The organism is Polyangium jinanense (assembly GCF_028435265.1).
Taxonomy (GTDB): domain Bacteria; phylum Myxococcota_A; class Polyangia; order Polyangiales; family Polyangiaceae; genus Polyangium; species Polyangium jinanense.
On the sequence record NZ_JAGTJK010000003.1, the window covers coordinates 1 to 230,686 of the forward strand.

At 68.5% G+C, this 230,686-nt stretch carries 193 protein-coding genes and 1 pseudogene (1 of these 194 cut by a window edge); 93 read left to right on the forward strand and 101 right to left on the reverse strand.

Annotated elements, in window-relative coordinates; all coding sequences use genetic code 11:
* Positions 1-129: 129 nt before the first annotated feature.
* From KEG38_RS08615 to KEG38_RS08660, 10 genes are all read right to left on the reverse strand, one after another.
* The gene (locus tag KEG38_RS08615; RefSeq protein WP_272418629.1) at positions 130-2,517 is read right to left on the reverse strand and encodes an ATP-binding cassette domain-containing protein; all 2,388 of its coding nucleotides are present in this window, start codon (positions 2,515-2,517) and stop codon (positions 130-132) included.
* A gap of 110 nt (positions 2,518-2,627) precedes the next feature.
* Positions 2,628-4,943, reverse strand: coding sequence for an AAA-type ATPase lid domain-containing protein (locus KEG38_RS08620; RefSeq protein WP_272418630.1), 2,316 nt, complete (start codon positions 4,941-4,943; stop codon positions 2,628-2,630).
* Between the two features lie 355 nt (positions 4,944-5,298).
* The gene (locus KEG38_RS08625; protein WP_272418631.1) at positions 5,299-6,186 is read right to left on the reverse strand and encodes an SDR family oxidoreductase; all 888 of its coding nucleotides are present in this window, start codon (positions 6,184-6,186) and stop codon (positions 5,299-5,301) included.
* A gap of 86 nt (positions 6,187-6,272) precedes the next feature.
* Positions 6,273-7,283 carry a hypothetical protein gene (locus KEG38_RS08630; RefSeq protein ID WP_272418632.1) on the reverse strand — a complete coding sequence of 337 codons (1,011 nt, stop codon included), beginning with the start codon at positions 7,281-7,283 and terminating at the stop codon, positions 6,273-6,275.
* The gene (locus KEG38_RS08635) at positions 7,283-8,308 is read right to left on the reverse strand and encodes a hypothetical protein (protein ID WP_272418633.1); all 1,026 of its coding nucleotides are present in this window, start codon (positions 8,306-8,308) and stop codon (positions 7,283-7,285) included. The genes KEG38_RS08630 and KEG38_RS08635 overlap by 1 nt, the downstream gene beginning before the upstream one ends.
* Before the next feature lie 73 nt (positions 8,309-8,381).
* Positions 8,382-9,830 carry a serine/threonine-protein kinase gene (locus tag KEG38_RS08640; protein WP_272418634.1) on the reverse strand — a complete coding sequence of 483 codons (1,449 nt, stop codon included), beginning with the start codon at positions 9,828-9,830 and terminating at the stop codon, positions 8,382-8,384.
* 179 nt (positions 9,831-10,009) lie between these two features.
* Positions 10,010-11,119 (reverse strand): STAS domain-containing protein, encoded by a 1,110-nt coding sequence (locus KEG38_RS08645; protein WP_272418635.1) that lies wholly within the window; start codon positions 11,117-11,119, stop codon positions 10,010-10,012.
* A gap of 179 nt (positions 11,120-11,298) precedes the next feature.
* Positions 11,299-12,285 (reverse strand): hypothetical protein, encoded by a 987-nt coding sequence (locus tag KEG38_RS08650; protein ID WP_272418636.1) that lies wholly within the window; start codon positions 12,283-12,285, stop codon positions 11,299-11,301.
* A 235-nt stretch (positions 12,286-12,520) separates the two neighbouring features.
* A complete protein-coding gene (locus tag KEG38_RS08655; RefSeq protein WP_272418637.1) occupies positions 12,521-13,000 on the reverse strand; it encodes a hypothetical protein in 480 nt (159 codons plus the stop codon).
* Positions 12,990-13,814 (reverse strand): hypothetical protein, encoded by an 825-nt coding sequence (locus tag KEG38_RS08660; RefSeq protein ID WP_272418638.1) that lies wholly within the window; start codon positions 13,812-13,814, stop codon positions 12,990-12,992. Before KEG38_RS08660 ends, KEG38_RS08655 begins: the two co-directional genes overlap by 11 nt.
* A 132-nt stretch (positions 13,815-13,946) precedes the next feature.
* Between KEG38_RS08660 and KEG38_RS08665 the strand changes: the two genes are divergently transcribed.
* Both KEG38_RS08665 and KEG38_RS08670 read left to right on the forward strand, forming a co-directional pair.
* Positions 13,947-15,620 (forward strand): DUF1592 domain-containing protein, encoded by a 1,674-nt coding sequence (locus KEG38_RS08665; RefSeq protein ID WP_272418639.1) that lies wholly within the window; start codon positions 13,947-13,949, stop codon positions 15,618-15,620.
* Positions 15,617-16,957, forward strand: a complete 1,341-nt coding sequence (locus KEG38_RS08670) for a DUF1552 domain-containing protein (protein ID WP_272418640.1) — start codon at positions 15,617-15,619, stop codon at positions 16,955-16,957. Before KEG38_RS08665 ends, KEG38_RS08670 begins: the two co-directional genes overlap by 4 nt.
* A 3-nt stretch (positions 16,958-16,960) precedes the next feature.
* Here KEG38_RS08670 and KEG38_RS08675 read toward each other — a convergent pair whose 3' ends face one another.
* Entirely contained in the window at positions 16,961-17,536 is a 576-nt protein-coding gene (locus KEG38_RS08675; protein ID WP_272418641.1) for a hypothetical protein, read from the reverse strand.
* Positions 17,537-17,668: 132 nt separating this feature from the next.
* On the opposite strand from KEG38_RS08675, the gene KEG38_RS08680 reads away from it, so the two are divergent.
* The 4 genes from KEG38_RS08680 to KEG38_RS08695 all read left to right on the forward strand — a co-directional run bounded on the left by KEG38_RS08680 (position 17,669) and on the right by KEG38_RS08695 (position 24,207).
* Positions 17,669-19,627, forward strand: coding sequence for a L,D-transpeptidase (locus KEG38_RS08680; RefSeq protein WP_272418642.1), 1,959 nt, complete (start codon positions 17,669-17,671; stop codon positions 19,625-19,627).
* Entirely contained in the window at positions 19,620-20,249 is a 630-nt protein-coding gene (locus KEG38_RS08685; RefSeq protein ID WP_272418643.1) for a DsbA family oxidoreductase, read from the forward strand. The genes KEG38_RS08680 and KEG38_RS08685 overlap by 8 nt, the downstream gene beginning before the upstream one ends.
* A 41-nt stretch (positions 20,250-20,290) precedes the next feature.
* The gene (gene glgP, locus KEG38_RS08690; RefSeq protein WP_272418644.1) at positions 20,291-22,867 is read left to right on the forward strand and encodes an alpha-glucan family phosphorylase; all 2,577 of its coding nucleotides are present in this window, start codon (positions 20,291-20,293) and stop codon (positions 22,865-22,867) included.
* Between the two features lie 80 nt (positions 22,868-22,947).
* A complete protein-coding gene (locus KEG38_RS08695) occupies positions 22,948-24,207 on the forward strand; it encodes an MFS transporter (protein ID WP_272418645.1) in 1,260 nt (419 codons plus the stop codon).
* 54 nt (positions 24,208-24,261) lie between these two features.
* On the opposite strand, the gene KEG38_RS08700 is transcribed toward KEG38_RS08695, so the two are convergent.
* The 3 genes from KEG38_RS08700 to KEG38_RS08710 form a co-directional block, all read right to left on the reverse strand.
* Positions 24,262-25,176, reverse strand: coding sequence for a phosphoinositide-specific phospholipase C-related protein (locus KEG38_RS08700; RefSeq protein ID WP_272418646.1), 915 nt, complete (start codon positions 25,174-25,176; stop codon positions 24,262-24,264).
* A 70-nt stretch (positions 25,177-25,246) separates the two neighbouring features.
* Positions 25,247-25,588, reverse strand: coding sequence for a helix-turn-helix domain-containing protein (locus KEG38_RS08705; RefSeq protein WP_272418647.1), 342 nt, complete (start codon positions 25,586-25,588; stop codon positions 25,247-25,249).
* A gap of 240 nt (positions 25,589-25,828) precedes the next feature.
* Positions 25,829-26,173 carry a helix-turn-helix domain-containing protein gene (locus KEG38_RS08710; RefSeq protein ID WP_272418648.1) on the reverse strand — a complete coding sequence of 115 codons (345 nt, stop codon included), beginning with the start codon at positions 26,171-26,173 and terminating at the stop codon, positions 25,829-25,831.
* 297 nt (positions 26,174-26,470) lie between these two features.
* Here KEG38_RS08710 and KEG38_RS08715 point away from each other — a divergent pair, with 297 nt between their 5' ends.
* The 3 genes from KEG38_RS08715 (at position 26,471) to KEG38_RS08725 (ending at position 28,953) form a co-directional block, all read left to right on the forward strand.
* Positions 26,471-26,884: a SpoIIAA family protein gene (locus tag KEG38_RS08715; RefSeq protein WP_272419260.1), complete on the forward strand. Its 414-nt coding sequence runs from the start codon at positions 26,471-26,473 to the stop codon at positions 26,882-26,884.
* Between the two features lie 153 nt (positions 26,885-27,037).
* Positions 27,038-28,306: a hypothetical protein gene (locus tag KEG38_RS08720; protein WP_272418649.1), complete on the forward strand. Its 1,269-nt coding sequence runs from the start codon at positions 27,038-27,040 to the stop codon at positions 28,304-28,306.
* Positions 28,303-28,953, forward strand: a complete 651-nt coding sequence (locus KEG38_RS08725) for a hypothetical protein (RefSeq protein WP_272418650.1) — start codon at positions 28,303-28,305, stop codon at positions 28,951-28,953. Before KEG38_RS08720 ends, KEG38_RS08725 begins: the two co-directional genes overlap by 4 nt.
* Here KEG38_RS08725 and KEG38_RS08730 read toward each other — a convergent pair.
* The gene (locus KEG38_RS08730; RefSeq protein ID WP_272418651.1) at positions 28,927-29,673 is read right to left on the reverse strand and encodes a hypothetical protein; all 747 of its coding nucleotides are present in this window, start codon (positions 29,671-29,673) and stop codon (positions 28,927-28,929) included. The genes KEG38_RS08725 and KEG38_RS08730 overlap by 27 nt on opposite strands.
* Positions 29,674-29,791: 118 nt before the next feature.
* On the opposite strand from KEG38_RS08730, the gene KEG38_RS08735 reads away from it, so the two are divergent.
* From KEG38_RS08735 to KEG38_RS08800, 14 genes are all read left to right on the forward strand, one after another.
* Entirely contained in the window at positions 29,792-30,655 is an 864-nt protein-coding gene (locus KEG38_RS08735) for a hypothetical protein (protein WP_272418652.1), read from the forward strand.
* 170 nt (positions 30,656-30,825) lie between these two features.
* Positions 30,826-32,259 (forward strand): NADP-dependent phosphogluconate dehydrogenase, encoded by a 1,434-nt coding sequence (gnd, locus tag KEG38_RS08740; RefSeq protein ID WP_272418653.1) that lies wholly within the window; start codon positions 30,826-30,828, stop codon positions 32,257-32,259.
* Positions 32,260-32,463: 204 nt separating this feature from the next.
* Positions 32,464-33,111 carry a cytochrome c3 family protein gene (locus tag KEG38_RS08745; RefSeq protein ID WP_272418654.1) on the forward strand — a complete coding sequence of 216 codons (648 nt, stop codon included), beginning with the start codon at positions 32,464-32,466 and terminating at the stop codon, positions 33,109-33,111.
* Positions 33,112-33,121: 10 nt separating this feature from the next.
* Positions 33,122-36,169, forward strand: coding sequence for a TAT-variant-translocated molybdopterin oxidoreductase (locus KEG38_RS08750; RefSeq protein ID WP_272418655.1), 3,048 nt, complete (start codon positions 33,122-33,124; stop codon positions 36,167-36,169).
* 1 nt (position 36,170) lies between these two features.
* On the forward strand, positions 36,171-37,520 hold the full coding sequence (gene nrfD / locus KEG38_RS08755; RefSeq protein WP_272418656.1) for an NrfD/PsrC family molybdoenzyme membrane anchor subunit: 1,350 nt from the start codon (positions 36,171-36,173) through the stop codon (positions 37,518-37,520).
* Position 37,521: 1 nt separating this feature from the next.
* Complete coding sequence (locus KEG38_RS08760; protein ID WP_272418657.1) at positions 37,522-38,118, forward strand: DUF3341 domain-containing protein; 597 nt, start codon at positions 37,522-37,524, stop codon at positions 38,116-38,118.
* Positions 38,115-38,723 (forward strand): c-type cytochrome, encoded by a 609-nt coding sequence (locus KEG38_RS55445; RefSeq protein WP_272418658.1) that lies wholly within the window; start codon positions 38,115-38,117, stop codon positions 38,721-38,723. Before KEG38_RS08760 ends, KEG38_RS55445 begins: the two co-directional genes overlap by 4 nt.
* On the forward strand, positions 38,720-39,901 hold the full coding sequence (locus KEG38_RS08770) for a hypothetical protein (protein ID WP_272418659.1): 1,182 nt from the start codon (positions 38,720-38,722) through the stop codon (positions 39,899-39,901). The genes KEG38_RS55445 and KEG38_RS08770 overlap by 4 nt, the downstream gene beginning before the upstream one ends.
* Positions 39,902-39,903: 2 nt before the next feature.
* Positions 39,904-40,284, forward strand: coding sequence for a hypothetical protein (locus KEG38_RS08775; protein WP_272418660.1), 381 nt, complete (start codon positions 39,904-39,906; stop codon positions 40,282-40,284).
* Between the two features lie 56 nt (positions 40,285-40,340).
* Positions 40,341-41,159, forward strand: a complete 819-nt coding sequence (locus KEG38_RS08780; RefSeq protein ID WP_272418661.1) for an SCO family protein — start codon at positions 40,341-40,343, stop codon at positions 41,157-41,159.
* On the forward strand, positions 41,156-42,244 hold the full coding sequence (coxB, locus tag KEG38_RS08785; protein ID WP_272418662.1) for a cytochrome c oxidase subunit II: 1,089 nt from the start codon (positions 41,156-41,158) through the stop codon (positions 42,242-42,244). The genes KEG38_RS08780 and coxB overlap by 4 nt, the downstream gene beginning before the upstream one ends.
* Positions 42,241-43,908 carry a cytochrome c oxidase subunit I gene (locus KEG38_RS08790; protein ID WP_272418663.1) on the forward strand — a complete coding sequence of 556 codons (1,668 nt, stop codon included), beginning with the start codon at positions 42,241-42,243 and terminating at the stop codon, positions 43,906-43,908. The genes coxB and KEG38_RS08790 overlap by 4 nt, the downstream gene beginning before the upstream one ends.
* A complete protein-coding gene (locus KEG38_RS08795; protein WP_272418664.1) occupies positions 43,886-44,518 on the forward strand; it encodes a cytochrome c oxidase subunit 3 in 633 nt (210 codons plus the stop codon). Before KEG38_RS08790 ends, KEG38_RS08795 begins: the two co-directional genes overlap by 23 nt.
* A gap of 8 nt (positions 44,519-44,526) precedes the next feature.
* A complete protein-coding gene (locus KEG38_RS08800) occupies positions 44,527-44,847 on the forward strand; it encodes a cytochrome C oxidase subunit IV family protein (RefSeq protein ID WP_272418665.1) in 321 nt (106 codons plus the stop codon).
* Between the two features lie 10 nt (positions 44,848-44,857).
* Here KEG38_RS08800 and KEG38_RS08805 read toward each other — a convergent pair whose 3' ends face one another.
* Both KEG38_RS08805 and KEG38_RS08810 read right to left on the reverse strand, forming a co-directional pair.
* Positions 44,858-45,595: an arginyltransferase gene (locus KEG38_RS08805; RefSeq protein ID WP_272418666.1), complete on the reverse strand. Its 738-nt coding sequence runs from the start codon at positions 45,593-45,595 to the stop codon at positions 44,858-44,860.
* An 83-nt stretch (positions 45,596-45,678) separates the two neighbouring features.
* Positions 45,679-47,469 carry a M61 metallopeptidase family protein gene (locus KEG38_RS08810; protein WP_272418667.1) on the reverse strand — a complete coding sequence of 597 codons (1,791 nt, stop codon included), beginning with the start codon at positions 47,467-47,469 and terminating at the stop codon, positions 45,679-45,681.
* Positions 47,470-47,578: 109 nt separating this feature from the next.
* Between KEG38_RS08810 and KEG38_RS08815 the strand changes: the two genes are divergently transcribed.
* Positions 47,579-48,184 carry a hotdog family protein gene (locus KEG38_RS08815; RefSeq protein WP_272418668.1) on the forward strand — a complete coding sequence of 202 codons (606 nt, stop codon included), beginning with the start codon at positions 47,579-47,581 and terminating at the stop codon, positions 48,182-48,184.
* Here KEG38_RS08815 and KEG38_RS08820 read toward each other — a convergent pair.
* From KEG38_RS08820 to KEG38_RS08850, 7 genes are all read right to left on the reverse strand, one after another.
* Positions 48,155-48,835 (reverse strand): hypothetical protein, encoded by a 681-nt coding sequence (locus KEG38_RS08820; protein WP_272418670.1) that lies wholly within the window; start codon positions 48,833-48,835, stop codon positions 48,155-48,157. The two genes, KEG38_RS08815 and KEG38_RS08820, sit on opposite strands and share 30 nt — an antisense overlap.
* Positions 48,836-48,892: 57 nt before the next feature.
* Entirely contained in the window at positions 48,893-49,471 is a 579-nt protein-coding gene (locus tag KEG38_RS08825; protein WP_272418671.1) for a hypothetical protein, read from the reverse strand.
* A 134-nt stretch (positions 49,472-49,605) separates the two neighbouring features.
* Positions 49,606-50,271, reverse strand: coding sequence for a hypothetical protein (locus tag KEG38_RS08830; RefSeq protein ID WP_272418672.1), 666 nt, complete (start codon positions 50,269-50,271; stop codon positions 49,606-49,608).
* 339 nt (positions 50,272-50,610) lie between these two features.
* Positions 50,611-51,687, reverse strand: a complete 1,077-nt coding sequence (locus KEG38_RS08835; protein ID WP_272418673.1) for a DNA-methyltransferase — start codon at positions 51,685-51,687, stop codon at positions 50,611-50,613.
* A gap of 61 nt (positions 51,688-51,748) precedes the next feature.
* Entirely contained in the window at positions 51,749-54,028 is a 2,280-nt protein-coding gene (locus KEG38_RS08840; RefSeq protein ID WP_272418674.1) for a TonB-dependent receptor family protein, read from the reverse strand.
* Entirely contained in the window at positions 54,013-55,437 is a 1,425-nt protein-coding gene (locus tag KEG38_RS08845) for an HTTM domain-containing protein (RefSeq protein WP_272418675.1), read from the reverse strand. The genes KEG38_RS08840 and KEG38_RS08845 overlap by 16 nt, the downstream gene beginning before the upstream one ends.
* The gene (locus KEG38_RS08850; RefSeq protein ID WP_272418676.1) at positions 55,430-56,743 is read right to left on the reverse strand and encodes an imelysin family protein; all 1,314 of its coding nucleotides are present in this window, start codon (positions 56,741-56,743) and stop codon (positions 55,430-55,432) included. Before KEG38_RS08850 ends, KEG38_RS08845 begins: the two co-directional genes overlap by 8 nt.
* A 386-nt stretch (positions 56,744-57,129) precedes the next feature.
* On the opposite strand from KEG38_RS08850, the gene KEG38_RS08855 reads away from it, so the two are divergent.
* Entirely contained in the window at positions 57,130-58,695 is a 1,566-nt protein-coding gene (locus tag KEG38_RS08855) for a delta-60 repeat domain-containing protein (RefSeq protein WP_272418677.1), read from the forward strand.
* 13 nt (positions 58,696-58,708) lie between these two features.
* Here the strand turns inward: KEG38_RS08855 and KEG38_RS08860 are convergent, their stop codons facing one another.
* The 10 genes and pseudogenes from KEG38_RS08860 to KEG38_RS08905 all read right to left on the reverse strand — a co-directional run bounded on the left by KEG38_RS08860 (position 58,709) and on the right by KEG38_RS08905 (position 72,645).
* Positions 58,709-60,022, reverse strand: coding sequence for an MFS transporter (locus KEG38_RS08860; protein WP_272418678.1), 1,314 nt, complete (start codon positions 60,020-60,022; stop codon positions 58,709-58,711).
* Between the two features lie 101 nt (positions 60,023-60,123).
* Positions 60,124-61,053 carry an STAS domain-containing protein gene (locus tag KEG38_RS08865; RefSeq protein WP_272418679.1) on the reverse strand — a complete coding sequence of 310 codons (930 nt, stop codon included), beginning with the start codon at positions 61,051-61,053 and terminating at the stop codon, positions 60,124-60,126.
* Between the two features lie 171 nt (positions 61,054-61,224).
* On the reverse strand, positions 61,225-63,351 hold the full coding sequence (locus KEG38_RS08870; protein WP_272418680.1) for a serine/threonine-protein kinase: 2,127 nt from the start codon (positions 63,349-63,351) through the stop codon (positions 61,225-61,227).
* Between the two features lie 46 nt (positions 63,352-63,397).
* The gene (locus KEG38_RS08875) at positions 63,398-64,192 is read right to left on the reverse strand and encodes a PhzF family phenazine biosynthesis protein (RefSeq protein ID WP_272418681.1); all 795 of its coding nucleotides are present in this window, start codon (positions 64,190-64,192) and stop codon (positions 63,398-63,400) included.
* A 21-nt stretch (positions 64,193-64,213) separates the two neighbouring features.
* On the reverse strand, positions 64,214-64,765 hold the full coding sequence (locus KEG38_RS55985; protein ID WP_372518168.1) for a sensor histidine kinase: 552 nt from the start codon (positions 64,763-64,765) through the stop codon (positions 64,214-64,216).
* A 12-nt stretch (positions 64,766-64,777) separates the two neighbouring features.
* A pseudogene (locus KEG38_RS55990) lies at positions 64,778-66,064 on the reverse strand (MEDS domain-containing protein); the annotation flags it as partial.
* Positions 66,065-66,319: 255 nt separating this feature from the next.
* Entirely contained in the window at positions 66,320-67,882 is a 1,563-nt protein-coding gene (locus KEG38_RS08890; protein ID WP_272418682.1) for a glycoside hydrolase 5 family protein, read from the reverse strand.
* A 57-nt stretch (positions 67,883-67,939) separates the two neighbouring features.
* On the reverse strand, positions 67,940-70,318 hold the full coding sequence (locus KEG38_RS08895; protein WP_272418683.1) for a DUF1592 domain-containing protein: 2,379 nt from the start codon (positions 70,316-70,318) through the stop codon (positions 67,940-67,942).
* 26 nt (positions 70,319-70,344) lie between these two features.
* On the reverse strand, positions 70,345-71,622 hold the full coding sequence (locus KEG38_RS08900; protein WP_272418684.1) for a DUF1552 domain-containing protein: 1,278 nt from the start codon (positions 71,620-71,622) through the stop codon (positions 70,345-70,347).
* Positions 71,623-71,715: 93 nt separating this feature from the next.
* The gene (locus KEG38_RS08905) at positions 71,716-72,645 is read right to left on the reverse strand and encodes a hypothetical protein (protein WP_272418685.1); all 930 of its coding nucleotides are present in this window, start codon (positions 72,643-72,645) and stop codon (positions 71,716-71,718) included.
* 190 nt (positions 72,646-72,835) lie between these two features.
* Here KEG38_RS08905 and KEG38_RS08910 point away from each other — a divergent pair, with 190 nt between their 5' ends.
* The 3 genes from KEG38_RS08910 to fghA all read left to right on the forward strand — a co-directional run bounded on the left by KEG38_RS08910 (position 72,836) and on the right by fghA (position 75,532).
* On the forward strand, positions 72,836-73,480 hold the full coding sequence (locus KEG38_RS08910; RefSeq protein ID WP_272418686.1) for a class I SAM-dependent methyltransferase: 645 nt from the start codon (positions 72,836-72,838) through the stop codon (positions 73,478-73,480).
* Positions 73,481-73,559: 79 nt separating this feature from the next.
* Positions 73,560-74,648 carry an aldo/keto reductase gene (locus KEG38_RS08915; RefSeq protein ID WP_272418687.1) on the forward strand — a complete coding sequence of 363 codons (1,089 nt, stop codon included), beginning with the start codon at positions 73,560-73,562 and terminating at the stop codon, positions 74,646-74,648.
* A gap of 41 nt (positions 74,649-74,689) precedes the next feature.
* Positions 74,690-75,532 (forward strand): S-formylglutathione hydrolase, encoded by an 843-nt coding sequence (gene fghA / locus KEG38_RS08920; protein WP_272418688.1) that lies wholly within the window; start codon positions 74,690-74,692, stop codon positions 75,530-75,532.
* A gap of 24 nt (positions 75,533-75,556) precedes the next feature.
* Here the strand turns inward: fghA and KEG38_RS08925 are convergent, their stop codons facing one another.
* The 3 genes from KEG38_RS08925 to kamD form a co-directional block, all read right to left on the reverse strand.
* A complete protein-coding gene (locus tag KEG38_RS08925) occupies positions 75,557-76,564 on the reverse strand; it encodes a hypothetical protein (protein ID WP_272418689.1) in 1,008 nt (335 codons plus the stop codon).
* A 203-nt stretch (positions 76,565-76,767) separates the two neighbouring features.
* Positions 76,768-77,523, reverse strand: a complete 756-nt coding sequence (gene kamE, locus KEG38_RS08930; RefSeq protein ID WP_272418690.1) for a lysine 5,6-aminomutase subunit beta — start codon at positions 77,521-77,523, stop codon at positions 76,768-76,770.
* 2 nt (positions 77,524-77,525) lie between these two features.
* Positions 77,526-79,076 carry a lysine 5,6-aminomutase subunit alpha gene (gene kamD / locus KEG38_RS08935; RefSeq protein WP_272418691.1) on the reverse strand — a complete coding sequence of 517 codons (1,551 nt, stop codon included), beginning with the start codon at positions 79,074-79,076 and terminating at the stop codon, positions 77,526-77,528.
* Between the two features lie 122 nt (positions 79,077-79,198).
* On the opposite strand from kamD, the gene KEG38_RS08940 reads away from it, so the two are divergent.
* Both KEG38_RS08940 and KEG38_RS08945 read left to right on the forward strand, forming a co-directional pair.
* Complete coding sequence (locus tag KEG38_RS08940) at positions 79,199-81,391, forward strand: DUF2169 family type VI secretion system accessory protein (protein WP_272418692.1); 2,193 nt, start codon at positions 79,199-79,201, stop codon at positions 81,389-81,391.
* 64 nt (positions 81,392-81,455) lie between these two features.
* Positions 81,456-81,953 (forward strand): hypothetical protein, encoded by a 498-nt coding sequence (locus tag KEG38_RS08945; RefSeq protein ID WP_272418693.1) that lies wholly within the window; start codon positions 81,456-81,458, stop codon positions 81,951-81,953.
* Here KEG38_RS08945 and KEG38_RS08950 read toward each other — a convergent pair whose 3' ends face one another.
* Genes KEG38_RS08950 through KEG38_RS08995 form a run of 10 tightly spaced genes read right to left on the reverse strand, consistent with a single transcriptional unit; the run spans position 81,954 to position 99,255 of the window.
* Positions 81,954-83,729, reverse strand: coding sequence for a HEAT repeat domain-containing protein (locus tag KEG38_RS08950; protein ID WP_272418694.1), 1,776 nt, complete (start codon positions 83,727-83,729; stop codon positions 81,954-81,956). It lies immediately after the preceding gene.
* A complete protein-coding gene (locus KEG38_RS08955) occupies positions 83,726-84,730 on the reverse strand; it encodes a hypothetical protein (RefSeq protein ID WP_272418695.1) in 1,005 nt (334 codons plus the stop codon). Before KEG38_RS08955 ends, KEG38_RS08950 begins: the two co-directional genes overlap by 4 nt.
* Positions 84,727-86,244: a hypothetical protein gene (locus tag KEG38_RS08960; RefSeq protein ID WP_272418696.1), complete on the reverse strand. Its 1,518-nt coding sequence runs from the start codon at positions 86,242-86,244 to the stop codon at positions 84,727-84,729. Before KEG38_RS08960 ends, KEG38_RS08955 begins: the two co-directional genes overlap by 4 nt.
* Entirely contained in the window at positions 86,244-88,037 is a 1,794-nt protein-coding gene (locus KEG38_RS08965; protein ID WP_272418697.1) for a PAAR-like domain-containing protein, read from the reverse strand. The genes KEG38_RS08960 and KEG38_RS08965 overlap by 1 nt, the downstream gene beginning before the upstream one ends.
* A gap of 33 nt (positions 88,038-88,070) precedes the next feature.
* A complete protein-coding gene (locus KEG38_RS08970; protein WP_272418698.1) occupies positions 88,071-88,832 on the reverse strand; it encodes a hypothetical protein in 762 nt (253 codons plus the stop codon).
* 8 nt (positions 88,833-88,840) lie between these two features.
* Positions 88,841-91,051 carry a type VI secretion system Vgr family protein gene (locus tag KEG38_RS08975; protein ID WP_272418699.1) on the reverse strand — a complete coding sequence of 737 codons (2,211 nt, stop codon included), beginning with the start codon at positions 91,049-91,051 and terminating at the stop codon, positions 88,841-88,843.
* A gap of 10 nt (positions 91,052-91,061) precedes the next feature.
* A complete protein-coding gene (locus tag KEG38_RS08980; protein ID WP_272418700.1) occupies positions 91,062-93,242 on the reverse strand; it encodes a type VI secretion system Vgr family protein in 2,181 nt (726 codons plus the stop codon).
* A gap of 13 nt (positions 93,243-93,255) precedes the next feature.
* Positions 93,256-95,469, reverse strand: coding sequence for a type VI secretion system Vgr family protein (locus KEG38_RS08985; protein ID WP_272418701.1), 2,214 nt, complete (start codon positions 95,467-95,469; stop codon positions 93,256-93,258).
* Between the two features lie 3 nt (positions 95,470-95,472).
* Positions 95,473-96,561, reverse strand: coding sequence for a DUF2169 domain-containing protein (locus tag KEG38_RS08990; protein WP_272418702.1), 1,089 nt, complete (start codon positions 96,559-96,561; stop codon positions 95,473-95,475).
* A 60-nt stretch (positions 96,562-96,621) separates the two neighbouring features.
* The gene (locus KEG38_RS08995; protein ID WP_272418703.1) at positions 96,622-99,255 is read right to left on the reverse strand and encodes a hypothetical protein; all 2,634 of its coding nucleotides are present in this window, start codon (positions 99,253-99,255) and stop codon (positions 96,622-96,624) included.
* A gap of 598 nt (positions 99,256-99,853) precedes the next feature.
* On the opposite strand from KEG38_RS08995, the gene KEG38_RS09000 reads away from it, so the two are divergent.
* Entirely contained in the window at positions 99,854-101,566 is a 1,713-nt protein-coding gene (locus KEG38_RS09000) for an HAD hydrolase family protein (protein ID WP_272418704.1), read from the forward strand.
* Between the two features lie 54 nt (positions 101,567-101,620).
* Positions 101,621-102,130: a DUF488 domain-containing protein gene (locus KEG38_RS09005; RefSeq protein ID WP_272418705.1), complete on the forward strand. Its 510-nt coding sequence runs from the start codon at positions 101,621-101,623 to the stop codon at positions 102,128-102,130.
* 734 nt (positions 102,131-102,864) lie between these two features.
* On the opposite strand, the gene KEG38_RS09010 is transcribed toward KEG38_RS09005, so the two are convergent.
* From KEG38_RS09010 to KEG38_RS09040, 7 genes are all read right to left on the reverse strand, one after another.
* Positions 102,865-104,301, reverse strand: coding sequence for a WD40 repeat domain-containing protein (locus tag KEG38_RS09010; RefSeq protein WP_272418706.1), 1,437 nt, complete (start codon positions 104,299-104,301; stop codon positions 102,865-102,867).
* An 84-nt stretch (positions 104,302-104,385) separates the two neighbouring features.
* Positions 104,386-105,621, reverse strand: coding sequence for a cytochrome P450 (locus tag KEG38_RS09015; protein ID WP_272418707.1), 1,236 nt, complete (start codon positions 105,619-105,621; stop codon positions 104,386-104,388).
* 52 nt (positions 105,622-105,673) lie between these two features.
* On the reverse strand, positions 105,674-106,000 hold the full coding sequence (locus tag KEG38_RS09020; RefSeq protein WP_272418708.1) for a 2Fe-2S iron-sulfur cluster-binding protein: 327 nt from the start codon (positions 105,998-106,000) through the stop codon (positions 105,674-105,676).
* Positions 106,001-106,033: 33 nt separating this feature from the next.
* The gene (locus KEG38_RS09025; RefSeq protein WP_272418709.1) at positions 106,034-107,278 is read right to left on the reverse strand and encodes an NAD(P)/FAD-dependent oxidoreductase; all 1,245 of its coding nucleotides are present in this window, start codon (positions 107,276-107,278) and stop codon (positions 106,034-106,036) included.
* Between the two features lie 80 nt (positions 107,279-107,358).
* Positions 107,359-108,147, reverse strand: coding sequence for a sigma-70 family RNA polymerase sigma factor (locus KEG38_RS09030; RefSeq protein ID WP_272418710.1), 789 nt, complete (start codon positions 108,145-108,147; stop codon positions 107,359-107,361).
* Positions 108,144-109,727, reverse strand: coding sequence for a DHA2 family efflux MFS transporter permease subunit (locus KEG38_RS09035; RefSeq protein WP_272418711.1), 1,584 nt, complete (start codon positions 109,725-109,727; stop codon positions 108,144-108,146). The genes KEG38_RS09030 and KEG38_RS09035 overlap by 4 nt, the downstream gene beginning before the upstream one ends.
* 10 nt (positions 109,728-109,737) lie before the next feature.
* Positions 109,738-110,982 carry an HlyD family secretion protein gene (locus tag KEG38_RS09040; protein WP_272418712.1) on the reverse strand — a complete coding sequence of 415 codons (1,245 nt, stop codon included), beginning with the start codon at positions 110,980-110,982 and terminating at the stop codon, positions 109,738-109,740.
* Positions 110,983-111,190: 208 nt separating this feature from the next.
* Between KEG38_RS09040 and KEG38_RS09045 the strand changes: the two genes are divergently transcribed.
* Both KEG38_RS09045 and KEG38_RS09050 read left to right on the forward strand, forming a co-directional pair.
* Entirely contained in the window at positions 111,191-111,760 is a 570-nt protein-coding gene (locus KEG38_RS09045) for a TetR/AcrR family transcriptional regulator (RefSeq protein WP_272418713.1), read from the forward strand.
* Between the two features lie 14 nt (positions 111,761-111,774).
* On the forward strand, positions 111,775-113,142 hold the full coding sequence (locus tag KEG38_RS09050; RefSeq protein ID WP_272418714.1) for a cytochrome P450 family protein: 1,368 nt from the start codon (positions 111,775-111,777) through the stop codon (positions 113,140-113,142).
* A gap of 2 nt (positions 113,143-113,144) precedes the next feature.
* Here the strand turns inward: KEG38_RS09050 and KEG38_RS09055 are convergent, their stop codons facing one another.
* The 5 genes from KEG38_RS09055 to KEG38_RS09075 all read right to left on the reverse strand — a co-directional run bounded on the left by KEG38_RS09055 (position 113,145) and on the right by KEG38_RS09075 (position 118,953).
* Entirely contained in the window at positions 113,145-115,202 is a 2,058-nt protein-coding gene (locus KEG38_RS09055; protein WP_272418715.1) for a sensor histidine kinase, read from the reverse strand.
* A 46-nt stretch (positions 115,203-115,248) separates the two neighbouring features.
* Complete coding sequence (locus tag KEG38_RS09060; RefSeq protein WP_272418716.1) at positions 115,249-116,163, reverse strand: STAS domain-containing protein; 915 nt, start codon at positions 116,161-116,163, stop codon at positions 115,249-115,251.
* 18 nt (positions 116,164-116,181) lie between these two features.
* Entirely contained in the window at positions 116,182-116,697 is a 516-nt protein-coding gene (locus tag KEG38_RS09065; protein WP_272418717.1) for a hypothetical protein, read from the reverse strand.
* 74 nt (positions 116,698-116,771) lie between these two features.
* Positions 116,772-117,983 carry a glycerophosphodiester phosphodiesterase gene (locus tag KEG38_RS09070; RefSeq protein WP_272418719.1) on the reverse strand — a complete coding sequence of 404 codons (1,212 nt, stop codon included), beginning with the start codon at positions 117,981-117,983 and terminating at the stop codon, positions 116,772-116,774.
* A 154-nt stretch (positions 117,984-118,137) separates the two neighbouring features.
* Entirely contained in the window at positions 118,138-118,953 is an 816-nt protein-coding gene (locus KEG38_RS09075) for a metallophosphoesterase family protein (RefSeq protein WP_272418720.1), read from the reverse strand.
* Positions 118,954-119,094: 141 nt separating this feature from the next.
* Between KEG38_RS09075 and KEG38_RS09080 the strand changes: the two genes are divergently transcribed.
* The 4 genes from KEG38_RS09080 to KEG38_RS09095 all read left to right on the forward strand — a co-directional run bounded on the left by KEG38_RS09080 (position 119,095) and on the right by KEG38_RS09095 (position 123,196).
* Positions 119,095-120,294 carry a glycosyltransferase gene (locus KEG38_RS09080; RefSeq protein ID WP_272418721.1) on the forward strand — a complete coding sequence of 400 codons (1,200 nt, stop codon included), beginning with the start codon at positions 119,095-119,097 and terminating at the stop codon, positions 120,292-120,294.
* A 191-nt stretch (positions 120,295-120,485) separates the two neighbouring features.
* The gene (locus KEG38_RS09085) at positions 120,486-121,481 is read left to right on the forward strand and encodes a PEGA domain-containing protein (protein WP_272418722.1); all 996 of its coding nucleotides are present in this window, start codon (positions 120,486-120,488) and stop codon (positions 121,479-121,481) included.
* Between the two features lie 22 nt (positions 121,482-121,503).
* Entirely contained in the window at positions 121,504-121,914 is a 411-nt protein-coding gene (locus KEG38_RS09090; RefSeq protein ID WP_272418723.1) for a hypothetical protein, read from the forward strand.
* 19 nt (positions 121,915-121,933) lie between these two features.
* A complete protein-coding gene (locus KEG38_RS09095; protein ID WP_272418724.1) occupies positions 121,934-123,196 on the forward strand; it encodes a type 2 periplasmic-binding domain-containing protein in 1,263 nt (420 codons plus the stop codon).
* Positions 123,197-123,215: 19 nt separating this feature from the next.
* Here the strand turns inward: KEG38_RS09095 and KEG38_RS09100 are convergent, their stop codons facing one another.
* Entirely contained in the window at positions 123,216-125,234 is a 2,019-nt protein-coding gene (locus KEG38_RS09100) for a serine/threonine protein kinase (RefSeq protein WP_272418725.1), read from the reverse strand.
* A 119-nt stretch (positions 125,235-125,353) separates the two neighbouring features.
* On the opposite strand from KEG38_RS09100, the gene KEG38_RS09105 reads away from it, so the two are divergent.
* Together KEG38_RS09105 and KEG38_RS09110 are read left to right on the forward strand one after the other, a co-directional pair.
* Positions 125,354-127,759, forward strand: coding sequence for a PhoX family protein (locus KEG38_RS09105; protein ID WP_272418726.1), 2,406 nt, complete (start codon positions 125,354-125,356; stop codon positions 127,757-127,759).
* Positions 127,760-127,763: 4 nt separating this feature from the next.
* Positions 127,764-129,428 carry an Aq_1262 family (lipo)protein gene (locus KEG38_RS09110; protein ID WP_272418727.1) on the forward strand — a complete coding sequence of 555 codons (1,665 nt, stop codon included), beginning with the start codon at positions 127,764-127,766 and terminating at the stop codon, positions 129,426-129,428.
* A gap of 21 nt (positions 129,429-129,449) precedes the next feature.
* On the opposite strand, the gene KEG38_RS09115 is transcribed toward KEG38_RS09110, so the two are convergent.
* A complete protein-coding gene (locus KEG38_RS09115; RefSeq protein ID WP_272418728.1) occupies positions 129,450-130,106 on the reverse strand; it encodes a 2-hydroxychromene-2-carboxylate isomerase in 657 nt (218 codons plus the stop codon).
* Positions 130,107-130,739: 633 nt separating this feature from the next.
* Here KEG38_RS09115 and mxcG point away from each other — a divergent pair.
* The 5 genes from mxcG to KEG38_RS09140 all read left to right on the forward strand — a co-directional run bounded on the left by mxcG (position 130,740) and on the right by KEG38_RS09140 (position 141,281).
* Positions 130,740-135,110, forward strand: coding sequence for a myxochelin non-ribosomal peptide synthetase MxcG (gene mxcG / locus KEG38_RS09120; RefSeq protein WP_272418729.1), 4,371 nt, complete (start codon positions 130,740-130,742; stop codon positions 135,108-135,110).
* Positions 135,111-135,145: 35 nt separating this feature from the next.
* Positions 135,146-136,465, forward strand: coding sequence for an aspartate aminotransferase family protein (locus KEG38_RS09125; protein WP_272418730.1), 1,320 nt, complete (start codon positions 135,146-135,148; stop codon positions 136,463-136,465).
* A 7-nt stretch (positions 136,466-136,472) separates the two neighbouring features.
* Positions 136,473-139,028, forward strand: coding sequence for a TonB-dependent siderophore myxochelin receptor MxcH (gene mxcH, locus KEG38_RS09130; protein WP_272418731.1), 2,556 nt, complete (start codon positions 136,473-136,475; stop codon positions 139,026-139,028).
* A gap of 31 nt (positions 139,029-139,059) precedes the next feature.
* The gene (locus KEG38_RS09135) at positions 139,060-140,313 is read left to right on the forward strand and encodes a DUF4374 domain-containing protein (RefSeq protein WP_272418732.1); all 1,254 of its coding nucleotides are present in this window, start codon (positions 139,060-139,062) and stop codon (positions 140,311-140,313) included.
* Positions 140,314-140,387: 74 nt separating this feature from the next.
* Positions 140,388-141,281 carry a PepSY domain-containing protein gene (locus KEG38_RS09140; RefSeq protein WP_372518165.1) on the forward strand — a complete coding sequence of 298 codons (894 nt, stop codon included), beginning with the start codon at positions 140,388-140,390 and terminating at the stop codon, positions 141,279-141,281.
* A gap of 19 nt (positions 141,282-141,300) precedes the next feature.
* On the opposite strand, the gene KEG38_RS09145 is transcribed toward KEG38_RS09140, so the two are convergent.
* The 6 genes from KEG38_RS09145 to mxcK form a co-directional block, all read right to left on the reverse strand.
* Positions 141,301-142,077 (reverse strand): 2,3-dihydro-2,3-dihydroxybenzoate dehydrogenase, encoded by a 777-nt coding sequence (locus KEG38_RS09145; protein ID WP_272418734.1) that lies wholly within the window; start codon positions 142,075-142,077, stop codon positions 141,301-141,303.
* The gene (locus KEG38_RS09150; RefSeq protein WP_272418735.1) at positions 142,061-142,990 is read right to left on the reverse strand and encodes an isochorismatase family protein; all 930 of its coding nucleotides are present in this window, start codon (positions 142,988-142,990) and stop codon (positions 142,061-142,063) included. The genes KEG38_RS09145 and KEG38_RS09150 overlap by 17 nt, the downstream gene beginning before the upstream one ends.
* 19 nt (positions 142,991-143,009) lie before the next feature.
* The gene (locus tag KEG38_RS09155) at positions 143,010-144,656 is read right to left on the reverse strand and encodes a (2,3-dihydroxybenzoyl)adenylate synthase (protein WP_272418736.1); all 1,647 of its coding nucleotides are present in this window, start codon (positions 144,654-144,656) and stop codon (positions 143,010-143,012) included.
* Positions 144,656-145,882 (reverse strand): isochorismate synthase DhbC, encoded by a 1,227-nt coding sequence (gene dhbC / locus KEG38_RS09160; RefSeq protein ID WP_272418737.1) that lies wholly within the window; start codon positions 145,880-145,882, stop codon positions 144,656-144,658. Before dhbC ends, KEG38_RS09155 begins: the two co-directional genes overlap by 1 nt.
* 86 nt (positions 145,883-145,968) lie before the next feature.
* Entirely contained in the window at positions 145,969-147,435 is a 1,467-nt protein-coding gene (locus KEG38_RS09165; RefSeq protein WP_272418738.1) for a 3-deoxy-7-phosphoheptulonate synthase class II, read from the reverse strand.
* A gap of 19 nt (positions 147,436-147,454) precedes the next feature.
* Positions 147,455-148,663: a myxochelin export MFS transporter MxcK gene (gene mxcK / locus KEG38_RS09170; RefSeq protein ID WP_272418739.1), complete on the reverse strand. Its 1,209-nt coding sequence runs from the start codon at positions 148,661-148,663 to the stop codon at positions 147,455-147,457.
* Between the two features lie 381 nt (positions 148,664-149,044).
* On the opposite strand from mxcK, the gene KEG38_RS09175 reads away from it, so the two are divergent.
* Entirely contained in the window at positions 149,045-149,500 is a 456-nt protein-coding gene (locus KEG38_RS09175) for an STAS/SEC14 domain-containing protein (protein WP_272418740.1), read from the forward strand.
* 7 nt (positions 149,501-149,507) lie between these two features.
* Here the strand turns inward: KEG38_RS09175 and KEG38_RS09180 are convergent, their stop codons facing one another.
* Positions 149,508-152,621 carry a GAF domain-containing protein gene (locus KEG38_RS09180; protein ID WP_272418741.1) on the reverse strand — a complete coding sequence of 1,038 codons (3,114 nt, stop codon included), beginning with the start codon at positions 152,619-152,621 and terminating at the stop codon, positions 149,508-149,510.
* 305 nt (positions 152,622-152,926) lie between these two features.
* Here KEG38_RS09180 and KEG38_RS09185 point away from each other — a divergent pair, with 305 nt between their 5' ends.
* The 8 genes from KEG38_RS09185 (at position 152,927) to KEG38_RS09220 (ending at position 165,911) form a co-directional block, all read left to right on the forward strand.
* Complete coding sequence (locus KEG38_RS09185; protein ID WP_272418743.1) at positions 152,927-154,327, forward strand: hypothetical protein; 1,401 nt, start codon at positions 152,927-152,929, stop codon at positions 154,325-154,327.
* 19 nt (positions 154,328-154,346) lie between these two features.
* Complete coding sequence (locus KEG38_RS09190) at positions 154,347-158,705, forward strand: sigma 54-interacting transcriptional regulator (protein ID WP_272418744.1); 4,359 nt, start codon at positions 154,347-154,349, stop codon at positions 158,703-158,705.
* Between the two features lie 12 nt (positions 158,706-158,717).
* Entirely contained in the window at positions 158,718-159,818 is a 1,101-nt protein-coding gene (locus KEG38_RS09195; RefSeq protein WP_272418745.1) for a hypothetical protein, read from the forward strand.
* Between the two features lie 173 nt (positions 159,819-159,991).
* Positions 159,992-161,395, forward strand: coding sequence for a selenium-binding family protein (locus tag KEG38_RS09200; RefSeq protein ID WP_272418746.1), 1,404 nt, complete (start codon positions 159,992-159,994; stop codon positions 161,393-161,395).
* Positions 161,392-162,039: a hypothetical protein gene (locus KEG38_RS09205; RefSeq protein ID WP_272418747.1), complete on the forward strand. Its 648-nt coding sequence runs from the start codon at positions 161,392-161,394 to the stop codon at positions 162,037-162,039. The genes KEG38_RS09200 and KEG38_RS09205 overlap by 4 nt, the downstream gene beginning before the upstream one ends.
* Before the next feature lie 430 nt (positions 162,040-162,469).
* Positions 162,470-163,303 (forward strand): SDR family NAD(P)-dependent oxidoreductase, encoded by an 834-nt coding sequence (locus KEG38_RS09210; RefSeq protein ID WP_272418748.1) that lies wholly within the window; start codon positions 162,470-162,472, stop codon positions 163,301-163,303.
* Positions 163,303-163,950 carry a TetR/AcrR family transcriptional regulator gene (locus KEG38_RS09215; protein WP_272418749.1) on the forward strand — a complete coding sequence of 216 codons (648 nt, stop codon included), beginning with the start codon at positions 163,303-163,305 and terminating at the stop codon, positions 163,948-163,950. The genes KEG38_RS09210 and KEG38_RS09215 overlap by 1 nt, the downstream gene beginning before the upstream one ends.
* Complete coding sequence (locus tag KEG38_RS09220; RefSeq protein ID WP_272418751.1) at positions 163,947-165,911, forward strand: DUF2169 domain-containing protein; 1,965 nt, start codon at positions 163,947-163,949, stop codon at positions 165,909-165,911. The genes KEG38_RS09215 and KEG38_RS09220 overlap by 4 nt, the downstream gene beginning before the upstream one ends.
* Here the strand turns inward: KEG38_RS09220 and KEG38_RS09225 are convergent, their stop codons facing one another.
* From KEG38_RS09225 to KEG38_RS09240, 4 genes are all read right to left on the reverse strand, one after another.
* The gene (locus tag KEG38_RS09225; protein WP_272418752.1) at positions 165,912-166,577 is read right to left on the reverse strand and encodes a type II toxin-antitoxin system RatA family toxin; all 666 of its coding nucleotides are present in this window, start codon (positions 166,575-166,577) and stop codon (positions 165,912-165,914) included. It lies immediately after the preceding gene.
* 170 nt (positions 166,578-166,747) lie between these two features.
* Complete coding sequence (locus KEG38_RS09230; RefSeq protein WP_272418753.1) at positions 166,748-167,245, reverse strand: bactofilin family protein; 498 nt, start codon at positions 167,243-167,245, stop codon at positions 166,748-166,750.
* 39 nt (positions 167,246-167,284) lie between these two features.
* Positions 167,285-167,833, reverse strand: coding sequence for a glycine cleavage system transcriptional repressor (locus KEG38_RS09235; protein WP_272418754.1), 549 nt, complete (start codon positions 167,831-167,833; stop codon positions 167,285-167,287).
* A gap of 10 nt (positions 167,834-167,843) precedes the next feature.
* Complete coding sequence (locus KEG38_RS09240; protein ID WP_272418755.1) at positions 167,844-168,401, reverse strand: endonuclease dU; 558 nt, start codon at positions 168,399-168,401, stop codon at positions 167,844-167,846.
* A gap of 122 nt (positions 168,402-168,523) precedes the next feature.
* Between KEG38_RS09240 and KEG38_RS09245 the strand changes: the two genes are divergently transcribed.
* Positions 168,524-168,931 (forward strand): hypothetical protein, encoded by a 408-nt coding sequence (locus tag KEG38_RS09245; protein WP_272418756.1) that lies wholly within the window; start codon positions 168,524-168,526, stop codon positions 168,929-168,931.
* Here the strand turns inward: KEG38_RS09245 and KEG38_RS09250 are convergent.
* Both KEG38_RS09250 and KEG38_RS09255 read right to left on the reverse strand, forming a co-directional pair.
* Positions 168,921-171,305 carry an Ig-like domain-containing protein gene (locus KEG38_RS09250; protein ID WP_272418757.1) on the reverse strand — a complete coding sequence of 795 codons (2,385 nt, stop codon included), beginning with the start codon at positions 171,303-171,305 and terminating at the stop codon, positions 168,921-168,923. The genes KEG38_RS09245 and KEG38_RS09250 overlap by 11 nt on opposite strands.
* Positions 171,306-171,390: 85 nt before the next feature.
* The gene (locus tag KEG38_RS09255) at positions 171,391-172,401 is read right to left on the reverse strand and encodes an AraC family transcriptional regulator (RefSeq protein ID WP_272418758.1); all 1,011 of its coding nucleotides are present in this window, start codon (positions 172,399-172,401) and stop codon (positions 171,391-171,393) included.
* A gap of 704 nt (positions 172,402-173,105) precedes the next feature.
* On the opposite strand from KEG38_RS09255, the gene KEG38_RS09260 reads away from it, so the two are divergent.
* The 8 genes from KEG38_RS09260 (at position 173,106) to KEG38_RS09295 (ending at position 181,820) form a co-directional block, all read left to right on the forward strand.
* Positions 173,106-174,104, forward strand: coding sequence for a Spy/CpxP family protein refolding chaperone (locus KEG38_RS09260; protein ID WP_272418759.1), 999 nt, complete (start codon positions 173,106-173,108; stop codon positions 174,102-174,104).
* Between the two features lie 12 nt (positions 174,105-174,116).
* A complete protein-coding gene (locus KEG38_RS09265; protein ID WP_272418760.1) occupies positions 174,117-174,665 on the forward strand; it encodes an RNA polymerase sigma factor in 549 nt (182 codons plus the stop codon).
* On the forward strand, positions 174,652-175,038 hold the full coding sequence (locus tag KEG38_RS09270; RefSeq protein WP_272418761.1) for a hypothetical protein: 387 nt from the start codon (positions 174,652-174,654) through the stop codon (positions 175,036-175,038). The genes KEG38_RS09265 and KEG38_RS09270 overlap by 14 nt, the downstream gene beginning before the upstream one ends.
* The gene (locus tag KEG38_RS09275; protein WP_272418762.1) at positions 175,035-175,454 is read left to right on the forward strand and encodes a hypothetical protein; all 420 of its coding nucleotides are present in this window, start codon (positions 175,035-175,037) and stop codon (positions 175,452-175,454) included. Before KEG38_RS09270 ends, KEG38_RS09275 begins: the two co-directional genes overlap by 4 nt.
* A 405-nt stretch (positions 175,455-175,859) precedes the next feature.
* Positions 175,860-176,309, forward strand: coding sequence for a hypothetical protein (locus KEG38_RS09280; RefSeq protein ID WP_272418763.1), 450 nt, complete (start codon positions 175,860-175,862; stop codon positions 176,307-176,309).
* A 131-nt stretch (positions 176,310-176,440) separates the two neighbouring features.
* Positions 176,441-180,106 carry a serine/threonine-protein kinase gene (locus KEG38_RS09285; protein WP_272418764.1) on the forward strand — a complete coding sequence of 1,222 codons (3,666 nt, stop codon included), beginning with the start codon at positions 176,441-176,443 and terminating at the stop codon, positions 180,104-180,106.
* Between the two features lie 109 nt (positions 180,107-180,215).
* Entirely contained in the window at positions 180,216-181,325 is a 1,110-nt protein-coding gene (locus KEG38_RS09290) for an S-(hydroxymethyl)glutathione dehydrogenase/class III alcohol dehydrogenase (protein WP_272418766.1), read from the forward strand.
* 39 nt (positions 181,326-181,364) lie between these two features.
* Positions 181,365-181,820, forward strand: coding sequence for a hypothetical protein (locus KEG38_RS09295; RefSeq protein WP_272418767.1), 456 nt, complete (start codon positions 181,365-181,367; stop codon positions 181,818-181,820).
* A gap of 106 nt (positions 181,821-181,926) precedes the next feature.
* Here KEG38_RS09295 and KEG38_RS09300 read toward each other — a convergent pair whose 3' ends face one another.
* Positions 181,927-182,349, reverse strand: coding sequence for a hypothetical protein (locus KEG38_RS09300; RefSeq protein ID WP_272418768.1), 423 nt, complete (start codon positions 182,347-182,349; stop codon positions 181,927-181,929).
* Positions 182,350-182,521: 172 nt separating this feature from the next.
* On the opposite strand from KEG38_RS09300, the gene KEG38_RS09305 reads away from it, so the two are divergent.
* Genes KEG38_RS09305 through KEG38_RS09315 form a run of 3 tightly spaced genes read left to right on the forward strand, consistent with a single transcriptional unit; the run spans position 182,522 to position 185,717 of the window.
* Positions 182,522-183,571: a DUF5005 domain-containing protein gene (locus KEG38_RS09305; protein ID WP_272418769.1), complete on the forward strand. Its 1,050-nt coding sequence runs from the start codon at positions 182,522-182,524 to the stop codon at positions 183,569-183,571.
* 57 nt (positions 183,572-183,628) lie between these two features.
* Positions 183,629-184,825, forward strand: coding sequence for a vWA domain-containing protein (locus KEG38_RS09310; protein WP_272418770.1), 1,197 nt, complete (start codon positions 183,629-183,631; stop codon positions 184,823-184,825).
* 22 nt (positions 184,826-184,847) lie between these two features.
* Positions 184,848-185,717 carry a TrmH family RNA methyltransferase gene (locus KEG38_RS09315; protein WP_272418771.1) on the forward strand — a complete coding sequence of 290 codons (870 nt, stop codon included), beginning with the start codon at positions 184,848-184,850 and terminating at the stop codon, positions 185,715-185,717.
* Positions 185,718-185,733: 16 nt separating this feature from the next.
* Here KEG38_RS09315 and KEG38_RS09320 read toward each other — a convergent pair whose 3' ends face one another.
* The 3 genes from KEG38_RS09320 to KEG38_RS09330 all read right to left on the reverse strand — a co-directional run bounded on the left by KEG38_RS09320 (position 185,734) and on the right by KEG38_RS09330 (position 189,227).
* Positions 185,734-186,936: a type II toxin-antitoxin system HipA family toxin gene (locus tag KEG38_RS09320; protein WP_272418772.1), complete on the reverse strand. Its 1,203-nt coding sequence runs from the start codon at positions 186,934-186,936 to the stop codon at positions 185,734-185,736.
* Between the two features lie 2 nt (positions 186,937-186,938).
* Complete coding sequence (locus KEG38_RS09325) at positions 186,939-188,573, reverse strand: DUF262 domain-containing protein (RefSeq protein WP_272418773.1); 1,635 nt, start codon at positions 188,571-188,573, stop codon at positions 186,939-186,941.
* A gap of 99 nt (positions 188,574-188,672) precedes the next feature.
* Complete coding sequence (locus KEG38_RS09330; protein ID WP_272418774.1) at positions 188,673-189,227, reverse strand: GNAT family N-acetyltransferase; 555 nt, start codon at positions 189,225-189,227, stop codon at positions 188,673-188,675.
* A 192-nt stretch (positions 189,228-189,419) separates the two neighbouring features.
* Here KEG38_RS09330 and KEG38_RS09335 point away from each other — a divergent pair, with 192 nt between their 5' ends.
* On the forward strand, positions 189,420-189,899 hold the full coding sequence (locus tag KEG38_RS09335) for a hypothetical protein (protein ID WP_272418775.1): 480 nt from the start codon (positions 189,420-189,422) through the stop codon (positions 189,897-189,899).
* Here the strand turns inward: KEG38_RS09335 and KEG38_RS09340 are convergent, their stop codons facing one another.
* Both KEG38_RS09340 and KEG38_RS09345 read right to left on the reverse strand, forming a co-directional pair.
* Positions 189,900-190,460 carry a hypothetical protein gene (locus tag KEG38_RS09340; protein WP_272418776.1) on the reverse strand — a complete coding sequence of 187 codons (561 nt, stop codon included), beginning with the start codon at positions 190,458-190,460 and terminating at the stop codon, positions 189,900-189,902. It abuts the gene before it with no gap.
* A 47-nt stretch (positions 190,461-190,507) separates the two neighbouring features.
* Positions 190,508-191,242: an alpha/beta hydrolase gene (locus KEG38_RS09345; protein WP_272418777.1), complete on the reverse strand. Its 735-nt coding sequence runs from the start codon at positions 191,240-191,242 to the stop codon at positions 190,508-190,510.
* 98 nt (positions 191,243-191,340) lie between these two features.
* On the opposite strand from KEG38_RS09345, the gene KEG38_RS09350 reads away from it, so the two are divergent.
* From KEG38_RS09350 to KEG38_RS09375, 6 genes are all read left to right on the forward strand, one after another.
* A complete protein-coding gene (locus tag KEG38_RS09350; RefSeq protein ID WP_272418778.1) occupies positions 191,341-191,688 on the forward strand; it encodes a hypothetical protein in 348 nt (115 codons plus the stop codon).
* 114 nt (positions 191,689-191,802) lie between these two features.
* Entirely contained in the window at positions 191,803-192,018 is a 216-nt protein-coding gene (locus KEG38_RS09355) for a hypothetical protein (protein ID WP_272418779.1), read from the forward strand.
* Positions 192,015-192,422, forward strand: a complete 408-nt coding sequence (locus KEG38_RS09360; RefSeq protein ID WP_272418780.1) for an HNH endonuclease — start codon at positions 192,015-192,017, stop codon at positions 192,420-192,422. Before KEG38_RS09355 ends, KEG38_RS09360 begins: the two co-directional genes overlap by 4 nt.
* Positions 192,419-192,943: a hypothetical protein gene (locus tag KEG38_RS09365; protein WP_272418781.1), complete on the forward strand. Its 525-nt coding sequence runs from the start codon at positions 192,419-192,421 to the stop codon at positions 192,941-192,943. The genes KEG38_RS09360 and KEG38_RS09365 overlap by 4 nt, the downstream gene beginning before the upstream one ends.
* A gap of 58 nt (positions 192,944-193,001) precedes the next feature.
* The gene (locus tag KEG38_RS09370; RefSeq protein ID WP_272418782.1) at positions 193,002-193,337 is read left to right on the forward strand and encodes a DUF5713 family protein; all 336 of its coding nucleotides are present in this window, start codon (positions 193,002-193,004) and stop codon (positions 193,335-193,337) included.
* 69 nt (positions 193,338-193,406) lie between these two features.
* Complete coding sequence (locus KEG38_RS09375; protein WP_272418783.1) at positions 193,407-193,706, forward strand: DUF7677 family protein; 300 nt, start codon at positions 193,407-193,409, stop codon at positions 193,704-193,706.
* On the opposite strand, the gene KEG38_RS09380 is transcribed toward KEG38_RS09375, so the two are convergent.
* Positions 193,700-193,903 (reverse strand): hypothetical protein, encoded by a 204-nt coding sequence (locus KEG38_RS09380; RefSeq protein ID WP_272418784.1) that lies wholly within the window; start codon positions 193,901-193,903, stop codon positions 193,700-193,702. The two genes, KEG38_RS09375 and KEG38_RS09380, sit on opposite strands and share 7 nt — an antisense overlap.
* A 283-nt stretch (positions 193,904-194,186) precedes the next feature.
* Here KEG38_RS09380 and KEG38_RS09385 point away from each other — a divergent pair, with 283 nt between their 5' ends.
* Positions 194,187-196,604 carry a hypothetical protein gene (locus KEG38_RS09385; protein WP_272418785.1) on the forward strand — a complete coding sequence of 806 codons (2,418 nt, stop codon included), beginning with the start codon at positions 194,187-194,189 and terminating at the stop codon, positions 196,602-196,604.
* A gap of 6 nt (positions 196,605-196,610) precedes the next feature.
* Here KEG38_RS09385 and KEG38_RS09390 read toward each other — a convergent pair whose 3' ends face one another.
* The 4 genes from KEG38_RS09390 to KEG38_RS09405 all read right to left on the reverse strand — a co-directional run bounded on the left by KEG38_RS09390 (position 196,611) and on the right by KEG38_RS09405 (position 199,772).
* A complete protein-coding gene (locus KEG38_RS09390; protein WP_272418786.1) occupies positions 196,611-198,575 on the reverse strand; it encodes a hypothetical protein in 1,965 nt (654 codons plus the stop codon).
* Between the two features lie 144 nt (positions 198,576-198,719).
* Entirely contained in the window at positions 198,720-199,040 is a 321-nt protein-coding gene (locus KEG38_RS09395; protein WP_272418787.1) for a hypothetical protein, read from the reverse strand.
* A 103-nt stretch (positions 199,041-199,143) separates the two neighbouring features.
* Entirely contained in the window at positions 199,144-199,548 is a 405-nt protein-coding gene (locus tag KEG38_RS09400; protein WP_272418788.1) for a nuclear transport factor 2 family protein, read from the reverse strand.
* A 68-nt stretch (positions 199,549-199,616) separates the two neighbouring features.
* Positions 199,617-199,772 (reverse strand): hypothetical protein, encoded by a 156-nt coding sequence (locus tag KEG38_RS09405; protein ID WP_272418789.1) that lies wholly within the window; start codon positions 199,770-199,772, stop codon positions 199,617-199,619.
* A 49-nt stretch (positions 199,773-199,821) separates the two neighbouring features.
* On the opposite strand from KEG38_RS09405, the gene KEG38_RS09410 reads away from it, so the two are divergent.
* The 8 genes from KEG38_RS09410 to KEG38_RS09445 all read left to right on the forward strand — a co-directional run bounded on the left by KEG38_RS09410 (position 199,822) and on the right by KEG38_RS09445 (position 204,697).
* Positions 199,822-200,250, forward strand: coding sequence for a hypothetical protein (locus tag KEG38_RS09410; RefSeq protein WP_272418790.1), 429 nt, complete (start codon positions 199,822-199,824; stop codon positions 200,248-200,250).
* A gap of 121 nt (positions 200,251-200,371) precedes the next feature.
* Positions 200,372-201,196 carry a hypothetical protein gene (locus KEG38_RS09415; protein WP_272418791.1) on the forward strand — a complete coding sequence of 275 codons (825 nt, stop codon included), beginning with the start codon at positions 200,372-200,374 and terminating at the stop codon, positions 201,194-201,196.
* Between the two features lie 83 nt (positions 201,197-201,279).
* On the forward strand, positions 201,280-201,813 hold the full coding sequence (locus tag KEG38_RS09420; RefSeq protein WP_272418792.1) for a hypothetical protein: 534 nt from the start codon (positions 201,280-201,282) through the stop codon (positions 201,811-201,813).
* A 99-nt stretch (positions 201,814-201,912) separates the two neighbouring features.
* Positions 201,913-202,170, forward strand: coding sequence for a hypothetical protein (locus tag KEG38_RS09425; RefSeq protein WP_272418793.1), 258 nt, complete (start codon positions 201,913-201,915; stop codon positions 202,168-202,170).
* A gap of 4 nt (positions 202,171-202,174) precedes the next feature.
* A complete protein-coding gene (locus KEG38_RS09430; RefSeq protein WP_272418794.1) occupies positions 202,175-202,432 on the forward strand; it encodes a hypothetical protein in 258 nt (85 codons plus the stop codon).
* A gap of 23 nt (positions 202,433-202,455) precedes the next feature.
* Positions 202,456-203,055 (forward strand): hypothetical protein, encoded by a 600-nt coding sequence (locus KEG38_RS09435; protein WP_272418795.1) that lies wholly within the window; start codon positions 202,456-202,458, stop codon positions 203,053-203,055.
* On the forward strand, positions 203,052-203,594 hold the full coding sequence (locus KEG38_RS09440; protein WP_272418796.1) for a hypothetical protein: 543 nt from the start codon (positions 203,052-203,054) through the stop codon (positions 203,592-203,594). Before KEG38_RS09435 ends, KEG38_RS09440 begins: the two co-directional genes overlap by 4 nt.
* The gene (locus tag KEG38_RS09445; protein WP_272418798.1) at positions 203,591-204,697 is read left to right on the forward strand and encodes a hypothetical protein; all 1,107 of its coding nucleotides are present in this window, start codon (positions 203,591-203,593) and stop codon (positions 204,695-204,697) included. Before KEG38_RS09440 ends, KEG38_RS09445 begins: the two co-directional genes overlap by 4 nt.
* A gap of 1 nt (position 204,698) precedes the next feature.
* Here the strand turns inward: KEG38_RS09445 and KEG38_RS09450 are convergent, their stop codons facing one another.
* Positions 204,699-205,445 carry a hypothetical protein gene (locus KEG38_RS09450; RefSeq protein ID WP_272418799.1) on the reverse strand — a complete coding sequence of 249 codons (747 nt, stop codon included), beginning with the start codon at positions 205,443-205,445 and terminating at the stop codon, positions 204,699-204,701.
* Between the two features lie 356 nt (positions 205,446-205,801).
* Between KEG38_RS09450 and KEG38_RS09455 the strand changes: the two genes are divergently transcribed.
* Together KEG38_RS09455 and KEG38_RS55450 are read left to right on the forward strand one after the other, a co-directional pair.
* Complete coding sequence (locus KEG38_RS09455; RefSeq protein ID WP_272418800.1) at positions 205,802-206,554, forward strand: hypothetical protein; 753 nt, start codon at positions 205,802-205,804, stop codon at positions 206,552-206,554.
* A 35-nt stretch (positions 206,555-206,589) separates the two neighbouring features.
* A complete protein-coding gene (locus KEG38_RS55450; protein ID WP_272418801.1) occupies positions 206,590-209,418 on the forward strand; it encodes an outer membrane beta-barrel protein in 2,829 nt (942 codons plus the stop codon).
* Here KEG38_RS55450 and KEG38_RS09465 read toward each other — a convergent pair.
* From KEG38_RS09465 to KEG38_RS09475, 3 genes are read right to left on the reverse strand one after another with little or no spacing between them, the layout of a single operon-like run.
* On the reverse strand, positions 209,412-209,945 hold the full coding sequence (locus KEG38_RS09465; RefSeq protein WP_272418802.1) for a hypothetical protein: 534 nt from the start codon (positions 209,943-209,945) through the stop codon (positions 209,412-209,414). The genes KEG38_RS55450 and KEG38_RS09465 overlap by 7 nt on opposite strands.
* Before the next feature lie 32 nt (positions 209,946-209,977).
* Complete coding sequence (locus KEG38_RS09470; protein ID WP_272418803.1) at positions 209,978-210,898, reverse strand: RluA family pseudouridine synthase; 921 nt, start codon at positions 210,896-210,898, stop codon at positions 209,978-209,980.
* Positions 210,899-210,913: 15 nt separating this feature from the next.
* Entirely contained in the window at positions 210,914-211,306 is a 393-nt protein-coding gene (locus KEG38_RS09475) for a VOC family protein (protein ID WP_272418804.1), read from the reverse strand.
* A gap of 85 nt (positions 211,307-211,391) precedes the next feature.
* On the opposite strand from KEG38_RS09475, the gene KEG38_RS09480 reads away from it, so the two are divergent.
* The 5 genes from KEG38_RS09480 to KEG38_RS09500 all read left to right on the forward strand — a co-directional run bounded on the left by KEG38_RS09480 (position 211,392) and on the right by KEG38_RS09500 (position 215,109).
* Positions 211,392-211,796, forward strand: coding sequence for a tellurite resistance TerB family protein (locus KEG38_RS09480; protein WP_272418805.1), 405 nt, complete (start codon positions 211,392-211,394; stop codon positions 211,794-211,796).
* 89 nt (positions 211,797-211,885) lie between these two features.
* Positions 211,886-212,266, forward strand: coding sequence for a hypothetical protein (locus tag KEG38_RS09485; protein WP_272418806.1), 381 nt, complete (start codon positions 211,886-211,888; stop codon positions 212,264-212,266).
* A 150-nt stretch (positions 212,267-212,416) separates the two neighbouring features.
* Complete coding sequence (locus KEG38_RS09490; protein ID WP_272418807.1) at positions 212,417-213,232, forward strand: DUF4388 domain-containing protein; 816 nt, start codon at positions 212,417-212,419, stop codon at positions 213,230-213,232.
* 80 nt (positions 213,233-213,312) lie between these two features.
* Positions 213,313-214,206: a PAS domain-containing protein gene (locus KEG38_RS09495; RefSeq protein WP_272418808.1), complete on the forward strand. Its 894-nt coding sequence runs from the start codon at positions 213,313-213,315 to the stop codon at positions 214,204-214,206.
* An 81-nt stretch (positions 214,207-214,287) separates the two neighbouring features.
* Positions 214,288-215,109 carry a DUF1554 domain-containing protein gene (locus KEG38_RS09500; RefSeq protein WP_272418809.1) on the forward strand — a complete coding sequence of 274 codons (822 nt, stop codon included), beginning with the start codon at positions 214,288-214,290 and terminating at the stop codon, positions 215,107-215,109.
* Here the strand turns inward: KEG38_RS09500 and KEG38_RS09505 are convergent.
* From KEG38_RS09505 to KEG38_RS09550, 10 genes are all read right to left on the reverse strand, one after another.
* Positions 215,088-215,291, reverse strand: a complete 204-nt coding sequence (locus KEG38_RS09505) for a hypothetical protein (RefSeq protein WP_272418810.1) — start codon at positions 215,289-215,291, stop codon at positions 215,088-215,090. The genes KEG38_RS09500 and KEG38_RS09505 overlap by 22 nt on opposite strands.
* 72 nt (positions 215,292-215,363) lie before the next feature.
* Positions 215,364-216,287 (reverse strand): hypothetical protein, encoded by a 924-nt coding sequence (locus KEG38_RS09510; RefSeq protein WP_272418811.1) that lies wholly within the window; start codon positions 216,285-216,287, stop codon positions 215,364-215,366.
* A 62-nt stretch (positions 216,288-216,349) separates the two neighbouring features.
* On the reverse strand, positions 216,350-216,856 hold the full coding sequence (locus KEG38_RS09515) for a GNAT family N-acetyltransferase (protein WP_272418812.1): 507 nt from the start codon (positions 216,854-216,856) through the stop codon (positions 216,350-216,352).
* 30 nt (positions 216,857-216,886) lie between these two features.
* A complete protein-coding gene (locus KEG38_RS09520; RefSeq protein WP_272418813.1) occupies positions 216,887-217,783 on the reverse strand; it encodes an FAD binding domain-containing protein in 897 nt (298 codons plus the stop codon).
* Positions 217,780-218,253 carry a (2Fe-2S)-binding protein gene (locus KEG38_RS09525; RefSeq protein ID WP_272418814.1) on the reverse strand — a complete coding sequence of 158 codons (474 nt, stop codon included), beginning with the start codon at positions 218,251-218,253 and terminating at the stop codon, positions 217,780-217,782. The genes KEG38_RS09520 and KEG38_RS09525 overlap by 4 nt, the downstream gene beginning before the upstream one ends.
* 3 nt (positions 218,254-218,256) lie before the next feature.
* Entirely contained in the window at positions 218,257-218,649 is a 393-nt protein-coding gene (gene gloA / locus KEG38_RS09530; RefSeq protein ID WP_272418815.1) for a lactoylglutathione lyase, read from the reverse strand.
* Positions 218,650-218,685: 36 nt separating this feature from the next.
* On the reverse strand, positions 218,686-220,905 hold the full coding sequence (locus KEG38_RS09535) for a xanthine dehydrogenase family protein molybdopterin-binding subunit (protein ID WP_272418816.1): 2,220 nt from the start codon (positions 220,903-220,905) through the stop codon (positions 218,686-218,688).
* Between the two features lie 101 nt (positions 220,906-221,006).
* Positions 221,007-222,056: an ADP-ribosylglycohydrolase family protein gene (locus KEG38_RS09540; RefSeq protein ID WP_272418818.1), complete on the reverse strand. Its 1,050-nt coding sequence runs from the start codon at positions 222,054-222,056 to the stop codon at positions 221,007-221,009.
* Between the two features lie 17 nt (positions 222,057-222,073).
* Positions 222,074-222,709, reverse strand: a complete 636-nt coding sequence (locus KEG38_RS09545) for a nucleotidyltransferase family protein (RefSeq protein WP_272418821.1) — start codon at positions 222,707-222,709, stop codon at positions 222,074-222,076.
* Positions 222,706-223,662: an XdhC family protein gene (locus KEG38_RS09550; protein ID WP_272418823.1), complete on the reverse strand. Its 957-nt coding sequence runs from the start codon at positions 223,660-223,662 to the stop codon at positions 222,706-222,708. The genes KEG38_RS09545 and KEG38_RS09550 overlap by 4 nt, the downstream gene beginning before the upstream one ends.
* 109 nt (positions 223,663-223,771) lie before the next feature.
* Between KEG38_RS09550 and KEG38_RS09555 the strand changes: the two genes are divergently transcribed.
* Positions 223,772-225,493, forward strand: coding sequence for a TRM11 family SAM-dependent methyltransferase (locus KEG38_RS09555; protein WP_272418824.1), 1,722 nt, complete (start codon positions 223,772-223,774; stop codon positions 225,491-225,493).
* Here the strand turns inward: KEG38_RS09555 and KEG38_RS09560 are convergent, their stop codons facing one another.
* Positions 225,494-227,380 (reverse strand): hypothetical protein, encoded by a 1,887-nt coding sequence (locus tag KEG38_RS09560; RefSeq protein WP_272418825.1) that lies wholly within the window; start codon positions 227,378-227,380, stop codon positions 225,494-225,496.
* Positions 227,381-227,468: 88 nt separating this feature from the next.
* Here KEG38_RS09560 and KEG38_RS09565 point away from each other — a divergent pair, with 88 nt between their 5' ends.
* The 3 genes from KEG38_RS09565 to KEG38_RS09575 all read left to right on the forward strand — a co-directional run bounded on the left by KEG38_RS09565 (position 227,469) and on the right by KEG38_RS09575 (position 229,510).
* On the forward strand, positions 227,469-227,714 hold the full coding sequence (locus KEG38_RS09565) for a hypothetical protein (protein WP_272418826.1): 246 nt from the start codon (positions 227,469-227,471) through the stop codon (positions 227,712-227,714).
* Positions 227,711-228,487, forward strand: a complete 777-nt coding sequence (locus KEG38_RS09570) for a hypothetical protein (protein ID WP_272418827.1) — start codon at positions 227,711-227,713, stop codon at positions 228,485-228,487. Before KEG38_RS09565 ends, KEG38_RS09570 begins: the two co-directional genes overlap by 4 nt.
* Before the next feature lie 63 nt (positions 228,488-228,550).
* Positions 228,551-229,510 carry an oxygenase MpaB family protein gene (locus KEG38_RS09575; protein ID WP_272418828.1) on the forward strand — a complete coding sequence of 320 codons (960 nt, stop codon included), beginning with the start codon at positions 228,551-228,553 and terminating at the stop codon, positions 229,508-229,510.
* Between the two features lie 3 nt (positions 229,511-229,513).
* On the opposite strand, the gene KEG38_RS09580 is transcribed toward KEG38_RS09575, so the two are convergent.
* Positions 229,514-230,686: the 3' portion of a hypothetical protein gene (locus KEG38_RS09580; RefSeq protein ID WP_272418830.1), read on the reverse strand. The gene runs 735 nt beyond the window's last position; only the last 1,173 of its 1,908 coding nucleotides appear in the window; its start codon lies beyond the right edge, outside the window; the stop codon is at positions 229,514-229,516.

Genomic DNA, 230,686 nt, shown 5'->3' on the forward strand with positions numbered 1-230,686 from the left:
GCATCGCGCAGTTCTTCCAACCCGAGTCCAGGGCTTGCCCTGGTTCGGGTCGAGGGGCGAACAGCCCCCGCGGGGTCCGGGGCAGCGCCCCGGCGCGGCGGCTTGCAATCGCGGGAAACGCGGACTTGCTCAGCGGGATGGGACAGCCTTCGGACGGCTTCCGACGAATGCCGCCAGGTGCTCGCCGGTCAGCGTCGACTTTGCCGCCACCAGGTCGGCTGGGGTGCCTTCGAACACGATCCGCCCGCCGTCGTGGCCTGCGCCTGGCCCGAGGTCGATGATCCAGTCGGCGTGCGCCATCACCGCCTGGTGGTGCTCGATCACGATGACCGACTTGCCGGAGTCGACCAGCCGGTCCAGGAGGCCGAGCAGCTGCTCGAGGTCGGCCAGGTGTAGCCCGGTGGTCGGCTCGTCGAGCACGTAGACGCCGCCGTCTTCACCCATGTGCGTTGCGAGCTTGAGCCGCTGCCGCTCGCCACCTGACAGCGTGGTGAGTGGTTGGCCGAGCCGCAGGTAGCCGAGCCCCACGTCGGCCATGCGCTGCAGGATCGCGTGCGCGGCTGGCGTACGCGCCTTGCCGGCGCCGAAGAAGTCGACCGCGTCTTTGACCGGCAGGTCGAGCACCTCGGCGATGTTGCGCCCGCCGAACCGGTACTCGAGCACAGACGCCTGGAACCGCTTGCCCTCGCAGTCCTCGCAGACCGTCGTGACGCCGGCCATCATCGCGAGGTCGGTGTAGATCACCCCGGCGCCATTGCAGGTCGGACACGCGCCCTCGGAGTTGGCGCTGAACAGGGCGGGTTTCACGTTGTTCGCCTTCGCGAACGCCTTGCGGATCGGCTCCAGCAGATCGGTGTAGGTCGCTGGGTTGCTTCGCCGCGAGCCACGGATCGGGGCCTGGTCGACCGACACCACCCCGTCTCGGCCCGACACCGAGCCGTGGATCAGCGAGCTCTTGCCGGACCCCGCCACGCCGGTCACCACCACCAGCACGCCGAGCGGGATATCGACGTCGACGTTCTTCAGGTTGTGCGTGCGGGCGCCGCGCACCTTCATCACACCCGACGGTTTCCGCACCGACCGCTTCAGCGAAATCCGGTCGCTCAGGTGACGCCCGGTGAGCGTACCGCTCGCCCGCAGCCCGTCGACGGTGCCCTCGAAGACCACCTCGCCGCCCGCGGTGCCGGCGCCGGGGCCGAGATCGACGACGTGGTCGGCGATCGCGATCGTCTCCGGCTTGTGCTCGACCACGAGGACGGTGTTGCCCTTGTCGCGCAGCCGCAGCAGCAGATCGTTCATCCGCTGGATGTCGTGGGGGTGCAGCCCGATCGTCGGCTCGTCGAAGACGTAGGTCACGTCGGTGAGCGACGAGCCGAGGTGGCCGATCATCTTGGTGCGTTGCGCCTCGCCGCCCGACAGCGTGCCGGTCGGCCGGTCGAGGCTGAGGTAGCCCAGCCCGATCTCCACGAACGAGTCGAGCGTGTGGCGTAGCGCCGAAAGGAGCGGCGCGACGGACGGTTGGTCCAGACCGCGCACCCACGCGGCGAGGTCGCTGATCTGCATCGCGCAGGCGTCGGCGATGTTCTTTCCCTTGATCTTGGAGGACCTGGCGGCCTCGCTGAGCCGGGTGCCGCCGCACTCGGGGCAGGTGGCGAACGTGACCGCCCGCTCCACGAAGGCGCGGATGTGCGGCTGCAGCGCGTCGACGTCCTTGGACAGGAACGACTTCTGGATCGTGGGGATCAGGCCCGCGTACGTCAGGTTGATGCCGTCGACCTTGATCTTGGTCGGCTCCTTGTGGAGCAGGTCGTGGAGCTCCTTCTTGGTGAACTTGCGGATCGGCTTGTCCGGGTCGAAGAAGCCGCAGCCGCGGAAGATCCGGCCGTACCAGCCATCCATGCTGTAGCCGGGGATCGAGAGCGCACCCTCGTTGAGCGACTTCGTGTCGTCGTACAGCTGGGAGAGGTCGATGTCGCTGACCGATCCCATGCCCTCGCATCGCGGGCACATGCCGCCGGTGCGGGTGAAGACGACCTTCTCGGCCTTGCCGGCTCCCTTCTCGACCGTGATCGACCCGGCCGCGCGGACCGAGGGGACGTTGAAGGCGAAGGCCTGGGGCGGGCCTACGAACGGTTTGCCGAGGCGGCTCCACAGCACCCGCAGCATCGCGTTGGCGTCGGTCACCGTGCCGACCGTCGAGCGGGGGTTGCCGACCAGTCGCTCCTGGTCGACGATGATCGCGGTCGTCAGCCCTTGCAGGACGTCGACTTCGGGCCGGTCCAGCGTCGGCATGAATCCCTGCACGAACGCACTGTAGGTCTCGTTGATCAGCCGCTGCGACTCCGCCGCGATTGTGCCGAACACCAAAGACGACTTGCCCGATCCCGAGACGCCGGTAAACACGGTCAGCCGCCGCTTGGGGATCTCGACGCTGACGTCCTTCAGGTTGTTCTCCCGGGCGCCCTGGACGCGGATCAGATCGTGGTTGTCTGCGGGGTGCTGGCTTTTGGAGACCATGTTGGGCTCATGTCATCGAGCACCAACGGGTTTGTCAAGAGACGCCGCCGGGTTTGTCCAGGGACCCCGCAGGCGTCTCGGATCACCCACGAGATCGAGCAGACGCCTCGCTACGTCGTCTTCGACGACCGCTTCCTGCGCGGCTGCGGCAAAGGCCCTGTCCCGCGCGCCCTGCGCTCGCTCCCTGGCGGCGGTGAGAACCCCGCGGTTTCGAGCTCACGCACCGTCACCGCGCGTGCCTCCGGCGGCGTCACGAGCGCGGCCCGGAAGAGGATCCCTTCGAGCTCCGCGTCGTTGCCCGGGAAATCGTAGTCCACGAGCGCCGCCAGCGCGCGCGGATCGATCCCGAGCGGCGCCTGCCGCAGCCGCTTTCCGATGCGCGTGAGCGTCTCCAGCACGAGGAGCGAGAGATCCTCCCCGCGCGACGAGAGCGCCGGCAGCGCCACGGACCGATCCCCGAGCCGATCCGCCAGCGCCTCCGAGAGCTTCCCGCTCGCCGCCAGCGAGTCCACCGTGCCCGGCAGCGCCACCACGAGCCCCACGTCCGCGGGCAAACCCGACGCGATCCGCATCTGCACGAGCTCCGGCAGCACGTGCGCGTCGAGCAAGACGAGTGTCCCACCCGCGGCAAGCGCGAGCGGCGACGCGACCCGATCCTGCCACTTCGCCGTGTCGTGCTCCGCCGGGTTCGTCCCGTCCACGATCACCATGACGCCCTTCTTGCGCGCCGACGCAAGGTGCACGAGCGCCGCCCACGCGACCGCGTCGATCCCAGGCGACGTCAAGAGCGTGACCGGCACGTCCACGCCCGCGAGCTGCTCCAGCCGCTGCACCGCCGCCTGCGCCGCGGGGCTGTAAAGCGCGACCCGCGCCCGCTGCTCGAAGCTCTTCGCCACGGCCTCGAACTGGCCCTCGATGCGCCCGAGCTCCGTCGCGAGGCGCGCGCGCTCCGCTTCGCGCGTTTCGAGGTCGCCCCGCGCGACGAGCTCACGCTCGCGGGAGCGCGACAGCATCGACGACACGCCGAGCACCGCGGCCAGCCGATCCGAGAGCTGCCGCAGAGCCCGCACGTCCGAGAGCGCCTTGGGCGCGACCCGCGCCCCCGCGGGCACCGTGAGCGCCCCGATCGGGCCATCCACGTCGCGGACCACGCTCACGGCCGAGAGGTGGTTGTCCTCCATCCACGCGATGAGCGGACGCACCTCGGGCTTCCGCACCGACACCGCATGCATCACCTCGATCCGCAGGATCCGCTCGGGCTCCGCGTCCGCGAGCGAGACGAGCCGCGGCGGCATCTCGGCCTTTTTCGTGTGAAGGAAGCCAGCGCGATCGACGCTGACCTGTTCGGCCGGGAAGAACCGGTAGAGGGCCGGCGGATCGCCGTCTTGCCCGAGCGCGCCGCGCAGCTCGAAGAGCGCCGATCGGAGCGCATCTTCCGGATCAGGCGTCATCGCCGCCCGCGTCGCAGCCTGCAGCGCCGGCAAGAGCCGCCCGCTCCCGGGCCCCGCCCGATGCGCGAGCCTCTGCGCGACGAGCGCCGCAATCGCAGCCGCCCCCGCCGCCCCGAACGCGATCGGCCCCGCCACGGCCGGCCGCACGTGCGCCGCATAGACCGCGCCAAGCGCGATCGGCGCGACGAGGCCCGTCGTCGCCAGCGTGAGCCGAAGGACCGAGAGGACCGTCTCGGGCTCACGGCTCGCCGCCGCAAACGCCGCGCCGACCGACGCAAGCACCACCGCGATCGGCAAGACCCGCTCAGGCGGGAGGACCTGCGCCGCGGCCGCGAGGATCCCCACGGCGAGCGCGATCGAGCCGAGCCAGAGCGCCGCCTGCGCCCGCTCCGCCACGCCGATCTCAGCGCGCCGCGTGGCCGCAAGCCGCGCCGCCGCGAAGAGCTGGACGCCGAGCGAGCCGATCGACGCAGCCACGGTCGCATAGTCGATGAGCAGCGGATCGAGCCCCTCGGTGCGCTCGGGCAGCATCGCAGCCGCGCCGGGCAGCGCCGCCGCGACCACCCAGAAGAACGCGGCAAACGCAGCAGCGTCGAGCCTACGCGCCGAGGGACTCGGCTCCGCGAGCCCACCAAGAGGTTTGATCCGCGCAATGGCCCACAAGGAGCCCATCGCTGCCAGCGCGACGCCGAGGTTCTCGCCTGCGACGAAGCCCGGCGCGCTCGCCCCGCATCGCGACGCAGTGAAGAGCGCAGCGCCAGCGATCGTGAGCCGCGCAGCCGAGCGCGCGCCCGGATCGAGCGTATCGTCGCCGCGCACGTCCTCCGCAGTCAGCCTCCAGCCGACCACACACGCGAGCGGCAAGAGCAGCGCAAACCACGTGCTCGCATCCCCGCCCGTCGCCCAGAGCCCCGCAACCGCGGCATACGCCACGGCGAGAGCCGCGATCCAGAGCGAGCGGGTATGCCAGGGCATCGCCCGGCAGGGTAGCGGAAGGGCAGCCGCTGGGCCAAAGGGCAGGGGCGCCGCGCCGGGGCTCTGCCCCGGACCCCGCGGGGGCTGTTCGCCCCTCGACGACTCGGGTTGGAAGAACTGCGCGATGCGCAGTTCTTCCACGAGCCGGTGGGACAGGGACAGCGTTGCCAGTCGAAAGGTCAGCGCTGCTGTCTTGGTCGGCAGGGTCGTGGCTGGTCTTGCCTCGGCCTGTTCGATGAACTGCGCATCGCGCAGTTCATCGACCAAGGGTCCAGCGCTTGCGCTGGTCCGGGTCCCGGGGCGGACAGCCCCGGGTGGGGCCTGGGGCAACGCCCCAGCGCAGCGGCCCCCCTCCTCAGCCGAGGGGCTTACCGCCCGTGACGCCGAGCACCTCGCCGTTCACGTAGCTCGACTCGTTCGACGCGAGGAACACGTACGCTGGCGCGAGCTCTGCTGGCTGCGCGGGCCGCTCCATGGGGCTGTTTTCCCCGAAGCGCGCGTTCTTGTTCGCCGGGAACGACTGCACGACGAGCGGCGTCCACACCGGCCCTGGCGCCACCGTGTTCACCCGGATCCCGCGCTCGATCAGCCCCTGCGCGAGGCCCTTGCTGAAGGTGACGATCGCGCCTTTCGTGGCCGCGTAATCGAGGATCTCCGGGCTCGGCTGGTAGGACTGGATCGATGCCGTGTTGATGATGACGCTGCCCGGCTTCATGTGCGGCAGCGCGTGCCGGACGATGTGGAACATCGCGAGGATGTTCACGCGGAAGGTGCGCTCCACGCGCTCGGCGTCGAGCTCCTCGAATGTCTCGACGGCCTTGCCCTGCTCGGCCGCGTTGTTCACGAGGATGTCGATGCGGCCGAAGGCCTTCACCGCGTCCTCCACGAGCTTCTTGCATGCCGTGTCGGACGAGAGATCGCCGGGGAAGAGCGCGGCTTTCTGGCCGGCTTCCTCCACGAGGCGCTTCGTCTCGTTCGCGTCCTCGTGCTCGCTCAGGTACGCGATGCCCACGTCTGCGCCCTCGCGCGCGTAGGCGATCGCGACGGCGCGCCCGATGCCGCTGTCGGCGCCGGTGATCAGGGCGATGCGGTCCTTCAGCCGTCCGAGCCCTCGGTACGACGTCTCCCCGTGGTCCGCTCGAGGCTGCATGCCCGACTCGGCGCCGGGGTGCTCCTGCTCCTGCGCTGGGAACGGAGGTTTCTGCCCGAGGTCTTTGGGATCCTTCTTCGCGGCTTGCTTCATGATTCCCCCCGGCGACGTACCTGGGGTCCGGAGGGACCAACCGAAAGGATGGACGCCGGATGGGTTCGTCCGCCGCGATCATCCCTTCACTTCAGGATGAGCCGCATCGAGAAGGGGCCCGCGGGGCTCCCCGCGTTCGTATCGACGAACAGGATCGTGGGCGTCACGCCGCCGGGGATGCGGATGACCTCGTCGCCCTTCTCCGGCGAGTCGATGCACCCGTCCTGCGCGAGCTGGGACATGTCGTTCTCGCAATCGGTGCGCGCGTAGAGCACGGCGTCGAAGGTCGCGTCGAGCTGCACCTCGATCTCCTTCGCGAGCGGCGCCTTGATCGAAAAAATCGTCTGTCGCCCTTGCCCCGCGCAATCGTTCGTGTCGCAGGCTCCGCATTTCGCGTCGTTGTCGGGGCCGACCTTGTTCACGCCGAGCACCATGGCGGTGGTGCCGATCGGCGTGCCGAGCACGACGGGCACCGGGCCCGTGCAGCTCGTGCCTGGAAAGAAGCTCACGGTCAGGTGGTAGGCGCCCCGATCCTCCGACGTCCGGCCGTCCACGAAGAGGTAAATCCGCTCGCCCGTCATGACCGGGAACGAAAGGAGCTCGCCGCCGAGGGCGCTCTGGTCATGGCAAAGCACGACGCCGTCCGGGTTCGAGCAACTCGTCCGGCGCGCGTAGAGAACGCTGTTGAAGCTCGTCGCCGTGGCCGGCAGGCTCGCCGTGAGATATCCGGTCTGCTCCGCGTCGAAGACGTAGACGTGCTCCGGGCCGCTCGACGTCGTGCACCCCGTGAACGGGCCACTCTCGATCGTGCCCTTTGCCTCGGTCGTCTCGGCGTCGATCTCCACCGTGCCCCAGTCCACGAAGACGAGCGGAATGGCGTCGTCGCAGCCGAGCCCCTGCGGAGGCGCGCCTCCGGGACCGCCGTCCGCCTCGTCGCCGCCGGTGCCGCCGGTGCCGCCGCCACCACCACCGCCCGCGCCCGAGGTGACACCGATGGGCTCGATGCCCACCACGAGCCCGCAAGCCGAGAGGCTCGTGGTCGCGACGGCAAGCGCCCCGAGGACACGAAGACCCAAAGGACGAGCAGCGCCTCCCATCAGAACGCTCCTCGCACGACGCCGCCCACGCTCGCCGGCTCTGCGACCGGCAGGATCTCGATGCGCCCGGCGGCCGGCCGTTTGCCCGACCCGCTCGTGAGCCAGACGATCGCGCCCGCCGCGAGCGCGGCGCCTCCCACGACGAACCCTGCCGTCGACGCGCCCGCGAACCGCGACGCCTCGGCCCCCTTGTCGGCCACGGCTTGCGTGCACCCGGACAAACCCGCGGGCGCGCTGCATTGCCTGGGCGCCATCTCTTTGACCTCCTCCCATTTCGCGAAGGCCAGCCCGCCGGTCACGCCGCCGACCGTGAACCCCGCGAGGGCCACGCCCCCGAGCGAAAGGACCAGCGGGGGCGGAGGGCTCATCCCTCGCCGTTCGTCGCGTCCACGTGGCACCTCGCGCACGCGCGGCGCCCACGCTGCGGGCGCGGGGATGGGCACGGTCACCGTCTCGCCATTCCTCGACACGTTCACGACGCTCTCCCAGGCCTGTTTGTCCGGCCGGATGGCGCGGATCGTGTGTTTTCCGAGGTCCACCGGCATCGGCGTGCCCCAGAGCGCCTCGCCGACCGCCACGCCGTCGCGCGTGATCGTGAGGCCCTTCCGGTCCGCGACGGACGCCGGCACCATCAGCACGAGCCTCGGCAGCTCGGCATCGAGGGCGTCGGCGCGGGCGCGCGCCTCGGCCTCGCGCGCTCGGTTTTTCCCGGTCGCCTTGTCGGCCTCGGCGACCGCGACGTAGAGCGCCCACGCGCTCGCGGGCCGCGCCGTCGCCTCGTAACACCTGGCGAGCTCGAGCTTCGTCCCGTTCGCCGGATCGAGCCGATCGCTCTCCTCGTACATCTCGCAGGCGCGCGCGTGATGCCCCTCGAGCGCGAGCACGTACGCGTCCTGGTAGAGTTTTTCCGCGGTCGCGCGGACATCGGGCGGCACCTCGGCGGACGCGCTGCCCGCGAGCGTCACCGCGAACGCGGCCCCGAGGAGGAGGGCCGCGGCGCGGGGGAGATTCCTATCGATAATCACGCGAGCCAATAGGACCATTCTAGGCAAGCCCCCGTGCGCCATGGCGCAGCCGTCCTCGCGCAGATGATGTTCGTCAATAGCGCGGAGGAGGTCGGGGTGTCGAGCGATTCTGTGGAAAAACCGTCCGCCCTGTGGTCGAAGGAGGCGCCGACCCCGACGAAATCGGAACGACCCCGACAGAAGCGGCCGCGGGCGCGACCGTTTTGGCCTCGTTCGGGGCCTGCTCCGACGCGGACAAACCCGTGCTCGGGAGGGTCGCGGGGAGGGGAGGAAACAGAAAAGACGATGCGGCGGGGACCGGCGACGCGGTCGTATGGGCCCCGGGGGACATCTTGTAAAAGAATCCGCCGAGCGGCACGCTGAGCGTGAGCACGATCGCGGCCGCCGCGAAATGCCGCACCATGGCGCGCCGCGGCTTTGCCGTATGCGTCTCGGTCGGCGCGCCGAGGTTCGACGGGAGCGTCCCGCCCTCTGCTGGAATCGTCGTTTGAATGCCTGCGCGCGTCCACGGCGGAGGGGTGCGGCCGAGGTCCATCGTTTGATCGGCTCGCAGCGCGAAGCTCGCATCGACCTCTGGCACGGCGGCGATCGACATCGCGGCTTTTTTCGTCGCCTGAGCGTGCACACGCTCGATGCGCGCGACGAGCGCCGCCGGCGGCTCCGGGTCGGGGCGCGCGAGCGGCGCGAGATCACGCGCCAGGGCGACCACGTCCGGATAACGCCGCTCGCGGTCCTTCTCCAGGCAACGCAGGATGATCGCGTCGAGGCTCGGCGGCAGGTCCTTGCGGAGCGAGGACGGCACGGGCGGCTTCTTGTTCGCGAGCTGGGAGAGGATCTGCAGCACGTTGCTGCCGCCGAAAGGACATTCCCCCGTGACGAGCTGGAAGAGGATGATCCCGAGCGCCCAGATGTCGCTTCGCCCGTCGATGTCGCGCGCGGCGTTGATCTGCTCGGGGGACATGTAGAGAGGCGAGCCCACGATCGCGCCGGTGCTCGTGCGGGTCGGGCCTTCGTCGCGGAGGAGCTTCGACACCCCGAAATCGAGCACCTTGACGCAGGGCGAGCCGTCGTGGGCCTGGGTCAGGAAGAGGTTGTCGGGCTTGAGGTCGCGATGGACGATGCCGAGCGCGTGGGCCTCGGCGAGCGCCTCGCATGCGTGCAGGACGTGGATCGCCGCCTCCTCCACGGGCAGCGGACCGACCTCGGCGAGCCGCGAAAGCAAGGTTTGTCCTTCGAGGTACTCCATGACCATGAAGGGCGCATCGTTCGGCAGGCGTCCGACGTCGTAGACGCGCGCGACGTGCGTGCTGCGCAGCTCGGACAGGGCCCGCGCCTCGCGCAGGAAGCGCTCGATGCAGAGGGCCGAGGCGACCACGTGGGGCTGCATCACCTTGATCGCGCGGCGCGTGCGCAGCTCGAGGTGCGTGGCCGCGACGACCACGCCCATCCCGCCGGAGCCGAGGAGACGATCGACGCGGTATTTCTCCGCGATCACGTCCCCGATTGCGACCGGCAAACTCATGGCGCCCCCGCCCCCCTGCGTCGACCCTCCGTCTCGGCCGATTTCGTCCCGTCCGGCCCCACCTTCGACGCAAAATTCAGACGCATTATGGCATGGCATCCCGATACTTCAAAATCGGGGCCGTCGGAAACTGCACCGTCCTTCGACCGAGACAGACCCTCGCCGCCCAGACGCGCGCTTCAGCGCCGGAAGGGCCTCTGCGCAGGACGCGACGCCGAAAGCGCATCCCGCAGCGATCGCATCACCGCCGCGCCCGCGAGCTCCGCGCCGCTCTGCACGAGCTCCCTTGCAAGCGCCGGCCGCACGCCCGTCACCATCGGCCGCGCGCCGAGCAGCCGCACGGCGCTGATGAGCCGCACGAGCTGGGCGAGCCCTGCGCCCTCCGAGGCCGTCGCGCCCGTCAGATCGAACACGACCACCTGCGCCCCGCGCTCCATCACCGCGGGCAAGAGACGCCGTTCGAGCTCTGCGCTCCGCGCCTCGGTCAAGGCCGCGACGATCGGCACCGCGACGACCCCTTCGGCGACGTCGAGCAGCGGCGCCGACAGCTCCAGGATCTCGCGCTGCTGCGCCTCGATCAGCGCCTCGCGCTCCCGCCGATTCGTCACGTCCACCTGATGCACGACGACCGCGTACTTCCCGGTCGCCGGATCACTCGTCCGCCGCGCCTCCACGGCGTGCCACCGCGGACCGTCGTTCGTGAGCGCGACGAGCTCCTCGTGCAGCACCTCCTGGGTCTTGGCGACCTTCAGGATCCGCGTCGCCGCGCTTGGGTCCTCGAACCAGGCCGACGGCGTGCTCGACCTGCCGAAGGCGCGCTCGGCGGCCGGGTTCGTCACGAGCACGGAGCCTTCCGTGGAGAGAAGCGCGACCATCGCGGAGACGTGCCGCAGCGCCTCGTCGCTACGTAGGATCCTCGGGTCTTGCTGCTCGGTCCGCACGTGGCCTTCGTAAAGCAGGGCGAAGCGGCCGTCGTCGAGCTCGATGGCGGACATGAAGACCCGCAGGTGCAAGGGCTCGCCGCGGGGATAGAACGTGAACGTGTGCTCGATGTGCGCGTCGCGGCCCGCGCACAGCTTGCGGAGCAAGCCCTCGTTGCGGCTGCGGGTCGCGGCGGAGGCATCGGAGTAGTCGCGGGTGAGGAACTCGTCGAGGTTCGGCGAGCGCCAGATCTCGAGGGCGGCGGCGTTCCCCCAGGCCATGCGGGCCCGCTCCACGTCGAAGACCCATACCGGCAGGCAGAGCCGCTCCACACCACGCAAGCGCTCCACGAGGGTGGTCTCAGGCATACGTCCCTGGCGGTATACCTCCGATCGGGGCGGAGTGTGGAGATGCTCGAGGCCTGAAATGTGCGGCGCGCGATGGCCGGTTGGCTGCGTCACGACAATACGTTGCCCGTGGTCGCGTATAGTGTCCTGGAACCAGAGTTTGTCGAAGCTCACCTCGCCCGCGCCAGCGCGAACACACTCTACGGGAGGATGATGCTGCCGCCCGTATGCTTCGACCGCCAGACCACCGCGGCCTGGTCCTGGCACTCCGTGGCGGCGGTGACGCTGGTGTCGTTTTCGGCATTGAACGTGGCCTGGATGCGATACTTGCGCGCGCGGCCCCCGGTATTGGTGGCGTTCGAGCGGAAGCGCGCGCCCACGCCGAACGCTTCGAGGTCGATCGTGTCGACACCCACGAACGTTCCAGCCTCGTCCGTGCACTGCACGGTGACGCTCACGAATACGCCATTGCCGTCGCAGCTCCCCGGCTGGCCGAACGGGACGGCCTTCGACGCGCAGATGGCCATTTCGCGCTCGTGACCCCACGAGGTCTCGACCCCCCCGCCGTTGTCCGGGAGCGACAGCAGGGTGGTGGCGCCCTTCAAGACCTGGATCGCATTCCCGGTGATCTGCGAGTCGGCGTTGAAGCTGCTCTGGAACGTCCCGATCGTGAAGGAGCTATAGCCCGTCGACGCATTGTAATCGTCGAGCGTCCCAGCCCAGCCCCAGCAGTTGAGACCCGAGTTGTGGTAGTCGAAGGGCTCGTTCGTGAGATTCTGGACCGCGGGCATCACGAACATCGGCGCGAGCTTTCGTGGCTCCGCGGGCACCGTACCGGTCCGGGCGACGACCTCCGCGTGGTGCTCCACGAGCCGCGACGGGACGGGCGTCCCTTCCGGCGCGAGCGCGAGGAAGACCTCGAGCGCGGAGGCATTCTGCTCGTGGAGCAGCGACGAGAGATCGACGTTGCCGATCTCCCAGAACCCGACGCCATCCCCCTCGTCGACGAAGATCACCTTCCCGCTGGACAGCTCCAGGGTCGCGATCTTTCCATCCACCTGTGCGCTCTCGGGCGCCGCGCCCGGCATCTTGATGCCGTCCTCGATTTCCGTCGTGGAATCGACGACGCAGGCCGGGAGCACGCAGGCGAGGAGGGCGAACGCGTGCAAAGCAACGGTCTTGTACATATGGCTTCGTCACTCTTCCTTTCTCGCGAAGGCGGATGCCGCTTGCGAAAATCCGTCTCGTCGGGTAGTTGACGAAGCCATCGCAAAGGCGATGCCAGCCGCGCACGATCGCCGAATGCGGCCTTTTTCCGCAGCGCAGCGGTGCGCGCATCCCATCCATGACACGACGCCGTGACGGGTGTCATGTCCGCGTGACGCTCGCTGTCACGGCCGCATGACACGGCCGCGTGATCCCCTACGGCCCGCCCCCGCCGTCTCCGTTTCCGTCTTCACCGCCCGTCGGCATCTGCGCCGAAATCCAATCTCGCACGCAGGCGAGCTCCTCCGGCGTCAGCGTTGGCTTTCCGATCGGCATCGGCGACCCGCAGCTTGGCAGCGGCAGCAATTTTTCGTAAAGCAAGCTCGATTCCGGGACCACCGGGTCCACGAGGATCCCCGGGCAATCGCGTCCCATCTTGTCGACGAGCCGTGAAACCACGCCCGGCGCTATCAAATCGAGCCCCGCTGCCGGCTCGGCGCCCTCGTGGCAGATCGACCCGCCGCAGCTCTTCGGAAAGAGCTCCGTCACGACGTCCGGGCAGGTGAAGCCGCCGCCGTCGAGGAAGCGGTCGGGGTCTTCCAGCCGACCGGGACAACCCGCGGCGAGCAGTGTGATCACGAGCGGCAAGAGCGCGGAGGCGAGCGCGCGCCGGAGGGAACGGTTTTCACGGGGCATAGTCGATCCCAAGCTTCACACCGCCGAATTGATCGAGCGCCCCGCCGGCCACGTACGCGTCGCCGGGCACGGGCACGAACGTCGAGAAGAACCGCGTATATCCGAACGAAAGCGAGATCTCCGTGCCCTTCGCGAGCGCGAATGCGACGCCGAGATCCGCGTCGATCCCGCCGAGCGTCGCATCACGAAACCGCTCGTAGAGCGCCCCGCCCGAGGTGGGCTCCAGATACTCGAATGCCGCCACCAGCGTGAGCGGCCCGGCGAGCCCGATCCGCCCGTCCAGGCCCACGCGCACGAGCCTGTAGCTCACCGTCGGGATCTCCGCCGCGAGGGGCCCCGTCTCCTGGAATGAAAAACCGAGCCAACCGTACCCCACGCGTGGCGCGACCACCGGCGCGCGCTCCCCGCGCCCGAGCCGGATCGGCACGCGGAGCGCCACATTCCCGCGATCCCAGCTCGTCTGGATATCGCGCCCCTCGGTCACGGCGGACGTGAGGTGCGGCGCGAACGTGTACGCCCCCGTGATCGCCACGCCTTCGAGCACCGGCACGCGTGTCCAGCGCAAGGGCTGGATCTCGCCGCCGAGGGAGATCATCGGTACCCCCACGACGTCGTACGGCCGCAGGTTCGTGGCGATCTTCAGCGGGTCCGAGTACGCGAACCAACGCGCCGCGACCTCCACGCCGAAGTGCAAGCTGCCCCCGACCGGCGAGGCGGAAGCGGGAGCGGCGGCGGATGCGGCCACGGAGGCGGTGGCGATCGCGGTCGTGATCGCGATCATCCCGGCGACGCGGCGGATTCCCCTTCTCGGCACGGCCCGCAGGGTAGCGATCTCTCCCTCGCCGTCGAGCCGAAGCACGCGTACGGCATCAGGAAATGGTCGACGGCCGGCCCACCTTCTTCTACGCTCGGAGAGCCGCGGCCAAGCCCCCGCGGATCCTTGCTCATGACCTACGCTGTGCGCTTGCCCTGGCTTCTCGGTGGCGCCCTCGCCCTTTCTGCGGCGGCGTCCCTCGCGGCTTGCTCGGGTCACATCGGCGACCCGCCGGGTGAAGATACCGGGGAGGCTCCTGCCTTCCAGTGCGTCGGCACGATCCCCGGCAAATCGCCCATCCGGCGCATGACCCGGTTCGAGTACAACAACACCGTCCGCGACCTGCTCGGCGACGACACCCAGCCCGCTTCGAGCTTCGTGCCCGAGGAAGAGGCCATGGGCTTCGACAACCAGGCCACGGCCCTCGGCGTCACCCAGATCCTCGCCGAGCAGTACATGGTCGCGGCCGAGCAGATCTCCGCCCGCGCAGTGAAGAACCTCGGCGCCCTGCTCCCCTGTGATCCCGAAACGATCGGGCAGCAGGCGTGTGCCACCACCTTCATCCAGACCTTCGGCCGCCGCGCGTATCGCCGCCCCCTCACGGACGACGAGGTCTCGCGCTTCCAGGACGTCTTCTCGTGGGGCCTCGGCGAGGACGGTTTTTCCAAGGGCATCGAGCTCGTCCTCCAGGTGATGCTCCAGTCCCCGCACTTCCTCTACCGCGTCGAGTTCGGCATGCCCGACCCCGTCGAGGCCGACGTCGTGCCCCTCTCCCCCCACGAGATCGCCTCGCGCCTCTCGTACATGCTCTGGGGCACCATGCCGGACGAGGCTCTCTTCTCCGCCGCGGACGAGGGACGCCTCGACACGAAGGAAGAGATCGCCAAGGAAGCGCGCCGCATGCTGGGCGATCCGCGGGCGCGCGAGGCCGTGGCGAACTTCAACGCCCAGTGGCTCGGCCTCTCCCACCTCGACAACATCAAGAAAGACAGCTCCACGTACCCCAAGTACTACGAGGGCATCCGCCCGCTCTGGCGGGCCGAGACCCTCGCGTTCCTCGAAGACGTCATCTTCGAGGGCCAGGGCGACATCGGCAGCGTCTTCACCGCCAACTACTCGATGCTCAACGCCGAGCTCGCCTCGTTCTACGGCGTCGAGGATGGCCCGGCCACGCAGAGCTTCGAGCGCGTCGAGCTCGATCCCACGAAGACCTCTGGCATCCTCACGCACGCGAGCGTCCTCGCCGCCACGGGCAAGCCGAACCAGACTTCGCCCGTGCATCGCGGCAAGTTCGTCCGTGAGCGCCTCCTCTGCCAGATCCTCCCGCCGCCGCCGAACAACGCCGCCTTCAACGCGCCCGACGTCCGCCCCGACGCCACCACGCGCGAGCGCTTCGCCGAGCACTCGGAGAACCCGGCTTGTGCGGGCTGCCACGTGAAGATGGATCCCGTCGGCTTTGGCTTCGAGCACTATGACGGCATCGGCCTCTACCGCGACACCGACCAGGGTTTGCCCATCGACGACTCCGGCGAGCTCGTCGACACCCGCGGCATCGACGGCCCCTTCGAGGGCGTCGTCGAGCTTGGCCGGCGCCTCGCGCAGAGCGAGGAGGCGCGCCAGTGTGTCGCCACCCAGTGGTTCCGCTTCGCCTACGGCCGTGTCGAAGGCGAGGACGATCGTTGCTCGATGAGCGAGATCCAGCAGGCCTTCGCGGCGAGTGGCTTCAACGTCCAGGAGCTGCTCGTCGCCCTCACCCAGACCGACGCGTTCCGGTATCGCCGGGCCGTCGTGACGCAGGCACCATGAAACAGAGGACCCTGAGCCGTCGCACGCTCCTTCGCGGCCTCGGCGGCGTGGCCGTTGGCCTGCCGTTCCTCGGGGCCATGGCCGATTCGGCCCGCGCCACCGCCTTCCCGAAGCGTTTTGTCGTCTTCTTCACGGGCCTCGGCACGGTCAAACCCGCGTGGATCCCCACGGGCACCGAGACCGACTTCACCTTCGGCCCCATCCTCGCCCCGCTCGAACCCTTCAAGAAGAAGGCGATCCTCCTCGAAGGCGTCGACTACGAGTCCGCCTACCACGGCCCCGGCGACCCGCACCAGCAGGGCATCGGCCATGCGCTCACGGGCACCGAGCTCCAGGAGGGCTCGCTTTTCCCGTACGCTTGCAACCCAGGCAAGATGGTCGGCTGGGGCGGCGGCATCTCGCTCGATCAGTTCCTCGCGGATCAGATCGGCCAGACCACGCGCTTCCCCTCGCTCGAGTTCGGCGTCCAGGTCCAGTACGCCAACGTCTCGGCGCGCATCTCCTACCGCGGCCCCGGACAACCTGTCCCGCCCGAGGACGACCCGTACCAGGCGTACACGCGCATCTTCTCGGACCTCGGCACCGACCCCGAGGCCCTCGCGCGCCTGCGTGCGCAGAGGAAGACCGTGCTCGACGCCGTGACCGGCGACTACAAGCACCTCTCCTCGCGCCTCGGCACGAGTGATCGCATGAAGGTCGACGCGCACCTCGAGGCCGTCCGCGAGATCGAAAAGCGCCTCGATGCGCCTGGCGTCATTGGCGGCTCCTGCAATCCGCCCGTCCTCGGCGCGCCGGTCGAGCCCCTCGAAAACGACAACTACCCGGAGATCGCCAAGACCCAGCTCGACCTCCTCGCGATGTCGCTCATTTGCGACCTCACGCGGGTCGCGAGCATCCAGTGGACCACGGTCCAGACGGGCAAGGTCTTCACCTGGCTCGGCCAGGACGAACCCCATCACACGCTCTCGCATTCGAGCGATTCCGACACGAAGCGGCAGCAGGCGCTCATCGACATTGGCAACTGGCACGCGCAGCAGCTCGCGTACCTCTGCCAGAAGCTCGACAGCGTCCCCGAAGGCGACGGCACGGTCCTCGACAACACCGTCATCCTCTGGTGCAGCGACATTGCGCAGGGCAACACCCACGCGCGCCGCGACGTCCCGCTCCTCCTCATGGGCGGCGCGGGCGGCGCGCTCGCCACCGGGCGATGGCACAAGCATTCCGGCGCCTATCACAACGATCTTCTGATCGCGATCGCCCATGCCATGGGCGTGCCCGTCACGACGTTCGGCAATCCGGCCTTTTGCAAGGGGCCGCTGCCGGGCTTGCTCGTCTAGCCCTCAAGCGGCCGCTCCACGCGCCACTTCCGCTCGAATTGCGTCCACGCGCCCCGCCGCGAGGAGCCCTCGGACGAGCGAGACCAGCAGGCCCCCCTTCGCGAAGATCTCTGCGATCCCGCTGGCGGACATGAACGCCAGGAAAAACAGGGCCGGCGCGGCCACGTACCCGAGGATCTGCGAGAGCAGCCAGATCCCGAGCGCCACCGCGAACGCCGCGTTCGGGGATCGACGCGACCAGGCCGCGCAGGTGATGAGCAGCAGGCCGAGGCCCCCGTTCGCGAGGAGGGGGAGCGTGTCCGCCCACGAATCGATCGAGGTCGACACGGTCTCGACACTCCGGGCCAGGTAAAAGACGAACAGCGCAAGCACGACGTACAACGCGCCGCCCACGAACAGCACCGTCGCCGACCGGCGCATGCTTTGTTTCGCCTCGCCGTACTCGGTGTGCGCGCGCTCCAGCCGCGCTTCGAGGTCGTCGCGCAGCGCCCGCGACACCGGCGTCTTGCACGCGGGGCAAGCGGTGTGCTGGAACGAGACGTCCGCTCCACATGGGCAAGGCACGCTCACGTCGATCATGGCTCGGGCGCGCAGCCTCGCACGGCGCGACGGCGCACGGAAGTACGTCGCATCCCACCTTGGGCCGAGCGTTCTCCGTCCTCCCCGCACCTTCCCTTTGCATCCGGCCGCATCTTTTGGCATCCATCCCCCATGATCCCGCGCGCTCGCCTCTCCGCTCCCTCGCTTTTTGTGGGCTCGGGCCGCGCGCGGCTCGGCGCCTTCACCCTCGCCGTTCTCGCGGCCCTCACCGCCCTCGGCTGCAAGCGCCCCGGCGCGGCCGCGCAGACCGACGGCGGCGTCCCCGACGACGCGGCTGCGCCGCCGCCTGCCGTCCAGGGCCAGAACGCGGTTCCCGAGCCCCCGCCGCCTCCGGACAAACCGCTCCTCGGCATCACGGCGTTCGTCACCACCGTCTACGCCGAGCCGCGCGACACCGCGAAAAAGCTCGGCTACCTGCGCGTCGGGGCCAAGGTCGCCCGCTCGGAAGAGCCTGTCGGCAAGGCCGGTTGTCCGGGCGGCTGGTACGAGATTCACCCGAAGGGCTTCGTTTGCGCCGGGGACGAGGCCACGACCGACCTCGAAAATCCCATCCTCAAGGCCGCCGCCAAGCGCCCGGACCTCAAGGCCGCGCTCCCGTATCGATATGCGTTCGTCCGGGCCGTCCTCCCCCTGTACGTCAAGGTCCCCACGGCCAAGCAGCAGTACGACTCCGAGTTCAAGCTCCAGGAGCACCTCGACTGGTACAAGCAGAACGAGGCCACGGTGAACCAGGTCGTCCTCGGCGCGCCCGACGTGCCGATCGACGATCGTGGCGTCCCCGTTCCCGGCAAGCACATCGGCGAAATGGGCCTCGGCAAAAATTCGCAGGAGCTCGCACTCGGCCAGCTCCTCGGCGGCGAGAGCGACGCGGATCCCATTCCTTTCTGGCTCGAAGGCGGAAAACGCCTCATCCCCAACATCAGCGATTTCAAGGTCCCTGATTTCGCCGTCTTCGCCGACCGCGCGCGTCGCCACACCGGCCTCTCGCTCATCGGCTCCTTCCCCACGGGCGAGGACAACCTCAATCGCCGCTTCGCGATCACCACGGATCTGCGCCTCGCGCCGAACACCAAGATCAAGCCCGACCTCGGCTCGCCCTGGCATGGGCTCGAGCTCACGGACGAGTTCTCGCTCCCGCTCGCGTTCGTCCGCACGCAGGGCGCCAAGACGTATCGCATCTCCAAGGGCAAGGCCATTCCCGAAGTCGACGTCGAATGGCGCAGCGTCCACGCGCTCGCCGGCACCATGAAGACCGTCGAGGGCGTCAAGTATTACCGCACCAAGGACAAACGCTGGCTCAGCCAGCTCGACGTCGGCCTCGCCGTCCCGCCCGCCTCGTTCCCCGAGGACGCCGAAAAGGGCAAGAAATGGATCGAGATCTCCATCACGAACCAGACCTTCGTGATGTGGGAGGGCAAGCGCCCCATTTACGCGACGCTCGTCTCCACGGGCAAAGCTGGCCTCGACGATCCCAAGAAGACCACGGCCACGGTCCGCGGCGTCTTCAAGATTCGCAACAAGCACATCACGGCCACCATGGACTCGAACGAGGGCTCGAGCGTGGGCGGCGCCAAGGTCACGACCGTCGCCGCCTCGCATTCGCCCGACGGTGGCGGCAAGGCCGCGGCGCCGAAGGCCGGCGATAAGAATGCAAAACCCGGCGGCAAGCCCGATCCCAAGGCGGCCGCGAAGGGCGGCAAACCTGCGGCGAAGCCGGCCGCCGCGAAGCCCGGCGCTGCAAAGGGCAAACCCGCCCCTGCGGCCGGGGGCGCCGAGAAGATCCCGACGAAGGGCGACGGCGAGTACGGCGTCACGCGGCGCCGCGGCGAGGGCACGTTCCAGCTCCGCGACGTCCCGTACATCCAGTATTTCGAGAGTGGATATGCGCTCCACACGGCGTACTGGCACGACGTCTTCGGCACGCCGCGCAGCCACGGCTGCGTCAATCTCTCCCCCGTGGACGCGCACCGCGTCTTCCTCTGGACCGACCCGCCCGTCCCGGAGGGCTGGCATGCGGTGAACGCAGGCGAGGATTTCGGGGAGGGGACCACGGTGATCGTTCATGAATGAGCCGGCCCAGGGCGCGGCCTCGGGCGCGCCGTACATATTTTACGGCGACCTCAATTGCCCATTCTGCCACGCGCAGAACGAGCGGCTCCTGGAGCTCTGTGCGGAGCGCAAGGTCGAATGGCGCGGCATCCGCCACATGCCGCACCTTCCCATTCCTGCGAAGAATACGACCCCCGAGCGTGAGGAGCTCCAGCGCGAGGTCCTCTCCGTGCGGCAACGCGAGCCCGCCGTCAGCATCAGCACGCCGCCGGCGCGGCCGAACACCGAGCGGGCGACGCTCCTCGTCGCGGCCGCTCGCCGGCACGACCCGGCCCGCGCGGAGTCCTTGAAGACGCTTCTGTATCGGGCCTTGTGGGTTCACGCCCGGGACATCTCCGACTCGTGCGTGCTCGACGAGCTCCGCCGTGTCGCGGGTTTGCCCGAGCTCATCGTCGGGGAAAACGACAAAAAGACCCTGGAGACCTGGCAAAAAGAATGGGAGCAGGGCCCGTTCGACCGGAGAATCCCGGTGCTCGTCTCGCCGCGCGGGGCACGCCTCGTCGGTATGGGCGAGCGTGGCCGCCTCGAAGTGTTCCTCCGATCCGGCATTCTCAATGCGGACGGAGCCGGCCACTGCGATTGACCGGGCTCGCCTTCCGGGAGGTCTCCGGCTAGGGTGCGCCCATGTTCACGGTCCACCGGTACCAGATCTTCCCGACGATCCCGCCGGAGCTCGCGCCACTCGTCACGATTGCGCAAAACCTCTGGTGGACGTGGACCCCGGCCGCGCGTGAGCTCTACGGGCGCGTGGACGCCGAGCTCTACGAGCGTGTCGCGCACAATCCGATCCTCCTGCTCAAGCTCGCCTCGCAGCGCCGCCTCGATGAGCTCGCGCGGGACGACGGATATCTCCGGGCTCTCTCCGCGGTCGAGCGCTCCCTCGGGGATTACCTCGACCGCTCCACCTGGTTCGACCGAAAATACGGCAAAAACGCAGCGTCGCGCGGCACCATGGCCTATTTCTCCATGGAATTCGGCATCCACGAGTGTTTGCCCGTGTATTCGGGGGGCCTCGGCGTCCTTGCCGGCGATCACCTGAAGAGCGCGAGTGACCTCGGCTTGCCGCTCGTCGGCGTGGGAATCGCGTTCTCGCAGGGGTATTTTCGTCAGAGCCTCGATATCGAGGGCTGGCAGAACGAGCGATATCCGCCGAACGACTGGCACGATTTGCCCGTCTCGCCCGTGAACGACGAAAAGGGCCGTCGCGTGGTCACCTCCGTCGAGCTCCCCGCACGTGCGGGGGCGGGCCGGCGCGAGGTCAAGCTCCAGGCCTGGCGCGCGCAGGTCGGCCGCGTCCCGCTTTATTTGCTCGACGCCGACATCCCCGAAAACCCGCCCGAGGATCGGGCGCTCACGAATACCCTTTACGGCGGCGACCGCGCGCACCGCATCTGCCAGGAGGTCCTGCTCGGCGTGGGCGGCGTCCGGCTCCTCTCGGCCATCGGCCAGGAGCCGCGCGTCTGCCATATGAACGAAGGCCATTCCGCGTTCCTCGCGCTCGAACGCGTCCGTCAGCTCATGGGGCGCACGGGAGCGCCTTTCGTCGCGGCGTCCGAGGCGGCCGCGGCGGGCCACGTCTTCACCACGCACACCCCCGTGCCGGCCGGAAATGACGCATTCGCGCACGACCTCGCTCTCCCGTATCTGAAGGTCCTCGGCGAGGGCCTCGGGCTCGGGGCCGAGGAGGCCATGCGCCTCGGCCGCGTCGAGCCCGATCGTCCCGGCAGCGAGTTCTCCATGCCGGTCCTCGCCATTCGAATGGCCGACCGTTACAATGGCGTCAGCATGCTCCACGGCCGCGAGGCGCGCGCCATGTGGAGCGTCCTCTGGCCTGGCCTCCCGGTAGACGAAGTCCCGATCGGCTCGGTCACGAACGGCGTCCACGTCCCCACCTGGCTCGACGGCGAGCTCGCCTTGCTGTATGCGAGTTACCTCGGCGCCGATTTCCTCGAACGTGCCGCCGAACCCGGCGTCTGGGCGAAAATCGCCGAAATCCCCGACGAGGTCCTCTGGGCCGCGCACGGCCGCCGCAAAGAGCGCCTCGTGAAGCAGATTCGCGCCCGCCTCGCCGCCATTTCCGCGCAGAAGGGGCGCGCCGAGGATCCGGCGCGGATCGAGCGCCTCCTCGACCCGAAGGCGCTCACCATCGGGTTTGCCCGCCGCTTTGCGACGTACAAGCGCGGCACGCTCCTCCTCCGCGACGCGGCGCGCCTCGCGCGGATCCTCCACGAGCCGCATCGCCCGGTGCAGCTCGTCTTTTCCGGCAAAGCGCATCCGCAGGACTGGGGCGGCAAGGAGCTCATTCGCGACATCGTGCGCGCGGGCATGGCCGAGCCTTTCCGCGGCCGCATCGTCTTCGTCGAAGATTACGACATGGGCGTCGCGCGCACGCTCGTCGCGGGCGTCGACGTCTGGCTCAACACCCCGCGCAGGCCCCTTGAAGCGAGCGGCACGAGCGGCATGAAGGCCGGCCTCAACGGCGTGCTCAACGCGAGCATCCTCGACGGTTGGTGGCCCGAGGGATATGCGGGCGACAATGGGTTTTCCATTGGCCGCGGCGAGGAGTACGCGGACACCGGCCACGGCGACCACGTCGAGGCCCAGGCCCTCTATCGATTGCTCGAAGAAGACATCGTCCCGCTTTATTACGAGCGTGATGCTTCCGGCCTCCCGCGGAGCTGGATCGCCCGCATGAAGCGCAGCATTACCACGATCGGCCCTGCGTTCAACACGACCCGCATGGTGCGCGAGTATGCCGAAAGGTATTACGAGCCTGCCCTCGCGCGACATCGCCGCTTGACGGAGGACGGCCTCCTCGCGGCGCGCGCCGCCTGCGAATGGAAGGCCCGCGTGCGCGCCGCCTGGGGCTCCGTACGTGTCGATTCCGTGGCGCAGCTCGGCCCCTCGCGCCTTCCGAGCGGCGAGCCTTTGCGCGTCGCGGCGGAGATCCACCTCGGCGCCCTCTCGCCGAGCGACGTCGTCGTCGAGCTTTATTATGGTCGCCCGGGCCCGAACGGCTCGCTCCGCGGCGCGGAGGCGGCTCCGATGCGTCACGCGGCGGATCTCGGCGGCGGCCGCCATCGTTTCGAGGGCGAAATTCCCACCGACGAGAGCGGTGAGCACGCTTTCGGCGTCCGCGTCATCCCGGCGCACGAGTCCTTGCCGGATCGTTACGCGGCGCGCCTCGTCCGCTGGCATTAGACATTTTCGCGTGACACGCGCCTGGCTTTCTGGCATGGGTAGGGCGCCCCCTCACGTCCCTCCCGATGCCAGATACAGCCATGTCCACCGCCGAAGCGGCCTCGCGCGAGAAGGTGCGCGACCGCGTTCTCTTCGTCGTCGTCCTGACCGTGTTCCTCGACCTCGTCGGGTTCGGGATCACGATTCCGCTCTTGCCGTTTTACGTGAAGCCGATGGTGTCCGAAGAGTGGTCGGGCACCGTCACGGGAATGCTGATCAGCAGTTATTCGCTGGCGCAGGCGCTGGCGACGCCGTACCTCGGGCGTTTGTCCGATCGGTTCGGCCGGCGTTTGGTCATCGTGCTGAGCCTGCTCGGCAATGCGGCGAGCATGGTGCTCTTCGCGGCGGCGGTGCACTACCAGGTGCTCTGGTGCCTGTTCGTGTCGCGTGTGCTCGCGGGGGCGACGGCGGGCAACCTGGCCGCGTGTCAGGCGGCCATCGCGGACGTGACGGACAAAAAGGATCGCGCGGCGGCCATGGGGCGGCTCGGGGCGGGGATCGGGCTCGGGATGATCATGGGGCCGGTGATCGGCAGCATGACGGCCAAGATCGCGACCTGGGCGCCGCCGATCGCGGCGGCCGTGATGGCCCTGGCCGACCTGATCCTCGCGGCGGCGCTCATGCCGGAGACGCGTCCCGTGCGCGAGCCCGAGCGCGGCGGGCACGACGCCTATCGTGGCCCCACGCGGGACGAGCCCCGGAAGGAGGCGACCTTCACGGAAATCGTCTCCGACAAACGCGTCGTCACGATCCTGCAGATGTATTTCTTGACGTTCATGGCCATGACGGTCCTGAACGTCGCGTTCCCGCTCCTCTCGCATGATCGTTTCGGGTGGACGGGTGAGCAGGTCGGCTACATGTTCGCGATCTTCGGCGTATCCGGGGTCGTGATCCAGGGCTTTTTGATCAAGCGCCTCTCGGCGCGTTTCAGCGAGCTCACGCTGGTCGAGTGTGCGGCCGCGCTCATGCTCGCGGGCTTGCTCTTCGCGGCGTTCTCGATGCATTCGTGGATGATGGTCCTCGCGAATGTCCTCATCGGCGTGGGCGTGGCCATCAACAACCCGTCCATTTCGTCGCTGGCGTCGAAGTTCGCGCGGGAGGACCAGCGGGGCACGGTGCTCGGCTATGCGCAATCGACGGGGAGCTGGGCGCGTACGATCTGGCCCGTCACGTGGGGCTTCATGTACAACCGCGTGGCGCCGATTTCACCGTTTCTCGGCGCCGCGGCCGGGGCGGCGATGTTGCTCGGTGTCGCGTTGATGTTGCACAAGCAGGCGGCGCTGGCTTCGGAGCAGGGGTAGGGGAGTCAGGGGGGAGACGGGGTATGGTGAGCGGCACGCCGCCGCGTACCGCTGTTAAAACCCGTTCAGCTCGTCCACCACCTGGAACAGCGCGCCGAGATCGTAAAAATCGACGGCCACGAAATTCGGGATCTGCCCGCCCTCCGTCTGGCATTTCTTCGCCCGCGCCGACAGCACCTCGTACGCGTTCGCCGTCTCGCCCCGCTCGGGCGTCGGGAGCGGCCCGATCCAGTGGTTCAAGAGAAACAGATCGTTCCCCTGCGTCCCCCGATTCGGCGCGCAGTTGAAGTCCTCCACGCTCTCGAACGAATACGGCGTGTCCCAGGCGATGTCCCAGAAGTGGTGATACCACGCGGGCGGCGGCCCCTCGTCCTCGGCGCCCACGACGAGCTGCTTTCCGTCGAGCAAAAGCTCCCGCAGCGTCGGCCAGGGGGCTCCGTCCTCATGCGCGTACGTGCGACCTGCGAGCCCGGCTTTCTCGAACACGCCCGCCGTCTCGTCGGGCGTGATGCCGTCCTGGATGATGAGCGTCACCACCTCGTGTGGGTGTGCGTCGAGGAAGACGCGCATCTCGACGAGCGCGTCCACGAGGAGCGTATGCCCGAGCTCGCAGATCGAGTGGCAGAGATAGAGATCCTCGTTCCAGCGGTGCGTATCGATCAACATCGCGCGGATGCCGTCTTCGAGCTGGCGTTTCATGCCGAAGTTCTGGTTCGGCGCGGCCCAGCCGAGCTCGAACGAGGACATGGCATTGTGCGTCGCGGGGAACGCCACCGCATCGAAGGGCCTGTCGCAGAGCTCTGCGCGGCCGTTGCATTCGGAGGGCGGTGGGGGCTTTTCGGGCCCCGGGTCCGGATTCGCCGGATCCCCGGAGCCGCAGGCGAAAAGCCCGAAGGAAGCGGTCCAAAGCAAAGCGTGAAGCGAAAAGCGTGTCCCGTGCACGCCCGCGAGCGTACACGGGATCGTCACCTGCGAGAAGTACAGCGTTCGACGCTTGGGGGCTCCGCTCGGCAGAGCCGAGCTATGCCCCCAAACCCCCTCAGCGCGCCTTCTTGATGCCGAGATCCACCTGGAGTTGCCGGCGGATCTTCTTGACGTCGGCGTTCGAGAGCTGCCGCAGGAGCTCCGCCACGTGGGCGCGCTCGTCCTCGGCCGGGAAGGTCAGGATGTAGAGCGGCGGCACGTCGAAGCCGAGCGCGAGGCGCTCGATCGTCTGGATCGTGATGGCGGCGAGCCCGTGCTCGACGCTCGAGAGGTGGCCTTTCGACAGTGCGCTCGCGTCCGCGAGGGCGGCGAGGGACATGTTTCGCTCGAGGCGCAGCTCACGGATACGGGCGCCCACCTGCATCGCAAACGGATCGGGAACGGATCGTCGGGGCATGGTCCTCGTCTTTCTCGGGCCAAAAAAGCGCGGCCCGACCGGCGAAACACGCCGGCAAGTCGTAAGTTCGTCGAAATGGAAGTCCCCGCGTGAATCGGCCGGATCTCACGGGGCCAGCCATCATGCACGTCCTCGGACGCACGGAGAATCAAAAAATGGTCCTCGATCGGACGTTTTACGTCCTACCGTGCCCGACGCGCCGTGACGCGGCGCGCGGGGCACGGTGGGACGAATTTTGTCCTAGCTGCGCTTGACGCGGATGCCGGTCTCCTCCTGGATCCGGCGGCGGATCTTGCGCACGTCGGCGTTCGACATCTCGCGGAGCAGCTCCGCCGTCTTCGCGCGCTCGTCGTCCGCGGCGAACGTGAGCAGGTAGAGCGGGGGCACGCCGAAGCCGAGCGCGAGCCGCTCGATCGTCTGGATCGTGATGGCGGCGAGCCCGTGCTCGACGCTCGAGAGATGGCCCTTCGACAGATAACAGGCGTCGGCGAGCTTGCCGAGCGACAATCCGCGCTCCTTGCGCAGCTCACGGATACGGGTGCCGACCTTCAGTGCAAACGGCTCGGGAACGGTTCGTCGCGGCATGATGATATGGTTCTCGGGCGACCCGGAAAAAAGGATCCCCGACCGGCCCTCCTGTGCCGGGATCTCTGAGGTTTCACGAGGACGTCTCTCCGTCCTCGCTGCGAAAGACTCGATCGCGAGATCGGGCGCGCCGGCGACTTCTCCGCGCCGCGCCGAACCCATCGAACGCGTCCATCTTGCATCCATTGGACGAACTCGTCACGCGCGAATTGTGAGTGGTAGGACATTGTTCGTCAGGGGACCGGCCTCCTTCCATCACCACGTGCGAGCGTGTATCTTCGTTCCGTCGTGGCGAACATGGATGCCGGCTTCGAGCGGATGGGGGCGCACGGGTCCCGACGAGAAGGAGCGATCCTCGTCGTGCGCTGGACCGGCGAGGTCACGCGGGACGACATGAAGGCCCTCTACGCGCGCATCGACGAGATGAGCCGCGACGAGCCCGCGGTCTATTGCCTCTTCGACAGGGCGCACTCGATCTCCGTGACGCGCGACGCGCGCGTCTGGGCCGTCCGCGAGGCCAAGGGCGCCAAGGCAATCCGCGGCGTCGCCGCCGTCGGCGCGTCCTTCCCCGTGCGTGTCCTCGGGACGATGCTGAACCGCGCCACGGACGCGCTCCTCAGGCACGGCGTGCCGCTCGCGTTCTTCGATACCGCCGAGGAAGGCCGCGCTTACCTCGAAGCCGAGCGGAAGAAACACGCCGCCCTTCGCTGATTTCGAATTCTCCGCATTCGCAAACGCAGCTCGGCCCGCCCTCCCGGCAGTTGACGATCGGGGGGGCTCGACCGGAGGTTTCCCGTGAGGGCGGCGTAGCGGCCCGGAGGCCTGTGGCTCTTCCGGTCTGGCCTCGCGCCCCGGGAGGCCATCGTGGGGGAGCCGAGCGGCGCGCCGCCGCGCGGATGGGATACGTCCGCGCCGAGGCCGGAAAGCACCATTCGAATCGAATCGATCCGGGTCGACTCCGATCACGGCACGCTCCGCGGCTGCGACGAGCCGAGCGGCTGGCGCTTTTCCGATCACGACTGCCCCGAGCCCGAATGGACGCCCGCGTCCCACGTCCCCGTGAGCCATACCCTCGGCGAAAAGGTCCGCCTTTCGCTCACCCTCGACGCGGCCGCGGTGCTGCCTGGCCCCGCCACCCTGAAGGGCGAGGGTCCGGGAGGGATCCAATTTCGACAAACCCTTCCGGTCTCTCCCGGGACGTCGGTGATCACGCTCGTATCCGACAATCCGCTTGCGCGCAAGCTCGACGATCTCTCGTTCGACGTGCGCTGGTCCGCGTCCGAGGCCGCGATCGTCGCGCCCGCCGTCACATCCATTCCCATGCTCGTCACGATGGGGCCGCCGCGCTCCACGCCCATCGCGCCCTACAAGGAAGACGGCGCGACCCCGCGGCGCGTGGCGAAGGCCGTGGAATGGGCGAAGCAGGCGAACAGCCTGGATCCGCACGCCATCGTCGAGAGCTTCCTGCGCCGATTCCCGTATTACGCTCTCCTCCCGAACCCCGACGTGCCCGCGGAGTACGACCACCCGCGTTATTTCAACGAAGTCGGCGGCGCCTGGCCGATGGTCGATTACGTCGCCGCCTCGGGCGAGTGCCAGGCCATCGTGCGCCTCGTGCGGGGCATGCTCGCGCAGATCGGCGCGCCGGGCGAGGCGCGCATGCTCGTCGTCTGGGCCGATCCGGATCAGGGCAACGGCGAAAAGCCCCTCGTCGCCGATTGGGAGAAGGAGCCTCGCGCGGGTTTGTCGAAGACGATACAGGTCGGCGAAAAGCGCCTCTCCGCGGCGCTCGTGGACGGCCCGGTCGTGGAAGGAAAAACCTACCCGCCCTCGCATACCCGCCTGCCCGACGGTAAGGTGAGCCCCGGCCTCAACCGATACGAGGCGTGCCTCGAATTCTCGCACGGCGGCACGACGCGTTATTATTGTGGCGGTGTCGGCGTCCTCTCCTCCAAGCACGACATCCTCAAGGTCTTCTGGGGCCTCGTCTGGGTCGAGTTTCTCCCGGACGAGGGATTTCGGGTCGAGAAGATCGTGCGGCGATACCGGAACGGCGAGGCATCGCCGCCCCGTGAAACCGCGCGCGACCGCATCCGCTCGTTTTTTCGTCGTTTTGCGAGGCGAATCTCATGAAATGGCTCGACGACATCGAAACCGCGCAATCCGAGGGCTTCGACGATCTCGACGGCCGCGCCGACGTGCCCGGCCAGGCCCTCGCCGAATCGAGGCACTGGGCCCGCACCCTGTTTGCCCAGGGAAAAAGCCCTTACGACGCCGCCCGTCCCGTCCGGCGCCTGGTCCATCGCGCCACCAAGGCCGCGCCGGATTTTCTGCGCCACGAATACGACGTGGACGACCTCCACCTCTCGATCGTCGAGGGCCGTTCGTTCGTGTTCGTCATCGTCTCGCGAGACAGCCTCGACGTGCTTGCGCTCCCCGAAGGCGAGCGCGCCGGGGCCATCGCGCGGATCGCCGCCACGCTCTTTCACCCCGTCTGCGTCTCCGGCGGCGTCTGCTTCCGCTTTCCCGAGCGCATCGAAGAAGGCTCGTTTTTCTCGACGAACCCAGATCTCGATCCGCGGCTCCTCGGTGCCTGGCAGGATCGCCTCGACGCCGGCATCCGCGGCGGCGAGCTCGTCTTCCTCGCCTACAAGCGTTTGCCCTGGATGGCCGGCTTCGCCGACCCCTTCGCGTGGCTCCGCGAGGGCGAACGGATCGATCAAAAGCCGCGTTTTCGTTTCCCGTTCCGGAGATCAGGCCCCAAGCGCAAGCGCCGCTGAGGGCCGGACTCGTCCATCGCCGAGGGGCGAGGGTGCTCGCAGGATCTCCTCCAGAATCGCGTCGGCCTCGTGCGCCACGCCGTCGAGCGCCTGCCCGAGCCGCGCGTGATCGGCCGCGTCGAGCGGCGCGAGCCCGAGCCGCGCGCGCACCCCGGAGACGCGAATCGCGACCCCCTCGCCGTATTGATACCCTTCGATCCACGGCCCCCGCTCGATTTCCGCGCGGAGCCGTTTCATCCGCGCGTCGAACGCGGCGCGCTCCTCCGCGGTCCGCTCGTGCGTACCGAAATGGTGCATCGTCGCGGCGGGCTCGAAATCGCCCTCGATCGCCAAAAACCCCTCCGTGAGGGCCGCGCGTGTCGCCTCGAAACCCGCGCGCCGGAGGAGCGCGCCGTCCAGGCACATCTCCCACGTGACGTGCGCGAGCAGCCCCATTCGTTTCGCCTCGAGCTGTGCCTCGCGAATGCGCGCCGCGACGAGCTTCTCCCCTTCGAGGAAGACGCGATCGCCGTGAAACCAATGGTCGACCGCCACGTGGTGCCGGATCCCCACGAGCACCTCCGCGAGCCGGCCTCCGAGCAAGCCGCCCATCTCGACGGGACGGCACGGCCGCACGCGCCTGTCCGCCATTCGCCAGAGGTCCGGCAGCATCGCGCCCGCGCCCGCCGCGCGTGAGCCCGTATGCGCCTCCGCGAGGTGCCTGTGCAGGAGAAAGTTCACCTTCGAAGCCTAGCACGCCTTCGTTCTTGCTCGGGCTTTCCATCGCGCCTCATGCGTGCTAGCCACGAGTCGCCCACGGGACCGGCCCCCCGGGCTCGGCCCTGGGCAGGAGACGAACATGAAACGTTTTGTGACTTCCTTGATCATGCTGGCCCTCGCCGGCGTGGGTTCCCTCATCGGCTGCAGCGACGACTCGAACAATACGACCGGCGGCCCCGGCGGCGGCGGCGGAAACGGCGGAAACGGCGGAAACGGCGGCGGCGGCGGCGGCGGCGACGTCCTCATCCCCATCGACGACATCGGCACCGCGACCGCCAAGTTGTACTGCGGGCTGGTCTACTCCTGTTGCACGATGGCCGAACAGGACAAGGCGTTCGAGGGCATTACCCCCAAGCCTCAGAACGAGGCCGAGTGCGCGCAGACCTTCAAGGGCATTTATGACATGCTCGTGCTCCCGCGCCTGAAGAAGGCCGTCGGGGAGGGCCGCATGGAGTACGACGGATATGTCGCGGCGAGCTGTCTCGACAAGCTCGAGGGATCCTGCACCGTGATCAACGGCGATCCTTTCGAGTCCGACCCCGAATGCCAGAGCGTTTTCATCGGCAAGGTGGCCGACGGCGGCGATTGCAGTGGCGACGACGAGTGCGCGGGCGCCGACTCCGTGTGCGTGGGCGATACCGATACGGAGCTCGGCAAGTGCCAGCCGCGCGGCGCGGCCGGAGCGGCGTGCGAGTTCGACGACGACTGCGCCACGAATTATTGCGACTTCCAGACGAGCATGTGTGCCGCGCAGAAAGCCGTCGGCGAGGCGTGCGCTGGCTTCAGTCAGTGCAAGGACTCGTATTGCGACTCCGTGACCAGCGTCTGCACGGCCAGGAAGGCCGACGGCGAGGCGTGCGTAACGCCCGACGAGTGCAGCGGCACGTGCGACTCGATGACGAGCACTTGCACCACGCCCGCGCCGATCTGCGACGGGATGTGACGTCCGCGCGGCGGTAGCATTCCTCGGCCCTCCCCACTGCTCCTTCCCACATACCGCCCCCCGCGGCCCGTCGCCTGTCGCCTCAAAGCGTCGTCCTCCGCCGGAGACACCTCCCGGGCAACCTGCTAGAGTAGCGCCGCCCGGGAGGGAACCCGGAATCGGAGGAGGACATGGAAGCGGCGCAAGCGAAGATCGGCCTCGTCGGCCTCGGGGTGATGGGAGAAAACCTCGCCCTCAACATCGAGCGGCATGGTTTTCCCATCGCCGTCTACAACCGCGAACCCCAGAAGGTGGACCACCTGCTCGCCACGCGCGCGAAGGGTCTCCGTTTCTTCGGGGCGCACAGCCCGGCCGAACTCGCGCGTGTCCTCGAACGTCCGCGCAAGATCATCCTGCTCGTGAAAGCGGGCCAGCCCGTCGATTGGACCGTCGACCAGATCCGTCCGTACCTCGAGCCCGGCGACATCATCATCGACGGCGGCAATTCCTGGTACGAGGACACCGAGCGCCGCCAGCGCGAGCTCGGCGCATCGGGCATTCGTTTCCTCGGCTCGGGCGTCTCCGGCGGCGAGGAGGGCGCGCTCTGGGGCCCCTCGCTCATGCCCGGCGGCGAGCGCGCGGCCTACGAGGAGATTCGCCCGATCTGGGAGGCCATTGCGGCGAAGGTCGACGACGGCCCGTGCGTCACGTACATCGGCCCCGGCGGCTCGGGCCATTTCGTCAAGATGGTCCACAACGGCATCGAATACGGCGACATGCAGCTCATCGCCGAGGCGTACGACATCCTCCATCGTGGCCTCGGCTTCTCCGCCGATCGCCTCGCCGAGGTCTTCGCGCGCTGGAACGAGGGCGTCCTCTCCTCGTTCCTGATCGAAATCACGGCCAAGATCTTCCGCGCCAAGGACTCCGAGACCAGCGCGCCGCTCGTCGACCTCATCCTGGACAAGGCGGGCCAGAAGGGCACGGGCCTCTGGACGTCCAAGGTCGCGCTCGACCTCGGCGTCGCCATTCCCACGATCGACGCCGCCATCATGGCGCGCCTCCTCTCGGGCAAGAAAAACGAGCGAATCGAGGCCGCGAAGGTCCTCGAAGGGCCTCGGCCCGGCGCATTCCAGGGCGACGAGAACGAAATCGTCACGGCCGTGCACGACGCCCTCTATGCCGCGAAGATCTGCTCCTACACGCAGGGCATGGCCCTCCTCCGTGCCGCCTCGGACACCTTCCACTGGGACCTGCCGCTCGGCGAGATCGCCCGCATCTGGAAGGGCGGTTGCATCATCCGCGCCCAGTTCCTCGACGGCATTCGCGAGGCCTACGCGAAGCGCCCCGACCTGCCGAGCCTGCTCCTCGACGACCGGTTCCGCGAGGCGATGGCGAAATCGCAGCCCGGTTTCCGCAAGGCCATCGCGTTCGCGCAGAGCCTCGGCATTCCTTGCCTCGCGTTCTCGTCGAGCCTCGCCTATTACGACAGCTATCGCTCGGCGCGCCTCCCGCAGAACCTCACCCAGGCCCAGCGCGATTACTTCGGCGCCCATACCTACGAGCGCGTCGACAAACCCGAGCTCGGCGCCGTGCACACCGACTGGCCCTCGCTCGTCGGCTGAGCGAAGTAGGGGCTTCCCCGCACCCGTCCGGTCGCCCCGCCGCTCGTTTTCGCTCCTCTCCGCTCGCCTGCCTGCCTGCTCGTTCTCTCTATCGGCCGCTCGTTCGCCCAGGAAAGCAGCAACGCCGCCCCCCTGATTCCCATCGAATGCTGCTGGATGCGCCCGCGGCGCGCTCGCCGTGCGGACGTCCGAGAAGGCACGAGGATGGCGGCACTCTTTCGTCCCTGGACCAATACGGCCTTCCGGATCGCGCTCATCGGTATCGTGGGCGGCGCCTTCACGCTCGTGGCCGCTCCCATGATCTGGGTGCGCACGCCGAACTGGCGAAAGCAGCTCGATCCGGTCGATCAACCCGTCGAGTTCGATCACCGGCATCACGTCCAGGATGACGGTATCGATTGCCTCTATTGTCACAAGGAGGCGACGGTATCCGCCACGGCCGGGATCCCCTCGACCGACCTCTGCATGGGTTGCCACAACCAGATCTGGAACAAGAGCCCCATGCTCGAGCCCGTCCGGCGGAGCTACTTCTCGGGTTTGCCCATTCCGTGGAATCGCGTCAACGACGTCCCTGATTTCGTCTACTTCAATCACGCGATCCACGTGAACAAGGGCGTCGGGTGCGTCAGTTGCCACGGGCGCGTCGACGAGATGGGCCGCGTCTACCAGTTCGCCGACCTGAGCATGAACTGGTGCCTCGATTGTCACAGGCAGCCGGAGAAGTTCGTCCGGCCGCTCGATCGGGTCACCGACATGACGTGGAAGGCCGCGGATCAAAGCACCCTCGGGCCGTACCTGGTCCGCGAATACGGCGTTCGAAGCGTCACCAACTGCACCGCCTGCCATCGATAGGAGAGCACCTTTGGGCAACGACGTACGCGCGCTCTGGGAGAGGATCCTCGCAGGCAAGACGGGCCGCGATTACTGGCGCAGCCTCGCCGAGCTCGTGTCCGAGGGGTCGCCGCCGGAGGACAGGCAAAGGGAGTTTCCCGAGGGGGCGGACGAGCGTCCGGACGAACCCTCGCGCCGCAACTTCTTGAAGCTCCTCGGCGCCAGCATGGCGCTCGCGGGCGTCACGGGCTGCGTCAAGGACCCCGTCGAGAAGATCCTGCCCTACACGATCCGTCCGCCCGAGGTCACGCCGGGTCTGTCCAAGTATTACGCGACGAGCATGACCCTCGACGGATTCGCGACGGGCCTGCTCGTCGAGAGCCGCGAAGGGCGACCCATCAAGATCGAAGGCAACCCCGAGCATCCGGCCAGCCTCGGCGCGGCGGGCGTCCTCGAGCAGGCGTCCATCCTCGGCCTTTACGATCCGTACCGCGCGCGGGCCGTCATGCAGAAGGGCGCGCTCACGTCGTGGGATGCGCTCGCGACGGAGCTCGCACGTCCGCGCACCGATCGGGGCGCCGGCCTCCGCATTCTGATCGAGCCCACGGCCTCGCCGCTCCTTGCGAGCCAGCTCGGCCGGCTTCTCGCGGCATATCCGGCCGCGCGCGTCACCGTGCATTCGTCGACCGAGACGGGCGCCGCCGCGCAAGGGGCCGCGCTCGCCTTCGGCCGCCCGCTGGTGCCGCAACTCGACCTCCGGAACGCCTCGGTCATCGTCTCGCTCGATTCGGACTTCCTCGACGGGCAGGGCATGCATTTGCGGCACTCGCGCCATTTCGCCGAGCGCCGCCGCCCGGGCTGGCCGAACCCCACGATGAACCGGCTCTACGTCGTCGAGAGCATGCCGAGCTGCACGGGCACGGTCGCGGATCACAAATTGCGCCGGCGATCGAGCGAGATCGGCACGTTCGCCGCGGCCCTCGCCGCCGAGATCCTCCTCGGCGGTAAGCCCCCTTCGGCCGTCTCGCCCGATATCATCATGGCGCTCCGCCCATTCCTCGGCCGTGAAGAGCGCGCCCTCGTCGGCGCTATTGCGAGGGACCTCGTCCGCGCGGGGAAAGGCGGCCTTGTCATCGTCGGCGACCGGCAACCCGCGCACGTCCACGCGCTCGGCGCGCTCGTGAACTCCGTCCTAGGCGCCTTCGGCTCCACGGTCTCCATGACCGATCCCATTCTCTGGAATCCTGCCGCGGCCGGGCAGGACCTCGCGGCGCTCGTCGCCGAAATGCGCGCCGGCGCCGTCGACACGCTCGTCATCCTGGGAGGAAACCCCGTCTACACCGCGCCGGGCGACCTCGATTTTGCCGGGGCGCTCGGCAGCGTCCGCCAGAGCTTTTACCTTGGCCTCTACGCGGACGAGACCGGCGCGCGGACGACGTGGTTCGTCCCGGAGACACATTACCTCGAAGCCTGGGGCGATGCCCGCGCGGGGGACGGGACAGCGTCCGTCGTGCAGCCGCTCATCCGTCCGCTCTTCGGCGGCCGCACGGACGTGGAGATCCTCGCGACTCTGCTCGGCGACATCTACCCGAGCGCGCACGCCCTCGTACGTGAGCAATGGCGGACGCTGCTCGGCGAGACCGATTTCGAGGCGCACTGGGAGGCGACCTTGCGCCGCGGCTTTTTGCCCGGCTCCGAGGCCCCCGTTGTCCGGGCCGAGCTCGCGCCGCCTGGGATCGCAGCGGCCCTCGCGACCCTCGCCGCCGCGCCCGCACCCGCGCCCGACCGGTACGAGCTCGGGTTTTACCACGATTCCAAGGTTCACGACGGCCGGTTCGCGAACAACCCGTGGCTCCAGGAGCTGCCCGATCCAACGACCAAGATCACCTGGGACAATGCGGCGCTCATGAGCGTCCGCACGGCGAGCGAGCTCGGCGTCGCGAACGACGACCTCATTGAAATCACGCTGCCCGGGTTCGATCCCACCGTGCCCGCGGTCACGACGAGCCCCCCGCCGGCCACGACCATCGTTTTGCCGGTGTTCGTCCTGGCGGGCCACGCCGATCGGGCCATTTCCTTGCGCCTCGGGTACGGCCGCGGGGCGGCATTGCCCGTCGCCGAGGGCGTCGGGAAAAACGTCCAGCCCCTCCGCCGCCAGGGCCGCTCGTTCCTCGACGGCGCGTCCGTGCGGCCCACGGGCGAGAAACACACCCTCGCGCAGACCCAGAAGCACTGGGAGCTCCACGACCGGCCGATCGCTCTGGCCACGACGCTCGAAGCATACCGCGACAAACCAGAGTTCACGCGCGGGCAGAAGGGCCCCGTGCTCTCGATCCTGCCCGCGGACGATTTCAAGGGCGACCAGTGGGCGATGAGCATCGACATGTCGATCTGCACGGGCTGCAGCGCGTGCGTCGTCGCCTGCCAGGCCGAGAACAACATCCCCGTCGTGGGCAGGGAGGGCGTCCTCCGGAGCCGCGAAATGCACTGGCTCCGCATCGACACCTATCACACGGGCGAGGTCGACACCCCGGAGGTCGTGCATCAGCCGATGCTGTGCCAGCACTGCGAAAAGGCGCCGTGCGAGTACGTCTGCCCGGTGAACGCCACCGTCCATAGCCCCGACGGGCTCAACGAGATGGTCTACAACCGCTGCATCGGCACGCGGTTCTGCTCGAACAACTGCCCCTACAAGGTGCGGCGGTTCAACTGGTTCGACTGGATGGAGGAGAAGCCCGGGTTCAACGGCGACATCCGTACGCTCCAGAAAAACCCCGACGTCACCGTCCGCGAGCGCGGCGTGATGGAGAAGTGCACGTTCTGCGTGCAGCGCATCCGGCGCGCCGAGATCGACGCTAGCATCGAGCGCCGCGCCATTCGCCCGGGCGAGGTCACGACGGCCTGCGCGGACGCGTGCCCGACGCGCGCCATTCGGTTCGGGTCGCTCGCGCACAAGGAGACCGACATGGTCCGCTGGCGCGAGGAGCCGCGCAGCTTTGGCGTCCTGCACGAGCTCGGCACGCTTCCACGCATTCGATACCTCGCCACGATCAAGAACCCGAACCCGGAGGTGGGTTGATATGGCCACGGAGCCGGTCTTCATCGGGCGCCCCACGGACGCCGAGCTCTCCGACCAGCTCCTCTCGACCGCCTGGCGGCCGTGGAGAAGGCTCGGGAAAATCGGTTTCCTCGTCGCCATCATCGGCACGTTGTTTCTGTTCACCGGGATCACGCTCACCGTGATGTACGGCATCGGGATGTGGGGAAACAACATCCCGGTCGCCTGGGGGTTCGGCATCATCAACTTCGTCTGGTGGGTCGGTATTGGCCACGCGGGCACGTTCATCTCGGCCGTGCTCCTGCTCTTCGAGCAGAAATGGCGTACGAGCATCAACCGCTTCGCCGAGGCGATGACGCTCTTCGCCATTCTCCAGGCCGCCATGTTCCCGGTCCTCCACCTCGGGCGACCGTGGTTCGCCTACTGGATCTTCCCGTACCCATCCACCATGGGCGTCTGGCCGCAATTCAAGAGCGCGCTCCCCTGGGACGCCGCGGCCATCTCGACCTATTTCACGGTCTCGCTCGTCTTCTGGTACACGGGCCTCATCCCGGACCTCGCGGCCATGCGTGATCGCGCGCCGACCCGGGCGAAGCGATTCATTTACGGCATCTTCGCGCTCGGGTTCACCGGCGCGTCGAGCTCCTACCGCCATTATCGCGTCGTCTATGGCCTGCTCGCGGGTCTCTCGACCCCGCTCGTGCTCTCCGTGCACTCGATCGTGAGCTCGGACTTCGCTATCACGCTCGTGCCCGGCTGGCACTCCACCATCTTCCCGCCGTTCTTCGTCGCCGGCGCGATCTTTTCGGGGTTCGCCATGGTGCTCACCCTGGTGATCCCGGTGCGCAGCCTGTTCCGGCTGGAGAACGTCATCACGAAGAGGCACCTCGACAACCTCGCCAAGATGGTCCTCGTGACGAGCTGGGTCGTCACGTATTCGTACATCCTCGAATTCTTCATGGCGTGGTACAGCGGCGACGAATACGAGATCTACCAGTTCTTCGAGGCGCGCCCCTTCGGGCCCTGGGCCTGGATCTTCTGGATGATGATGATCTGCAATTCGGTCATCCCGCAGGTCTTCTGGTCGAAGAAGGCGCGGAATAGCCTCGCCGTGCTCTGGACCGTCTCGCTCCTCGTCAACGTCGGCATGTGGGCCGAGCGCTTCGTGATCATCGTCATGGGCCTGCAGCGCGATTACCTGCCCTCGGCCTGGGACGTGTTCGTTCCGACATACGTCGATTGGATGATCTACCTCGGCACGATGGGATTCTTCCTGCTGCTCTTCCTGCTCTTCTTGCGGTTCGTCCCGTTCGTTTCGCTCGCCGAGGTGAAAGAGCTCAAGCACGAGCTCTCGCACGAGGAGGAACATTAAAATGCGGAGGACGCAGCAAAGCGGGATCGTCGGCGCGTTCGACACGCCCGAGCAGATCATCCGGGCGGCCCACGAGCTCCGCAAATCCGGGTACCGCAGGCTCGAAGGGTACACGCCGTACCCCCTCCTCGAGCTCGAACGGGCCATCGGCCGCGGGCGCTCTCGCATCGGATTCGTGGTGTTCCCGTTCGCCATCGCGGCGGCCGCGGTCGCCTACCTCGTGCAATGGTGGACGGACGGTGTCGATTACCCCCTGAATGCCGGCGGCAGGCCCGCCCACGCGCCGCCCGCGTTCGTCCCGGCCACGTTCGAGATGGCCGTGCTCTTCTCGGCGCTTTCGGCCTGTGTCATCCTCGCCCTCTGGTCCGGCCTGCCATCCCTGTGGCAGCCGATCTTCGAGGTGCCGGGCTTCGATCGCGCCAGCATCGACAAGTTTTTCCTGGCCGTCTCCGACCTCGATCCCGCCTTCGATCGCGAGGCGACCGCGCGCAAGCTCAGGGAGCTCGGCGCGAGCCGCGTCGAGCCGCTCGGGGCGCATCCGGCGACCGACGCCGAGCTCGACGAACGGCTCGAGCGAATGGAGGGAGAGGAGTCGTGAAGACCATCGCCGCCCTTCCGCTCGTCCTCGCCGTGTGCCCGCTCCTCGCGAGCTGCAACAGTTCGGGCACCGAGCGTGATTTCGAGCGCATGGTGAACCAGGCGCATTTCGAGTATTACGAGGAGGCACCGTTCTTCGACGATCGCCGCGTCATGCGCGAGCCTCCCGAGGGCACCGTCCCGCGCGAGCGGTTTCTCGGCCCGCCCGAGGTGATCAGCGGAATGGTAGACGGGAAGTTCGTCGAGGCCATTCCCATCCCACTCTCGCGGCCCATGCTGGATCACGGCCGGGAGCGCTACGAGGTCTTCTGCGCGGCCTGCCACGGCGTGGGCGGCGATGGCGTGAGTGTCGTCGCGGACAACATGGAGCTGCGCAAGCCTCCGAGCTTTGTCGAGGCGCCTGTCCTCGATTACCCCGTGGGGCGCGTCTACCAGGCCATTGCCCAGGGCTACGGGCTCATGCCCACCTATGGACAGGAGCTTGGCGTCGAGGAGCGCTGGTCCGTCGTCGCCTACGTGCGCGCGCTCCAGCTTCGTACGAAAGGCGTCGCCGTCGGCGTCTTGCCCGAGCCCGTCCGCGTGCGGATGCAGGAGGAGCTTCGATGAACACGGAACCCAGCATTTTCACCGGAGGAGGTCGGCTCATCCTCGGAGGCTTCCTCGCGTTCGTCGTCGGCGCGATCGCGCTCGTCGTGGGCGGCGTCGCCCACGGCCGGGACGCATTCTACGCCTACCTCTCGGCCTATGCGTGGCTCGTCTCCCTGCTCGTCGGCGGACTCATCTTCCTGATGATCGTCCACGCGATGGACGCGAAATGGCCCGTCGCTCTCCGCCGCGTCATCGAGGGCGTCACGGGCGTCCTGCCGCTCGCCGTGATCGGATTCATTCCGATCGCCGTCGGCATCACCACGATTTATCCCTGGACGTCGCCGTCCACGATCCACGAACACGAAGTCCAGCATCTCGTCGAGCACAAGCTGCCGTACCTGAACACGTCCTCGTTCTTCGTCCGCGCGTTCCTGTATTTCGGCGTTTGGCTCGGCATCTCGTATTTCCTCCGCCGCTGGTCGCTGCGCGGGGATTGGGCCCCGGCGGCCACGGACAAACCGCGGTTCCGCGCCCTCTCGGCGCTCGGGCTGCCTCCGGTCGCGCTCGCGTTCACGTTCGCGGGCGTCGATTGGCTCATGTCCCTCACTCCTGCCTGGTATTCGACCATGTTCGGGGTGTACTGGTTCGCCGGCGGTTTCCTGGGCGCGCTCGCGCTCCTCGTGCTCGCGACCTATGGCCTGCAGCGCGCGGGCATGCTCACCCGGGTGGGCAGCTCCCATTATTACGCGCTCGGCCGGCTCCTGCTCGCGTTCACGATCTTCTGGGCGTACATCGCGTACTTCCAGTTCTTCTTGATCTGGATCACGAACAAGCCCCACGAGGCGTCGTTTTATGCGCCCCGCATGAGGGAGTTCGCCCCGCTCAGCATCCTCGTCGCGGCCGGCCGTTTCGTCATTCCGTTCTTCGCGCTGCTCCCGTATCGGGTCAAGCAGCAGCCGAGCACGCTCGCGCCGATCGCGCTCTGGATCCTCTTCATGCACTGGGTCGACATGGAATGGCTCGTCATGCCCTCCGTGCGCGCCGAGGGGCCCATCGTGCACTGGCTCGACGTCGCCGCGCTCGTCTGCGTCGGCGGGGCCGCGCTCGCGTTCGGCACGTTCCGCCTGCGTGGTCGCCCGATTGTCCCGAAAAACGACACCTCGCTCGAGGCCGCATTCCGGTACGGGAGCCTTTGACCATGAGCCATCCCGAGCACGAAAAGCGTCACGGAATCGTCAGGCAGGAGGAGGACGTCCTCCCGCCGCGCCTGATCATGTACGCTGTCCTGGGTTCCATTGCGTTCGCCCTCGTGCTCACGGGGGTCTCCTACGTGCTTCAACGGTACCGCGAGGCCGAGCTCCGGCCCTCGGGGGTCTATCCCGAGGAGCACCTCGGCCCCATCAAGGAGCGCTCGAACGTCCACGAGGAGCTGTTTTCGAACCTCGGGCGAGGGCAGATCGTCCACCTCACGAAACGTCAATCGATCGAGCGATTCGAATGGGTGGGCGAGGATCGCAGCAAGGTGCAAGTCCCGATTGACGTGGCCATGGACCTCGTCGTGAGCGGCGCGGGTCGGTAGCGGCATCGAAGGAGCGCCGCGCCCTCTGGGGGCGTGGGCGTTAGGGGGAGCTCTTGGTGAGACGATTCGGCTGGGCCATGGCCCTCTCCATGATGCTCGCGGGCGCGCCGGTCGCCGCCGCGGAGGAGACGCGCGCGCTCCCCATGGCGGCAAGGCAGGCGGACGTCGACGAGCGCCTCGGCGGCTACGTTCCGCGCGATATCGTCCTGCGCGGCGAGCGCGGGGAAGAGGTGAAGACGGGCGAGCTCCTCGCGGGCGATGTCCCCGTGCTCCTCGTGCTCGCTTATTACCGCTGCCCGATGCTCTGCCCGCTTTTGCTCACGGGCGTTTCGAAGGGCCTCGCGGAGGCGGGGTATACGCCCGGCGAGGATTATCGGCTCGTCACGGTCAGCATCGATCCGGAGGATACGCCGACCGATGCCGCGAAGCGCAGGGATGCGCTCGCCGAGAAGCTCGGCGCGAAGCCGGAAAGCCTGCGGTTCCTCGTGGGGACGGCCGAGGCGTCGCGCGCCGTGGCGGACGCCGTGGGCTTCCGTTATGGCTATGATTCCTCGACCGAGCAATATGCGCACCCGGCGGTCGTCACGGTGCTCGCGCCGGGCGGGCGCATCTCGCGGTACCTCTACGGGCTCGAGCCCTCCGCGTGGGATTTGCGGCTCGCCCTCGTCGAGGCTGCGGCGGGCAAGGTCGGCACGATCGTCGATCGCGTGCTCGTCACCTGTTATCGCTACGACCCGGCGACGCGAAGGTACGGGCCGTACATCACCGGGTTTCTCCGCATTGGATCGCTCCTGATTCTGTGCACGGTCGGAACGACCCTGGGCATGTTGTGGCGCCGGGATCGGCGCCGGGGACGAGGGGGTGAACCCCGATGAACGAGCTGCTCCGTACGATCCTGTTTTTGCCGCGGCAGGCGTCCACCATTGCCGAGGAGATCGACAAGCTCCATTATTTCGTCATCATCATGACGATGGGGGGCGCCTTGCTGGTGACCCTCATCGGCGGGTGGTTCTTGTTCCGCTATCGCCGCACGGCCGTCCAGAAGCACCCGTCGCGCCGCGTGCCCGAGGCGACGCCGGCCATCTGGCTCGAAGCCGTGGTCGTGGTCGGCCTCTTCGGCATGTTCATCGTGTGGTGGGTGATCGGATTCTGGCAATTCATGACCATCCGCGTCCCGCCGGAGAACGCGCTCGAGATCTACGTCACGGGCAAACAATGGATGTGGAAATTCGCGTATCCAGAGGGCGCGAACTCCATCTCGACGCTGTACGTCCCCGCCGGGCGGCCCGTGAAGCTGATCCTCACCTCCCGTGACGTCATTCACAGCTTCTTCGTGCCGGATTTCCGGCTGAAGCAGGACGTGCTCCCGGGGCGACTCACCACGCTCTGGTTCGAGGCGAAGGAGCCGGGCCGGTACGACATCCTGTGCACGGAGTATTGCGGCGTCAGCCACTCGACCATGCGCGGCGAGGTCATCGCGCTCCCGCCCGAGGAATACGAGCGCTGGCTGCAAGGCAAATCGCCGGAGCCGGCCGTGGCGGGCCCGGTCGACCTGCGCCCGTCCTCCGTCACGGAATACGCGCCGCCGGAGCCCCTGAGCATGGTTGAACAGGGAAAACGGGCCGCGGCCGAGCTCGGCTGTTTTCGCTGCCATACCATCGACGGCACGCCGCACCTCGGTCCGACCTGGGCGGGCCTCTACGGCACCACGGTCCCGCTCGAAGGCGGCGGCAGCGCGAAGGTCGACGAGGCGTATATCACCGAGTCGATGATGGATCCGTTCGTGCACGTTCACGCGGGGTATCAGCGCATCATGCCGAGTTTCCTTGGCCAGATTCGCCCGGCCCAGGCGGGCGCCATCATCGAGCTCATGAAGAGCCTGCGTGACGTGCGCCCGAAGCCAGGCGCGACGCCCTGGGGCACGGTCACCGTTCCGGAGACGCAGGAGGGGGTGCAATGAGCCAAGCGACCATCGACGCCGATGAAAGGCCGGAATCGCTCGGCGTCGGCGCGGACCATCCGGATTATCTGCGCGCGGACAGCGGCCTGCGCTCGTGGCTCCTCACGAAGGACCACAAACGCATTGCCCTGATGTTCTACGTGGGCGTGATCCTCTTTTTGGGGCTCGGCGGCGTCTTTGCCCTCGTGCTCCGCACGGAACTGCTCACGCCCGAGCAGACCTTCATCGACGCGAATACGTACAACCAGATGTTCACGCTCCATGGCATCACCATGGTCTGGTTGTTCATGATCCCGGCCATTCCGACGGTCTTCGGCAACTTCGTCCTGCCGATCATGCTCGGGGCCAAGGATCTCGCGTTCCCGCGCATCAACCTCGCGAGCTTCTACGTCTACGTCCTCAGCGCGATCATCCTGCTCGGGGCCATGCTCGCGGGCGGCGCGGACACCGGCTGGACGTTTTACGTGCCGTACAGCACGACGTCGCCGACGGCCGTCACCTGGATGGGGATCGGCATTTTCGTGAACGGCATCTCGTCGATCATGACGTCGGTCAATTTCATCGTCACGACGCACACGTTGCGCGCGAAGGGCCTGAGCTGGCACCGGATGCCACTTTTCGTGTGGGCCTCGTATGCGACGAGCATCATCATCCTGTTCGCGACGCCCGTGCTCGGGATGTCGCTCATCCTGATCGCGCTCGATCACGCGTTCGGCCTCACGCTCTTCAATCCTCGGTACGGCGGCGACCCGGTGCTCTTCCAGCACCTCTTCTGGTTCTATTCGCACCCGGCCGTGTACATCATGATCCTCCCCGCGTTCGGGGTGATCAGCGAGGTCGTCTGCTCGTTCTCGCACAACCAGCCGGCGAGCTACCGGGCCATCGCATACTCGTCGCTCGGCATCGCGTTCATCGGCTTCTTCACCTGGGGCCACCACATGTTCGTGGCGGGCCTCAGCGAGTTCGACGCGGGCGTCTTCGGCGCGCTCTCGATGTTCGTCGGGATCTTCTCGGCGATCAAGGTGTTCACCTGGGTCGCGACGCTGCGCGGGGGTGCGATCAGCTTCGCCACGCCGATGCTGTATTTCCTGTGGTTCCTCTTCCTGTTCGTCTTCGGCGGGATGACGGGCGTGGCCGTGGCGACGCAATCGCTCGACGTGCACTGGCACGACACGTATTTCGTCGTCGCCCACTTCCACTTCATCATGGTCGGCGGGACGCTGACATCGTTCCTCGCCGGGGCGCATTACTGGTTCCCCAAGATGTTCGGCAGGCTCTACGACGAGCGCGTCGGCCTCTTGACCTCGGTCGCCGTGTTCATCGGGTTCGTGTTCACGTTCTTGCCCCAGTTCCTCCTCGGTAACGGCGGCATGCCGCGGCGGTATTTCACGTATCCCGAGCGATACCAGTGGCTCAACGTGCTCTCGACGGGCGGCGCCTGGCTGCTCGGGGCGGGGCTCATCCTCGCGCTCGGTAACCTCCTCGTCGCGCTGAAATGGGGCAAGCGCGCCGGGCCGAACCCCTGGGGATCGCGCAGCTTCGAGTGGATCACCGCGTCCCCGCCGTCGAAGCACAACTTCGAGGAGACGCCCGAGATCGAGCGTTCGGCCTACGAATACACGCTCTCCGAGGAGGTGGCCCGTGAGCGCGCAAAGGCTCGTTGAGCAATTCGAGACCCTCGAAAAGCAGGACCACGCCGCGCGGCTCGCGATGTGGATGTTCCTCGGCAGCGAGACGCTGCTCTTCGGGGCCCTCTTCGCGGCCTACGCGTATTACCGCGCGATGTACCCGGCCGGGTTCGTCCAGGCGCTCCACCACAACAGCGTGGCGCTCGGGACGACGAACACGGTCGTGCTCATCACGTCGAGCTTCACGGTGGCCCTGGGCGTCCATTTCATTCGGGAAAACAAGGCCCGCCTCGCCGCCGGGCTCCTCGCCCTGTCGACCGCGTTCGGCGCCGTCTTCCTCGTGGTCAAGGGCTTCGAATACGCCCACCACATTCACGAGAACGCGCTCCCCGCCGGGATGTACTCGTTCGTGGAGCAGCCGCCGGCCGGCGTGGTCCTCGGGTACACGCTCTACTGGTTCATGACGGCCCTGCACGGCCTGCACGTGATCGCCGGCATGATCATGCTCGCCGCGGTGGCCGTGCTCTGCTTGAAGGGGAGATACGGCACCCATCGCTACGTCGCCGTCGAGAATGTCGGCCTGTATTGGCACCTCGTCGACGTCGTCTGGATTTTCCTCTGGCCCCTCTTCTACCTCACGGATTGAGAGGCGACATGATCAGCGCGCACGTCACCACACCCAAGCTCATCGGCTCGTGGATCGCCCTGCTCGTGCTGACGTTCCTGTCGTTCGGGATCTCGCGCCTCGGCCTCGGCGAAGCGGAGCTCGTCATTGCGCTCGCGATCTCGGTCGCGAAGACGTTCGTCGTGCTGTTCATCTTCATGCACCTCGTCGAGCAGCGCTTCGCGAACAGGCTGATCGTCATTCTGACGTTCCTGTTCATCGCGCTGCTCGTCGCGCTCACGGCCGCCGATCCGTTGACCCGCAAGACGTTCCCGCCGCGGCCCGATCCTGCCGCGCACCCCTATCCGTGATTCGGAGAATTCACTCCTCGGTCCGCGTCCAACGCGGCGGCTCTCCGTCCGCGGGCAAACGCGGCAGGATCTCCTGCGGGTGGAACGCCGCCTTGTAACGTAAGGACGGGCAGCCCGCGACGCGATATCCGAGATAGACGTAAGGTTTGCCCTGCCTCTGGGCGATCTCCACGAGCGCGAGCACGTTGCCCACGCCGGGCGAGCGCCAGGCATAGGCGGGATCGTAAAAACAATACACCGCGCTCCAGGCGCGCGGCGTCTCGTCGCAGATGCCGATCGCCACGAGGCGCCCGCCGGCCTCGTCGTCGTAATACGCGACCTCGCGCGCGGACGGGTGCGGGAACGCGAATTGATAGAAATAATCGCGCGAGGTCAGCTTTCCCGGCGTCCATTCCCGCGCGCGCTCCCGGTCGGCGTGCCAGGTGTGATAGAGGGCGATCCGATCCGCGTCGACGCGCGGCGGCCCGACCACGATACGAAACTCCGCGCCGCGATTGCGCGCGCGGCGCTGGCTGCGGCTCGGCTTGAACTCGCTCGCGAGGATACGCGTCGGGACGCACGCGGCGCAGGACGGGCACACGGGGCGGAAGTAATCGGGACCGAAGCGGCGGACGCCTCGCTCGAGCAGGGTGTCGAGCTCTTCGGGATCGACGTCGAGCAGGATGTGATGTTCGAGCGATGCGCGCTCGTTCGGGATGTACGAGCAGGCGCGCGGGGGTTCGACGATGTGCTGAATCAGGCGGGCCATGGACGCGATCGGGCTCGGCAGCAGTGTCGCACGGACGGATAGCGCTTCACCAGAGCCCGGTCACGCGAGGCTGTCCGGCTGCTTTATTTGGTGCATTTTTCGTCGGGCACGTCCTTGCGCCGCGACCAGCCGCGGCCGCTCGCGGAGGGCCCGGCAGGCCGGTATTTCGCGTTGATGCGGTCGTCGCCCCGCTGCACGACGATCGTCACCGGCACGTCGCTCCGCCCCGCCGAGGTCAAGCCTTCGACGAGCTCGTCGCCCTCGCGCAAGCCCGCCTTCGCCGCAGGTCCGTCCGGACGAACCCCCACGAGTACGGGCGGGATTTTCGCGCGCGTCGCGGCCTCGTCGAAGCCGAGGTCGTACCGCTCGTAGCGCCGCGTTTCCCTGCGGAAACAAGGGCCGAGCGCGTTGTCGGGCAGATCGAGCTTGCCCCCGCGCTCGATCGCCTCGGCGAAGACCTCGACCTCGGCCGGGCTGATCTCGGCCGTGAGGGCAGAGGTCCACGCCGAGACGGGCAGCGGGCCGCGTCGCTCCTTGGCCTTCGCGTAGAGCGCGCGCAGGACCTCCTGGAGGCTCTTCTGGCCGCCGCTCTTCGCTCGGATCGCAGCGTCGACATGCAGCGCGTAAAGCGCCCCGCGCGCGACGAGCAGCGGCACGACGCCGGGCTCGCGGAAGCTCTTCGCGAGCGCCGCGTTCCCCTCTTTGCTGCGTGGCGACGTCGCGATCACGGACTCGAGCCCGTTCACCTCGTCGGCCACTTCGAGCGGCGTCACGAGGCCGAACCGAAAGAGCATGTCCCGCGCGAGGTGTCGCACGACGCCTTCGGCGAACCACGCGCCCTCGGCTTGACGCGCCGGATCTTCGGGCCCGATCCAGAGCCGCTCGCCGACCCACGCGCGGAGCATCTCCACCGAGGTCGCGATGCGCAGCGGCCCCGACCAGGGTTCGCCCACGGCGACGTGCAAGAGCACGCTGCGCGTGCGTCGCGCCGCGACGAACCTGCCGACGGGGCCGGGCTCGGGCACGATGAGGAACGTTTGCGGGATCGGGCTGCGCTCGCCGAAGAGCTCACCTGCGGCGGTGCGGAACGCGGCGGTGTCCGCGGAGACGGGGCGCGGATCGAAGGCGGTGTAGCCGAACCACGCGGCCTCGTCGTGCCCTTCGAGCGTGTCGAAGACAGCCGTGCCCATGCGGCCCGTGACCATCACCGCGCCGCGCAGCTCGTCCGCGGTCGTGTTCACCTCGCGCGACGCGCCGATGCCGAAGCTCGTCGCCGCGCCGCTCACGGAGGCGCCGCTCTCCAGCGTACCGTAGGGGCTCAAATCGATTTCGAGCTTCACGGCGAGGCGCAGATCGCGCGCGGCGTCGGGCAGGAGGAGCGCGTCGCCGGTGACCTCGAGGCGGTCGGGATCCGAGAGCAGGAAAGGCAGTTTTCCCGGCGTCACGCGCGACTCGACGGTGTACACGAGGCGAAGCTCGCCCTCGGGGGCGCGCGCGAGCTCGATCGCGACGTGATCCGGGTGCGGAGCCGGGCGCGCGTCGATCGTCCCGCGCGCGTCGCGCGCCTCCTTCATTCGAAAGGCCTTCGGATCGGGCGTGCGTATCGAGAACGTGCGGCCGGGGAACGCGCCGGCGCCGCGGAACGCGAGCGTCACGTCGATCGCGGCCGCCGCGGGGACGGGACGGATCGTGACGTCGAGGCCGGGTCCTTCGCGCGTCGGAGAAGCCGCGGGAGACGCGGGGACGGGTTTGGCGCCGGAGGTTTTCACGCGCTCGTTCGTGGGCTCGGGGCAGCGGGAAGGCGCGTTCGGGGGAGGCGTCGTGCAAGCGGCGGCGGCGAGGGCGAGCGCGAGGACGAACGAGCGAGAGCGCATACGGGAAAGCGAGAATACGGGTTATCCCCGGGGTTGACGAGGGCCAGCCGGGGCGGCGCATGGCCTGGGCTTTTGCCCGGCGTGGAGCTGTGCGATAGTCGTCTCGCGCATGGCCCAGACGAAAACGGACGTACTCCCCCTCGGCGCGGCTGTCGTGATGCTCCTCCTGCCGCAGCGGCCGCCGCTCTTGCTCGTGGATCGGATCGAGGGGTATTCACGCGCGCCCCGCCCCACGCTGCATGCGTCGCGCGCGGTGAGCGTGAACGAGCCGTTTTTCTCGGCCGAGCTCCCGACGCCGCCCATGCTGCCGCGGGCGCTCGCGCTCGAGGGCATCGTGCAGGCGGCGAACATGCTGCAGATCTTCGTGGCCGTGCAGCGCGAGCTCGAAGCAATCGGCCGGAACGCATCCGAGCTCGTGTCGGCGCTGCGCAACGCGGACGTCGGATACCGCCTCGAAACCGGCTTCACGCCGGGCCTCGGCGAGGACATCCTGGCCGCGATCACGATGGCGGGCCCCATGCGCACGGGCGCGATCGGCGCGAGCCAGCTCCGCTTCTTGCGCAACGTCTTTCCGGGCGACGTGCTGAGCTACGAGATCCGGCTCATCCGCGAGGGCGCGGACGTGCAGCATTTCGAGGCCGATGTCGAGGTGCGCGGGCAGACGGTGGCGCAGGGGATGCTTTCGTTATCGAAGGTCGAGGGGATCCTGCGGTGACGAGGGCGACGCGTCGGGCGTGATCGCCGGGGTCTCGATCGCGTACGCGCACTGATCGTTCAGCGATTGCTCCCACGCGGAGAGGTACGCGCCCTCCGTGTACGTGCGGCACTGCTGTCCCTCCGGATCGGCGTAGCTCTGCGTGACCTCGCCGAAGCGCGACTCGCAGCAGGATTCGAATGCCGCGCCGCAAAGCGACGGCGGCTTGCGGGGCAGGTAGTCGGTCACGCCCAGGCCATCCAGGGCGATGGAGAGATGGCAATAGAGCTCAGCGCCGATCTCGCCGACGATCTTCCCCTCGCTGCAACAATAGGCGCTGCACCGGCCCCAGACGCCATGCAGCGCCTCGTAAATGCCCTGGACCGTCCCGGCGTATTCGCAGATCGCGCGGGGGTTGTTCCGTAGCCCGCGCGGCGATCGGCGCGCTTTCCTCATCATGCGTTCCGCGACGCGGTCGAGGCGCTCGCAGACATGGGCGTGCTCGACCTCCTCCCGCGCGATGGCGCGCCCGGGGCCGCGGCCCGCCTCGAAGCCCGCCTTCTCCGCGGAGCCCCGGCATTTCCGAGGGACGAAGGGGGGCTCCGCCCAGGCCTCCGGCGCGTGTCCGAGGCCAACGATCGACGATGCGAGCATGGCTGCAAGGATCTTCATGGGAGGTTTTTCCGTAGTTCGAGGAGGATCGCCGGACGTGGGCGAAGCCCGGGGTGGCTATTCGCCGGTGCAGGCCAGCGAGCGGAACCTGTCCGGTGGATTCGTGCTCATCAGTTCGCCGCAGGTATTTCGCGCCGACTGGTCGAACTGGCGGCGACACTGCATCCGGGCGGCCGCGCCGCAGACGCGGCGGGGACCCGAGGAGAACTGCTCCACCGGAATCGAGAGGCCCCCGAGCGCGCAGTACGTATGGGCCGCATAATCGCCCACGGCCCAGTCCTGCTGCAGGACGCAGGTGCGGCAGGAGCTGTCGATCGCCGCGATCGCGTCGTAGTAGCCGTCGTGCATGCCGCTCATGCGGCAGGCGACCATCATGCTCGTGGTCGGGACCGCTGCCTCCGCGAAGGTGCTACGCACGATTTCGCGGAAATCCCGGAGCTTGCTGCAGCGATTGATCCGGCTCCAGGCGCGCTGCAGGAGGCTCTGGCCGTTCTGGTACCCGACCTCGTACATGCGCTGCAACGTGTCGGTGTCGCAGGCCGGGGGCGGCGCCGCAAAGGCAGGACGCGCGCCCGTCGCGACCAGAGAAAGCATTGCGACACCGAAAAACATACCGAATTGTCCGCGCTTCTTCATTTCGTCCTCCCCTCACAGACACAGAACCTCGACAAGGGGCTCGCCCTGCAATCTCGGCGCCGTCCCAGGCTGCGCGAGACCCTCGCGCAGCCTGGGCTTCCGTGCTCCGGGCGTGCCTTTCGCTTCCCGTTCCGCTACTCCGCGGGCGTGTAAAGCGCGATGTTCATCCGGCTCCAGAGCTCCGCCAGCCGGATCTCCGGGCTATCCGCGGGCGCGAGGGCCCCGATGCTGATCGGAGGCGGCGCGTAGCAGGCGTTGTTCATCTCGGTCCTGTACGAAGCCTCGAACATCCCTCGCGTGTACGGGCCGCAGCCCGGGTAGCTCTGAGCAGTGGCGAAGAACGTCGTCTCGCACGTGAGCCTCATGTTGATCCCGCAGATCCCGAGGGGCCCTTGAATGAATTGAGGCGCGGGGGCGATGCCGCCGAGAGCGATGGAAATCAAGCAATAAAGTCTCGCCATGACGTCGCCGATCTGCTCGCCGGTCTGGATACACTGGTTCGTGCACGTGTTGTCGATATCCAGGAGCTTCTGGAAGATGCCGTCGCCGGTTCCGCCGATGCGGCAGGCGGCGAGCCTCCCCGAGCCCGGGGCCACACTGAGCAGATCCAGTGCATCCTCGATCAGGTTGTAGAAGGACTCGAGCGCGAAGCAATCGTTCACCTGCGCCCAGGCCCGCGCCGTGAGGCTACGGCCATTGGCGACCCCCACGTCGTACATCGTCGCCGCAGAGCCCGAGTTGCAGCCGGGAGGCCGGGCGAAGGCCGCGGCGGAGCCCAGCGTCAGGCCGATTCCCACCATTGCACCCAGCATTCCTGAACGGCACTTCATTGCACACCCCCCCTGCTCGCCCTGCGAGCGCTTCGGTCCCCCATCACGAGGCTCTACTGTTTCGCCATCCACTCCAGGGTCTTTTCGGCAGACGACGACCCAGCGACCTCTCGCATGCACTTAAGAGAGGCATCCGTCCCGGTCAACGAGCGAGCTCTCGAATGTCTCTATCGGGCCATGTGCGCGGAGACGGATGAGGGAAGGGCGTCCTCGACGCCGCGGGAAAGCGCGCGGGATTCGTTCAGGGGATTCGAGCGCGTCCGGGGGCCATGGGACGCCTCCTCGAATCGAGGCGACATCCGACGCGGCTCAAGCCACCCGCGGCCGATTCTCTCGCTCGCCCGTCCTTCCGGCGTCCGTGCGCACGAGCGGCTTCGGCCGACTCTCCGCGCAATCGACGATCTCCCAATCGATCGCCTCGCCGAACGCGCGCCCGAGCCGCTCCTCGACGACACGCCTCGACTCGGGGCTCCGGTCGATCCCGAGGAAGCGACGCCCGAGCCGCGTGGCCACGCTGAGGGTCGTCCCCGAGCCGCAGAAGGGATCGAGCACGACGTCGCCCTCGTTGCTGGCGGAGAGGACGACACGTTCGAGCAGCGCCTCGGGCTTTTGCGTCGGATAGCCGAGCCGCTCTTTGCCCTTCGCCGCGATCACGCCGATCTCCCAGACGTCGGAGAGCGGCGGCCCTTTCGTCTCCTCGTCCGAGACGCCGGGCTTTCTGTGCCCGGCGGAGAAATCCGCGCGCTGCTTTTTCGTGCCGAACGTCTTTTTCGTGGACTCCGCGAGCTCTTCGTACCCGTAGAGCGCGTGGAACGTATGCTCGTTCGAGGCCTCGCGCGTGTAGAAGAGGAGCACGTCGTGCATGCGCTGGAAGCGCCGCGCGCGGGCGGGCCAGCGGCGGTAGCGCCAGATGATCTCGTTGCGGAAGCACTCCGGCCCGAAGACCGCGTCCATCAGGATCTTGAGGTAATGGCTCGCGGTGGGGTCGCAATGCAAAAAGACGCTGCCCGTGGCCCGGAGGACGCGGCGCATCTCGACGAGACGAGGCGCCATCATGGCGAGGTAGGCCATCATGTCGCACGGGCCGAGGAAGCCGTGGAGGCCCGCGAGCGCGCGCCCGACGGGCTCGCCCTGGGCGACGAGGGCCGCGAGCGCGCGCGCGGCGGCATCGCCCCAGGACCACGTATCGTCGAACGCGACCGCGCCAGGTTCGTCCGCCGCGACACCTGTGTAGAGGTGGTACGTCCTTCCGCTTTGAAACGGGGGATCCAGGTAGACCAGATCAACCGACGCGTCCGGGACGTGCTCCCGCAGGACGTCGAGGTTGTCGCCGATGAAATAGGCGCCGCGGCGCGCGGGCGGGAGGGGCGAGGGTTGGCTCGACATGAGGGGGCGAACGGCTCCTAGCAGGGAGCGCGGGCGCGGGCCAAGATGTCGGCAGGGACGTTCAGAAGTCGAGGCGCGCGCCCGCCTGTAGCCAGCGCGGAGCGCCGGGGCGAGCGCCATAAGGACGGCGGGAGGCGATGTAGGCGTTGTCGAGCAGGTTCCGTCCGAGCGCGTAAATCGTCAACCATTTCAGGGGACGGACGTTCACGGAGGCGTCGAGGAGGAAATAATCGTCCGTCGCCGTGCCCGGCGCGGGTTCGCCTTGCGAGGCGAGCTCCCGCATGCGGCTCGTGTACGTGCAGCCCACGTTCACGCCCCAGCGCGGCGTCTCGACGCCGATCGACGCCGCGACCTGGTGCTTCGGGACATACGGCAGCTCGTCGCCCGCCTCGACGTCGCCGAAGATGGGATCGGTGGATTGGAAGGTGTTCGTGAACTGCGCGTTCGTATAGGTCCAGCTCAATCGGCCGGGGAGCGCGAGGTTTTCCCGCAGCTTGATCTCGCTCTCGGCATACGCTTCGAAGCCGAGTACGCGCGCCTGTCCGCCGTCGGTCTGCTGGTCGAGGTTCTCCTGCACGCAGCCCGAGGAGAAGGAGCACAGGTTCGTGAGGTTCTTGTAATCGCTGTAGAAGCCGATGATCTCGGCGCGCACGCGCTTCGGCGCCCAGCGTACGCCGGCCTCGTAGTTCCAGCTCTTCTCGGGCCGGACGAGGTCGTTTTGCCCCGGCGGGATGGGGGAGAAGCCCTGATGCACGCCGAAGAGAAGTCCGAAATCGCGCGGCAATGCAAGGAAGACGCCCGCGCCGGGGAGGACGACCTGCTGGATGGTCAGGTTCTCTTCACCCGTGAGGTGATTCTCGAGCACGCTGCGGATCGATTCGAGCCGCGCGCCGGCCGTGAGGGTGAGCGGGCCCCAGGTCGCCGCGTCGGTCGCGTACATCGAGAGGGCGTGGGTGTACGCGTCGTTGTCGGCGGTCGTCTCCGTGGGGCGCCCCTCGGGGATCGGGTTGCCGCCCTCGATCAGGAAGCCGTCCTGGGTATGCTGGCGGCGGATCGAGTCGTAATGGAGGCGGACGCCATACTCGATCCGGTGGGAGATCGGGCCCGTTTTGGGGCGCCACGACACGGTGGATTGGAGGCCTTGCGAGACGAACGTCCGGTCGTTCGGCCCGATCATGAGCGTCTCGTCGTCCGTGCTCGGGGCGATGGCGCCCGTGAGGACGCCGTAGTAGAGGGCATTGCGCGGATCGGTGGGGTTCGAAAGGACGTCGGCGACCGAGGTGCCGCGGAACCCGTTCACCTTGCGCCAGGCCCGATGCAGGTCGTGGCGATAGGCGATCGTCGTGACCTCCAGGTTCGGGCGGAAGCGCGCGCGGTGCGTGAGCTGGAATTGCGTGCGGTTCCATTCCATGCGATCGAGCCGGCTCGCCCCGTAACGGCGATACGGCGTCGCCCGGAAGTCCGCATCGCTGAGGCCCAGGTACGTCTCGTTCGAGAGTTCGTTCTGGTAGCCCACCTTGAGCTCGAGCTCGTTCACCACAGAGCCCACGGGATCGAAGGTGTATCGCCCCTTCATCATGACGTCGGTCCGGGCAAACCCGGTGTCGCCGCCCCCGTCGAGCTCCTTGAACCCATTGTTCGCGACGTGCACGGCTTCGAGGAGGACGCCGTATTTGTCGTCGGCGATTCCTTGTCGCGCGTGCACCTTGCGGAACATGTACTGGCCGAACGAGACGTCGAGCATGCCGCGACGCTCGGAGGGAATGGCGGCCGTGGTCATGTCGATGGCGCCGCCGACCGTATGCGGGCCATAACTGATTGCCGAGGGGCCCTTCACCACGCGCACCGCATCCATGCGGCCGATGAGCGGGAAGTAATACGCGGCGGGCGCCGAGTAGGGCGCCGGCCCGAGGAGGACGCCGTCCTCCATGATCGTGACCTTCTTGCTTCGATCGGAGACGGCGCCACGAATGCCGATGTTCGGGCGCAAGCCGAAGCCGTCCTCCTCGCGGACGTAGACGCCGGGGACGGCGAGCAGGATCTTGTGGGGATCGTCGTACTTGAAGCGCTGGAGCTGCTTCGTCGTCACCACGTGCGCCGAGCCGCTCGTCTGCTGGAGGCGCGTGCCGACGACCGAGATTTCAATGGGGGGAGGAGGCTCGGCGTTTTTCGCATTCGGATCCTCCGCCGCAGCGTTTGGCGGCGAGCCCTCGGGCGGCGGGGCGGCTTCGGGCGGCGGCAGAGGCGGCGGTTCGCCTTGGGTCTGGGCGAGCGCCGCGGGCGAGAACGAGAGCAAAAGGAGCGCGGGGAGCGTCGTGCGTCGAATCAGGGGCGATGCCATGCCAGGGACTCGAGGTGAATGGGAGGTGCCGTGGGGACGGGCCGGATCCAGGTGGCCTTGGCGAGCCCGTCGGAGATGGACGCGAGATCGACCGTCGGATCGATGAGCAGCTCCGCCGGACGGCCATTGAGGGATACGGGCGCGTGCGCCCGGACGATCGGGCGCACGCCCTCGCGCGCCTCGAAATCAAGAGCGATCTGTTGCGCGAGCCGCAGGATGAGGTCGGGCTGCGTGGAGAAATCGCGCTCCTGCCTGCCATTGAGGTACTTGCGCGGGGGGACCTCCTGGGTGCGGCCCGTCCGCGGGTCCGTCACGAGATACGTGACGCTCCCGTTTTTCTCGCGGAGCATGACGCGCCAGGAAAACCGGATTCCCTGCTCGTGCCAGAGGACGTTGCCCCCATAGAGGTGCGTCCGGAGGGGCCAGAGGAGCTGGAAGGCGCAATAACAGGCAGCCACCGCGACGCGCGCGCCGAAGAAGCGGGGGAGGGGCGCGGCGGCGGGCGCGGGCAGGGCAGGGGCGGGCGCGGAGGCGCGGCGGCGGAAGAAACGGGCGAGGTTCCGCGGCCAGCTTGGCGAGAAAAACACGAGCGCCGCGACGACCATGATCGCCGGGAACATGCCGATCGGAAAGAGGAGTTTTGTAACCCCGTGGAAGAAGAGGACGACGGCATACGCGGCGACGCGGGTCCTCGGCGTCAGCAAAAAAGCCACGACGGTGAGGTCGAAGAGGCAACCGGCCCAGCTCATGGCGAAGGCGACCCAGCGCTCGCCGAGCAGCGGTCCGATGATCGGCAGGTACGTGCGCGACGAGAGCCAGATGTTGAGCGGCTGCGCGTGGAGGAGCCAATCGCTGTTGACCTTCGCGAGGCCCGCGAAGAAGTAGACGGCGCCGACCTGGACGCGGAGCAGATACGTGCACCACGCTGGCAAGGTCGCGCTCCTTTGCTTGGGGAAGAGCCAAGCGTCCACCGAATACGCGCGGTGGAGGGGCATGAAGGAGAGGAGGAGCGCGAGCAGGCTGACGAGGTAGTAATGGTTGAGGTAGTTCGTGACGTCGAGGAGCTGGACGTAGGTGAAGCCGAGCAGGAAGAGGACGATCGCGGCGCGATAAAGGAAGCCGACCGCCACGCACGCGCTCACCACGGCGAGCGCTACGAAGAGCGCGTGCATGCCCCGCGCGGAGAGCGGCGCGAGCCAATCGAAACCCCAGTAGGACAGGAAAAACCGGGGTTTTACGAAGAACTCGTCCACCCAGCCATACGCGAGGAAGCGGATCGCGCTCACGCAGCCGAGGACACCGAAGCAGAATCGGAACGCGGCAAGTGCCGCGGCGTCCTCGGGGCGGAGGAGGAGGGACGCGAGCCGCGCGAGGCGGCCCGGGGGGACCGCTTCGGCTCGTTCAGTCATTGTCCCCTTCCACGATCTGCGGGAGCTCGAGATCGAGCACCGTGACGAACTCGGTCTTGAGGCTGTCGGTGATTCGCTTCACGGCGTCGTGGAGCTGCTTCACGCTCTCGGGGGTTTCCGCGATGGCCTGGGCGAGATCGTCGGCCGGGATGGCATCGGCCGCGGCGATGGCGGCATTCACGTCCGCGTTCATTTTCTCGGCGAGCGCGGTCGCGCCGATCGCGACGAGCACGTCGTCGAAGCCCACGCCCTCGCCGTCCTTGCAGCCGCTCATCAGCATGCGGAAGCCGACGAGGTTGTTTCGCACGTGCGGCCGCGATCGGCGGGCGAAGCGGGATTCGACGGCCTCCGGGCAGGTCGCGTTGCTGCAATCCAGGATGCCGAGCGGACGCGCGAGCTTCAGGTCCTTCACGTGCGTCTCGACGTGGAACATCGCATCGCTCACCGCATTGAGGGCCATCTGCTCCGTCGTGTAGACCGAGCCGTTCTTGCCCGGGTCCCTGAGTTGCGCGGCGAAATCCCCATCGCCCGGACGCCAGGCGCCGAGGAGCTTGCCAGCCATTGCGGCGATGCCCGTCGAGACGGACGACGCATACGCGGCCTTTCGCGAGGCGAGCTCGTCTGCGCTCAGGGCGGCCCACGAGCCCGTGGCGTTGATGCCCGTCGCGGGGCTGCAGGCGTTGTCCGTGCCCGTGTAGAAGAGGAGGTATTCGGCGGCGGCGAGGCCACGCATGTTGATGAGCGCGGTGGTGCCGAAATCGGGCGCCTCGTACGCCTTCGAAACGATGTTTTGCTCGACGAGGCAACGGCTCACGAGCGGCCAGGAGTAAAGGGTGTCCCGCAGGCCCTGGCCGCCGGGCGTGTTCGTGGGGCCGCCGGGGCCGAACTGGAAGGGCTCGGCGCGTTGCCAGAGGTCGATGGCTTTGACCCACGCGGCCTGCGCCTCGACGCGGCCCGCGGGGTTCATCTTGGCTTCGGCGGCCTCCGTGGCGAGCTCCTCTGCGGCTTTCTGGAATGCGTCGAGGAGCTCGAGGTTGCACGTGGCAATGGCGTCGAGCAGCGTCGCGCGGGTCACGGTGTTCATTCCGCCCGTCGGATCGCCGCTGCTGCCGCCGGTCGAGGACGAGGCGGTCGTGGAGCCCGCATTCGAATCCGGCGGGGGACGGCCCGTCGAGTAAAATGCGATTCGCTCGCAGCCTGCGACGAGGCCCACGGCGAAAATACCCCCGAGGAGCGCGCGCGCGACGCTCCCGCCTTGCAACCACCTCCTGGGAGGCGGAGCGCTCACCTGCGATTCCTTTTGCATGGACATCCTCTTCCGGTTCGAAGCTTGGTCCCGAGCAGGAAGGCGGATGTTAGCACGCTTGTCGAACTTGAAAACTACTTTCAACTTCTGCCGAAACGAAGCATGCTCCTTGGACGGAGTTCGGTAGGCTCGGTTCGTTGGAGCACCAAATTTATGTAAATTGGCTCGCTTTCCAGTTCGTTGCTGCCCCAAGGATCTGTGAAACAGCTCTCTTTCGGCGGAAAGAGCGGCGATCGGGGGGCGATTTCAGGTTGACATGCTGCAGGCGGTGAATTACCCAGCTATCGTTGTTGAAAATGTCTTTCATTTTCCTTTTCAGGTCAGGGCGTGAGGTTGCTGGGCACCACGCCGGGCACGACCGAAAGGAACATAAGGAGGATCGTCGAATGAACGCGAATACGGGAGCCATCCGCCGCGCGTGGGCGCGAAACACGTACCTCGTTCCCCTCTCGGGCTGCCTGCTGCTCGGCGCGCTCGCGATCGGCTGCGGGGACGACGGCCCGACCAATACGAGTGGCTCGGGAGGCCAAGGCGCGACGGGTGGAACGGGCGGGATGGGCGGGACGGGCGGCGTCGGCGGGACGGGCGGCGTCGGTGGCGTCGGTGGCGCAGGCGGCGCGGGCGGCGCAGGCGGCGCAGGCGGCGCCGGTGGAATGGGCGGCGCGGGCGGCGGGGGCGGCTCCGAGGAGGCGAAGCCCGTGACCGTGCCCATTTCGGAGATGGGGCACGATCGGCTGTACGGCGTGGCGTTCGACGCGCAGGGCAACATCTACGCGACCGGCAACACGGCGGCGAGCACGGCCGCGGACGCAGATTTCTCGACGATCGTCGTGAAATTCTCGCCGAGCGGGGAGGTCGATACGACGTTCGGCGACAAGGGCATCGCGACGCACAACGTGGCCGTCGGGACGAACGGCGAGGTGACGCGCGGGATCGTGGTACAATCGACGGGGAAGATCGTCGTCGCCGGCACGGTGGAGCACGTGGGCGCGGCGGACGCGCGGGATCGCGATATCGCGGTGACGCGGTTCAACGCCGACGGGACGCTCGATACGAGCTTCGGGACGAACGGTGTCGCGCTGCTCGATCTGAGCGAAGGCGAGCTCGTGGGCAATACCTACGTCGCGGATACGCAGTGGGGCCTCAACGTCTATTCGGACGATCGGCTGCTCGTCGTCGGCGCGCAGAAGGCGCCCGGCCGCACGGACACCGATTTCGCCGCGGTGCGCCTGAGCGCCGACGGGGCGATCGACAATGGCTTCGGGACGAACGGCGTCGCGCTGCTCGACATCGCCCAGCAGAACGCGACCCCGAAGTCGGGCCGCATTCTCGCTGATGGCAGCGTAATTCTCGCCGGGTACAACCGGGACGCGGACAACATCGTGTCCCCCGTGATCTACAAGCTCGACGGCGCCGGTAAGCTCGACACGACGTTCGGCGTGGGCGGCGTGTTCAACCAGATCGTGCTCGCCTCGGTCGCCGAGGCCTACGACGTGGTGCCGCAAGGGTCGAACTTCGTGACCGTGGGGTACGGCTCGAATGGCGGTAACGATAACCTCGACTGGCTGTCGCTGCGCATCACGGGCGACGGCAAGCTCGATACGACGTACGGCCAGAATGGGTTCGTCCGCGTCGACCTGGCCGGCAACAACGACAACGGCCGCGCGCTGATCAGCCTCGGCGACAAGCGCTCGCTGCTCGTAGGTGGCGGGAGGCCGGCGGCCGACAACGTCGACGCGATGGTCTCCGTGCTGACCGAGAACGGGGCGGTCGACACGACGTTCGCGCCGAACGGCTGGAAGCAATACGATCTCGGCGGGTCGGCCGATATGTTCTGGGGCGTGGCGCTGTCGCCCGACCAGAAGCACGCGGCAATCGTCGGGACGAAATCCGTGGGCATGGGCCCCGGGAACGACGACGGCGTGCTGCTCCTCCTGCCCGTCGGGAACTGACGTCGCCGTCCCGTCATTGCTTGTTCGTCGTCTGGCCGAGGCCCGAGGCGATCTCGGGCAGGATCCCGAGCCTGACGTAGATCGGCCGCGCCGCGCGGCGCAGCGCGGGCAATTTCCGTAAAAAGATCGCCACGCCGACGAGCGTCACGAAGCCGCCGAGCCGCACCGTCATCGGCGCGCCGACACGCGCGCCGAGCCAGCCCGCCGAAAGGCTCCCGAAGGGGGCCATGCCGAAGAACGCCATCGTGTAAAAGCTCATCACGCGGCCACGTTTGTCCTCGTCGACGAGCGTTTGTAGCAGCGTATTGCTCGCCGCCATCTGCACCATCATGCCGCCGCCGACCACGACCATGAGCACGATGGAGACGGGCAGCCATTTCGAGAACGAGAATGCGACGAGCCCCGCGCCGAAGAGCGCGCCCGCGATGACCAGCATGCGCCCGAGGCCGAGCACGCTGCGTCGCGACGCGAGGAGAAGCGCGCCCGCGACAGCGCCGATGCCCGAGGCGCCCATGAGGAGCCCGAGGGAATGGGGGCCGCCGCCGAGGACGCGCGCGGCGAAGATGGGCATGAGCACGGTGTACGGCACGCCCGCGAGGCTCACGAGCGCGAGCAGGAGCAGAATGGCTCGAACGGGCGCGAACGAGGCCACGTAGCGGAGGCCTTCGCCGAGATCCGCGAGGATGCGGCTCCGCGCGGCCGCCGGCGCCGCGGGCCGCAAGCGCATCATGAGGAGCGACGCGAGGACGGCGAGATAGCTGATGGCGTCGATCAAAAAACAAGTTCCCTCGCCGACGGCCGCGATGAGCACGCCGGCGACGGAAGGGCCGAGCAGGCGAGCGGCATTGACCATGGAGGAGTTGAGGGCGATCGCATTCGCGAGATCCGCTCGATCCTCCACCATTTCGACGACGAACGCCTGCCTGGCTGGTGTATCGAAGGCGTTGATGATCCCCTGGAACGCCGAGAGCACGAGCACGTGCGCGACCGTGATCGTGTGGGTGAGCGAGAAGAACGCGAGCAGGGCCGATTGCACCATCGCGAGCACTTGCGTGACGACGAGCATGCGGTGGCGGCTCGAGCGGTCGACGAGCACGCCTCCGAACGGGGCGAGGAGGAACGTCGGGATCTGGCCCACGAAGCCGACGAGCCCGAGCATCAGCGCGGAGTCCGTCAGCCGATACACGAGCCAGCTCGTGGCGACGCGGGTGAGCCACGTGCCGATGAGCGAGATACCCTGCCCGAAGAAAAAAAGCCGATAATTGCGGTGCAGAAGCGCCCGGCCCATGGCCCTCAGCGTCGATTCGCCGGGCACTTTCGGGCTCACGAGGCGGATCCCTCATGTGTACAGGCGCGCATCATGCGTGGTCGTGGATGAGCAACAAGCACGCCAGCGCCGGCGCGAGGTCGGCCTCCCGCGCTCTCGCCTCAGGCTGCGCGGCCGCGCGAGAGCCGGAATGCATGCGTGATCGCCGCCTGCAAATTCGCGCAGGTGACGAAGCCCGAGAAGTCGGCGCCGATGTCCACGAGGGTGCGCGCCACCTCGGAGCGAATGCCGCTCAAGATCATCTGCGCGCCGAGCAGGCGCACGGCGTGCGCGGTCCGGACGAGCGCGGCCGCCACCTGTTCGTCGAGGTCGACCACGCCGGTGACGTCGAGGATGGCCACGCGCACGCGCCCGCCGCTGATGCCCGTGAGGAGCACCTCGAGCACCCGGTCGGCGCGGTTCGCGTCGATCGCGCCGATGAGCGGCATGGCCACGACATCGTCGCGGATCGGGACCAGGGGCGTGGAGAGCTGGCGCAGGCGCTCCTCGCTGGTCTGCAGCGCCTCGAAGGCCCGCTTCTGCTCGGTCATGTCGAGGATCTGCGAGATGAAATGGACCGGCGCGCCGTCCTCGTCGCGCACGAGGGCGACGTGGAGCAGGACGTGGATGATCGAGCCGTCCCGGTGGATGTACCGCTTCTTGAGCTTGTAACGCGGGATCTCGCCGCGGATGGTCTTGCCGACGAGCTCGATGTCGGTCTCCAGGTCATCGGCGTGCGTGATGTCCTGGAAGCGGAGCGCGAGGAGCTCCTCGGGCGTGTATCCGAGCATCTCGGCGAGCGCGCGATTGACGCTGATGAACCGCCCTTCGAGGCTGACGGTGGTCAGCCCGATGGGCGCGCAGTCGAAGATCTGCTGGAATCGCTCCGCGTTGAGGTACCGCTCCCGGTCGGCGAGCGCGTGTTCCTCGATGAGCAGGCGCGCCTCCTCGACCTGGGCGCGGAGCGCCTGGTTCTCGGCGAGCAGCTCGGTATTGCGGCGCTCCAAATCGGCGTAACTGGGCGCACTGTGGCTGAGGATGTTGGTGCTCATGGTCCCGGTGCGGCGAGGAATGTCAGCCCAGGATACACCCCCTTGCGCGCCTCAGGAACTGTCTGAATTTGTAATGTTTAATACGACATGATCTGCGGTTGCAGAAGCCGTGTGGTGTTACTTTCTGCCAAACCATTGACGGCGATGGCGATTGCAGAAGGACTGGAATTCCTATGTCCGCAAAATCGCCCCGCCTCCGACCGCGTCCACGACGCGCACCCCGCCCGGGGGAAAGCCGATCGCCACGAGCCGCGGCGCGCCCTTGGGTTGCGTATGATAACGCTTCCACACGGGCGAGACACCGCCGCCGTGCCGTCGGAAGACCTCCCGCTCGGTGACGAGCCAAGGGACGCCCTCGTCGTCGAGGCCCATCGCCACGGGAATGCCCTCCGCCTCGGAGGCCTCGACCGCGGAGCCGGCACGATCGAAGCGCATCACGATGCCCACGCCCGCGGCCCACGCCTCGCCCTCGGCGCCCGCCACGCAAAGGAGCAAGGCGGGTTTGTCGTTCAAGCTCGCCGCGGAGGAGCGGACCTCCTGATCGTATCCAATCCACAAGGCGCGCGCCTTCTTGCCGCGCAAGCTGCCCGCGACGAAGAAGCCGAGCGGGCCCGAGGCAATCGCGGAGACCTCGCCGCCGAGCGGCAAGAGCAGCGGTTCGGCCCAGCGCACGCCGTCATTCGAGAGCCAGAGCTCCGGCCCGCCCTCGCCCGCGTCGGCCGTCACGACCCCGAAGGCGCGGCCGTCGCCGAGCGCCGCTACGATCGGACCGACGGGCCCCTCGTCCGCGCGCCGGGGCAACGTGCCCTGCACGAACGATTCGCCGCGCTGCAGAAGGACGTGGGCCGGGCCCACGAGCGCAATGCCGCCGCCCGGGCCACGCACGAGCCAACGCGACGCGGCGATCTGCGCTCGATAAGGCCGGGGGACGTCGACGGAGAAGGTGCGCGGTTCCTTTTTGGACAAACCATGCAGCTCGCTGCCCGAGCGCGCGAATCCCCAGGGGCCCGGGAGGAAGACGACGCCGTCTGGCGAAAGGAGGAGCGGCTTTTCGCTCGTGGTCCGCGGCGGCGCGAGCGCGTCCATCGCCGCGAACACCTCCTCCTCGGACGGCAGAATACGCGTCTTGCGGAACGAGGTCATCGGCTGGTGCTCGCGCGCCGCGATTTCGATCCACCGCGCCGCGGCCGCTTCGAGGGGCGGGAGCAGCGCCTCGGCGAAGGCGTCGATCGAGGGGAATCGCGGCGGCGAGCCCTCGAACATGGATGCGCCGAGCAATTTGCGGGCGTGTGGCTCGTAAAACGTGGCGCCGTCGAGTCCCCACGTCCCCTCGGGCAATACCGGCGAGGCGCCCTGCCGGAGCGCGAGATCGATCGCGCCGAGGAGCTCCTCCGCCGCCAGAAAGCCGCGGTGGAGCTTCTTCGCCGTGCGCAGGCTGCGACGCTCGCCCACGTACCACGAAGGCATCGAGCGGCACCACTCCTCGCCCGTGAGCATGAACCAGATCGTGGAGGCGAGCGCGTGCACGTCGGTCCACGGGCCGACGAGCGGATTGCGCCGCGCGGGGGCAACCGACGAGAGCGCCTGCTCGGGGCCGCCATACCCGAGCGTGATCCCCTGCACCGTGGCGAGCGTGAGGCCGTCGACACGCGCGATGCCGCAATCGGCGATCTTCGGCGTCTCGTCGTCGAGCGGGCCCGCGACGAATACGTTGTCGGGCTTGAGGTCCCGGTGGAGGATGCCGAGGCCGTGGAGGACGCGGACGCCTTCGAGCATGCCACGCGCGAGGCGAAACGCGCGCACTGGATCCACACCCGTCTCGCGGGCCTTGTACACGCGGTCGGTGAGCGTCGCGCCCTCGCTCGACGCTTCCACGTATTCGAGCGCGATCCAGGGGAGCACGAGGGGCGATTCCCCTTCCAGTGCGACGAGGGCGCTGCCGTGCCCGTAATAACCGATCACGAATTCGCTGGGCGGGACGAGGTTCTTCACCCGATCGAGCGCCTCGATCTCGCGCTGGGCGAGATCCCGGCTCGTCATGCCCATCTGCGAGAGGCCCTGCTCGGTCCCCGGCTTGACGAGCTTCACCGCGACCCGCGAGGGCGCGAGCTCCGAGAGCCCGGGCGCCGCAAAATCCGCGTCACGCTCGGCGAGGAATACGGCGGACATTCCGCCGGAGCCGAGCCACTGCACGAGGGAGAGGCCCGAGGGCTCGCCGGTCTCGGGGTCGACGAGCGCAGGTTTGTCGTCGGCGAGATCGGTGAGCTCGAGGTCGGTGCACCGCAGAACGGGAATCATGAGCCGCCCGCACGATACCTTGCCGCGCGGCGTCAGGGAAGCCGGTTCAGAAGCGCATCCGGCCTTCGATCACGAGCACCGCGCCCCCCGCGAGCAGGACGCGATCGCCGGCGAGCGTACAGTCGAGCTCGCCCCCACGCGCGCTCACCTGCCGCGCCCGGAGCCGCGCGCGGCCGAGCGTGGAGGCCCAGAGGGGCACGAGCGTGCAATGCAGCGATCCCGTCACGGGATCCTCGGGGACGCCCTTCGCCGGCGCGAAGAAGCGCGACACGAAATCGACGTCCGCGTCGATTCCCGTGCCTTTTGCAGTGACGCCCACCGCGAACGTCTCGAGCGCCGCGATCTTCGCCATGTCGGGCCGGAGCGCGCGCACGTCCTCGGCGCTCTCGTAGACGGCCACGATGTCACGCGCGGCATGGGCCGCGATCGGCCGCTTGCCAAGCGCCTCGGCGAGCGCGTCCGTCACGTGCGTGGGCGCGGGCGGGCGCGCGGGCAGGTCGATCGAGAGCAGGCCCTCGGCGCGTCGCACGACGAGCTGGCCGCTCCGCGTGTGGAACGAGACGAAAGGGAGGTCCGGCGAGAGGAGCTCGAGGACCACGTATCCCGCGGCGAGCGTGGCGTGTCCGCAGAGGTCGACCTCGACCGAGGGCGTGAACCAGCGCAGCTCGTGGCGCTCGTCCTTCCGCACGATGAATGCGGTTTCCGAGAGGTTGTTCTCCGCGGCGATCGCCTGGAGCGTCTCGTCGGGGAGCCACGCGGGCAGGGGACACACGGCCGCGGGGTTGCCGGCGAAGGGGCGGAGCGTGAAGGCGTCGATCTGGTAGAGCGGGATCTCGGTCACGGGTCTCCTCCGAAAAGACGTTTACCATGATACGTCGGAGCAGACACCGGCCGCATTCGCGCGGAGGGCGAGCGCCTCGGGCACATGCGCCCCGTGCACCGGCAAACGTACGACGAATTCGCTGCCCTTGTCCTTGCCGTCGCTATGGGCCGTGACGCTCCCGCCGTGGAGCGTGACCATGCTGCGCACGATCGCGAGCCCGAGCCCGAGCCCGAGCCCGCCTTGCGAGCGGTCGAGCGCTTGTTTTTCCTGGGTGAAGAGGTCGAAGACCTGCGCGAGCATCTCCTTCGCGATCCCGATGCCGCTGTCCTTCACACGCAAAACGACGTCCGCGTCCTCGCGCGAGGCCGTCACCACGATCCGCCCGCCGGGCTCGGTGTATTTCGCCGCATTCGTGAGGAGGTTCGAGACGACCTGCGCGAGCCGCCGGGGATCCCCATGCACGGCGAGCCCCTCGCGCGGGACCGTGAGCGTCAGGCGGTGCGCTCGTTGCTCGAGGAGCGGGCTCACCATTTCGACGGCCCGCCCCACGACCTCGCTGAGCTCGATAGGCTCGCGGGAGAGCTCCACCATGCCGCGCGTGATGCGCGAGACGTCGAGCAGGTCGTCGACGAGGCTCACGAGGTGCCGGACCTGCCGCTTGATGACCGTGACTTCTTTTTCGGCGCCGGAGGCGCCCCGCATTTGCAAGAGCTCGAGCGCGGTCACGATCGGCGACAAGGGGTTGCGCAATTCATGGCCGAGCATGGCCAGAAATTCGTCCTTGGCGCGGTCGGATTGCTCGGCCCGCCGGCGCGCCTGGTTCGCCTCTTCATAGAGGCGCGCCCGATCGAGGGCGATGCCGAGCTGACGCGTGACGTCGTCGAAGAGGGCGCGCTCGTGCGAAGCGAAGGTCCGCTCGTCGTGGTAACCAAAAGCGACCGCGCCGAGCCTGCGGCCGCCGGCACTGATCGGGAGGACGGCAAGGGCCCGAGGCGTCGAGGCGACCGCCGGAGGGAATCGCTCGGCGATGGCATGGGGCGTCGAAAGAAACGAGGCGGTCCCAGCCTGGAATGTCGCGACGAGTGGCTCCGTGTCCTCGATGCGATCCCCGAGAAAGCGAAGCTCGGCCATCTCCGCGTCGATGAGCGCGAGGGCGCAGAAATCGGCGCCGACGCTGGCCCGGATGTCGCGGTCCATCACCTGCGCAATGGCCGCAGGATCGCCCGCTTCGGAGAGCGCCGCCGTGATGGTTTGCAGGCGCGCGAGCTGCTCGGCGATCCTCCGTGCGGCGTGCTCCTTTTGCGTGAGCTCCTCGAAGGCCGGCTCCGCCGCCGCGCTCGCCCCTGCACCTTCCGCGAGGTGTGCGAGCGCGGCCGTGGCGCACTGCACGGAATCCCACGAGCCAGTGCGGCGGGCGAGCGCGATGTCGTGATTGCGGACGACGTCGAGGATTGCGTCGGGCGCGCAGCGGCTGAGCGAATACGTACAAACCGCGATGATCCGCCGGCCGTGGAATCCCTGGTGGACGCAGGCCTCGTAGGAGACGAAACTGTCCCAGTCCTTGGGCTCGACGAAACTCGTGTTTCCGGTGAGGCGGAGGCCGGAGAAGCCGCGGCGAAGGGCCTCGGCTTCGCGATCGAGCCAGCGCTGCAAGACGGCATCCTGGGAGAGGTTTCCCTCGCGGAGATACCAATCCGTGTGGTCCAGGATCTCCAGTTGGCCCTTGCGCTCGTAATCTTCGAGGTTGGGAACCACGGCGCGGAGGGCCTCGCGCGCCTCGGCCGCCCGCAGGGGCTCTGCGGCGATCCAGAGGCACTGCTGGCCATGGGCGAGCCCGAACTGGAAGTAGGGGATCAGCGTGTCGAGAAGCTCCTTTTGGCCCCGATAGAACTGGCAGACGTGCGCGCCTCACGGCAGCTCGCCGAGCGGAGGAGCCCCAGCGGAAGCCGCGCGCAGCGTCGTTTTGGGCATCGGGACAGCCATGGGAGAATGGTACGGAAATACCAAGAGCCCGGCAACGCCCATATTTGGCAAAGGGGCTCCAGGTTCTCCGGTGATGGGCGTCCTTCCTAAAGGCCCGCGCTTTTCGAAGGGGGCGCTGTACGCTTTGTCATGAATGTCGGGGTAGCGAGCGAATGTACGAGGTCAAAGGGTTGACGGCGAGGCGCGTTTGTCGAACACCATGACCACGTCGGCCCCCGGGAGAGCGACCTCCACTCCGGTTTGTCCGGCATGCACCACGTCCTCGAACGATTGCCCTGTTTCGAGGTCGATGGTCGTGCGATGGTAGGCGCCTTCGTCGAGACGAGCGCCGAGGATACGAATGCTCCTCGGGGAAGCGGCCGTGATCCGGATCGTCAGCCAATTTCGCTCCCCGAGCGCGAGTGCGGGCGAGGGCGGGATGACGACGATGGGGCGGCTCTCGGCGCGAGGATGAAGGGCCAGGCGGCTTCTGTCGAGCACTTTCGCCGCGGTCCGAAATTCGCCGTAAAGATCATGCTTTTCGACGAGATCCCAGTACCAGAACATGGGCGTGCCGGCCTGATTGCGGAGCATGCCGGCATAGATGGCGTCGCGGACGAAGGCACGAAGGTTCACCTGCGCGGGGTGCGACGGGCCGATCTCGCCAAAAAAGGCCGGCGCGCGGGTCGGGAGCCAGCCGAGGCGCGCGAAGAGCGTGACGGCGTCCGTGTAGAGGTGGGGTTGGAGGAAGTCCATGGCGCGCCACGTCGACGGCGGCGCGAGCAGCGCGCTCGTGGTCACCGGATGGCCGTAGGGATCGAGGGCGCGGATGTAGTGCGCCATTTCGTCGTGCCACGCCGTGATGTCCGAGAATCGCCCGGCGAACGAGGCATCCGTCCACTCGACCTCGTTCCAGAGCTCCCAGGCGAAGAGGGACGGCGAATGCGAGAAGCGGGCGACGGCGTGGCGGAGCCACATTTTCATGCGCCGCTTCGCCTCGGCGTCCGCGAAGACGTCGGCCGCGTCCGTCAAGAAGCCGCCGCGGGCCGCATTCCACGGATGATCGGGCCAGTTCGGGTTGACGAGGGTGCTGAAGGATCCGTGATTGAAGAGGACCATTTGCATCGAGATGCCCGCCTTTTCGCAGGCCCCGAAGAGGGCATCCCATTTCGCGAGCGCCGGCGGCCAGAGACGATCCCGCGGCGCCGCCGGATCATCCACGGGCCAGAACGGGTTTTTCCCGTCCCAGGAGCTCGCCCAGATGCGCGTCCACTGGATCCCGGCCGCGCCCATGCGCGCGAGCTGCTCGGCCATGGGCGGCATGTCCGGCATCTGCCAGCCGAGATTGAAGCCGAGCGGGTAATACGGCGTGCCGTCGTCCCACACGAAGCGGTTTGGATTGCGCGCGTCGATGCGGAGGAAGCCGCGCGGCAGGCGGTCGTCGAGACGAACGTACGCACTCCGGGCCTCGATGGGCTGGAGGACCCCATTGCGATAGAGGAGCGGGCGATACGGCCCGGGCCGCGGCGCGACGAGGACGGCCGCGTAGGCGGAGGTCCCGTCCGGGTACGCGATACGCTCGAAGCGCTCGCCGTTCGCAGAGATGAAGACGACGCGGACGTCGTTTTCTTCAGGATCGTAGGGATTGCCCGGGAACGCCGCCTCGAATCGCGCGACGGCGGGGCCGTACCAGGTCGTGGGGAGATCCACGACGGGATCGGCGAGGGCGGGCGGCGCGGGGACCATGGTCTCCGCGAACCGTAGGGCCCGCCCGTCCGGATCGAAAGTCGGCCTTCTCGTCGTTCAGCGCGTCGCGACGAAGCCGAAGCTCGTGGCCTGGCCCGGCGCGAGGGTGGCATTGTGTGCGGCGCCGACGAAGTGTGTCGTGCCGTCCGTCACCGTATAGCCCGCATTCCAGATGTTGTCGATCGTGCCGTCGACCTGCATCGGGATGGACCAGGTGAGGCTTTCTTTTCCGATGTTCGTGACCTCGACCGTGAGCTGATACCCGCTGCCCCAATCGCTGTCGACGGTGGTCGCCACGACGTACGGGAGCGTGGGGCCGGGATCACCGCCGCCCGCGCCCGCGCCGCCGGAGCCGGTGGGATCGCCACCTCCCGCGCCGCCGGCGCCGGAGCCGCCCGCGCCCGTGGGATTGCCGCCGGGCTCCGGGGGATCCGCGACGCGCTCGGTGAAATGCGAGGTGCGCGTGAGCGCGACGAGGAGGTCGAGGACACGGAGGTTTCCTTTCTGGAATTCGTCCGCGACCTGGCTGGAAAGGCAAGCGAGCCGGCCCTCGTCGAGCTGTCCGTACGCATAACGAAGCCACGAGCGCGCATAACAACCCTGCGCGTCGGCGCTGCCCGCGAGGACGGAGGCGAGCTCGGGGACACCCACGAACGAGCCCGTGGTGGACGGGGCCGAGAGGATCTCGCCAGAGGCGTCGATCGGCAGGCCATTCTCGTCGGCGCGATACCGGCCGATGCCATCGAAATGCTCGAAGGCGAAGCCGATGGGGTCGACGAGGTCGTGGCAGCTCTTGCAGAGCTCGACGGTGGTGTGCGCCGCGTAGCGCTCGCGGGTGCTCTTCGTCGGATCGACAGGCGGCGGCTCGGCGACGACGCCGGGCGGCGGCGGCGGCAAGGGCTGGCAAAACAGGCGTTCGCGGACGAGCTTGCCGCGATGGACGGGCGAGGAGCCGGCCGGTTTTCCGTGCGTGGCGAGGACGCTGCCGTGCGAGAGGATGCCGGCGCGGCCGGAGCCTTCGAGCTCGACCCTGCCGAAATCGTTTTCGCCCCCGGCGCCCGCGGGCGCGGGCAAACCGTAATAAGCCGCGAGTTTCGGGCTCACGAAGGTGTAGGGGGCATCGAGCAGCTCCGCGATCGTGCCTTCACCATTGCGGATGACGTGGCGCACGAAGATGCGCGTCTCCTCGATCATGGCGGCGCGGATCTCGGCGTTCCATTCGGGGTAGGTGGCGGAGTCCTTGGGCGCGGCTTCGATCCGATCGAGCTCGAGCCAGGCAATGGCGAACCGCTCGAGGATCTCGTCGCTCCGGGGATCCTCGAGGAGGCGCTTGGCCTGGGCCTCGATCTGCTCCGGCGTGCCGAGCGCATTCGCGTCGGCGGCGGCGAAGAGCTCGTCGTCCGGCATCGTGCCCCAGAGCATGTAGGAGAGCTCGGTGGCGATCTCGTAGGGGGTCAAACGAACGCGGCCACCCTCGCTGGTGACGGATTCGTCGCCGAGCTCGGTGCGATAGAGGAAATGCGGCGACTGGAGCATGGCCGTGATCACGGCCTCGATGCCCTCGTTGAAGCCCTCCTTGGAGGCGATCGTCTGGTAGAGCGCGAGGTAACGCTTGCTGTCGTCTTCGCTGAGCGGGCGGCGGAAGGCGCGCTTGCCGAACGTCTCGACGAACGTCTTCGCGCAGGCCTCGGGGCCGGCGGCGACGGGGTCGCACGGCAGGATGCTCGAAGGGTTCGTCAGGGCAAGCGTTGCGATCTCCTCGGCGGCGCGGCGGACCTGGTCGGCGAAGAGCGGGCTCACGCGGAGCGCGTCTTCGTTGTTGTCGAAGCCGCCGATGACGATGTCGGGGACGAAGGAGGCGCCCCATTGCGACTCGATGCCGAAGAGCTCCGCGATCGTGGCGTCGTATTCGCCGCGGGTGAGGCGCCGGAGGACACGCGGTCCTGGCTGCACGGTGGTGCAAGCGGCGGACGGCGCGGCGCAGCCTTCGCCGCGGGTTGTGCGCGTGATGAAGAGCGAGAGCGTCGCGTAATCAGGGCTGCCCGGCTCGACGATGGTGCCGCCGGGGTGGCCATTCGGGTGCTGGCCCGAGGGGCGCGAGAGGAGGACCGAGACGCCAGCGGGCTGGTCGACGGCGAGCGCGCGAGCCACTTCGAGATTCTTTTCGAGGGCGTCGGGCTCGCTCCGCGGCGTGAGGACGAGGCGGCTCTTGCCGGCCATGCCCGTCGCGCTGTGGCAGACGAAGCATTTCTTTTCGAGCAGGGGCTCGTAGATGTTGTTCTCGAAGAACGCGAGGTCGTCCGGACAACCGACTACGCCGGGCGCCCCCTCTTTTTCGTCTTCCCCGCCGAGGCAGCCGGCGAAGGCGGCCGTGAGGGCGAGGGCGCCCGTGATCCGGATCGAATTCGAGCGAAGGAAAGTGCGCAGCATGGCCATGGCTCCCACGTTTCTAAAAAAGGGTTTCACGCGAAGAGCTCCGGCAGGGGACCCGAGCCTTTTGCCGGATCGCCGAAGGTCTTGTTGTCGAGGCCGAGGGCGTGGCAGACGGAGACGAGGAGGCGGTTGTGCGGCGCGCCGCCGAAGCTCAGATACCGGCCCGTGGAGAGGCCGCCGCCGCCCGCGAGGACGAACGGCACGGACTTGCAATCGTGGAGGCGGCTGTCGCCGAGCTCCTTGCACCAAAGGACGACGGTGGAATCGAGGAGCATGCCGCCCTGCGGATCGGGCGTGGTGGCGAGGCGCTCGAGGAGGTAGGCGAACTGCTCGGCATACCAGCGCTCGGTGGCGATGAACTCGGCGACGCCCTTGGAGTTACTGTCGTCGCTGTGGGAGAGGCCGTGGTGGCCCTCGGCGACGCCGAGCCAGCTCATGACGACGGGCCCGACGGTGTGGTTCCATTGCACGGACGCGACGCGCGTCATGTCGCAGGCGAGCGCGAGGACGAGCAGATCCATCTGGGATTTGCCGATCGTGGGGAACGCGTCGTTATCGTAGGTGCCGACCGAGGGCGGGGCCGCGGGCGGGGCGCAGAGCGGGCCTTCGAGGCCGGATTCGAGTTTCTTCAGGGATTCGAGGTGCTCGTCGAGTTTCTCGCGCTCCTGCGAGCCGACGCGGCCGCGCAAGGTGCCGAGCTCGCCGCGGAGCAGGTCGAGGATGCTCTTTTTGCGGGCGAGGGCCGCGTCGAGCTCCCCCGGACCGCCGACGGCGTCGCCGAACATGCGGGTATAAACGCTCTTCGGGCTGTCGTCGGGCGGGACGAACTGGCCGGGGCCCGCGTAGGAGATGCGGGTCTGGATGCCGCCGCCCCAGGCGCTCGTCTGCACGCCGAGCTCGAGGGAGGAGAATCGATCGTTCTGGCCGATGCGGGAGGCGACGTATTGATCGAGGCTCTTGCCCGCGGTCTCCGTGCCGACGGTGCCTCCGCCGGTGAGCATGGCGCCCATGCCGGCTTCGTGGTTGTCGACGCCGTGGAAATCGATGCCGTCGCACACGATGAGGCGGCTCTTGTGCGCGGCGAGCGGCTCGAGGATGCTGCCCGCGGGGAACGAGAAGTTCGACCCGCTGCCGCTCGGGCGCCAGTGCTTGTGAATGGTGCCGTTTGGCGAGAAGAACACGACGAGGCGACGGGCCGGCGTCGCGTTTTCGGCGCGAATATCACGCTCGAGGAGGCCGAGGACGGGGGCGGCGACGAGGGCCGCGCCCATGCCCGAGAGGAAGCGTCGACGGTTCCAGTGCTTCATGCCCCGGCCCCATCGCAACGGGCATGCCGGGGCGAGAGGATCAGGAAATCGGCCGGAAACGAAGCGCCCGGGGGAGAGGGGTGATCCGCTCGTTCATGGGGGGGTGATCGGGGCCATCACCCTGGCGCGGGACGATCCGTCGAACGGGAGGGGGCCGCCGAAGAAGGCCGCGGCGCCGCCGGGCAGGGGCGTGATGGCAAAGGCGGTCGTGGGGGTTTTTCCGGGCGAATTCTGGGGGCGGGTGAACCAGAGGACCGTGGCGACGCCCAGGGAGACGACGGACACGCCGAGGGAGACGTTGGCGAGAATGAGCTTGGTACGTACGGGATCGACGAGGTCGTCCGTACAGCGCGGCGCACAGGTCCTGTCGAGGTGATCGTAATCGCTCTTCGCGCTCACGGCGAGGCCGGTGAATGCCGCGGCGCCCGCGAGGGCCACGCCGCCGAGGACGAGGGGCGCGAGGGGAAGGGGGCGCGGCGGAGGCGCGGCGGGCGCAGGGGTTTTGGGCGGAGGAGGCGCGGGGGGCGTGAATCGAACGGAGAGGCGACGGCGGTGTTCGCCTTCGCGGAGGACGATTCGCTCCTCGACGAAAGGGGCGCCCGGCCACTCGTAACGGAGGCGGTGTTCGCCGGGATCGAGGGGGATCGCTTTGCCGTCGAGGGACGCGGCGAGCTCGCGTTCACCTTCGAGGACGCGGACGTTGGTGAGGTCCTGGCCTTCGGGGCCGCGGGCCTCGAGGACGATGGAGGGGGTGCGCTCGTCGAGGTCGGCGAGCCAGTCGGCGCAGTCCTTGCGGATGATGGGCGGACAGGCTTCCGCGGCGCAAGCGAGGAAGCGCTCGCGCGCGGCGAGGAGCTTGCCCTGGTCGCGCAGCTCCTGGCCTTGCTCGGAGGCGTCGGCGCAGGCCTGTTTTTGCTCGTCGGAGGGCCCCGGAGGCGCGGCCGCCGCGGCGCGCGGGCAGGCCCCGACGAGGCCCGCGAGGGCAAAGGGAAGGAGGCAAAGGGGCGCTTGGGAGGGACGCATGGCGCGAGGTCGACGACGGCGGATCCTTCTTTCCTACCGCTCGTGTCCGCCGGCGTCGAGCCTTCCGGTCGAAGCGCCCCGCGGCAGGCCGCGAAGAAGCCGCGCACGAAAGCGCGCGCGCAAAACCTTGCCGCCGAGGAGGCGCCGCCGCATGGAGAGGGACCAACCGGAAACACCGAGGAGAGGTGTGATGGCAAGCGAAGGCGAAGGCGAAGGAACGAGGGACGTGACGGCTCCACCGGAGCCCTCGGCGTTCCACCATGCCTACGAGGAGGGCGTGCACGCGCCCTGGGACATCGGCCGGCCGCAAGCGGACATCGTGGCGCTGGCGGAGGCGGGGGCCTTCCACGGCGACGTGCTCGACGTGGGCTGCGGGCCGGGCGACAACGCGATTTTCCTCGCGGCGCGGGGGCACGCGGTGACGGGGCTCGACATGGTGGAGAACGCGCTTTCGAAGGCCCGGACGCGCGCAGAGCGGAGCTCCGTGCCCGTGCAATTCGTGCGCGGCAATGCGCTGGAGCTCGAGATGCTCGGGCGGACGTTCGATACGGTGCTGGATTCGGGGCTGCTCCACGTGTTCGGCAGCGAGATGCGTCCGCGATACGTGGAGAGCCTTTCGCACGTGGTTCGTCCGGGCGGCATGTATCACGCGCTCGTTTGGAGCGACAAGGAGCCGGGCACGGAGGGGCCGCGGCGGCTCTCGGAGGCGGATCTTCGCGCGGCATTCGCGTCCGGCTGGAAGGTGCGGCAGATCCGGCCGGCGCGGTTCGAGCACATGCTCGGCGGCAAGGGATACGCGGAGGCGTGGCTCGTGTCGATCGAGCGGACGGAGTAATCGATTCCGCCCGCGGCCCGGGCTCGCCCGACCGCGCCGCGGCACGTCCCCTGCAATGCCGGCCTCGTCGGGGGCTCGCATGGTGGCACGATTTACGCGGCGCACGTTCATCGGTTCGGTCGGCGTGGGCCTCGCGCTCACCGCATGTGCATCCACGCGAGACAATGGCGGCGGGTCGGGTTCATCGGATGCGCCGCCGCGCGGGCCGCGTCCCGGCGCGCCGCGAGAAGGGGACATCCCGCTCCCGGCCGGCGCGACGATGCCGACGCGTGTGCTCGGCCGGACGGGCGAGCGCGTGAGCGTGGTGGGGCTCGGGGGGTTCCACGTCGGGATGCAAAAAGACCCCCAGGAGAGCATCCGCATCATCCGGATGGCGCTGGATCACGGGGTCAATTTCCTGGACAACTGCTGGGATTACAACGACGGCGAGAGCGAGCGCCGCATGGGTGTGGCACTCCAGGATGGATACCGGCAGAAGGCGTTCCTGATGACGAAGCTCGACGGCCGCACGCGGCAATCGGCGGCCGAGCAGCTCGATCAATCGCTGAAGCGGCTGCGCACGGACGTGATCGATCTCGTGCAGATCCACGAGGTGATCCGCGGAAGCGATCCGGCGCGGGTCTTCGGGCCGGACGGGATGATGGAGGCGCTCTTCGCGGCGAAGCAGGCCGGAAAGCTGCGGTACATCGGTTTTACCGGGCACAAGGATCCGGCGTACATGGTGGCCATGCTGAAGGCGGGGTTCGAGCACGGGTTCACGTTCGACACGGTGCAGATGCCGCTGAACCCGATGGATGCGCATTACAAGAGCTTCGAGAAGGATGTCTTGCCGGTTCTCGTGGAGCACGACATCGGCGTGCTCGGAATGAAGCCGCTGGCGTCGGGGATCCTGCTCGAGAGCGGCCTGGTGAGCGCGCCGGAATGCCTGCGGTATGCGATGTCCTTGCCGACGTCAGTGGTGATCACGGGCTGTGACACGGCGGGCGTGCTGGAGCAGGCGCTGCATACGGCCTATACGTTCGAGCCGTTGCGCAAGGAGGAGAAGGAGACGCTGCTCGCGCGGACGGCGCCGGCGGGCCGGAGCGGGCAGTACGAGCCGTTCAAGAATACCGAGCGCTTCGACGGGACCGAGAAGAACCCGAAGTGGCTGACGACCGCGGAGCTCTGAATTGCGCGGCAGGGGCTTGTTCGGGTAGTCTCGCAGCCGCCATGATGAACCCCTTCACCCAGGTCTCGACGAATCGCTCTTTCGGCGGCCACCAGAAGGTGCTGCGGCACGAATCACGCGCGCTCGGCTGTAGCATGAACGTGGGCGTCTACCTGCCCCCGCAGGTCGAGTCCGGGCGTTGCCCGGTGCTCTACTGGCTCTCCGGGCTCACGTGCACGGAGCAGAACTTCGTGACGAAGGCAGGCGTGCAGGAGCACGCGGCGCGGCACGGGATCATCGTGGTCGCGCCGGACACGAGCCCGCGCGGCGAGGGCGTGGCGGACGATCCGGCCTACGACCTCGGGCAAGGGGCCGGGTTTTACGTGGACGCGACCGAAGAGCCGTGGGTGCGGCATTATCGGATGCACCAATACGTGGCCGAGGAGCTGCCGGCGCTCGTGGAGGCGCACCTGCCGGCGCTCCCGGACCGTCGGGGGATCTTCGGGCATTCGATGGGCGGGCACGGCGCGCTCGTGCTCGCGCTGAAGCATCCGGGCCGGTATCGATCGGTGTCGGCATTTTCGCCGATCGTGGCGCCGAGCCGGGTGCCCTGGGGCGAAAAAGCGCTCTCCGCGTATCTCGGCGCGGACCGGGAGGTGTGGAAGGCGTGGGACGCGACAGCGCTCGTGCGCGAGGCGAAGGAGCGGCTTTCGATCCTGATCGATCAGGGGGACGCGGATCAATTCCTCGCGCGGGAATTGCAGCCGGAGCTGTTCCGGGAGGCGTGCGAGGCCGCGGGGCATCCGCTGACGCTGCGGATGCAGCCGGGGTATGACCACAGCTATTACTTCATCGCGACGTTCATGCGCGACCACGTGGAGCACCACGCGGCGGCGTTGCGATGAGTCCGATCCCGCCTACCAGGCGGCTCACTTGAAGACGCAGGAAGTGCCCCCGAGCCACTTGATGAAGATGTTCGAGTATTTGTGGTAGGCGCCCGGCTCGCTGGTCCCCTTGTAACGCATATCGTCGCGGTCGTGGCTCGCCTGGCAGTCGGACGCGAACAGCTTCCACGTCGCGACGCCCCCGTCCGAGACCCAGTAGGTGAGCTTGGTCTCCCAGGGATCCGACGGCGTCTCCTTCTGGAACGCCTCGAACAGCGTTTGGCCATTACACGAGAGGACGTGCTCCTTGGCCGCGCACGCGGTGGCGTACGGCGGACCGTAGTCGTCCGCGACCGGGTTGGTGCTCGCCGTGTGCTGGTGCGCCGTCACGGTGTCGGAGCTCGTCCAGAGGTGAAGCGAGCAATCGGCATAGTCCTCGACGTACTCCTCGATGAACGGGACGAAGGAGTTGTTCCAGCCGTACGTATAGGACCACTCGGTCGGGTTGTCGCAGTAGTAGCTCCCCACCATCGTCATGGGCGACGGCGTCTTCGGGACGCCGAGCGTGAACGGCTTCAGCGGCCGGTACTCCTCCATCGTGCGGGCGCCCCGATCGACGGCTGCGACGAGCTCGTCGGGCAACGCCATGTTCTCGGGTGCCACGGCGCGCAGGACCTCGGTGGGCGTCGTGTACGTATCGAGCACGCTCACCGCGCTCCCATCGGCGGGGAGCTCTTCCAGGACGCCCGTTTTCCCATTGCCCATGGCGCAGAACACGTACGTGGCGCCGGAGCGGGCATGCACCACGGCGAGGGTCTGATCCCCACACGGGGCGCTGTTGTCGCGGGCCTCCGGCTCCGGGAGGGCGCGCGCAGACGGCCCGTAGAAATCACCGTCGCCATTGAGCCGAGCGGACTCGGTATCGGCCATCGTCGGGACGAACGCCTCGTTCTCCGAGGTGTCCACGCCGACGCAGGCCATCGTGGAGGCTGCGAGAAGCAGGGGGAAGGTCAATGCGAGGCTGCCGGCCTTGGTGAGGGTCGTCTTGCTCATTGGAATCGTGCTCCCGGTTGTGGCCATTGCATCGTGGCCCGTGTGACCGAGTGCATCGCAACGAGCGTGCCGGAGCGCGTGACCCGTCGAAGAAGCCGATTTCCGAGGCGCGCGCGCGCCGGCAGGGGAGCGTTGTCACGCCCGCGTGACGGCGGGCGTCACGGCGGCGTACCAGTGTCACGACCGCGCAACAGGGTCGTCCTCTACCGCCTCGGATCGACCTGTTTCCCACGGGCGCGACGTAAAACCTCCTCGGCCACGAAGGCGGCGACATCCGAAGGCTTCGTGCCGGGGCCGAAGCCGCCTTCGTAGCCGAGCTCGAGCGCGAGCTTGTTGTCGATGCGCGGACCGCCGAGCAGCAGCAGGAAGTTGTCGCGGACGCCTTGTTTCTTCAGGAGATCGATGAGCGCCGCCGCGTTTTCCTTGTGGCAGTTGCGCTGCGTGATGACCTGCGAGACGAGGATCGCGTCGGCCCCGAGCGCCTTCGCGCGCTCGGCGAGCTCGACGTTCTCGACCTGCGCGCCGAGGTTGTGCGCGTCGAAGCACTTGTAGCTCTCGAGGCCCTTTTCCCCGGCGAATCCCTTGTAATTGAGGATCGCGTCGATTCCGACGGTATGCGCGTCCGAGCCGGTGCAGGCGCCGACCACGACGATCTTGCGGCCGAGCTCCTTGCCCATGGCCTCGATCTGCTCGCGGGAGAGCGGCTTCGCGGCGAGCTCGGCGACGTCGATGGTGTCGACGTCGATCTGGTGCGCGGAGTGCCCGTACGCCACGAAATACGTGTGCTGCTGCGAGCATTGCTCCATCGTGGTGATGAGCGGGTCTTTCAGGCCGTGGGCCTCGGCGAAGCGCTTCGCCGCCTCCCGCGCGCGATCCCCGGGCAGGAGCGCGAGCGTGAAGGTCATTTGCACCATCCCGTCGCCTTCACGGTCTCCGTAAGCGCGTAGCCATTTCGCCATGGTCAGCGGCCTCCTTCGAGCTCGTCGAGGATCGGGTTCAAATACTCGGGATCACGCGCCACCACGCCGGCGTGCCCCTTTCCGCCCGTGCGCTTGCGCTTCACGTCGCCGAACGCGCCCCGGCCGATCGCGTCCCAGATGCCTTCGCCCTTCACCTGGGCCAGAAGCTCGTGCGCGTTGTGCAGCACCTCCTTCGCGCGCCGCTCCACGATGCCGCCGGGCTTCCACTGGATCTCGTCGCCGAGGTGCCTGGCCGTGCCGAAGATGTATTTCGCGCTCTTCAACGAGAGGAATCGGTCCATGAGCAGGGGCGTGTGGATCGCCTCGCTGAACATGCCGAGCAGCTCGATCGACTGGTGCGTCATGATGCCCGCGAGGTTGAACATCGCGTCGTGCACGTGGCTGTGGAAGACGTCGCCCGTCTTGAATTTCGTGGGCGGCATCCACTTGATCGGGTGCTTGTCGAAGATCTGCCGAATGAGCTGGGCTTGCGCGACCTCGAAGAGGAAGCTGTCCTCGAGCCAAGGGTCGATCTCGAATGCGTGCCCGAGGCCCATCTGCTCGTCCGAGAGCCCCGCCCGCCGCGCGAACGCCTCGTTGATGAACTGCGAGGCGAGCACGGTGTGGGCTTTTTCGACCGCGTCCGCCGTCGTGAGGTAATTGTCCTCGCCCGTGTTGATGACGATGCCGCTCCTCGCCACGATCCGGCGCGAGAAGTATTGATCGACGAACGTCCGCTCCATGTTGATGTCGCGGAAGAGGATCCCGTACATCGCGTCGTTGAGGAGCATGTCGAGCCGCTCGACCGCCGCCATCCACGCGATTTCGCTCATGCACAAGCCCGACGAGTAGTTCGTCTGGGCGAGGTATTTGCCGGTCTCCTCGCTCGCCTCGTCCGCGGCCTTGCGGATGATGCGGAAGTTCTCCTGCGTGGCGTACGTCCCGCCATACCCCTCGGTCGTCGGGCCCTCGGGCACGTAATCGAGGAGCGATTGCGCCGTCGCGCGGATGACCGCGACGATGTCCGCCCCGGCGAACTTCGCGGCCTTGGCCTGGACCGCGTCGTCGTAGATGTTGCCGGTCGCGACGATGACGTATTTGAGCGGGAGCTCGGGCTCGGGGAAGCGGCTCTTGAACCGCGTGCGCGCGTGCCGAGCTTCGTCGATGCGGGCGATCGCCTTCTGCGTTTCGAGCTCGAGGGCGCCGCGGCATTCGTTCGTGGTGGGGCCGCCCTCGACGTCGAGCGAGGCGCCGCCGTAGGCGATCTGCTCGGCCGCCTCCTGCGCGGAGCTCGCGCCTTCGACGAGCGCGCGTCCGAGGAAGTAGGCGACGCCGCGGCCCGTGTGCCCCGCCTTGTGGATGCGGTCGACGAGCGCGTTCGCGAGCGGCGTGCCCTCGGGATCCGCGCCCGTGACGCCGTAGGCGCGCGCGACGGTGCGCTCGAGGCCCACGGTGGTGTGGCGGTCGATGAAGCGCTGGACGTCGTCGGCGATCGCGGCCGCCGCTGCGCGGCACGCGTCGACGGTCGCGTGATCGAGGGGGACCTTGGCCATGGCGCTCCGAGATGGCGCGGATGGGGTCGATTGTCAATGACGCGCGCTCGGGCCCGGAAGCCGCGCCGCAGCGCGTGATCCGAGGCCTCATCGAGCGAGCGGCGCGATGGTAAGCTGACGCCGTGCACGTCTCCGCGAAACCCCCGCTCGCCGTGGCAAAGCTCGTCTGGCAGCCACGCCCGGACGCCTTCGTGATGACGGTCCTCTGCAAGGCCACGTACGCGCTGCGAAACGGGCCGTGCGAGCTCCTCGGTACGCCGGACGCGCCGCAGACGATCGACGTGTACTGGCAGGATGGTTCGCCGCGCAGCATCCGCCTGCCGAACGATCTCGCGCCGTTCAAGCGGCACGTGGACGTGATGGTCGTGGGGCATGCGTGGGCGCCCCATGGCCAGGCCGTGCCGTCGCTCGTCGCGCGTCTCGCGGTGGGCGGCGTGAACAAGGCGATCGTGGTGTACGGCGATCGGTACTGGCTGCCGGAAGGGAGGCTTTCGGACGCGGTGCCGTTCACGCGGATGCCTCTGCGTTGGATGCGCGCGGCGGGCGGGCCGAGATCGTGGAATCCCGTGGGGATCCCGCCGTGCGTCGATGCGACGACGCCGGGACATCCGCCGAATTTCGAGCCGGTGGGTTTCGTATTGCGGAGCCCCACGCAGGAGATTCCGTCGGTCGGGCTCGGGCCGATCGCGGCGCGGTGGCCGACGCGCGCCGAGCACCTGCGCGCGCATCGCAATGCGTGGTCGCACGAGGCGTGGCACGAGCAGCCGCTGCCCGCGGGCGTGGATGCGTCGTACTGGAACGCGGCGCCGAAGGACCAGCAGATCACCGAGCTTCCGGCCCAGGCGCAGATCCTCCTCGAACACCTGCACCCGGAGCTGCCGCGGATGATCGCGGTGGTCGAGGATATCCGGCCGCGAGCGATGGTGACGCGGAGCGGGGGCGGCCCGCAGGAAGTGTGGTTGCGCGCGGATACGCTGCTGATCGATACGGATCGAGGGGTCTGCAGCGTGACGTGGCGCGCGGCGGTGCCGCTCCGGCACGCGAAGGAAGATGGGGTCGTCGTGGTTGCGCCGACGCGGGGGATCGCGGCGGCGAGTGTCGTGCCGAGTGTCGTGCCGAGCCCGGCGCCGAGCGTCCCGCCAAGCGTTCCGCCGAGTGTCCCGCAGGCCCCGGCGATGCCCGAGAGGCCTCGCGGCCCACGCACGATCACGATGCTGACCGACACGGCCCCGAAGCCTGCGGCCGCGCTTCCCTTCACGCCCTCGAGCACGCCGGCGATGCCTCCGCCCGAGCCGCGGCGTGAACGCCCGCCCGTGTCGTTCACGCGGGACGACGACGAGCCGACGCTGACCGGAAACGTGAGCAAACCCGAGGGGTTTTCGACCCTGCCGTTCCAGCGCTCGCCGCTGCGCCCGCTCCCGGAGAGCCATCCGGCGCCCGCGCCCGCCGTGGCGAAGACCCTGCCGCTGATCGATCCGGACGACGATGGGACCGAGACGCGTGTCCCGGAGGCGAGGGCCGTGGCGGCCGCGCCGCTGCCATTCGTCGCGGCGGGCGCAATCGATCCGGACGACGATGGCACGCGGACGCTCGTCCCCACGGCGAAGCCCGCGGCGTCGCCCGCGCTGCCCTTTCGCCCAGCCACGCCGGCCCCGGCGGCGGACGAGCCCGAGCCGGAGACCGAGCGAAAGCCGAAGATTCCGCCCGATGCAGCGCTGCCGTTCGGAAAACCGAGCCCCACGGCGACGCCGCTCTTCGTCCTCTCGGCGCCGGGAGCCATGGTCACGCCGTCGGGAGCCATGGTTACGCCGTCGGGAGCCATGGTTACGCCGTCGGGAGCCATGGTTACGCCGTCGGGAGCTATGGTTACGCCGTCGGGAGCCATGGTCACGCCGTCGGGAGCCATGGTTACGCCGTCGGGAGCCATGGTTACGCCGTCGGGAGCCATGGTCACGCCGTCGGGAGCCATGGTTACGCCTTCGGGAGCCATGGTTACGCCGTCGGGAGCCATGGTCACGCCGTCCGGAGCCATGGTCACCTCCCCGAGCGCAGCCGCGCCGCGCGGGGAGCTCTCGATCGAGCGATATGCGCGGATCAAGGTCGATCTCTGGGGCGCGCGCGACGCGCTGCACGAGGTGCTTTCGCGCTACGGAATCGACGAGGTCGCGTGGCGCGTGCACGAGCGGCAGCAAGCAGAAGCACTCGCGGGCGAGGCGCGCGAGGGCCGCTGTGACCTCGCCCTCGCGCTCTGCGCCGCGTTCGAGGCCGCAAAGGCCCCAGGCGTCGCGCCGCCACCCCTCGGCGGGATCGCGTGATGCGCGAGGAAGCGATCCGCACGCGCCGCGGACTCGTATAGAATCCGAGGCCTCTGGAGGAGCCATGAAGCGTGCCACCAACGTGCGCGGGATCGAAGCAGCGTCGGCGAAACGGGGGCCGCGGCTCCAGCCCGTGCCGGGGCCGGCCCGGCGTCCGGCATTGTTCACGGCCGAGGTGCACGCACTCCGCGAGGACGGCGTCGTGCTCGGAATCGGCTCCACGACCGCACCCGCAAAGCTCGATCCGTCGGTCCACCCAACCGTGATCGAAGGCGCCCGCGCGCGATGCGAGCGCGTGCTCGTCGAGGAAGGCGCGGACGGCACGCTCGTCGTGATCGGCGCGCTACGCACGCAGCCGACGCCCGGCGTAGACGCGGCCGAGAGCTACACCATCAAGGCGAAGCGGATCGCGCTCGACGCCGGCGAGGAGCTCTCGCTCTCGGCGCAGACCGCAGCCGTCGTGCTGCGCGCGATCGGCGAGGTCGAGACGTACGCCGAGCGGATCCTGTCGCGCGCGGAAGGCGTGCACAAGATCGTCGGGCGCATGCTGCGCTTGAATTGATCAGGTTTGCCGGGGCAATGCATCGCGGGCCGCCGCGAGCGCGCGCTCCTGGACGACGATCCAGCCCGCGACGTCGAGGTGCACCGCTCTGCGGGTCACGAGCGCGAGCTCGCGTGCGAGGATCGGCCGTTCGCCTTGGCGCGTTCCGCGCGCCGTGAGCTCGGTGAGGATCGCGGACGGCGTCCACGGCTGGCCAAATCGCATGCGGGGGTTGTCGAGGGGCCGTCGCTCCTCGAACGCGCGTAGCCATGCTGCGAGCCGCTCCTCGAAGTCGCCGCCCGCGAGCGCGCCGGGGCGTGGTGCCGAGCCGCCGCCGATTCGCTCAAGGGCCTGCCCGATTCGATCTGCCTCGTCGAATGCCCCGTTCGCGGCTGCGCGGCGGATGCCTTCGATGAGAACGGGCACGTGGTCGGGGTGCCCGTGCCAGCCGAGCCAGGGCAAACCCTCGCGATCGAGGCTCGCTTCGGTGCCGAGGAGGTTCCGATCGAAGGGGCTGCCGAGGAGGCACAGGGCTTCGAGGGCGATGCGGCGTGCGCGCAAGGCCGCGACGTCGTCCGTGCGGGGACGCTGGAGCAAGGCGCGGAGGTGCTTCGGGCCGCGGGCGTCGCCGAGCGTGGTGAGGGCCGCGGCGGCGCTTGCGCCGGTGTCGGGGTCCGGGCTGTCGAGCAGGCGCGCGAGCAGCGGCGTGGCCGCCTGTGCGGGCAAACGCGCCGCGAGGTCGATCGCCTTGTCGAGCACGGCCGGCGAAGGTGAGGGCCGCATGAGGAGCAGCACCGCGCTCGCCATGTCCACGCGGCCGCGCCGCGCCATCGCGGAGAGCGCGACCTCGACGAGCGCGGGATCGTCCTCGCGACAGAGCTCGACGAGGGTGCGATCGATCGCCTCGTTCGAGCCGAGCGCGAATGCATCGACGAATGCCGGGTACGTCCGTGGGTGCGAGCGGCGCAGTGCCAGCACGACCCAGCGCATCGCCGTCTCCGAGGCGAGACAGGAGAGCGTGAAGGCGAGCGCGAAGGTCCGGCCGAAATCGGGCACGACCCACTCGATGGCGTATGCGAAGAGCGACTCCACGAGCCCGAGCGAGGGCGCGGCTGGATCGAGCGGCCGTTCGAGCGCGACGAGCGCGTCGAGGTTGTCGAGCAGGCGCTGCTCGAAGGGGCCGGCGTCGACCCAGGGCTCGTGATCGTAGAGCCTGCGCAGGCTGCCGAGGCTTGCGATGTCCTCGAAGCAGTCGCGCGCGAGGGCGCGGATCTGCGCGAGCTCCCCCGCGGCGCCCCGCGACGCTGCGAGCAGGGCCCGCCCGCGTGCCCCTTCGGCGGCCGTCGCCTCCTCGCGCGAGAGCACCCGCGGCGGCGGCACGACGACCGGATGTGCCCGCGGGACGCCCACGCTCGCGACGATCTCCTCGTTCTGCGTGGCTTCCGCGGCCGCCCCCAGGGCCCGCGCCGGCAGCCGTCCGCGCAGCCGCTCGCTCGCGTCTGCGAGCCAGCGCGCCGCGCCCTCGATGCGGTTTGCCACCACCTCGTCGAGCGAGATCCGCTCGCGCGCCGCCTTCAGCGCGGTTGAGGTGCGCGACAGGGCTTCGAGCGCGTCCAGGTCGCGCGGTTCGTCCGCGACGAGGCGGGTCAGGAGCGCGATCCCCTCGCGGAGCGCCTCGGCGAGCTCGGCCGTGTCCGATCGATCGGCGATCGCGAGCAGGCTGTCTTCGAGCGCGGACCGCACGCCTTCGAGCAGCGGGCGCGTCGATGTCGTTCCGGGCAAACCTTGCAGCATCATGGCGCCCCCAGGGCGAAGGCGCCGCGGGCGGGGCCCTCGGACGCGAGCGTGACGAGCGCCTCCGGTGCCGGGGCGAACCCCAGGCGAAACGCCATGCACGCGTACGCTGCGTGCACGGCACCGCTCGCCGCGCCCACGTCGCCGAGCTCGTCGTAGAGGCGCGTCTCGATCGTCTTGGCCTCGTCGAAGGCCGATCGGTTCCGGATGCGCACGAAGCTCCACTCTTTCACGCGGTGCCGCTCCCCGTTCACGTCCGGCAGGACCCACGGCACGGGCGCGCGCATCGCCCCGGCGACGCGGAGCGCGACCTCTGTCGCGGCCTCGCCGATCTCCGTCCCGTCCTCGCGCTCCATCCCCGTCGCGACTGCGAGCACGCGCGCGATCGGCGGGGCCGCATCCTGCCGCGCGAGCACCACGAACGCCGCGGCCTCCGACGGGATGAAGCCGTTCCACGCCCCCTCGGCGTGCAGCCGCCGCTCCTTGTCGAGCGCCGCGAGCACGGCCGGATCATGGTGGCTGTCGACGCCGCCCACGACCACGCACGGGCCCGCTCCCGGCGCCGCGAGCGCCGCGAGGCCCCGCGCGAGCGCCGCGGCGAAACCCGCGTGCCCCAGCACCACGGCCTCCGAGGCCGCGAGCGCGACGGCCACGCCCGCGCGTTTGCCGAGGACGTCGAGGAAGTCCGGCCCGAGCGGCTCCTCCTCCTCCGCGCGTCGCGGCGGCAGCGAGAGGAACAGCGGGATCGGCCCTTTCGCCGCGCCGATCCCGCGCGTCGCCTCCACGAGCGCCGGCGCCGCGAGCTCGATCAGCCGCTCGCGCCCCTTGCAGGCGTCGTCGATGCGGATCGCGCGCACGTCTCCGATGGAGTTTCCGCGCCGATCCCGGTGCCCGGTTTTCCCGGGCGAGAGCTTGCGCGCGCGCAGCATGAGCGCCGACTGCCGCGCGTCGAGCCCGAGCGGCGTTGACATCCCCACGCCCGCGACGAGGCCCATCGTGGTCATCGACCGCCCTCCTCACGCGCCCCGCCTTCACCGAGCTTCGGCCCTTCGCGCGGTGTCTCTTCCTCCGCCATGAGGCGCGCGAGCTCCGCGGCGAACGCCTTGTCCTCGGCCGCCTTCTCGCGGAAGCGCCATTCGAGCCGCCCGAAGGCCGCGATCCCGAGCCCCGCCTTCGCGAGCACCTGCGTCGGATCCTCGCGCTTCATCTTCGCCGCGATCGCCACGAATTCCTTGGGCGTGATCGCGGCCTCCCGCGGCGTCGCGAGCGCCTGCGAGGCGCGCCGGTAGGCCCGGACGTACTCCCCGCTCGGCCCGCCGTCGGCCTCCTCGCGCACGCTCGCGAGCCGCTGCGCCCACGCGCGTTCCTCGATCCCCCAGGTGTACTCGTCGATCCTGTGCTTCGCGAGCACCTCGCCGCGAGGCCATCGCTGCTCGGCGAGCTCCGCCGCGACCTGCGCGGCCTCGTGCGGCTGCATCTCCGGCTCGGCGGCGTTCGGGTGTCCCCACGTTTCGTAGCGAGCCATCAGGAGCTCCTCCTGCCGCAGGGCGGGCGGATCCTCGCCCTTCAGCACATCCTCGCGCTCCACCGCGAAGCGGAACCGCCCGCGCGGCAGCTCCCGCAAAACATCGTCCCACGCGCCCGCCGCGTCCTCGCTCCAGCGCCGGGGAGGGGCCCAGCCGATCACGATCCGGTCCACGTCGAGGTGTGGTTTGTCCGTGGTCTCGACGAGCCCGCGAAAGGTCACGTCCACCGTCGATTGATCCAGGTCGATCGCGACGCCGTCGAGGAAGAGCTGCACGTCCCCGCGGCGCACGCGGGCGGAGCTGTAGTCCACGAGCGCGCGCGGCACGTACGCCGGCAGCGCGATCTCCCACGTCGCCGCGGGATCCGGCCCGAGCCCCGCGAGGTAGATCGAGGTCACTTCTTCGACCTCGTACGAAATCTCCGGCGTCCCCGCCTGGTAGACGCTCAGGTCGAACTTCTCCGGGTGCAGGAAATCGTGCCTCGATCCGTCGTGACAGGCCTCCGGCCCGAGATCGATCTCACGGCCGTGCGGCGTCCGCGTATACGGCGGCCGGAGCGGGATCCGCCCGGGTTTGTCCGCTTGCACCAGGAAGGGAAGGCGCCGCGCCCCGAGGCCCACCTCGGCGAGGCGCGGCAGCGCGCTCGGCCCGAGCGTGCCCGAAGGCATGGGGACGATCTCCACGTGCCCCGCGAGCGTCAGATCGACCGCGAGGCGCAAGGGAACGAAATCGTCGATCCGCACGGGCTCACCGGGCGCGCTCGGACCTGCGTGCAGGCGCCGCGGCGGCGCGGGTTCGAGCGGGATCGACCGATGCGTCGCGCTCCGATCGAAGCGGAACGTGGCGACGACGAAGATCGTGAGCCAGTTCCGATCGACGGCCCAGGGCAAGACGCCGACGTGACAAGGCAGGGGTTTGGCGTGGCGCTCTCCGGCGGGACGAACCGGCGACTCCGCGACGAGGATGCGGCGAAAAGGCTCGGCCTTGGGCATCAGTTGCTGATGAGGGTTGCGAGGTCCGTCTTCTTGAACTCGGTCTTGAGGCAATCGGGCCACCACTCACCGGTCTGCTCGTAGCTGTAGAACCAGACGTCGATCTTGATGAGACCCGTGAGCCCCGCCTTGAGCTCGCCGTCGTCCGACTTGAGCGCGAGGCCGGCGTCGCTCGCCTCGAGCAGCAGCGCCCATTCCGCCTGGACCTGGATGCGGCCCTCGATCTGAAGCCAATCACGCACCTGGACGCGGATGAAGGCGTAGATCTTGACCTCGACCGGCAGCTTCACCCCCGCCGTGTCCCATTGCCAGCCGCGCGCCTTCGTCCATTTGAACGAGATGTACGCCGCGGCGGAGATGCTCACCTCGACGCCGAACCCGATGCTCGCCTCGGCGCCCATGCGCTGGATGATCCAGCCGACCGCGCTCGCCGCGACGCCGCCGACGAACGGGACGATGGCGAGGAAGTTCGTGAGCGGGCAGCTCGCCTCGAACGTGAGCTCGAAGAGGAGGCCGCTGACGCTGACCTCCGCGGTGCGCACCATCCGGTAGAGATCCGCGTCCTCGCCCGGCTCCCACTTGAACTGGATCTCGACCTTGAAGTCGTCGCCGGGGGCCTTGATGCTGCCCTCGGTCTCGACCCTGCCGAGGCGCGCGAACTGCTGGACGGTTTCGAGGCTGCGGTTGATCCAGCGGCCCACGCGAATGATGGGCTCGAGCGGGAGCTCGAACGTGAACTCCCCCTCGGGATAACAGTGCACCTCGTAGCTGACCCCGCCGCTGCACGCGCGGCCGGTGATCAGGATCCGCACCGGGTTCTGGTACGCGCGCCAGGCCCAGAGGAACTCGGCCAGCGTGCGCAGGTTGTTCAGCGCCGCTTCCTCGAGCTGTTTGTCGCGCTGGACCTGCTGGTACGCCTGCCGCCCGTCCTGGTTCTCGACCCGCGACGAGCCACGCGCCGCCGCGTTCTGCTGCGCGTAGCGGTTCTTGTCGTTGATCCGCCGGCGCTTCGTCGCGTCCGAATCGTTCTGCGAAATTTCGCCGGAGAACTCGATCGGGCCGCCATACGGCGGGTTCCAATCCTCGCCGAGCGTGATCTCGTCGCCCTCCATCTCGCCCGTCTTCTCGGGGATCGCCGCGCCGAGCGCGGTGAGGCCGCCCGATCGGGTGAGCAGCCACTTCATGTGCGGCGGCTGAACACAATCCGGCGGCGCGTCGGGCACCTTCGCGTTTTTCCGCTTCGCGACGATCTTGATCTCGTCGCCGCGCTTGATGTCGATCTGCGGCATGTTGCCGACGAACGGGGCTTCCTCGTCTCCGCCCTTGATCTCCGACGTGTCGTAGGAGCAGCGCTTGAAGAACTCCTCGGGGTTGTCCGTGAGCAACTCCGGCGGCACGTCCTGCAGGATCTTGCCCGTCGTGTTCGAGTGGTTCTGCGTCGTGGGATCATCGGTCCGCGCGGGCGGTTTGCCCTCGGCGCGGACGTCGGGCGAGCCGGCCGTGGCCCGCGCCTCCTCGCGGTACGTGCCGCTGACGACGCCGCCGCCCGAGTCCCCGTGCGCGGGATCGCTCGGCGTGATCGCCTCGCCCACGCGCACGACGTTGCCGTTCTGGAAGAGCGTTTTTCCGGACGTGTGCTCGACGGCCTTGTCCGTCGTCACGTGGTTGATGTGCGGCACGGGCTTCTGCTTCGGCGGATCGAAGCAGACGTCCGTCGGGCCGATCGTCATCGCGGTGTGCTCGCTGGTCTTCGTCGTGACGCCGCGGTCTTCGTTCGTAACGGTCGCGCCCATCGCTCGTTCCTCCGTCGCCTCGAGATCGGTCCGTCAACAGAAAATGCGCCAGCGCCCATCGAGACGCGTCATGTAGAAGTTCGAGCCCCAGCCGAGCGTGGGTTCGTCGCGGTGCTGCGCGCGCACGGCGGGCTTGCCGGAGGCGCGGCGCACGTAGGCGACGCGGCCGTCGGCGTAGCGGTCGAAGCGCAGGTCGTGCGCGTCGAAGGGCTCCATGAGCCATGGCTCGTTCATCCGCTTCAAGGCCTCGGCGCGCGAGAGGGGCTGCGGGCCGTAATAACGCTCGAACTCGCGCACCTTCAGGTCCATCGCCGTCTCGAAGCGCCCGGCGTCGCGCGTCGCGAACGCGTCGTAGAGCTCCTGCACGGCCGCGCGTTGATCGAGGGTGCCCTCGACCGGGAACTCCTCGCGCGAGCCGCGCCGATACACGGGATCGGGCAGGTCGTCGTCGATGCGGAGCACGCCGCCGCCCACGAGCGGCAGATCGATCGGCAGGCCCAGCGCAGCGACGCTTTTCGGGTAGTCCCAGGTGAAGATGGCGTGATCGATGTCCTCCGCGAGCCGCACGGAGATCTCGAAATGCGGCCCGAGATCCGGCGTGAGGGGCGAGCGCGGCGAGGGCGAGAGCTCCACCGTGATCGTGTTCTCGCCGCGGACCAGCCAGTGCGTGACGGGGCCGACCGGCGCGACGTTGTCGGGGACGATCCGGTCGTAGATCGGGATGCCGTTGATGAGGGCACGCGCGTGCGACGCCGGCCTGTGGAAGATGCGATAGAGGTAGTTCGTGTGGGCCATCGCCTTCCTCAGTTCTGCGACGACGTCGTCGATGCGAGGTTATTGGCCTGCTGCGTGTCGATCGTGATCTCGCTCGGCGCCTTCATGTCGATCCGGCCGCTCTTCAGGTGGATCTCGGTGTCGCCGACCTTCAGCGTGATCTCGGGCGCGGAGAGGGTCGTGCTCGTGGACTCGATGCGGAGCCGTTCGAGGCCCGCGAGCAAGAGCTCCTTCAGCGACACGCCGATGTAGTCGCCCGCCACGGTCGTCGTGCGCGACTCCTCGGCGCGCGACGCGTGCTTCTCGTCGGCCTTGCTGAAGACGAGGCCGCTCACGGTCTCGTTCCGGACCTTCTCCGTGTTCTCGGCCTTGTTGAGCTTGCCGATCTCGACGATCGAGCCGCCCACGACGAGCGTCGAGGTCTTGCCGGCCGTGACCGCGTTCGTGTGCCCGGACTGCTCGAAGACGTGCCCGGCGATGAGCTCCGTCATGTTCTGCTCGACCGCGACGTTGTCGTCCGCGTGCGTGTCGCGCAGGTGCGAGCCGCCGATCGAGATCGTGTGGTCCTTGTGGACCGTGTCCGTCTGCGAGGCCGAAATGGTCGCGGTACGGTTGCCGCCGATGTTCACGGTCAGGTTGCCGTCGACCTTCGACGCGCTGTCGTCCGTCACGTTGATGGTCTCGTTCGCGCCAATCCGGATCGCCTCGTTGCCCTTGACGGTCCGCTGCTCGACGTTGCCGACCTTCTCGTCTTGGTTGTTCGCGACGACGATGTTCTGATCCTTCTGCGCGTGGACGTGGATCTCCTGCGCGCCGGCCAGGTCGTCGAAGCGGATCATGTTGTAGCCCGAGGGTTTGTCCGTCGAGCGCGGCGAGGTCAGCGAGTGGAGCGAGGTGCGCATCTTGCGGATCGGCAGCTCCTCGAGGAAGGGATCCGCCGCGTTGAAGACACGTCCGAGGATGACGGGTCTGTCCGGATCCCCCTCCAGGAACTGGCAGAGCACCTCCCAGCCGATGCGCGGCATCGCCGACGATCGACCCGTGTTGTCCTGCAAAACGGGGATCCAGTGCGAGCAGGTGTCGTCCTTGGGCTGCAGCCGATCCCACGGGAAATGCACCTTCACGCGGCCCCACGCGTCCGTGTGGATGTCCGCGCCCGCGGGGCCCGTCACGAAGCCCGTGAGCGGGTTCGGCAAGGTCGGCACGTGCGTCTCGCAGAGCGGGCGATACACGACGTCCGCGGGCAGCGCCTCGAACGCGACCGAGAACGACGACGCGGTCCGATCCCACGCATGCACGACCTTCGTCAGGACGTACGCGCCGTCCGCGACCCCCGAGGGCGCGTCGAGGAGCGAGAAGATCGTGCCCGTCGCCATGCGCCCCGCCGTCGATCGACCCGCGAGGCGGCGCTTCACGCAGGCGAGCGCCGCGGCCCGGAGGTTCGCCTTGGCCTGGCCCTGCGCGGGCAGCTCGTACTCGCCCGGATAGTCGTACCACTCGGGTCCCCACGCCGTCGGGCCCTTGGCCGAGACGTCCATGTCGAGGCGCGGCCGCTCCGGGTTGAAGTCGCGCAGCGAGACCTTGCCCGCCGTCGCGCGGCCCGCCCAGCCGACCTCGAAGATCGCGTCGCGGTTCTCGTGCAGCCCCGAGTCATGGTGGAACGCGAGCGTCCCCGGGCCCTCGACATACGCGCTCGTGAAATCGCCGAGGACCATGCGGCCCTCGTCGTCGACCACGTAGAAGATCCCCTCGTCCTCGAGCAGCCGCGCCGCGAAATCGAGGTCCGACTCGCGCATCTGCACGCAGTACGGGCGCTTGACGTACGAGCCCACGAGCCGCGGTTCCACGGTCACGCCGTGCGCGCCGATCACCTCGGCCACGATCTCGGGCGCGGATTTGTCGCGGAAGATCCGGATGTCGACGCGGTGCCGCGCGGTCGCGAGGCGCGGTTCGAGCACGAGCGTCACCTTGCCCGTGCCCGCGTTGCCCTTGCGCGTCGCGGCGCGCTTGATCTGGGTCACCACGCCCTGGATCCGCCGCTCGTCGGCGGCGCGCGTCAGCGTGACCGTGGCGTCCGTGAAGATGAGCGCGTCCGGATCCAGCGCATCGGTGGGCTCGACCTGGAGCGTGATCTCGAAGCGGTACGGCCGCGAGAGCGCCTCCTCGCCCGTGATCGTCTTGACGGGGTACGTCGCGCCGCCGAGCTCGATGAAATAACGAAGCGGATCCTCGGTTGCCACGGCGTCCTCCTCAGTTGTGCTCGATGATCCCGCTGTCGGCGTCGAACGTCGCGCCCGACAGATCGAGGCTCGGGGTCGTGATCGTGATCGCTTCCGTGGTCATCGTGAGCACGCTCGATCCGCACGAAAACCGGATGCTCTCGACCGCCTCGATGTGCACGACGGGCGCGCTGCCGAGGACCGACGACGTGACCTTCCACGTCGACGTCGTGTCGGCGTTGTCGAGGTACTTCTCGTTCGAGACGCAGACGATCGAGCCGCCGACCTCCTCGTTCCACACCTTGTTCACGTCGAGGGCGCGGTCCTTCTTCGCCACCTCGATCTTCGAGCCGGCGATGACCTGCACCGAGTCCTTGCGCGCGACCTCGGAGACGTCCTCGCCCGCGATCTTCACGACGCTGCCGCCGACGACCGTCACCATGTCGCGCGAGGTCCGGTTGATGTTGTTCGGCGTGATCTCGATCAGCGACCCGCCGACGGAGAGCGTGCGATCCCCCTTCACGGACGTTCGGTGCGCGTCGCCCACGCGGATCGTCCGCGAGCCGCCCACGGTCTCCGTCTCGTTGCCCGAGACCGACTTGATGCGCAGGCCCGAGACCGTCAGCGTCTCGTTGCCGCCGATCCGGATCTGCTGATCGCGGATCACGCGCTCCTCCTGGGAGGCGTGGATCGTCAGGTCGTGGTTTGCCGCGACCGTGCGCGTGGAGTCGTTCTGGATGCTCTCCCAGCGCGAATCGAGGACGATGTAGTTCATGTCGCGCGAGGCGTTGATGAACATCTCCTCGGCGCCCATCCGGTCCTCGAAGTAGATCTCGTTCGCCGTGCCGTCCGCGGGCACCGTCGCCGTCTTCCACACGACGCGTGTCATGTTGCCGGGCAGCTTGTACTCGGGCAGGCGCTGGCCGTCGTGGATGCGCCAGATCACGCTCGGCGCGTCGACGCCGCCCTCCTCGTTGAAGGTCGCGACGTTCCAGCCCATGCGCGGAAACAGCATCGATCCAGGGGCCGCGCGCTGCGCCACGCGCATCCACGTGCCGCCCTTCTCGTTGCGCGGGCCGAGCCGATCCCAGTGCAGGATCGTCCGCACCCGCGCGAGCTCGTCCGGATGCACCTCCTGCCCGTCGGGCCCGATCACCTGCCCGAGCTGGAGCCCCGCCTGCTTCGCCTCCGGCGTCGCTCGCTCGGGCCGGAACGCGACCTCGGCCCGGATCGCCCAGAAGCGCGTGTCGCACGGCTGATGCTCGTCGCCGTCGACCTCGACGCGCGTCACGAGGTAACGCCCGTTCAGCTTGCCGACCGGGTGCCCGTCGATCTCGAGCGTGACGCCGGGGTAGGGGCGCACGCTCGTCGACAAACCCATCACGCCCGCCCGCGCGGCCACGGCCGCGTCGCGCTGATCTCGCACCCGCACCGCGAGGATCGCCTCCATCCCCGTGCCCCCGCCCGGCGCGTCGTACACCTCGTGCCGGCCCGCGCCGGCCTGCGCCTTGATCGGCACGAGCGGACGTTTGAGGTCGTACGACTTCGCCGCGAACCGACCCGTCGAAGCCGCGCTCACCGAGCCGAGCTGCGTCACGGCGTCCTGCTTCGGCTGGAGCGCGCTCTCGCGCACCCACGGCAGGAGCGCGCCGCCCGGCATCTCCGGCGCGGCCGTCGAGTTGTCCGAGAAGACGGTGATCGAGCCCGCGTCGTGATCGAACCAGTAGTAAATCCCCTCCTCCTCGAGGAGGCGGCTCACGTAGGTCCAGTCGTCCTCGCGGTACTGCGCGCGGTAGGGGTAGCGCGGGTAGCTGCGCGTGAGCGCCCAGCGGTATTTTCCGGTGTAGTCGGCGAGCACATCGTCGACCACGTCTTGCACACGGACGTCCTGCGACGCGTAGCAGTCACGCCCGAGCGACTGCCGCCACATCATCGGCCGGAGGACGAGCGTCGCCCGCCCGCGCTCGCTATCGAGCGCCCGTGCGCTCGCCTCGGCCACCACGCCCGTGACCACGCGCTCCTTGTGCGCCTGATCCCGCAGGGTCAGCGTCGCCTCCGCGCCGATCACCACGTCGACGTCGGGCAGCGGCAGCTCGACCTCGACCTCGACCTCGTACCGGAAGAGGGTCGAGAGCGCCTCCTCTCCGCGGAGCGAGAGCACGCGGCGCACCTCGATCCCCGTGACGACGACCTCGGCGAATGCAAGTTCCATCGCGCGTTCTCCTTCAGGGCGTCAGCTTCTCGGGGTTGCCACGCAGGGTGATCTTCGTCTCGCTCTCCTGCTTGAGCGGCCCGGTGATGGTCACGTTCCCGGGCGTCATCTCGATCGAGAGCGCCCCGGCGCGGAGCGCGATCGAGGCCGACGAGACGAGCTCGATCACGCGGCTCCGGAGCTCCATGCGCTCCGCCGATCGGAAGAGCGCCGAGCCGCCCACGTTCACCTTCGTCTCTTTCGCCGACACGCTCATGTCGCTCTTCGACTTGCGCAGGACGAACCCGCTCACGAACGTGCCGAGGTTCTCGGCCACCGCCTCCTTGACGCTCTCCTCCATGCCGATCGTGATCTTCGACCCGCCGGCGTACTCGAAGAGCATCTCGCCGCCCTCGTGGGCCACCGAGCCGCCCGCCATCGAGATCGACGAGCCGCCCACGATGCGCGTCAGCGTCTTCTGGATCGAGCGATCGATCGAGCCGGTCTCGTCGTTGCCCGAGCGCGTGTAGCGGGTCCCGCCCACCGTCTCGACGTCGTTCTCCATCACGGAGGTCTCGACGCCGAGCGTGACGTCGATGGTCTCCTCCCCGCCGATCGTGTGGTCCCGGTCCACGTTGACCTTGTGCACGACGTGCCGGCCCACGGTCCGCGTCTGATTGCCGCCGATGTCGATCGTCTGGTTTTTCTCGACCGTACGCGTCGAGTTGCTCTCGATGAGCACCGTCTGGTTGTTGCCGATCGTCTCGGTCCGGTCGTGCTGGACGAGGGTCTTGAAGTCCTTCTGGGCGTGCCAGTCCATGTGCATCGAGCCGGCCGAGTCCTCCAGGCGCAGCTCGTTGAACCCGGCCTTGCCCGGGTACGTCTCCGTGCGGATCGTCATCCGGTTGCGGAACGAGGGCTGGTTGTACATCGGGACCATCTGCCCGTTGATCTGCCGCGCGAGGCCCACGGGGCGCGTCGGATCGCCGTCGATGTAGCCGACGCTGATCTCCCAGCCGACACGCGCGAGCGCGATCGAGGTCGAGATCTCCTGCGTCATGCGGATCCAGCGCGAGTCCTCGTCCGTGCCCTTGGCCTCGCGATCCCAGTGGAACTGCACCTTCGCGCGGCCGTAGGCGTCCGTGTGGATCTCCTCGCCCGCGGGGCCACGCACCATCGCCGTGTGGTTGCCCTCGATCTCCGGGCGCTCCGTCCGGACCGCCGGGCGGAACGGGACGTCCGCGGGGATGGCCCGGAAGCGGTTCTCGTAGTGCGCGACGCCCGCCTCCTCGCGATACTCGTGCTCCACGTGCACGAGCAGGTAGCGGCCGCTGAAGCTCGCGCCCTCCTCGTGCGTGAACGAGAAGATGCGCGCCGGCGCGAACGAAAAGACCGTGCTCGTGCCCTCCACGAAGCGCTTTTCCGCGCAGAGCGCCTCGACGCGGAGCTTGGCCAAAACCTCGCCCGCCGCCGGATCACGATACCCGACGGGGTAATCGTACACCTCGAGGTGCGTGTCCTTCGCGCCCGTGGCCGAGGCGAGGAGTGACAGGGCCGGCGTCTTCCAGTTGTGGTCGTTGACCGTGGCCTTGCCGGATCCCACGACCGCGCCGCGCTCGAACGAGGTGACGCCGAAGTCGCCATGCGAGAGCGCGCCCGCCGAATCGATGAGCTCGAACTCCGCGCCGCCCTCGACCTCGGGCGAGGCCGAGGACGCGTCGCCGACGATCATCGTGCCGTCGGGATCGAACGTGTAATAAAAACCCTCGAACTCCAGCATCCGCGACACGAATGCGAGGTTTGTCTCGCGATACTGCACGCAGTACGGCTGCGACGCCGATTGCCGCGTGGTGCGCCACGCGTGTTTGACCGAGCCCTCGCCGAGGACCTTCGAGACGATCGGCTCGGCGGGCTGGTCGCGCCACTTGCGCGTGTTCTTGTCGAGGCCGAGGAACCAGAGCGAGGGCCGGAGCTCGAGCTCGTAGTGCAGGTGGCCGTCCTTCTCGTCGAGGAAGCGGCCCCGCGCGAGCTGCATGGAGAACCGCCGCTTCTCCTGCCCGTCCCAGAAGATCACGACCGTCGCCGGCTCTTCGAGCAGCCCCTCGACGTCGAGATCCGAGCCCACCGCGACCTCGACCCAGGCCCCGCCGAGCTCGCTCATGCCCTCGTCCACGCGCAGCCGGAGCGCCGGCCAGGAGGCGTCGCCGATGCTCAAGAAGACTTCGATCCGCAACGCTTTCTTGCTCATGGCCTACACACTCCTCGCGCGCGTCGGATCCGCGGCCCGTCCCGCCCCTACGCTCCGGCTCGGGTCGCGGATCACGTCCTCCGGGAGCGTGCCCACCCCGAGCACGTAGATCCGCTCGAGCCGCTCCCATTTTCGCGGCAGCACGATCGACGCCCGCCACGTGAGCTCCACGGCGCGGGTCTCGGTATCGATCAGAAACCCGTCGAGGTGCGTCTCGTACGCGACCTTCTTGCCGTCGATCTGGCTGCCGAACTGCACGGCGTACCGGGGCAAACGGAAGCGCCAGACGCCGTCCGGCAAGACGCCGCCCACCTCGACCGGCTCGTCGCCGAGGAGCGGCGTTCCGCTGTGCAAACCCGGGACCGACCAGGTGTGGTGCATCGGATCAAAATCGCGCGGCCGCACGGGCGCGCGGCTCTTCGACCACGCCGCGTCGTGCGTGCCGATGCGCGAGCGCCGCGGCTCCCAGTGCGCCGGGATCGGCGCGAAGGCGCCGTACGAGGCGTGACACGGGGCGCCGCCTTCCTCGATCGAAGCCGGTTCGAGCGGCGGCGCGGGCTCGCCGAGGAGGCGGGTGGGCTGGCTTGAAAAACCCATCCCGATGGGATTCGCAGGCTCGAACGCGCCCGTGATGGGGTCGAGGCCGCCGTGACACTTGTCGAAGCGGAGCGGCACGGGCTCGACGAACGGCGCGGGATCCGAGGGAGCGACGGCGCCGCGCCAGTTCTTCACGTGCACGCGCGGCCCGTGCACGACGACGACCTTGCGCAGCGTGCCGACCTGGAGCCACGCATAAACGCGCCCCTTGGTCCCGGCTGAGCGCGGCGGCGGATACGCGACGCCCACGAGGCCGACGTCGGTGCCGGGTTTCTCGTCGGCCACGAGATCCGCGGGAAAACGCACGCCCCCGCCGCCGTCCCCCTCGTCCACGCGACGCACCGGCGCGAGCGCGAGCCTCGGCGCGCCCTCGCGGCTCACCTTGTAGGCGACCTTGGCGACGACGACGGCGACGTCACGGCCGTGACGGTCCATCATCGTCTCGCCGTCTACGCTCGCCCAGCTGATGTTCTCGACGAGCGTTTCGAAATTCATTGCGGAACGGATGGTAAACGCGGAAGGCGCCGCGCCACAAGCGTTCCGGGCGTGAACGAATCAGGAATCGAACGCGAGATCGGTGCGGGTCTCGCGCTCGCGCGGCGAGATCCGCGCCGTGGCTTTGCGCGCGCGCAGGTGATCGCCGAGGTCGAGGAAGAGGTGGGCGAGGCTCGTATAGATCTGCGCGGCCTTGCGCGTGCCCGGCTCGAAGCCGCGATCGGCCTCCTCCAGCGCGCGGCACGCGTTCATGTATGCGGCGTCGCGATCACTCTTGCTCACGGCGAGTCGCGCGAGGCTGTAATGGATACGCGCCATTCGACGGTGCGGGGTCGCGCCGGTCGAGGTCATGGCCATTTCGTTGTAAAAGTTCAAAGCCCGCTCGAGCCGCTCCTGCGAACGCGGCGTCGTGCCCGAGAGGACCTCGACCCAGCCGAGATCCATGTCGATCTCGGCGCAGAGATCGGCGGGCGCCGAGCCGCGGCTCCCGAGGTCGTGGGCTTGTTCGAGCAGCTCGCGCGCCTCGGCATACGAGAGCTCGCGCGCGCGCTGGTTGCCCACGCGGGCGAGGAGCTCGGCCGCGGGGACGAACTCGATCTGGTGCTCGACGGCGGCTTTCGTGGTCTCCTGGACGTGCGGCCAGAGCTCGGTGCGCTCGCGCGCGCTCGCCTCGAGGTAGGCCATGAGCAGGAGGTCGAGCGCCTCGTGCAGGGCCGCGATGCGCTGATCGGGCGAGAGCAAGTCGCGCACGCGTGCCCGGAACGTGGGCTCGTAGGAGACGACATCGGCCTCCTCGCGCAAGAAGCCGAGCTTGAGCAGGACCGGCAGGGCCTCGCCGAGATCGCCGAGGCGCTCGCGCGGCAGGTCCGCCTCGGCGAAGAACGCGAGCACGCGGGCGAGGCGCACGGCGCGTGGATCCTTGCGGCTGGCCTTGAGGAGGGCGCGGTCGGGCGAGACCTCGACCTCGGCGTCGACGCCGGCGAGGGCGCGGAGCTTCTTCTCGATGCTCGTGAGCTCGGCGCCGTGGGCGTCGTCCGAGCCCGGCATCGGCAGCTTTTCGAGCGCCTTGCGGGCGAGCTCGGGCTTACCTTGATCGAGCACGACGCGGCCGAAGACGGCGGCGAGCTGCGCGGGCGTGGGGAGCAGGCCGGGGAACTCACGCGACCAGCGGCCCGGCAGGGCCATCGGCGAGAGGAGGCGCATGGCGCGGTCGAGATCCTCGAGGCCGCTCTCGATCTCGCCGTGGTACGCCTTGGCGACGGCGTGCGCGTGCCAGGAGAAGACGTCGCCGCCGGGCATGAGCTTGCCGAGGATGGCGCCGTGTTTCTCGGCGACCTCGCGCGAGAGGAGTCCGTCGTACGTGCCCTCGCGGCAGCGAGCGATCCAGCGGAGCGCGAGGACGAGCTGCTGGGTCGTCTCCATGCGGCTCGACTCGACCTCCTCGTCCTCCTGAGGATCGTCGAGCCAGAAGAGGGCCTGCTCGGCGTGGTTGACGAGGAGGAAGGCGGCCGCGCGGAGGATGTCGGGCTGCTCGCGCGAGGGGATGGCGATGACGCTGCGAGGCTGGCCGGCCCAGAGGAGGAGGCGACCGGCGGCTTTTTCGGGCGGGCGCGGGCGGTTCGGGTCCTCGGAGTCGGGCGGCGGGGCGTGGACGAGGTCGGCGACGGCGCGACCGAGCGCGGCCCACTCGGCGAGGGGACGGCCTTTCTTGAGGTCGGCGCGGAGGGCGGTGACGACGCCGTGCAGGTGCTTCGAGGAGCGCAGGAGGTTCGCGAGGCGCGCGTCGGCGCACTCGGGCGACCACTCGGAGGCCGGGAGGAGCCCGCAGGCGCGGCCGATGCTGCGGAAGACGTCCTCGTCGATCTCGCCGGCGACGCTCTTGGCGTGAGCGAGGCCGAGGTGCGCGGCGCCGGAGGAGGCGTCGAGGCGCAGGGCGGCGCGGTAGTGCTCGACGAGCGTGGCGGGATTCGTGCCCTCGTGCTCCTCGTGCTGGGCCGCGACGAGGTGCATGAGGACGAACGACTGCGCCATGGTCGGCGCCTTCGCGACGCGCGTGGCGGCCGGCGGGCCGAGGAGGATCTTCCACTTGCGGTTGTGCTCGTAGAAGCGGTCGATGGTGGTGACGATGCCCTCGGTGCCGCCCTCGCCCTCGTGGCGGCCCGCGATGCCGATGAGGCGCTGGCGGCTGTCGAGGAGGGGCCCGCCGGCCTCGTTTTCGTGGACGACCTGGAGGAGGCGCGGCAGGGGCGGGAGGGTGTCGGGCTGGGACTTGCGAGGCGGCGGCTCTTCGGGTTCGCCGGCGATGAGCGAGACGCTGCTCCAGTGCAGGACGACGGCGCGCTTGGCGAGGGCGTTCTCGACGCTGTCGCGGAAGCCGACGAGGGTGACTGGGGTGTCGAGGTCGAAGTCCTTGAACTCGTCGGCCGGCATGAGCCGCAGGACGTGCGGCAGCTCCTCGGCGCAACGGAGGATGGCGAGGTCGCCCTCTTCGGGCGGCAGGACCTGCACGATCTCGGCGGTGCGGACCTGCTCGCCGGCGCGGAGGAGTTTTACGTAAGGGGCGTTCTCGCAGACGCGCCCGACCGTGAGGAGGTGGTGGGGGCCGACCGCGACGGCGGTGAAGTGGCCGCCGCCGGGAGCGAAGGCGAGCCAAATCGCCGCCTCGACGGCGGGCTGCGGGGAGGGGGCCACCATGGGCGCGAGTGTACCGGAAGCGGGCCCCGGAGAGGTAGGAAGTGATGGACGGGCAGGAAGCGGGCGTGGGAGCGGGAGCGGGAGAGATCACCTTCGCGACGCTCGTCGTACGCCACGACCGCCGCCGGCAGCGCAAGCGGGTGCGTGGTCATGGAAAGAACCCACGGGGAATCCTGCAAGAGGTTCAAGAGCGGGTGGAGTTACCCGCGCGGAAGCCACCTCCAGGCCGAAAGCTCGTACTTGACCCCTCCTCGGAGACCTCCCGAAGGTCATCGGCGCGATATCGATGCCGACACGCGGACCTTCCCGAGCCTTCCGGCTGGGGGTTGATGTCGGCTTGCCGACCTCGCAGTGGTCTCCGGCTGGGGGTCGATGTCGGCTTGCCGACCTCGCAGTGGTCTCCGGCTGGGGGTTGATGTCGGCTTGCCGACCTCGCAGTGGTCTCCGGCTGGGGGTCGATGTCAACTCAACCGCGCTCCAGCGCCGGGCGGACGAGCTCGAAACATGAGCGTTACCGGTCGAGTTGATGGGTGTTGTCATACCTGCGTTGCCATGCGCCACCGATTGACGTCCTCCGGTGCCGCGCAAGAGAGCGCGCATGCGATACCTCGCGCTCACGTGCGACTATGACGGCACGCTCGTCAAGCACGGCGCGGTCACCGACGAGACCTTCGCAGCGCTGGAGCGCCTGCGCGCGACCGGCCGGAAGGTGGTGCTCGTGACCGGACGCGTCCTCGGCGACTTGTTGGCCATTCTCCCTCGCCCCGAGCTTTTTGATCGCATCGTCGCCGAGAACGGCGCCGTCCTTTATCGTCCCATCGGGCGCGAGGAACGCGTCCTCGCGGAAGCACCGCCGCCGTGGTTCGTCGATAGGCTTCGCGAAACGGGAGTGGGTCCTCTCTCTGTGGGTCGCGCCATCGTGGCGACGCATGCCTCGCAGGATCGTGCGGTGCTCGACGTGATTCGACAGAGCGGCCTGGAGTTACGGATGGTGTATAACCAGGACGCACTGATGGTGCTCCCTGCGGAGGTCGGCAAAGGCAGCGGTCTCCGCGTCGCCTTGCAAGAGCTCGGAATGTCGCCGCACGAGGTCGTAGGCATCGGCAATGCCGAGAACGATCACGCCTTCCTCGCGCTCTGCGAGTGCTCCGCGGCCACGGCCGACGCCGTTCCATCGCTCAGGGAGCGCGCGGACCTCGTAACGAAAGGCGAAAACGGGCGGGGGGTCATCGAGCTCGTCGACGGGCTCCTCGACGACGACCTGCGCCACGTCGAGCCCCGCCTGACGCGCCGGCACGCGCTGCTCGGTACGACGGACGACGGCCAGCCGCTGCTCATCCCTCCGTACGGAGGCAACGTCCTCGTGGTGGGCCCGTCCGGCAGCGGCAAGACGACATTCGCAATGGCGCTGCTCGAACGGCTGGCGGAGCAATCGTACCAGTTCATCGCCATCGATCCCGAGGGTGACTATTCTCGATTCGAAGACGCCATCGAGCTCGGGGACATGCGTCGTCCGCCGAGCATCGACGAAATTCTGCGCGTGCTCGACAACCCCGACACGGACGTGTCGGTCAATCTCCTTGCAATCGCGCTCGGCGACAGGCCTGCGTTCCTCGAGCAGCTCTTCCCCCGGCTGCAATCGATGCGCGCGCGGACGGGTCGACCCCACTGGATCCTGATAGACGAGGCGCACCATGTCTGGCCGTCCGCTTGGGGACCCGTGTCCCTCACGTTTCCGCAGGAGGTGGGCGAGCTCGTCCTCGTCACCCTCCATGCCGACGAGATTGCCGTCCCGATCCTCGAGCGTATCGACGTCGTGATCTCGGTCGGGCCGATGCCTGAACCGGAGCTCGTGGCCTTCAGCGTGGCGATCGGAGTCCCACCGCCTCCGGTGACCGAGCCTCCGCGCCCCGGGGACGTGCTCGTATGGAATCGCGGCGCGGGTCAAAAGCCGCGCTGGGTGACGCCGGCGCCAGGGCGGGGGGAGCACCTGAGGCACCTTCGGAAGTACGCCGAGGGCAACCTTCGCGAAAAGAGCTTTTATTTCCGGGGCCCGGACGAACGGCTGAACCTTCGTGCCCGTAACCTGGCCGTATTCGTCGAGATCGCAGACGGGGTCGACGACGAGACGTGGCTCTACCACCTCGCGCAGGGCGATTACACGCGTTGGTTTGCCGAAGCGGTCAAGGACCCTGCCTTGTCAGCGACGGCCGCGGAGATCGCCGCGCGCACGGATCTCACGCCCCGGCAGAGCCGCGCGTTGATCTCCGAAGCCATCACGACCCGCTACACGCTGCCTGCCAGGCCGTAGTCGTGCAAGTCTCCCATGTTTCGTTCTCATGTTTCGTCGAGGAAGGTTTTGATCATGACCGGTCCACGGGGCGGAACGCGACAGGCACGAGGCGGCGGCAATACGATCTGCGCGGTCCGGCTCAAGCGGGCATACGAGGAACCTGAAGCGGCCGACGGGTACCGGGTGCTCGTGGACCGCCTATGGCCGCGGGGCGTGCGCAAGGATGCGCTTGCGATCGATGCCTGGATGAAGGAAATCGCGCCGAGCGCCGAGCTTCGGCGCTGGTTCGGTCACGATGAGGCCCGATGGGAGGAGTTCGCGGTGCGTTATCGCGCCGAGCTCCGCCAGCAGCCGGCTGCGAGGCTCGTGGACGAGCTCGTGGAGCGGGCAAAGCGGGGGACGGTGACGCTCGTCTTCGGGGCCAAGGACGAGCACCACAACCAGGCGGTCGTCCTCCACGGCGTGATCGCTCGGATGTTCCGCGGGACCGTCAAGGCCGCGTCGCGTTCGTCGGGGCCCGGTGTGAGGTCGACGTCGTCCGGCGCCTCCACGGCTTCGCGCAAGGCGTCGACCCGTCTCTAGCCAGTCCACGAGGGTATCCAGCCCGGCGGATCGCTTGCGGGAAACGATTGATCGGACTCTCGATCCACCCGCTCCAAGATGTCTCCGGATTCTCGCGGACCGGACGAGCTGCCGACGCTCCTCGGCTTTGTCAGCCGCTGCTGTGCCGATTCCGGCGGAGCGTCGGCCTCGAGCACGCCGGGGCCATGATCGACGAGTGCGAGAATGTGCGCCATGGGCGGGAAGCCTGCTGTCTGCGGACACCATCGCAAGCCACCTGCGTGCCTCTCTTCATGGTTCGCTTTACTCGACCGTTGAGCCTTCATTCGGACGGGTCATCCTCGGCGGACGTGGAGCTACGGTTTCAAGCTCGGGGACCGCGAGCGCGCCGCGGGGCGCTTGCGTGAAGCAGCCAAAGCCTACCGCCATCGGTGCGCGACGATCCGGCTCTGCCCTCGGCGACGGCTGTGGCAAGCGCCCGTGCGCTTCGGCTACGTAAGGCGCGTTCTCGCAGACGCGCGCGACGGTGAGGAGGTGGTGGGGGCCGATCGCGACGGCGGTGAAATGGCCGCCGCCGGGAGCGAAGGCGAGCCAAATCGCCGCTTCGACGGCGGGCTACGGGGAGGGGGCCACCATGGGCGCGAGTGTACCGGAAGCGGGCGCCGGAGAGGTAGGAAGTGGTGGACGGGCAGGAAGCTTCCGTGGGAGCGGGAGCGGGCCGGATCACCTCCGCGGCGCGACGAACCTCCGCGCGGTCAGTCGGTCGGGAGCAACGCCAAGAGGTCGTCGATGCCGGCGAGGATCGTCCGGGCGCCGAGTTCTCCGGCGACCCGCTCTCCGACGCCGTCGGGGTCGCTGTCGACGCCGAGGATGTCTTGCCCCGCTCCCGGGTCACGCCCGACGCCGAGGTAGCCCTCGACGATCAGGTCGGCTCCGAGGAAGACCTGCACGGGACGAGACGCGTGAAAGGGCGAGGGCTTCGTGAGGTCGTGCTGCCAGAGGCGCCTGCGAAGCTCCCAGCGAAGGCGGAGGGGATGAACCGCCACGTTCTTTCCATGGCTGGCCTGGCCGGCCAGCGGCGTGATGAGCGCGTCGGCGCGGGCATCGCCTTCGGCCCGCTCGAGACTGCCGTCCTCGTGCACCCGTAGCCAGAGCCCCGGCCGTTTCTGCAGTCGCAAGAGGAGCGGGCTGCCCTGACGAGAGCGCGTGGCGATGTGCGACGCCGCCACGCTCGGTTCGAGCAAGGAATCGCCGAGGTCGTAGAGGAAAAGGTCGCCGTTCGAAGCACCGACCGCGAGGAGGCGGTCGTCCGGAGACAAACGCTGGCAGGAAAGGGTCGCCGCTGGCACCTCGCAGGGCAGCATCCCGAGCGCTCGCCCGCTGCGAAGCGAATGAAACATCACGGAAGCTTTGCCGACGCTCGCGACCCAGCGCTTGCTCCGGGCCATCGTCAGCAGCGGTTTGTCGCCATAGGGATATCCCAGGATTTCCGTGTCCCAGCAATGCACGTCGGAATCGAGGTCCCACTTGTAGAGGCGCGGCCGGACCGGATCGTCATCACGGTTGAGCGATGATTTCACGGCCACGGCGCATCGCTCGGGAGAGAGCACGAAGCCTTCCCCGAGGGCCACGTCTCGGTCTTCCTTGAACCGCGCGATCTCCGCGCCCGTCCGCGTGTCGAAGCCCACGAGATCCCACTCGAAGAAGCACCACAGCTCCTCGCCATCCCGGGCGAGCGACAAACTGCATTCGGGCTCGAAGGAGGGAATGTCCCGGAGGAGCGGCTTCGGGTCCTCGCCGGGGCGCCACGACCAGACGACGGTGTTGTCGTCGCCGAAGCCCGCCCAGTACACCCCGCCGCCCGGAGACACGCAAAGCGCCCGGGGATGGCGCATCATCTGGCGCGCGCGCGCGAGCTCCTCGCCGCTTTCAAGCGCGTATACACGAACGACCCGATCGTCGAACGTGGCGGCCAGCCGGTCCCCGGTCGGGAACAGGCAAGCCTGGTTGACGCCCTTCGCGATCTCGAGCTTCGATATGGTCCGCGCGGAATCGACGTCCCACACGCGAACCGTGGGGTCCTTCGACGCCGCCGAGACGAGCCGCGACGCGTCTCGGGTGAAGTCCGCGGCGAGGATGGGCGTGGAATGGCCGGTGAGCTTCGTGCCCGGTCTGTGAAGGTACTTCTTCATCGAAATCGCGTGGGATTGGGTGCGCACCCGCCTCTCGCGTCAAGCCCAAACCGCGGATCCGGCCCGCCGCGCTGCCCGCGCTGCTCAATCCCAGACGAGCGGCAGGCTCGTGACCGCCAGGTTGAAGCCACCCGTGAACCGCGGCGGCGCCTGGGGGTCGAGCCGGAACGGCGGAACGCGCTTCAACCACTCCTGGTAGAACACCTTCATCTCCAGGCGGGCCAGATTCAGACCGACGCACCGGTGCGGGCCCGTGTTGAACGTCATGTGTTGCTCGGTCCGGCCCATGATGAACTGCTCGGGGTTCGGGAACGCCGCGTCGTCGTAGTTGGCCGCCGGCAGGAGCAACAAGAGCGCGTCGCCTTGCTTGAGGTTCACGCCGTGACAAACCACGTCACGCGTCACCCGCCGGGGCGTGCACGCGACGCCATAGAGACGCAAGAGCTCCTCGATGGCTCCCGGCAGGAGGCTCGGGTCGGCCCGGAGCTTCGCCTGCAATTCCTGATCACGCGCCAGGTGCCGGACGCCGAAGCTCAGGGCATTCACCACGGTGTCGAGCCCCCCGAGGAACAGGGTGATGCTGTAGCCCAACATCTCCGGGAACGTGGGGTTGCGGCCCTGGATGTTCGCGTCGAGCAGCCGGCTGATCAGGTCATCCTCGCGTTTCTCCTGCCGGGCCTTGATGGACTCCGCCAGGATCCCCGCAATTTGTTTGAAGATCCCCTCGCGGGTCGCGTGATCCACCGCGGCGGACGTGGCCTGCGTGGCGAGCTCACGGAACTCGGCGAGGCGGTTGGTCGGCATGCCGGCCAGCTTCATGAACAGCGTGACGGGCAGCGGCTCGGCGATGTCCGAGAGGAAATCGCAGCGTCCCGCGTCGAGCACCTTGTCGATGAGCTCGTTCGTCATGGTCCGAATCGCCGTCTCGAGCCCGGCGACGGATTTGGCCGCCAGCGGCTGGTTGAGCGGTGCGCGGTACGCCGTGTGCTGCGGCGGATCCACCGCAATGGGCAGCATCATGAAGGCCGGCTTCGGCGCCTCGTGTTCGCCTCCATGTGCCTCCGAGGCACCGAAGAGGGCGTTGCTATAGACCTCCGGGTTCATCGTGATGTCCACGATGGCCTGCTTCCGGGTCACGAACCAATGCCCCCCATTGTGGGGAGAGAAAAAGATGGGCGGGGCCTCGAGGATGAGGGAGCGCATCCGGGCGTGCGGATCCTCGAGCATCCGCGGATCTTTGGTGCTGTCGTATTCGTAGACCAGCTCCGGGGGGACGTGCGCGGGAATCGTGTCCAATTTCTGTCCGCTGAACGGGGGCATGTTCGAACCTCTTTCGGGGGTTGGAGAAAAAAGGAGGCGGCCTACCAGGTTCTCAATCGCTCGTCTGCGAGACGGGCAGACGGACCACGAGACCATCGAGCGCGGGCGTCACCTTGAGCTGACAGGTCAGACGGCTATTGGGCCGGACGTGATAGGCGCACGCGATCATTCCCTCTTCCGCCGCATCGGGCGGGGGGACCTCCTTCAGCCAGGCCTCGTCGACGTAGCCGTGGCAGGTCGCGCAGCTGGCGAAACCTCCGCACTCGGCGACGATTCCGGGCACGAGGTTGTCCATCGCCGCCTGCATGACGGATTGTCCCTCCTCTGCCTCGACCTCGTACTCCTTCCCATCCGCCTCGATGAATTTGATCTTCGGCATCATGTCCTCCTGGATTTGGGTGATGGATTGTCTTCAAGCGGCGAGGCTCGCGAGCGGGACGGCCGCGTCGCCCAGGCGGGTGACTTCCACCTGCGCCCGGCTCGAAACCAGCCGTTTCGCGGCCATGAAATCCGCGGGGCGGCCGATGACGTCCGCGGCGATGACGCGTTTGTCCTTGAGATAAAACGCCGAGAATTCCTTGCCCCCGGCGGAGCCTCGCGTGATGCATTGCTCGTAGCCGGCGGAGAGCCCCACCATCTGCAGCTTCAAGCCGTACTGGTCCGACCAGAACCAGGGAATGGCGGCATAAGGCTCCCGCTTGCCCATCAGGGTGGCGGCCGCGACGCGTGCGTGCTCGATGGCATTGGGCACGGACTCGAGCCGGATACGTCCGCCCATGTAGGCGCTGGGCTGATTCGCGCAATCCCCGATGGCGAGGATGGCCGGATCGGCCGAACATGCGTATTCGTCGACGACAATGCCGTCGTCGACGGCCAGGCCTGCCCCGGAGGCGAGCTCCGTGTTCGGGACGAGGCCGATTCCCACCAGCACGAGATCCGCATCGAGCCGCTCGGGCACGCCGTGACGAGCGACGTGGACGCCGCGCACCTTTTGCCGCGCCTCGTCGAGCTCGAGGCCCCGCGCCTCGCAGGAGAGCCGGAACTCCACGCCTCGCTCGTGGTGAAGCTCTTCGATGAACGTGGACACCTCCGGACCCGTCACGCGGGAAAGCAGGCGCGGCGCCGCCTCCAGCACCGTCACCTGCAACCCGAGCTGCACGGCCACAGCCGCGACCTCGAGCCCGATGTAGCCGCCGCCGATGATGAGGAGCCGGTTGCCCGCGACGAACTTCGCGCGCATCGTCTCGATATCGGAGATCGATCGCACCGAGAACAGGTTCTCGAGCTCTGCCGTCTCCATTCCGGGAAGGCTCAAGCGACGCGCCCGGCCGCCCGTGGCCAGAACGAGTTTGTCATAGCCGAGCCGGCTCCCATCCTGCAGGGAGAGCTCCCGCGCGGAGCGATCGATGGCCTCGACGCGCGTGCCGAGCCTGAGCTCGATGTCGAAGCGTTCATAGGTCGAAAGCGGTTTCAGGTAGAGGTCGCTCAGCGCCACCTTTCCCTGCAAAAATCCTTTCGAGAGCGGGGGGCGCTGGTAGGGCGGATGCGGCTCGTCTCCCAGCAGGACGATACGCCCTTGATGGCCCTGCTTTCGTAATCCAGCCGCAAGCTCGCCACCGGCCTGGCCGGCTCCCACGATGACGATGCGCTCTTCCATGACCGCGACGCTCCTCTCTCCGTGCGCCCGGGATTCCGGGGATTCCGCTCGATGCTCCGATCACCTTCGAATGCAGCCGCTCAGAGGCTCCCCGCGAGCGTGCGCAGGTGACCACGCATGCGCTGTTTGGCTTGCTCTTCGACCTGCCGAACGCGCTCCTTGCTCACGCCGAACGCCGCCCCGAGCTCCGCCAATGTCGCGGGTTCGTCCGACATGATGCGGCGTTCGAGCACCTGCTGCTCCCGGGGCGAGAGCTCCGAAAGCGCGGACTTCACGGCGCGCGTGATCTGCGCGCGCTCGTCGGCCCGACAAACCTCCGCCTCGGGCGAGAGCGCGCTGTCCGCAGGACCGTCGCTCTGGGCCCCGGTGTCGATCGGCGCGTCGGGCCCCGCGAGGAGCGGGATCAATTCGTGGGCGCGCTGCTCGGACAAACCCGTCCTCGCGGCGAGCGTCGCCGCATCCCTCACGAATGCCCGGCGGAAGAAGCGCACCGCGCGCCGCTCCGCCTTCGACGTGCCCAGGCGCACGATCCGGTAGTTCCGCGTCACGTAATCGCGGATCTCCGCGCGGATCCAGTAATTCGCGAACGTCGCGAGCCGATATCCGCGCGTCGGATCGAAGCGCTGGGCCGCCTGGAGCAGGCCGATGTTGCCCTGCTGCACGAGGTCCTCGAACGGCGCGCCCCACTGCCGATATTCGCGGGCGATCGTCATCACGTACGACAGGCACGCCTCGATGAGCAGCCGCCCGGCCTCACGATCGCCCGCTTTCCAGCGGATCGCGAGCTCCCGCTCGACCTCCGCGGAGAGGATTCGCCGCCTCGCGATCTCCGCGCGGTACATCGACAACGCGTCGGGTTGTGCGTTCAATGCCCTGCCTCCACCTTGACCCCTTGCTGCGGTTTTCCGAGCAGCATCACCAGGGGCAAAAACAGCACGATGAGCATGCCCGCGAGCCAGAACGTGTCCGCGAACGACATGATCGAGCCCTGCTGCGCCACCGTCCCGGAGAGCAGCGAAAGTGCGCGCTGCTTGGCCTCCGCCGCCGACGCGCCTTTGGCCATCATCGCGCCCGTCAGCATGTTGACCCGCTCGATCGTCACGGGATCGTTCGACACGAGCTTTTCCGCGACCACGGCCATGTGAAACGCCTGCCGCCGGGTCAGCATCATCGAGAGCAGCGCGACGCCGACGCTGCCCCCGAGCATGCGCGTCAAATTGAAGAACCCCGTCGCCGAGGCGACGTCCTTGCGGGGAATGGGGCCGAGCGAGGCCATCGAAAGCGGCAAGAACATGAACACGGTGCCCAGGGAGCGCACGATGAGCGGCCAGAAGAGATCGTCGCCGCTCGTCATCGGGTTCATCGTGGAGAACATCACGAGCGAGCTCGCCAGGATGAGCGCCCCGATCACCAGCATGAGCCGCGGATCCATCTTGCGCGCGAGCCTCCCCGCGAATTGCATCATCACCGCCGTGGCCAGCGCGCCGGGCAGCATCATGAGGCCCGTCTGTTGCGACGTGTAACGCAGGATCGATTGCGCGAAGATCGGCACGGCGAAGAGCCCGCCGTACAGGGCCATGCCCACGACCACCGAGAGGATGCTGCCTGCCCATAACGAGCGGTACCGGAGCACGCGCAGGTCCACGACGGGCTCGTCCGAGGCGAGCGCGCGACGCACGAAGAGCACGAGCGACACGATCGACGTGACGCACAGGACGACGATCATCGGATCATCGAACCAGTCGTGGGAGTTTCCCTCCTCGAGGAACGTCTGCAGGCAACCGAGCCCGAGGGCCAGCATGGCAATGGAGGCCCAGTCGATGCTCTTCGGAGGCGTTTGATGCGGCTCGTCGGGCGGGAGCGCCGAGAGGCAGAGGATCACGGCGAGCACGCCGAGCGGCAGGTTGATGAAGAAGATCCACCGCCAGCCGATGTTCGTCACGATGTACCCGCCCAGCGTGGGGCCGATCGCGGGGCCCGCGATGACGATGGCCCCGAAGAACGATTGCGCCGTGGCCTGCTCCTCCTTGGGGAACGTCTCGAAGAGGATCGACTGCGCCTTGGCCATGAGGCCGCCGCCCGTGATCCCCTGCAAAACACGAGCGATGACCAGCATCGGCAGGCTCGTCGCGAGCCCGCACATGATCGAGGCGATCGTGAAGCCCACGAGCGAGAAGAGGAAATAATTTTTCTTGCCAAACCTGTGCCCGAGCCACGCGGCGAGGGGCAGGATGATGACGTTCGCGACGGCGTAACTCGACACGATCCAGCTCGCCTGGCTGAGCGACGCGCCGAGCGAGGTCTGCATGTCGGCGAGCCCGACGTTGACGATGCTCGTGTCGATCACCTCGAGCAGCGCGCCAATGGCCACCGCGATGGCCACGGCCCACTTGTTGTTCTTGGGCGCGGCGGCGGTGAGCGCGGGCGTTGCAACAGCGAGCTGGGCCACGACGAACCTCCTATCCGCGGGTATCGATGGACAGCTCGACGCTCATGCCCGGCCGGAGCACGAGGCCCTGCGGCACGTCACGCAATTTCACGCGTACCGGCACGCGCTGCACCACTTTCGTGTAGTTGCCGCTCGCGTTGTCCGGCGGCAGCAGCGTGAAGCGCGAGCCGGTCGCGCCGGACAAACTCTCGAGCTCGCCGTGCAATGTGACGCCGGGCAGAGCGTCGACCACCATTCGCGCCGGCTGGCCCGCGTGCATCTTCGCGACCTGGGTCTCCTTGAAGTTCGCCGTGACCCAAAGGAGCGGCGTCACGAGCTGCACGATGGCCTGCCCCGCCGCGACCTGTTGCCCCACGGCAATCGTCTTCTTCGAGGCCACGCCGTCCGCGGGGGCCACGATGCGCGTGTACGAAAGCTCGAGCTTCGCGAGATCACGCGTCGCCTTGGCGATGGCCACCTGCGCGCGCGCCGTCTTGGCCCGCGCATGCGCTTGCGCCACGAGCGCGTCGACGTTGCTCGATTGCTTCAGTTTTGCCGAGGCTTCCGTCGTGCGGCTCTGCGCCACGGCGATGTTTGCCCGCAGCGTCGCGAGCCGCGCCTTCGCCGCCTCCAGGTTCGCCTGCGCCACGGCGAAGCTCGTCTCCTCCTTTTCGAACGAGGCTTGCGGAAGCGCGCCCTGCTCGAGCAGCTTGCGGTTGCGGTTGAGATCGGCCTCGGCTTGCTTGAAGGCCGTCTCCGCGGACTTGACCGACGCCTCGGCCTCCTTGCGCTGATCGGCCGCCGACACCACGCCGCCCTGCGCCGTCTGCAGCGACGCCTCCGCGACGGACTTGTTGCCGAGGGCGTTGATCTCGGCCACGCGCGCGTCGGCTTCGGCCGCCTCGGCCGCCGCCTCGGCGGCTTCCACGTTTGCCTCGGCTTGCGCGAGCTTCGCCTTGGCGCTCTCGTCGTCGAGCACGGCCAGCGTATCGCCGGCCTTGACCGCTTGGTTCTCGGTGAAGAGCACCTGCGCGATCGTCCCGCCCGTGCGCGCCGGGACCGCGATCACCTCGCCGTCCACCTGCGCGTTGTCCGTGCTCTCCAGGGTGCGGTGCGTCCACCCGTACCCCCCTCCGCCGAGGACGGCGACGAACAGCAGGACGAACAGGAGCGCGCGCCCTTTGCTCTTCGGCTTTGCGGAGGCGCCCGCAGCAGCGCTTCCCTGCACGGCAGGGGCTTGGGGAACGACGTCGGAAGGGGATGTCGCGGTGCTCATGCGTGACCCTCAAGGCAACTTGTTGTTGCCATAGTACCCATCTGTGAGTGCATGGCAACAACAAGTTGCCTTTGTGGCGGAACAGCGCGAAAGTTCTGGAGGAACCGTTCGGTAGACTCAGCCCATGCGTCACGACAGCACCCCCCCGCCCGCTCAACGAACCCGTCGAACCGAGGGCACCCGCGTCCGTGGACGCGCGGAGCGCGTGGTGTCGGCCGTGCTGACCGCGACGCACGAGGAGCTCGGGCGTGTGGGCTACGGCGCGCTGCGCATCGAGGATGTCGCGGCGCGCTCAGGGGTGAACAAGACGACGATCTACCGGCGCTGGCCGACGAAGGCGGAGCTCGTCGCAGCATCCATGCGTGCGGCCGCCGAGGAGGAGGAGTTCCTCGATACGGGCACGCTGCGCGGGGATCTCCTGACCGTGGTGATGAGGACCGTGCGGACGTGCCAGACGCCCACGGGCCGGGGCATCGTGCGGATGATGCAGATGGAGCGCGCGGATCCGGAGGTCGAGGCCCTCTCGAGGATCCTGCGCGATCAACGCCGGCGGCGTAACACGGCCTTGCTCGAGCGCGGCATCGCGCGCGGCGAATTGCCCGCGGGCGTGAATACGGAGCTCATCATCGACCTGATCTTCGGGGGGATCTATACGCGCCTCATCCATCGCGGCGAGGACGTCAGCGAGGACTACGCCGCCGCGGCCATCGACACCGTGATCGCGGGCGCATGCGCAGGTGCGGCGCGCCTTTCGAACGAGTCACAGCAGCAGAAGTAGCCAGAGAGGACGATATGACCACGTCATCGAACGAAACGAGCGCAGAGCACGCGGGCAAACCGGACACGAAGGAAGTGCCCGTGCTGGAGTCCGTGGTGCTCGACCGATCCGATCCCGAATTTCTCGCCCGATCTCCCGAGATCTACGCGGAGGCGCGGGCCAAGGGGCCCGTCGTGCGCGCCCGTCATTATCCCTTCCCCCGAGACGAAGAAGAGCGCAAGAGCGTCGCTTCGGGCCATCGCCCGGTCGGCGACGTGCTCTTCGTGAGCCATTACCAAGAGGCGGCGGGCGCGCTGCTCGACGATCGCCTCGCTTCCGACCCCTACGCGCGGATGACGCCGGAGCAGCGGGCGCACATGCCGCCGGTGCCGGAGGAGCTCCGGCCCATCGTTTACTCGCTCCTCATGCTCGATCCGCCCGACCACACGCGGCTGCGCAAGCTGGTCCAGCCGAGCTTCAATGCCCGCGTGATGGAGGCGCTCCGGCCCCGCATCCAGCGCCTCACCGACGATCTGCTCGACAAAGCCGAGCGAGAAGCCGCCGCGCGCGGCGAGTCGGGGCCAGAGCGGCGGATGGATCTGATCAAGGCATTCGCGTTCCCGCTGCCGGTGACGGTGATCAGCGACATGCTCGGTATCCCGGAGGAGGATCGCGAGACCGTCAGTCGCCTGGGGGAGCTCCGCATCGAAAACCGGGACCCCGTGGCCATGCAGGAGACGCGCAAGCAGCTCGTGCAGTTCAGCCACTACCTCGTCGAGCTGTTCGAGCGGAAGCGGCGCGCGCCGGCGGACGACATGATAAGCCAGATGATCCAGGCCCAGGAGGACGGCGACAAGCTCAATGACAGAGAGCTGCTCTCGATGGTGTTCCTCCTCTATTTGGCCGGGCACGTGACGACGGTGAACCTCATCGGCAACGGGGTCGTCGCGCTCTTGACCCACCCTGAGCAGCATGCCCGCTTCAAGGCGGATCCGGCGGGCCTCGCCAAAGGCGTCGTCGAGGAGACGCTCCGGTACTGGGGGCCGGTCGATTACCTGGGCGCCGTGCGCACCGCCAAGGAGGACATGGAGATCGCCGGGGTGTCGATCCCGAAGGGAGGGCAGGTGATGCTCGGCCTCGGCTCGGCCAATCGGGATCCCGCGCAATTCGATCATCCCGAGACGTACGATATCTCGCGCGCCGATGCCCACCGTCACATCGCCTTCGGCAAAGGCATTCACCTCTGCCTCGGCGCGCCGCTCGCGCGCATCGAGGGGCAGATCGCCTTCGAGACGCTGTTCCGACGTTTCCCCGATCTACGCCTCGCCGTACCGGCCGAGACGCTGCGCTGGGGCGGCGCCGCGGGGCTCCGCGGGTTCCGGGAGCTGCCGGTGCTGTTCTAGTCCTACGCCGCCTGCGCGGATGGAGCCGCCGGAAACCACAGCCGGAAGGTCGAGCCCTGGCCCTGCGCGCTCTCCACGGCAATGGTGCCGCCGTGCGCCTCCATCAGCCCCTTCGTGATGTAGAGACCCAGGCCGAGCCCCGTGTTTTTCTCGCGCGCTCGCTGGGCCTGAGAGAAACGGTCGAACAGCCTGCCTAAATCCGCCGCCGAGATACCCGGGCCGCGATCCTCGACCGAGAGCCCCGCGCCTCCTGCCTCCGGTCGGATGGTCACCCGGATCGGCGCGCCGGCGCCCGAGTACTTGGCGGCGTTGTCGAGCAGGTTCGTGAGGATCTGCGCCAGCCGGGCCGGGTCCACGAAAACCTCGGGCACACAGTCCTCCACATGAAGGGTCACCGGGTGCTGTCCGAGGGTCGGCTCGATTTCTGCGAGCAGCGAACGCGTCGCCTCCTCCAGCGACACGGGCAGGCGATCGAGAGATAGCCGCCTGAGCTCGATGCGAGAGACGTCGAGCAGGTCCTGCGTCATGCGCGAGATCCGGCTGCCGATTCGACGCAAACGTTGGAGTTGCTGCACCGATACGACGACCGAATCGTTCTCGGGTTTTGCGAGCAGCGCGTCCAGAATCAGCGTCATGGCCGCGACGGGGTTGCGGAGATCATGAGCGATGACGGCGGCGAACTCGTCTCGCAGGCGGTCCATTTCGCGATGGGCCTCCTGCGTGCTCTCGAATTGCTGGGCGTAGGCGATGGCCAGCGCCGATTGCGCGGCGAAGAGCCGGACCATACGCTCGTCCTCCTCCGTGAACTCGACGCCGCCGTCCTTGTCGCAAAGGTAGAAGTTTCCGAACACCTTTTGCCCGATGAGCAGCGGGACGCCCAGGAAAGACGTCATCGCGGGGTGATGCGCGGGGAAGCCGACCGACCGCGGATCGGCGTGGATATCCGCCACCCGGCTGGGCCGCGGTTCGTTGATGAGCGCGCGCAAAAGCCCTCGGCCCTCGGGTAAACTGCCGATGTCGCGGGCGACCTTTTCGGAGACGCCCACGTAAACAAAGTCGGAAAGGCCGGTGCCCTTGGCGTCGAGCACTCCCAGGGCGCCATAACGGGCGCGGGTCAGCTCGCAGGCCTGCTCCACCAGGCGGCGCAGCAGCTCGCGCAGGGGTATGGCGGCCTCGATGGCCATGGCCACGTCGCGGAGCAAGCGCAACCGGCGGGCCTCGCGGCGTTCGGCATCGCGCTGCCGGGCTTGCCGCAGCCCGAGAGCACAGGCGCCCGCCACGCCCCGGAGCAAGCGGCGCTCGATCGGGCTGAGCTTCCCCGGCTGCCGCCGCGCGAGCCCCAGCACCCCGACCAGCTCGCCCCCTGCGTTCAGGGGGAACGCCGAGACCGCGTGGAGCCCGAGCTCGAGCAGGCGCAGGGTGCCGCGGAAGGTGCCCTCCGGCAGATCCTCGATGCGCGCGATCTCCTGGATGTCGCCGGTCTCGGCTGCCAGCCCCGCGACGGTGGTCGCCAGGTTCAGATTGTAATCTTGCGCGAATGCCGCGGGAACCCCGACCGAGGCGACCAGCCTGAGACGTTCACCGCCCTCGGTGGCGATGAGAAACACGGCATCGGAGCGAACGGCGGCGGCCACCTCGTCGAGCAGCCCATGGGCCAGGGCCGAGGGTTCGTCCGCGCTGAGAAGCGCGGCGCCGATGCTGGCCACGAGGTCGGCGAGCCGGATCGCGAAGGGCTCGTCGGCGACGTTTTCGAACGCGAGCAGCGCCTCGCCGGCCGCCGCGCGGCAGCGCACCAGGAGCAGGAGACGGCGGGCGGTCTGTTGATCGTACCAGACCTCCTCGTCGCTGAAGGACTCGCCGCGAAGGGCACGCCGCCACGGCAACTCTTTCTCGGGGAGGACCGCCCGGCTGCCGAGCCGGGATACCTCGAAGCGCTCCGACAGCCGTTCCGGGGTCGGTGACTCCATCTCCAGGAGCTCGCTCAAGGACGCGCTCGCCAGGACCTCACCCGTGCTGGTCAGCCTCATCATTGGCCAGGGGAGCAAGGACTCCACGATCATGCAGCAGCTCTTGGTACGCCCGAGGGCAACCGTCGAGGCGTGAAACTCACCGCCCGCTCGATGCGCGCGGAGGAGCCGTGGGCGCGATTCGCAAGCCGAGCTTCCCGAGGGCGCGCGCGAGCCCGGCTGCGAGGCTGCTCCGCGTCGACAAACCCGAAAGATCCACGCCGAGCGCGAGGACGGTCCGTGCGACCGCGGGCGAGAGCCCGACGAGGACGAGCTCGGCGCCGAGCAGCCTCGTGGCCTTTGCGGTATTGAGGACGTGTTCTGCCGTCGCCGCGTCGAACACCCCGACGCCCGAGATATCGACGATCACCACCCGGGCCTGCTCCGCGACGATGCTATCGAGGAGCTTTTCGGTGAGCGCCTGCGCGCGATTCTCGTCGACGATCCCGACGAGCGGCACGACGAGAATCCCCTCGTGGACGGTCGCGATGGGCGTCGAGGCTTGACGGATCTGCTCGAGCAGCTGCGTCTTGTCCGCGTAGGCCGCCTGGAGCTCGTCGAGCTGCGCTTTCATTTGCCGCACCTCGATTTCGACGGTCTGTTCCTGGAACACCCGCTCGCGCTGGACCAGGAGATACATCGGGCCGGAGAGCGCGACCTGGAAAAGCCATGATTCGACGAGGCCCCTGCTTTTCGCATCCACGTCGGGGGCCTCTGCCATCGCCGCGAGCAGGGCGCTGCGCAGCGAGGTCGTGAGCAGGCGCAGATCGTAATGTCCGAGCCCTTTCGGAGCGAGGTCCTCGATCAAGCTACCGAGGACGTCGCGTCCCTCCCCGTCGCCCTCGGCCGCGAGGTCCTTGCGGAGGGCCGTGAGGAGGCGCGACACGGCATCGCGCGTCGCGTCCGGGCCGATGGCCCGGAAGATCGTGCCAGCGCGCGAAACGAGGCGCGACGACAGATCCTGCGTGAGCGCGTCGGCCGAGCGATCGAGCCGTGCGAGCAAGGTGGCGCTCATCGTGGTCCCTCGCGTCGATCACCAGCTCACGCGGTAAATGCAGGAGGGCGCGCCGTGCTCCATGCACCCCGTCGCGCCGTGCTCGACGAGGGGACGTGCGCCGACGCGGCTGCAGCAGCCCTGGATGATGCCGATGTTGAGCGCGCAAGGACCCGCCGCCGTCCAGTCGAGCGTGGCGCTGCGGTCGTCGTCGAACGTGCACGTGATCCCGCCGATGCTCGGCCCGCGCGCATTCAGGCGGTATGCCGCGTCGAGGCCCGACAGCATGCTGCGGACGTCGTCGAGGCCCGGCGGGAACACGGCCGCCTCGATCATCTTCTTGCCGACCGCGAGGATGGCGCTCGGCCCGATCCGCGCGACGACCTCGCCGTAGACGACGTTGCAGCCCCAATGAAGATCGTACCAGCGGTCGGGCTCGATGCGGTCGACGCCGCAGCTCTTCAGGATCTTCTCGACGAGCGCTTCCGAATGGCCGAGCGCAAGCAGGAGCGACTGCAGAGCAGCGCCCCGGTATTCCCCCTCGTACTTGTTCATGTGACTCCCCCCGGGATGCCGCGTGGCGCCCCTTCATTCCCCCCGGCGCCATCCTATCCCGGTGGGCGGAGTTCTCAAAGGCCCAAACGGGCGCGCGCCTTCACGGCTTCGTCGGGAAAATCGCTGAACACCCCGTCGATGCCGAGGCGGTAGAAGACCTCGTACTCGGCCGCCGGGGTCGCGCCGTAGTCTTCGGCGAGGAACATTCCTTCGCTACGGAAAGTCCACGTATGGACGAACAGGCCTTTCGCGTGCGCGCGCGTGACGAGATCCGTCGGCGCGAGCGCCTTTCGATCCGCGTCGTCCACGGTCCCGTCGCCATTGACGTCGTCCGCTTCGCCGTCGCCGTTCGCGTCGACGCCCTCCACGGACACGATGTACCGCTTCCACGGCGACACACCGTCCGCGTATGTCGCGACGAACGTGAGCCCCTCATCGGTGAGCAGATCGGCGAACGTACGCGGATCGTTCTGCTTCGCGAAATCGTACGGTTTGTCGTGAGGCGGCGCGAGCTTGATTTTCCCGTCGAGCGCGACGCCGTCCGCGTCGACGAGCTGCACGAGCGGGAGCGACGTCTTTTGCCGCAGGTATTGCAGATTTCCGACCTCGAACGACTGGATGATCACCTTCGCGCCTTCGCCCGTGAGCCCGGCCTGCTCGAGCGCCGCGAGGAGTTTGTCCTCGAGCGGCAGGCCGAGGTCCGCGTGGTAGGTCGGGTGCTTCGTCTCCGGGTAGATGCCGATCACGCGCCCGGTTTCCTCCGACTTCTGCTTGGCGAGCGCGATGATTTCTTCGAGTGTCGGGATCTCGTACTTGCCATTGTGCTCCTGCGGCCTGTAGCTCCGCGGCTGGACGGCGCGGAGCTGCTTGATCTCCGCCAAGGTGAAATCGCTCGCGAAAAACCCTTCGACGGGGGCGCCGTCGACGGTTTTCGTCGTCTTCCGATCCGCGAACTCGGGCTTCGACCCGACGTCGGTCGTCGTCGAGATTTCGGGCTCGTGGCGGGCGATGAGGTGACCGTCCTTCGTGGCCACGAGGTCCGGCTCGATGAAATCGGCGCCTTGCTCGATGGCGAGCGTGTAGCTCGCGAGCGTGTGCTCGGGCAGGTACCCGGAGGCCCCGCGATGGCCGGTGACGAGCGGTTCCTTGCCGTTCAACGTCTTCCAGACCTCGGGCGGGGTCGCATCCGGACCCCCGCTGCTCGTCCCATTGCCGCAGCCGACCAGGAAGGCCAAAAGGAGCACGCCGAGGACGGCCGTCCTCGCTTCGACGCAATTCGTTTTCATGAGAATCCTCGCCGTGGATTGCAGGCGGCGGAGCGCCGCCGCGCCGATGGTCTCGCGATGCGGGGGCGATGGCAAGGCGCTTCACGCCGAAGTCACGGTGGCTTCGCGAGCGCGACGCGGAGAGCCTGCGCGCTTCAGGAACGCCTGAGCGGCGTCAAGCCGCCAGCGCTACATCCATCTCGGGCAAGAGCCGCCCGTGCGTCGCCCGATACAGACGCACCGTGGTCTCCCCATCCACCACGGCTTCCGCACCAAAAACACGCGGCGATGCGCCCGCCCGGATCGATCGATTCTCTGATCGATGCGCATGTCCATGCGCCACGTAGAGCCGCTCGCAGCGCGCGAGCAGCGTGTCCATCGCCTCGTGCGCCTGCAATCCGTCGACCCAGTGCCATGCCGCGATCGCGTGCCGCCCCGGAGGATGATGTTGCGCCGAGAGGACCACCTTCCAGGTGAAATGAGGATCCTCCGCGAGCTTGCCGAGCCGCTCGAGGGTGTCCTGCTCGATGAGGCCACTCGATCGCGTCACGGGCAAGGGCACGGCGGTCGATACGGGTACGATCAACGCGTCCCGGAGCTCGGTCATGGCGCCTCGCCGGCTCGTCGTTGCATAGGCGCGGAGGGGGCCTTCGAGGGCACGCGCGAAGGCCCGCCCATCGTCGTAGAGATCGTGATTGCCGGGGACGAGCGTCACACGCTCCGGCGAGAGCTTGCTTTCGGCGAGCACCTCCGAAAGCACCTCGAACTGCGCCGACACGCCATCCTCGGTGAGGTCCCCCGTCACGATCACGTGATCCGCGTCCGTCATGCGCGCGCGTACGAGCGCGTCCAGCGCGCGCTCGCGCCGCCGACGCGCGCAGGGCGATCGACCGAACGTCAAATAACGCAGCCTCCACCGCTCCATACCGCTGCGGCTGTCGTGGCGATCTTCCAGCAAATGCAGATCCGTCACATGAGCAATCCGCGTCATGGCGCGCGAGCATGCACGGCCAAGTTGACATTCCTGCGACGGCCACGAAAAACCTCGGCGAAAGCTCCGTCGCCGATTGTCACACGAGCAGACACCGGAATGTGACGAACGACCGCTAGCGTGCCCTCCCGAGGTGAAACGATGAAGAGCACACTGGTGGCGCTCCTCGCGGGGGGAGCCCTCTCGTCGATCGGGATGACCGTGGCCTCGCAATGGGCCGCGCTGCGGATTCTGGGTCGGGTCCCATCCGGGGAACGGCCGACGCCGCCGATCACGATCCTGAAACCGCTGAAGGGCGTGGACGATGGGCTACTGGACAACCTGCTCTCCTTCGCGTCCCAGGAATACCCCACATACGAAGTCCTGCTCGGCGCGGAAGACGCGGAGGACCCGGCGCTCGCCGCGGCGCGCGAGGTGATGGCGCGTGTTCCCCATGCGCCGTTCCGGATCATCCATTGCCCGCGCCGGACGGGCATGAATCCCAAGGTCAGCATCCTCGAAGCGCTCGCGGCCCGCGCGCGCCACGAGCACGTCCTCATCTCGGATTCGAACGTGCGTGTGGGGCCGGGCTATTTGACCGCGATGGCTGCCGAGCTCGCGGATCCACGCGTCGGCCTCGTGACGAGCATCATCGTGGGCACGGCGGAACGAACCCTCGGGGCCGCGCTCGAGAACTTGCACCTCAACTCGTTCATCGTGCGCTCGACGCTCGCGGCGAACGTCTTCATCGGGCACGCGTGCGTCATCGGGAAATCGATGCTCTTGCGGCTCGGTGATCTCGCCGCGGTGGGCGGGTTCGCCTCGGTGCGCGACGTACTCGCCGAGGATTATCTGCTCGGAAAAGCGTTCCAGGAGGCGGGCTTTCGCGTCGCCGTGTCGACGGAGCCGGTGCGCACCGTGAACGAGCGCTGGCGCCTCGATCGGTTCGTGAGTCGGCATGTCCGCTGGACCCAAATGCGAAGGCGCGTGCACCTCGGTTCATATCTGGTCGAGCCGCTCTTCAATCCCGTCCCGCTTCTCCTCTTGCTTTCCATCGTGGCCGGCGGCGCGCTCGCGTGGACCGCGCTGCTCGGCGTCGCGCTGAAGGTCGCCCTGGATGCGGCGCTCTGGTCACGAATGCGTGGCGAGGGTATGTCATGGCGGTGTGCCTTCCTCGTGCCCTTCAAGGATGTGCTGGCCACGTGGACGTGGGTCGTCGGGGGACTTCGGCGCACGGTGGATTGGCGGGGCAACCGGATGCGTATCGGCGAGGGCACGCGGCTCGAACCGATCCACGGAGCTGTGAACGTGAGCGAGCAAGCGGAGGTCGCCACGATCGTCGATCAACGATGGGCCGCGTGATCCGCGTCGGTGTGGGGCGCCTGCCGTGGGCCCGAACCCCGACGAGCCTCGAATGAAACGGCCCTGCAACGATGGGGTGACAATCATGTGAAAGCCGGCCCAGGGCAGGGGGCTCGGGTTGAAGTTTCCGCGGTCGTTCATCTACCCTGAACAAACCACCGCAGAAGCTTGCCTGCGTACCCTGGACCTCGATGCGATCCTCCATTCTCCTTGCCCTCTCCTGCGCCCTCTGCGTCGCGCTCGCGGCCCCGTCCGCGCTCGCCGCCGGCCCGAAAAAGCAGCCCACCAAGGAGGAAATGCAGGAAGCGCAGCGTCGCTACCAGCGTGGTCGCGAGCTTTACGAGGACAACGACTTCACGGCCGCGCTCGTCGAGATCCGCCGCGCGTACGAGCTCGCGCCGAGCTACAAGCTCCTCTTCGACATCGGGCAGATCTGTTATCAGCTCCCGGATTATCCCTGCGCGCTTCGCAGCTTCAAGCAATACCTCGAGGAGGGCGGCGGGGAGATCAACCCGCAGCGCCGCGCCGAGGTCGAGAACGACGTCCGCAAGCTCGAAGGCCGCGTCGCGACGCTCAAGATCACCACGCGTCGGCCAGGCGCCGAGATCCTCGTGGATGACGTGGTCGTCGGCAAGACCCCGCTCGACGCGCCCGTCATCGTCGGCGCAGGTAAACGCAAGGTGACGGCGCGCGTCGAGGGCGCCGAGCCGGTGACCCGGGTGATTGAAGTGGCCGGCACTGACGTCGTCGATGTCGCGCTCGACGTGGGCGGCGGGAGCACCGCGGCCGCACCTTCATCGGGCGACGGGACGTCCGCGCCGGGCTCGGGTGAGCCGGGTGGGGACAAGGGCGCGGGGCGCAAAGTGCCTGTCGTCCCCTGGATCATCACGGGCGCGCTCGCTGTCGGCACGGGTATCGTCGGAGGCCTCGCGCTCCGCGCCAGCTCCGATTACCGGAGCCAGCTCGACACGTTTGGCACGACGCGCCCCACGCTCGACGAGTCGTATGGCAACATGAGAAACCTCGCCATTGCGACCGACGTCTTGCTCGGCGCCACGGCGGTCGCGGGCGTGACTTCGTTGATCCTCACGCTCACGGCCGGGCCGAGTGGTCCCAAAAAGGCCGGGCTCGTCCCTGTCCACGTCGGCGTGGGCCCAGGCAATGTGTGGATCAAGGGCACCTTCTGATCGAAGCTCGTACGGGACGAACATGAAAGAGACCAAGGTCCAATCGCCGCATCGTCGCGGTCAGCCTCCCGCCTTTGGCTGGCTCCTCGTGGCTCTCGCGTTTCTGGCCATGGCGGGACTCGCGGGCGCCTGCAACCTCATCGTCGAGGGCGCGACGGATCAGTGCACCACGGACGCCGATTGCAGCAAATTCGGCAATGGCTCCGTCTGCCAGGAGGGCGTGTGCGTCCTGCCCGGCGGCTCGAGCTCGAGCAGCGGCTCGGGCGGCTCGGGCGGCGGGGAGGCGTGTTTCTCCGGCGAGCCGACGAACGACGAGCAGTATCTCAACAAATGCACGGACGCCACGTGCGTCGATTTCGACAATTGCGCCCGTCTCGGGCTCTGCAACGGCGCCGCGTTGCCCCCGCTCGTCGAGCCAACCCCCGTTCCTTGAGTCTTCCCGAGGCATGGTCATGAACGAGATCCGATTCCCCAGCACGAAGACGATGCGTCATCTCGGGGCCGCGCTCGCCCTCGGCCTCGCGGCGACACTCGTGGCGGAGGGCGCATCCGCCGTTCCCACGAAAAACTGCTTCGACTCCGTCGAGCGACCCAAGGTCGTCTACGTCGCCGGATCGAGCGCGGTGAGCGGCTTCCTCGGCGTCATTCAGGGTATCCTCGCGGCCGAGGGGTCGCCGTATACGATCGTGTATCAGTCGCAGGGCTCCTGCACGGGCGTCTCGGCGGTGTATTCCGAGGACCCCGCCGCGCGGCTCATCAAGGACATCCCGGCCGCCGGCGGCAAACCCGCGAACTATGCCAGATTCTACAACGCCGACGGCACGACCGAGGAGTGCTTCCTCGATCCAGCTGGCAACACCGTCGACGTCGGCGTCTCCGACGTGTACGCCAACACCTGCGATTTCCCCACGGCGCCCGCTGGTGTGCAAATCGCCGATTATCAGGGCCCGATCCAGCCGATGACCTTCGTGGTCCCGGCCCTCTCGACGCAAAAATCGATCAGCGCGGAGGCGGCGTACATGATCTTCGGCACGGGCGGCCACATGGGCGCCGCCGCGCCGTGGACGGATCCCACCTATTATTTCGTTCGAAATGCGAGCTCCGGCACGCAGCAGATGATCGCGCGTGCCATCAACGTGCCTGCCGACAAATGGTGGGGCAAGGATCGCGGCGGATCGAGCGCGGTTCGCGACGGACTCAAGATCCTCCTCGACGCCTCCCTCGCCGAGCAGGCGATTGGCATCCTCTCGACGGACGTCGCGGACGATGCCCGCTCCGATCTGCGCGTCCTCGCATTCAAAGCGTTCGGGCAGAATTGCGGATATTACCCGGATTCGACGCCGTTCCTCTTCGACAAACGGAACGTGCGCGACGGGCATTACCCGATCTGGGGCCCCCTTCATTTCTACACCCGCGTCAGCGCGGGCATTCCCACGGAGCAGGCGGGCGTGCTCGTCACCCGCTTCGCCGCGCCCAAGCTCTCGAATGCGCTCGTCGAGGCGATCACGAAGAAGCACCTCGTCCCCAAGTGCGCGATGCGCGTCGACCGGTCCGCGGAGATGGGCCCGCTGAAGACGTACACGACCGACTCGCGCTGCGATTGCTACTTCGAGGAGATCGTCAACGGAAAGACGAGCTGCCAGGCGTGCACGCAGTCCTCGGAATGCCCCGCGAGCGCCCCCGCCTGCAGCTACGGTTATTGCGAAATGCCGTGATCGCCCCCGCTCGGCTCGATCACCAGGGACTCTGGCCGTCGCCGAGCGCGCGCTTCTTCCCCGTCGTCGTGGCCGTCGGCGCAGCCGTATTGAACGGATCTCCATCCCCGAGCTTCCGCTTGGCGCGTGTGCTGGTTGTCGCGGTGGACGCGGGCGCCGGCGGCGGCGTGGGCGTCGCCGCCGGCTCTTCGGACGGCTTTTCGCCCGTCGCCGTATTGTTTGCCTGAGCTGCGCCGCTCTTCGGCTCCAGCACGAGTTCGATCTTCGCGTCCTTGTCGAAGGTGACGATCTGCGCGGCCGATCGATGATCCCGCGCCTCCGCATGGACGCGGTGGCTCGCTCCATCCGCGGGGAACTTGCCGGTGAACGGGTTCGTCGGCAGATGCGCGCCGTCGAGGAAGAGCTCCGCTTGTGCCGGGATCGCGCGCACCTTGATCTCCACCATCGCCGTCCCTTCGGGCGCGTTTGTCGTGGCAATCGATGCCGTTCCGACGGGCGCGGCCGACGGCGCCGGTTGCGGAGCCGCTTCCGCTTGCGTGCTCTCGGCCAACGGCGCCGCCGCATTCGGGGCCGGCGTCCTCGACTTCATGAACGCGAACGCGCCGATCGCCGCGGCCAGGACGATCGCGGCGCCAATGATCATGCTCCCTCGGTTCGACACGGGGGCCGCCGCCACCTGCATGGTCGTTTCTGGCGGCGCCCCGGGGGGCAAGCTGCTCGGGCCTGGAATACGCGCGTTCGATCCCGTCGCGCCCTTCGGATTCGATCCCGAGCCGTTCATGCTGTGCCGCCCGGAGCCTCCGAGGTTCGGGATACTCAGCGAATCGGGGGCCGCGTCGGGCGGGCCCGCGACGTCGGGGATCGCCAGCCTTTCCCCCGATTGTTGCGCCTTCAGCTTGCTGATCTGCTGGTCGATCACCCTCCGGATGTCGGCCCGTTTGTCCCCGAACGCGCCCGTCACGTAACGACCCACGTCCTCGCTCGAGACGCGCAGGCCGGCTCGATCCAGATACGCGAGGATGTCGGCGCGCATCTCGGACGCCGTCGCGTATCTATCGGCCGGATCTCGGGCCATCGCCTTGGCGCAGATCCGATCGATCTCCTCGGGCGCGTTTGGCTCCACGTCGTGGACGCGGGGATATTCTCCCGTCGCGAGCCTGTGGAGCACCTCGATGTCCGTGGCCTTGTCCCAGAGCTTGCGGCCCGCGGCGATTTCCCAGAGCACGATTCCGAGCACGAAGACGTCGGCGCGCCGATCGAGCGGCTTGCACCGCGCCTGCTCGGGCGCCATGTAGCCGACTTTGCCCTTGACGATGCCGGCGCGTGTCTCGCCCGAGCGCACTTCGGACTTCGCAATGCCGAAATCGAGGATCTTCGTGTGCCCGTCGTACGTCACGAGGACGTTGTGCGGGCTCGCGTCGCGATGGACGATGTGGAGGGGCGTGCCGTCGTAGTCGGTGAGCTCGTGCGCGTAATGCAGGCCCGCGAGCGCGTCCGCCACGATACGATAGAGCAGCCCGGGCGGAGGCGGGTCCTTCTTCGCACGATTGATGATGCGGTTGAACGGCTGGCCCTCGAGGTACTCCATGGCCATGAAGTATTCCCCGTCGGACTCGCTCACCTCGAAGGTCTGCACGACGTTCGGGTGGTTCAGCCGCGCCGCGAGCCGCGCCTCGTCGAGGAACATCTCGACGTGATCGGGATCCTCGACGTAATCGCGCCGGAGCCGCTTCACGACCTGCAGCTTGTTGAAGCCGGCCGGGCCGGGGACGACCGCGAGGTAAACGTCCGCCATTCCGCCGTGACCGAGGCTCGCGATGAACCTGTACTTGCCTATGCTCGAATCGCCGTCGTGATGGGGCAGGGGCGGGGCAGCAGACACGGCGTCATGATCCGCTCGTTCCGGTGACGAAGCAAGCACGATCCCGTGTTTCGCGTTTTTCTTCGCGCTTGCAAACGTGACGAGTGTCACGCCGTGAAAATCGTGGCGCGCGGCGTCGATGTGGTTGTCACACAATCGTAACGAGAACGTCGACAACGTGAAACTTGCGTATGCGTCACGCAATCGTGACAGGCTCCACGCCGCTCCGCAACGGAGACGCGTCACCCTCGCGCGCGACCGTTCCAAGAGGAACGAATCAAGCGAGGTGCTTGCGAATGAAACGAAGGATTGCTGGAGCCGGGCCGCGCCATGTCTTCATGTTCGCGAGCGCCGGTGTGCTGCTCGCCGCAGCGCTCGGGGCCTGCGGGAGCGACGGGAAAGACGGGGCGAATGGTCGGGATGGCCTCGACGGGCAGGACGGGGCGCAAGGGCCGCAGGGCGAAACGGGCCAACAAGGGGAGCAGGGGCCGCAGGGTGATCCCGGGGCGCCCGGGGAGCCGGGGACCCAAGGGCCCGAGGGCAATCCCGGGGCGCCCGGGGAACCCGGTCCGCAGGGACCCGCGGGAGAGCCGGGGATCACGTGGCCGGACCCTTCGCGGCCGCTCTCCGGAATGGTCGCGCTTGCGTTCATGGATGACCTCGGCACGGGCGCGGCGGATCTCGGCCAGTACGTGCGGACGCGCGTGGATCAAGTCGCGAAGGGCACCTTGCCGCCCGGCGTGCAGTTTCCGTTGGCCAATGCGGCGACCGACAGCGTGCGCGCCATTGCGGGCCTCTCGGGCAACGTGGTCGCGACCTGGCTCGATCCCCTCACGTTCGATCAGAGTCACACCGCGCCGCGGTTTGGCGCGAACAACGACTACGTCGCGTTCTTCGGGGACGGCTGGGACGCCGCGGCCGGCGCGGCGCCGCAATGGAACGGCAGCGGGGCCTCCGGCTGGATGTGGGTCAACCACGAATACATCTCGAACACCGCCCCGACGGCGACGACGGCTCCGGTGGGGCAACACCTCACGCTCGCGACCTATCTCCGGTCCATGGGCGTCCTCGAGAATGACGTCACCTCGAACGAATGGTCGGACGCGAGCCGCTCGACGTACGTGCAGGAGGCGAAGCGGCAGAACGGCGGCTCGTGGTTCCACGTGGTGCAGGATCCGGCTTCGGGCGAATGGGAAGTTGATCGCGGTGCGAAGGCGGTGCGGTACGACGCGACGAGCCATACCCTCTTGCGCATCACGGGCATCACGGCGGTCGCCGACGATCACGACGATCAGGGCAATGCATTGCCCTCCGGTGTCGTCAGCGGCATCATGGGAGATTGCTCCGGAGGACAAACGCCCTGGGGCACCGTGATCACCGCGGAGGAGAACGTCCAGGATTTTTATGGTGATCTCGAGGCCTTCTGGACCAGCGAGCAGAAGCTCGTCCTCGGGGCCGGAGCCGATCCGGGGGGGCCGATCACGTTCGAGACGAAGGCAAGCCCGACGAGCGAATATGGGATGTCGCCGGATCCGCTGACGCACCACGCGCGGGATCTGTATGGATACCTCGTGGAGATCGATCCCGGGCAGCCGGAAGGCGAATACGAGGGCAAGACCACGAAAGGCGTGGGGCACAAGAAGCTCGGCGCGATGGGGCGCGCGCGCTGGGAAAACGCGACGTTCGCGGTCGACGCACAGTGGAAGCTCGTGCCGAACCAGCGCATCGTCGTCTATGCCGGGGACGATCGACGGAGCGGCCGCATCTTCAAGTTTGTCTCCAAGAACCCGTACACGGCCGGCATGACGAGGGCGGAGACACGCGCGCTGCTCGACGAGGGCTCGCTTTACGTCGCGCATTTCGCCGGCCTCGACAGCACCACCGGCATCACGATGCTCGCCACGGGGCAGGCGCCGACGGAGTCGCAGCCGGGCACGGGGCAATGGATCCTCCTCAGCACCACGAGCACGGCAATCGCGCCGAACGCGGCCGCGCTGGGCGAGCCCGGCAAGACTGTGGGCGCCGCCCTGATGGACATCGACTACAATGGCCTCGGCGGCTTCCTGAGCGACGACGACGTGCGCCGCGCGCTCTTCACGGCCTGCGCGAAGGTCGGCATCATGGAGCTGAACCGGCCCGAGGACGTCGAATACAACCCGAAGGATCCGAGCGGCACGCCTCGGCTCTACGTGGCCTTCACGAACCACGGCCGCAAGACGCAGCTCGATCAGCAAGGCAAGCTCATTGCGCCCGCGGAGCACGACGCGACCTCGCCGAAGCGCCCCGACGCGCTCGGAAACGTCTTCGCATTCCAGGAGGCGAATCCGGCCGATCCGGGCGCGTCGACGTCCTTCACGTTCTTCCGTGTCTGGGCGGGCACGAAGGCCGCAGGACCGTACGACGCGGCAAACCCGGACAACCTCGTCATCGATCGGGACGGCGGCGTCTGGTTCGGCACGGATGGCAACTTCGGCACGAACAAGACCGCCGACGCCATTTATTTCCTCGACCTCGATCCGGCGCACGCAGCGGGGCAGCCCGGCGTCGTCTCGGCGACGTTTGGCAAGGCGTTCCGCGTCGTCGCCGTGCCGAGCGACGCGGAGGCCACCGGCCCGGCGCTCGGTCCGGACATGCGCACGCTTTTCGTGAGCGTGCAGCATCCCGGCGAGAGCGTATGGAGCGTCTGGCCGAACGGAGGGTAGAGCCATGAAGAGGACGCACGAAGCTCGCCCCGGATCGTGGCTCGCCGTCACGCTTTTGTTGTCCCTGGCGGCGGCGGCTTCGTGCGGCCGCCGCGAAGAGCGCGGCGCCGAGGCCGGATACGACCCGCTCGCTCGCGCCCGCGAGGCCGCGGGGCGCGTGCTGAACCCCGAGGCCTCGGTGCCGCCGCTTTGTTATACCAAGACGAACGGCACCTCGAATCCTTGCTGGGTCTGCCACACGAGCGCCCATGGTCCGAATACACGCTCGGACTGGGAGCTCCAGGCCGAGTATTCGTTTTCCGAGGCGGCCCAGAAGAACCACTACGAAAACCTCTTCGTCGATCGAACGGCCGACATGGCGACCCTTTCGGACGAGGAGATTCTCCGCTACGTCCGCGAGGACAATTATGGTCCGCTTCGGCGCGCACTCGCCGGGGCCCGAGGATTCGAGGGCTACGTGCCGGACCTCGACCTCGAACGTGGCTTCGACGAACAGGGATTCGCCAGGGACGGGAGCGGCTATCGCGCGGTGCGGTACAAGCCCTTCCCCGGCGCGTTCTGGCCGACGAACGGCAGCACCGACGATGTCTTCATCCGTTTGCCCGAGCCCTTTCGACGGGACGTGCAGGGAAACACGTCCCGCGTGATCTACGCGCTCAACCTTTCGCTGCTCGAAGCCGCGATTGCCTCGGATCCCGATGCCCCGACGGATCGAATCGATCGCGAAATCGAACCCGTCGACGAGCGCCTCCTCGGCTTCGACCTCGACGGCGACGGGGCCCTCTCGCCCGGCGTCACGCGCGTGCGGCGCTTGCCGAAGACCTACGCTGGCGGCGCGTCGAACGTCCCACTCGAACGAGGCCTTTATCCGCGCGGCGTCGAGTTCTTGCATTCGGTCCGCTACCTCGACCCCGACGCGCCCGGGTATGCCGCGCGGCGAATGAAAGAACTCCGGTATGCGAAGAAGGTCCTCGCCCCCGATCGATGGGCGCTCCTGCGCGCACAGGAGAAAGAGCAGGACGAAAAGGACGAGGGGCTCCTGCCGGTGTATGCCGGGTCGGCGATGAGCGGCCTTCGGAATGCTTTCGGCTGGCAGCTCCAGGGGTTCCTCGAGGACGAGGCAGGGCGGCTGCGCCTCTCGACGGACGAGGAGCATCGGTTTTGCATGGGCTGCCATTCGAACCTGGGCGTGACGGTCGATCAAACGTTTTCGTTCGCCCGCAAGGTGCCCGGCGAAGCGGGCTGGCGCGTACAAGACCTCCGCGGAATCCCCGACGTTCCGCAACTCGGGCACGCGGAGCCCGAGGTGCTCGTGTATCTCCAGCGCGTCTTTGGCGGCGACGAGCTCCGGGCAAATGACGAAATGACGGCGCGGTTTTTCCCGGGCGGCACGCTCGCCGAGGCCGAGGTGAGGCGTGCGGCCCCCGGCGGCGATCGAGATCTTGCTTTCCTCCTGCTCCCGTCACGCGCGCGTGCGCTCGCCCTCGACAAGGCCTATCGCGTGCTCGTACGCGGGCAGCGCTTCGATCTCGGCCGCGACGCGCTGCCCACGGCCGCGGTGAACGTGCATGCCACCATCACGAATGGCTCGACGGGGCTCGGAGAAGCGAATCGGATTTACAGGGACGGCCGCCTGCGCCTCGATTGGGGGGTGGCCAGGCCCCGGTGAGAAAGGCGCGCCGACCGGTGGCTACACGTTTTTGCGGTCCGCTGCGCGTGGCCGCGCGAGCCGCTCCTCGATTTCGGCCTTGTCGATACGGAGCCCGCCGGTGAGATACGTCTCGAGGAAACCGAGTCGGTCATTGCCCCAGAAGAGCTGATCGTCGACGAGGAACGTGGGGACGCCAAAGACGCCCTCGGCGATGGCCTGTTCGGTGTTCTTGCGGAGGCGCTCCTTCACCACTTTCTCTTCGGTGGCGGCGAGCAGCGCGGACCCGTCGAGGCCTGCGTCATCGGCGATGGCGCGGAGCTCGGCGTCGTTCATCAGGTCGCGCCCATGTTCCCACGTCGCGACAATCAACGCGCCGGCGAGGCTGCGCCGCGCCTCGGGGTCGTCGAGGGCGGCGCACATGCGCTGCGCCTTGAGCGGATTGAATGGATGTGCCGGCGGGCCCGTGTAGGGCCGCTTCAATGTCATGGCCCAGCGCGCGATGTCGTGGAGCATGTGGACGCGCTTCGATGGAATCTCCGCAGGCCCCTTGTTCTCGTTCGCCTGGAGGAGCCCCGCGAACAGCACCGGCTGGAGGTCGAAGCGCGCGCCCGTGCGCGCCTCGACCTCGGGAACCTGGGCCCACGCGAGCCAAACGTACGGGCTGATGACGTCGAAGTAGAACCGGACGGTACGCATGCGGAAAAACGATAGTACGTACCGCTCGGGCTGTCGACGATTCGATGCTCGTCCGGTCGTGAAGCGTCAGCTGCCGCAGACGAGCCAGCCATTCTGATTCGAGATGTCGCCGCGGCAGGCGCGCGCATTCGGCAGACAACTATAGTGAGCGCGACCGTTCCGCGTCCGGCACTGCGAGCACAGATCCCCGTTTCGCTTCCATTTCTAGTCCCAGCACGTGCGCTCGAACGAATGCGTCCTCGCCTCTGCGACCCGCGTCGGTGCCATTCCGACCCCCACGGCCGACAGAGACAGGAGCGCCAGCGTCGTGATCACCTTTTTCATGATTCCCCTCCCTTTTCGGTTGGTCACCCTCTGCATCTCCTTGGGCGAACGACCGGACGGGGCAAGTGGGAGGATCGGGCACCGGTCGCGGACCCAGCCCTCCCTCTTCAACCTTCGTTCTACGCTCCTGTCGTAAATTTCCTTCGTCAACAGATGGATGGTTGTTGAGTTCACGCAATTTGTGGAAGAGATGGTCTTGACTTTGAACATCATTTTCAATAAATCCTGTGGAGCTCATGGTGAAAAGTGTCCGTGCAAACATGTGCAGACGACACGCTCCAACCCGTCTTCCTCCGGGAGGACCGGGCAATGCCTGATTCCCGGAAAGAGCGCTGGCCTCTCTCGGCAGCGCAGCACGGTATCTGGCTGGGCCAGGCGCTCGACCCGGCGAGCCCGCTCTACAACGCCGGCGAATGCATCGAGATTCGTGGAGCCGTCGATCCGGCGATCTTTGAGGCCTCCGTACGCCAGGCGGCCTCCGAGGCCGAGACGCTGCACATGCGGTTTGTCCCGACCGAGGACGGCCCGACGCAGATCCTCGAACCATCCCTCGACTGGCCCATGCATCGAATCGACGTCGGTGCGGAGGCCGATCCATGGGCCTTCGTGCAAACGTGGATGCAGGCGGACCTCGAAAAGACCGTGGATCTCATGCGCGGTCCGCTCTTCACGGAGGCGCTTTTCACGGCCGGGCCCGACCGGACTTACTGGTATCAGCGGGCACACCACATCGCGCTCGACGGTTTTGGATTCTCGCTCATCGCGCGGCGCGTGGCGGAGCTCTATACCGCCCGTATCGATAGCCGCTCCCGCGTCGGCCCGCCGTCCGGCTCGTTGCTCCGGGTCATCGAGGAAGACCGAGCCTACCGCGCGTCGCCCGATTGCGATCGCGACCGTGATTTCTGGCTCCGACGTTTCGCCGATCGCCCCGCGACCGTGAGCTTCGGCGGTCGACCCACCATGGTCTCTCGCCCTGCATTACGAAGGATGACCTCGCTTTCGCCCTCCACGATGGAGCGAATGCAGGCGGCGGCACACCGCGCGGGCGCGAGCTGGCCCGACGTGTTCGTCGCCGCGACGGCGGCGTATGGGCATGGCCTCACCGGCGCGCCGGAGCTCGTCCTCGGTCTCCCCGTCATGGGCCGCCTGGGCTCCGTGGCCGTGCGTATCCCGGGCATGGTGATGAACATCGTGCCCTTGCGCGTCCCGATTCCGAAGGGTGCGAGCCTCTCTGCGCTCGCCCAGCACGTCGCGGGGGAGATGCGCGCGAGCCGGTCCCATCTGCGCTACCGCTATGAGCATCTCCGCCGGGATCTCAAGCTCGTCGGCGGGGAGCGGCGGCTGTTCGGCCCGGTCGTGAACATCATGCCGTTCGATTACGATCTGCGGTTCGGCGGTCACCGCGCGATCGCGCACAACATTTCTGCCGGGCCGGTCGAGGACATCTCGATCAACGTGTACGCGCGCTCGGACGGACGCGGGCCCCGCATCGATTTCGACGCAAATCCGGACTGCTATACCTCTGACGACCTCGCGGCGCACGAGCAGCGATTCCTCGCGTTTCTCGACGCGGCCCTGTCCGCGCCCGCGCAGCCGATCTCCGAAGTCAAAATTCCCGGCTTCGCGGAGCCTGCTCCCTCCGTGGCGATGGATTCGCCCGGCGTCATTCTCGACGGCGGCCCACTTCCTTCCCCCGCGCGTGACGTCGTCGAGCGGATCCTGGAGCACGCGCGCGAGCAGCCCACCGCCATTGCTCTGGAGCACGAATCGCGGCGAATGACGTACGCAGAGCTCGTGCTCGCGGCCCAGAGGCTCGCGGCCCGCCTCGCGGCGCTCGGCGCCAAACCGGGCACGCTCGTCGCGTTGCTCTTGCCTCGCAGCGTGGAGGCCATCACGGCCATTCTCGCCACGTTGTTCTCCGGCGCCGGATACCTGCCGCTCGATCCCCAGGGGCCGAGCAGCAGGACAGCGGCGATCCTCGCGGATGCCGGCCCTACGTTGCTCGTCACGACATCTGCGTACGCCGAGCAAGCGAGGCAAGCGACGCGAGCCCGCGTCGTGGTGCTGGACGAAGAGGTCCTCTCGGACGCACTCGAAGCGCCGATCCGCGAGGGCGACGAGCAGCCGGCGTACGTAATTTACACGTCCGGCTCGACGGGCCGGCCCAATGGCGTCGTGATCAGTCGCGCATCGCTTGCGCATTTCGTGGCCGGCTCTGCTTCACGTTACGGATTCCACCGCGAGGATCGCGTGCTCCAGTTCGCGCCGATGCATTTCGACGCGAGCGTGGAGGAAATTTTTCTCAGCCTGTGCGTGGGCGGTACGCTGGTGCTCCGTACGGACGAAATGTTGCAATCGGTCCTCAGGTTGCTCGACGCTTGCGCCGAGCACGCGATCACCGTGCTGGACCTGCCCACGGCGTTATGGCACGAGGTGGCCTACAGCCTCTCGACCGGCGCGTCGCTTCCACCCAGCGTTCGCATCGTCATCATCGGCGGGGAGGCCGCGCTCCCGGAGCGCGTCGCCCGTTTTCGTCGCGCCGTCGGGCCCGCGGTCCGATTGCTCAATACGTATGGTCCCACGGAGGCGACCGTCGTGGCCACGTGCGCCACGCTGTGCGGCGACGAATCCGTGGCCGAGAGCGCGCAGGAAGTCCCGATTGGCACGCCGCTGCCCGGCGTCTGCGCGGCCGTCCTCGGCGCGGATGGACAGCTCGTCGCGCGAGGCGCCGTGGGGGAGCTGTATCTGATGGGCGAAGGGCTGGCCACGGGGTATCTCGGGCAGCCGGAGCTCTCCGCCGCGCGTTTCCGGATGCTCGAAACGCTGCCCGGACAGCCGCGCGCGTATCGCACCGGAGACCTCGTCCGGCAAAACGAGGCGGGTGAGCTCGTTTTCGTCGGCCGCGTCGACGAGGAGCTCAAGATCAGCGGGCATCGCGTCGATCCGGGCGAAATCGAGACCGTTTTGCTTCGTTTCCCCGGCGTGCGCGAGGTCGCGGTGGTCGGATCCGCTTTGCCAGGTGGTATCAAGCGCCTCGCAGCGCACATCGTGGCCGATACGCCCCCTTCGTCACCGGCCGAGCTCCGCGGCCACGCGCAATCGGCATTGCCTCCCGCCTCCGTCCCTTCGGCCTTTCTGTTCACGGATCGATTGCCGAGGACCAGCACGGGCAAAATCGACCGGGCCGCGCTTCGCGACGCGGCCGCCACCCGCACGGCCACGTCGGCGGCAGCGACGACGGACCTCGAAAAGGTCGTCATGGCGGTCTGGGAGCAAATCCTCGGGGTCTCTGATCTCTCCCTGGAGGACGATTTCTTCGAGCGCGGCGGGCAGTCGCTGCAAACCATTCAGGTCGCCACGCGCCTCGGCCTCACGCTCGGCCGCGAGATCCCCGTGGCGATGGTGTTTCGTCATCCGACGATCGCGGAGCTCTCGCGCGCCCTGGAGCAATCCGCGGGCGTCACGAAGGTCGCCGCGGGGCTCACGGATGCAATGCTCGCCGACGCCGTGCTCCCGGAGGACATCGTCCCGCCCTCGCTTGCGCCCGCGACGTTGCGCCCGTCGCCCCGACAGGTCCTGCTCACCGGCGCGACCGGGTTCGTCGGGGTGCATCTCTTGCATGCGCTCCTTTTGGGGACGGTCGCGCGTGTGGTTTGTCCGGTACGCGCGGCGGACGAGAAGCAAGCGGCCGATCGGCTCCGCGCGGCCCTAGAAAAACAGCGTCTGCCGCTCGAGCATTTCGAGGACAGGGTGGTGGCCATTCCGGCCGACCTCTCGTTGCCCCGCCTCGGGCTGCGGGCCGAGACGTGGGACCGCCTGGCCACGGAATGCGACGTGATCTATCACGACGCCGCGATCGTCAGCCTCGTGCGTGATTACCGCAGCATGCGCGCGGTGAACGTGCTTGGGACACGCGAGGTGCTGAGGCTCGCGGCCGCGGCGCGCCCGAAGCCCGTGCATCACGTGTCGACGCTGGCCGTGGCGCCTTCGATCGCCAGGAGCCCCGAGGTCCCCGAGGCGTTCGTCCCGCCGCACCCGGAGCTTCTGGACGGCTACAAGCAGAGCAAATGGATCGCCGAGCGGCTCGCGGAGCAGGCAAGCGAGCGAGGAGTGCCGGTCGCCGTGTATCGCCTCGGTCGTGTCGTCGGCGCTCCCGATTCCGGGATCGTCAATGAACAGGACCTCGTCTTTCGTCTCCTCCTCGCCGGCATTCCGGCAGGGGTCTTGCCCGACCTCGACGTCGCGGAGACATGGACGCCCGTCGATTACGTGGCGCGCGCGATCGTTGCGCTCTCCCTCACCCGTCCGCAACGTGGCACCGTGTATAACCTCGCTCCCGCGCCCGACGTCCGACTGAGGGACGTGTTCCGCTGGGTACAGGAGTATGGGTATACCGTCGAAACCTGCTCGGTCCCGGCCTTCCGCGCGCGCCTGGGGAGCGGCGCCAGCGCCGCCGAGAGCGCCACGCTCGCCTTCTTCGATCTCCAGGCCGACGCCGGAGATCAACCGCAAAACTTCGGCCTCGGGCGCGTGCGCTGCGACAACGTGATTCGTGGCCTGTCCGACAGCGGAATCGATTGCCCCGCCGTCGATCGTTCGCTCGTGTTTCGTTATCTGGATCATTGCGTCGAGACCGGCAAGCTGCCGCGCCCTTCGAATGGGCGAGCGGGCCGAGCCTGAAGCGACGCCTCCACCCGAACCAAAGGAAATCACCCATGACCTCACGGACCCTTGGTGTAGACGTCGACAGCCGGGAGCGTGGTCTCCCGCGACCCATCGCAGGGGAATGGAAGCTCGATCGATCGAATGCGCTGCTCGCGGAGGCGCGCAGGCTGATCCCCGGCGTCACCCAGTCGCTCATGAAGCGGCCGGAGATGTATGCCCTCGGCTCGTTCCCGGTGTATCTCGAGGGCGGCGAGGGCGCGCTCGTGCGCGACGTCGACGGTAACGAGTACATCGATTACATCTGCGGCCTCGGGGCGAACACGCTCGGGCACAACCACCTCGCCGTCGTCCGCGCCATTCGCGAGAGCCTCGCGAATGGCGTGCTGCATTCGTTGCCGACGGAGATCGAGGTCACGGCCACGCGCACACTCGTCGATCTCATCCCCGGCGCGGAGATGGCCCGCTTCTTCAAGACCGGCGCGGACGCGACCTCGGCGGCGATTCGGCTCGCTCGACACGTGACGGGGCGAGAGAAGGTCGTCACCATCGGCTACAACGGCTGGCACGACCATTTCATGTTCGACACGCCCGGCGTGCCGGCGGTGCTGCGCGACTACACCTATCGCATGCCGCTCATGGCCGAGGCGGAAGAGAAGCCGTTGCTCGACTTGATCGCCGAAAAGGGCTCCGAAATCGCACTGGTGCTGCTCTCGTTGCCCTACAAGCGTGTCGTCTCGGCGGAGTTCTTGCGTACCTTGCGCGAGACCTGCCACGCCCACGGCGTGCTCTTCGTGCTGGACGAGGTCGTGACGGGCTTCCGGCTCGCGCTCGGCGGCGCCCAGGAGTATTACGGAATCGTGGCCGATTTCGTGTGTCTCTCGAAGGGCATCGCGGCGGGCATGCCGCTCTCGGCCATCGCGGGCCCGCGGGAGGTGATGAGCCGCCTCGCGGAGCTGCAGGTATCGACGACGTTCGGCGGCGAGATGCTCTCCCTGGAGGTCTGCAAGGCGGTCCTCGGCGAATACCGGGATACCGATTACATCCAGCGGATCGCCTCGCTCGGCAAGCGGCTTCGCGAAGGCGTCAACGAGAAGGCCACGAAGGTCGGGGCGCCGCTGCGCGTGGTGGGCTACGACGCGATTCCGTTCTTCCTTTTCGCGGACGATCTCGCGACGCACACGAAGTTCGCCGCGCAGTTCGTCGGCGCCATGGCGAGGCGCGGCGTTCTCCTGCGCCGTGACGTGAGCTTCATCTCGGGCGTGCACACGCAGGCGCAGATCGATTTCACGATCGAGGCGGCGCACGACGCGCTCGTCGAGATGGCGAAGCACGGCGCATTCGAGGGAAGCCTGGCCGGCGCGAGGTCCTGAATCTCTGATGGTTCGTACGCGCCGTTTTTCGTGCACCGGATGGGCCGGGGGCCTGGCCCTCGTCCTCTCGGTTTGTCCGACCGCCCTCGCGCAGGACGCGGAGCCGAGTGGCCCTTCGCCTGCGCAGACGAGCGCGACGACCGAGCGCACGGTGCACCCGCCCGAGCTCATCGAGGCGGTCGAGGCGGCGTATCCGGCGGAAGCACGCGCTGCCCGGCGGGAAGGCCGCGTGGTGCTGAAGCTCCGCATCGACGTCGCGGGGCGTGTCACGAAGGCCGAGGTCGTGGAGCCGGGCGGAAACGGGTTTGACGAGGCCGCACAGGAGGCGGCGCTGCAATTCCGTTTCACGCCAGCTCGTCGGGGAGACAAGGCCGTCGCGGCGATCATCCTCTACGCTTACGAATTCAGGTTGCCGCCAGAGTCAGCCCCGCCCCCGGAGGCGCAGTCCGCCATAACCCCGGCCGCGAGCGAGCCCGGGCCCGAGCCGGCGGCGCCTGCAGCGCAGGCCATGGTCGGTCCTGCCAAACCATCGATCGACGTCACGGTCCGCGGCGCGTCCGAAGGCGATCGACTCCGCCGGTCCGCGCAGGCGGTCCAGGTCATCGAGACCGAGGAAGCGCAGCGACGAACCGCGGACCTCGGCGAGGTGCTGGCGCGCTCCGAGGGCGTGGGGGTGCGCCGGGAAGGTGGGCTCGGATCGAACGCGCGCCTCTCGCTCAATGGTCTCACGGGCGATCAGATCCGCTTCTTTTTGGACGGTGTGCCCCTCGATCTCGCCGGGTATGCGCACGGGATCACCAATGTCCCGGTGAACCTCGTGGAGCGCATCGAGGTCTACCGCGGCGTCGTCCCCGTGCGTTTCGGCGCCGATGCACTCGGCGGCGCGGTGAACCTCGTGACCGATGCGGACGTCCGCGGCACCCACGCCTCGGCGTCCTATCAGGTCGGGTCCTTCAAGACGTACCGATTGACGCTGAGCGCTCGGCATCTGCACGAGCCCACCGGGTTTTTCGCTCGCGTGAATGGGTTCTATGATTACACCCGAAACGATTACCCGATCGACGTCGAGGTCTTCGACGAGCAAGGCCGCCTCTCGCCGGCCCGCGTTCATCGGTTCCACGACGGCTACCGCGCCGGCGGCGGGAGCGTCGAGGTGGGGTTCGTCGGGCGTCCGCGGGCGGAGAAGCTCCTGCTGCGCGCTTTCTACACCGAACACCGGAGGGATGTTCAACACAACGCCCTCATGTCCGTTCCTTATGGCGCGGTGACCTACGGCAAGCAATCGGCGGGCGCACACCTGCGATATGCGAATCCTTTCTCCCGGAGGACGCGGTTCGACGCGGTGGCCGGGTACACGTACACGCACAGGGAATTCCAGGATCTCTCCACGTGTCGTTACGACTGGTTCGGCCGTTGCGTTTTCGAGCTCCCGCAACGCGGTGAGATCGAGGCCCGCGCGATCGATCAGGCCATCGAGCAACACAATGTCTTCGCCCGCCTCAACCTGGTGTGGAACCCAGCGCCCTGGCATTCGCTCCGGTTCGGGCTCTCGCCCACCTATGCCATCCGGACGGGGAAGGACCATGCCATTCCCGCGGACGAATACGACCCGCTCACCGCGCAGCGGGCGCTCCTGAGCAGCGTGGTCGGCGCCGAATACGAGGCGCGCCCGTTTGCGGGAAAACTCGCGAACATCGCGTTCGCCAAGGCATATGTGCAGATGGCCCGGACGAAGGAGCAATTGCCGAACGGGAATCTCCGCGATCTCGACCGAACGACCCAGCGCGGGGGGATCGGCGACAGCCTGCGATTCCGCTTCACCGAAGCGTTTTACGCCAAGGCATCGTACGAGTACGCGACCCGTCTGCCCAACCCCGAGGAGATGTTCGGCAATGGCGCGCTCATCATCGAGAACCTGCACCTCGAGCCGGAGGCGAGCCACAACGTGAACCTCGGCCTGACCCTGGAGCGCGCCGAGACCGCCGCCGGCCTCTTTCGGTTCAACGTGAACGGCTTCGGGCGCTTCGCGGAGAACCTCATCGTCCTGCTCAGCAACGGCAATTATTTTCAGCACGAAAACGTCCTCTCGGCTCGGTCGGTCGGCGTCGAGGCGTCCCTCGGATGGACGTCCCCGGGAGATTGGGTCGCGCTCGACGGATACGCCACCTGGCATGATTTCCGCAACACCGCGAGCGAAGGCGCATTCGGCAAATTCGAGGGGGATCGTATCCCGAACCGCCCTTACCTGTTCGCCGGCGCGAGCGCTCGCGTGCAAGGTTCCGATTTGCTCCGTCCGCGCGACGTCCTTTCGCTCACGTGGCAGGCGCGCTACGTCGAGGCCTACTTCCGCGGCTGGGAGAGCATCGGGGCCATCGATTCCAAGCTCGTCATTCCCTCGCAGCTCGTCCACGCGCTCGCGCTCACGTACTCCATGAAGCACGGCGACGGGTCCGTCAGCGGGACCCTCGAGGTGCAGAACCTGACGGATGAAAAAGTCTTCGATTCGTTCGGGGTCCAGCAACCGGGGCGAGCGGCGAACGCCAAGCTCGTTCTCGAGCTCTGACCCACCCATTCCTTCCCGAGGAGATACATCCATGAAAAAAGTCACAGCGCTCCTGATCACCCTTGTGTTCCCCGCTCTCGCCGCCTGCAGCGGCGGTGACGGCGACGGCGCCGGCGGCACCGGCGGCACCGGTGGCCAGGGCGGCCAGGGTGCCGGGGGCGGTTCCGCGACGGGACCCCTGTATGCCCTCACGACTCAGGTCTTTGGCGCCAATGGCGGGGACAACACGAGTTATATCCTCGTGACCGACAAGCTCGGGGGCGACGCCGCGCTCACGCTCGACAACGGCGTCGAAATCGCGGGCCGCGCCCTCGGCGTCGGGCCCGAGGACGGGGGCGCCGTATTCATCGCGGGCGAAGCCGGGCCGACCGTGACGCGTTACGACCTGCAAGCGGACGGCACCTTGCGCTTGGGCACCACGGTGAGCTTCCAGGGCAAGGGAATCGCCGCGCTCGGCGAGTATCACGGTCAATTTCAGTTCGTCTCCGAGACGAAGGCATATTTCTTCGACGGCCCCACGGCCCAGGTCGTCGTCTGGAATCCGAAGGACATGACGGTCACCGGGGACATTTCCCTGAATGAGCTCGTCATCGCGGATACTACGTTGACGTTCACGGCTGCGCCGCTGCGCCTGGGCGACGACGTGATCACCTTCGCCGGGTATCGAAAGGGTCCGGAGGTCCCGAGCAAGGCGGTGGTCGTCGTCGTGAATGGCAAGACGGATCAGGCGACCATCGTCACGGATGATCGCTGCGGCTACGTGCGGGATGGCATCGAAGGGCCCGATGGAAAGATTTATCTCGCCACGGAAGCCTACGGCGCGGCCGTGCACCGGCTGAACGAAGCCAATGCCGCGCCGCCTTGCATGCTGCGGTTCGACCCGGCGACGAAGACGTTCGACGCCGCGTTCCATGTCGAGCTGAACACGCTCTTTGGCGGACAAACCGCCGGCTCCCTGCTCCGCGGGCCGGGCAACGAGGCCTTCCTGCGGGTGCTCGACGAGAGCGCCTTCCCGATCATGCCGGACACGCACCCGCGCGTCCTCGCGAGCGCGGCGGCCTGGAAGTGGGCGACCGTGACGCTCGGGGATACCCCGACGGCCGAGGTGCTCGACGCCGCGCCCAGCAATGGAAGCGTCATTCCGCTGCAGTTCGGCGACCGGAGCTTCGTGTCGCTCTTCCAGGGCCAGGACTCGACGAAGCTCCTCGAGCTCGAGGCGAAGGGCCCGGGTGAAGTGGCGCTGAGCACGCCGGGCCTCGTTTTCTCGGCCCTGAAGATCCGATGACGAATCCGGCTTCCGCGAAAGAGGCCCCGCCGCCCCGGGCCGAGCCCCCTCGCCGCCGAGGGTATGGCGCCGTCATGAAATTCGTCCGGCGCCTGCACATGTATCTCGGCCTGCTGGTGTTCCCGTGGGTGCTTCTCTTCGGGCTGAGCGGCGCGCTCTTTAATCATCCCCAGATCGGGCGAGATATCGAGGAGCGGGACCTCTCCGCGGCGGAGCTCTCCACACTCACCGGAATGAAACCCTGGGATCCGAACGAGATCGCGCAAAAGGTCGTCGGGCAGATCAACGCCGGATCCCCGGGGGGGTACGCGCTTGATCCGGGGGCCCCGAGCTCCTTCTCGGGCTGGCCCCTGCTCGCGACGCCGAGCCGCGCGGGAGGGCGTCACGTGCTCATCCTCAGCCTCGACGGCGGCGGCGCGACGGTCTCCACGCATGCCCCGGAGCCGAAATCCGATCCTCCTCCCTTTGCCGGCGCGACCATCGAATTGCCCGAATACAAGATGGCGGCGGTGCAGGAGCAGGTGAAGGAGCTCCTGCCCAAGCTGGGGATCGACGCGGAGGGACCCTTGCGGGCGCATCCGAAGGTCCACCCCGAGCTGCGCTTCCGTGTGCGTGATCAAAGTGGCCGCGCTTGGAACGTCGTCTACGATCTCGGCTCGGGTCAAATCGACGGGCGACCCGCCGGTCCGGGCCAGCTCCGCTTCGTGGAGCTTCTGGAGAAGCTGCACACGACGCACCATTTCCCCGTTCACGGCGACATGGCCTGGTTCTTTGCGCTCTTCGCGGACATCACCGGCATCACGCTGGTCGTGTGGGCGCTCAGCGGCCTCGCGATGTGGTGGCAGATGAAGCCCACGCGGGTCCTCGGCGCGCTCGCCATCATGATCGCCGTGGCCGCCGCCGCCTTCGTCATGCGCGGGACGGCCTCGGAGGTTCAATTCGGCCGCGTGCAGGGCGACGGCCCCTGAGCGCCGCACGGCGGCGGCGTCACACGCCGAGCGTGGCGCCGCCGTCGACGCAGATATCGTGCATGGTGATGTGCCGTGCCCGATCCGAGAGAAGAAACAACACCGCGTCCGCGACGTCCGTCGGGTCCGCGATTCGTTGCAGGGGGATTCCCACTTTATAAGCGCCGGGCGCGCCGTCGATGGCGGCTTGCGCTCCGTTCTCGTCCTTCCACAACGATCGTTGCATCGGCGTATCCGTCGATCCCGGAGAAACGACGTTGCACCGGATGCCGTGCTGCGCGAGCTCGAGGCCGATGCACTTCGTGAACATCGCGGCGGCCGCCTTCGAGGCCGCATACAACGACATGTGCATGCGTGGCGTCCGCCCGGCATTGGATCCGACGGTCACGATGGCGCCGGATTTGCGCGGCACCATGCGCTGGGCCACGGCACGGCAAAGGTAAAACACTCCCCGGGCATTGACCGCGAAAGTCTGCTCCCAGTCCTCGTCACGCAGCGCTTCGACGAGACCGACGCGCAGCACACCCGCGACATTGACCAGGAAATCGATGGGGCCGAGCTCGCTCTCGATCTGGTCCACCGCGGCGTCGACCGCCTCCCGGTCCGTGACGTCCGCAGAGAATGATGCCGCGCGGCCGCCGCTTGCCCGTATTTCGGCGGCCACCACGTCGAGGCGGTCGCGGTTCGAATCCACCGCGGCCACGCTCGCTCCACGCGCCGCGAGCGCTCGCGCGACGGCCGCCCCGATTCCCTGGGCGGCGCCCGTCACGAGCGCGATTTTACCCTCGAACTCCATGGGCTTGCTCCTCGGCTCCGGTCCATCGCCCGTGCGGCATTCGCGCGGAGAGGATCTCCCACCAATCGTCGAGCGTCGTGCGCTCCGCGAGCTCCACGAACGAAATGTCGAAGTTTGCGGCGCGCAGCCGTTCGACGAGCGTCATGAGGCGGATGGAATCGAGGCCCAGATCGAGGAGCGAATCGCCGCTCTGGATGTCGGAGGCGGGGCGCTCGAGGAGCCCGGCGACCTCGCTGCGCAGGTGCTCGAGGTCGAACGTCGCGGCGCCGGACGATTTCTCTGCGAGCGCGTCGAGCACGTCGCGGGTCGACACGACCACGCCGCACCGCTGCGCCACGTACGTCATGGCCATCTCGTGCCAGTTCCGCGTGAAATCGGAGGTCGCGTCGGCCACGAAGAACGGCTGCACGTCGTTCATGAAGGCCTCGCCGGCCGTCAACATGCATCCGATGTGCGCATAGACGCCGCAGATGATGAGCTGATCGCGCCGCCACCGGCGCATGAGTTCGAGCAACTCGGTCCGTTGAAACGCGCTGTAGCGCCATTTCGTGAGGACGGTGTCCGACTCCGCCGGCGAGAGCTCGTGCACAATCCCATGTTTGTGCGGCTGCGCCGTCAGCCCGGGACCCCAGAAGTCGAGGAGCAGGCCACGTTCCTCGGCCGTCTGCTCGGAGGGCTGCATCGTATACACGACGGGGATCCCGAGCGCACGGCACCGCTCTCGCACCTGCCGGATGTTCTCCAGGAGCTCGACGACCGGTGAGGCCCGGATATCGTAATAATCGAGGAAGTACTGCTGCATGTCGTGGATCAGAAGGACGGCGCGGCCCGGATCCGGCGTCCACGACATCCGGTTCTTGGGCAGCTCCTCTTTCCGAGGCATGAAATAAGGCTGGATGCTGGGGATTCCCATGGTCGATGTCCTCCGGTCGTCATTGGCCCTTCTGGGCGATCTTGTCGGCGATCCAGCGACGGAGCGCCTGTTTGTCCACCTTCCCCACGTTCGTCTTGGGGAGGTCGCCCGTGAGCTCGATGCGGTCCGGGATCTTGTAGGCAGCGAGTCCGCGCTCTCGCAGGAATGTGGTGAGCTCACGCGGGGCCGGCGGCGTCTCGCGGGGGACGACGACTGCGCACGAGCGCTCCCCGAGGAAAGCATCCGGCATGGCGACGAGCGCCACGTCCCGCACCGCTGGATGGGCGAGGAGGTGATTCTCGATCTCCTCGGCCGCAATCTTTTCGCCGCCGCGGTTGATCTGATCCTTCGCGCGTCCCTCCACGACGAGATACCCCGCCGGCGTACGCCGCACGACGTCGCCGGTCCGGTAAAACCCGTCGCGCGTGAATGCCTTCGCGTTGTGGGCTTCGGCCTTGTAATATCCGCGAATGGTGTAGGGACCCCGCGTGAGCAGGTGGCCCACCTGGCCGACCTCGACGTCGCGGTCGTCCTCGTCGACGACCCGGACCTCGTCGTCCGCAGAAATGGGCCGCCCCTGCGTTTCGATGATGACGTCCTCGGGATCGTCGAGGCGGGTGTAATTGACGAGCCCCTCGGCCATGCCGAACACCTGTTGCAAGGTGCATCCGAGCGTGCCTCGCACGCGGCGCGCGACCTCCGCGCTCAGCTTGGAGCCGCCCACCTGCAGCAAGCGAAGGCTCGAAAGATTCTGCCGGGCATTCCGCGCGGCTTCGAGCCAGACCGCGCAGAGCGGCGGCACGACGGCGGTCACGGTGACGCGCTCTTTTTCGATCCAGCGGAATGCCTCGTCCGGGCTCGGGCGCCGGCTCAGCACGACGCGGCCGCCGGCATGGAGCACGCCCAGGCTGCCGGGAGAGCTCAGCGTGAAGTTATGCGCGACGGGCAACGCGACGAGAAAGACGCTGTCTCCATCGAGCGCGCAGATGTCGGCGCTGGCACGGACACTGTAAAGGTAATCGTCGTGCGTGCGGGGAATCAGCTTGGGGATTCCCGTGCTACCACCCGAGAGCTGAAAGAAGGCGACGTCTTCGGGCGCGAGCGTCGGGAGCGGCGCAGGCTCGTCATAGAGGCTCTCCAGCGCGGTGAACGGCCCTGGCTCGCCGGCGACGAGGACGTGCTTCACGGTGCTCGCTTCGGCCTGGATCTCCTCGGCGAGCTTGCGATAATCGAATCCACCGTCCTTGTCGGCGATGATGTACGCAACGGCCTCCGTGAACTGACAGAAGTACGAGATCTCGGCCCGCCGATGCGGGGGCAGGGCGAGCACGGGGAGCGCGCCGAGGCGGAACAGGGCAAAGCAGACCTCGAAGAACTCCACGATGTTCGGGAGCTGCACGACAACGCGATCCCGCGGCTTGATGCCCAGTCGCGCGAGGCCGGCCGCGAGGCGCGAGGCGCGGGCATCGAGCTCGCGATAACTCAGGCGGCGCCGGTCGTCGACGAGCGCGGTGCGATCACCGAATCGTTCCGCTCGGTCGCGCAAGAAATCGCCGAATGTCTCGCCGATCCAGTAACCCGCTCGCCGGTACCGCTCGGCGAAATCGGCAGGCCAGGGCGTGAACCCCGCGAGCGTCCCCGTTTCCCGCAATTCGTCCGTGCGCATCAGAGATCCTCCGGCAAGGGATCGAGGCCGAGCGCGGTGAGCATGGTGCGCATCTTGGCCGCAATCTCGGCGCGCTCGCGTTCGGGCGACGAACCGGCGACGACGCCGGCCCCGGCATACACGCGAAGTGCGTCGCCGCCGATCTCGGCGCAGCGGATGGTCACGGCCCATTCACCGTCGCCGGCCGCGTCGCAATAACCCACGAGGCCCGTGAAGAAGCCACGATCGAAGGGCTCGATCGCTTCGATGGCCGCGCGCGCGCTCGTGGTAGGGTATCCGCACACGGCCGGCGTCGGGTGCAAGGCCATTGCGAGCGCGAGCGACGAGGTCGAGAGATCCGCGAGCTCTCCCGTGATCGGCGTCGACAGGTGCCACATGGCCGGCGTGTGCAAGAGCGAGGCGCGCGGCGGGACGACGAGGCGCTTGCAGAAGGGGCGAAGCGCTTCGACGACGGCGTCGATGACGACCGCGTGCTCGCGCCGGTCTTTCTCGGAGGTGAGGAGCGCGCTCGCCCGCCGCTCGTCTTCCTCGGGGTCGGTGCTCCGGGGCGCGGAACCCGCGAGTGGATTGGCGAATACCGTGTTCCCAGAGCGCGACACGAGGAGCTCGGGGCTCGCGCCGATCAATGTACGCGGCTCGGGCGCGAGGGCTCCGCGCGCCTCGGGGAGCTTGAGCGCGAACGTGTACCCGGAGGTGTTCCGTTTCGACAACCGCTCGAGGAGGAGAGCGAGATCGACCGGCTCCGAGGAACGCAGCTCCAGCATTCTGGAGAGGACCACCTTCGAGAGCGCCTCCGTGCGTATCAAGGCGAGGGCGCGCTCGACGCCGCCCAGAAACCCGTCGCGGTCGGGCGACAAACGCATCCATTCTGCAGAGACCCGCGGCGGTGCGGGGAGCGATATCGACGCCGCATCCAGGGGGCCGGCGATGCGGGTGGTTCGCGGCACGAGGAGGTGGGCCGGGGATCGGGTATCGAAGGGCACGGCGCCGACCGCCAGGGGGCGCTCGTGCCCGGACTTTTCGAGCGACGCGAGCACCGCCGCGACGCGCTCGGGAATGCCTTCGCCGTGCGCCGTTCCGCCGACGATCTCGCGTACACCCTGCGCGAGAACGGTGCGGGTCGGGGACGAGAAGAAGAAAGACGATTCCTGGTTGTACGCCTGGAGGAGCTCCGTGCCGCTGCGCACGGTGGCGGCGAAGGCTTCCGGCGTCGAAATCGAGGTCATCGAGCGACTCTCCTTGCTGGCCCGGACGGGGCCATGAACGAATTCTTCCTGGGCTCTCGCGGAAAGGGCGCGCCGCGGCGCCACGGTCATGGGCGCATCGCCCGCATGCGCCGCGCGATGCAATACGAGAGCTCGAGTGCCTGCGATTGATTCAATCGGGGATCGCAGACCGTCTCGTATGCGTGGGAGAGGTCCTCCTCACGCACGCTCCCGCCGATGCATTCGGTGACGTGGTCGCCCGTGAGCTCGAAGTGGACGCCGCCGAGGTAGGTGCCGCAGGCGTCGTGCGCGTCGAACGTCCGATCGATCTCGCGCACGATCGCCGCGAATTCACGCGTCTTCACGCCCGAGCTCGTGGTGATCGTGTTGCCGTGCATGGGATCGCACACCCAGAGCACGCGCCGGCCCGCGCGTTTCACGACCTCGAGCAAGGGCGGGAGTGTGGCGTCGACGCGCTCGGCACCCATGCGCGTGATGAGCACGATGCGTCCGGGGATCTCGGTGGGGTTCAGCGTATCGAGCAAGCGCAGGACCTCGACCGGCGTGACCGACGGGCCGAGCTTGATGCCGATCGGATTGCTGATGCCCCGGAGAAACTCGACGTGCGCGCCGTCGAGCGACCGCGTCCGCTCGCCGAGCCACGGCATGTGCGCGGTGAGATCGTAATACTCGTCCCGGTGCGGCGCCGCGCGGGTCTGCGCGGACTCGTAATGCAGGTTGAGCGCCTCGTGGGACGTGAAGAACTCGACACGCGAGAGCTCGCTCCCCGCGCCGCCGAGCGCGTCCATGCATCGAAGCGCGTCTTCGAGCTGCCGCGTCGTCGCCTGGAAGCACTCGCGCACGGGGGCGGGCAGATCTGTGCGCTCGGAGAACGAGAGATCCCAGCGATCCGGGCGTTCGAGACCGGACAATCCGCCGGCCGAGAGGGACCGGACGAAATTGAGCGTCATCGCGGCGTGGTGATAACAGGCGAGCATCCGTTCGGGATCCGGGCGCCGCGCCTCGGGCGTGAACTCCGATCCATTCACGAGATCACCAAAATAACTCGGCAGCTCGATCCCGCCGCGCACCTCCGTGGGGCGCGAGCGCGGCTTCGCGTATTGCCCGGCGAAACGCCCCACGCGCACCACCGGCTTGCCGCCGCCGACGATGAGCACGAGCGACATCTTGAGCAAGATGTCGAGCTTGTTGACGATCGTCTCCGAGCGGCATTCGCGCATGGTTTCGGCACAGTCGCCGCCCTGGAGCAGGAAGCGCCGGCCGAGCTGCGCCTCCGCGACGAGGGAGCGGAATCGCTCCACCTCCCACGAGCTCACGAGCGGTGGCAGCTCTTCGATGCGCGAAGCGATGCGCTCGACCGCGGCGGGATCGTCGTATCGCACGGCCTGCGAATCGGGCCTCGATCTCCAGGACGTAGGGCTCCATTCGCTCGTGCGCGAACGCGAAGGCGCGCGCGGGCGCGAGGGCGGGATGTCTCCGGGCGGATGCTGCACGGCGGCCTCGTGGTTCGAGGAATTCCTCACCGGCGTGCCCATGGCGATTTCGTGAATCATCGAAAGTTGCTCACGGTTTTCAGGTCTGCGCTGCGCGCTGCGGGGCGGCGCTGCGCCCGAGCACCCACAGAATACAAAGTGCGAGGAGCGACACGCTCGACGCGAGGAATCCCATAGGGCCGAAGCCGACCAGCGCGCCCTCGGGGGTCGTCGTGATGAAGAGACCGCTCGTCCACGCGGCGAGGCCGGAGGCGCCGTCGCTCGCTGCCATGTTGACCGCGAGGTAACGCCCGCGCAGCGCAGGCGGCACCCGGGACGTGATCAATGCGATCGTGGGAATGGCGCGGCCGGAGGTCAGGGTCATGAAGAGGACGAAGAGCGCGGCCACGCCCGCCTTCGGAAGGATGGGCAGGTGCGTGAAAAGGAGAAACGGCGCCAGGGTGGCGACGAGCAGAATGCCGAGCACCCGGGGCGGACCGTGACGGTCCACGAGGGCGCCAATCCAGCGCGACGTGAAGAGCGTCGCCGCGCCGCCGCATAGATAGATCCAGGGCAGGTCCGAGAGGCGGAGCCCGAGATTGCCCACCATGAACGTGCTCAGGTAGGGAATCAGCAAGAAGCCCGCGAAAACCACGCTGAACGTGAGCGCCCAGCCGAGCGGAAGCCCTGGCATCGAGAGGAGCGGGGCGGGAGCGTTCGGGCCCTTTCCGCGCGCTCCCGTGAGGTGATGATCGACAGCGGGCAGGATGCGCCACGAAAGGAGCCACAGGATGCCGGCGAGCGCGCTGATGGCCCAGAAGGGGGTACGAAAGCCCCATTGATTGGCGAGCGCGAGGCTCAGCGGCACGCCGCCGACGGCCGAGATTCCGTAGGATGACATCACCGTGCCAATGGCGCGGCCGCGGCGCTCGGCCGGCACGCGATCGGCGAGAATGGCCATGACGACGGCGCTCATCAGGCCCGCGCAGGCGCCGGCCACGGTCCTCGAGAGGAGCAACCACGTCGGGCCGTTCGCGACGCCGCACGAAAACGTGGCCGCGATGAAACCCATATAAAGCAGCAATAGCGCGCGCTTGCGGTCCCATCGATCCAGCCAGAGCACGCCGAGCAGGCCCATGGCGGCCGAGGCGAGCGTGTAGGCCGACACCATGGCCCCGAACTCCGCCGCCGAAATATTGAACTTGCCGATGAGCTCCGGCCCGAGCGGCATTAAGATCATGAAATCGAGCGTATGCGTGAGTTGAACGGCACCGAGAAGCCAAACGAGGTGGCGCTCTTGCCGTGTCATGGGGGAATCGGCCACGAAAAGACTCCAGGGACGCCCGGGGGTGTGCGAACTGTTGCGTTGCCTACCCTCACCTACAGAGAACCGCGATCTTGATGAAAGTGATAATGAAACCCATTATCAACTGTCAAGGTGATCGTGTGGAGGCGTGCCAGAATTTCGTCCGAAGGGGTGTAATTTTACGTCTTTGTTGGAAGTTTTTCGTACAAAATGAGTGTTGGGACACGTTTTCGGGGGACGAGCACGCGTCGAACGACGCTGTCGCGTCTTCCCCGATCGCCTTCGAGGGATGCCCGTCGAGGTGGTCCAGGGCGAGCCGGCGCTTCACGTCGGCTTCGGTCGTTGCTTCACTCGTGTGGGCGAATCGTGGTATCTGCACTGCCCATGCGTCCGGACCTCCCGACGAATGATTTCGGCTCCGAGGGTTGGTACCGCACCGGTGGCCACACGTATCGGTGCGAGGACGCGGGCATCTTGTTCATCCGCACCGGGGGGGATCTCGCCGAGGACCACGTGGCCGCCCTTTTCGACGCATTCGCGTGGCTCTGCGACGAGCGCGGGCATTCGCACGTGTTCTGGCTCATCGACATCGGGCGGCTCGGCGCCGTCTTACCCGGAGCGCGCACGCGCGCCGCGACCACGCCGGTGCGACCTGAAAACAAGGGCATGGTGCTCTTCAATGGGAGCTTCCGGCAACGGGTGGTCGTGAAGCTCGTCGACAAGGCCACGTCGCTGCTTCAACCGAATACCCCGCCGCTCGTCTTTTCCAGCACCGAGGCGGAGGCGCGCGCCTGGATCGACGAGCGCCGGCGCGTGCTCACGATGCGCGAGAGCCAGTGACGCCGCTTCAGGCGACCCGCTTCATCTTCGCCGCCACCCCGTCCACGATCCGCTGCACCTCCTGGAGGTCCACCGGCTTCGTCAGGTGGTAATCGAATCCCGCCTCGCGTGCTTGCCGCCGGTCTTCCTCCGTCCCCCAGCCCGTCAGCGCCACCAGCACCACCCGACCGAGCCCTTCCTCGGCCCGCAGCCGCTGCGCCACCTCGTAGCCCGTCATTCCCGGCAAACCGATATCCAGGAAGACCACGTCCGGCTCGAACGCGCGCGCCGCGACCAGCGCCGAGGGGCCCGTGTGCGCCACTTCGGTCGTGTGTCCCGTCAATTGGAGCAGCTCTGCCAGGCTCTCCGCGCCGTCGACATTGTCGTCGACCACCAGCACCTTCAGACCGCCAGTCGCTCCTTTGGCCGGCGCATCCCCGCTCGGACCCACCGCTTTGGCTTCCTCGGCAGCTCCGAGGGGTAGGCGCACCGTGAAAATCGAACCTCGGGACGGACCATCACTTGCGGCTTCCACGGTGCCCCCATGGAGCTCCACGAGTCGCCGCACCAGGGTCAAACCGATGCCCAGGCCCCCCTGCGCTCGCTCGATCGAGCGGCCGACCTGCGTGAACATGTCGAACACTTTGGGCAGCATTTCCGGCGGAATGCCTACGCCGGTGTCCTCCACGCGCACGACCACGTGCGCGCCTTCCCGCTCCGCCGCGACGCGGATCCGGCCCCCTGCCGGCGTGTATTTCGCCGCGTTGTTGAGCAGGTTCGCCAGGATCTGCGAAAGCCGCGTCGGGTCGGCCATGAGCCACAGCGGCTCGGTCGGCAGCGACACCGATAACACGTGCCCGGCCGCCTCGATCAGCGGGCGGCTCGTCTCGAGCGCGCTCTCCAGCACCGTCCCGAGCTCCACCCGCGCCTTGCGCAGCTCCACCTTCCCCCGCGTGATGCGCGAGACGTCGAGCAGATCGTCCACCATCCGCACCATGTGCCCGACCTGCCGCTCCATCATCTCGCGAATGCGCCGCGCCTGCGCCTCGTCGCGGGCCATTTGCAGGAGCGTCAGGCCCGTCCGGATCGGGGCAAGCGGGTTTCGGAGCTCGTGGGCGAGCGTCGCCAGAAACTCATCTTTGCGCCGGTCCTGATCGCGCAATTCATCGTAGAGCCGCGCGTTCTCGATCGCCACGGACGCGATGTGCGCGAGCTGGATCAAAATGGCCTCGTCCTGCTCCGTGAACTCGCCTTCGTACTTGTCGGAGAGCTGGATGAGGCCGAGGTTTTTCCCGCTCCGCCCGATGAACGGCGCCGCCAGCCAGCCTCGCATCGGCGGGTGCCGGTCCGCTTCGCCGCTGAAGTTTCGCCACGCCGGATGGGACACGAGCTCGGCCTGCGTGAGCCGCATCGGGCGGTTCGTCTGGCAGACGAGCGCGTAGATGCCCTTGCCCGTGGGCGCCCCCTGGTAATTGCGAAATGCCTCGTACTTCGGCGACAGGGACGGGGCGCTGACCGCCTGGGACCAGTCGTTGCCGAGCGTCAGGCTCGTGACCGACTGGTGCGCGCCGATGATGCGCCGCGCCTCCTCCGTGATCACCCGGAGCACGCTGTCCAGCGACGCGGTCGCGTGAATCGTGAGCGCCGCGTCGGCCACCTGCTCGAGCAGCCGGGCCTGCTCGCGCTCTCGTTCGAGCAACCGCGCGAGCCGCTCCTCGTGGAGCTTGCGGACCGTGGCGTCGACCGTCACCCCGTCGAAGCGCCTGGCCAGCCCGTCCGGCCCGTACGCCGTCCCGCCGAGCGCGCGGATCCATTTGATGGCCCCGGTCTCCGGATCGACCGTCCGGTAATCGATGTCGTACGGCGTTGCATTGTGGATCGAGGTCTCGATGGCCTGCCGCGTCCGCGCCCGGTCGTCCGGGTGAATGCGCTCGTAGAACGTGTCGATCGTCACGCGGGCGTCGGGCGGGAGCCAGAAATGCTCTTTGACGCGTTCGTCCCAGTTGAGCTCGTCGAACGGCAGATCACAATGCCAGAAGCCGATCCCGGCGAGCTCGACCGCGAAATCGAGCCGCTCGTCTCGCTCGCGCAGGCTACGCGCCGTCCGGGCTCGCTCGAGGGCCTCCCAGCAGCGGCCCACGACGGTCCGGACGAGCTCGACCTCCTCGGACGTCCAGCGCCGCGGCCTCGCTTGATCGACGGCCATCAATGCGATGAGCTTGCCGGCCTTGTGTAGCGGGACGCAGATGCCGGCCTGGATCCTTGCCGCCCGATAGGCCGAGAGGTCGTTCGCGGCCCGCGGATCCTGGTCCACGTCGTCCATCACGTACGGCTGGTTCGCCTGCATGGCCTGCTCGAACGCGGGCCCGAAGCCGTCCAACGGCCACCGCCCGGCTATGCTCGGGACGCCCTGCGTGTAGTCACCTGTGACGATGAAGACACGCTCGTCCTCGATTTCGGCATAAACGCAGCGGTCGACGCCGAGGTGCTGGGCGAGCAGGCGTGCCGTCGTGGCCATGATCTCGTCGGGATCGGTGAGCGGCTGCGTGGCGGCGGCGAGCTCCGCGAGGAACCGAAGGCGGCCTTCGCTCGCGCGGAGCGCCTCGTTCGCCTGCTTTCGCTCCTCGGCCAGGGTGAGGACCTTCGTGGCGCTCCCGGCGAACCGCGACAGGCTCGTGAGGATCCGGGCGTCTTCCCGGTCGAACTTCCGCGTCTCGTTGCGTGTGAAGACCCAGACCGTGCCGACGGGTTTGTCGCCGTCGTGAAAGGGGACGGTGAGCGCTTCGACGATGCCCATGTCGGGCACCCCTTCGCGCGGGAACATCTGCGCGGGGTCGCGGAAGAGCAGGGGGGCATTGCGGGCGACGACGACGCCGCAGGGGCTGTTCCACCGATGCATCACCGCGCCGAGGCTGCCCGCGTCCGCTCCTGCGAGGGCGCGCCACCGGAACACCTCCTCGTTGCCGTCGCGCTCGATGACGCTGACGCCGGCCGTGTCTGCCTGGCAGAGGGAAAGGGCGAGCTCGACGAGCTTCGGGAGAATGGCCTCCGGGGCCCCGGTCAGCGTCTCGGCGAGCGCGACGAGGGCGCGGTTTTCGGCTGCATGATCAGGCTGCCTGGACGTGCGACGTGCGAGCTCCACCTCGCAATCTTGCAGAGAGTCCCCTGCGCTCGGGGGGCCCGGCTGTACACGCATGACCCTGGTCCGTGGAAACCTGAATAGGAAGCCAGAGTAACTGACCTAATGGTTCGGGGCAATGAGTAGGGGGGAAAGGATGAGGTAGGGATTTCTCTGAGGGGACCGCTCGCGCGTCTGCCGGCAACCAGCCGGGGCCGGTTCCCACCGGCGCTGGGAACCGGTTCCCACCTGCCGGCGCGTGATGGCCCGAAAACCCGAGGATTTCCGGATGGCACGTGCCCTGCTCGGGTGGGGCGCGGAGGCTTACCATGACCCTTCGTTCCTTCGGTTCCCGTCTCGCCCTGCTCCCCCTCGTTCTCGCGCTCGTACCGGCCTGCGCTGTCGAAATCGTCTCCGGCGGAGGCGCAGAACCCGGCGAGGGAAACCCGCCCAGCGTGCCCGAACCCTCGAACGAGCCCGCGGCCTATGCGGGCAAGGGGTTCGTCGTGCACGAATGGGGCACCGATACCGTGGTCGTCGGCTCGGACGGCTCGCTGCAACGCGGATTGCACCACGAGGAGGAAGATCTCCCGGGCTTCGTCTACGACCGCGTCCGCGCCGGCACGTTGCCGGGCTCGACCTCGGTGCATCTGAAAATGGAGACGCCCGTCACGTACTTTTACGCGGACAAACCGATGAAGGCGCGCGTGCAGGTGGCGTTCCCGAGCGGCGTGCTCACGCAATGGTACCCCGCGGTGGCGAGTTTTTACCCGTGGGTGGCCGAGGCGTACGCGGTGCCGGGCCTCGTCGCCGCCGGTGATCCGGTGCTCGATCCGGCGTTTCCCTGGAATGGGCCGACCTGCCAGGAGAAATACGGCGCCGTCGGGCAGGGGCTGCTCGACTGGGGCGAGGTGGAGATCCTGCCGCGTGGCGAGGACGTTCCGCTGCCCGAGGCCTCGCTCGACGCATTCACGTGGAGCCACGCGCGCGCCGTCGACGCGAATGCGGTGCGCGTGACGGCCGCGCCGACGGCGAGCGGCTCGCCCGAGGCCGAGCGTTTCCTTTTTTATCGAGGCCTCGGCAACCTCACGCCGCCCGCGCGCGTGACCGCGGCCGCGGGCGCGGTCCGCGTCGAGAACACCCTACCCGATGCGCTCGGGGCGCTCTTCGTGGTGAACGTCGGCCCCGCGGGCGGCGCGTTTTCCGTGGTCCCCGCGGGCGTTTCGCCCGGCCAAACCGTGGACCTCGACGCCCCGACGCTCGCCTCCGCCGCGCCGCTCGATGCGTTCGCCGAGGCGCTCGGCGAGGCCGTGACGAGCGCGCTCGACGGCGCGGGGCTCTACCACGACGAATCCCTCGCCATGGTGGCGACCTGGAAGCGGCAATGGTTCCGCACCCCGGGCCTGCGCGTGTTTTACCTCGCGCCCCAAACGTGGACCGACGCGACCTTGCCGCTCTCCGTCGACCCCGCGCCGGACAGCGTGACCCGCGTCATGATGATTCGCGTCGAGGTGATCACGCCCGACCTCGAGGAGGGCGACGTCGCCGCAGCGAAGGGCCTCGCGGATCCGGCGACCGAGGTCGCGTCGAAGGCTCATTTCCAGGGCCTCGGCCGGTTCGCCGAGCCACGCCTGCGCCGCGCCCTCGGTCTGCTCGGCCAGCCTTCCTGGGGCGAGCCGTTCCTCGCGGCGGTGACCTCCGCCGAGACGCGCGCCACGGTGGGCGAATGAGCGGATAGACTCGGACGCCATGGGACGCCGCGACCGAGATGCGCTTCTCGTGCATGCCCGATATGCGGCCGGCGAGCCGCTCGGGCGCGGCGCGCAAGGGATCGTACTGCGCGTGGTGGATCGGGAGGATCCGGGCCGCTCGCTCACGGCGAAGGTGTTCCGGCCGGGCGCGTTCGAGCCTTCGGCCTTGCTGGGCGAGTTCGCGTTGCTCTCGCGGCTGCGACTGCCCGGCGTGGTGCGGGCGCACGACCTCGGCCACGACGAGCGGACGGGAGCGCCCTTTCTGGTGGAGGATTTCGTGCCGGGGCTCGATGCGGCGACATGGGTGCGAGGCGCGACGGGCGACGCGGATCGCAATCGGCGGCTCGCGGACCTCTGCGCGGGTGTCGCGGCCTCGCTCGCGGCGCTGCACGACGCGGGCTTTTTGCACGGGGATCTCAAGCCGGCGCACGTGCGGATGCGGCCCGACACGGACCGCGAGCGGCCCGTCCTGCTCGACCTTGGCGCGGCGGTGTTTTTCCGGGCGCGTGCGCTGGGACAATCGATCGCGGCCTCGCCCGGGTATGCGGCGCCGGAGGTGCTGGCGGGCGCGGCGCCGACGATTCGTTCGGACCTGTATGGCCTCGGTGCGCTCGCCTGGGCCGCGGCGACGGGCGCGCCTCCGCCGCTGGGAAATACGAAAAAGAGGTTGTCTGCGTCGTGCCCGTGGCTCCGGCCCACGCTCGCCGAGATCGTCGAGGCGCTCGTCGAGGTGCACCCGCTCGATCGGCCCGAGGATACGCGTCGGGTTCTGTCGTTCCTCGGGGCCTCGGCGACAAGGGCGGGCGAGCGGCTCGGGGCGCCGCCAACGCCTGTCGGACGGGAGGCGGAGATCGCCGCGCTCTCCGCGCCGTCCGTATCGCCCGTTCGTTATGTCGTGGGGCCGAGCGGCGCGGGAAAAAGCCACCTCGCGCGGGAGCTCTTGACGCGTACGTTATGCGCGGGCCGGGCCGCGCGGCTTGTCTCGTTGCCCGCGGAGGCGGGCTCGATCGTGCCGCGTCTGATCGGGTTTTTCCGCGGAATGGAGCCGGCGCCGCCGCTCGCGCCCGCGGCGGAGGGCGGGACGGCGCTGCTCTTGATCGACGGGCTCGAAGCGGGTCCGCCGGAGCTCGCGGCGGCCCTCGATGCGTATCGTTGCCGCAACGCACGGGCGCCGGGGCTCGACGTGGTGGTGACGGCGCGCGCCGCGCCTGCGGGCGCGGATGTGCTCGGGATCGAGCCGCTCGCGGGGGAGGCGTTTGTCGCGCTTTGCCATTCGCTCGGTTTGTCCGACGCGGCGGCGATCGAACGCGCGCGGGCGGCCTCGGAGGGTTTGCCCGGGTGGCTCCTCGCGTCGCTCGGGCGGGTGCCGCTCGAACGGGATACGGCGCTTGGGCGGGCCTCTGGTTTGCCTCTGGGGGCGCGGGGCGTGCTCGCGGCGATCGCGCTGTCGGGCGGGGCCATGCCCGAGGGGGTTTGTCATGTGATCACGCGGCGTCTCGGGGGCGAGGGGGCGTCGCTGCTCGCGGAGCTTCTGTCGGCGTCCTTGATCGGACGTCGGGTATCCGGGGACGTGCGGTACGTGCTTTCCTCGCCCGAGCTCGGGCCCGATCTCGCGGCGGCGCTCGCTACACCGGAGCTCGTGGACCTCGTGGCCGAGGTTTGGCTGAGCGAGCCAAATGCCGATGCCGCGGCGCTGCTCTCCGTGGCGAAGGCGGCGGCGCTGTCCACGCGGCGGGACGAACTCCTCGCGCGGGCGGCGCGGGCGGCGCGAGAGAGCGGGCTTCTTTCGCTCGAAATCGAGGCGCTTTTGTTGCTTTTGCAAAACCCGGCGCAGCGCACACGGGACTTGCTTTGCCGCCTCGAGCGGCTGGTCCGCGACGCGGGTTTGCCCGGGGCGCATCCCGAGGTGCTCCGCTGGCTCGACGAGGCGGCCTCGCAGGACGCGAGCTTGCGCCCGCTCTCGTTGCGACGGCGCGCCGAGCAAAAGGCCCGCGCCGGCGCGACGCCGGAGGCGCGCGCGCTCGCCGAGGAGGCGCTCGCGGCGGCGCGGCGCACGCACGATCGGCAGGCCGAGGCGTTTGCCCACGGCACGCTCGGCCTCGTGGCATTGTTCTCCGCCGATTACACCGACGCGGCCGAGCATCTCGCCCGCGTGCAGGCGATCCTCGGCGAGCGGGGCTCGGACGATCCCGAGGAGCTCGCGCGGATCCACCACAATGCGGGCGTCGTGGCCCTGTATCGGAATCGCGCGGAGCAGGCAATCGAAACGTTCTCGCGGGCGCTCGGGGAGAAGCGGGGCCTCGGGGATCGCGCGGGGATGCGCTCGTGTTTGATGAACCTCGGCATGGCGCTCGGGCGCGCGGGACGGCATGCCGAGGCGGAGGCGGCGCTCGCCGAGGCGACGTTGCTCTCGCGATCCCTCGGGCAAGAGGCGGGGCTCGGCTGGTGCCTTTTTACGCGCGCGGAGCTCGAGGTTCGTCGCGGCCATTTCGCGGCGGCGGCGCCGTTCGTCGTGGAGGCGTGGGCGCTCGGGGAATCGCTGCCCGCGGTGGTGCGGGCCGACCTTTTGATCCTGCGCGCGCGGATCCGGGCGCGCGCGGGCGACGGCGCGGGCGCGCTCGCGGCGCTCGGTGAGCTCTCGGCCGAGGCGCGGGCGCGGGATGCGCTCGTCGATGTGCGGGCGCGACTCGCGGAGGTGGAGGCGAGGCTCGCGACGTTGCCGACAGAGCCACGGCGCGCGGGGCGGATCGCGATCGGGGCGCTCCGGCGCGCGCGGGAGGCGCGGCTCGTGGAGGGCGAGGCCGAAGCGCGGGAAGCCCTTTCGCGTGCGCTCGCGGCGCGGCGACCGGTTCGATATGCTCCGCGCATGGCGGCGGAGGACGCGGGGGAGGAAGCGCTCTGGGAATTTCTCGCCGGCGCGGCGCGCGCGTCTCCCGAGGAGCTTGGCCTCGACCTCGCGCGGCGCATCGCTTCGCGCGCGGGCGCGGAGCGGGCGTTCGTGGTGCTCGCCTGCGGGGCGGTGCGGATCGGCTCGGTGTACGGCGCGGATCTGGACGGGCTCGCCCTCACGGAGGCCGGGAAGCGGCTCGACGCGGGCCTCCTGCGAGAGGCGCTCGGCAGCGCGGAGCCATTGTATCAGCGGGACATACCCACCGCGGGCGGTCGAGGCGCGCGGCTCGTCGTCGCGGGACCCGAGGGGCCGCAGGGCAGCGCGATCGTCGTGGTCGAACATCGATTCCGGCCCGGCGCATTCGATCGCGTGACGGCCGCGGAGGCGCGTCGATGGGGCATTCTCGCGGCGCTTGTCTTTCGACTCTCGGCCGCTGCCGAGCCGGAGGAGGAGACGCTCGCCCCGCGCCCGGTGACCCGGAAGGATCCGGGTTTGGCAGGGAAACCTGCGCCGGATCCGCCGGGCGCGACGACGTTGATTCCGGTCTCCGGGCCGCGCCGCAGTTTTCCCGGGATCGTGGGCGATTCCCCGGCGCTCACGCGCGCGCTCGGGCGGCTCGAAGCGGCGCTCCCGAGTGATCTGCCGGTCCTCGTCGTCGGCGAGACCGGCGTGGGGAAGGAGATTTTCGCGCGGGCGCTGCATGACCTTGGTCCGCGGGCGCGGGGTCCGTTCGTCGCGATGAACTGCGGCGGGATCCCGGACACGCTTTTCGAGGCGGAGCTCTTCGGGCACGCGCGTGGCGCCTTCACGGGCGCGGAGCGCGCGCGGACGGGGCTCCTCGTGCAGGCGAACGGCGGGACGCTTTTGCTCGACGAGATCGGCGAGCTCTCGCTCCTCCGTCAGGCCTCGCTCTTGCGGGCGCTCGAAGCGCGGCGATTCCGGCCGATCGGCAGCGACGAGGAGCGCGCCTTCGACGTACGGATCGTGGCCGCGACGAACCGCGACCTCGAAAAGGCGGTGGCCGACGGAACGTTCCGGCAGGACCTCTTTTATCGATTGAATGCGATCACGATCCGCGTCCCGCCCTTGCGCGAGCGGGCCGAGGACGTGCCGCTCCTCTGCCGCGCCTTCCTTCCGGGCGCGACGTTCGCCGAGGACGCGCTCGCCGCGCTCTCGGCGCATCCCTGGCCCGGCAACGTGCGCGAGCTACGCAACGTGATGGAGCGGCTCGGCGTGCTCGGCGCGTCGCGGATCGAACGGGCGCACCTGCCGCGGGCGATCCGGGGGCGGGGCGCGGCGATCCCCGAAGCGGACGAGCGTGCGCCGATCCGGCGGGCCCTCGCGGAGACGGGAGGGAACATCAGCCAGGCGGCTTCGCTCTTGGGTTTGTCGAGGCAGGGGCTGAAGAAACGAATGGTGCGGCTCGGGATGCGCGAGCCGACCACTTCGCGGAAAAAGCTCGGGTAGGTGGTGGACGTGATGGGCAGGGATGCAATGCGGACATGGGTGGCGTTTTTCGGGGCGATTTGTCTCGCGGGTTGCGGCGCGGAGGCGGAGGGTTCGTCCGATGGAACGGCGCCGCTCGTTTGCGCGGCGACGGCGGCGGAGGGGATCGAGGTCGCGGCGACGGACGGCTCGGGGGAAAACGGGTATTCGCTGGGATATGCGCCGCACGCCGTGGCGAGTTGCCTTCTCGTGTACGTGCATCCGGATGGATCGCTGCGGGCGCGGGATCTCGCGCGGGGCGGCGAGGAGACGCTCGCGGAGGCGGTCGAGGCGCCGCGGCGGCCCACGGCGTTCGGCGGGGTCGTGGCCTGGGAAGCCCTGGAGGCGGGGCAGCGCGTGGTGCGGGTGCGCGCGGAGGGAGCGACGCGGACGGTGACGGGCCCGTTTGATCACGCGGGGGAGCCTCGCGCCGCGGGGGATGCGGTGGTGTTCACGGCCTGGCTCTCGGCGGAGGAGGCGGGGGATACGGATATTTTTCTTTACGAGCCGGGAAAGGCCTCTGTCATCGTCGTGGCGAGCGGACCCGGACAGCAGCGATTTCCCGATATTTCGGATACGTACGTGGCGTTTGCCGATTTCGCGGAGGACGCCGACGGCCGGTTCGACGAGAATGCGACCGACGCTTCGGATGTGGTCGTGATGGAGCGCGGGACGGGACGAACGACACGCCGCGCGCGGCCGGGAAAACAAGCCTTTCCGCTTCTCGGCGCCGACGAGCGTGTGGTCTACCTCGAATGGGGGCCGCTGCACCCGGAGCCGAAGTTCAGCGCGTATACGCTGATCGTGGGGGACGTGGGTGCGTCCGGGGAGACGGACGTGGCGGTCGTGGACATCGAGACGGCGCGGCCGTATGTGCGGCCGACGGCGCGGGGGGGCTTCATCGAATGGGTGCAATGGCGGAATGGAGCGCCCGCCACGCTGTTCCGGCAGCCGGCGGATCTGGGCGCGGAAGCGACGGTGGTGACGGGCATGGAGAGCGATGAGCTTCATGCGCCGGTCGCGGGGGAGGGGATGACCGTGGTCGCGGCGCGCGCGGCGGCCGGGGCGATGGTGATCCGCGCGGCGGAGCGGTGAGCTTCAGCGCCTGGTTTTTCGAACGAGACCACGTGCGGAGGCGAATCCACGTCGACGCTCGGGCCGCAGCCTGCCGCGGCAAACAGCGTTATGAGAGCAGCCTTTCGTGCATCATTTGTCTTTCAAGAAAGCACGACATGGCCCTATGCTCGCGCCGTCTCCCCGGAGAAGCCATGCCCTTCCGACCCGATCCCACGTTTTATCCGTCGCCGCGTATGGCCATGGACGCGCCGCGCGAGCGGCTCGCCTACGTCGCCGCCCCGGACGCGAACGCCGTGCTCGGACGCCCGAACCCGCTCCGCGACGGCCTCGCCACGGTCGACCTCGACCCGCGGTCGCCCACGTACAGCCAGATCATCGCCCTCGCCGAGGTGCCGAACTTCGGCGACGAGCTGCATCATTCCGGCTGGAACGCGTGCAGCGCCGCGCTCTGCCCGTACGCGCCGCACCCCCACGTGGAGCGCCGCTACCTGATGCTGCCGGCCCTGCGTTCGTCGCGCATCTACGTCTTCGACACGAAGCTCGATCCGCGCAGGCCCAAGCTCGTCCGCACGATCGAGGCCGAGGAGATCGCCTCGCGCACCGGCTACTCGCGCCCGCACACGCTGCACTGCGGGCCCGACGGGATCTACGTCTCGGCGCTCGGCAACCCCGCGGGCGAGGGCCCCGGCGGCATCTTCGTCCTCGACTGCGAGAGCTTCGACGTGCTCGGCCGCTGGGAGATCGACCGCGGGCCGCAGCACCTGCACTACGATTTCTGGTGGCACCTCGGCCACGACACGCTGATTTCGAGCGAGTGGGGCACACCGAACATGATCGAGAACGGCGTGGTGCCGGAGCTGCTCCTCGGCAAGAAGTACGGCCATCGGCTGCACGTCTGGGATCTCAGGCGCCGCAAGCACGTCCAGGCGCTCGACATCGGCGACGAGCACCAGATGGCCCTCGAACTGCGCCCGGCCCACGATCCCACGAAGGCCTGGGGCTTCATGGGCGTGGTCATCAGCGTCGCGGACCTCTCGGCCTCGGTCTGGCTCTGGTACCGCGAAGGCGAGCGCTGGGCGATCAAGAAGGTGATCACGATCCCGGCCGAGCCCGCCTCGGCGGACCTCTTGCCGCCGCTGCTCAAGGGCTTCGGCGCCGTGCCGCCGCTCGTGACGGACATCAACCTGTCGCTCGACGACAAGTACCTCTACGTGTCCTGCTGGGGCACGGGCGAGCTCCGGCAGTACGACGTGTCGAACCCGCACGAGCCGAAACACGTGGGCTCGGTGCACATCGGCGGCATCGCGCGGCGCACGCCGCACCCGCGCTCGGGCGGTCCGCTCACGGGCGCGCCGCAGATGGTCGAGGTGAGCCGCGACGGCAAGCGCATCTATTTCACGAGCGGCCTCTACACGACCTGGGATGAGCAGTTCTACCCGGACGGGCTCAAGGGCTGGATGGTCAAGGTCGACGTCAAGGAAGGCGGCGGGATCGAGCTGGATCCGGACTTCTTCGTGGACTTCGGGCCGCGCCGGGCCCACCAGGTCCGGCTCGAAGGCGGCGACGCTTCCTCGGATTCGTTCTGCTACCCGTGACCAGCATCTGGCCCTGGATCACGCTCGCGGCCCTCGGCGCCTACCACGGCTTGAGCCCCGGCATGGGCTGGCTCTTCGCGGTGGCGCTCGGGCTGCAAGAGAAGAGCGGAAAAGCCGTGCTACGCGCGCTCGTCCCCATCGCGATCGGCCACGCCGCGAGCGTGGGCCTCGCGGTGGGGCTGCTCGCGGCGGGCAAGGCGAGCATTCCGACGGGCATCTTGCCGTGGATCACCGGCGGGGTGCTCGTGGCGTTCGGCATCTTCAAGCTCGTGCGCCCGCGGCACCCGCGCTGGGTGGGCATGCGCGTGAGCGCGCGTGACCTCGTGGTGTGGTCGTTCCTGATGGCCACGGCGCACGGCGCGGGGCTCATGCTGCTGCCGGTCTTCGTGCTCGGCGAGGACAACCCCGCGCCTTGCCACGGCCCGTCGTGCCACGACGCCGCGGGGATCTCGCTGTCGAGTCCCGGCGGATACCTGGCCGCGATCTCGCTGCACACGCTGGCGATGCTGGCGGTCTCGGCGATCGTGGCGCTGATCGTCTACTACAAGGTCGGGCTCGCGATGCTCCGGCGCGCGTGGTTCGACCTCGATCGCGTCTGGGCGGGGGCCTTGATCCTCGCAGGGGTGATCGGGCTCGTGCTCTGAACGGCGCCGCGCCGGGGCTCTGCCCCGGACCCCGCGGGGGCTGTTCGCCCCTCGACCCGAACCAGGGCAAGCCCTGGACCATTTGGGGAAGAACTGCGCGATGCGCAGTTCTTCCCACAGGCCGGTGGCAAGACCATGGAGGTGCGTTGCACGCTGGCGACGGGCGCGTGGCCCGTTGAACCGTCAACGCTTCTGTCTTGGTTGGCAGGATCGTCGTTGGTCTTGACCTGGCCTGTTCGATGAACTGCGCATCGCGCAGTTCATCGACCCCGGGTCCAGCGCTTGCGCTGGTCCGGGTCCAGGGGCGGACAGCCCCTGGTGGGGCCCGGGGTGAAACCCCGGCGCGACGCCGTGGAGCACCCTCTGGGCGCAGGCAAGAACTGGAACAAAGTTCTAGAACCTTGTTCCAGTTCCGGGCTACGCTCGGCGTATGAAGACCGTCGTCGTCACGGGGGGAAACCGGGGCATCGGGCATGCCGTGGCGCGGGAGCTCGTCACGCGCGGGTGCCGCGTGGTGCTGCATGCGCGGGACCGGGAGCGCGGGGAGCGAGCGCGTGACGAGCTCGGCGGCGCGGGGCCTGGGGAGGTCACGCTCGTCTGGGGGGATCTCTCCACGAAACGTGGCATTCGAGAAACGGCGGAGGCGATCCTCGCGACCTGTCCGCGTATCGACGTGTTGATCCACAATGCGGGGCTCTGGCCGAGCGAGCGGACCCTGAACGAGGACGGGCTCGAGATGGCCTTCGTGGTGAACCACCTCGCGCCCTTCATGCTCAATCACCTGCTCGAAGCGCGCCTCGTCGAGAGCCGGAGCCGCGTCGTGCAGGTGAGCGCGGGCATTTACGTGAAGGGTCGTCCCGATCTCGAAAAAACGCCCACCGGGGACGACTTTCATCCGCTCGGGACCTATCCCACGACGAAGCTCTGCAACTTGCTCTTGGTCCCGCGATTCGCGGCGCGGTGGAAAGAGCGCGGACCGACGATCCTCGCGCTGCATCCGGGCGTCATTCGCACGGGGCTCGGGGATCGGAAGGGGCTGCTCGGCGGACTCTTGCGCGTGGTGAAGCGGCTTTGGAAATCACCCGAGGAGGGCGCGCGGCCCGTCGTGAAGCTCGCGCTCGATCCGGCGCTCGAAGGTGTGACGGGAAGGTACTATCACCTCGACATGGAGACGGAGCTTCACCCCGTCGCGCGGAAGGAAACGCTCGCGGCCGGGCTCTGGGCGCAGGCGCAAAAGCTGTCCGGGCTTGGTGAGGCGGGTTGATGGCGCCGAAGCAGAAGCGCGGCGAGGATACGACGAAGCGCTTGCTGGATGCGGCGCTCGACGTATTCGCGAAAGGCGGGCACGAGGCATTCACCGTGCACGCCGTCGTGGCCGCGAGCGGGGTGAGCCTCGGCAGCCTGTATCACCATTTCGGCAATGCCGACGGCCTCGCCGCCGCGTTGTATGCCCGCTGCATGGGCGCGCTGCTCGATGATCTCGTGGCCTCGCTCGAAGGCGTACGCGGGGCCCGCGCCGGCGTCGCGGCCCTGGTGCAGGCCTACTTGCGACACACCGCCGCGCAGCCCGCGTCCGCGCGCTTCGTGCATGCCTCGGCGTATGCGAGCTTCCTGCCCGCCCACGCAGCCACGATCGCCGCCTCCAAGCAGGACCGCATCGCCGCCATCTCCGCGTGGCTCCGGCCCCACGTGAAGGCCGGCCGCATCGTGGCCCTGCCCGAGCCCTTGATCGAGATGCTCGTCATCGGCCCGGTCGCGGAGACGGCCCGGCGCTGGCTCGCCGGCGCCCCCGAGATCGACCTCGACGAGGCGGCCCGGGAGCTGCCCGAGCGCATCTGGCAAGCGCTCCGCCGTGCGCCCCGGCGGCGGCCCCCGGGCCTCCGGCAAAGGGCTCGGCGGAAGGATCGTTGACGGGGACCCACGAAGAAGCCCTCGCCGACGCCGCTCGCTCTTCGTACACTGCGCGCCGCGTGGAGGTCCTTTCGCTCTGCCCCTTTCGCGCCGGGGCCTTGATCTGGCAGGCTGCGCCGGGCGCTTATTCGCTCACGGTGATCGTCAAGGCGACGTTCACCATCGTGCCCGGCGGCGAGGCGACCGTCACGGAGACGCAGGTACCCGTGACGACCCTCGCCGAGGGCGGCGCCGAGGATCTCTCGCCGCTCAAGCCCCGCGTGGACGTCCTCGTCCTCGGCGCGACCGACCCCGAGGCGCGTGTCGCCGTCGAAGGTGCCATCCTCCCGGCCGGCGGCCCGATGCCGCCGCAAGCGCCTTCGCGCAGGCTGCTCCTCGGCGACGAGGCGTACGCCTGGGCGCAGGGAGTGCTCGCCGGAGAGGCGCTCGCCGCGGGCCCGCCGCCCGAGGGCTTCGAGTTCGCCTTCTTCCAGTGCGCGCCGCGTGAGCAGCGGATCGACCTGCTTCGCATCGCCGCTTCGATCGGCATGGACCGCATCCTCCCCATGCCCGGCCGGATCGAGACGCGCCTGCCGCAGCGCCGCCCCCACGCCTTCCGCGTCGATCCAAAGGGCGGGCGCGTCACCGAGATCGCGCTCCGCTGCGACACGCTCTGCATCGACGCCGAGCAAAAGACGATGGTCCTCACGTTCCGCGGGCTTGCCGATCTGAAGAGCGGCGCTGAGGCCGACGTGGGCAAGATCGTGGTCGCCGCGCATCCGGAAGGGAAGCGCATCCGGCCCGAGCGGATCGATCGGTTCCTGCGCCTCGGCGAGTCGCTGGAGGAAGACGTCGAGGCGGGTTTGAACCTCCTGGAGATGCGGCACGACGCGGTGCTCATCGCCCCGAAGAGCGGCGATACGATGGTGCTGCCGGAGCAGGCGGAGGCGCCGCCGATCCGGTTCGTGGATCCCGCGCCGCCCGATGCTTCGCAGCGGCAGCGCACGCGCACGATACCGATGCCCACGGATCGGAACGAGGTCGGCCTGCCGAGCCTGACGGCCGCCTTGCCCTTCCGTCCTCCTCCCCCGGATCCCATCGCGGCGCCGCCGCTGCCGCCGCCGCCCGTGTCGCCGCCGTCGCCGTCGCCGTCGCCGAAGCTCATCGCGGAGCCGCTCACCGAGGACACGACGCTCGACATGCCGAAGGCCGCGGCGCCGCCGTCGTCGAAGGGGCGTGAGATCGGACGCCGGGTCGAGCCGCTTCCGGACGCGCCCGCCCCGCCGCCTTCGACCGGCAAGCCGGCCACGCCGGCGAGCAAGCTGCCGATCAAGCCGCCCGCGCCGCTCGCGCCGCGCCTCGCGAAACCCGCGGGTCCGAGTGCAGGCCCCCCGCGCCCCTCGCCGCCGCGTCCGGGGCCGGTGCAGGGAGGAAAGGTCGCCGCGCCCCCGCGCGTGTCCGCGCCTGCGCCCGCAGCGACTCCCGCAGCCGCGCCCGCTTCCGCACCCGCGCCCGCTCCCGCCGATCCTCCGCCATCGAGCTCCCCCGTTCCCTTCGATCCCGCCTCGATCCCCATCGACCGCTGCGCTGCGGTCGCCGCCGAGCTGCGCCATCGTCCCGACGGTCGCGACGCGCTCCTCGCGCTGAACGCTCTCTCCAGCGCGTCGTGGGCCTCCGTGGAGCGGCACTGGGCCGACGCGATGGCCCAGGAAGCCACGCAGGGAGAGCGTCGGTTGTTGCTCGCTTACGACACCGCCTATCACGCGACGCAGGAGCGGCTCGGCTTGCCTGTTGGGCTCGCCGAGCATGCGCGCCTCCAGGTCGCCGCCGAGCGCGGGACGACGGCGGAGGTCCTCGCCGAGCTCGGGCTCGAGCCTTCGGATCAGGCGCGATTGGGACGCGTGTGGGCAGAGCGGCTGGTCGACGACCCCCGCCTCATGTCGAAGCTCGCCGCGGCGCTCGGCGCGGCGCGCGCTTCGTGATCAGATGCCCTCGGCGGAGACGCTCTGCTTCTCGGCGCGCGCGACCGAGGACGCCGCGTGGTTCTTCTCGGCCTGATCACGCACCCCCGTGACGGCCTTGTCCGCGGCCGTGCAGAGCTCCGGCGTCACCACCGACGAGGGCACGGGCATCTTCGGATCGACGAGGATCTCGAGCTTTACGATCGTCCGCTCCCCGTCCACCGCGCGCAGCCTCCACGTGGCGCGGAAATCGTCCACGTTCCCGCGCTCCATCTTCGCGGTGATGCGCTCCTCGTTCCCGTCTTTGACAGGCTGTCCGATCTTCGTCACGACCCAGACCGTCGCGGCGCCGTGCAGGATCGGCACCTCCAGGTACACCTCGCTCACGCCCTTCGTCCGCGAGAGCAGCTTGCTCTGCTTGAAGGGCTTGATGACCTTCTCGTAGTGCCGGTAATCCGTGACGATCCGCCGCACCTCGTCGATCGGCGCGTGCACCAGGATCGCCGCGCCGCCCGTGTCGATCGAGCTCTCCGGATCCGTCGTCTTTTGCGTGTATCGCTGCGCCTTGCCGCGGGCCTCGAGCCGCGCGGCTTCTTCATCGCCCGCGCGCGCGAGGTTCGGCACGGCGCCGAGGGTGGTCAGGGTCGTGAGCAACGCGAAAGCGATGTGGCGCAGGCGAAGCATCATGGGTGTCTCCGGAAAACGACAACGTGGATTCGTCGTCGTCGTCGCCCTCCCGAAGTGCACGAGGCATGCCGGCCACGTCGGAAGATGGGAGTGACCCACGAAAACCGCAGGATTTCAGAGGATCGCGGCGTTCTCCGGCGCGCGGATCCTGCGGGGGCGTGACAGTTCGTTCACTCCCGCCCTGCCGGCGGTGCCGGGGAGGCGGGGGTCGGCGGCGCCGGCGTCGAGGGAGGCGGCGCCGCTTCCTTGCTCGTGCGCGTATCGGCCTCGTCGAGGGGGGCCATCTTGCAAGTACCGTCGAATTGGACGCCGCGATCGATGAAGATGGCCGGCGCGTGCAGCGCGCCCGTGACCTTGGAGGGGGCGTAGAGCTCGATGGCGGTGCGGGCGCGGATGCTCGCGTTGACCTCGCCCCCCGTGACGATGCAGGCGCCGACGAGGATGTCGCCGGAGACGCGGGCGCCATCGCCGATGACGAGCACGTCGTCGCCACGGATCTCGCCCTGGAAGTCGCCGTCGAGGCGGACGCGGCCCTCGAAGTAGAGCTTGCCCTCGAAGCGGGTACCTCGCCCGAGCAGGGCGTTGATCTCCGTGGGCCGATGCCCAGCCTGTGCGGCCGAGGCCTCCACGCGCGGCGGCAGATCATCCTGTCCGGAGAGCGGCTCCATGCCTCCGTGCCTTACTCCACCCCCACCCCCAAGAGCAACTCAGGACTTGATGAGCGAGCGAACCTCGATCTCCAGGTTTTGCTCCTCGGCGACCACGTCCATCGCCTTGCGCAGCTTGCTCACGCCGACCGACTGGGGCACGTCGATGCGCGCTTCCATGCGGAAAAGCTGCGATCCCGTGACCGGCGCGGCGTACGCGGTGGCTTCGAGCGACACGATGTTCACGCCTGCGTGCGCGAGCGCCCGCGTCACGGCGCGCACGATGCCCTCGTGATCGAGCGCCTCGGCCGTCACGGCACACGGGATCGTGGGGGCGCGCCGGTGCTCCTCGGGCGCCTTCGTGCGGCGCGCGAGCACGGTGAGGCCCGTGCTCTTCTGCAGCTCGCCGAGGTCCTTCTCGATGGCGCCCACGGTTTCCGGGGGACCCGAGGCGAGCAGGAGGATGCCGAACTCGGCGCCGAGGATGGCCATGCGGCTGTCCTCCACGTTGCCCCCGTGCTTGGTGAGGTACTCCGTCACCTCCGCGACGAGGCCCGGTCGATCGGGTCCCAGGCAGGACAGGACCACGTACACGTCTTGTTGCGTCATGCGGCGCATCCTAGTCAATCGCGCCGGGGACCGCGAGCGTACTGGCGACGAGGTGCGCGACCCGGACGGGCTCGGGGAGGCGACCGTGGACGGCGAGCCGTCGGATCACCGCCGTGGCCTCGTCCATGCCGAGGCCCGCGCGCTGGATGAAGAGGTCGGCGCACGGCTCCATCGGCCCCGCCTTCTCGACGAGCTTCCATTTCCGGGCGCCGCCGCGGACCTTTTCGAGCAGCGCGTGCCGCACGGCCGGGACGTTCGGCTCGCGCTTCGACACGATCAGCACGGCCATGCCGAGCCGCGCGGCGAGGTCGTGGATGTCGACCACGTTGAAGCCCGCGAGCGCGATGCCTTCCATCATCACGAGCCGTGTATGCGCGGCGAAGCGCGAGCGGCTGATCATCGAGGCGAGGACATCCGTGGCGTTCGCGCCGTCGCGCCGCACCTTCGAGGAGAGCACGCCTTCGAGCCTCGTTCCGGCGAACGCGACGCCCACGATCGGCACGTCGCCGCGGTGCGCGCGCGGGAAGGGCGCGTCGTCGACGCCGATGACGTGGGAGAAAGGGCTCATGGGCTTCGGGGCGCGGAGGATGGCTCGCGCGCCCCCTGCCATCCTTGATACAGGAGAAGGCCAGCCCATGCCCATCGAGGATCCCGACCTGCGCGAGCTCATGGCTCGAGGGCAAGCAGGCCATGGGTCACCGTGACGAGGCCCTTGCCCTCGTGCGTCGAGCCGTGCAGGCGTGGAGCCAAGGCGACTCCACCACGAGCCGTGTCGACGACAGGCACCTCGGGCTCTGTGAGTTCTTGCTGGACTTCGGAGAGCCCCTGGAAGCGCTCGACTTCGCCGAGCGGTTATGCCGAGCCGTCGAGCAGATGCCGCAAGGCCGCACCGAAAGCCGGCTTCTGCGGATCGCAGGTTATTTCATCGGACGGAGCCTCCTGGATCTCGGACGATGCGAGGAAGCTCGCGCGCATGTGACAGCTTGTCTCGAGGCTCTTCCAGCGCCGCCGCCGGGCAGGGAGAGCGGGTTCCGTCAGCGGCTCGAGCGCCTGCTGGGGGAGATCCTGCTGCGCCAGATGTCGATCATCAAGGCGTGACGGTGAGGACCGGAAGCTTGGCCGGGTCGAACCTGAGGCCCGGGTTCGAGCCGGCGCCGTCCGTGTCGCAGTAGGTCCAGCGCCCGCCGTCGAGGCTCACGCGGTAGGTGTAGCGGTAGGTGCCGGCGGCCGGGGCGGTGAACGAGCGCTGGTACTCGTCGTCGTTGCCGTATTGCTGGTTGAACGTGGCCGGGAACCACTGCCAGCCGCTCTGGGTGGTGGGATTCACGTTGGCCGGGCCGTACCCGACCTCGGCCTTCACCGTGGCATTCACGCCGTTCAGATTCGTGATGTCGGCCTCGTAGACGCGGCCGTAGACGAGTGGCGTCGCCTGACCGGCGGCCACCGTGAGCGACGTCGGGAATTGCAAATTGCAATAGTCGATCTCGGCGGGCAGGTCCGACTCGTTCATGGTCGCGTCTTCGGCGCCGCAGTCGCAGATGTGGGCCGGGGTGCCGTAGGTGCTCCGCGGGGCGGCGGTGCCGACCACGAAATCGGCCCCGTTGTCGTTCGTGTCCTTGCAACCGTCGTCGACGCGGAAAACCGCTTTCTTCGGATCGCCCGTATAGGGCCCGGGCAAAGCGTCTTCCTTGTCCACATCCTCGTAGCAATCCGCGAACTGCCCATAGCCGATGAAATCGACGAGCGACGTGTTGCCAAGGGGGCAACCGCCGGTCACCTGCGTGTAGCTGCTCACGAGCGCTACCTTGCCATTGCCGCTGTAGACCGAGGCGGTGTGCGTGACGTCCGGCGGCACCGGGAGCCAGGTGCCATAACTCCCGATCCCGGAACCCTCCTGGATCAAGAAATAACCGCCGGGCGGAATCGTCTTGTTGGTCAGGTACGACGAGGTGTAGAAGAGCCCGTTTCCGGACGCGAATTGCAGCGACCACTCTTTCAGGGTCACCGGCGTCTTACCGCGGTTGTGCAGCTCGATGTAATCGTTCAAGTACGTCGCACCGGACTCGCCCCCATAACCGTAGACCTGGCTTATCACCACGGAGCCGATGCACGATGACGGCGGCGCGCCGGTCGAAAAGCCCGTCATCTGCGTGTACGCCGCGCCGAGGGCATTCCCATACGGATCCTCTGCCGCCGTGGTCACGCGCAGCTTGTACGTCGTGCCGTACGAAAGCGCCGGCGCCGGGACGAGCGTCGCGACGGTGCCGCCGTTCGACATCGTGGGCGCCTGGGCGGCGAAGCCGAGGCACGAGGCGAAATCGTCGGTCGAGAGCTGGATCGTGCCCGTGCACGGGCCGATGTCCGTCTGCGCGCCGAGCGTCGCCGGATTCATGGGCATGCTGAACGTCACGGCCACCGTCGCGCCCGCGGCCACGCCCGTCGCCGCGTCGGTCGGCGTGGTGCTCACGACCGCGGGGGCATCGCAGATGCCTCCGATGCACGCGCCGGTCTGGCAATCGGCCGCCGTGGTGCAGGCCTGCCCCGAGGCGCAGGGCAAACAGGTTCCGCCGCCGCAATCGACGTCCGTCTCCGATCCGTTCTTCACGCCGTCGTCGCAGCTCGCCGGCTGGCAAACGTGGCCCATGCACACGCCGCTCGGGCATTGCGGGCCGGTGTTGCACTCGACGCAGGCTCCGTTGCCATCACAGAGCTTGCCGTCATTCGCGTTGCAGACCGTGTCGGCGGGGAGGGGCGGATGCAAGGGAACGCCCGCGTCGCAAAGATCGCTCGTGCAGACGTTCCCGTCGTTCGGCGTGTCGTTCGCATCGACGGCACTCATCGTGCTCCCGGCACCATCGCATTGCTCGACGCGGCAATCGCCGGCTTGCTGATTTGCCGTGGGCGTCCCCGCGCCCACGAACGACGTGCCGCAGGCGCCGGCCTCGCACGTGGCGACGATGCATGGGGTGCCGGGTGAGGGGCAATCGGCGGGCGTCACGCACATCGGGGCGCCGCCGCCCGAGCCGCCTGCGCCACCAGCGCCGGCCATCCCGCCCATGCCGCCCGCGCCCATGCCGCCCGCGCCACCAGCGCCACCCATTCCACCGGAACCGCCCGCGCCGCCGGATCCGCCGCTGCCACCGCTCCCGCCAGCGCCGCCGCTCCCGCCTGCGCCAGCGCCGCCGCTCCCGCCCGCGCCGCCGCTCCCGCCACCGCCCGCGCCGCCGCTCCCGCCTGCGCCGCCCTCACCGCCCATTCCGGCATCGCCACCGGCGCCGCCGGGACCCATCCCGCCGATGCCGCCCGTGCCGCCGGCGCCGCCGGCGCCGCCGGGACCCATGCCGCCTTGTCCGCCCGGTCCGCCCGTCCCACTGCTGGAACTCCCGCTCGTCGTCTGCGACTCGGCGTCACATCCGACGCCGCCCGCGAGGCTCGCGACGGTGAAAAGGAAGATGGCAACGCGGCTCTGCATGAAGGCTCCTCGTGAATGGGGTGACGGGGCGATCTTCCCATTGCCCCTCCGATTCACGCGAGATCCGCGGGCGCCAGAAATGAGATCAGGGCGCGCCAGAGCGAGCCCGCGCGCCGCGCATCTGGCTCGCCGCGACGCCGTACCAGCGCTTGAATGCGCGCAAGAACGCGCCCGTCTCGCGGTACCCCAAGACCACCGCGATCTCCGCGAGCGGCATCTCCGTATCGCGCACGTAGGCGCCGCTGAGCTCTCGGCGCAGCCCGTCGACGAGCTCCTGGAACGTCGTGCCCTCCTCCGTCAAGCGTCGCTGAAGCGTGCGCGGGCTCATGGAGAGCTCGCGCGCGACGACCTCGAGATCAGGCGCGCCATCACGCAGCTTCTCGAACACGCGCTGCCGCACCTCCCCGCAAAAGTCGTGCGGCCGCTCGCGCGCCACGCGGGAGCGCTCGGCGTGACGATCGAGGACCGACAAAAGCCGTGGATCCGAGGTCGCGAGCGGGAGATCGAGCGCGTCGCCGGGGAGCGCGAGCCCTGTCGCGCCTGCGTCGAACTCCAACCGATGCGTCCCCAGCGCGTCGGCGAGCGCCGAGGTATCGCGCGGCGCGGGGTGGCCGAACCAGGCGCGCTCCGGCACGACGGAAACACCCGAAAGCGCGCGGGTGCGAAGGAGCACGAGGACCACGAAGCACTCGTTCGCGTGCCTCCCGAGGCACAGCGGCGCGCCTGGAATCCGCTGCTGGAGGAGCCCCACACCGCCGCGCTCCTCGAAGGTCGCCACGACGAGATCGTTCAGCAGCGCCGTGTAACGAGCGACGCGGACCAGGGCTTCGCGCACGGTCGGCGCGCTCAGGCAGCTGAACTCGAGCAGGTCGTAGGTGCCGCGTTCGAGCTGCGCGGCGAGGTGCACGCCGAGGAACGGATCGTTCGCGAGGCGCCTGGCCTCGTCGAGGAACGCGTAGAGCTTCGCGAGCGGCAGGACGACGTCGGGCTCGGTTTCTGCGCTGGGAGGGAGGCCGAAGGCCTCGACGAGCGGGGAAGGATCGACGCCGAGGCTCCGGAGACGCGACAGGATCGGGCCGACGATCTGGGAGCGCATCGGTCGTACGAGGGCACGCGCAGGCATCGCGGCGAAGACTATAGCCGGAACGAAAGGCACCTTTGTCCTTGGCGCGAGCGGTTGTGTCCTTGGCGCGAGCGGTTGTGTCCTTGGCGCGAGCGGTTGTGTCCTTGGCGCGAGCGGTTGTGTCCATGGCGCGAGCGGCTGTGTCCATGGCGCGAGCGGCTGTGTCCATGGCGCGAGCGGCTGTGTCCATGGCGCGAGCGGTTGTGTCCTTGGCGCGAGCGGCTGTGTCCTTGGCGCGAGCGGTTGTGTCCTTGGCGCGAGGCATCGTGTCCTTGCGGAACACGACCCCGCCCTTGGCGCGAGCGATCCCGCCGTCGCGGAACACGACCCCGCCCAAGTGGAACAGGACCCCGCCCAAGTGGAACGAAACCCCGCCGTCGCGGAACACGACCCCGCCCAAGTGGAACAGGACCCCGCCCAAGTGGAACAGGACCCCGCCCAAGTGGAACGAAACCCCGCCGTTGCGGAACACGACCCCGCCGTTGCGGAACACGACCCCGCCGTCGCGGAACACGCCCCCGCCGTCGCGGAACACGACCCCGCCCTTGCGGAACGAACCTCCGCCCTTGCCGCCGGAGAGAAAAACATCGCTCCCGCGTAGGGATCGGCCGGCTCGCCCCGTCAGTTGGATCGAGACCTCGCTGATGCATCACGAGCGAGGCCGAGGAGAGACCATCATGTTCACCCGTACCCAGAAGTTCTTCGCGCCCCTTACCTTCGCTCTTGCCCTCGCCCTGGGCGGTTGTGCGTCGGCGAGCCCGGACGAAGAGGTCGCCTCGGCCTCGGAAGCCTCGCAGGAAGCCCAGGCGGCCCCGCACGAGCGCGGCGGCAAGTTCGGTCGTCACCACGGCGGCGGCGAGCTGCTCGTGACGGCGCTCCACGAGCTCGACCTGACGGACGCCCAGCGCAAGACCATCGAGGGCGCGCTCTCGACGCTCGGCGACGCGCACGAGGCCGATCGGAAGGCATTCCACAAGGCGCTCGCCGACGGCGTGCGCGCCGGCAAGATCGACGAGGCCGCCGTGAAGGCGAAGCTCGGCGACGGGGAGAAGATCGCGAACGAGCGGCGCGCGGCCGTCGCGAAGGCGCTCAACACGCTGCACGCGACGCTCACCCCGGCCCAGCGCGCGGAGCTCGTGGCGCACGTCGAGGAGCGGATGGCGAAGCACGGGCCGGAAGGCATGAAGCACGCGCGCGGCCCGCGTGGTCCCGAGGACGGCGAGCGTGGTCCGCGCGGCCCCGAGGGCGCGATGCGTGGTCCTCGCGGCGAGCACGGGCCGATGGGCTTCTTCCTGCACGGGCTCGACCTCCGCGACGAGCAACGCGCGCAGATCAAGTCGGCACTCGAGGCGTCGCGGCCCGAGAAGCCCGAGGGGATGGATCGGGAGGCGTGGGCGAAGAAGCACGAGGAGATGCGCACCCGGATGAAGGCAGGGCTCGACGCGTTCCGAAGCGAAAAATTCGACGCCGAGGCGCTCCTGCCCTCGAAGGAGATGCGGCCGGAGATGGGTGATCACCTCGTGAAGGCGCTCTCCGCCATCGTGCCGGTGCTCGACGCCGAGCAGCGGAGCACGCTCGCTCAGCGGATCGAGGAAGGCCCCCAGATGCCGCCGCATTTCCGCGGCAAGCACGGCGGACGCGAACACGGCGAGACGCAGGCGCCGCCCTCGCGGTAGAGTCCGGCGCGCATGTCCGTCGATCTGAGGCTCGTCGCAGCGCGCGTGGCCGGTGGAGACGTAGCGGCCTTCCGGCCGATCGTCGACCACACGCGCGTGCCGCTCTATCGGCTCGCGGCGCGCCTCGTCGGCAACCTCGCCGACGCCGAAGACGCGCTCCAGGACGCCTACGCCAGCGCCTTCCGCGCCCTCTCGGATGGTCGCTACGATGGCCGCGCCAAGATAGAGACCTGGCTCTACCGAATCGTGACGAACGCGTGCGTCGACCTCCTTCGCAAGCGCCGCGAGCGTCCCGCCGAGGAGACGGGCGAGCCCCGCTTCGACGGGCTCGTGCGCGCCGAGGCGCGCGTCGCCCTGAACGAGCTCGACGCGATGCTCAAGGCCCTCCAGCCACAAGATCGCGCGGCCCTCGTGCTCGTGACCGTGGAGGGACTCTCGGCGAAGGAGGCCGCCGAGGCGCTCGGATGCAGCGAGGGGGCGCTCGAGCAGCGCCTCGTGCGAGCGAGGGCCGCGCTACGCACGAAGACCGAGGCGGGGGAGGTGTCCGATGGTCACGCGTGAACAAGATCCGTTTTCGCATCTCGCAGCCCTCGCCCACGCCACCGAGGATCTGCGCCCGACCGACGAGCTCACCGAGGCCGTGCTCCTCGCCATCGAGCCTCCGAACGAAAGGCTCGCGCGCATCGCCCGCGAGACCTCGGATCTCGCCCCGAGCGAGGATTTCGCGTCGTCCGTGATGGCCAAGGTAGGCGCGGGCCGCGGCGCGCGTCCGGCCGAACCTCCGTGGTCGTCCGGCGTCGTCCGGTTCGGCCGGTTCGCCCTGATCGGCGCCGCGGCGGCCGCGGTCCTCGGCCTCTGGCTGTCGCGAACGGCGGAGACAGGCTACGACTCGGCCGTCCTCGAGTCGGTGGCCTCCGTCGAGGTGTACGAATGAAATCCCGCCTGCTCCCCGCCTTCGTGCTCGCGGGCGTGTTCGTGCTCGGCGGCGTCGCCGGCGCGGGCGCGATGCGCGCGTACATGCTCCAGGACCTCCGCTCCCGCTTCGGCGGCCCGCCGGGCGAGGTGCGCACGCACCTCCGGGTCGAGTCCATGCGCCGGCACCTCGACCTCACGGCCGATCAGGTGGTCCGGGTCGAATCCATCTTCCGCGACTCCGACGGCGAGCTCGAGCGCACGATGAAGCCTTGTCGCGACGGACTCGAAGCGCTGCACAAGAGCACCGACGATCGTATCGTCGAGGTCCTCGACGCCTCCCAGCGCGTGCGCTTCCAGGAGTTCGTCGAGAAGCGCAAGCGAAGGCCACACGGCCCGTTCCCGCCGCCGCCGCCGCCAGGCCCGCCGCCTGAATGAGTTCGGTCTCATGTCGACGCCGCTGTGCTGGGGCGTTGCCCCAGGCCCCAGCAGGGGCTGTCCGCCCCTGCACCCGGACCAGCCAGGGGCTGGACCCAGGACGATGAACTGCGCGATGCGCAGTTCATCGCACAGGCCCGGTCGAGACGGGCGACAGCAGCGCTGACGTCTCGACGGGCGGGGCGGTCCCACCGGCCTGCGGAAGAACTGCGCGGAGCGCAGTTCTTCCACAAAAGGTCCAGCGCTTGCGCTGGTTCGGGTCGAGGGGCGAACAGCCCCCGCGGGGTCCGGGGCGGCGCCCCGGCGCGGCGGCCTGCGATGAGACCAATGCTCAGCACGGCGCCCGTCGACGGCTGCCTCCGCCCGCCCCAGGATCCCGACTGGGCCATCGTCCAGGAGGAATTCGTGAAAACAACGACCCGTCGGCCGCGCGCGTCCCGCGCGTTATGCGCCCTTTTGCTCCTTTCGCCCGCTGCCGGTCGCGCGGACGTCTCCGAGGACGCGCTGCCGTTGCTCCGGATCGCGGAATTTCGGGCGACGATCCACGGCGACTGGCACGAGGATCGCGCGAATTCGACGGAGGACCGGATGGTCTTCGTGCCCCAGCGCGTCGACCTCGGGCCCTCGCGCTACCGAAACACGCTACATTTTGGCCGCGACGGCTCTTTCTCGACGCTCCGCCTCCACCCCGCGGATGCGCACTACTTGTGCCGTGGCACGTTCGCCACGCTGACCGAGCGCACACTGCGAGCCCAGTGCTATGATCCGCTGACGCGCAAGACGCTCGTGTTCGATATCCAGATCCTGGAGACGACCGAGGACCGGCTGGTCGTGCGCATATCGACGCGAGAATGACGGCGCAGCACGTCGGGCCCTCGACGGTGCCGTCGTGACGGATGCGGAGAGCGACCTCGCAACCGCGTGGAGAGGGGATGGAGGTGAGGCCGGCTTTACGCGCCCCGCGTCGTGGAGGTAGGCTGCCGCCCGTGACCCCGGCCGAGCTCTTCGGCGGCCGTTTCGCCATCGAGCGGCTCGCCAGCGCGGGCGGCATGGCCGAGGTGTATCGCGCGCTCGATCGGGCGACCGGCGCGCGTGTCGCGCTCAAGGTCCTGCACGCCGCGGGCGCTCCGTTTGCCGGCCACTTCGCGCGCGAGAGTTACGTGCTCGCCGAGCTCGATCACCCCGGCATCGTCCGGTACGTCGCGCATGGCGCCGCGCCCTCTGGCGAGCTCTTCCTTGCGATGGAGTGGCTCGAAGGCGAGGACCTCGCGCAGCGCTTGAAGCGCGGACCGCTCTCCATCGCCGAGACGCTCACCCTTGGCGTGCGTGTCGCCGAGGCCCTCGGCGCGGCGCATGCGCGTGGCGTCGTGCATCGCGACATCAAGCCGAGCAACCTCTTCCTCCCGGATCGCGACATCGGCCGCGTGAAGATCCTCGACTTCGGCATCGCGCGGCCCCAGGCGACGCGGCCTGCGACACGCACGGGCATCCTCCTCGGGACACCGGGCTACATGGCCCCCGAGCAGGCCCTCGGCGCGCGCACCGTCGATCCTCGCGCTGACGTCTTCGCGCTCGGGTGCGTCCTCTACGAGTGCCTCGTGGGGCGACCCGCCTTCGAGGCCGAGCACCTCATGGTGCTGCTCTCCAAGATGCTCGCGCCCGAGCCGCCGCGCCCCGCCGACGTTCGTCCCGACACGCCCGCCGCGCTCGACGAAATCATCGCGCGCATGCTCTCGCACGAGCCCGCGCACAGGCCTGCTGACGGCGCGGCCGTCGCGGTCGAGATCGCCATGCTCGACGACGCGGAGACGGCGTGGGTCCAGGGCGGCGTGCCCTTCCATCGCCTCGGCGCGGCCACGCCGATCGAGGATCTCTTCGAGGTCACCGGCGTCGGGCTCCCCGATGACGTGCCCACCTTGAACACGTCCCCGCGTCCCGATGGCGGCGCGTCGACCTTGCCCCTCGACGCCTGGTATCGCCAGAGCGTTTCCGCCTCCGCCCCGCAGACGCAGGTGCTCCCCGGCGCCGCGCTCGCGCTCGCAGGCTCCGAGGACGACACCACGCTCGTCCCCCACACGCTCCTCGGCCGGCCCTCGCCGTGTGTCGGTCGGGAGCGCGAGATCGACGAGGTCTTGCGGGCGTTCGGCGCGGTCGTCTCCACGGGCAAACCTTCGGCGCTCGTCGTCACCGGCGAGCCCGGGGTGGGAAAGTCCCGCCTCGTCGCCGAGGTCGTCCGCGCCCTCGATCAGCGCGGCGGCCTGCTCGATGCCGAGGGCATCGTCCGCCCCGTCTCCGTCTTCACCGCCGAGGCAGCGCCGCTCGCCCAGGGCGCCGCCTTTGCCCTCGCGGCCGACCTCGTTCGTAACGCCGCCGGCCTCTCCCGCGCGGATTCACTCTCCGCGAGGCGCGACAAACTGCTCGAACGCCTGGCGCGGCACCTCTCGCCCGCGTCGGCGGGCCGCGTGGTCGAGTTCCTCGGCGAGCTCACGGACGTGCCTTTCCCGGACGACACGAGCGTCCCGCTCCGCGCGGCGCGGCAGGACGCACGGCTCATGGGCGACCACGTCCGCCGCGCGTTCGAGGACTGGCTCGCCGCCGAATGCGATGCGCGGCCCGTGCTCGTCGTGCTCGAAGACCTCGCCCGCGCCGACGCGGCGAGCATCGGCCTCTTTGAAGGCGCGCTGTCGAGCCTCGCCTCGCGCCCGTTCTTCCTGCTCGTCACGGACGCGCCCCCGTCCTTCGCGGCTGGCCGCGCGCGCGCCTTGCCCCTTCCGGCCCTGCTCTCCGATGCGGCACAAGCGATCGTCCGGCATGGCCTCGGCGAGGCCGCGGAGCCCGCGCTCGTCACGCGGATCGTGCAGCGCGGCCTCGGCAGTCCGCTTCGCCTGGAGATTCTCACGCGCGCGGTACGCGCGGGAGAAGACGTGCCGTCGGGGCCAACCCCCGAGCTCGTCGGCCGCGCCATCGCCTCGCTCTCGCCCCTCGCACAGCGCCTCCTCCGCGCTGCAAGCGTCTTTGGCGCGCGCTTCTGGCCCGGCGCCTTGTTCTCCGTCCTGCCCGGCGGCGCCTCCGCGCGCACGGGCACGGAGCCGTGGCAAGCCGAGCGCAAGGCCCTCGCCGAGCTCCTCGCGGCCGAGCTCGTCGTGCGTCGCGCCGGTCGCACCCCGTGGGGCGAGGAGCACGCCTTCCGGCACGTGATCGTCCGCGAGGTCGCGTATGCCTCGCTCGACGCCGTGGAGCGCGCGCGGCTCCACCTCGCGGTCGGTGCGTGGTTCGAACGCGCGGGCGACACCGAGCCTGCTGTCCTCGCCGAGCATTTCAGCCTCGCCGGCGCGTCCGATCGCGCCGTCCCGTGGGCGGGCCTCGCGGCCGAGGCCGCCTTCGAGGCCAGCGATTTCGACGCTGTGCTCGCGTGGGTCGCGCGGGGCATCGCGGCTGCTTCGGCGGGCGAGGTCCGCGGCGCGCTTCGGCTCTTCGAATCGCAGGCCCGCAAGTGGAAGGGCGAGCATCGGGCCGCGCTCGAAGCCGGGCACGACGCGCTCGGCCTCTTCCCGATCGGCAGCCCCCTCTGGTACAGCGCCGCGGGCGAGGTCGTGCTCGCGGCGGGCAACCTCGGCGACGACGCCGCGCTCGTGGCCATCTTCGAGGCGCTCTCCGCGCTCGGCGCCGAGGGCGAGTCCGGCGGTCCGCACGTCATCGCCGTCGCGCGCGCGGCGCTCCAGCTCCTCATGGCCGGCCATCACGACCATGCCGAGGCCATGTTCCGAGCCCTCGACATGCTCGACCGGCGCGTCGTCGCCGTCGACCCCGAGGTCGCCGCGTCCGTGCACCGCGCCCGCGCCTTCCGCGCGCTTTTCGCGGGCGACGCGGGCACGAGCGTGCGCGAGTTCGAGGCTGCGGCCGTCCGCTTCGAGGCGGTCGGCGATCTCCGCAATGCTTGCGTCCAGCGCGCGAACGTCGGCTCTGCGACGAACGAGCTCGGCGATTATGCGCGGGCCGAGGCCTCGTTGCGGGATGCGCTCGCGCAGGCCGAGCGCCTCGGCCTCGGCGCGCTCGTCGCGCACGCGAAGCTCAACCTCGCCCTCGCCCTCGCGCGCCAGGGCCAGCTCCCCGAGGCCCACGCCTTCGCGCGTGAGGCGCTCACGACCTCCACACGCCAGGGCGATCGCCGCGTCGAGGGGTATGCGCGCCTCTACCTCGGCATGATCCGCCTCGCCGGCCGCGACCTCGCGGCGGCCGAGGCCGAGGTCCGCGCCGCGATCGACCTCCTCGCCGCGCACCCGCCCGTCCGCGCGCACGCGCTCGCGGTCCTCGGGCAAATCGCGATCTTTCGCGGCGACGCGCGCGCGGCGCTCGGGCCTGCGGACGAAGCCATGCGCCTGCTCGAATCCCTCGGCGGCATCGAAGAGGGCGAGTCCCTCGTGCGCCTCGTGCGGGCGGAGGCGCTCGCTTCGCTCGGGCTCGAGGCCGAGGCGCGCGAGGCGATCGTCTCGGCGTACGAGCGCCTCGAAGGCCGTGCCGCGAAAATCCGTGATCCACTTTGGCGTGCGTGGTTTCTCGAAGCGGTACCGGAGAACGCGCGCACCGTGGAGCTCGCGCGTGCGTGGGGCGTGGCCGAAAGTGCTTCGCAAGACGACGACACGAGCGCGTGAGAAGGGTTCTTCGCGACGATTTTTCGTGTGACGGCGAAACGCCTCGTCGCTACGATGCGCGCGCGGGCGCCGGGAAAGCCCGCGTTGTTCGAGGCCGGAGGACGAGACCATGAAGATCAAAGCCGCGGTTGCGCATCGACCCAACGCGCCGCTGAGCATCGAGGAAGTTGATCTGGAGGGCCCCAAGGAAGGGGAGGTCCTCGTCGAGATCAAGGCGACCGGTGTTTGCCACACCGACGATTACACGCTCTCGGGCAAGGACTCCGAGGGCATCTTCCCCTCGATCCTGGGGCACGAGGGCGCGGGCGTCGTCGTCGACGTCGGCCCCGGCGTGAAGAGCGTGAAGAAGGGCGATCACGTGATCCCGCTCTACACGCCCGAATGCCGCCAGTGCAAATTCTGCCTCTCGCGCAAGACGAACCTCTGCCAGGCCATCCGCGCGACGCAGGGCAAAGGCGTCATGCCGGACGGCACGAGCCGCTTCAAGATCGGCAATGAGACCGTGTACCATTACATGGGCACGTCCACGTTCGCGAATTACACCGTATTGCCCGAGATTGCGGTCGCGAAGATCCGCGAGGACGCGCCGTTCGACAAGGTCTGCTACATCGGCTGCGGCGTCACGACGGGCCTCGGCGCGGTCATTTACACGGCGAAGGTCCAGCCCGGCGACAACGTCGTGGTCTTTGGCCTCGGCGGCATCGGCCTGAACGTCATCCAGGGCGCGAAGATGGCCGGCGCGAACATGATCGTCGGCGTCGACCTGAACCCGGCGCGCAAGGAGATGGGCGAGAAGTTCGGAATGACGCATTTCGTCAACCCGAACGAGGTGCAGGGCGACCTCGTGCCGTATCTCGTGAACCTCACGGACGGCGGCGCCGATTACTCCTTCGAATGCGTCGGCGACGTGAGGGTCATGCGCCAGGCGCTCGAGTGTTGCCACAAGGGTTGGGGCGAGAGCATCATCATCGGCGTCGCCGCGGCGGGCCAGGAGATCGCGACGCGCCCGTTCCAGCTCGTCACGGGCCGCGTGTGGAAGGGCAGCGCCTTCGGCGGCGCCCGCGGGCGCACGGACGTGCCGAAGATCGTCGACTGGTACATGGACAAGAAGATCAACATCGACGACCTCATCACGTACGTCTTGCCGATCGACAAGATCAACGAGTCGTTCGATCTCATGCACTCGGGCAAGTCGATCCGTACGGTCGTGACTTTCTGATCTTTGCGTCCGCGACCGGGGCGGGGTAGACCCTCGCGCATGAGGGGATCCATCCTCGCCCTGGCCTCGTTCCTCGCCCTCGCCGGTTGCGAGAAATCCGCGCCGCCCTCGCCCTCGCCCTCGCAGCGCGTGGCGCTCGTCCAGAAAGGCCCGGCCCAGATCGAGCTCGTGCCGGCCGCGGGACAGCCCCCTTATTGCCTCGTCTTCACCATCGCCGACGGGGGTCCCATCCGCCACCTCACGATGCTCGAGGACAAGCTCTCGCCCGATTGCCCGGCCGGCGAGCCCATCGCCGGCAACGTCTTTCGCATCCCGCCGCGCGAGGGCAAGGTGAAGATCTTCGTCGTCTTCTCGGATCGGGCCCTCGAAGTCGACCCCATCGCGCGCCAGATCACGGACCTCGTCTCCCAGAAACAGCCCGTCACCGCGATGGACCTGCGCGCGCCCGGCCGCGTCGTCGTCGAGACGCTCGAATTCACGCCCTCCCCGGGCTGAAGGCGCGTTTTAGGCGCGTCGCGCGGCGGATCTGATCGATGCGGGCGCGGGCTTCCTGCTCGTCGGTAGCGAATTCCATCGGAAATGGGAATCTTGACGCGAACGTTCACGCGGGTGCGCAGGAGTGCCTCGCCTGGCGACCAAGTACGGCGAGACGGTTGCGCGCTTCCTGCTCCGTGGGGACAAACTCGATGTGAAAATCGAAAATTGAAGGTGCGAGCAGCCGCCCGGCCCGGTAGACCGTCATGATCACGGTACGCGTCGGGAAGTTCGCGCCGAAGCAGACGACATGACGTAACGGATAAACCTTGCCTCCGCGCGTCCAGGCTGCACGCGCGCCGGCTTCCAGGAATACGAGATCACTCGCGTCGAACAGGACGTCGAACCGACCGACTTGCTCGCCGATTGCGATGTAGACGTCCCGGATCTTTTCGGCCTCCGCGGCGCTCGTCGCGCCGCGGAAGGCAACGGAAACGAGGTCCGGCCGCTCCAACCGGACCACATGACGACCGACCACCCAGCTCGGCATGGAGGAATCGATTAGGTCCATTCGAACGATGCTACCAGCCGCGCCAGTCGGAGACAACAGCACGAACGGTCACGATAGTGCTGCGTTGCGCCTCGGAAATCGTCTCGGTCGAAAACGAGTTTGCATAGAGCCGGGTACAGCGTGAACCGTACAATGGTGGTATCATCACTGTATGCCTGGGTCGCGGAATCATGTCGGAGCTGTATCTCTCCTCGGCGCGTTGCTCGCGGGCTGCGGCGAAGCGCCGGCCATCGAGGCGACCGCCACCGCCTGGCCCGAGGCCGACGCCCTTTTCCACGCCGATCCCCGCTGGCTCGGCGCCGACGACGCCTACTCCGTCGACCTCGGCGGCGGCCGCGTCCTCTGGCTCTTCGGCGATAGCTTCATCGCCACGAGCGAGGCGAACGTCCGGAGCGAATCTCGCCTCGTGCGAAACAGCATCGCCATCCAGAACGGCTACGACCCGAGCGAGGCCTCGATCGCGTTTTTCTGGAACGGGCCGAAGGACGAGCCCACCTCCTTTTTCCCCGAGAAGGACGGCATCTGGTACTGGCCCGGCGACGGCGAGCGGGTGGGGGACAAACTTTTCCTCTTCATGATGGCCGTCCGCTCCGCGAGCGGCGGCCTCGGCTTCGAGGTGTTCGATGCCGACGTCTTCGTCGTCGAGAACCCCGACGACGCGCCGCCCACGTGGATCATGAAGGAGCTCGAAATGCCCTCGAACGACGACGGCGTCATTGTCGGCTCGGCGAGCGTGCTCGCGCATGACGGGCACCTCTACGCATTCGGCGCAGACGAGTCCGGCGGGCACGACATCCACCTGACGCGCTTCCCCCTGCCAGCGTCGGGCGATATCGATTTCACGAAGCCCGAGCCGCTCGGGCTCGCCTTCGAGGACGGGCAAACCGAGCTCACGGTGCACCACGATCGCGCCCGCGATCTCTGGATCGGCGTGCAGACCGAGGGCTTCGGCGCCTCCGATCTCGCGCTCCGCACCGCAAACGATCTCCGCGGCCCCTATTCCGACCTCGAGACCTTCTACCATCCCCCTGAATCCGACCGCGAAGACACCATCGTCTACGCCGGCAAGGGCCACCCCGAGCTCGAAGGCGCCGATCTCGTGGTCACGTATGCCTCGAACAGCCTCGATTTCGCCACGCTCGTCGCCGATACCTCGCTCTATTTCCCGCGCTTCGTGCGCGTGACGCTTCGCGCGCCATGAAATTGACTCTGCGCGCTGCCACTATCGTTGCAGGTGCGGATCGAGTAATCTCGATCCATGCTGCATCGATCTTCCTCTTCGACTTGGGCTGCCCTCGCGGGCGTGATGGGCGTCGTGATGGCGTCGGCGTGTGGTGACGCCGGATCCAGCGCTTCCTCTGGGAGCGGCGCGTGGGGCGCCACGTCGGGCGCCGGCGGTATGACCGGCGGAGGATCGGCGGGCGCGGGCGCGGGCTCGTTCGGCTGCAATCTGGCCTGCGTCGAGCCGCAGAAATGTAGCTCCGTGGGCACGTGTATCGATCCCGGCAGGTGCGCCGCCGACGGCGACTGTTCGCCGGGCATGACATGTGACACCGCCACGAAGACGTGCGTGCCGGGCGGCGGATGTGGCGCGCAGGAGGCGAAGGTCGAGTCCATTCCGCCGAACATGCTGCTCGTCCTCGATCGCTCCTGCTCGATGACGGCGCTCGTCGGCGACGTGACGAAGTGGGACATCGCCGTCGCGGCCATCAACAAGATGACGACCGATTACACCGGCAAGATCCGCTTCGGCCTCACGCTTTTCCCCGACCTCGTGACCCCGAACTGCCAGCAGGACGCAATCCCCATCCCCGTCGGCCCCGAAAACGAGGCGGCCATTCAAGAGCTGCTCACGGCGGCGCTCGTGAAGGCCGATAAGTATTTCCCGGACGGCCCCTGCGTCACGAACATCCAGACCGCCGTCACGCAATCGACGACCGAGCCTGCGTTCGACGATCCGAATCGCGACAGTTATGCCGTGCTCATCACGGACGGCAAGGAGACGTGCGGCTCGGATGCGACGACCGAAATGGAGATCAAGAACCTCTTCGAGCAGCGCGGCATCCCGACGTTCGTGATCGGCTTCGGGGCGGGCATCGATCCGGCGCAGATGAACAAGTTCGCGATCGCCGGCGGCGTCCCGTCCGCGGGGGCGAACCAGTATTACGACGCTTCCGACCAGGCGAGCCTCGACGTGGCGCTCGTGACGATCGCCAAGAAGACGCTCTCCTGCGCGTACACGCTCGACGCGGTCCCGCCGAACCCGAGCGAGATCTACGTCTTCTTCGACAACACGACCGAGGTCATGCGCGACGACACGAAGACGGACGGCTGGCACTACGACCCGGGCAAGAACCAGGTCGTCTTTTACGGCCCGGCGTGCGATAGCTTGAAGGACGGCGTGGTCATGGACCTCGACATCGTCCTTGGCTGCCAGGAGCCCACGCCGAACTGATCTGGAAGGTTTGCCCTCGTTCATGAAGCAGAAGCCCGACCCGCGTGCCCTCGGCGCCCAGGCCCCCGAGGTCGTCCACGGCCTGCGCGCCGGCCTCGCCGTCTTCGCCCGCCGCCCGGACGACATCCTCGCCGTCTCCTATGGCCGCGAGGCGCGCCGCGACCTCGAAACCCTCATCCGCTGGGCCGCGGCGCGCCGCGTCCCCTGCCACGAGCTCCGCGACGACGAGCTCGAGCGGATCGCGCACACGAAGAACCACGAGGGGCTCTGCCTCCACACGCGGCCGCGGGCGTGGCTCGGGCCGAACGAGCTCGCGGACATGCTGGTCCGGACGCGCGGCGCGGCCATCGCGCTCGAGCGCGTGCGGAACCCTTACAACATCGGCGCGATCGTGCGGAGCGCGGCGTTCTTCGGCCTCGACGCCGCGCTGCTCGGCGCCCCGGCCCCGCACCCGGGCCTGCCGCCCGACGCCGTGCGCGTGGCCGAGGGCGGCGCCGAAGAGCTCGCGTTTGCCCGCACGACGGACCTGCCCGACACCCTCGCGCGGCTGCGCGCCCGGGGGATCTCGATCGTGGGCGGCGAGAGTGACGCCGCGGCGAACGCGTTCGGGTATTCATTCAAGCGGCCGGTGGTCCTGGTGCTCGGCCACGAGCGCGAGGGGCTGTCCGAGCGGGCCAAGGCGCAATGCGACGCGCTCGTGGCGATCCCGGGGGCCGGGACGGTCGGGTCGCTGAACGTGTCGATCGCGGCGAGCGTGCTGCTGGCGGAGGTTGTCCGGGAGAACTTGCTGGGGAAAAACCCGTCACCCGCGTCGCCGGCGGCCCCGGCCGCGTCGCCGCCTGCGCGTGCGCCTGCGGGCCCGCAGCGGGGGCGTCCGCCGCGGCGGCGTTAAGGGGGGCCCAGGGGCCTCACAACCTCATCTTGGATAGGTGAAGGTCGAGGGTTTCGAGGGTCTCCCTCGTGAGGCCAAGCTCGTCGCGAAGAGTACGGAATCGATCACGGATCGTGGCGGCGGACGACTCCACGAGCGTACGTGCGTTCTCGGGATCCATGCCGCTTTTGGCGGCGAGGCGCTCGAAGTGGTTCGTCGTCACGTCGGTGTAGTGTTTCGTACGGCTCAGGTTGAGCGCAAACCTAGGGTCGGTGCCAGGATACGCGACGGTACAAACGAGGTCGTACGCTGGCGAGAGTCGGGCGCGTCGCCCGTCGGGGTAGACGAGCGACCAGTTCTTCAGGTGTGCATCCGAGTTACCACTCAGCAGGGTGAACACGAGTCGTCGGATGAACTCGGCGGCGTCCTGTTCCCCACAGACGGATCGAATGACACGCGCGAGGTTGTTGTAGCTCCAGCGCTCGTACTTTTCGGCGGGTGTGACGTCGAGCACCTGCGCGAAATCCTCCTGGTGGATCCGGCCGGTCGGGGTGCGGTCGTAGCGACGAATGGCCAGAGCATAAGGTTCCCGGAACGAAAGCTCGGGGGGGAGACCTTCGAGATCGGCCACGGAGGTGAGTTCGAACTCTGGCACGTCGATGCCGCAGGCCTTGGCCCACGTCAGCATTGCATGCTCGTTCAGGGGCACGAACGGGAAACGGTTGTCGGGCAGTTTTACGATCCAATGTCCGCCCTTCCCGGATGCTGGCAGGGTGAATCGATCGTCGTTCCGCATGACCGAAAACTTGAGCTGGATGCCTGCCAGGGAAAAGCGCAGCGGCGCGCTGTCGTCGAGCGCGGCGTCGGCCGGGCGGTCGTCTCCTGATTCGGCGCCGCTCGCCACATCGTCACTGCGCACGACGATGGCCCCGGGTAAATCCTCTCCCAGCACCGACAGTAACTCGAGTTCGCGATGCGGCTTCACTCCCGCGCGACGCGCGATGAGAGTTCGCAGGGCGCTCCCCTCTTCGGGCAAATAGTTCTGAAAGAACGGCGGAAGCCTGCTCTGCGGATAGAAGTACTCCCAGTGCTCATCGAGGTGGTCCTCGAACCATCGGCCCAGCACCGGTCGGTCTGCCATGGCAAGGTACGAGGGCTCGAATCGGAACGTCGTCTTGTTGCCGTGGTGCAGCGTCAGCGTTCCTACGACGGTATCGTGGAGGAGCACGTCGAGACGCATGATCAATCATCCTCCAGCATCGATACAACCGATGGCGTATCGTCGGCGCCGGGGTCGGCCTTCTGCCGGAAAAATTGCTCGATGAGCTCACGGAGGCTTTGGTGCCTTCGTGACAAAAACTCGTCGTGCTTGCCTACCACGAGCGCAATGCGCGTCTGCGTCGTGATGGCGTGCGTCGCGAGCAGCGCCTCGTCCTCGATGTCGCGCAGGAGGTCGCGAAGCTCGCCAGGGGAGAGATGCGGGTGGAGAAGACGGTTGGCGAGGCCCGAGACGTCGGGGGGCGCACCTTTTCGGCGTGCGACGAGCATGGGAAATGCTTTTTCTGGTGTCGAAAGGAGCGTCGACAGATCGATGGTCCCGCCCGTTCTTAGGTCTCTGGGCCGGAGGGACGCGAGCGCACAGCATTGAAGCCGACTCTTGGCCACCTGCCGGTTGAAATCCGCGATGTTCAGAACGTCGGGATTCGGTTGCGGCGATACCAGACCGAGTAGCCGCTGTACCGAGCCCTCCTCGTCCCCATCGCGAATGCACTCGAGGTGCTGTCGGATGCCTACCGTCGCGCCCGTCAGTTGCATGGCGAGGGAGCCTCGCCAGACCCAACGTCGGAGGAGCGTGCGGCTTCGGATGCGCGGCTCGGGGAACGAGTGAAAGAACCTCGAAAGAATCGTCAGAGGGAGCGAATACGGCAACAACTCGCGGTGCGGTATCGAGGCGTCGTGCTGAAGGAAAGCCACGGTTCTCCGCATCGCACGTTCGGTCGCACGCAGCGCATCGGGCACGCGCTCGGGATCGATGCGGCGAGTAAAGTCTTCGTGGAAGGGCAGGCCCTCGATGGCGCGTAGCGCATCGAGCACGTCATCCCGGCCGAGTCGGCCGAACCCGGTGCTGTCCAGGATCCGGGCGATATCCTCGAGTCCCGCCGGGGGCCCCTCGATCATCGAACCGAAGAGAGCCTCGAACACCTCCGGATCGGTGAGTCTCCGCCCGGTCCGGTTGGTTCGATCGAAGATCGTGATGGGGACGCGGTCGTCTTCCGTTTCGACGATGTAGGCGGGGACGTGATATTCGCGGATGCGTTTCCCGATCTCGATCGCTCGGTTGCGGCGATCCCGGTTCACCCCGTGCTCGATCAGCCAGTCGAGCAAGTGGGCCGAGTCGAGCGCGGTCGAGATGGGCATGTAGCGCGGGTCCCTGGGGGCTTCGCGGTTCCGTAGCTTCGAGGGGCGAAGGTAGGAAAAAGGCTCGTCCTCGTTGTCCAGATCGACGTGGATCGAGCGTTCGTCGGGTTCAGGAGTTCGCAGGAGGGCCTCGGCGAGCGTGGTAACCCGTTGCTGCCCGTCCACGATCCAGAGGACGTCGCTGCGCTTGGGCGCGTGGACCGTCAAGGCGCCCAGGGGAACCGTGGCCTCTGGGCCTGGTCGCTTCCAGAGTAGCAGGGTGCCGATCGGGTAGCCCCGATAGATGCTGTCGAACAGTTGAAGGCGGTCTTCGTCCTCCCATCGCAAACCACGCTGGAAGCGAGGCACGCGGACCTGCCCCTCCAGCACCTTTGCCAGGAGCATGTCGAGCTGGAAGGTCGTCGCCTCCGGTCGTTTTTCCAGCCTCTTGGGCTGCTGGCCGCCGTGCCGCTCGTTCATCCAATGACAAGTCTACAGCGGTTCCTCCCTCTTGGGGCCTCGGAAGAGGGGGAAGCAGTCCTCATCAAGAGACCTCCGATCAACCCACACCCTCGCGTCTCACCCCACCTTCCGCGCCCGCGTCGTTCCCAGCGTCTTCCGCACCAGAATCCGGTCTCCGGCTTCGCCCATCCGGACGAACCCTGCCTGCAGGAACGTACCGAGCGGCCCGATCTCCTTCCCGGGCCGTGTCTTCGGCGGGTACGCATCCACGAACGTCACCCCTTCGGCGGCCAGCGCGCTCTCGGCCTCGGCGAGCAGCACCCGCCCGAGCCCGAGCGTTCGGTAGCGCGGGGCCACGAGCAGGCAGGCCACCGTCGGCACCCGCCCCGTCGTCGCGGCGGCGCTGGGCGCGAACGCCGCGAGCGCGCCGACGAGGCAGAGCCCCGCGGGAAAACCTCCCACGTACCCGGCAAAACCTTTGAGCCGCCCGGAGCGCATCTCGTCTCCCAGAATGTCGACCACCTCCCATGGGTCGAGCTCCGGTGGCTGTCCTGACAGACCGGGAAAAACGGCATCCGGCACTTCGTCGAGTTCGTGCTCCAGCAGCGCCAGGCCCTCGGCGACCGTGGTGGGTTCGTCGGGGGAGACAGGAAGGACGTACGTGTCGAGCATGGGGTTTTACGGGACCGGACATAGAGTCCCCTCAATGAGCTCCATGTGTCGAACGACCCGATCGTCCGGAAAAAAAGTGAGGCGATGAAAAATATATTCCTGTCCGCGGGAAAACCGTAGGGAGGCACACGCTGTCTGGCGGGTGCACGAGGGGATCGCGGCGGGGGGCGGGGCGCGTTATGTTTGGGTTCGATGGTCCGGAAGTTCGGGCTCCCCGTCCTCACGCCTCGGCCGCCGCTGCCGACAGTCGATGCCATGCGCAAGCGCCTCGGCGGGCGCGCCTCGACCGAACCCGGGGCCGGGGACGCGGTCACGTTCACCACGCCGGGCGGCGTTCGCCTGATGGGCGTGGTCCTGTTCGTCCGGGGAGACGAGCTCGACGTGTGGGTCGACGAGAACGTGGTGCGCCGGACCCGTCGCGCGGCGGCCGCCCCGCTCGACGCCGCCCTCCCGCGGGATCTCGTGACGATCGCCGCCGACGCGCGGGTCTTCGCCACGCTGAGCGAGGGCCAGCGGATCCGCTACCTCGACGAGGGTCGCGTGGACGAGGGCACGCTCATCGAAAAGTGCCGGTTCGGCGCGCTCGTCGAGCGCAGCGACGGCACGATCGTCGGCCTCGGGTTCCGCAGGCTCTGGCCCGCGGACGCCGCGCCTGCGCGCGAACCTTCGTAGCTAGAGGCAGCTACAGACCGGATCGCCGATCGCGCAGGCGCAGCCCGTCGTGACCCGCGTGTTCGGTTTTCCCGGGACCGAGGTCGCGTTGTGCTTGCGCTGTTGCGGGTTCAGGCCGGTCGGCTGGTCCGGTGACGTCTTCGGCTGCGCCTCGGCTTCGGGCGGCGTTTGCGCCTCGGCCGGGGCTCTCGGCGCCTGGGCTTCGGCGGCCTCGGGCTGCGCGATCTCGTTCGTCGCGGTCGGCGCGGGCTCGTGCTTGCCGCAGGCCGCGACGAGCAGCGACGCACCCACGGCGAGGCGCAGCCGCGGCAAACTCCGAGCGGGCGGGGGACGTGGCTCGCGCTCGCGGAAGAGGACGTTCCCCTCCTCGTCGTGCTCCACCCGCACGCAGAGCGAGTGCGGCCGGGCCGAGGCGATCAGCCGATCGGCCTCCTCGGGCGAGAGCTCGGCGAGCGCGACGACCTGCTTGTCGCACGAACTGCAATGCCGTCGCGCCTCCGAACCCGTCATCGACTCCCAGCGCTCGCTGCAAGGCTCGGCGATGTGGAAGCGTCGAAGCATGGGGAAGAGTGTACGCTGGCGAGCCGGAAAAGGGGAGCCCTCGGGCGCTACGCCCCGCCGAGACGGGCCTGCGCGAACGTCCCCAGGCCGTTCACGACGACCGGGGGGATCTCGTGCGCGCCGCCGTGCGGCACCCACGTCACGCCGGCTTTCGCCGCGGTCATCATGTCCCGCAGGATCTCGGCGCGTCCGAAAGGCAGGAGCGGATCACGCCGCCCGTGCGAGATGAACGCCGAGAGCCGCTCGCCGAGCGCATCGAGCCCCGTCTGCCATCGGTCGCCGCCGAGCCGGGTCCCCGAGAGCACGGCGAGGCCGGCGAAAGGCTCGCGGAGGTGGGTCACGAGTTCGGTCGTGACCATGGCGCCCTGGGAAAACCCGCCCACGAGGAGCTGATCGCGCCGCACGCCGAGATCCTTCACGAGGACCTCGATGGTCTCCGCGAGGGCATCACGCGCGGGCGCGAGTCCCTCGGGCACCTCGTCGAGGCGCTTCATGGCGCCGTCGATGTCGCCGCGCATGAGCAGGGTCATCAGCCGATCCATGCCGATGTCCCACCAGGCACGGCCGTGCATGCCGGGGCCGACTTCGACTTCGAGGGGGGCTTCGGGGAAGAACCAGCGGACGCCGCGGCCGGCGTCGATGACGCGGCAGAGGCTGACGAGGTCTTCCCCGGGCGCGCCGAAGCCGTGGCAGAGCAGAATCGCGGGGCCGTCGCCGCCGCCGCGGTGATCGTCGCCGCCGCGGGCGTGGACGCGGAGGGGGCCGAAGGTGCGGGGTTCCATGGGGCGGGACGGTAGCAGGATTTCGAGGGGGGTGGGGGAGGAGGGGCGGCGACCGGGCTTGACAGGGCTCCGGCCCCAACCATTACGCTCGCTGCCCCATGCCCGGATCGTTGCACCACGCCCGACAGTTGGGCAGGCTTCCGTATCGCGGGAACGACCAGCAGGAGCACTGGGAGGTCGATATCATCGACGGCGACATGGACGTCGTCTCGTATTCGTCCTGGCACGAGCTCGTGGAATACTGCGCGCGGCTCGGCGTACCGGTGGAGGTATGGCCCGGCTTCACCCGCGAGGGCATCGATGTCTCGCTCGATCGGGTCGATCGGATGCAGGGGGACCTCCGGGAGGCTTTGCGCAGATTGACACTCGCCGAGGTCTCCGGGCACGTACTGCTTGCGCGTATCGTCGGGTATCTTGCGCGCGGGGAGAAGGTGTTTTTCTGTTGATGGGAGGCGCCTCGAGCCTGCGTCATGCCTCCCCGCCCGCCCATTCGCGACCGACCTTGTGCCGACGGCGGAGGGGTGGCATGCTACCGGGAGACATCGGCGACGGAGAAACGCATGGAAAGGCGAACCTTGGAGCAGCTCGAAGCGGCGCTCGAAGCGGTCAGCAAAGAACTGGCTCCACGCGTCGAGGAGCTCGCGCGGAAGAGCACCGCCGGCGTCCTCACGCCGGAAGAGCACCAGGAGTACGCCGAGGTCGTCCGCCTGAATGACACGCTGAGCCTCCTCAAACTGCAGGCCGAGGAGTTCTGGAGCGTGCGCGCCGCGTCGTGAAGCTCTCGACCGACACGCGGGAGTTCGTCCAGCGGCGCGCCCAGGGCGCGTGCGAGTACTGTCGGTTGCCTCAAAGCGCGTCGATTCTGCCCCATCAGGTCGACCACATCATCGGAAGGCAACACCGTGGATCGGATGATGTCGATAACCTGTGCCTCTGCTGCATTCGCTGCAACCTGAAGAAGGGGCCGAATATCGCGTCGATCGACCCCGAGACGAGTGCCATCGTGCCGCTTTATCACCCGAGGCGGCAGTCTTGGGGAGAGCACTTTTCCGTAGAGTCGGAAGGGACCGTGGAGGGGGTGACGGCCGAGGGGCGTGCCACCGTGCAGCTCCTCGACATGAACGACGAGGGGCGCGTTCGGCTGCGCGTATTGCTCTTGCGCCGTGGATGGCGTCCTTGAGCCAGGAGGCCGAAGCCCGCCGAGGAACCATGCTGGACGACGTGCGGAATGTCCCCTGGGCGTCCTTTGCCCAGCCGGAATGGAACGACCCGAACGAGGTTCCATCCGCGCTTCGCGCCCTTTCGTCGTGCACTTCCGAGGAGGAGGCCCTCCGCGCCTACCACAAATTTCTTTATGCCGTCGGAAACAATCACTCGGGCAGCTACTACCCAGTGGTACTGCCGGCGCTACCCTTCCTCGCCCGGATCCTCGAAAGCGACAATGAGATTGCGCGTCGAACGACGCTCGACGTGCTCATCGACCTCCTGGGCTCCTTCGGGCCCGAGCCCGGGTTCGAATTCGAAGGCATCGATCCCGAGACCGGCCTTCGTGGCGACCTCCGAGCCTTGTTGCATTCGCACGCTCGTATCATGGTCCCGGTGACGCTTGCGATTGCCAGCGACCGCTCACCCGCGCGTCTTCGTTCTGCAGCCTTGGCCGCGGAGCTCGCCGAGGCTCTGCTGGAGGACGCGGATTCGTAGGGAATCACTGCGTCGGCTTGTGCAGATGGCCGCCTGGTGGCATGCTGCGGCGGGCAAAATGACCATCGAGAATCAGACCGTCGCGCAGCGAAAATTCCTCGCGTCGATGATCGAGGACGACTACTACCCGAAGCACCTCGTCGAAAAGGGGCAGTGGCTGCTCGCGGCGCTGGCGGAGCGCATCGAGAAAGAGGCGCCCAAAGGAAGCGCGGTCTACGCGCTCACGCACGCGACGACCGAGGCGTTCAACGAGCTCCAGGAGGAGTTTTACGAAGCGGAAAGCGAGATCGAGACCGTCGCGCGCGAGGCCATCGCGGAGGATATCGGCTTCATCCTCGACGCCTACGGCTACGAATTCGACATCGAAGAGGCGATCGCGCCGCGTGATTGGTGAAGGATGATCGGCGTCCGCGTCCAGAACGCACAGGTCGAGGCTGCGTGGTAAACGTCGAGAGGTGAGAACGTGCCGAAAGTGAGCCCCTCCGTCCGTGGCGCGGTTCGCCTGTTTTCGTACTGGCTGGCGAACGGCACCGCGGGTCTGCCTTTGCTCGACGGCGTGGATTACTCGGCCATCTTCGAGGAGCCGAGCGCGCTCGAACAGACGTACGCGATCTTCATGAACGTGCTCGAATTCGATGATGCGGGGATCGTCCTGAATGCGAAGCAGGCCGAGCGCCGGGCCGCTCAGTTCATCCGGAGTTACGTGGAGCCGGATTACGTCGTCGAGCCCCCGTTCGAGGACTGGGAGGTCGAGCTTTACTGATGCGCGGGGGCGTCCGGCTCGTCGCGGAATTCGACCTTCGGCAATTTCCCGTCGTCCGCCAGAAAAGAGCGACCGCAGGAGAGGCAACGCGGGAAATTTTGGTCCACCATCCGGAATCGCGCATGCGCCGCGCTGCAACGCGCGCACTTCACCGGCGTCTCGAACGCGGCGACGATTTTTTGGGGATCACGGTGCATCGCGGCGATCGTACGCTTTGCATCATCCATTCCGTCCGAGCTCCCCTCACGTAGACTCCTTGCACGTAGCTCTCCGGATTCAACCGAGGCGCCGTGCCTGCCCGATCAGCCTCTTCCACGAGGTCGGCGAGCGGATCGCTCTCGTCCCGCTCCCCGGCAGTTCCGTCGCCATCGAGATCCGTCATGCGCGCGATCCTATCTCAAGCCACGCTCCAGAGGCCATGCGGTTTTCCGTTGATCGCTCCCGCCGAATCGGAGGACGCTTCTCTCCGGAGCGAATCCCATGCCCGACCCCATTTTCCTCCGTTTTCGTGCGACATCGGGTGAAAACGTCGACGTGCCGGTCCTCCTCGCCGGCGCGGGAGAGGCCGCCGCCGAGCGCTGGAAGGACGCGCGCCGCACGCCCGGCGTGCACGTGTTGCTGGAAGGGGATCGTGATTATGCCGTGAGCCTCACGCCCCCCGCCTCGGAGGCGACGATCCAGATGCTCCAAGCGAACCGGAAGAAGAGCGTGCGCGTCATCTTCCCCGGACGAACCCCCGTGCGGCGCAGGATCGCCGACGTCGCCGTCGTGCCGCCGAAGCAGGTCGGGCGGGCCGCCGCCCCCGGGGCCGCCGCGGCCCTCGATTTGACGGCCGGGCGCGAGGGCGCGCCGTCGTTATGGCTCCTGCCCGATGGATCGTTTGCCACCGAGCCAGGGCCGCCGCCACGTGGCCTCGACGCGGGCCCCGCGCTCGTCCGCGCCGCGCGCTGGGTCTCGTCGCGCCGCACCACGACCTTCGAACGCCTCTTCCCGCCGAGCGCGTTTCACCCTGACGAACCCTTGCGCCCCGAGCGGCTCACCGCCCCGCAGGCCGCGGAACTCCTCGCGCAGGCTCGGAGCGCGCTCGCCGCTGCCGCGACGAATACCGAATATGCGCGAAACGAGCCGCTCGCGGCCGCGCAAATTCGCTCGGCCGCGCTCACCGTGCTCTCGCACCTCGTGGCCACGGCGCTCCGGGATCCCGAGTTCCGCGCGGCGGCCGACCAGGCCGCGGCCCTGATGTTCGCGATCGTCGCGGGGGAGACCGGGCCTTCGGCCATGCCGGCGCTCCGGGCGCACGCGATTCAGCTCCTCTCGATGCGCGCGCCGGCGCTCTCGGCCGCGGACCGGGAGCTCGCGCGGAGCCTCGTCCGGAGCCTCGTGCGCGAGGCGCCGCCTTACGACAAACTCGCCGGACCCTTTCGCTTCGCCATGTGCTCGGCCCGCGATTTCCACGAGGGCGAGGTCGACATCTTCATCGAACGCTACGGCTTCCGCGAAATCCCCGCGCCCGAGGGCTCGCCGAAGCCGCCGAAATACACGACGTATCGCGTCCTCGAAGCCCCGTTCCGCACGCCGAGCGGCGATCCCGTCTGGCTCTACGCCCGCGTCGCGCGGCCCGACGACGAGAACATCGAAATGGCCGACCCGACGTTCGTCGGCGTCTTCATCAACCGCCACGCCCAGCTCGGCGCCTACGACATGCGCGCTGCCACGGCCACGGCGCGCCAGGCCGGTTACAAGATCATGATGAACGCGCAATGTGCTGGATTGACAACCCGCTTCGCGATCGCGCGCGCCTTCCCCGACGCCGACATCTACTCGTCCTGGGACAGCACTTATTTCCGGAACGGCGGGCCCGACGGCAAGATGAACGCCTCCGAGGGCGTCGATTGCTTCGTCGAGCTCTTGCGCGGCATGTGCGAGAAGGAGACGCACGCCGAGATCGAGGCCCGCATGCGGCGCGTGCAATGGCACCACGCGCAGGCCCACTTCCCGGGCTTCTCGCAGTTCGTCGGGCCCGGCAATCCCCTCGTCGTCGCGCGCTTCCAGGACGTCAACCGCGACGGCCGCGCCGACCTCTACGACGGCTTCCTCGACCTCACGATCGCCGAGCTCGCCGAGGACCTGCGCGCCTCGCTCACGCCGCGGGATCCCGGCGTCGCGCCCTCGCAGATCGGCGGCGAGGCGGCCACCGGGCTCGGCTGGGCCGCGGGAAGCATGAACCGCGTCACGCAATACTCGGATCTCTGGGCGGGTTTGCCTGGACAAAGCGAGCTCTTCTACATCTTTCACGCGGGCGGGTTCTACGACCGAGGCGAGCCGCCGGCCGATGTGCCCGGGGGTTTGCCCGGCGAGCGGCTCGGGGCCTTGCCGGCTGTTTGTCGGTATGTACGTGGCGGGGGTTCGGGGGCGGAGCTCGGCTCGTCCGAGCGGAGCCCCCGAGCGTTGGAAGAAGGCCCGGCGGGCATGCAGGCGGACGTGATGATGCACGCCCACCTGAGCCACGCGGGCAAGGAGCTGAAGCGCCTGCTTTGCGCGGCCGACGCGATGTGGCGCGCCTTCGACACGGGCCTGCTCGATGGTCCGCCCATGCACACGCCCGCGGGCAAGCGCGGCGCCATCCTGCTCACACTCGCGGGCCTGCTCGAGTTCCCCGCCGACCAGAACTTCGTCGACGGCCTCTGGTCCATGGCGCTCGAAGCCCTGCGATTCCCGCCGATCTCGAGGTCGGTCGTCCGCGGGTGCATCACCGAGGCCGACCACGAAGCGTCGAACTACTACGGTTCACGCCGGGGGCTCGTGCAGCTTTTGGAGGAGCTCGGGAAATCGGATCCGCTCGCGCTTTCGGTGCTCGAATCGGAGGATCCGAAGGTGGGACGGGCGAAGGAGATCTGACGTCGACTACAGCTTCGTTCCGGGTTTCTTCCCCGGCGGCGGGGCCTTGTCGTCGGGGCCGCCGAGCACGCTGTCGGGCGCCTCGGGGGCCATCTGCTGCAGATCGTCGGGATCGAGCGGGCCGTACGCCTTGCTGCCGAGCTTGAAGAAGACGCGGCGCATCTTGTCGCTGAGCTGGTCGAACGCGCGCGCGGCCATGACGTCGTAGACGCGGCCCTCGCTCGGGCCGCCGCCGATGCCGTACATCGGGTTCGTGTAGTCGACCGTGAAGTGGTCCGGCGGCTGCACGGGCAGGTCGAACTCGAGTTTGTCCGCCTGGCCCGGGATCTTCATGACCACGTGAAAGTCGACCACGATGCCGACGAACTTGCGGTCGCCCTTGTCCTCGGTGAAGAAATCGCCGGCCCAGCCGACCTCGTAACGCACCTCGATCGTCGGCGCCTCGACGTTGCCCGCATCGGGGTCCTTCCCGATCTTGCCGTCGCGCGCGTCGAGCACGGCGAGCGCCGCGCGCATCTGGGCGGGGTCCTTGCTGCTGGCTGCATCGCGCAGCCGATCGTACGGGTCGCGATCGTCCTTCGGCTGCACCGCGAGGGGCTTGCCGTCGGGGCCGATGCGCGGGCCTTGCTTCAGCGCCATCACGTCCGCCGGGAAGACCTTCTCGAAGCCTTGCTGCAGGCTGCGCACGATCTCCGCCTCGCGCTGCACGCCCACCTTCTCGCCGAAATGCGGGGCCACGGGGACGATGTTGCCGCCGCCCGCGATCTCGCCGCCGAGCTTGCTTTTGAGCAGCTCGTCGACCTTGTCGAGCTTCTCCGTCGACGGCGCCTCGAAGCGCGCCTCCAAGCGCGCCGTGTCGTTCTTTTCGAGGTAGCCGAGAAGCTTCTCCATGAACGGCAAGAGCTTCGGATCGTCGGTCGAGGCCTGCTCGCGGAACTCGCCGAGCGTCTTCGTGAAGAGCGTGTGGATCTCGTCCCGCGCCTCCGTCTCGACCACCGACTTGGGGTATTTCTTGAGGAAGTCGCGCAGCGCCGTGACCGAGCCCTTTTCCTTGGCCTCGCGGAGCGCAGCGCGTGGCAGGTGCTCATCGCGCGCCTCGTCGAGGTGGCGCTTGCCCTCGCGGACGTAGTGCTCCCACTCGTACTCGCGATCGACCTGCTTCGCGTTCGTGAACATCGCCTCGTCGCTCGCGACGTTGCGCATGTGCCACATCGGCAGCGCGAGCAAGGCCGCCGCGGCCCCGGAGACGCCGAGGATCGTGCCCTTCGCGAAGAGCGCGCCGATCGATTGCGCGGCCGGCTGCTGCATGTCCTCGTCGCGCGGCGCCTGCACGGCCCAGGTGTCCTTGACGCGCACCTCGAAGAGCGGATCGAGCTTCATCAGCGTCTCGATGTCACGCGCCTCTGCCGCCTCGCGGATCTGACGTTGCGAGTCGCCGAGCTGCCGGAGGACCTCCTCCGCGCGCTCTTTGCCGTGGATCGAGAACGTCTCGGTGATGCCGCCCTCGAACGTGAAGGTGAGCGTCGTGCCGTTGTAAATGCCGTTCGTGTGCTGATGGACGCCGCGGAAATCCACGAGCGTGCTCATCGGCACGACGCGCAGGAGGCGATCCTCCGCGTTGATGAAATCCATCGGAAAAAGGAAGCGCCCGGGCTTGTACGGCAGCGAGGAGCCGAGGCGGACGCGACGAACCAGGAACAGGATCGACAGGAAGACGATCGCTGTGCCGAGGAAGTAAAGGAACATCACGGGCATGGGCTGGAGCTCCCGCCCGTACTGGTAGAAAAGCGTGCCGACCACGACGATGAAGCCGAGGAGCGCGAGGACGAACCACCCCGCGATGGCCGCGCCTTGCGAGGGCACGCTCGACAAAAGGGGGTACGGGTACGACTGGTGCTGCATGCAGCTGATGAGCCGCTCCCGCACCTCCCTCGGCAATGCATTGAAATCGACGCGCTTGGCCTCTGCCATGGCGACCTCCGAACGGAAGCCGCAAGTCGAGCGACCTCCCGAGCCGAGCACGATACGCGAGGCCCTCTCCGTGTGTCTACGGGAGGCGCGTTTTCCGCGGGAGCTCGTGGGAAATCACGCGTCGACGGATTTCGCTGTCGCTTGTCAGCGCACCACGCCGCGCGACGACAGCATCTCGTTCTCGAGCTTGACGATCTTGTTGTAGACGCCGATCAGGAGCAGCGACGGCACCCACTGTCCGACGAAGTTCGCGAGCTCGAGGCGCTTGGAGTAACCGAAGCGGCGCTGCGGGCGGGCCGAGGCCGCGAGGCTGGCCGAGAGCACCATCGAGCCGAACGCGAGGCCGAGATACGCGATCGACGGCAAGCGCGAGGTCTGGCGCTCGATGAGCTGCGTCGTCCTGCCCTCGTTCTTGTTCAACGTGGAGGTCATGCCCTGCGTGGAGACGTCGAACGACTGATCCATGGATTCCTCCCGGGGCCCCGACGAAGAGACGATAGGCCCGTGCCGGCCGACGCTTGCGACGATCACGCCAACAGGGGAAGCGTGCAGGGGAGTAGCGAGGAGGCTAGTTCAGCACCTTCGGCGGCGTGCGTTTCAGCGCCTCACGGCGGGCGATCGGGCCCGCCTGGTGCAGGACGAGGCGAAAAGCGCCGTCCTCGCGGACGAACAGGTTCGTCGCGACGAGCTCATTTCCGTCGATGGACTCCGTGCACACGACGAACGCCGCGTCGCCGAGGACGGTCGCCGCCGGCCGCTTGGCGACGATGGCCGGAGCGGACGGGCTCGAGAGGATGGCGCGGAAGCTCGCCATGACCTCGGCGCGCCCGCGCACCACGTCCCAGCCCGGATGCACGCACGCGACGCCCGCGTGCCGGGCCCAGAGGTCGTCCATCGCCACGAGATCGCGCCGCGCAAACGCCGCGTAAAACGCCGCGTTCGCAGCAAGGACCTCCGCTTCGTCCGACGCCATGGCTCGACAGCTCCTCTCCGCCGGGGACGATACCAAAGCACGAGAGCGAGGTCGACTCTTGCGGGCCGTCACATCGGCGTGTGTGGTTCCATGACGGGCGGGCGCAGCCGCAGGAAGATCACCGTCACGAGCGGGCTCGCCGGTCGCAAGAGCGAGGGCGATCCCTCCGCCGCGAGGCCGAGCGGCTCGAGGCTCCACGTGTGGGCGCGACGGCGACCGTCCACCGCGGGCCTTGCCGGCCCCGGCGAACTCGGGTGATGATGACCGGACGTCATGAGCCATCAGGGCCCGTACTTCATCCCCTCCGGTGCTCCCCCTGGGACGCCCCTCTTGATGGAGGAGGATCGTCCGCCGGAAGGGGTCTATTATTTCCGCATCTATGCGGTGCTGATGATCCTCATGCTCCTCGGCTGGTTCGCGTTTGGGCTTTACCTGATGCTCGGGCCGCTCATGCGGGGTGCGTCCGGACCATCCGCGACGGGGGAATGGGTGATGGGGCTCTTCGTCGCGGGCCTGTCGTTTCTCATCATCATCCCGCACGCGATCGTGCTCTTCGCCGGCAAGGCGCGCTGGGCCTACACGGTCGGGATCATCCTCATCGGGCTGAACATGCTGTGGAATACGTGCTGTCTGCCCATCACGATCCCGCTGCTCATCATGTGGATGAAGCCCGAGACGAAACGCTGGTACGGCGCGACCTGAGCCGGCGCCCGTCCCGTCCCCCGTTCACCCTGTAAAACGCGTTTTTGCCGCGAACGTATTCGCGCGAAACGTGCGCCCGGCGCGGGAGGTGCACGCATGCGCCCGCACGGGGGGGATCGATATGAAGGCGATCATGCTGGCGATCGTGCTCGGGCTCTTGGTGCTCGGGTGCAGCGTGAATGTCCGAAAGCCGGCCCGGGATGCGACGCTGGGCGCGATTTCGGCGCTCGAGACGCCTCCCGAAGACGACGAGCTCGCCCGCAAGATGGGGCTCTTGCTCGATCGTTTCTTGACGAATGCGCTCGCGGCCGGCCCGCCGCCAGGCGTCGAGCAGATCTCCGAGAACATGATGCGAGGCGCGATGCGCGGGCTCACGGCGACCGTGCCCGAGCAAAGGTGGATCGTGCGGCACCTCGTCACGGAGTCCCTGCGCACGGCCGTCGATACCGTGATGGATGAGCGCGGTCCGATCAGCCAAGCCGCCGCGAGAGCCGGCGAGCAGGCGGCCATGGGGCTCGTGCGCGGGATGAACAACGGGGAAAAACAGGCGACGTCGCTCGTCGGGGAGGTCTCGGGCGAGATGGGTCGGTCGCTCACGCGCGCGATGGGCAGCGAGATCGCAGGCTGGTTCGGCCCGGACGCCGAAGGGCCGCTCGCGGACGCGATGGCGGCCGCCGCCGAGCGCGCGGCCGGGGCGGCGGTGCACGGGGCCATCGCCGCGGCGAAGGACGAGCTCGCGCAGTGCAACACGGGCACGGGCGAGCCGTGCGTGAGCGACATCGTGGCCGCGCTGAGCCGCTCGGCCGCGCGCGGGGCGAGCGAGGGCGTGAGGCGGGAGATCCAGCCGCTGCCGGTCGGAATCGCGTTCGTCGTGGGGCTCGCGATGGCGCTGCTCGGGATCCGCCTCGTGCGCGAGTGGCGCTCGCGCCGGCGTCCGACGACCTGAAGGGCCGAAGGCGCACGCCCGCTTCCTTCTTGCCACGTGAGGCGGGATGAGGAAAAAGGGCCTCGTTGGAGGAGCGGGAGACATTGCTGCGGAACGAGGAGGGCACGATCGTGGCCGAGAGCCCGCTCGTGCTCGTCTGCGACTGCCCCGGGGGCTTCGCCGATACGCTGGTGAAGCTTTATGCGCCGTTCGCGCTCGTGGCGTCGATCCTCGTCTCCATCATCGTCGGGCTGCGCGCGGCGCCTTTCCCGATCCTGTTCGTCGCGATCGTCTGGACGACCGCCGCCGCGATCGGCAATCGCATCGCGCGGCGGAGCGCGCGCAAGCACGGCCGCTTCCGGATCGACCTCGAGCGCGGCGAGATCGTGCAGCAGGGACGGGGTTTTTCCCGGACGCTCGACGCGCGGGCGCTCCTCCACGCGGCGACGCCCGTGGTGGCCGGGGTGGAAGGGGAATCGACCGAGCCCGGGTTCGAGCCGCGCTGGCTTCTGCTCGTCATGCAAAGCGGCGAAGAGCTCCGGCTCGGCAAGGGTCCGGCGCACGCGCTCCGGCCCGTCGTCGTTTTTTTGCGGGAGGCGGGGGTGCCGGTGTTGGGCAATCGGAAGAGTCTCTTATAGGCCTTCCGAAGGCGCGCCGCGCCGCGTACGATCGGCCGCGGGATGGGGAGGGGCGGACGTCAACCGCACGGGGCAGGCAGCCCCGAGCGGGCTGGGCTCGTGATCTTCTCGAGCACGCTCGTGTTCAGCGGGAGCGCCCGCGCCGAGCCGGGCGTCGAATTCTCGGGGGGAGCTGGTTTCGGCGTGCTCGCCGCCGGCATCACGCCGGGCCGGTTCGCGATCAGCCCGAGCGCGAGCCTCGGCCTTCGCGGCGAACGCGGGTTTTTCGTCGCACGCGATACCATCTCGTTCCTCGGCGCGAACGGCGGACGGTTTGGGTTCAACAACGAGACCACCGTCGGCGGTGGTCTCTCCTGAGCGCGTGAATGTCAGCGCCGGGCTCTCGCTCGCGGCGTTCTCGCTCCCGATCTGCGGCCCGCGGCTCTGCGGCCAGGTGCAGGGCCTTGTCCCAGGGGTCAGCGCGCGGCTCGACGTCTTTGGCCCGTACCTCTCCGGAGGCCTCGGCGTTTCGGTCGACTGTGCCGGCATCTGGATCACGGGCCGCGCTTCTCCCGTGTGGAGCGGCGTCTCGGTGCGCTGCTCCGCGGGGCCCATCTTTCGGTTCGGATCTCACCATTGACTCATGAGAAAGGCTCTCTTCCCATGCGTACGCTGTTTGGCTCGATAGCTTCTCTCCTCCTGATGCTCGTGGCCGGGTGCAACACCGTCGACCCGGACGAATGCTGGGTCAACACATCGGGCGGCTTCGACGATGAGCAGCCGATCCCGATCGGCGCCGGGGTCGGCGCGACGAGCTCGGGCGATTTCGGGACTCCGCCCGCGGCGGAGCCGCTCGACTACGGCGGAGAGCCGAACCCATGCATGGCGCCGGAGGTAGACTTCACCATCCCCATAGCCAAGCCATCGGACTTCCCGTTCGTCACCATCATTCCCGATGACGGTACGGACACGGGCGGCGGGGAGCAAATGGCCGAGGCGAGTCTGCCGTTTACCAGAATTCACAACCTGAGTGTCAGGAGGTGGTACTGCTCTCTCACCATCCGAATGCCACTCCGGACTGAGTTGATGGGGAAAATTTCGGCAAGCCAAGCAGCCATCCTCAGCGCAGAGGTCACGAACATCGCATCGAAACGTATGGACTTCACACTCCCGGAGGGGATCTTCTGCGACGAGTTCCCCATGGCTGTGCTGGCAGCGTTCAAGGAGAAATATAAGTATCTCGGCGCCAGGGTGACGAAATGATGAAGATAACTCGTTCCGAGCTGCTCGACGTGGTCTACCGATTCTACCCGCGAAAGATGCTGGACATCGCGCGCGAGCATGTGCCTCCCGGTGAGCTCGTCTACGACGACACCGAGGAGCACCGCCGCCTGGTGGAAGCCGCGAGCCGCGGGCGAGCGGAGTACCCGACCTGGAAGGCGATGATCCGCCGCCTGGGGGATCGATACCGCCTTCAAAACGAATCGCTCCATCTGCTCTCGGGCGGCACCGACCCGGCCTACTCGGCCCGCATCTGGCTCACCAACGAAACGGCCATGACCTTCCACGTGTCCTTGCTCGGGCCTTACTACGGGATCCACCTCCCCGGTATTTCCGAGGAGGAGCCGGTGGCGCGCGATGTCGCTCGGGAGATCGAGGCCACATACCCCGGCTATCAGCCGATCCCGCCGGAGCTCGGTGATGTAATCGTGCCGGATCTGTTCGAGCCCAGGGCTTATTTTGGAGTGGCGACGATCTACCTCTGCCTCTTTTCGGAAGTCTGGACCTGGGCCGATCTATGAAACACACCTTCGACGAACTCCTGGACATCGTCTACCGATACTATCCCCGCGGGGTCGGGATGGTCGACGGCGATCTCGACGTCAAGCTCATCCACGATTCCGAAGAGCACGCCCGGCTCGCGGCCGCGCGCAAAAAGGCGGCGACGGACGAGCGCTGGCACGCCTTGCGGCGTCGCATCGAGGAGCGCTTTCCCGAGGCGCCGCTCATGAACCACTCGCTCCACCTCCCGACGGACAGCTACGACGACGCCTGTTACTCCTTCACCATCCACCTGCCCGGTGCCGCCCAGGATCGCATGTTATGGGGCCAGGTGAGCTTTTTGGTTCCTTATTACCTCATCCACGCATCGTGCAACATCGAGACCGTCCAGGAGGCACGAAAAGACTGCTTCACGGTCAAGTTTCAGGGCCTCCATTTTCAGGTCGAAGGCAGTCCGTTCGATCCAAGGCTCGTCTCGAACCCGGACGATGAACGGTTGAAGCGCGTCACCACCAAGCGGCACGTGGTCACCTTCGATCTATTGCCCGAGGAGCGGCCGTATGCGGAGTGGATCGCCCGCGAAATCGAGGCGACCTTCGGCTACGAGCCCATGCCGCCGGAGATCGGGGCCGTGCTCGTGCCCGAGCTCGCGACCCCGCATCTCCCCGGGGAAAACAGGCTGTATGACTGCCTGTTCTCGGACCATCATACGTGGGTGAATCCCTCGCCGTCCGACGTGCCGGCGCCCGGCGCGAAGGTCGACGCGAGTCAATTGACGGAGCCGTTCAAGGCGGTCCTCACGGTCCAGGCGGCGCTCGTCCGGATCATGTGGATTCTGAGCAGCAAAGGAAGTGGCGCGCTCCATGTGGAGATGGAGATGGACGGGACCCTGCGCAAAGACGAGCTGCTCGGCACACTTGCGTGGATTCGCCAGCTCAACGAGTCGTCGCCGACGCCCCGCGACCCTGCGAAAGGCGACCTCGAAGCTGCTGTGCGCGCGTTCGAAGAGCTGCTCGCCGCGTGGGAGGGTGACGGCGCACCGTCGGACGCCATGGTCGCTTGGGCCTCGAACTTCCTGGCCCGGTGGGACGTGGGGGAGAACGAAGCGTCGCGAGAGGACTAATTCATGCCTTGCGCGCTCTCGACCGCGCGGCTTCGCGCAAGAGCTCGGCCACCTGCGCATCGGCCTCCCCCACCATGGCCAGGATCCGATAGGCCGCTCCCCACCACTTGGCCTGGCGCTGCACGGCGTCCGACTTCGCCGCGGTCGCGGTCTTCGTCGCACCCTTTTTCGTCGCCCGGTCCGAGAGCTTCTCGGAGAGCGCGTCCGCGTCCGCCTCGAGCTTCTTCAATCGCTCGACCGGCACCTTCCGCGCTGCGAGCGCCTCGTGGACGGCAGGGAGCCCGACGAGCGCGCGGGCATCCTTCAAGATCTCGGCCCGGAGAGCCTCGGTGCTGGTCGAGCGCGACGCGACGCGCTCCGTTTTGCCTTCCTCGCTCTGCACGGTTCGAACGGTCACCCGCGCTTCATTCTTGATGATCTGCTGCAAGGCCGCGACAATGTCGGTTTTCCCGGCGTCCTCGTGATCCTGTCGGACGAGCCGCACCACACCCATGACGGCGACGTATTCCTTTTGCACCTCGGCGAAATGGAGCATCACGTCCGCGGTCGCGGCGACGCCCCCTCCGGCGGCCGTGCTCTTGGCCAGCTCCTGGGCTTCGACCTCGAGGCCCGCGTCCCGGATCCGCTCGAGATCCGAGGCGAGCCCGCCAAAGGATTGGAAGAGCGCGAGGAGCTCCGGCCTGGTCAAAATGCACTGGGCCGCGCGCGTACGCGCGGCGACGATTTGGGGAGAGATAGCAGATGCCACACGCGGACTTTACAGAAAGGACGGCACAAGAAGCAAGCACGAACACAAGGCCGGAAGACGCGGCTCCCTCCCCCGCAGAAGGCACGGGACCCCCCCGCAGAAGGAGACGCGGTTCCCGGTAGATGTATGTCAACTTGCCGGAAGAAGGCGTCCGTGACCCTGGCAGAAGGCGCGGGCGACACCGGCAGAAGGAGCGGGCGACACCGGCAGAAGGAGCGGGCGACACCGGCAGAAGTCGCGAGCGACACCGGTAAAGTCCGCAGGCGACACCGGTAGAAGGCGCAAGCGATACCGGCAGAAGGCGAAATCCCGATTGTCGTGGGATCGCACGTCCTGTAGCATGGGTGCTTCCCCACATGCTTACCCTCTTGCGCTGGACCGCCCCCCTGCTGCTCTTCGCGACGACCGCGGCGTGCGCCGAGCCGGCCACGCCGTGCATCATCTCCTCCGAGCCCTACTTCGCTCGTTACGACGTGGTCTCGCAGACCGGCATCCCATGCAGCGCGCGCCTCGGCGAGGACGTGGGGCTCGAGGTGTATCCCGGGGCGAGCGGGGGCGCGCCGACCATCGCCGTGCAATCGCAGGCGCTGAAGAACTTGTGGTTCGAGGCCAAGTTCAATGGCAAAGACCTCGGCGACCAGCGGGCCTACGCGCTGGGGGATTTCGCCGAGAGCGCGGGGCCGGACGGGATCTGCCGCGCGGGCGACCTCGCGCCGGCGGAGATCGATCTCCCGCCGACGCAGATCTTCGACGACCTCGGCAACCCGTTCTTCGTCGGGGGCGGGCACGTCCGGGAGACGTGGCGGAACCTCGCCATGTACGTCGCGCCCGAGGTGCCCGGCGTGCGGTTTGCCGCCGAGCTCGAGGTCGAGGATCTCACGCAGGGGTGCACGGTGAAGTACACGGTGGCGGCGCTCTCGCCGTCGGCGTATTGCGGTGAATTCGGCGACTTCACCGATCTGCCGAAGGACGTGTTCTGCTCGCCCGTGCCGACCCAGACGTTCGCGGGGCTCCACCCCGGCTCCGGGATCGACCCGCGGATCGCCACGCGGTGTGATGAGGCGACGCTCCGCTGCGTGCTCGTGGGCGATCCGCTCGATCCGCTCTGACCTCGAGGGCCCGACGAACGTTTGGAGAACAAAACGTGGTGTTCCCGCTCCGGATCCCGCTCGCCGCCTCCCTCGTGGGGGTTTTTCTGGCCACACCATCCGCCCACGCAGACGAGCCCCTGCCGAGTGGTCTCGGGGAGGGGAGCACGACGCGATGGGGAGAATCGCTCGACCCGGCCGGGCTTCGGCTCCTGCCGCTTTCCGCCCCGGAACAACGCGGCGGGCCCGCGCGATCGTTCGAGAACCTCGCTTTGCTCCTGCCGGGGACGCAGGCCGATCTGTATGGCGTGTCGTTCGTCGGGACGAGTTCGCCCGAGAATACGTTTTTCGTGGATGGGATTCGCGTCGGCAATCCGACGTATGGCATCCTCCAGATGCCGCTCTCGATGGAGTTCGTGGAGCGCGCCGATATCACCGTGATCGGGGCCGATCCGGCGTTCGGCCGGGGGGGCGGGCTGTACGACGTCACGACGAAGAGCGGCGGGAATCAGTGGCACGCTTCGACGTGGGGCGGCCTCGCGCCGGGCGCGCTCGAAGGGGAGCGGGTGCCGAAGATCTTCGAGGGCACGGTCATCCATACCGATCCGCGCCTCGACGGCGTGCGGGATCTCGGCGGGTCGGTGGGCGGTCCCATCGTGAAGGACAAGCTCTTCTTTTTCGCGGGCGGCAGCCTCGCCCGGCGGCGGTATCGCCTGGAGCGCAGCTTGCGGGCGCTCTCGTGGACCTCGGAGATCGACGAATTCGGGGGTGTCTCGCTCGTCCCCGAGATCGACCCGGAGACCGGCACCCAGAAAAAGACGCTGCTGCCAAACTCGCAAAGCACGCAGTTTGCCCAGGGCGACATCGGGCAATGGATCGGCAAGCTCACGTACAGGCCCTCGAAGACGCGGGAGGTCTCGCTCTCCGTGTTCGGGACCTTCGCGGGATCCGGAGGCGGCGCGGTGCACCCGTTCAATACGGCGACCGAAGGGATCGGCGTGGACAACTTGAATGGGGAGCAGACCGCTCTCGGCCGCAGGGAGACGGCCCTCACGAATGCGGTGGTGCTCCGCGGGACGTCCCTGTTCGCGCGTGGCAATGCCCGGCTCGACGCGGCGCTCGGATGGGTGCGCAGCCAGAACGAAACGCTGGCGGCGGATGGTTCGGGGGTCTTTGATATCGGGCGCGAGGGGACGCTCGCGCACGTGCCGCGCATGCTCTGGCGGCGCGGCGGCGCCATCGGAGCGCACCCGATCGTCGATTTCGAGGATCTCACCACGCCGGCGATCACCGCCTGCGTCCCGACGGGGCAACCCTCGGACCTCATCCTGAATTGCCCGGTCAGCTCGTATGCGATGGGCGGCCCCGGGCTCCTGTCGCGGTCCACCGCGGATCGGATCGAGGGGCGCGCCGTCGTATCGCTGCGGGCGCGTGGCCTCGGCGAGCACCGGATCCGCGTCGGCATCGATTTCGAGATCGCGACGCTCTCGTACGTGCGTGGGTATTCGGGCGCGGTCCTCCTCCAGGAGGCCGTCAATGGCGGTTTCGTGCACAACGACCGGTTCGGCTACCTTCGCGGCCCCGATAGTCCCGTCGTGTTCGATACGGTCTCGACGAGGGTGACGTCCTATGCGGCGGGCGGGTTCGTCGCGGATACATGGCGCATCCTGGATGGACTCGTGGCCGAGGCGAGCCTGCGGTACGACGCGCAGGTGCTCGGCGGGGGGAAGCTCGCCTTGCCTTTCATGCTCGCGCCGCGCGCTGCCATTTCGTGGGACCCCACGAAGAAGGGGCGGGCGCGGGTGTTCGCGACGTACGGGATGCGCTACCAGGCCGTGCCGCTCGACGTGGCGGCGCGCGGGCTCTCGAAGGAGAGCAAGATCTCGAGCCTTCACACGATGGGGGGCCGCTGCGACGTCAACGAGCCCGAGGACGCGTATGGCGGCTGCCCCGCGGATACGGCCATTCCGTTTCAAACGTCGGCCGAGCCGAGCACCATGTCCGACCCGCGGACGAGCCAGGCCTCGATCGATCCCGAGATCGAAGGGCCCGCCTATCATCAGTGGGTCGTCGGCGGGGAGGTCGTGGTGCCGCTCGGCGTGCGGCTCGGGGTCGTGTACGTGCACGACCAGCTCCTCCGCACGATCGAGGATACGACCTTTTTCACGGGCGGGGGCTTGGTCGGCAATCCAGGCGGGGGGGCCTCGGCGTTCATGACGCCGGCGGAGCGGGTGTACGACGCGCTCTCGATCTCGGTGATGCGGCCGTTCGCGAGCGGGTTCGTCGGCGTCGCGAGTTACACGCTCTCATCGCTACGCGGCAATTACGAGGGGTTTTTCCTAAGCCGTACGGGGCAGCTCGATCCGAACATGACACGCGCGTTCGACGCGCCCAAGCTCGACGCGAACGGGACCGGTCCCTTGCCCGGGGATCACACGCATTCGATCAAACTTTATGCGGGGAAAGAGGTCGTCTTGCCGGCCGGGGTGATCCTCGAAGCGGGGGCGGGGTATACCGGGCTCTCGGGATCGCCGTACAGCGCGCTCGGCGCGCACCCGTCATTCGGGGCGAGCGAGGTGTACTACTTGCCGCGCGGCTCGGTCGGGCTGACGCCGTGGGTGCATCGCATCGACGCGCGGCTCGGTGTGTCGGCGCTCTTGGGCAAGGGCCTCCGGCTCGGCGCGAACGTCGAGGTCTACAACCTCGCGGACAGCCGGACGCCCACGGCGTACGACGAGAACTACACGTACGATACGGTTCTTCCCATCGAGGGCGGCACGCGGGTGGAGATCCCGGAGGGGATCAAGAAAAACCCTCGGTACGAAAAACCCGTGGCCTTTCAGGCGCCGCGGCAGGTGCGGTTCGGGCTGCGCGTCGATTATTGAGGCCGCGACGCCGGCACGATTTCACCGGGCACGGGCAGGGTCTCCTTCGAAGGGACGTCGACGAGCTCGGCGTAGTCGCATTCGGAGATCATCTCGTTCGCCCTCGCCGCCTCGACCCAGCCGACCGAAAGCGTCAGGATCGCCGAGACGTCGTGGTGCAGGAAATAATGCCCTCCGGGCGCGGCGGTCAGGGTCGTGTCGACCAGCGTGTCGGAGCCGAGCTCCGCGTCCACGTCGTCGCCGTACCGGGAGACGATCTTGTGAACCCCGGGTTCGGCGAGATAGCAGAAATACGACGGACCCTTGGTCATGCCGACGAGCCGGCCATTGTCACGCACGACAGCGGGGACGAGCGAGGCGACCGCGTACGGGCGGACGACGCAGATCCGCGCGGCGTTCGGGGGCAGGGGGCCGAACGCGCCTGGGGGAGCATTTTCATGCAGGGCGAGCTCGTATTTCGTGCAGGATAGCGCGAGGAGGCCGGCGAGGGACGCGAGGGCGAGGAGGAGGGCGCGTCGGGCGAGCATGCCCGGCGTGATAGAATGGCGCGCGCGGGGCGTCAACGAGCAGGCGTACCCGTCCGCAATCCTTCGAGCCAAGGCGTGAGGTCGTCGGGCCACGGGCTCTCCCAGGCGAGGGATTCGCCCGTCCGCGGGTGCACGAAGCCGAGCCGGGTTGCGTGGAGCGCGAGGCGCGGCGGATCCAGCGGGCTCGTCTTGCCGTACTTGCGATCCCCGAGCACGGGGTGGCCTTCGTGCAGCGCGTGCAGGCGAATCTGGTGGGTGCGGCCGGTCGTGAGGCGGAATCGCGTGAGCGTCGCGCCGGGGTTGTCCGGCAAGGAGAAGCGTTCGAGCACCGTGGCGTGGGAGACGGCGCGTTTGCCGGCCACGGGCTCCTCGATGGTCCGCTCGTCCCAGGGGACGAGGCCAAGGAGCGTCGCGAGGTAGACGCGATCGAAATCATGGGCGCGAATTCGATCGGAGAGGGCGCGGTTCGCCGCTTCGGTCCGCGCGAAGACGACGAGCCCGCTCGTGTCGAGATCGAGGCGGTGGACGACGTAGATCGTGCCGCCGAGGGTACGGCCGAGCAGATCCGCAAGGTTTCCGCGGTCGCTCTCGGGCGTCGGCGCTGTCACGAGGCCGGAGGGTTTGTCCACGACCACGAGGTCGTCATCTTTGTAGACCACGCGGAAGGGCGGGAGGCTCGCCTCGTCTTTGGCGCGCGCGGCGGCGCCGACTTCCTTGGTCGCTCGGTCGAGCGCGCCGCCGAGGTGGGCGAGGATGGTTTGTCCGGGCCGGATCGCGCGTCCGGCGACCTTGACGCGGGCGCCGTCGACGAAGACGCCGCCGAGGTCGATGGCGACGCGGGCCTTGCGGCGCGAGAGGCCGGGGACGTTCGCGGCGAGGACCTGATCGAGCCTTTGCCCGGCGTCCTCGGGGCGAGCGACGAAACGGTAGCGCTGGTGGGAGAGGCCTGTCATTGCGGTGGTCGTGGGTCAGGGGGCCGGATCGGGAAAGTGGCTGAGGCCGATCAAGTTTCCGTCGGGGTCGCGGGTGTAGAGGGTATACGGGCTCTCGCGTTCGACGGGAAAACCTGCCTCGGCGAGGGTCGTGCGCCAGCGCTCGCGCGCGTCCGGGCGGATGCCGAGCGCGAGGCAATGCAGGCCGGGGGCCGTGTCCTCGCGGTGCGGGGCATTCGGTGCGCCTGCGCGCTCGACCGCGAGGAACGCGCCGCCCCCGAGCGCGAGCCATACCGAGCGCGGCTGCCCTGCGGCGTCGTCCCAGCGGCGCAGGACGGGCAGGCCGAGCACGCCCGAATAGAAGCGCTCGGCCCGATCGAGATCGGCGACGACGACGGCGAGGTGGTGGACGGCGAGGGGGGGCTCCATCGGGCGGGCAAGGTATCGCATCGTCGGGGTCGGGAGGAGCGCATTGCGCCCGTCCGGCTGACGAGGGGCTTGACGCCCTCCGCTCATGACGGCAAAAGCTTCGGTCATGCGCGAAGAGGACATGGGGATCGTCAAGTCGCTTGTCAGCGTTGCCTGGGCCGACGGCCACTACGACGCGAAGGAACGCGAGATGGTCGAGGGGCTGATCTCCGCGTTCGAGGCGACCGAGGAGCAGGCCGCCGAGATCCGCTCGTACGCGGCCGAGAAGAAGTCCCTCGACGACATCCCCGTCTGGGACATGCCGTTTGGCGATCGCCGCGTGCTCCTGCAGCACGCCGTGCTTCTCACCTACGTCGACGGCGAGCAGCACGAGAGCGAGAAGAAGTTCGTGCAGGAGCTCTGCGGGAAGCTCGAGATCGAGCCGGAAGAGGCCGCGAAGCTCGTCGAGGCCGCCGAGCATCGCGCCAAGAAGTTCTTGAACCTGCTCTGATTGATCCGCCCCGAGTGAACCTGCGGGCTGCCTTGGGTGGCCCTTCCGACGCCTCGACGTCGCCGCTACGCTGCGACGTCGGAGGCGACATGCAGGATCATCGCAGGGAAGGGCCGGACGGGCAGGGCGAGCGGCACGAGGGCCACGGCGAGGGGCGGCGGGCCGAGGGGCCCGAGGGCACGGATTTTCTCGATCTCGAGGTCTCGAAGGTCCTCTACAGCGAGGCCGCGGCGCTGACACGCGCGGCGGCGCGCGAGATCTTGAAGGAAGCCATCAAGGAGCGGCTCCGGGCGCGGCTCGGGCCGCGGCTCGAAGCGATCGCGCGGATCGCGGCGGACGAGCTCGCCGACGACATCGAGGCGAACCTCGCCGTCGAGTCGGTCGTGGAGGGCCGTAGGCACGCGCGCGAGGCGCGCGAGGAGGCGATCCGGAAGGCCCTCGCCCCGACGCCCGGGCACACGAAAGAGTAGCGTTGGACGAACCTTGTACGTGCGGGTCAGCATCGGACGGGCTCGGACGGACCTATTTGGCTCTTCCACACGGGAGAAGTTGAAAAACCTGCTGGACGCCCTTCTCCTAACGTTGTACGAACCATGTACAACGGAAGGAAGGGAGTGCGCATGTTCGACAACGCCGCCCTCGGGGATGGGGGAGCCGCGTGGTTCGGTGGGGCCATGACGGACACCGGTTGGGGCGATCGGGCGGGCGTCTCCTCGGATCGCGCGCGGGGTCGGCTCCTCCTTCGAGGTCAACTCGACGAGGTAGGGCTCGACGACCTGCTCGGCTCCCTGGGCGCCCGGGGCCGGACGTGCGTCGTTTCGGTCCGATCCCCGAAGCGGCAAGGCGAGATTGTCCTCGAGCGAGGGCGCGTGCTCCGCGCCCGCGCCGACGGGGTGCCGGCGGACGCCGACGTCGAGGTCACGCTCGCCGCCCTTCGCGGAGTTTCCCACGCGGTGTTCGACGTGCTCGCGCTCGACGAGCGAGGTTCGTCGCCGCCGCCGCGCCCGCCGTTCTCCGAGGCGCCGCCCGCGTCCCTGCGCCCGGCGATGCTGGAAGGCAATGCGACGGAGGTGGCGCTGGCCGCGGCCGTGATGAATGCGTGCTCGGTGTATACGCGCAAATGGCTCGGGCCGAAGGTCGCGTCGTCGATCATGCAGACGGCGTGGGCGCGCACGGCCGCGGCGCATGCGGCGATGGATGCCTTTCGGATCTCGGCGGACGGTCTGGTGACGGTGGTGGGCGTGGAGCGGGCGCGGTCCGCGATTCCGAAGGCGGTGGCCACGTGGGTGTTTTCCGTCTTCGAGGCCGCCTCGATGTTTCATGCGGCGCGTTTTCAGCGTTACAACGTCCCCGAGATGCTCGGGGGCCTGATGCGACTGCTCGACAAGGGGGGATGGGGTGAGGCGTTTCGAATGCGAGATGGGGGTGTTCGTTGAGCCGGGGGTTTTTCAAGGCCGTGCAGGTCGCGATGGTATCGGAGGACGGCACGCTCGACGCCGTTGAGCATCTCGCTTCCATGTCGAAAGAGGAAGTGGACGATCTCCCGTACGGGTTCGTGGTCCTCGACGAGGTCGGCACGATTCTGCTGTACAACCGCTACGAATCGTCTCTTTCGCGCCTGCCCTCCGAGCGGGTCGTCGGGAAAAACTGGTTCAAGGAGGTCGCGCCTTGCACGCGGGTGGAGGCGTTTTACGGGCGGTTTCGGGCGCTCGTGCAGGACGAGGCGCGCCTCTCGGAGAGCTTTCGGTTTCGATTTCATTTCATGCACGGGACGCAGGACGTGGCCGTGCAGCTCGTGAAGGCGCCGCCCGTGGTGACGCTGCCACTCGTGCAGGAAGGCACGGCGGCGCGGATCTTCATGACCGTGGTGCGACGGCCGGTGGTCGAGGTGGGCGCAAATCAGGCCGGTCACGATTGGCAGAAGAGCCTGGGGACGATCGGCGGGCTCTTGCCGGTGCTACTCGACGCGCTGCCTGCGCTGCTCGAGCGGCTCGGGCCGCGCGGCGCGATCGAGCTCGGTGAGCACGTGGGGCGCGCCATGGCGCTGGTGATCGAATCGGAGGCCGATACGCACGCGCGTGAGGGCGGGCGCGCGCCGGTGCTTGCGCCGGGCGCACTCGACGGCGTGCTCGCGCGGGCCGGGCTCGGTCGCGTGGCGATCGAGGGGGCGGCGTGGTCCGAGCAGAAGCGCATCCATTGCGAGTTGCGCCCGCCGTTCGAGGTGGAGGCGGCGGAGACGGCGCTCTTTTATGGAGCCTTGCTCTCGGCCGCGATCGGCTCGGGCCTCGGCGAGCCGTGCCAGGCGAGCTTCGCGGAGAACCGGAAGCCGCACGAGATGCCGTGGCTCGTCGACGTTTGTCCGGCCACGTCAGGGGAGCGTCGGAGCGAGCTTACGTCGAGCCCTTTTTGACGCGGAAGCCGCGAGCGACACGCTGGACGCGACGCCGCGCGTACGCGATCGTGGGGTCTCGACCTTCCTCAGGAGATTTCCATGAATCATCTTCACAGCTTCGGCGTCCTCCTCGGTCTCGGCCTCACGCTCGCCGCCGTGGGATGCGGCGAGGACCAGGGCGGCAGCGGCGGCGCGAGCAGCTCCAGCAGCTCCAGCAGCACCGGTAGCACCGGCGGCGCTGGCGGCACCGGCGGCGCTGGTGGCACCGGCGGTGTGGGCGGCGCTGGTGGCACGGGCGGCGTGGGCGGCGCTGGCGGCGGCGGCGGCGCTGGCGGGAGCGAAGCGAAGGGGCTCAGCTTCTTCGTCTCCAGCACCGGGAGCACGACGGCCAACCTGGGCGGGCTCGCCGGGGCCGACAAGAGGTGCCAGGACCTGGCCGCCGCGGTCGGCGCCGGGGCGAAGACCTGGCGCGCCTACCTCAGCGTCGAGAAGGGCCCGAACGACCAGCCCGTGCACGCCAAGGACAGGATCGGCACCGGCCCCTGGTACAACGCGAAGGGCGAGATGGTGGCGGCGAACCTGACCGAGCTGCACGCGCGGTACGGCGATCACAAGGTATTCCTCGACGAAAAGGGCGAGATGGTGCCGGGTCAGTGGGAAGGCTCCCCCACGCCGAACCAGCACGATGTCCTCACCGGCACGGCGCGCGACGGCACCCTCGTCCCCGGGCAAACCTGCGCGGACTGGACGTCCGAAGACGCCACCATGACCGCCCAGGTGGGCCATAGCGATGGGCTCGGTCCCAATATGAGCGACGCCGAGATGTACCGGCCGTGGAATTCGGTGCACGTCAACGGCAACTGCAGCGATACCGCCCCGAAGGGCGGCAACGGGCGCGTTTACTGCTTCGCCGCGGATTGATCGAATCGAACCACGCTCATCGGCTGCGTATCCTCCCAAGCGAGGTCCATCGCCTCGTCGGCCGGCGGCGGGACGGATTCCAGTGTGGGATCCGCCCGCGCAGGCCGCGGGGCCGGGAGGTCGGCCGCGGGGGCCGAAGGAAGCGTTTGTCCTGAACCGGGGAAGGGGAAAAACGAGGGCACGAGGGGACCTCCTGGGAGAGCGAGAGGTGATTCTCTCCCTCGCTCCATCGACCGGAGACCCCCGGCAGTTGCTTACTTTTTCTGCCCGGCGTCCTTCGCCCGCTTGTCCACGTCGGCGAGCAGCGCCGTCATCGCGTCCGCGTGCCGCTTCTGCGCGGCCGCGACGCGCTCCTCCATCTTCGGCTCCATCTCGCGGGCCTGCGTGAGCGAGCCGTCGATCTGCGCCTTGCTCTCGTTGGCGCGCGCGATGCGGGCCTCGCTGGCCTTCTGGTCCACGTCCTTGCCCTTGCCCTGCGAGGCGCGCTCCCGGGCGATGTAATCGTCGAGCGTCTTCTTCACCTGCTCGGCTTCTTCGATGAGCGCGCGCAGGCGCACCTTTTCCTCGACCATCGCAATGTGCACGAGGTAACTCGCGCGGCTGATCTGGTCGGCTTGCTCCTCGAGCGTGGCCGCGTCTTCCTTGCTGAGCTCGTTCCGGTGACGGTCGATGATCGCGTGGGCCTCGTTCCGCTCGCGGAGCCGCTTTTCGAGCTGCTTGCCGACGGAATCGGTGAGCGCTTTGCCGACGGTGCCCGAGAGGTCGACCTCGCAGCCCTTTTGCTTGGCCACATACGTGGCCGAGCCGGCGACCTTCTTGACGATCTCGTCCTCTTCGGCGACGAAAAACGCCGCCGCGCCCTGGACCTCGCGGTTGCGCTCGACGTACGCGTGGCTCCGGCCCGCGTCGTTCGCGGTGCGGTGAATGTCACCGACCACGCTCCAGTCGGGCGCCTTGAGGCCCTTCGGGTACTCGGAAAAACCGGAGGTGAGCGTCCGCGCGTCGTCGTCGTCGCGGCCGAAATCCTTGACGATCTGCTGGATGACGACCGGATAGTCCTGGGCGTATCCGGGCTGCGAAGCCGAGGAGGCGATTTCGGGCTCGGGCTTCGGGGCAGAGCAAGCGACGGCGCTCGTGGCGAGCAAGAAGGCGAGGGAAAACGCTCGAAGTCCGTTCATGGGGCGAAGTAAAGACCTCGGCCCCGAGAAAGGTCAAGTCAAGAGCAACGTTGTCCCACGTTTCAGGTGGTGTGCGCCGCGACCAGATCGAGCATATAGAAACGATTGCAGCCGTGGTGTCCGGTGCAGCCGAGCTGACGATCGAGGCGGCGAAAGCCGAGGCGCTCGTAGAGGCGCATCGCCGAATCCATGCCCGTGAGCGTCTCCAGGTAGACGTGGGCGTACCCGCGCTCCCGCGCGACCCCGAGGACGTGCCGGAGGAGGCGCTCGCCCATTCCTTTGCCGCGCGCCTCGCGCAAAAAGTACATCTTGCGCAGCTCCGCCGTGTCCGCGTCGCCCCCTTCGAGCGGCCCGATCCCCGCGCCGCCCACGACGCGGCCATCCATTTCGACGACGAAATACGCGGAGCGAGGCCCGGAATACGCCGCGCTCATGGCCGAGACCTCGGGATCGTGAATGGCAAACCCTGGGCCGTCCGCGCCAAACTCGGGCATCACGGTGCGGATGACCGCGGCGATCGCAGGATCGTCCTCGGGGCGAATGGGGCGGAAGGAGATGGCGTCGGACATGGAGAGGTTTGGCGGGCCAATCGGTTTTTTTCAGACCGGCGCGCCGAGGTCGCGGAGGAAGCCGCGCACGACGGCCTTCGCGGCGTGCTTGCGGTACTCGCGCGTGGAGCGGACGTCGTCGATGGGCGCGATGTCCGAGAGGACGGCGGCATCCAGCGCATCGGCCGTGATGGCGGAGAGGGGGCGCGAGAGGACGAGGGCGCGGGTCTGCAAAAGGGTCGCGGTGACCGGCGCGACGGAGGCCATGCCGAGGCCGAAGCGCACGACCCGATCCTCGGAGCGCACGGCGATGCCCGCGAGCGCGACCTTGGAGATGGCCTGCGCCCGCCGCGTGCCGACCTTGCGCCAGATCCAGGGCGAACCCTCGGGCGGGAGCGCGATCTCGACGGCGACGATGACCTCGTCCGGCGCGCGCGAGCTCTGCTTGTAGCCAGTTTGCAGCGCGGAGAAGGGGATCCGGCGTTCGCCGCGGACGCTCTTCACGACGATCGACGCGTCGTAGGCCGCGAGCGCCGCGACGCCGTCCGCCGCGGGCGAGGCCGTCGCGAGGTTGCCGCCGAGCGTGCCGCGGGCCTGGATCTGGATCGCGCCGAGCTCCCGGGCCATCGCCGCGAGCAGCGGGGTGCGCTCGATGACCGCGGGGTGGCGGCGGATCTCGAGGTACGTCGCGGCCGCGCCGATGCGCAAAAGGCCACGCGTCGCCGTGATGCCGCGGAGCTCGTCCATGCGGGAGACGTCGACGACGAGGGGCAGGGGATCGGCGTCGGGGCGCGGGGGCTTGAGCTCTTGCTCGACGACCCAATCGGTGCCGCCCGCGAGCAGGACCGTGGCCTCGCCGCGCGCGTGCCGCTCCGCGACGATCCCGCAGAGCGCGTCGAGCGAGGCGGCCCGCCGCATGTCGTGGAGGGGAAGATCCGCGAGGCTCACGCCACCCCTCCCGCGCGCTCGCGCGCCGCCTCGCGGATGCTGTCGACGATGCGCTGATACCCGGTACAGCGGCAGAGGTTGCCCGCGATGGCCTCGCGGATCTCCTCGTCGCTCGGCTCGGGCCGGCGCGCAAGGAGTGCCTCGGCCGAGATGAGCATGCCGGGGGTGCAGATGCCGCACTGCGCGCCGCCGTGATCGACGAAGCAACGCGCGAGCGGGCCGAGGTGCGTGGCGTCCGAGAGGCCCTCGACGGTGGTGACGGCGCGGCCTTCGCACTGGCCGATCGAGACGAGGCAGGCGTTCACGGGTTCGCCGTCGAGCAGCACCGTGCACGAGCCACACTCGCCCTCGCCGCAGCCCTCCTTGGTCCCCGGTAGGCCGAGCGGACCGCGGAGCGCGTCGAGCAGCCGCACGAGCGGCGGCAGGTCGACCTCGCGCGAAAGGCCGTTGAGGGTGAGCGTGATCTTCAAGGGTTACTCCTCCACCTTGCGCTGGATGAACTCGACTTTGTAGCCGTCCGGATCTTCGACGAACGCGATCACGGTGGTGCCGTGCTTCATCGGCCCCGCCTCGCGCGTGACCTTGCCGCCGCGCTTCTTGACCTCTTCGCAAGCCTTGTACGCGTCGTCGACCTGGATCGCGATGTGGCCGTAGCCCGTGCCGATCTCGTAGCTCTTCGTGTCCCAGTTGTGCGTGAGCTCGAGGACCGCCGTCTCCGACTCGTCGCCGTAGCCGATGAACGCGAGCGTGAACCGGCCCTCGGGATAGTCGCGTCGGCGGATGAGCTTCATGCCGAGGACGTCCGTGTAAAACGAGAGCGATCGGTCGAGATCGCCGACGCGGAGCATGGTGTGGAGGATTCGCATGGTCGTGAGTTCTCCGTCGGTTCGCGGGCCTCTGTGTCAGCCCTTGCGGATGGTCTGGAGCTCGAGCAGCCGCTCCGGCAAGAGGGGAAGATCCCGGGCGAAAAGGCCCGTGGCGTGCTCGACGGCCGCGGCGATCGCAGGCGCGCCGCCGTCCATGGGCAGCTCGCCGACGCCCTTGGCGCCGCCGCCGGGGCCGTACGCGTAGGGAGCTTCGACGAGGTCGACGTGCATCGGGGGCGCATCGAGCGCGGTCGGGATGATGTAGTTCGTCATGCGCGGGTTCTGGATGAGGCCGTTTTTCCAGACGACGTCCTCCCAGAGCGCCCAGCCGATCGCCTGAAGGCTGCCGCCCTCGATCTGGCCCTTGCACATGACGGGGTGGATCGCCTTGCCCACGTCCGTCGCGGACCAGAAGCCCGTGACCGTGACCTCCAGCGTGTCGAGATCGACCTCGACCTCGGCCACATCGCACGCGTAGCCGTACACGGGGTACGCGTCGCCTTTGTACGTGCTGTCGTCCCAGGTGACCCAGCCGGGATGCTCGTACTGCACGAGCGCGGTGACCTCGCGTTCCTTGGAGAGCAAACGATCGGCGGCCGCTGCGAAGTCGCCGCCGGAAGCCTCCTGCTCGGCGCGGACGCGCGCGGCGACTTCACGCGCGGCGCGCTCGACGATGCCGCCGACGACCATGACCGTGCGTGAGGCGACCGTGGGGCCGGAGTCGGGAACGTACGAGGTCGAAGGAACGGCGAAGTCGACGTCTTCGAGGCGTACGCCCGCCGCGTCGGCCACGATCTGGCGGAAGACGGTCTCGGTGCCCTGGCCGATGTCGGTCGAGGCGGTGCGGATGCGCAGGCGGCCGCCGGGCAGGAGATCCACGGCGACGCGGCCCTTGAGGTACTTCTCGCCCGAGCCGGTGAAGCCCGCGCCGTGCATGAAGACGCTCGCGCCGATGCCCCGCGCGACGCGGCCGCGGACGACCGGAGGCGCTTTGCGTTTGTCGTGGTACCCGCTCGCCGTGAGGGCTTTCTCCAGGCACTCGGCGACGCCGACGGAGCCACGCAGGGTCTGGCCCGTGGCCGTGGTGTCGCCCTCGCGCAGCATGTTCTGCGCCTTGAGGTCCATCGGATCGCGGCCGAGCTCCTCCGCGACGCGGTCGAGGTGGCGCTCGATGGCCCAGATGGTCTGGGGCGCGCCGAAGCCGCGGAAGGCGCCGTTCGGCGGGGTGTTCGTGGCGACGGCGATGGCGTCGATGCGCACGTCGTCCCAGCGATAGACGCCGGCAGCGTGGAGGGCGCCACGCGAGAGGACGACGGGCGTGAGCGTCATGTACGCGCCGCCGTCCATGAGGATGCGGATGGAGAGCGCGCGGAGCGTGCCGTCGCGATCGCAGCCGGAAGCGATCTCGCAGATGGCCGGGTGACGCTTGGTGGTCGCCTCGATGTCCTCCTTGCGGTCGTAGATCATGCGCACGGGCTTGCCGCTCTTCTGCGCGAGGAGCGCGGCGTGGAGGGCGATCACCGAGGGATATTCCTCCTTGCCTCCGAACCCGCCGCCCGTGACGGCCTGCGTGACGTGCACGTGATCGGCCGCGAGCTTGAAGCCGTGGACGAGCGCTTTGTGCACGTAATAAGGGCACTGGAGGGAGCCCGTGACGTGGACGCCCTTCTCGTCCCAGTGGGCGATCACGCCCTGCGGCTCGATGTAGAGCTGCTCCTGATGGTGCGTCGTGTAGCGGCCGCGGACGACGACCTCGCAGCTCGCGATCGCGGCTTCGATCGCGGCGGCGCTTCCGGCCGGGTCAGGGAGATCGGCGCGGCCCTTCGTGATGGAGAAGCGCTTGTGGACGTTGTCCTCGCCCCAGATGACGTCGACCTTGGCGAGTGATTGCTCGGGGTCGAGGACGGGCGTGAGCGGCTCGAGGTCGAGCTTCACGGCGCGCACGGCCTGCGCGAGCTTGCGTTTGTCCGCGCACGCGAGGAGGACGACGGGCTCGTACGCGTGGCGGATCTGATCGGCTGCGAGGATCGGCTGCTCGGCCGAGATGCACTGGACCTCGTTCACCGCGAGATCCGAGGCGCGCACGACGGTGACGTCGCTCCAGTCGAACGCGGGATCGAGGGTGATGCCGCGGAGGCGGGCGCGCGGGACAGGGCTGCGCACGGTGGCGCCGAAGAGCTCACCGGGCTCGCGAGGGAGGTCGTCGACGTACGCGGCGCGCCCCGTCACCTTGGACGCACCATCGGTGCGCGGCACGTTGGTCCCGATGAAGGGAGGGCGGGCAGACGAAGCGTTTTGCGCGGCGGTCGTCATCGCAGGCGACACGATACCGCGGAATGCGCCGATGGAGAACGGCCTCAAACGCCTTCAGCGAGCTCGAGCAGGCGGCGCGGATGGTAGTGGTCACGCAGCGCGCTGGGAGGGCCCTCCTCGAGCGCACCGAGGACACGCGCGCGCCACGCGGCCGGGATCGCGTCCTCGCCGAAGCGCGCGCCGAGGAGCGCGCCCGTGATCGCGCCGTTCGTGTCGGCATCGCCGCCTCGGTTGACGACGTCGATCAGCGCGGCCTCGTAGGACGGAGCGTGCAGGAGCTCCCAGAGCGCGAGCCGGAACGCCACGCGGACGAACCCTTGCTGGCGATGCACGTGAATCTCGGGGCCGTAAAGCTCGGGATCATCCCGAACGGCGAGCTCGAGATCCCAGCGCAGCTCGGCACGCGCGGCCTCGACGTCACGGCCGTCGCTGGGGACGATGTCGATGAGCGTCGCCGCGGCCGCCTCGACCTCGGCGCGCACGGTCTCGAACATGTCCGTCGCGGAGGTTCGTCCCGCGCCGGCCGCAGCGATCGCGGCGCAGAGCGCGGCGCAGGTGATGCGGCAACGCGGGTCGTAGTGGGTGATCGCGCTGTCGGCGAGCGCGGCCATGCGGCGCGCTTCGGGGGCGTGCGCGAGCGCGACGCCGATGGGCGCGATCCGCATGAGCGAGCCGTTGCCCGCGGTCCTGCGCTCGGAGTGGATCCAGGCGCGGCGCGCGGCTTCGCCGAGAGAAACGCCGCGGGCGATCATGGAGAGCGAGGCGTGCGTGAGGTTGCCGATGTCGAAGGCGTGCGGGACCCACGCGACGTAACGCGCAGCCACGTCGGCCGCGTGAAACCGGCCGTGCTCCTTCAAGCTGAGCGCGAGGCACGTGGCCATCTGCGTGTCGTCGGTGACCTGACCAGGCGTGACGCGGAACGGTCCGCCGCCCGTGACGTCGGTGTGCGGGCCCTTGGCGAGCTCGGGGAAGGGCGGCGCCTCGCGCGCCTGGAACTCGAGCGTGGTGCCGAGCGCGTCGCCCACCGCGAGCCCGAGCAAGGTGCCGCGCGCCCACGCGCGCCGGGAGCCAGAAACAAGCGGTGTCTCGTCCACGAGGCGTCCTTTCCGAGCTAGTGGCCGTCGCCGAGGAACGTGGGCGGCGCGCGCAGGTACCGCATTGCCTCGGCCGGCGTGTTGATGTCCACGAGCACGTCGGCATCGTCGACGTCGACGTCACGAAGATCGGCGTCGAGCGCGTGGAGATGATCCCGCAGCGGAGGCGGGTTCGGCTGGCGATACCGATCGAGCGCACGGCCCTGGAGCGCGACGGGGTGCCCCGCGCGACCGCCGTGCCGCGGGCGCGTGGCGAGCGGAGGCGCACCGTCCGCACCGAGGGCTCCGAGCAAGGCCGCCGTCGTCGCCGCGCGGGCAGGCAACGTGTCGACGGGGCAAACGAGCACACGATCGTTCGCCGCGATGCGCTGGACGGCCGTCGCGATCGAGCCCGCCGGGCCGAGCTCGTCGGCCGCGTCGGAGACGACGAGGTCGAGGCCCGGACGGACGAACGGGATGAGGGCCTGCACGATAGGTTTGCGCGCGACGACGACGACCCGCGAGGACTCGGATGAGAGCCGGGCCTCGGCGTGCGCAATCGCGAGCGGCCGCGGCTTTTGCCCGGGGGGACCGGGCCAGAGGAGCAGCGCTTTCGGACCGCCGAGGCGCATGCCTCTCCCGGCCGCGAGCACGATCGACACGATGTCCGTCATGCGTCCTCTTCCTTCTCGGCCTCGCCGTGCCCATGGCCCCGCGCGCCGCGTCGCGTGCCGGAGAGACCCGCGCGCCACGAAACGAGCTCGGCCGCGATCGCGACGCCGATCTCCGCCGGGAGGCGAGCACCCACGTCCACGCCGAGCGGCATGCGAACGCGCGCGATGTCCGCCGCCGAAGTGCCCTTCGCTTCGAGCCGCGCGCGTGTCCTCGCCGCCTTCGCGCGGCTGCCGACGCCCCCGACGAACCCGAATCCAGCGCCGAGGGCCCACTCGATGGCAGCCTGATCGAGCTGGTGATCGTGCGTCATGACGAGCGCCGCGGCGCGGCCGAGATCCGCGGGGAGCGAAGCGCGGACCTCGGGGTCGTCGTGATCGGCCTGGAGGAGGCGCAAGCGAGGCACGTCCGCGCCTTCGGGGCTGGCGGACGATCGCGGCAAACGCGCGGGATCGGCCGCGACCTCACGCGCATCGCAGAGCGTCACGCCGAACCCGAGCGAGGCGAGCAGCGGCGCGAGGTAGACGCCGACGTGACCGGCGCCGACGACGAGCACCGAGAGGTCGGGGGAGAGGGGCTCGATCAGGATTTCGGCGGAGCCGCCGCAGCACATGCCGAGCGAGGGCCCGAGGCGGAAGGTGTCGATGCGCGGAGCAGGCGCGTCCGCGGTGAGGGACGCGGCCATCGCAGCGAGGACCGCGCGCTCGACCGCACCGCCCCCGACGGTCCCGATCGCGGCGCCGGAGGGGAAAAGGGCGAGCTTCTGCCCGGGCGTGCAAGGCGCGGAGCCCTGCCGGGCGATCACCGTGGCGACGACCACTCGTTCGCCTCGCTCGAGCGCATCGAGCGAGGCCCGCAGCACCTCGGGCGGAGGCGCGGTGCGAGGGATGACCGTGGATACGTCGAGCACCGGATGCGCGGAGTGTAGCGGCGGAATCGAGGTCGGGAAAGGCATCCCGCGCCCGAAGCAGTGGCGAAAGAGCCCGCGCGCCGTATCCTCGCGCCGTGGACGAACGGCGAGTCGAGGCGGCGCGTGGCGCAAGCAAGGCGAGCGAGGCCAGGACATGACGGCGCGCAGAGCCCCGGATTTCCGTCTGGAAGAGGCGATTCGCGACCCCGGCTTCTCGCCGCGCCGGAGCGACGCGGCCGCGCTGGTCGAGCTCGTCGCAGAGGAAGGGGAGCGCACGGACGACGCGGAACGATCGCTGCTTCGTCTCGGTGTGGAGGCTGCTCGTGTCGCGATCGAGCGCACGCGCACGGCCGAGACGAAACCACGCGCGCGGCTCGTCGCGTTCGTCGGGAAGGTCGCGATCGAGCATGCCGAGCCCGAGCTGTCGGCGTTTCTGATCGGCGCGCTCGGCGACGCGGATCCGCGGGCGCGCCGCTTCGCTGCGAACGCGCTCGGCAAGCTTCGTGGTCCCGAGGTGGCCGCGGCACTCGCGGCTGCGCTCGCCAAGGAGAACGATGCTCCCGCGCGGCGCGCGATGGCTGCCGCGCTCGGCAAGACGGGCGGTGACGAAGCTGCTCGCGCGCTCCGCGAGCTCGACACGGGCGACGACGAGCTCCTCGCGCGCGCCACGGCGAAGGCCTCGCTCATGGCGCAGAGGACCGCCGGCCGCGAGGTCCCCTCGACCTTCGAGGTCCACAAGCCCGCGCCCTCGCCCGTGCCCGTCGCGCTTCACTGTCGCGCGGGTCTCGCGCCGATCCTGCGAGACGAGATCGACGTCCGGCTCGCGCCACGCCTCGCGCCGGACGGCCGCGAAGATCGGGTCCTCGCCACGCTCGTCGGTCCGCCCGAGCGCCTGTTCGAGGCGAGGACCATGCTCTTCTTCGGCTTCCCGCTCCCGCCCGTGCCGCTCGATCCCGCGGGCGACATCGCCGAGGCCCTCGCGCGCTCGCTCACCTCGCCCGAGGCTCTCCGTTTGCTCGAACATTTCACGACCGGCCCCATCCGCTTCCGGATCGCCTGGGCCGGCGGCGGCAAGCGCCGCGCGAGCACGTGGCGCGCGGCCGAGGCGATCGCCGCGGCGAACCCGAAGCTCGTCAACGATCCGACCGAGAGCACCTGGGAGGCGCTCGTGCACGAGCTTCCCGATCGCCACGCGATCGAGGTCGAGCTCTGCCCGCGCGTCGAGGATCCACGCTTCACCTACCGCGAGCGCGACGTGCCCGCGGCCTCGCACCCGACGATCGCCGCCGCGCTCGTGCGGGTCGCGGGTGTCCGCGCCGACGACGTCGTCTGGGATCCCTTCGTCGGTTCGGGCACCGAGCTTTGCGAGCGTGTGCTCGCCGGCCCGTATGCCCGCTTGCTCGGCACGGACATGGCTGCCGCCGCGCTCGAAGCGGCCCGCCAGAACCTCGCGGCCGTCGGCATCGAGGACGCCGTGCTCGCGCGGGGGGACGCGCTCTCGTTCGTGCCACGCGGCGCGCCCCCGACGGTCGTCCTGACAAACCCGCCGATGGGACGGCGGGTGCTGCGCGGGATCGATCTGCACGAGTTCTTCGATCGGTTCCTCGCGCACGTCGCGGAGGTCCTGGAGCCGGGCGGCCGGATCGCGTGGATCTCGCCGCTGCCCGCGCAGAGCGCCCGCGCCGCGCGGGAGCTCGGGCTCGAACGAGCGTTCGTGCAGCGCCTCGACATGGGCGGCTTCGACGCGGAGCTCCAGCTCCTGATCAACCGGAGACGGAGTCGCGAGCGCGATTTCGGCCGCGGCCCGGACTCCTCGCGCGAGCCCACGCGCGCGCCGGAGCGACGGGGCAGGCCCCGCGCGCCGGGCCGGCGATGATCACTTCTTCAGCAGCGTGAAGTAAACGCTGGCGCCCACGGCGAGCAGCACGAGCGCGATGAGCGCGCCGAGCAGCAAGCCCTTCGCGGTGCTCGGCGGCGCCGGCTGCGCCGGCTGCATCACGACCGGCGGAGGCGGCGTGACGCGCGGCGAAGGCGCGCTCTCCCGCGCGAGCGGCGGAGGCGGCGTGACGCGCGGCGAAGGCGCGCTCTCCCGCGCGGCGGCGAACGGCGAAGGTGCGCTCTCCCGTGCGGCGGCGAAGGGCGAAGGCGCGCTCTCCCGCGCGGCGGCGAACGGCGAAGGTGCGCTCTCCCGCGCGACAGCGAACGGCGAAGGCTGAGGCATCGCAGCGGCGCGCATCGCTTGCTCCGGCGAGAGCGGCGGTCGCTCGTCGGAGACGCTCGCGAAGAGATCCGGCAGCGCGTTCATCGGCGGCTGCGGCTGCGGCGCGAGGTCCGCGAGGTTCGCGGGGAGCGACGTCGACGAGCTCTCCTCGGGCAGCACCATCGTCGGCTCGGGCGCGCGCATGTCGGGCGCCGGCACGGGCACGGGCGCGGGGCCCTGCGCAGGCGGCGGCTCCGGCATCTCGCGCATCACCGTCGCCTCGTCGTCGATGGCGTGTGGCCCCGGCGGCGTGGGTTCGTCGCGGATCACCGGACCCGTGGCGGCCGCGGCGACCTCGGCCGAGATCGGGTTCACGGGCGTCGCGCGATCGGCCTCTGGGCCATCCTCTTGCTTCGTCTGCCTCAGCAGCTCGAGCGGTGCCTCGCGCATCACCGTGGCGTCTTCATCGTCGCCGTCGTCGATGACCGCCTCGCGGGAGATGCCGCCCACCGGCGGCGCGAGCGGCGCCTTCGCGGCTGCGGCCGGCGCAGCGGGCTGCGCGGGACGCGCGCCGGCGGCAGGTCGCGCCGCCGCACGCGCCGCAGGGCCACCGGGCGCGCGGCCGCCCATCATGCCGAATCCTGTGCCCGGCTGTGGCCCGACCGGACGTACGCCGGCCGACGCAGGCCCGTTCCCGGATGCCGGCGCGGCTGCGCCGGGCGCGAGGTTGGGCCCGGACGGCGCCGGCTTTCGCACCGGCACCATCGGGACCTTCATGAGCGACGTCTTCGCGTTCTCGTCGTCGTCTTCCAGCAGATCGTGCGCCCTTGGCAGCGGCGCGCCGGGCACCGTCGCGGCCGCGAGCGCGCTGACCGCCGGCATGTTGGGCACCGTCTGCGCTGTCGTCCGCGAGGACGGCGCCGGGCCGGGCTCGCGCTTCGCCATGGCCGCGCGCACCGCTTGCACGTTGGGCACCGCGCGCATGACCGTGCGCGCTTCGTCGTCGTCCTCTTCGAGCTCCGCATCGACGAGCGCCGGCAGATCCTTCACCGTCGGATCCGGGTGCCACGACTCGAGCGCCTGCCGGAGCGCGGTGATCGTCGAGGCGCGGCGCGTCGCATCGCGCTCGAGTGCGGCATCGAGGATGTGCTGCAGGTCGTCGTCGCCGACGTCGAACGTCGAGAGCGGCGCGGGGGACGCCGACACGACCTTCTGCCGGATGCTGTCCTCGTCGCTCGCGTGGAAGGGGCTCGTGCCCGTCAGGAGCGTGTAGAGCGTCGCGGCCGCGGCCCACGTGTCGTCGGCGAGCGCCTTGGTTCCTTTGAGGATCCGCTCTGGCGAGTGGCAGTCGATGCGGCTCGGCGCGGAGGCGCTGGCGACGAGCATCCCGACCGAGGTGCGCGGCACGGCTGCCGTCTTGACGGCCGCGGGCGACACGCCGCCGTGCGACTGCCCCCGTGAATGCAGCGCCTCGAGCTTCTTCGTGAGCCGGATGATCCAGCCGACGGCGTCGAGCTCGTTCAACGGGCCGTCACGTGCAATCCGATCCGCAAGCGTTTCCACCGATATCCTCAGCCTAGTTGCCGGAGCGACCCGTCGTCTACGACGACGCTCGTTCGCTCGTGGGAAAATCTGCTAGGGTCGCCGCGTCATGGGTCGGAGTGGTCGCTTTCCTCGATCGACATGGCCCACGTGGCTTCTTTCGCTTGCCCTGCTCGGGTGCCAGCGCGAGCTCGACATGGCCAAGCATTACGACGATCGCAACGCGGCCACAACGATCCGCTACATCGGCGTTCGCGAAGCGACCCGGCAGTACCCGGATTACGGCGTCATCCAAAGCACGATCCTCACGGGCGACGTCGGAAGCGGCGCAAAGAAGGAAGGGCGCGCTCCGTGAGCCGCGTGCTCGCGTTCGCCGCCCTCGCGAGCGGGCTCTTCGGTTGCACCCCGCCGCAAAAGCTCGCGGCGGAGCTCGTCGCCGCGGCGACTCCGGGGCACCTCAGGCCCGTCGTCGCGTGCTGGGAACAGGAGTACGAGGCCTCCGGCTTCGAGGGCGAGTACATGGCCACGCTCGACCTCGAAATCTCGGGCTCCGAGGTCATCGAGAGCGCCCGCGTCACCGCGCTCGAACCGACGGGCGAGAGCCGGAGCGAGCGCGACACCGGCCCGTTCCGCGCGTGCCTGGAGAAGGCCTTCGTCGGGATCGAACTGCCGAGCAAGGAAGACGCCGACGGGCCTGGGTACAGCTCGATCGTCGGGGCCTCGGTGCGAAACTACAAGATCGCGTTCCTCGGCGATCAAGACGAGCGCCGCAAGCGCGCCGGAGGCCGGCAGGCGCACGTGCTCATCGGTCCGCGCGCCGATCGATGCCAGGGCCTCTACGTCTACCATCCGCCGCGCGACACCTCCGCGCTCTTCACCGAGATCGCGCTCGGCAAGGCGCGGGCCGAGAGCGCGCGGGGCAAGGATCGGGACCAGCACGCGCGCGAGCTGCAGAAGACGTACGATCTCCAGCTCGAGCTCGCCGCGCGGCTCCGCGCCGATCTCGCCGATGCCTCGCTCCCGCCTGCGAACCGCAAGCGGCTCACCGAGGCGCTTGATACGGCCCGAACGGAGGCGCGAGCGACCGGGGCGGTCATCGGCTGCAAGCCCTTCGAAGACCGTCGCTAACCTTCGGAAAAAACTAGCGGCCGCCCGCTTCCGGCCCCATCACAAGGGTGTGAGGGGGAACCCATGACGGTGACGAGGGCAGATCTCGAGCGTTGCCTCGACCTCGCGAAGAGCTCGGTCGTCGAGCCGCGCATGGGCCTCTTCGGCCCCGCGAGTCGGACATGGCATATCGCGCGCGAGGGCGTCGTCTTTCTCGCCGGCGGCGCGGCTGCGCTCCAGCAGCTCGCGCATCCGTTCGTCGCGTACGGCGTCGCCGAGCACTCGGTCACGCGCGAGGACACCTTCGGCCGCTTCCTGCGCACGTTCGAGAACGTCTACGCGATGATCTTCGGCCCGCTCGAGCGCGCCCTCCGCTCGGCGCGGGGGGTGCACACGATCCACGAGCGCGTGACCGGCGTGATCACGGAAGCCGCCGGCTCCTGGTCCGCCGGCACGCGTTACAAGGCGAACGACGAGCACGCGCTGCGCTGGGTCTTCACGACCTTGATCATCAACGCGGTGCGCGCCTACGAGCTCGTCATCGATCCGCTCGAGGAGCACGAGAAGGACGAGTATTACGCGGAGTCGCGGCGCTTCGGGCTCCTCTTCGGGCTCGAAGAGGAGGACCTGCCGGACTCGTACGCCGCGTTCGAGCGCTCCTTCGACGACACGATTCGCTCGGGATCGATCGTCGTCACCGCGCCCGCGCGCGAGCTTGCGGAGTACCTCCTCGCGCCGCCGCACCCCGCGCTCGGCCTCGCGTGGCGCTGGTACACGATGATGACCGCGTCGCTCTTGCCCGAGGCGCTACGCGAAGGATTCGGCCTGCCGTACGGACCTCGGGAGCACGCGCGCGTCGACGCCTCGATCCACGCGATCCGCCGCGCCTATCCTCGCATCCCCGCCCGACTCCGCCACGTCCCGGCCTACATCGCGGCCGAGCGTCGCCTCGCGTCCGGCGAAAACTACGTCCGCGAGCCAGACACCGGCCGCCCCTTCTTGCTCAAGCTTTTGTTGCGGATGAGCCGAGCCGCTGTCCTTTGACCGCTAACCGCGCGCCGGCCGCCTTCGCTCCTTGAACCAGGCGCGCACCTTTCGCATCCGCGAGAGCTGCTTCCACGGCGCCCGCATCTTGCACGTCGCCGCCTCGTCCGTGCCTTCCTTCGCGCCCCAGCGCACCTCGGGACAGTCGTTCGGGTTGTATCCGACCTCCAGCAGTTCGGCCCGTGAAACCACGTCCGCGAGCGAGAGCGAGAACGACGACCCATCACTCCGCACGTACGTAAAACGCCGTGTTTCGAGCTCCTGCGCGAGCGTCGCGTCGAGCTCCGTGCGCACCTCGGCGGCCGTCTTCCCTGGCGGCATCGCGTACCGCTCCGGCCTCCGCTCCACGCGCGCCGGCAGCGCGCGGGCCACGTCGATCGCCACGAGCAGCCGGAGATCGCGCGACGGCGTGGAAAAATCCTCCCACGGCCCCACCGTCTCGAAGATGCTCGCGCCGTCGGGCATCTCCACCGACTTGCCACCGCTTTGCCGGTATTTCCGCCCGTTCTCCACGGACACGACGCGCCCCTTCACCTGCTCTTCCAGCGCGTCGATCGTCTCGACCAGCGCGCGCTTCGGATCGAGCGGCAGCGGCGAGAGCACGTCGTCCACGCGATCGTAAAACCCCTCCACGCCGTGCTCGTACTGCTCCATCGCGTGGTCCCCGTGCTCCGCGTGCGCGGCGATCTCCTGGTTCGATAGCGGGCGCAGCACCCCGCGCTCGATCACGAGCGGCCGGAACCGCTTGAAGCCCGGGCTCCCGAGCGAAGGATCAAGCGCGAAGAGAAAGTTTCCGCGCCAGTACCGCCGCCGCGCCACCGTCCCATCCGGCTGCCCGTCCACCGCTAGCAGCATCCCCGCACGCTCGCTCGTCTGCGGCACTCGCTTCACCACGACGAGCACGTGCCCGTATGGATCCGCGTAGATCGTCCCCGGCCGGAGCGCTCGTTCGTCGAGACGAACCGGATAAAAATCCGTCTCGTCGTCGTCGCCCGCGGTCCTTCCCGTCCCCGAGTGCACCGTGTCCGCCAGCGTCGTCCGCACGAACTCCGCGAAGCCCGCCATCGCATCGGTGCGCACGTGCCGCGGCCATTCGAGGTTCGATCGCGGACGCTTGCAGAACGGCGCCCGCCCGCCGCCGCCCCGCGTGCATGACGAGTACGCGAACGGGAGCTG

Coding starts and splice junctions, on each gene's coding strand:
- KEG38_RS09270 (WP_272418761.1), top strand. CDS start 174,652: ATGGTCACGCGTGAACAAGATCCGTTTTCGCATCTCGCAGCCCTCGCC.
- KEG38_RS09255 (WP_272418758.1), bottom strand. CDS start 172,401: ATGCGCTCCCAGATCGTCGGCCCGATCCTGTCGCGTCTCCGGAGCCTC.
- KEG38_RS09175 (WP_272418740.1), top strand. CDS start 149,045: ATGCGTCCGGACCTCCCGACGAATGATTTCGGCTCCGAGGGTTGGTAC.
- KEG38_RS08815 (WP_272418668.1), top strand. CDS start 47,579: ATGGCCCAGACGAAAACGGACGTACTCCCCCTCGGCGCGGCTGTCGTG.
- kamD (WP_272418691.1), bottom strand. CDS start 79,076: ATGGCCAAGGTCCCCCTCGATCACGCGACCGTCGACGCGTGCCGCGCA.
- KEG38_RS09510 (WP_272418811.1), bottom strand. CDS start 216,287: ATGAACGGACTTCGAGCGTTTTCCCTCGCCTTCTTGCTCGCCACGAGC.
- KEG38_RS08955 (WP_272418695.1), bottom strand. CDS start 84,730: ATGACCACGATGGGCCTCGTCGCGGGCGTGGGGATGTCAACGCCGCTC.
- KEG38_RS08825 (WP_272418671.1), bottom strand. CDS start 49,471: ATGAAGAAGCGCGGACAATTCGGTATGTTTTTCGGTGTCGCAATGCTT.
- KEG38_RS09490 (WP_272418807.1), top strand. CDS start 212,417: ATGTTCGACAACGCCGCCCTCGGGGATGGGGGAGCCGCGTGGTTCGGT.
- KEG38_RS09350 (WP_272418778.1), top strand. CDS start 191,341: ATGCCCGGATCGTTGCACCACGCCCGACAGTTGGGCAGGCTTCCGTAT.
- KEG38_RS09060 (WP_272418716.1), bottom strand. CDS start 116,163: ATGAGCGCCACCTTGCTCGCACGGCTCGATCGCTCGGCCGACGCGCTC.
- KEG38_RS09445 (WP_272418798.1), top strand. CDS start 203,591: ATGAAACACACCTTCGACGAACTCCTGGACATCGTCTACCGATACTAT.
- KEG38_RS08845 (WP_272418675.1), bottom strand. CDS start 55,437: ATGACTGAACGAGCCGAAGCGGTCCCCCCGGGCCGCCTCGCGCGGCTC.
- kamE (WP_272418690.1), bottom strand. CDS start 77,523: ATGGCGAAATGGCTACGCGCTTACGGAGACCGTGAAGGCGACGGGATG.
- KEG38_RS09125 (WP_272418730.1), top strand. CDS start 135,146: ATGACCTCACGGACCCTTGGTGTAGACGTCGACAGCCGGGAGCGTGGT.
- dhbC (WP_272418737.1), bottom strand. CDS start 145,882: ATGACCTCGATTTCGACGCCGGAAGCCTTCGCCGCCACCGTGCGCAGC.
- KEG38_RS08665 (WP_272418639.1), top strand. CDS start 13,947: ATGACCTACGCTGTGCGCTTGCCCTGGCTTCTCGGTGGCGCCCTCGCC.
- KEG38_RS08775 (WP_272418660.1), top strand. CDS start 39,904: ATGAGCCATCCCGAGCACGAAAAGCGTCACGGAATCGTCAGGCAGGAG.
- KEG38_RS08790 (WP_272418663.1), top strand. CDS start 42,241: ATGAGCCAAGCGACCATCGACGCCGATGAAAGGCCGGAATCGCTCGGC.
- coxB (WP_272418662.1), top strand. CDS start 41,156: ATGAACGAGCTGCTCCGTACGATCCTGTTTTTGCCGCGGCAGGCGTCC.
- KEG38_RS08950 (WP_272418694.1), bottom strand. CDS start 83,729: ATGATGCTGCAAGGTTTGCCCGGAACGACATCGACGCGCCCGCTGCTC.
- KEG38_RS09240 (WP_272418755.1), bottom strand. CDS start 168,401: ATGAGCCCTTTCTCCCACGTCATCGGCGTCGACGACGCGCCCTTCCCG.
- KEG38_RS09325 (WP_272418773.1), bottom strand. CDS start 188,573: ATGAACGAGCGGCACGGCGGCCAGCAGCCCAAGAGGCTGGAAAAACGA.
- KEG38_RS09485 (WP_272418806.1), top strand. CDS start 211,886: ATGCAGGATCATCGCAGGGAAGGGCCGGACGGGCAGGGCGAGCGGCAC.
- KEG38_RS09380 (WP_272418784.1), bottom strand. CDS start 193,903: ATGCACCGTGATCCCCAAAAAATCGTCGCCGCGTTCGAGACGCCGGTG.
- KEG38_RS08695 (WP_272418645.1), top strand. CDS start 22,948: ATGTCCACCGCCGAAGCGGCCTCGCGCGAGAAGGTGCGCGACCGCGTT.
- KEG38_RS08625 (WP_272418631.1), bottom strand. CDS start 6,186: ATGAAGCAAGCCGCGAAGAAGGATCCCAAAGACCTCGGGCAGAAACCT.
- KEG38_RS08990 (WP_272418702.1), bottom strand. CDS start 96,561: ATGAATTTCGAAACGCTCGTCGAGAACATCAGCTGGGCGAGCGTAGAC.
- KEG38_RS09565 (WP_272418826.1), top strand. CDS start 227,469: ATGGGTCGGAGTGGTCGCTTTCCTCGATCGACATGGCCCACGTGGCTT.
- KEG38_RS09435 (WP_272418795.1), top strand. CDS start 202,456: ATGCGTACGCTGTTTGGCTCGATAGCTTCTCTCCTCCTGATGCTCGTG.
- gloA (WP_272418815.1), bottom strand. CDS start 218,649: ATGCGAATCCTCCACACCATGCTCCGCGTCGGCGATCTCGACCGATCG.
- nrfD (WP_272418656.1), top strand. CDS start 36,171: ATGGCCACGGAGCCGGTCTTCATCGGGCGCCCCACGGACGCCGAGCTC.
- KEG38_RS08705 (WP_272418647.1), bottom strand. CDS start 25,588: ATGCCCCGACGATCCGTTCCCGATCCGTTTGCGATGCAGGTGGGCGCC.
- KEG38_RS08810 (WP_272418667.1), bottom strand. CDS start 47,469: ATGCGCTCTCGCTCGTTCGTCCTCGCGCTCGCCCTCGCCGCCGCCGCT.
- KEG38_RS09090 (WP_272418723.1), top strand. CDS start 121,504: ATGAAAGAGACCAAGGTCCAATCGCCGCATCGTCGCGGTCAGCCTCCC.
- KEG38_RS09150 (WP_272418735.1), bottom strand. CDS start 142,990: ATGGGAATCCCCAGCATCCAGCCTTATTTCATGCCTCGGAAAGAGGAG.
- KEG38_RS09515 (WP_272418812.1), bottom strand. CDS start 216,856: ATGTCCGACGCCATCTCCTTCCGCCCCATTCGCCCCGAGGACGATCCT.
- KEG38_RS09390 (WP_272418786.1), bottom strand. CDS start 198,575: ATGGCAGAGGCCAAGCGCGTCGATTTCAATGCATTGCCGAGGGAGGTG.
- KEG38_RS09340 (WP_272418776.1), bottom strand. CDS start 190,460: ATGCTTCGACGCTTCCACATCGCCGAGCCTTGCAGCGAGCGCTGGGAG.
- KEG38_RS08855 (WP_272418677.1), top strand. CDS start 57,130: ATGAACGCGAATACGGGAGCCATCCGCCGCGCGTGGGCGCGAAACACG.
- KEG38_RS09470 (WP_272418803.1), bottom strand. CDS start 210,898: ATGACAGGCCTCTCCCACCAGCGCTACCGTTTCGTCGCTCGCCCCGAG.
- KEG38_RS09265 (WP_272418760.1), top strand. CDS start 174,117: ATGTCCGTCGATCTGAGGCTCGTCGCAGCGCGCGTGGCCGGTGGAGAC.
- KEG38_RS08770 (WP_272418659.1), top strand. CDS start 38,720: ATGAACACGGAACCCAGCATTTTCACCGGAGGAGGTCGGCTCATCCTC.
- mxcG (WP_272418729.1), top strand. CDS start 130,740: ATGCCTGATTCCCGGAAAGAGCGCTGGCCTCTCTCGGCAGCGCAGCAC.
- KEG38_RS08965 (WP_272418697.1), bottom strand. CDS start 88,037: ATGGGCGCGACCGTTACGAACGAAGACCGCGGCGTCACGACGAAGACC.
- KEG38_RS09275 (WP_272418762.1), top strand. CDS start 175,035: ATGAAATCCCGCCTGCTCCCCGCCTTCGTGCTCGCGGGCGTGTTCGTG.
- KEG38_RS09115 (WP_272418728.1), bottom strand. CDS start 130,106: ATGCGTACCGTCCGGTTCTACTTCGACGTCATCAGCCCGTACGTTTGG.
- KEG38_RS09295 (WP_272418767.1), top strand. CDS start 181,365: ATGAGGGGATCCATCCTCGCCCTGGCCTCGTTCCTCGCCCTCGCCGGT.
- KEG38_RS08710 (WP_272418648.1), bottom strand. CDS start 26,173: ATGCCGCGACGAACCGTTCCCGAGCCGTTTGCACTGAAGGTCGGCACC.
- KEG38_RS09250 (WP_272418757.1), bottom strand. CDS start 171,305: ATGCAGAGCCGCGTTGCCATCTTCCTTTTCACCGTCGCGAGCCTCGCG.
- KEG38_RS09320 (WP_272418772.1), bottom strand. CDS start 186,936: ATGCGTCTCGACGTGCTCCTCCACGATACCGTCGTAGGAACGCTGACG.
- KEG38_RS09495 (WP_272418808.1), top strand. CDS start 213,313: ATGTCGAAAGAGGAAGTGGACGATCTCCCGTACGGGTTCGTGGTCCTC.
- KEG38_RS08945 (WP_272418693.1), top strand. CDS start 81,456: ATGAAGCGTGCCACCAACGTGCGCGGGATCGAAGCAGCGTCGGCGAAA.
- KEG38_RS08980 (WP_272418700.1), bottom strand. CDS start 93,242: ATGGAACTTGCATTCGCCGAGGTCGTCGTCACGGGGATCGAGGTGCGC.
- KEG38_RS09355 (WP_272418779.1), top strand. CDS start 191,803: ATGGAAAGGCGAACCTTGGAGCAGCTCGAAGCGGCGCTCGAAGCGGTC.
- KEG38_RS08760 (WP_272418657.1), top strand. CDS start 37,522: ATGCGGAGGACGCAGCAAAGCGGGATCGTCGGCGCGTTCGACACGCCC.
- KEG38_RS08640 (WP_272418634.1), bottom strand. CDS start 9,830: ATGAGTTTGCCGGTCGCAATCGGGGACGTGATCGCGGAGAAATACCGC.
- KEG38_RS09235 (WP_272418754.1), bottom strand. CDS start 167,833: ATGACGCAACAAGACGTGTACGTGGTCCTGTCCTGCCTGGGACCCGAT.
- KEG38_RS09065 (WP_272418717.1), bottom strand. CDS start 116,697: ATGAACAAGTACGAGGGGGAATACCGGGGCGCTGCTCTGCAGTCGCTC.
- KEG38_RS09550 (WP_272418823.1), bottom strand. CDS start 223,662: ATGCCTTTCCCGACCTCGATTCCGCCGCTACACTCCGCGCATCCGGTG.
- KEG38_RS09555 (WP_272418824.1), top strand. CDS start 223,772: ATGACGGCGCGCAGAGCCCCGGATTTCCGTCTGGAAGAGGCGATTCGC.
- KEG38_RS08725 (WP_272418650.1), top strand. CDS start 28,303: ATGAAATGGCTCGACGACATCGAAACCGCGCAATCCGAGGGCTTCGAC.
- KEG38_RS08900 (WP_272418684.1), bottom strand. CDS start 71,622: ATGAAGCACTGGAACCGTCGACGCTTCCTCTCGGGCATGGGCGCGGCC.
- KEG38_RS09110 (WP_272418727.1), top strand. CDS start 127,764: ATGAAGAGGACGCACGAAGCTCGCCCCGGATCGTGGCTCGCCGTCACG.
- KEG38_RS08910 (WP_272418686.1), top strand. CDS start 72,836: ATGGCAAGCGAAGGCGAAGGCGAAGGAACGAGGGACGTGACGGCTCCA.
- KEG38_RS08835 (WP_272418673.1), bottom strand. CDS start 51,687: ATGTCGAGCCAACCCTCGCCCCTCCCGCCCGCGCGCCGCGGCGCCTAT.
- KEG38_RS09230 (WP_272418753.1), bottom strand. CDS start 167,245: ATGGAGCCGCTCTCCGGACAGGATGATCTGCCGCCGCGCGTGGAGGCC.
- KEG38_RS08960 (WP_272418696.1), bottom strand. CDS start 86,244: ATGCCCAAGGCCGAGCCTTTTCGCCGCATCCTCGTCGCGGAGTCGCCG.
- KEG38_RS09190 (WP_272418744.1), top strand. CDS start 154,347: ATGGGACGCCGCGACCGAGATGCGCTTCTCGTGCATGCCCGATATGCG.
- glgP (WP_272418644.1), top strand. CDS start 20,291: ATGTTCACGGTCCACCGGTACCAGATCTTCCCGACGATCCCGCCGGAG.
- KEG38_RS09440 (WP_272418796.1), top strand. CDS start 203,052: ATGATGAAGATAACTCGTTCCGAGCTGCTCGACGTGGTCTACCGATTC.
- KEG38_RS09145 (WP_272418734.1), bottom strand. CDS start 142,077: ATGGAGTTCGAGGGTAAAATCGCGCTCGTGACGGGCGCCGCCCAGGGA.
- KEG38_RS09040 (WP_272418712.1), bottom strand. CDS start 110,982: ATGAGCACCGCGACATCCCCTTCCGACGTCGTTCCCCAAGCCCCTGCC.
- KEG38_RS09020 (WP_272418708.1), bottom strand. CDS start 106,000: ATGCCGAAGATCAAATTCATCGAGGCGGATGGGAAGGAGTACGAGGTC.
- KEG38_RS08745 (WP_272418654.1), top strand. CDS start 32,464: ATGGCGGCACTCTTTCGTCCCTGGACCAATACGGCCTTCCGGATCGCG.
- KEG38_RS09310 (WP_272418770.1), top strand. CDS start 183,629: ATGCTGCATCGATCTTCCTCTTCGACTTGGGCTGCCCTCGCGGGCGTG.
- KEG38_RS08735 (WP_272418652.1), top strand. CDS start 29,792: ATGAAACGTTTTGTGACTTCCTTGATCATGCTGGCCCTCGCCGGCGTG.
- KEG38_RS09005 (WP_272418705.1), top strand. CDS start 101,621: ATGACCGGTCCACGGGGCGGAACGCGACAGGCACGAGGCGGCGGCAAT.
- KEG38_RS08830 (WP_272418672.1), bottom strand. CDS start 50,271: ATGGTGGGAATCGGCCTGACGCTGGGCTCCGCCGCGGCCTTCGCCCGG.
- KEG38_RS08895 (WP_272418683.1), bottom strand. CDS start 70,318: ATGGCCATGCTGCGCACTTTCCTTCGCTCGAATTCGATCCGGATCACG.
- KEG38_RS09305 (WP_272418769.1), top strand. CDS start 182,522: ATGCCTGGGTCGCGGAATCATGTCGGAGCTGTATCTCTCCTCGGCGCG.
- KEG38_RS09140 (WP_372518165.1), top strand. CDS start 140,388: ATGAAATTCGTCCGGCGCCTGCACATGTATCTCGGCCTGCTGGTGTTC.
- KEG38_RS08870 (WP_272418680.1), bottom strand. CDS start 63,351: ATGATTCCCGTTCTGCGGTGCACCGACCTCGAGCTCACCGATCTCGCC.
- KEG38_RS08655 (WP_272418637.1), bottom strand. CDS start 13,000: ATGCCCCGTGAAAACCGTTCCCTCCGGCGCGCGCTCGCCTCCGCGCTC.
- mxcH (WP_272418731.1), top strand. CDS start 136,473: ATGGTTCGTACGCGCCGTTTTTCGTGCACCGGATGGGCCGGGGGCCTG.
- KEG38_RS08675 (WP_272418641.1), bottom strand. CDS start 17,536: ATGATCGACGTGAGCGTGCCTTGCCCATGTGGAGCGGACGTCTCGTTC.
- KEG38_RS09165 (WP_272418738.1), bottom strand. CDS start 147,435: ATGATTCACGAAATCGCCATGGGCACGCCGGTGAGGAATTCCTCGAAC.
- KEG38_RS09185 (WP_272418743.1), top strand. CDS start 152,927: ATGACCCTTCGTTCCTTCGGTTCCCGTCTCGCCCTGCTCCCCCTCGTT.
- KEG38_RS09260 (WP_272418759.1), top strand. CDS start 173,106: ATGTTCACCCGTACCCAGAAGTTCTTCGCGCCCCTTACCTTCGCTCTT.
- KEG38_RS08620 (WP_272418630.1), bottom strand. CDS start 4,943: ATGCCCTGGCATACCCGCTCGCTCTGGATCGCGGCTCTCGCCGTGGCG.
- KEG38_RS08865 (WP_272418679.1), bottom strand. CDS start 61,053: ATGAGCACCAACATCCTCAGCCACAGTGCGCCCAGTTACGCCGATTTG.
- KEG38_RS08800 (WP_272418665.1), top strand. CDS start 44,527: ATGATCAGCGCGCACGTCACCACACCCAAGCTCATCGGCTCGTGGATC.
- KEG38_RS09000 (WP_272418704.1), top strand. CDS start 99,854: ATGCGATACCTCGCGCTCACGTGCGACTATGACGGCACGCTCGTCAAG.
- KEG38_RS09070 (WP_272418719.1), bottom strand. CDS start 117,983: ATGAAAACGAATTGCGTCGAAGCGAGGACGGCCGTCCTCGGCGTGCTC.
- KEG38_RS08650 (WP_272418636.1), bottom strand. CDS start 12,285: ATGTACAAGACCGTTGCTTTGCACGCGTTCGCCCTCCTCGCCTGCGTG.
- KEG38_RS08925 (WP_272418689.1), bottom strand. CDS start 76,564: ATGAGCAAGACGACCCTCACCAAGGCCGGCAGCCTCGCATTGACCTTC.
- KEG38_RS09480 (WP_272418805.1), top strand. CDS start 211,392: ATGACGGCAAAAGCTTCGGTCATGCGCGAAGAGGACATGGGGATCGTC.
- KEG38_RS09370 (WP_272418782.1), top strand. CDS start 193,002: ATGACCATCGAGAATCAGACCGTCGCGCAGCGAAAATTCCTCGCGTCG.
- KEG38_RS09455 (WP_272418800.1), top strand. CDS start 205,802: ATGCTTACCCTCTTGCGCTGGACCGCCCCCCTGCTGCTCTTCGCGACG.
- KEG38_RS08680 (WP_272418642.1), top strand. CDS start 17,669: ATGATCCCGCGCGCTCGCCTCTCCGCTCCCTCGCTTTTTGTGGGCTCG.
- KEG38_RS09415 (WP_272418791.1), top strand. CDS start 200,372: ATGAAGGCGATCATGCTGGCGATCGTGCTCGGGCTCTTGGTGCTCGGG.
- KEG38_RS09335 (WP_272418775.1), top strand. CDS start 189,420: ATGGTCCGGAAGTTCGGGCTCCCCGTCCTCACGCCTCGGCCGCCGCTG.
- KEG38_RS09105 (WP_272418726.1), top strand. CDS start 125,354: ATGAAACGAAGGATTGCTGGAGCCGGGCCGCGCCATGTCTTCATGTTC.
- fghA (WP_272418688.1), top strand. CDS start 74,690: ATGATGAACCCCTTCACCCAGGTCTCGACGAATCGCTCTTTCGGCGGC.
- mxcK (WP_272418739.1), bottom strand. CDS start 148,663: ATGACACGGCAAGAGCGCCACCTCGTTTGGCTTCTCGGTGCCGTTCAA.
- KEG38_RS09400 (WP_272418788.1), bottom strand. CDS start 199,548: ATGGCGTCGGACGAAGCGGAGGTCCTTGCTGCGAACGCGGCGTTTTAC.
- KEG38_RS08645 (WP_272418635.1), bottom strand. CDS start 11,119: ATGCCTGAGACCACCCTCGTGGAGCGCTTGCGTGGTGTGGAGCGGCTC.
- KEG38_RS09385 (WP_272418785.1), top strand. CDS start 194,187: ATGCCCGACCCCATTTTCCTCCGTTTTCGTGCGACATCGGGTGAAAAC.
- KEG38_RS09475 (WP_272418804.1), bottom strand. CDS start 211,306: ATGGAGCCCCCCCTCGCCGTCCACCACCTCGCCGTCGTCGTCGCCGAT.
- KEG38_RS09080 (WP_272418721.1), top strand. CDS start 119,095: ATGAAGAGCACACTGGTGGCGCTCCTCGCGGGGGGAGCCCTCTCGTCG.
- KEG38_RS08715 (WP_272419260.1), top strand. CDS start 26,471: ATGGATGCCGGCTTCGAGCGGATGGGGGCGCACGGGTCCCGACGAGAA.
- KEG38_RS09330 (WP_272418774.1), bottom strand. CDS start 189,227: ATGCTCGACACGTACGTCCTTCCTGTCTCCCCCGACGAACCCACCACG.
- KEG38_RS08915 (WP_272418687.1), top strand. CDS start 73,560: ATGGTGGCACGATTTACGCGGCGCACGTTCATCGGTTCGGTCGGCGTG.
- KEG38_RS09200 (WP_272418746.1), top strand. CDS start 159,992: ATGCCCTTCCGACCCGATCCCACGTTTTATCCGTCGCCGCGTATGGCC.
- KEG38_RS09095 (WP_272418724.1), top strand. CDS start 121,934: ATGAACGAGATCCGATTCCCCAGCACGAAGACGATGCGTCATCTCGGG.
- KEG38_RS09315 (WP_272418771.1), top strand. CDS start 184,848: ATGAAGCAGAAGCCCGACCCGCGTGCCCTCGGCGCCCAGGCCCCCGAG.
- KEG38_RS08905 (WP_272418685.1), bottom strand. CDS start 72,645: ATGCGTCCCTCCCAAGCGCCCCTTTGCCTCCTTCCCTTTGCCCTCGCG.
- KEG38_RS09055 (WP_272418715.1), bottom strand. CDS start 115,202: ATGATCGTGGAGTCCTTGCTCCCCTGGCCAATGATGAGGCTGACCAGC.
- KEG38_RS09210 (WP_272418748.1), top strand. CDS start 162,470: ATGAAGACCGTCGTCGTCACGGGGGGAAACCGGGGCATCGGGCATGCC.
- KEG38_RS08850 (WP_272418676.1), bottom strand. CDS start 56,743: ATGCAAAAGGAATCGCAGGTGAGCGCTCCGCCTCCCAGGAGGTGGTTG.
- KEG38_RS09155 (WP_272418736.1), bottom strand. CDS start 144,656: ATGCGCACGGACGAATTGCGGGAAACGGGGACGCTCGCGGGGTTCACG.
- KEG38_RS09010 (WP_272418706.1), bottom strand. CDS start 104,301: ATGAAGAAGTACCTTCACAGACCGGGCACGAAGCTCACCGGCCATTCC.
- KEG38_RS09465 (WP_272418802.1), bottom strand. CDS start 209,945: ATGCTCGCCCGACGCGCCCTCCTCCTCGCCCTCGCGTCCCTCGCCGGC.
- KEG38_RS08890 (WP_272418682.1), bottom strand. CDS start 67,882: ATGGTCCCCGCGCCGCCCGCCCTCGCCGATCCCGTCGTGGATCTCCCC.
- KEG38_RS09300 (WP_272418768.1), bottom strand. CDS start 182,349: ATGCCGAGCTGGGTGGTCGGTCGTCATGTGGTCCGGTTGGAGCGGCCG.
- KEG38_RS09025 (WP_272418709.1), bottom strand. CDS start 107,278: ATGGAAGAGCGCATCGTCATCGTGGGAGCCGGCCAGGCCGGTGGCGAG.
- KEG38_RS09345 (WP_272418777.1), bottom strand. CDS start 191,242: ATGGAACCCCGCACCTTCGGCCCCCTCCGCGTCCACGCCCGCGGCGGC.
- KEG38_RS08820 (WP_272418670.1), bottom strand. CDS start 48,835: ATGAAGATCCTTGCAGCCATGCTCGCATCGTCGATCGTTGGCCTCGGA.
- KEG38_RS09575 (WP_272418828.1), top strand. CDS start 228,551: ATGACGGTGACGAGGGCAGATCTCGAGCGTTGCCTCGACCTCGCGAAG.
- KEG38_RS09015 (WP_272418707.1), bottom strand. CDS start 105,621: ATGCCCCCGTTCAGCGGACAGAAATTGGACACGATTCCCGCGCACGTC.
- KEG38_RS08995 (WP_272418703.1), bottom strand. CDS start 99,255: ATGGTGGCCCCCTCCCCGCAGCCCGCCGTCGAGGCGGCGATTTGGCTC.
- KEG38_RS09395 (WP_272418787.1), bottom strand. CDS start 199,040: ATGGATCAGTCGTTCGACGTCTCCACGCAGGGCATGACCTCCACGTTG.
- KEG38_RS08840 (WP_272418674.1), bottom strand. CDS start 54,028: ATGGCATCGCCCCTGATTCGACGCACGACGCTCCCCGCGCTCCTTTTG.
- KEG38_RS09545 (WP_272418821.1), bottom strand. CDS start 222,709: ATGACGGACATCGTGTCGATCGTGCTCGCGGCCGGGAGAGGCATGCGC.
- KEG38_RS08970 (WP_272418698.1), bottom strand. CDS start 88,832: ATGGCCCACACGAACTACCTCTATCGCATCTTCCACAGGCCGGCGTCG.
- KEG38_RS09225 (WP_272418752.1), bottom strand. CDS start 166,577: ATGATGCTTCGCCTGCGCCACATCGCTTTCGCGTTGCTCACGACCCTG.
- KEG38_RS09075 (WP_272418720.1), bottom strand. CDS start 118,953: ATGACGCGGATTGCTCATGTGACGGATCTGCATTTGCTGGAAGATCGC.
- KEG38_RS08985 (WP_272418701.1), bottom strand. CDS start 95,469: ATGAGCAAGAAAGCGTTGCGGATCGAAGTCTTCTTGAGCATCGGCGAC.
- KEG38_RS55985 (WP_372518168.1), bottom strand. CDS start 64,765: ATGGTGGAGCTCTCCCGCGAGCCTATCGAGCTCAGCGAGGTCGTGGGG.
- KEG38_RS09290 (WP_272418766.1), top strand. CDS start 180,216: ATGAAGATCAAAGCCGCGGTTGCGCATCGACCCAACGCGCCGCTGAGC.
- KEG38_RS08615 (WP_272418629.1), bottom strand. CDS start 2,517: ATGGTCTCCAAAAGCCAGCACCCCGCAGACAACCACGATCTGATCCGC.
- KEG38_RS08685 (WP_272418643.1), top strand. CDS start 19,620: ATGAATGAGCCGGCCCAGGGCGCGGCCTCGGGCGCGCCGTACATATTT.
- KEG38_RS09085 (WP_272418722.1), top strand. CDS start 120,486: ATGCGATCCTCCATTCTCCTTGCCCTCTCCTGCGCCCTCTGCGTCGCG.
- KEG38_RS09135 (WP_272418732.1), top strand. CDS start 139,060: ATGAAAAAAGTCACAGCGCTCCTGATCACCCTTGTGTTCCCCGCTCTC.
- KEG38_RS08805 (WP_272418666.1), bottom strand. CDS start 45,595: ATGGCCCGCCTGATTCAGCACATCGTCGAACCCCCGCGCGCCTGCTCG.
- gnd (WP_272418653.1), top strand. CDS start 30,826: ATGGAAGCGGCGCAAGCGAAGATCGGCCTCGTCGGCCTCGGGGTGATG.
- KEG38_RS09410 (WP_272418790.1), top strand. CDS start 199,822: ATGAGCCATCAGGGCCCGTACTTCATCCCCTCCGGTGCTCCCCCTGGG.
- KEG38_RS08630 (WP_272418632.1), bottom strand. CDS start 7,283: ATGGGAGGCGCTGCTCGTCCTTTGGGTCTTCGTGTCCTCGGGGCGCTT.
- KEG38_RS09215 (WP_272418749.1), top strand. CDS start 163,303: ATGGCGCCGAAGCAGAAGCGCGGCGAGGATACGACGAAGCGCTTGCTG.
- KEG38_RS09245 (WP_272418756.1), top strand. CDS start 168,524: ATGGGTCACCGTGACGAGGCCCTTGCCCTCGTGCGTCGAGCCGTGCAG.
- KEG38_RS09050 (WP_272418714.1), top strand. CDS start 111,775: ATGACCACGTCATCGAACGAAACGAGCGCAGAGCACGCGGGCAAACCG.
- KEG38_RS08670 (WP_272418640.1), top strand. CDS start 15,617: ATGAAACAGAGGACCCTGAGCCGTCGCACGCTCCTTCGCGGCCTCGGC.
- KEG38_RS09500 (WP_272418809.1), top strand. CDS start 214,288: ATGAATCATCTTCACAGCTTCGGCGTCCTCCTCGGTCTCGGCCTCACG.
- KEG38_RS09195 (WP_272418745.1), top strand. CDS start 158,718: ATGGGCAGGGATGCAATGCGGACATGGGTGGCGTTTTTCGGGGCGATT.